The following is a 222,608-nucleotide window of genomic DNA, read 5'->3' as shown; positions in this document are numbered from 1 at the left end:
TCATCGCCTCATGATCCGGTGCGGATTCCGGCCGGGGCCGCATCCGTCCACGAGATCACCGGGACGCCGCGAATCCGTTCGACATTCAAGTAAAAGGCGACGAAAGGGGCATTCCGGGGGTCGACAACGCTTGACACGCGATCGTCAAGGCTTCCCGCCCCGTCCCGGTGCCGAACACCGGTCCGAGCCTCCGACCTGGGGAGACTCGGGAGATGAACGCCGTTCGAAGTCCAGGTGACCACTGAGACCCGGTGGTGCCGCGCGCACTGTCGGTCGGGCGGCGTGTCCGTGCCGGATCATCCCGCGCTCGCTTACCCAGAAAAGCATACCGATCACCCACGGTGATACTGGATACTGACTCCGCTACACAGCGAGTCGATTCCAATTCAAAGGGTGATGATGATCAAGGTGAGTGGGCAGCGGGCGGCGTGGCGTACGGCCGCCGCGGTGGTCCTCGTAGCGATGTCGGTGGGCCCGGTCACGCCGGCCGCCGCGACCGGTGCGGAGCGGGCGGACGCCGAGCCGGGTCTGCGGATCACGCGGTTCCTGGGAGAACGGACCGTGCCGCACCTGATGAAGGTCCAGGGCACCACGTTCGGGGGCGTGTCGGGCATCGACCGCGACCCCCGCACCGGAACCTGGTACCTCATCTCCGACGACCGGTGGCGTTACGACCCGGCCCGTTTCTACACCGGCCGCGTGGACATCGCCCCGGCCACCGGCGCCTTCACCGGCGTGACGATCACCGGGGTCAGCACGCTGACCCGGCCGGACGGGACCCCCTACCCCGGCTACGCCAAGCCGGAGTCCGCCGACCCGGAGACGATCCGCTACGACCCGGCCACCCGCCGGCCGCTGTGGGGCAGCGAGGGCGACCGTCCGACCGAGTCGAAGCCGGACATCCCGCTGTCGGACCAGTTGCTCCAGTGGGCGGAAACGGACGGCCGGTACCGGGGGAGCCTGCCGCTCCCGGCCAACACGAGGTTGACCGGCACGCGGAGCGGGCCGCGCCGCAACGGCGGCTTCGAGAGCCTGACGTTCACACCGAAGGGCATCGCCGCGATGCTGGAGGCCCCGCGGTACGAGGACGGGGACCCGCCCACCGTGGAACACGGCGCCGTGACGCGTCTCACGCTGTGGGATCGGGCCGGTCGCGTCCGCGCGCAGTACGCCTATCCCGTCGAGCGGCTTCCCGCGGCTCCGATTCCCAGCGACGGCCACTCCGACAGCGGCGTCTCGGAGATCCTCGCGCTCGACGCGCACCGGTTCCTGGCTCTGGAACGAAGCTGGATCCAGGGGGTCGGCTACCGGGTGGGACTGTACGAGTTCGACACCCGCGGGGCGACCGACGTGCTGGGCCGCGACGCCCTCGCCCCTGGCCGCCCGTTCCGGACGGTGACCAAGCGGTTCGTCGCCGATCTCGGCCGCTACGGCGGCTCGAGGCAGAACCTGGAGGCGATGGCCTGGGGGCCGCGCCTGAAGTCCGGGGAGTGCACGCTGGTGGTGGCGTCCGACGACAACTTCAGCCAGGAGGAGGTCACCCAGTTCCTCGCGTTCGCCGTCCGGGGCTGCCCGTCCGGGTGACGGCGTGGAGAGGGACATGAAAGGCGTAGGGCCCACGGGACCGAACACGGTCCCGTGGGCCCTACGCGGTGGTGTGCGATCAGACGGCGAAGTCGAGCAGCGGACGGGCGTTGCTGGGGTGCCGCAGCTTCGACAGCGACTCCTTCTCCAGCTGCCGGATCCGCTCACGGGTCAGCCCGAGCGCCTTACCGATCTCGTCCAGGGTGCGGGGCGTCCCGTCGTACAGCCCGAACCGCATCGCCATGATCTTGGCTTCGCGCGGGGACAGGATGTCGAGGGTGCGGCGCAGCTGGTCGGCCATGAGCTGCCGGTCCACCAGCTCGGACGCCTCCGGGCTGTCGGTGTCCTCGATGAGGTCGCCGATGCGGGTCTCGCCGTCCTCCCCGATGGTGGAGTCCAGGCTGATCGGCTGCCGGCTGGTGCGCAGCAGCTCCCTGACCTGCTCGGGGCTCTTGTCGAGCTCGACGGCCAGCTCCTCCGGGGTGGGTTCGCGGCCGAGCCGCTGGTGCATGTCGCGCTCGACACGGCTGAGCTTGCTCAGCATCTCCAGAACGTGCACGGGCAGCCGGATCGTGCGGGCCGAGTCGGCGAAGCCGCGCTGGATCGCCTGCCGGATCCACCACATCGCGTACGTGGAGAACTTGTAGCCCTTGGAGTAGTCGAACTTCTCCACGGCGCGGATCAGGCCGAGGTTGCCCTCCTGGACGACGTCCAGCAGCGACAGGCCGCGGTCGGAGTACTTCTTGGCGACCGACACCACGAGCCGCAGGTTGGCCTCCAGCATGTGGGCCTTGGCGCGGCGGCCGTCGGCGGCGACCCATTCCAGGTCGGCGCGCATGGTGGGGGAGAGGTCCTCGTTCTCCAGCTTGTGCTCGGCGTACAGGCCCGCCTCGATGCGCTTGGCGAGGTCGACCTCCTGCTCGGCGGTGAGCAGCTGGCGGCGCCCGATGGCCTTGAGGTAGGTGTGCACCGAGTCGCCCATGGCGGTCGACTGGTCGTCCAGGTCGGCGCCGCCCTCGGTGTCGGCGGCCTCGACCTCGGTCACCTCGAACTCGTCGTCGGCGGTGTCCGCGGCGGTGGCGCCCTCCCCGCCGGCCTTCTCGGTGGCCTTACGGGTGGTCTTGCGGGTGGTCTTGGCGCCGCGTTCGGCGGCGGTGCCGCGCGCGCCGGCGGTCTTGCGGGGGGCGCGCTCGGTGGTTCCGGGCGTGGCCTGGGCGGTGTCGCCGCCGTCGTGGTCGGCGGCCGCGGCGAGCTTGCGGACGCCGTCGGGCTCGCCGGCGAGGTTGATGCCGGCCTCGGACAGCTCGCGCAGGATGGAACGGCCCTGGGCCGGGCTGATGCCGGCCGCCTCGAAGGCCCCCCTCACCTCGTCGAGCGAGAGGCGCCCTTGGGTGCGGCCACGCTTCAGGAGGTCGTCGAGGGCGGGGCTCGCCGACTCCGTGAGCGGGGTCTCTACGGCGCTTCGCGGCATGGGGACACCCCCCTCCCTTCGGTGGTGTGAAGTGCGGCGCGGATTGTGTTCGCTCGTGGCGCACGCACTTAACGGAACGTCGCACGGCGGGGTCCTTGTTCCCGCCGGCCTCTGATCGGCGTTCCGCCGCGGACCGTGGAGGAGCGATCCAGAAGGTCGTGGTGCCCGAAGTGGGCGGTTTCACACCGCGCCCGTCCCAGCAGAACCTTACTGCGTAAAGGCCGCGGACGTGGTGCGAACTCCACACGCGATCAGTACGACATACAACGCAAACGCCTGCGGTCCGGCTTCCCGGAGGCGAGCAGCGGAATGGCGTCCACGAGTTCGAGTTCGTGCGGCGCCGCGTACGCGGGCATCGTCTCGCGGACGAGGGCGCGCAGCTCCGGCAGCTCCGGTACGCCGGACGTGCCGGGGACGACGACGGCGGTGACGCGTTCGCCCCATTCGGGGTCGGGGCGTCCGATCACGACGACATCGCGGACCTTCGGATGGTGGGACAGGGCGGCGGCGACCTCGCCCGCGACGACCTTTTCCCCGCCGGTGTTGATCACGTCGTCGAGCCGGCCGCGGACGCGGAGCCGGCCGTTCTCCAGGACGCCGAGGTCCTGGGTCAGGAACCAGTCGCCGTCCCGGGCCGCGGCGGTCTCCTCGGGACGCAGCCGGTATCCGGTGAACAGGGACGGGCCGGCGAGGCGGATCCGGCCGTCGTCGCCGAGCGCGACGCGGGTGCCGGGCAGCGGTGTCCCGTCGTAGACGCAGCCGCCGCACGTCTCGCTCATGCCGTAGGTGGTGAAGACGCGGCCGCCGCGGTCGCGGGCCTCGGCCAGCAGGGCGGGTGCGGCGGCGGCGCCGCCGAGGATGATCGCGCCGAATTGCGACAGGTCCGCCCCGGCGTCCAGGAGGCGGCGCAGCTGCGTCGGGACGAGTGACACGTGCGGGCCGTCCGCGGCGGCGGCCGTGACGGCGGCCGGGTCGAACCGGGGCATGATGATCGGGTCGGTGGCGGCGACGAGGGCACGGACGAGGACCTGGATCCCGGAGATGTGGCTGGTCGGCACGCAGCACAGCCACCGGTCGCCGGGCGCGGCGCCGATGCGGGTGAGGGTGCCGGTGGCGGAGTGCCGCAGCGCGGCGGCGGACAGCTCGACGAATTTGGGGGCGCCGGTGGAGCCGGACGTGGCGATCAACACGGCGGTGTCGGCGTGGACGGGGGAGTGCCCGCCGCGCGGGCGGTACGGGGTGAGGCCGTCCGCCGTGCGGATCGCGTCGGGGGCGAGGGCGTCCAGGAGAGCGTGCAGCGCGGGTTCGGGTTGGTCGGGGGAGAGGGGGCAGAGCGCCGGGCCGCCGTCGAGGGCGTCCGCCAGGGCCCGGAACAGGTCGGGGCCTGGCGGGAGCAGAGCGGCGTGCAGCGGGCGGTCCATGATCCGTCCAGGGTAGACGACCCCGCTGAACGCGTTCAAACATGGGGGCGGTTGAATGGGGTGGAGCGCCGCGGTCCCCGGCCGGGCGCGGCCCCCGACGGAGAGGGAGACGTGGACGAGATGGTCTCGGAGCTGTTCGACGCGGACGCGTGGAAAGAGGTCGAGGGGTTCGGTTTCACCGACATCACCTACCACCGGGCGGTGGATCACGGGACGGTCCGGGTGGCGTTCGACCGGCCTGAGGTGCGCAACGCGTTCCGTCCGCACACGGTGGACGAGCTGTACCGGGCCCTGGACCACGCGCGGATGTCGAGTGACGTCGGGTGTGTGCTGCTGACGGGGAATGGGCCGTCCCCGCGGGACGGCGGGTGGGCGTTCTGTTCCGGCGGCGACCAGCGGATCCGGGGCCGGGACGGCTACCGGTACGCCGACGGTGAGACGTCCGACACCATCGATCCGGCGCGGGCGGGGCGGCTGCACATCCTGGAGGTGCAGCGGTTGATCCGGTTCATGGGCAAGCCGGTGGTGTGCGTGGTGCCGGGTTGGGCGGCGGGCGGTGGGCACAGCCTGCACGTGGTGTGCGATCTGACGCTCGCCAGCCGTGAGCACGCGCGGTTTAAGCAGACCGACGCGGACGTGGCGAGTTTCGACGGCGGGTTCGGTTCGGCGTATCTGGCGCGGCAGGTCGGGCAGAAGTTCGCCCGCGAGATCTTCTTCCTCGGTGAGACCTACGACGCGGAGGCCGCGCACCGGATGGGCATGGTCAACGCGGTCGTGCCGCACGCGGAGCTGGAGGCGACGGCGCTGGAGTGGGCGCGGAAGATCAACGGGAAGAGCCCGACGGCGCAGCGGATGCTGAAGTTCGCGTTCAACCTGGTCGACGACGGTCTGGTCGGGCAGCAGGTGTTCGCGGGTGAGGCGACGCGGCTGGCCTACGGCACCGACGAGGCCGCCGAGGGGCGGGACTCGTTCCTGGAGAAGCGCGACCCCGATTGGTCGCGTTTCCCGTGGTACTACTAATGGTCGAACTCACAGTGTGATCCGGTAAACGGTGATTAGGCGGGCAGGTCAGGGGGTCTGGCGGGTGCGGGTGTACTCCATCCCGATGCGGACGCGGTTCCGCGGTGTGACGCGGCGGGAGGGCGTGCTGATCGAGGGGCCCGCCGGGTGGGGGGAGTTCTCGCCGTTCGCCGAGTACGGTCCGGCCGAGTGCGCGCGGTGGCTCGCGGCGGCGCGGGAGGCCGCGTTCGACGGGTGGCCGGCGCCGGTCCGGGACCGGGTGCCGGTGAACGTGACGATCCCCGCGGTCGGGCCGGATCGGGCGTTCGCGATGACGAAGGAGTCCGGTTGCCGCACCGCGAAGGTGAAGGTGGCCGAGCGGGGGCAGAGCGACGCCGACGACCTGGCGCGGGTGGAGGCCGTCCGGGACGCGATCGGCCCGGACGGGCGGGTCCGCGTCGACGCGAACGGGGCGTGGGACGTCGACCACGCGGCCCGGATGATCCGGTCGCTGGACCGGTGGGAGCTGGAGTACGCCGAGCAGCCGTGCGCGACGCTTGAGGAGCTGGCGGTGGTGCGGCGGCGCGTGGACGTGCCGATCGCGGCGGACGAGTCGATTCGCCGTGCCGAGGATCCGCTGCGGGTGCGGGCCGTCGAGGCCGCGGACGTGGCGGTGCTGAAGGTGCAGCCGCTCGGCGGGGTCGCGGCGGCGCTGCGGGTGGCGGAGGCGTGCGGGCTGCCGGTGGTGGTGTCCAGCGCGGTGGAGACGTCGGTGGGGTTGGCGGCGGGTGTGGCGCTCGCGGCGGCGCTGCCGGAGCTGCGGTACGCGTGCGGGCTGGGCACGCTGTCGTTGTTGGACGGCGATGTGGTCCATGATCCGTTGGTGCCGGTGTCGGGGGAGATCCCGGTGCGGCGGCCCGTGGTGGACGAGGAGGCGTTGCGCCGTTGGGAGGCGCCCGACGACTCCGGTTGGCGGGAGCGGCTGCTGGCCGCGCAGGAGCATCTGGGGGGACCCCCGGTGATCGAGGCCGGTCCGTGAACCCGGCGACGGCGCTGGCGACGGTCCTGGTGGACGAGCTGCTCCGCTGCGGCATGACGGACGCGGTGCTGGCGCCGGGGTCGCGGTCGGCGGCGTTGGCGCTGGCGTTGCACGCGGCCGAGGAGGCGGGGCGGCTGCGGCTGCACGTGCGGATCGACGAGCGGTCGGCGTCGTTCCTCGGGCTCGGGATGGCGAAGCGGTCGGGGCGTCCGGTGGCGTTGGTGTGCACGTCGGGGACGGCGGCGGCGAACTTCCATCCGGCGGTGATCGAGGCGCACGAGTCGGGGGTGCCGCTGATCGTGATCACGGCGGATCGTCCGCCGGAGCTGCGGGACACGGGCGCGAACCAGACGATCGACCAGGTGAAGCTGTACGGGACGGCGGCGCGGTGGTCCACGGAGGTCGGTGTTCCGGAGAACCGTCCGGGGATGGTGGCGTACTGGCGGTCGTTGGTGAGCCGCGCGTGGGGTCTGGCGCAGGCGCCGGTCCCGGGTCCGGTGCATCTGAACGCGGCGTTCCGTGAGCCGCTGATCCCGGACGGCGACGAGTCGTGGTGCGAGCCGCTGGACGGTGATGTCACCGGGGCGTGGACGAAGGTGCGGGCGGCGACTCCGGGGTCGGTGCTGCATGTTCCGCCGACGCGTCGGGGCGTGCTGGTGGTGGGGGACGGGGCGTCCAACGTCAAGCGGTACGTGGCGGCGGCGTCGATGGCGGGCTGGCCCGTGCTGGCGGAGCCGAACGGCAACGCCCGGTACGGCGATCACGCGTTGTCGTCGCACCATTTCCTGTTGGGGGTTCCGGAGTTCGTGGAGCGGCACCGTCCGGAGGTGGTGGTGACGCTGGGCAAGCCGGGGTTGTCGCGTCCGCTGCTGTCGTTGCTGCGCCGGGCGGAGGAGCACATCGTGCTGGCGCCTGATCTGGCGCACTGGCCGGACCCGGTCCGGTCGGCGACGCAGGTCGCGCCGGAGGTGGAGATCCCGGTGGTGTCGGGCGACGACGCGTGGTTGAAGTCGTGGCGGGCCGCGGATCTGGCGGCCGCGGCGGCGGTGGACGAGGTGCTGGACGCGGTGCCGGGGGTGAGCGAGCCGCGGCTGGCGCGTGATCTGGTGGCGGCGTTGCCGGGCGGGTCGTTGCTGTTCACGGCCGCGAGCATGCCGATCCGTGATCTGGACCAGGTGATGCGGCCGCGCCGCGGTATCCGGATCATGGCGAACCGTGGTGCGAGCGGGATCGACGGGCTGGTGTCGACGGCGATCGGCGCGGCGTTGGCGCACAGTGGGCGTTCGTTCGCGCTGTTGGGTGATCTGGCGTTCCTGCACGACCAGAACGGGCTGATCGTGGGTCCGCGGGACCGGCGTCCCGATCTGGCGATCGTGGTGGTGAACAACCAGGGCGGGGGGATCTTCTCGCTGCTGCCGCAGGCGGCGTTGGCGGGGCCGTTCGAGCGGGTCTTCGGGACGCCGCACCAGGTGGATCTGGAGGCGGTGGCGGCCGCGCACGGCGTCCCGTACCGGCTGTTGGACGCGCCGGCGTCGTTGCCGAAGGCGATGGTGGGGGAGGGGCTGCGGATCGTGGAGGCCCGCACCGACCGGCATGCGAACGCGGCGCTGCACGCGGAGATGCGCAAGGCCGCGCACGCCGCCGTCCGCGCCACGCTCACCTGACCGTCTTCACATGAGCGTCGCCCGCCAGAGAACTCAAGTCTGACCTTACTACGTAAAGGCACCCGGTGAGATGCTTAGCCAACAACACAACACCAAAAACCAACCCCAACGGCCTACCCGAGAAGCCGGGTGTGGAGGGCGTCGGTGTCGTCGGGGCTCCAGCCGTGGAGGGTGAGCCAACCGATCGTGCCACCGAACTCCTCGTCGACGCGGGTGAGGAACTTGTCCATGACGGCCGCGTGGGGGAGGTGGGTGTCGGTCGGCCGGGAGTTCAGGTCGGCGGCGTAGGTGTCGCTGGCGCGCAGGCGTCGCAGGACGGCGTCGAGTCGTTCGCCGGTCTGGGCGTAGTCGGCGACGATCGCCTCGCGGGTGACTCCGGCGACGTCCAGGGCCAGGGCACAGACGACGCCGGTGCGGTCCTTGCCCGCGGCGCAGTGGACGAGGGAGGCGCCGTCGGTACGGGTCATGACGCGGAGGGCGGCCACGATGGAGTCGCCGCGGTCGTTGAGGTACCCGAGGTAGATGCCGAGTGAGCGGTCCTGTTCCGAGCCGGCGCGCTCCGAATCGGTGTTGGAACGGTCCTGCCAGGGGATGGCCTTGTCCACGTCGGCGGTGTCGGCGGTGGCGTCGGTGTGGCGTCCGCGTTCGGGGAACAGCGAGAGCTGGTGGACGGTGACGGACGGTATGCGTGTGAGGGGTCCGGGGCCTTCGAGGTGGACCTCGGCGTTGCTGCGCAGGTCGATGATGTTCTTGACGTCGTAGTCGTCGATGAGGAGCCGCACGTCGGTGAGCGTGAGGTCCTGCAGGTTGTCCGCGCGCAGGATGCGGCCGCGGCGTGTGGTGCGGCCGTCGAGTGTGGGGAGTCCGCCCAGGTCGCGGGCGTTCGCCGCGCCGTCAAGCGCGATCCAGCGAGTGCCGTCGTCCATGGCGTTTGACTTTATATGGCCGTCATGTCCCGGCGGTGGCGCAGGGTCGGGGTGGTGATCGCGGGGGGTGTGGTTCCGGGGGTTGAGGCGGGTGGTGCGGTGCCGGGACCTGGGAGCCAGGTGAGGGATGGCTCTGTGGCGGGTTACTCGCGGGGGTTCACGCTCCGTAGTCTCTCGGGGAGTTGTCCGATTCCCGTGCTTGTTCCGTTGGAGGCTTCATGGCCGTGACCCTGCCCGCTCCGCCCGTTCCGTCCGCTTCGGGGTCTGGGGGTTCCGCCCGGTCGGGGGGTAGTGATTTCGCTCCGTTGGCGCGGCGGGTGCGTGCCAGTGGTCTGCTGGAGCGGCGTCGCGGGTACTACGCGTGGGCGATCGGGGTGAATCTGGTGGCGACGGCCGCGTTGTGGGCGGCGGTCGCGTGGGCGGGGGACGGTTGGTGGACGGTTCTGCTGGGTGTTCCGTTGGCGGTGGTCGCGGTGCGTACGGCGTTTCTGGGGCATGACGCGGGGCATCGGCAGATCGCTCGGAGCGCTCGGGTGAACCGGTGGTTGGGTTTGGTGCTGGGGAATCTGCTGTTGGGGATGGGGCACGGTTGGTGGAGTGACAAGCACAATCGGCACCATGCCAATCCGAATCATGTGGGCAAGGACCCTGATGTGGGTGAGGGTGTGCTGGCGTGGACGCAGGAGCAGGCGGGGCGGCAGCGGGGTGTGCTGCGGTGGGTGGTGCGGCACCAGGCGAAGTTGTTCTTTCCGCTGTTGGCGTTGGAGGGGGTCAATCTGAAGGTGGGCAGTCTGCTGTTCTTGCGTGGTAGGTCGCGTCGTGACCGGTTCGTGGAGGGCGGGTTGTTGTTGGTTCATGTGGTGGGGTATTTCGCGTTGGCGTTGGCGTTGTTGCCGGTGGGGCAGGCGTTGGCTTTGGTCGCGGTGCAGCATGCGGTGTTCGGTGTGCATTTGGGGGCGGTTTTCGCGCCGAATCACAAGGGGATGGCGATGCCGGAGCCGGGGGTGCGGTGGGATCATTTGCGGCGGCAGGTTCTGACGTCGCGGAATGTGCGTGGTGGTGTGGTGACGGATTGGTTGATGGGTGGGTTGAACTATCAGATCGAGCATCATTTGTTTCCGGGGATGCCGCGGTGTAATTTGCGGCGGGTGCGGCCGTTGGTGCGGGCGCATTGTGCGGAGGTGGGGGTGGCGTATGTGGAGTCGGGTTTGGTGGGGTCGTATCGGTTGGCGTTGGGGTACATGCGTGAGGTGGGGGAGCCGTTGCGGTAGTCGGTTGGGGTGGGGTGGCCGGGTGGGGTTATGCTCCGGGGCCATGCCTGAGGGACATGCGATTCATCGTCTGGCCGCCGAGCATCAGCGGATGTTCGGCGGTCGTCGTGTTGCGGCGTCGAGTCCGCAGGGGCGTTTCGTGGGTGGTGCGGGGTTGTTGGACGGTCGGGTGTTGGTGGATGCGGATGCTCATGGGAAGCATTTGTTGCTCGGGTTCGGAGATGACCGGGTGTTGCATGTTCATTTGGGGCTTTATGGCAGGTATGTGTTCGGGGTAGGTGAGGTGCCCGTTCCGGTGGGAGCGGTGCGGTTGCGGCTGGTGGGGGATGCGGGGTGGGCGGATCTGCGGGGGCCGAACACGTGTGAGGTGTTGGATCCGGGTGAGGTGAAGGTGCTGCGTGACCGGTTGGGGCCCGATCCGTTGCGGGCGGACGCGGATCCGGAGGTGGCGTGGCGGCGGATCGGGCGTGCGCGGTCGCCGATCGCGGTGTTGTTGATGGATCAGGCGGTGGTTGCGGGGCCGGGGAACATCTACCGGGCCGAGGTGCTGTTCCGGCAGGGCATCGATCCGCGGTTGCCGGGACGCCTGTTGACGCGGGAGCAGTGGCTGGGGGTGTGGGGTGATCTGGTGGAGTTGATGGCGGAGGGGGTGCGTGTGGGGCGGATCGACACGGTGCGTCCGGAGCACACTCCGGAGGCGATGGGGCGTCCGCCGCGGGTGGACGAGCACGGCGGTGAGGTGTACGTGTACCGGCGTGCGGGGTTGCCGTGCCTGGTGTGCGGCGCGGTGGTGGCGACGGTGGAGTTGGCGGGACGGAACCTGTTCTGGTGTCCGGGCTGCCAGGTTCCGTCCCGCTAGGGGGTGGGGGGTCAGGTGGATTCGACGCTGGGTGCGGTGGGTGTGGCGGGCGCTGTGGGGACCGGGACGTCGTCGTCGGTCTGTGGGGTGCGTTGGGGTGTGCGGCGTTGGCGGAGGCGGCCGGCGAGGGGTTCGGCGCCGCGGGCGATGAGGGGTCCGGCGACGGCGAGGATGAGGACGTAGGCCGCGGCGAGGGGGCCGAGGCGGGTATTGGTGCCGGCGTTGACGGCGAGTCCGGCGATGACGATGTTGAATTCGCCGCGGGGGACGAGGGCGGCTCCGGCGCGGAGGCGTCCGGTGGGGCCGATTTTGGCGCGGCGTGCGGCGAGCCAGCCGGTGGCGGTCTTGGTGAGGATGCCGGTGACGGCGAGGGCCGCGGCGATGCCGAGGACGGGGGGGAGGTCGGCGGGGTTGGTGTGGAGGCCGAAGAAGACGAAGAAGACGGCGGCGAACAGGTCGCGGAGGGGGGTGAGGAGTTTCTGGGCGGCGTGGGCGAGGGGGCCGGACAGGGCGATGCCGACGAGGAAGGCGCCGACGGCGGCGGAGACCTGGAGTTGTTGGGCGATGCCGGCGACGAGGAGGGTGAGTCCGAGGACTTTGAGGAGGAGGACTTCTTCGCTGGGTGAGGTGACGAAGCGTTCGACGAGGGTGCCGTGGCGGAGGGCGACGAAGAGGATGACGACGATGGTGGCGGCGGCGACGGCGAGGGAGGTGGCGCCGCCGATGAGTCCGGCTCCGGCGAGGAGGGCGGTGAGGATGGGCAGGTAGGCGGCCATGGCGAGGTCTTCGAAGACCAGGACGGACAGGACGGCGGGGGTTTCGCGGTTGCCGAGCCAGCCGAGGTCGCCGATGACTTTGGCGGTGATGCCGGAGGAGGTGACGTAGGTGACGCCGGCCATGGCGACGGCGGCGACGGGTCCCCAGCCGAGTAGGAGGGCGACGATGGCGCCGGGGGCGGCGTTGAGGGCGATGTCGGCGAGGCCGACGGGTGCGGAGGTGCGGAGGTTGCCGACGAGTTCGTCGGCGGTGTATTCGAGGCCGAGGGTGAACAGGAGGAGGATGACGCCGACTTCGGCGCCGATGGAGACGAAGTCTTCGCTGGTGGTGAGGGGGAGGATGCCGCCGGAGCCGAAGGCGAGTCCGGCGATGAGGTAGAGGGGGATGGGGGAGATGGAGAAGCGGACGGACACGGCGCCGAGGAGGCCGAGGGCGAGGATGATGGCGCCGAGTTCGATGAGCTGGACGGCGGAGCTCATGCGGGTCAGCCGTGGGTGAGGATGTGCGCGACGGCGGCGGTGCCTTCGCCTGTGCCGACGACGACGATGATGTCTCCGGCGGTGAAGATGAAGTCGGGGCGTGGGCTGGCGTGGACGGTGCCGTTGCGGACGGCGGCGACGATGGAGGCGCCGGTGCGGGTGCGGGAGCGGGTGTCGCCGAGGGGGCGTCCGTCGTAGGGGGAGCCGGGGGTGATGGGGATTTGTTCGGTGACGAGGCCTTCGACCTGGCGGTGGAGTTCGGCGAGGTGTTCGATGACGCGGCCGGTGCCGAGGAGTTCGGCGATGGTGTCGGCTTCGTCGGCGGTGAGGGCGACGGTGGCGAGGCAGGTGTCGGGGTCGACCTTGTCGTAGATGGCGAGGTCGCGGCGGCCGGTGCGGTGGGAGATGACGCCGAGGCGGCGGCCTCGTCCGGTGGTCATGATGTGTTGGAAACCGATGCCGGGCAGGGCGGTGCGTTCGACGTCCACGGTGGTCTGGTTCCTTCGGTGGTGCTGGTGTGGGGCCGAGGAAACGTTACCTGGTGGGTGTGGTCAGCTGTGCAGGGCGTCCTGCATGACGCGGAATTTGGTGGTGGCCTCGGCGAGTTCGGCGGTGGGGTCGGAGTCGGCGACGATGCCGCAGCCGGCGAAGAGGCGGGCGCGGGTGCCGTTGATGTGGGCGCAGCGTAGGGCGATGCCCCATTCGCCGTCGCCGCGGGCGTCGATCCAGCCGGTGGGTCCGGCGTAGCGGCCGCGGTCCATGCCTTCGAGTTCGCGGATGAGGTCGAGGGCGGTGGTGGTGGGGGTGCCGCAGACGGCGGGGGTGGGGTGGAGGGCGGCGACGACGTCGAGGACGGTGTGGTCGGCGGTGAGGCGGCCGTGGACGGGGGAGGCGAGGTGGGTGAGGTTGGGGAGGGTGAGGAGGGTGGGTTCGTCGGGGATGGTGAGGTGGTGGCAGAGGGGGGTGAGGGCGTCGCGGACCATGTCGGCGGCGTAGCGGTGTTCTTCGCGGTCTTTGGTGGAGGTGAACAGGCGGGCGGCGCGGGTGTGGTCGTCGGTGGTGGTGGTGCCGCGGGCGGTGGTGCCGGCGAGGACGAGGGATTCGATGTGGTCGCCGGTGCGGCGGATGAGGAGTTCGGGGGTGGCGCCGACGAGGCCGTCGCAGGAGAAGGTGTAGCAGGCGGGGTAGCGGCGGGCGAGGCGGTGGAGGAGGACGCGGGTGTCGATGGGGGTGTCGGCGTGGGCGGTGAGGTCGCGGGCGAGGACGACTTTGCCGAGGTGGCCGTGGCGGATGCGGTCGACGGCGGTGGTGACGGCGTGTTTCCAGGCGTGTTCGGGGAGGGCGCCGTCGGTCCAGTGGAGGCGGGTGGGGGTGTGGAGTGGGGTGGCGGGGGTGGGGGTTCGGGCGGTGTCGCCGATGGTGGTGAGCCAGGCGGTGCCGTCGCGGCGGCCGAGGACGCGGCGGGGGACGATGAGGACGGAGTCGCCGGTGGTGGGGTCGAAGCCGAAGGAGCCGAAGGCGACGGGTCCGGTGCCGGGGAGGGTAAGGGGGTCGTGGACGTCGGCGGTGTCGAACAGGTGGCGGAGGGCGGTGGTGGCGGCGGTGAAGCGGTCGGGGGTGGCGGGGAGGGTGATGCGGGCGGCTTCGCCCCAGCCGACGATGCCGTCGCCGTGGCGGATCCAGGCGAGTGCGGTGGGGTGGGGGAGCCGGGCGATGAGGTCGCCTGGGTCGGGGACCGGGACGGTGTGGACGGTGAGGTGGTCCTGTGCGGTCGCGGCGAGCTTCACGGGCCCACTCTACGCGAGATTTGAACCTGTTCAACTGGTGGTGGGCGGTGCGGGAGATGAGGTGTGCGCCACAGCCGGCGGCCTGCGGGCGGGGTCGTGGGTGGGGCCGTGGGTGGGATGCCCGTCCGCCCGCGGCTTATGCGCGGACGGACGGGCATCCGGGGTTCCTCCGGTGGCGTCCGTCCCGGTCGGGGTCAGCGGTCGCGCGCGGCTCCGGTGAGCCTCCACGCGGCGGGGAGCAGGCCCGCGGCGAGCAGCACCTTCAGCGCGTCGCCGACCAGGAACGGGGTGAGGCCGAGGTCGAGGGCCCGGGTGAGGGTCACGTCCAGGGACGCCATCAGGTACGGGACGCCGACCGCGTAGATGATCGCGGTTCCGGTGAGCATGGTGGCGGCCGTGCGGACGGGTGTGCGGTCACCGCCGTGTTGCGCGAGGCGTCCGACGACGGCGGCGGCGACGACGAACCCGATGACGTATCCGAGGGTGGGGACGCCGGTGCCGGATCCGCCCTCGGTGAACCAGGGCATGCCCGCCATGCCGGCCAGCAGGTACAGGAGCATGGCGAGGGCGGCGCGTCCGAAGCCGAGGGCGGCGCCGGTGAGCAGCACCGCGAAGGTCTGGCCGGTGACCGGTACGGGGGTGCCGGGCAGGGGGACGGTGATCTGCGCGGCGATGCCGGTGAGCGTGGCCGCGGCGGCGATGAGCGCGGTGTCGCGGGCGAGGGCGCCGGGCAGCAGGTCGCCCAGGACGGCGGGGCGCCGTCGGGCTGCGTGGGCAGTGGCCACAGATCCTCCCGAATGTGGTGTGTCAGGCCGAAACCTAGCGAACGGGTGGACCGGGGACGATCAGGTGGGTACCGGGAAGCGAAGGGGACGGTCGCGCCGTGTCCGTTCCTCGACGGGGGCTATCCGGCGTCCGGTGCGGGGTGTCGGGCGAGGTAGATGACGTCGGGTTCGCCCCGTGGGACCGGTACCGGTCGGACGTCGACGTGGGTGAACCGGCGGCGCAGCAGCGTCTCGAAGGCCGGTGCGGCGTTGGCGCTCCACACCGCGAGGGTGCCGCCGGGGGTGAGGCGGCCGGTGAGCAGGTCGAGTCCGGTGGTGCCGTAGAGGCGGGCGTTGCCGGGGGTGACGGTCCAGTCGGGCCCGTTGTCGATGTCCAGGCACAGCGCGTCGTAGCGGGCGGTGTCGGGCCGGGTGAGGACGTCGAGGAGGTCGGCGTTCTCGACGGTGACGCGGGGGTCGTCGAGCGCGCCCTTCGACCAGGGCCGCAGGGCCGTGCGGTGCCAGGCGATCACGGCGGGTTCGCGTTCGACGACGGTGACGTGGGCGACGTCCGGGAGGGTGAGGGCCGCGGCGATGGTGAACCCGACGCCGAGACCGCCGATCAGCACCCGTGCCCCGTCCCCGGGGCGCCCGTCGAGCGCGGCGAGGACCAGGAGCCGTTCGGACTCGCCGTTGCGGGTGTCCATGAGGAACACGCCGTTGCTGATGATCTCGTAGTGGTCGCCGGCGCGGCGCAGCACCAGTTCGCCGCCGACGCCGGCCGCGCGTTCGACCACGACCGGCCCGCCGGTCGTCCCCGTGGGGCCGTGAATTGCGGCTTCCATGCCCGCACCCTACGGCCTCGCGGGGGCGGGCGGCCGAACGGTGACGGGCGGGGCGGGCCCGTCCTACGGTGAGGCCCGTAGACGATCATGTGCGTTTGCGGCCGGTCGCCGAGGACGATCTGCCGCAGGACGGGCGCATGTCCGGTGAGACGGCCTTCGTCGACCTCGCCGAGATGGATGCCGAGCCCCACGTCGATGGCACGGTCGGCCGCGAAGTGGGCGGTTCGTGGAGCGGCTGCGGACCGAACCGCTGCTGTGCGGGCCTTTCCTGGGGGGGAGGGGTGGCGTGACCCGCGGCGGTTCCGGCGCCGGTGGCAGGTGACGGGTGGATCGGGGACGGGTGGATCGGGGTCGGGGACGACGCCGCGCTGCTGATGGTCGACGGCGGCGACCGGCCGGGTGATCGGCCGGGTGGGAACACCTCCGGTCCCGCGGACGTTACCGTGTAACGGTGTAATCATCGGGAGGTGTGATGGTCTCCGCCCCTGGCCCCGATCCCGTCCCCGACCCTTCTGACGGCGCGCCGCTGGACGCCTACTCCCGGGTGGTGTCCGCGGTGGCCCGCGAGCTGACGCCGCGGGTGGCGGCGCTGCGGGTGCGGCACCGGCGCGGTGAGGGCGCCGGGTCCGCGGTGGTGTTCACCGGTGACGGGTTCCTGCTCACCAACGCCCATGTCGTCGGCGCCGCGTCCGCCGGGCAGGCCGCGTTCGCCGACGGCGCGACCGCCCCGTTCACCGTCGTCGGCACCGACCCCCTGTCGGACCTGGCGGTGGTCCGCGCCGACGGACCCGTCCCCGCCCCGGTCACCCTCGGCGACAGCGACACGCTCGTGGTCGGGCAGCTCGTCGTCGCCGTCGGGAACCCGCTGGGCCTGTCGGGTTCGGTGACCGCCGGGGTGGTGTCGGCGCTGGGCCGGTCGCTGCCGACGTCGCAGCCGACCCGCACCGGTACCGTCGCGCGGGTCATCGAGGACGTCATCCAGACCGACGCGGCCCTCAACCCCGGCAACTCCGGCGGCGCGCTCGCCGACTCCCGGGGCCGCGTCGTCGGCGTCAACACCGCCGTCGCCGGGATCGGCCTCGGCCTGGCCGTGCCGATCAACGCGACGACCCGTCGCATCATCGGCGCGCTGATCCGCGACGGCCGGGTCCGGCGCGCGTTCCTCGGGCTGGTGGCCGCGCCGGTGCCCGTCCCGCCGGCGCTGCGTCCGCGGATCGGGCAGGGCGAGGCGCTGCGCGTCGTCGAGGTCGTCCCGCGCAGCCCCGCCGACCGGGCCGGGCTGCGCCGCGGCGACCTGGTCCTCACCGCGGCCGGCGCGCCGGTCTCCACCGCCCAGTCGCTGCAACGACTGATGTTCGCCGAGGCCATCGGACGCCCCCTGCCCATCACCGTCCTCCGCAACGGCGCGATGGTCGACGTCATCGCCGCCCCGGTCGAACTCGACTCCGAACACGCCTGACCCCCTTACCGGCCCGGGCCCTTATGAGCCGAACAGGAAAACATTTACATTCGAACGTTTAAAACGCATTTTCTGGACGGCAGGCATCGGTGTTGCTGCCATGCCATGCATTCGAGCCCGCGTATCCGGAGGGATCCGATGATCTCGAAGATTTCCCAGATCGGGGTCTACGTTCGCGACCAGGACAAGGCGCTGCGCTTCTACACCGAGAAACTCGGATTCGAAATCCGGGAACACCGGGAAGGGCCCGGCTTCACCTGGACCGAGGTGGCGCCGCCGGGCGCGCAGACCACGCTTCGGCTCTCACCGCGGACGAGGACGACCCGGGCTTCTGGTCGGACCTCGACGACGTCTGACCATGCCCTCGCCCGATCCGCCGAGCACACACCCCGGCCCGGCGCACGCCGCAGTACGCGCAGGGCGCGCCAGTGCCTGCGGCGGGCGCGCCGGCCGCGGCGGGGCACGCTCGGCGCCACCCGAGCCCCCAAGCCCTGGCATCGAGGTCACGACGACGCCCCACCGACACCCCCCACGACGTCGCCCAAGGTGTCGCCCAAGATGTCGCCCGAGGGGCCACCGTCGTCGTCCGGTCCGTCCGGCCGCGGCAGCAGGGACAGTTGCCGGGGGCGGGCGGGCGGCGGGGGAGAGGGCCGGTGGCCCGCCCGGTCGGCGCGGCCGGCGATGCCGTACCGGGACGCCAGGTCCCGAACCTGCCGGGTGATGTGCTCCTGGTACGCGCGCGGCGCGTAGGCGCCGGTCCCGTACAGGCGCGCGTAGGGCACGACCAGGCGCGGATGGTGCTCGCGCAGCCACGCCAGGAACCATTCGCGGGCACCGGGACGCAGATGCAGCGTGATCGCCGACACCGACGTGGCGCCCGCCTCGGCGACCGCCCGGACGGCGGCGTCCAACCGCGCGGGCGAGTCCGACAGGTAGGGGATGACCGGGCCCATCAGGACACCGCAGTCGACGCCCGCCTCGTTCAACGCCGCGCACACCTCCAGGCGGCGGCGTGGCGGCGGGGTGCCCGGTTCGGCCAGCCGCCACAGGTCCGGGTCCAGCGACCCCACCGACACCGCGGCGCTCACCGCCGTGCGCTCGGCCGCCTCCCGCAGCAGCGGCAGATCACGCAGGACCAGCGACCCCTTGGTGAGAATCGAGAACGGGTTGGCGGCGTCCCGCAGCGCCGCCAGGATCCCCGGCATCAACCGGTAGCGGCCCTCGGCGCGCTGGTAGCAGTCGACGTTGGTGCCCATCGCGATGTGCTCGCCCCGCCACCGCGGCGACGCCAGCTCCGCCCGCAGCCGCTCGGCCGCGTTCACCTTCACCACGATCCGCGAGTCGAAGTCGGCGCCCGCGTCCAGGTCCAGATACTCGTGGGAGCGGCGGGCGAAACAGTAGACGCACGCGTGGGAGCAGCCCCGGTAGGGGTTGATCGTCCAACGGAACGGCATCCGGGACGCCGCCGGGACCCGGTTGACGATCGTCTTCGCGCGCACCTCGTAGAAGGTCATGCCGCGAAAACCCGGGGTGTCGAACGTGCGGGCCACCGCCCGCCGCTCGATCAGCGGCGGCTCGGCGCCCGGCCTGCCGTCCGGGTCGCCGTCCAACCGCAGGTGATCCCAGCGCACCCCCACCCCTTTCGAACACACGAGCGACGCTACGTCCGGCCAGTATGGAACGTGTGTTCGATGATCGCAATTCGCGTATCAGGCGAAACGGGACGGTCGGGGATCACACGGGCATCGGCGTTCCGTACGCGGCATCGCGGCGCGTGAGTAACAATGGGCCGCTATGGCATCGCGAACCAGGATCCGAACGGTGGTGGCGGCCCTGCTGGCGGCGGTGGCGGCGGGCGCGGCGGCCGGCTGCGGCATCCCCGCGCTCGGCGGCGAGAGCGGCGGACGCGGCGACGGCGGACGCGCGCCCGTCCCCACCGGCGCCGCCGCAGAATGCCCGCGCGTCGACCCGCCCGACGACGCCGACGGGCGCCAACTGCGCGGCATGTGGATCGCCACCGTCGCCGGCATCGACTGGCCCAAGGACACCGACGACACCGCCGCCGAACAGAAGAAGCAGTTCACCCGGCTCCTCGACACCGCCGTCGACATGCGGATGAACGCGGTGTTCGTCCAGATCCGCCCCAACTCCGATGCCTTCTACCCCTCCCCGTACGAGCCGTGGTCACAGTGGATCACCGGCACCCAGGGCAAGGACCCCGGCTACGACGTCCTCGCCTTCATGATCAGAGAGGCGCGGGCCCGGAACCTGGAGTTCCACGCCTGGTTCAACCCCTACCGCATCTCCCGCCAGGACGACCTGAAGAAACTGTCGCCCAAGAGCCCCGCCCGCCAACACCCCGACTGGGTCCGCAAGTACGGCAAGGGCCTGTGGTACGACCCCGGCCTGCCGCAGGTCCGGGACCTGGCCACCCGCGTCGTCATGGACGTCGTCACCAAGTACGACATCGACGCCGTCCACTTCGACGACTACTTCTACCCCTACCCCGAGGGCGGCGCCCAGTTCCCCGACCAGGCCACCTACAAGGCCCACGGCCGCGGCACGGACAAGGCCGACTGGCGCCGCGAGAACGTCAACACCCTCGTCCGGACCCTCTCGGAGAAGATCCACGACGCCAAACCCTGGGTGCGGTTCGGCATCAGCCCCTTCGGCGTCTGGCGCAACAAGAGCACCGACCCCGCCGGATCGGCCACCCGCGCCCTGCAGAGCTACGACGACGTCTACGCCGACACCCGCACCTGGATCAAGAACGGGTGGATCGACTACGTCACCCCCCAGCTGTACTGGCCGATCGGCGACCCCCGCGCCGACTACGCCGAACTGGTCCGCTGGTGGGCCGACCAGGTCGAGGGCACCGGCGTCCAACTGACCATCGGGCAGGGCGCCTACCGCGTCGGCACCGACACCGCCTGGAAGAACCCCGCCGAACTGTCCCGGCACCTCACCCTCAACGCCGAGCACCCCGAGGTCCGCGGCGACGTGTTCTTCAGCGCCTCCGACATCGCCGCCAACCGCCGCGGGTTCGCCGCCCGGCTCCGCGCCGACCACTACGCCCGCCCCGCCATCCCCCCCGCCGCCGACCGCCCGAAACGCCCCCGCGACGACACCCCGCCCCCACCCGCCGTGCAGAACACCACCGCCGCGCCCGGCCGGGACGGCGGCACGGGCGTCCAGGTCACCTGGCGGCCCTCCGCCGACGCCGCGTCCTACGCCGTCTACCGGGTGGACGGCGAACGCCCCGCCTGCGCGCCCGTCGCCCCCGCCCACCTCATCGGCCACGTCCGCGGCACCCGCCTCGACGACCCCACCGCCCGACCCGGCCGCACCTACACCTACTACGTCACCGCCCTGAACCGCCTCCACCACCAGAGCGGGCCCGGACGAGGCACAACCGTCACCGCCCCCCAGGGATAATGATCATGCTCCGGGGGGAGGAATTCAGACACCTGACCCCCGGAGGTATGAGCATGGCGCTGTCGATGGAGGAGCAGCGGATCCTCACACAGATCGAGGTCCGCCTGAGCGAGGACGACCCGCGGCTGGCCCATCGCCTCGCACGACTGGGCACCCCCCGCCGCCGCGCACGCACCATCGTCCTCGCCACGGCCGCCGTCATCATCGTCCTCGCCGCGATCGGCGCCGCCATCGCGGCGGCCGCACTGTGACGCCGCCGTAACACCCGCCCCACCCCGCACCCGGGCGCGCGACCCCACCCCGCCCGGACACCCACCCGCGCGAACACCCTGACGCCGAAACGCCGTTGCCCCGGCGAGGAACTCCTCGCCGGGGCAACGGCGTAAGCGCCGGTGTGGTGGTCGCCTCACGGCGAAAGGCACAACGAAGCTCCAGCCCGGACCACAAGGGACCGGCGGTATTCCCCGAAGGCGTCAGGTAGAGCCCGGGGGACACATCCCACACCGACGTAACCACTGTAACGGCTCGGCCCGGGTGCCCCGTCCACCGCCACCCCGACAACCTCGAGCGCCGTCATGAGCGGACGAGAAGTCGAGAGCAACGAGAAGCAGGGCACAGAGGGCGGCCCTGCCGATGGGAACCCGACGATGCCTCCCCTCCCAGAACCCAACACGACCACGCCCTCATGGACGTCCGCGGCATCGTCGGTGGCATCGAACCCGCCGCACCCCCGCCGCTTCCACGCGCCACGAACCCCAACCCGCACCCCACGAGACGCGACCCGCCCCCACCAACCCACAGAACCCCACCTACCGCGAGCCTTGACCCGCACGACACGTCCTCCCCGACACGGGACGGAGACCCGGCCCGCGCGACCCTCGTCAGGTCTGGGAGACCCCGACCTGCCGCGAGACCGGGTCGGGCCCGCGATACCCGATCGCTGCGAGAGTCGGTCAGGGCTGCAGAGGGCAGTGGTCCACCAGCCAGACGTCCTCCTCGTCCAAGGACGGGGAGGGTGGTGGTTCGTCGGTCAGGCGGTCAAGGTGCCATTCGATGTGCGCCAGCGGGCCCCGCCAACCCGCCAGCAGATCCGCCAGCGGGCGCGGCGCGCCCGGTGGACCGTACGGGCGCGGGTCGGGCAACTCCATCTCCCACAGCGCGTCGTCGCAGTCGGCCGCCCAGTGCGCCACCGACGCCAACACCTCCTCCAGGTCACGCGCCACCTCGCCCAGCGACCGCAGCGCCATCACGTCCTGGATCATCCGCTCCCGCGCGTCGTAGGGCATCTCCCGGTCGAACTCGGGCGGGAACCGCGGGCGGCGGCCCGGCAGGACCGGCTCCTCACCCGTCGCCGCGGCCCGGACCGCCGCCGCCTGCCACCGCGTCCACTCCGCCAGATGCCCCAGCACCCCGCGAAGCGCCGCCGCCCCCGACCCGCACCCCGACCGGCGGGCGCCCGGCCCGGTGGGGGAGACCTCCGCGACCGCGTCCCGCAGCCGGGACCGCACGTACTCCACCCGATCCAACGTCCACGCCCGCGCCCGCGCCGCACCCGCCGGGCCGCGCGGCCCCGCCCGGTCCGGCGGACGCGGCATCGGCACCCGCAACGCCGCCAGCAGGTCGTCCAGGTCGCGGACCTCCGCGCCGCGCCCCGCCAGGAACGCCGCGCCGATCCGGTCCAGCCGGAACATCCGCGGCCCGTCCCGCATCCGGCACCACCCCACCAGGTACTCCCCGTAGGGCGCGGCGACCAGGCCGTGCGCCTCCACGTCCCGGAAACTGCGCGCACCCGCCTGATCGGTGTAGGCGAGCCGGACGATCCGGCGGGTCCGTACCGCCTCGGCGAGCGTGTCGCGCACCGGACCCGTCAGCGACTCCGCCTCGGTCAACGGCACCGGCTCCGCGGCCGCCGGTAACGCGTATCCGCGGCCCCTGAGCGTCCGCACCGGCAACCCGCCGTGCGTCAGCAACTCCACGTCACGGCGGACGGTCCGTTCACTGACCCCCGACCGCTCCGCCAGCGTCGCCGCCTCCACCGGCTCCGGCGACGCCGCGCGCAACTCCGCGACGAGCGCCAGCAGCCGGTCCACACGATCCACATCCCCATCGTGACCGCGCCCACCGACGTTCCAGCGCGCCGCCGGGGGCCCAAATCCCCCACGGGCAAGGGGAATCGGGCCTCCCGGTCAGCCCGACCTCACCCGGCGGTGGTCAGCGGCCCGACAGTTCGGCGGCCAGCCCCTCGAAGTCGGCGGCAGTCAACGACAACGCGCTGCCGATCGCCTGCGTCGCCGCCGCGCTGCCCAGATGCCGGGTCGCGGCCCGGTCCAGATACGCCTCGACCAGCCGGGCGCCGGTGAGCCGGCCCCGCGGACGCAGCAGCCCCACCTCACGGTTCACCACCGTCCAGGCGTCCGACCCGAGCCGCAGCCGCCGCTCCTCGGCCAGCAACCCCACCAGCGCCGACCGGGCGCCCGACTCGCTCAGGTCCGGCAGCCGCACCGCCCGCAGGTCGGTCACCAGCTCCGGTGACACCGCCGACAGCTCCCCGACCCGGTCCGGCTCGCACGTGCCCAGCAGCGCGGTGTCGTTGACGCCCTCCAGACGCGTCCGATACAGCACCGACGCGTACGAAGGGCCCTGCGCCTCGTCCAGGATCAGACCATCGAGACCGTCCAGCAGCAGGACGTGCCCGGCGTGCTCCTCCAACGCGGCCCGCAACCCGTCGGGGCCGTGCTCGCGCAGATCCTCGGCATGGACGCTGTGGACCTCGCCGCTGGAGGCCTCCACCTCCGCCAGCGCCGCCGCGACCATCCGCGCCAGCCGCCGCTGCCCGCTGGAAGGCGTCCCGATCAGCAGCAACGCCGGCGCCGACGCGCTGGACACCTCCTGCCCCCGCAGCCGCCGCGCCCACTTGCCGCGCCGCCGCACCTCCGTCACCACCCGCTCGATGTCGTCGGCGCCGCACAGGAAACGAATTCCGTACGCCTCGGCGACCTGCGGACTCTCCTCCGGAGCGGGCGCCGGCGGCACCGGCGGCACCGGCTCGGGCACCGGCGCCGGCGGGGGAGGCAGGTCCGCGTGCGGCGCCGCCTCCGGCCCCGACCCGGAAGACGGCGCCACGGGCGGCCCGGCGGGTGGCGCGGCCGAGCCGGGCCATGCCGGGCCCGGGTCGAGCTGGGTCCGGAACGCGTCGGTGTCCAACTGCGTGTGCTGCGCCTCGTCCGGCCACACCGGACCCGCCGCCGAACCCTGCGCCGAACCCTGCGCCGGGCCCGCGCCCGGCGCAGGACCGGGCGGTGGGGCCGGCGGTTGGGCGGGGTGCGCGGTGGCGTCGGCGGTCGTGGCGTCCGGCTGCGGCCACGCGGGCTCGTCCACCGGCGCGGACGGCCCCGGCACCGGCCCCGCGGGCGCGGCCCGCGTCGGCGGCGCGGGCATCGGCGGCGCAGGTGGCGGGGGAGCGGGCGGTTCGGGGGCGGCCGGCGGCGGCACCGGAGCGGCGGGCGGCGGCACCGGGGCCGGTGGGGCGGGCGGTGGGGCGGGCGCGACCGCGGGCGGCGGGCCCGGCGCGTCCCGCACCGGCTCGGGCACCGGCGCCACCGGCTGGTCGACACCGCCGCCCACGGCACGCTCGGCCGCCAGATGCTCGCGGGCCGCCTTGATGATGTCCCACGCCGACAACTCGTCGGTCGACGGCGGAGTGTGCATCGCCGGGGACGTCAACTCCGCCGCCACCGCCTGCGGCACCGCGAACCCCGTCGCCGGCGGCGGCACCTGCGCCAACCGGCACCACGTCAACCCCAGGGTGTAGGTGGTGGCCAGCAGCGCGGCCAGCGCGTCGGCGTCGTCGCCGCGCAACGCCTCGGGCAGCCGCCCGTCCCGCGGCCACAGCGCCCGCAACGGGTTCGCCGGATCGGCCAGCACCGCCTGCACCGTGCGGGCGCTGTCGGGGTCCAGCCACCGCTGCAACGCCGGCAACGCGCCCGGCGCCGCCTGCAGGTCGGCGGCCAGCACCGCCAACCCGGCGCGGCGGACCTCGTCGTGCCCGCGGCCCGGCGCCGACGGGCGCGGCCCGGTCAACCCCGCGACGATCTGCTGCAGGTCGTACAGGGCCAGGCGCAGGAACTCCCCGGGCGCGGTGTCGCGGACCATCGTGGTGGCGAACTCCGCGGGGCACCGGCGCCGCCACTCCTGCACGATCGCGTCCGGCCCGTACCGGACGGTGGCCATGTCCTGGTTGACCATCCGCAGCGACGCCGCCGTCACCGCCGCCAGCGCGTCCGCGCCGGGACGGAACCGCGGGTCGGCCTGCAACCCGGCCGCGACCTCGTACATCACCCGGGCGACGTGGGCGGCGCCACCGCCGTCACCGGCGCCGAGCCGGTGGATGTAGTAGCCCGCCAGGGTCGCGAAGTCGGGCGGCATCATCCAGTGCAGCCGGTCGGCCGAGGTGGTCAGGAACGGGATGAACGACTCGATCAGCGGATGCTCGGTCAACGCCACCGGCGACCCGGCGCACCACAGCAGCGCGCCCCACGCCGCGGCGACCGTGGACGGCGTCCCCGGCTGGAACATCGGGTCGCGCTGGGCGAACTGCTGCGGGTCCACCGCCAGGGCCGTGGTGAGGGACTGGGCGATGCGCGCCACCACCGCGGTGTCGGGGACGGGCCCGAGGAACCCCAGCGGCGCGACCCGCCCCGCCGACAGGTCCGGCCCGGTCGGGTACAGCTGCGGCGGGATCGGCGGCGTGCCCGCCCCGCGCGGCGCGGGCACGGCGACCCGGCGGTCCTCGAGGGACGCCGGCGGCGGGCACGGATGCCAACTGCCGTCCAGACCGCACCGGTACCAGCGGCCCCACGCCCCGTACAGCCACCACTCCCCGGCGCCCCACAGCATCCGCGCCGCGATCTGGGCGGCGCGGTCGGCGGGCGGGGCGGTCTGCCACCAGGGAGAGGCGACCAGCTCCCGCACGTTGCCCTCGACCGAGGCGAACAGGTCCCCGCTCGGACCGCCGCCGGTTCCGCCGGGCCCCACCCCGGCCGCCTGCCAGCTCATCCGCCGATCCTAGTAGCCCGAACCGGACCGTCCGGAATCATCCCGGCGACCGGTCGAGGCCGCGGCCGTGCCGCCGGGCAGACCGCCGGGCAGACCGCAGGGGAGACCGCCGGTGAGGTCGACCACGCGTGCGGCCGACCGGGTGAACCGATCGACCGGGTGTTCGTCGCGCTGACCCCACCGCCGCCGAGTAAGGAGCGTTATGGCGGTATGGTCGTTATTTCGTGTGGGTGCGGGCGGTGACCGCCACGGGTTGAGCGGAGTGACGGTGGGCGGGCGGTGAACGGGGCGGTCGGCGGCCGGGCGTGGGGCGTGGGTCTGGCGGTGTTCTCCTCGATCTGCTTCGGCGCGTCCGGCCCGTTCGGCAAGGCCCTCATCGAGGCCGGACTCGGGCCGCTGCAGGCGGTGTGGCTGCGGATCGCGACCGCGGCGCTGGTGCTGGCGCCGCTCGCCCTCGCCCTGCGCGGACGGACCAAGACCCGCGACCTGCCCCGACGCCTGCGCCGCCACTGGGGGCCCGTCGTGCTGTACGGGGCCGCCGGGGTCGCCGGATGCCAGGCGTGCTACTTCGTCGCCGCGTCGCGGCTGCCGGTCGGGGTGGCGATCCTGCTGGAGTTCAGCGGACCCGTCGTCGTGCTGGCATGGCTGCGGCTGGTCCGCCGCGTCCCGGTGCACCGCACCGCCGCCGTCGGCGTCGCGGTCGCCATGGTCGGGCTGGCGCTGGTCGTGCAGGTGTGGACGGGCCTGGCCCTGGACCCGATCGGCCTGGCCGCCGGGCTCGGCGCCGCCGCCTGCCAGGCCGCCTACTTCCTCACCGTCGACCGCCTCACCGGGCACGTCGACCCGCTGGTCATCACCGCGTCCGGGAGCGTCCTGGCCGCCGTCGCGCTCGCCGTGCCCGCCGCGCCCTGGGCGCTGCCCTGGGACGTGCTGTCCGCGCGGGTCCCCCTCGGCGGGCACACCGCGCCCGGCTGGACGCTGGTGGCGTGCCTCGGGATCGTCAGCACCGTCCTGGCCTACCTCGCGGGCGTCGCCGGACTGCAACGGCTGTCGGCGCAGGTCGGCGCCGCCATCTGCTACACCGAGGCCGTCGCCGCCGGCCTCATCGCCTGGGCCGTGCTCGGCGAACGCCTCACCCCGCCGCAGCTGCTCGGCGGCGCGATCGTGCTGACCGGCGCCTACCTCGCCCAGCGCGCGGCCGCGCACCGTCCCGCCGCGTCCGGCGCCGCCGTGCCGCCCGCCGTCCTCGACACCGCAGGAAAATGAGTGTCGGGTCCGCGGTGAAGATTCCTACACTCCATGATTGCGGAGGCGAACAATCATGGACACCCCCACGTTCCTGGCCCACCTGCAGACCCACGACACCCCCCTCACCCTGCCCCGGGGCGGCGCGCTGCGCTGGGACGACGCCGACCTGCACCGCGCCGTCCACGCCCGCGACGCCGAAGGGTACGCGCTGCTCGGCCTGGCGCCCGGCGCGCGGCCCTGGCAGCGCGCCCGGGTGCTGCTGCAGACCCTGGCCGCCTCCCAGGCCGGACTGGACGAGCACGCCCGCGCCGTGTCGGCCCGCGTCGCCCGCGTCCTGACCCTCGGCCTGCCGCCCGCGCACGTCATCACCGTCCTGCTCGCCCTGCGGCGGCTGCGCGCCAACCACAAGCACACCACCCGCGCCGTGCTGCGGTTCGTCCTGGAACACCCCCACGCCGACGCGCTCATCGCCGCGCGCCGCCCCGCCCTGCTCGACTGTTTCGAGCACGCCCTCGGCACCACCACCGCACGCGGCTGCGCCCGCCGCATCCGCGCCGGCGACACCGCCTCGGAGTACCTGCGGCGTCGACTCCTGCGCTTCCTGACCGCGCCCACCGCCACGCCCACCGCCACGGTCGGCCCCACGGCCGGCGCGCGCGTCCGCGCCCTCTACACCCCCGACCCCACACCCACACCCGCCACCGACCCCGTTCCCGCCTCTGTTGCCGCCTCTGTTGCCGTCGCCGCCGCCGTGGACGGTCGCGCCGGGACGGTACTGGACCAGCCCGTCCTGCCGATCGACACCGCCCGCCCGCACCCGGCGACCATCACCGTCACCGACCGCGGCGACATCGCCGCCACCCTCGTCCACCTCTACCGGAGCGGCCCCACCGAGGACCTCTACGTCGCGCTGTGCCGCCACGTCGGCGCCGCGGCCGCCGCGTTCCCCCGCTTCGAAGGGACCCTCGCGCTCGTCCTGGACGCCTCGGCGTCCATGCGCGGCCACGGCGACCGCGAATGGGCCCTGCTGTCCCAGGCGGCCGCGCTGCGGATGGTGCTGTCGCAGGTGTGCGCGCAGTTGGAGGTCATCGAGGTCGGCGGCGACGAACGCACCCCCCGCGGCGCGACCGACCTGGCCACCGGCCTCCTGGACGCCCTCGGCACCGACCCCGACCTGGTCGCCGTCATCTCCGACGGCCACGAGAACCTGTTCCCCGGCGACCTCGCCCGCGTCGTGGCCGCCCTGCCGCACGCCGGCGTCACCACCCCCGTGGTGTTCTGCCACGCCATGTTCACCGGCGGCGACGACCTGCGGCTACGACGCCCCGCCCCAACCTTGCCGCAGCGCGGCTTCTGGCACCAGGACGACTTCGCCGAACTCCTGCCCTGGATGTTCGCGCACTGCCCCACCGGCACGCCATGGCTGCGCGCCGCCCTGCACGCCCGCCTGGACGCCCTGGACCGGCAGGCCGACGACCTGACCCCAGGCCTGGCCGCCTGACCGACCACCCACCCTCCGAGGACCCTCCGGGAGCACCGCATGACCCAGGTGACGGCGCTCGACACCCTCGTCCCCGGCCCCCTCAGCCTCGCCGGACACCGCCTCGGCACCCCGCAACAGGCGGGCGCGCTCACCATGGTCCCGATCTCCGGGCCCGCCCACCCCGGGATCGCGCCGCCCCGCACCGGCCTGCGCCTGTCCGGCGTCCCCGGCCACGGACGCGTCGAACTCACCAACACCACCGCGACGGACGTCGCGATCGTCCCGCTGCACATCGGCTACGTCCAGGACGGCGCCCCCGACCACGCCCTGTGCCGGTCGGCGTTCCTCGCACCCGGACAGACCCTGCCGTTCGAGGACGCCCGCTGCGTCCAGGCCGACCAGGCCGACCAGGCAGGCCAGGCCGACCAGGGCGGCCGCCTCACCGGACGCGACCAGTGGTTCTTCGTGCTGCCCCTGGAACTGCGCGCCCGCGCCCTGGACCTGCGCGGCGTCCACGGCCACACCGAACTGTGGGACGACATCGCCGACCTCAACGCCCGCCACGACCTCCCACGCCGCGGAAACCTGGAACAGATCCTGTCGCGTCGACGGCCGGTGCTCACCCAGTTCCAGTCCCGCCTGGAACCCCTGCCCGGACAGGTCGGCGCGCTGTTCTTCGTCGCCGACCGGTTCGCCGGCCTGGAAATCGCACCCGACCCCGCCTACTTCGCCGAGATGTGGGCCGCGCTGGTGTGCTTCGCCTACGGCGTCGCCGCCTGGCACGCCGAACCCACCCCACCCACGACCCCACCCACCGCCTCATTCACCGCCTCACCCATGGGCCCACCCGCCGGGGCGCCGGCGGCGTTGCGGATCCGGGACGGCGAGAACGGCACGTCCGGGCTGCGCGCCGCCCTGGAACGCGACCGCGCCGCCCGCCTCGCCGACATCGGCGCGCGCCTCGCCGCCATGCCCACCACCGGCCCCGCCGAACTACGCGAGGAGGACCGCCACCTCGACCTGCGACTGTCCACCGTGACCGCCCCCCACCTGGCCGGACAGATCGTCACCCGCAACGACCGCACCGTCTACGCGTCCCTGTTCGCCCGCCGACCCTTGGGCCGGGCCGAGGAGGAAAACGGGTTGCCCGGGGGAGCGGCGCCCCGTTGAATCGAGACCCGCGGGAACTGCGCCGGGCACGTCAGGCACCCACCCCCGATTCCACATCGGGACCGCGATGCTCGGGACGTCGTCAGGCCAAGGGAGCCCGACGCGGCGCCGGCCACCCGTCCCGCCCCGCCGCCCACGCTCCCGAGAACGGACGAGAACACCCGTGACCCCACCCGCCACCCCACATGACCACGTCGGCTCGGAAGCGGTGCGGATCAGGCCCCTGACGGCCGGCGACCTGCCCGCCGCCGAACGCGCCATGGCCGTCACGTTCCTCGAGGCGGACCGGCTCAGCCGACGGTGGAACGACCCCGAACCGCAGCCGCCCGACGCCGCCGCGTCCCGCCGCTGGATCGACTTCGTCGGCCACCTGCTGTCGGCCGACCCCGGCGGCTGTCAGGTCGCCGAGGAGGCCGGCGACATCGTCGGCTTCGCCTTCTCCCAGAACCGTGGGCGGGTGTGGTACCTCGCGACCTACGGCGTCCTGCCCGACCGGCAGGGCCGTGGCATCGGACGGCGCCTCATGGACGCGGTCCTCGCGCACGCCGACGGACGGCAGGGCCTGTTCTCGGCGACCACGCACCCGGCCGCCACCCGCCGGTACCGGCTGGCCGGATTCACCCTGCACCCGCAGATGCGCATGGTCGGACGCGTCGACCGCTCCACCCTCCCCGCGATCGACGGGCTCCGCGACGGACGCCCCGACGACCTGGAATGGATGGACCGCCTCGACACCTCCCTGCGCGGAGCAGGCCACGGCCCCGACCACCTCCACATGCTCGACACCCTGCGACTGGTCGTGTCCGACACCCGCGACCGCCGCGGCTACGTCTACCTCGACCCCCACCGCGACCGTCCCGCGCTGCTGGCCGCCGAGAACGTCCCCACCGCCGAGACGCTCCTGTGGGAGGCCCTGGCCGCCACCCGCGGCGAGACCCTCGTCAACTGCGTCACCACCGCCAACCACTGGGCCGTCGACGTCGGCCTGGCCGCCCGCCTCGACCTCGACCAGGAGGGCTACCTCGCCCTGCGCGGCATGCCCGAACCCGCCCCCTACCTGGCCAGCGGCCACTACCTGTGACGACACCACGAAGACGACCCGCCGAAGACGGACCATCGCCATAAGCGCTGCTTCTGGCATCGAGCAGAACCATGTCTTGGACTTCTCGTCCACCGGTGTCCACCATGGACGGTGAACGTGACCGCCGACCGGGAGAAACCATGACCGCACACGACGCCCCCACCGAGAAGGCCATGCGCCCCGAGGACCTCACCCGCCTGTTCGTCGAACGCTCCAACGCGGGCGACGCCGCGGGCGTCGCCGCCCTCTACGAACCCGACGCGGTCCTGGCCTACCCGCCCGGCTCCCGCACCGTCGGACGAGACGCGATCCGCGCCCTGTGGGAGAAGGTGCTCGCCGGCCGCCCCCACTTCGAACCCGAGGAACCCCTGCCCACCCTCGTCAGCGGCGACCTGGCCCTCACCTCCACCCCGCCCAGGGACGGCGCCGGAGCCCGCGCCCAGGTCGCCCGCCGCCAGCCCGACGGCAGCTGGCTCCGCGTCCTGGACCAGCCCGAATTCGTCACCCCACCCGAACACGCCACCTGACCGGCCCCCGGACGGGCCACACCCGGCCGGGCCGAACCGGCGGAACCGGCGGGACCGGCCAGGGGCGGCCAGGGGGCGCGGTCACGCGTGTTCCGGCTCCAGACGCAGCGCCGTGATCCCGCAGTCGAACGGCCGCGCCGCCACCCGCCGCAACCGCCGCGGCGCACCCGCGTCCGGGAACACCGGCATCCCGGACCCGAGCGCCACCGGGTTGACCAGCAGATGCAGCTCGTCCACCAGCCCGGCGGCCAGCAGCCCCGACACGAACGTCGCGCCGCCGTAGACGATCAGGTCGCCGCCCTCGGCGGCCTTGAGCGCGGTCACCACCTCCGTCAGATCACCGTTCTCCACGACGGCGTTCTTCCACGGCGACTCGCTCAACGTCCGCGAGAACACGATCTTGGGTGTGTTGTTCATCCACTCGATGGACGCGGGGTCCTCACCCTCCGGCCCCGCCTCCCAGGCCGGGATGAACCCCTCGGCGAGCCTGCGACCCATCACGATCGTGTCGACCGACTTCGACAACTCGTCGAGGTAGGCGTTGATGTCGTCGGTCCACGGGAACGTCAGCCAGTCCATCTCCCCGTTCGGCCCGGCCATGTAACCGTCGACGCTCATCTGGACCTGCAGCTTGAGCTTGCGCACGATAGGTATCCTTCCGCGATGTCCCATCACCTACCCGCACCATGCCCGACCCCGATTACGGGATTCTTACCGCCCCCCTCCCACCCACCGCCCGGATTTCCGGAGACCCGGGCGGATGCGTGATGCTGGGCGGATGATGCACTTCACCGACGCCGCCCAATGAGAGGCCTGGCTGGCCGAGCACCACGACACCGAGGCCGGCGTCTGGCTGAAGATCGTCAAGAAGGGCGCGCCGGTCACCGGCCTCACGATCACCGAGGCCTGGGAGGTCGCGTTGTGCTACGGCTGGATCGACAGCCAACGCAAGTCCCACGACGAGCACCACTTCCTGCAACGCTACTCGCCGCGCCGCAAGGGCAGCCCCTGGTCACGGGTCAACGTCGAACGCGCCGAGGCGCTGATCGCCGCCGGGCGGATGCGACCACCCGGCCTCGCCGAGATCGACGCCGCACGCGCCGACGGACGGTGGGACGCCGCCTACGCCCGGCAACGCGACGCGACCGTCCCGCCGGACCTCGCCGAGGCGCTCGCCGCCCACCCCGAGGCCGCCGCCCGCTTCGACGCGCTCGACAAGACCGCCCGCTACCTGCTGATCCTGCCGCTGCTGAAGGCCCGCACCCCCGCCGGACGCCGGGCCCGCCTCACCAGAACGATCAACGACCTGCGGGCCGGCACCCCGCCCACCACCTGACCGCGGCCCCGGGGACGCCGTAGCGCCACGAACACGACACGAACACGACACGAACGACGACACCGCGACGACCCCACCCCTTCCGGACAGCACCGGCATTCCGTCCGCTCCGGGGTGAATTTCCGGCAAAGGTCCGACCACGGGCCGGGCTCGCACGGACGAACCCACGGCACGGCGCCGTTACCGTGCGGACATGCCGCAGGGGACGCCGCACACGCCGGGCGACAGCGCCGCATACGCGCCCGCCGACGTCCCACCCGACGCCCCCACCCCGCCCCCCGCCGCACCGCCCACCGCACCGACCGCGAACGAACCGCGCCCCATGCCCCGGTGGCTGCCGAAGGCGTTCCTGCTCGCCGGCGCGGTCGTCCTGGCGTTCCGCGCCGGACTGTGGCTGCTGGAGCAGCTCCGGGAACTGCTGCTGCTCCTGCTGATCTCCCTGTTCCTGGCGTTCGCGATCGAACCGGCCGTCAACTGGCTCGCCCGCCGCGGCTGGCGACGCGGCCCCGCCACCGCCGTGATGTTCCTGGTCATCGGCGTCCTGCTCGCCGGGTTCCTCGGCGGCATCGGATCGCTGCTGGCCAACCAGGCGACCAACGTCATCGACGGGTTCCCCGGCTACGTCCGGAACCTCATCGGCTGGATCAACTCCACGTTCGGGACCCGCCTGTCCCAGGACACCCTCTTCCAACGGCTGCCCACCGTCACCTCCACGCTCTCCCGGAACCTGTCCGGCCTGGCGGGGAACGTGTGGGGCTTCGGCACCACAGCCCTCGGCGTCCTGTTCAAAGGACTCGGCGTCCTGCTGTTCACCTTCTACCTGTCGGCCGAAGGCCCCCAGTTCCGCCGGACCGTGTGCTCCCTGCTGCCGCCCCGCCGGCAACGACAGGTCCTGTGGGCCTGGGAGATCGCCGTCGACAAGACCGGCGGCTACATCTACTCCCGCGCCCTGCTCGCCCTCATCTCCGGCGTCGCGCACTACATCGCCATGGCCGGACTCGGCGTCCCCAACGCCGTGACCCTCGCGCTGTGGGTCGGAGTGGTGTCCCAGTTCATCCCCGCCGTCGGCACCTACCTGGCGGGCGCCGTGCCCGTACTGATCGCGCTGACCGTCGCGCCGTCCACCGCGCTGTGGATGCTGCTGTTCGTCCTCGCCTACCAGCAACTGGAGAACTACCTGCTGCAACCCCGCATCACCGCGCACACCCTGGACATGCACCCCGCCGTCGCGTTCGGGCTGATCCTGGCGGGCGCGGCCGTCCTCGGCCCCATCGGCGTGCTGCTGGCCCTGCCCGCCGGAGCCAGCCTCCAGGCGTTCGCGGGCGCGTACGTGCGGCGCTACGACGTCGAGGAACACCCACTCACCGAACCGGACGCCCCCGCGGGCACGATCTGGCGCTGGCTCGGCCGCAGATGACCCCCGAGACCGGGGGGGTGCTCAGACGGCGGGACGGGCGTCCCACTCGTGGCGCAGCATCGCGTACACGACCTCGTCGCTCCACTCGCCCTTGACGATCTCGTTCTGCACCAGATGCGCCTCACGGCGCATCCCGAGCCGCTCCAACACCCGCGCGGACGCCGCGTTGCGCCCGTCCAACCGCCCGCACACCCGGTGCAGGTCCAGGCCCTCGAACCCGAGCCGCAACACCACCTCGGCGGCCTCGGTCGCGAACCCCTTGCCGTGGTAGGCGGGATTGAAGATGTACCCGATCTCGCCCTGCCGGTGCTCCCTGCTCCGCCACTGCAGGTTCACCTCACCGATGAGGTCACCCGTCTCCCGCCACACCACCGCCAGGACGAGCCAGTCGCCCTCCTTCTCCACGGTGGACGCGCTCATCTTCTCCTTCAGGAACGCCCGCGACTCCTCCAGATTCCGCGGCTCCCAGTACAGGAACCGCGCCACCTCCGGCAGCGACTGGTAGGCGTACAGGCCCTCAAGATCGCCCGTGCGGAACGGCCGCAAGGTCAACCGCTCGGTCTCGATCGGGTAAGCGGGACGGAGCATGCGGTGATCCTATCCACCGTGTCCGGACTTGTGCGACCCGTGATCTGCACAAACCGTGATCAACCGAAGACGCCCGAGCGGCGCCGCCGGCGGGCCGCCTACCGGTGCCCAGGGCGCGGCCGCGGCGCCGCGCCGCCCGCTTCGGCGCGCCGGGCCCCCGCCTCCCCGGAGTCGTCGCCGCGCCCCTCGTCCGCCCCGTCGGCCACGCCCATCGCGCCGCGTTCCTCGTCGTCGAACGCGCGGGTGTCGCGGAACTCCACGTACGGCTCGTCCTCGGGACGCTGACCGCCGGCGACGGCACGGCCGCGCTCCAACTCGGCGTTCAACTCCGCGCCCAACAGGATCGCCAGGTTCGTGATCCACAACCACACCAGGAACACGATGATCCCGGCGAGGCTGCCATAGGTCTTGTTGTAGGAGGAGAACCCCGCCACGTACAGCGCGAACAGGCCCGACGCCGCCAACCACAGCGCGATCGCCAGCACACCACCCGGCGTGACCCACCGGAACCGGCGCTTGGCGTTGGGACCCGCCCAGTACAGCAGCGAGAACAGGAACGCCACGACCAGGAACATCACCGGCCACTTGGCGATGTTCCAGACGGTCACCGCCTGCGAGCCGAGCCCGAGCAGGTCACCGGCCTCCCGGGCCAGCGGCCCCGTGACCACCACCGCGATCGCCGACGCCGACAGCAGCACCAGCGTCACCAACGTGAGCACGACCCGCAGCGGCAGCGTCTTCCAGAACGGGCGGCCCTCCGGGATGTCGTAGACGATGTTGGACGCGCGCATGAACGCCCCCACATATCCCGACGACGACCAGACCGCCCCGGCCAGGCCCACCAACGCGATGATCCCCGCACCGCCGCGGTTGCCCTGCAACTCGTTGATCGAACTGACCAGCAGGCTCCGCACCGACCCGGGCGCCAGGTCACCGACGCTGGAGATCAGGTCCTGTGTCACCGACGACCCGGCCATCCCGACCAGCGACACCACCACCAGCATCGCCGGGAAGATCGACAGGACGGAGTAGTAGGTGAGCGCGGCGGCCCAGTCCGACAGGTTGTCCTTCTGGAACTCGCGGGCCGCGCGTTTGACCGCCTGCCCCCAGGAGGCGGCGGGCAGGTCGGTGGGGGTTGCGGGCGTGCCCATGAAGGGGCCTTTCTCGGCGTGTCAGTGGAATCGTCGGAACTCGGTTGACCTCGGCGGGTCTCAGCGGATCGAACGGCCGTGCCGCATCTGCACCTGCACGGCGCGGCGCTGCACGGGACGGAAGCGAACCTGCACGGGCCCGCGGCGGACGGGTTTGTGGCGGGCCCGGCGCGTCAGGGCCGACCACCGCCCACGCTGCGCGCGGCGCCGCCGGATCAACACCGTGGTCAACGCCACGACACCCGCGGCCCCGACCACGATCCCGCCCCGCCCGGCCTGCTCCAGGGCGCCCGAGTCCCGCGCCCGCGCGGCGACGTCGCGGGCCGACGCGGCGGTCTCGCGCGCCCTGGCCCTGGCCCGCGCGGCCTTCTCCCGGGCCATGGCCTTCACATCGGCCTTGGCCGCGAGCTGCTCGACCGTCTCACCCAGATCGTGGCGCGCCCGGTCGACCTGCCGGCGCAGCTCCTCGGTCCCGGCGTCGGCGCCGTGCCTGTCCTGCGTGGTCATCGGTGCGTCGCCCTCTCCTTGAGCTCGGCGACGGTCCGCCGCGCGCCCTCCATGGCCTTCTCGGGCTTGGGCGGCGTGGCGCGCCTGGTCTGCGAACGGCCCAGCATCGCCAGCACCCCCGCCACCACCATCAGGAACCCGCCGATGATCAGCGCGGCCGCCCACACCGGCAGGGCCAGCGCGATCGCCGCGATCGCCGCCGCCAGCAGCGCCGCCACCCCGTACAGCGCCACCAGCGCGGCACCACCGAACATCCCGGCGCCGGTCCCGGCGTGACGGCCCTTGTCCTTCAACTCCGCCACCGCGAGACGCAACTCGGCCCGCATCAGCTCCGACACCTGCTGGCTGGCCTGCCGGACCAGCTCACCGGTGCCCGGCTCGCGTCGCCCACCGTCGAACTCCGGGGCGTGACCGTAGTCGGGCCTGTGGGCGCCGGTGATGTCGGGCCCGGCCTCGGTTCCGTCGTCGTGTACCGGCCGCACAGTGCTCATAACCTCCGGCCCCTTCCGCGTGTCCTGCTCGTCTCGAAGCCTGGCTAGAGCCGTTCCCCACGCTCGTCGCCTAAACGTGTCCACGCCCCGACCCCACGTGACCGTCCCCACGCCGAACGACCCAGCACCGAACGCCCCCGCGGCTCCCCACCCTGGATGGACGGTGAAACCGCCCCCCCGACCGGGCCACGGACCCCAACCGCACACCTAACGCAACCAATGTCGCGTTACGATGAGGGCGTGAAACCTCGCCGCCACCCTCGCCGCCCGCACGGCCGCCCGCACGGCGGGCGCGCCGCTTGACCGCCGCCGCACCCGGAACCGCGCGTCCCGGCGGCCGTACCGCCCGAGTCCGCGACGCCGTCCGGCAGGCCACGCTCGCCGAACTGTCCGAGCACGGCCACCCCGGCCTCACCGTGGAGAACGTCGCCGCCCGCTCCGGCGTGCACAAGACCACCGTCTACCGGCGGTGGGGGAGCGCCGACGGCCTCATCGCCGACGCGCTGGACGCCGCGTCCGACGAACCCTGGCCCGTCCCCGACACCGGCACCCTGGCCGGGGACCTGCGGGCCCTCGCCCGGCTCGTCCTCGCCGGCCTCACCGACCCCGAGCACGGCCCCGTCTCCCGGGCGTTCGTGGCCGCCGCCGCCCACAGCACCGAGGCCGCCCGCGCCCTGCACACGTTCCTCGCCCGCCGACACGAGCAGTCCACGATCATCGTGCGGCGCGCCGCCCGGCGGGGCGAGGTCCCTCCCGGAACCGACGCCGCCGACGTCGTCCGCGCCGCCGTCGCGCCCCTCTACCATCGCCTGTTCATCACCGGCGACCCGATCGACGAGGCCACCGCCGACCGGGCCGCCGCGGCCGCCGACACCGCCGCCCGCGCCGGCGTCTTCGTCCACTGACAGGCCACGTCCCCTCCCACACCCGAACGTCACCGCGCCGCCGCGGCCCGCTTACACGCGCCGTCCCGGCGACCCCAGACCGACCCCGTCGACGGCCCGCAGGCGGCGCGCCCCACAAGACCCGCGACGGCCAACGCGGCCGCCACCGGCAGGGCAAGACCTACGGCGCCTCGACGGTGCCGGCGGTCGTCGGCCGCCTCGGGCAGCGTGCCGGGGTTAGACATCCCGCGGCGAGCCGATCTCGGTTCTGTAGGGCAGTACCTGCGCCGCGGCGACGACCCGCCGCGACCGATCTTCGGACACCGCACCCTCCCGTGCCCCGCCCACACGGCCTGACATCACCGCCCGTCCGCTGAACCATCACTCAGGCGGCCGGTGCGGGTTCGGCAGCAGGCACCTACCATCCGGACAGTCCAGCAGCAGACAAAGCCCGGAGCGCGCGCAGCGCGTTGGCCTTTGCCTCCCCCGCATGACGAGCCATTCCGCACGCGGAGACCCCGGTGGACAGGTGGGTCGTCCGGACGCTGAGGAGATCGAACGGGCGGCGGTAAGGGGGCGGGCAGAACGTTTCGATTCGTAGGTCCTCCCCGCCGCCCGGAAGCTGGAACTCCGCATCGACGTCGGGGAGGACCGTCACCCAGTCCGAGTTCTCACCCTTCAGCACCGACCAGACGCCCGTCTCGCCCTCTCCCGCGGTGAGGGCGAAGGTGGTTCCGGATGCTGATCATGGCGTAACCGGTCATGCCCTGGCTGGTCACCGGGTGGGTGGCCAGAACGGGGATCTGGGTGCGGAGCCGGCCTTCGCCGAATCTTGGGGCGTACCCGGCCCCCGAGAAACAGGTGACGTAGTGAACCCCGAAGACGAGTTCTTCCGACCGGTCACCCTGGGCAAGCTTGAGCTGCCGAACCGGCTTGTGATGGCACCGATGACGCGCAGCAGGGCGTACGGCGGGCCGGTCGGCGACCTGACCGCGCGGCACTACGCGCAGCGCGCCTCGGCCGGGCTGATCATCACCGAGGCCATCCAGGTGAGCGAGATCGGCCAGGGCTACGTCCAGACGCCCGGCCTGCACACCGACGAGCAGGTCCGCGCATGGCGGACGGTCACCGACGCGGTGCACGCCGCCGGCGGCAGGATCGTCGCCCCGCTCGTGCACTGCGGCCGGATCGGCCACCCGGTCCTGTACGCCGACGGCGCGCTGCCGCCGGCCCCCTCGGCGGTCGCGTCGTTCACCCCCGAGGGCATGATGGAGCATCCGGTGCCGAATGCTCTGGCTCGCCCTGGTGAGCTACACGCGGGAGCGGTGGGCCGAACTCGGCTGGGACGAGCCGGTCGCCCGCGTCCTGCGGGAGGGCATCTCAAAGTTCTGCGGCATCACCGACGTCTCCGTTCACTTCATTCACGATTCGCTCACCGCGGGCGAGCGAGCATTGACGTCCGCGGACCTCGCCCTGCAGGCGACCAAGTAAGAGGCGAGGAAATCCTGGATCTGCATTTGCCGGCAAGACCGCCGTCCTCACCGCCGCCGACGGAGGCATCGGCGGCGCGGTCGGCGCCGAGCACCCGGGTGCTCGGCGCCGACCGCGCGGTCTCCGACCAGCCCAAGGAGAGCGGAGCCGGCACCGTCGAGGCCGACCTGCTCCCCGCGGACGGGATCGAGGAACCGCGGCGGGCCGCGGCTAGCGCAGATGCCGGGCGAAGAACCTGGCCGCGTCCTCTCCTGCGAACTGCGGGACACCGGTGTGCCCGCCCATGTTGGCGTGCAGCGTCTTCTCCTTGGAACCGAAGGCGTCGAACAGGTCCAGGGCCACCTGCCGGTCGTTGCCTTCGTCATCCCACTGCAGGAGCACATGCAGCGGAATGGTCACCTGCCGGGCCTCCTCGAACATGGTGCGAGGCACGAAACTCCCGGCGAACAGGCCGGCGGCCACGATGCGCGGCTCGACCACCGCAAGCCGGATGCCGATGGAGATCACTCCCCCCGAGTACCCGGCCGGGCCGCCGATCTCGGGCAGCGACAGCAGGACGTCCAAGGTGGCCTGCCATTCCGGGACCGCCTTGTCGACGAGCGGGAGGATGAGGGCGTCGATGATCTCCTCGCCGACCGGCTCGCCGGCCTCCATGGCCCGGCGCAGCTCGGCGCCGGCCTGCTCGGCGCCGGGCAGGCGGGGCCGGTCGCCGCTCCCGGGGAGCTCGATGGTGGCCGCGGCGAAACCGTGGGCCACGCACTGCCGGGCCCGCGCCACCAGCCGGGGGTACATCCCGCGCAGTCCGAGCGGGGGGTGGCCGAGCAGGATCAGCGGGACCGGTGCGGACGCCGGTGAGGGCGTCCACAGGATGCCGGGGATCTCACCGAGGGTGAATTCGCGTTCCAAGACTCCGTCATCGAGGCGCTGCTCAGAAGTGAATCGCATGGTCGTGCCTTTCGGGAGTGCTCTCGAACGGCGCTCCCGGACGACCTATCGCCCGACCGTGGCCCCAGAGGGGAGCACCCATGTCGATACTGCGTTCACGGGTACCACCTCCTCGTTCTCTGGCACGGCCACCGGAAGGCTAGCAGGCGCACCGTTGTGCCCGCGGTCTTCGCGGGAATCCATGCCGGCTACGCCGCCGCACTGAAGCGTGCCCCGCTCGACGACGACCCCCGACGCGCCGACGACTCGCGAGTACGGGGGTTTCCCACTTGGCTGGAGGCGGGCCATCCCGCCGGTGACCCGCTCGGCGACGGCCATGGCCGCGACTTCGCCGTCCGCGACTGAAAGACCCACCTCAAGACGGCGCTCGGGCGGGCCGACAACACCGTCAACGCGCACATCACTGCGCTCGACCACTTCACGAGCACCTCGGGCGCGGCCCGGTGAAGATCCGCCGCGCCGCAGCCCCGAGCTCGTCCCCCTGACCGCCCGCGAACAGAAACGCTTCCTGCGCGCGGTCGAACGCCGCCTCCTGGGGGCGGCCCTGGTGAGGCTCGGTGATTGAGTGCCAGCAACGGCCGACTGGGCTGGAAGAAACTCCGCCACCGCTTACGTTGCCGGTCAGTTCGATCTTCAGGGTGCCGGGTCCCTGGAGGCCGAGTCTCCGCTCAAGGAAGTCGCCGATATGGGCATCGCGTTCCGCGTCGTTTGCGGGGCTGCTCACGGGGTCTTTCTTCCGGGTCGATGTTCGGGCTGGTCGAAGGGCCGGTCAGGGGAGGAGAACCTGGCGTACTACGCCGCTCCCGGCGAGGTCGTCCAGGGCGTCGTTGATCGCGGTGAGCGGTCGGGTGCCGGTCAGCAGCAGGTCGACGGGGAGCCGGCCGGCACGCCAGCGGGCGAGGTAGCGGGGGATGTCGCGCTGCGGTACCGAGTCGCCGAGGTAGCTGCCGAGCAGGGCGCGGCCCTGGCCGACGAGTTCGGTGACCGGGAGCGAGAGCCGCTCCGCCGGGTCGGGAAGCCCCACCGGAACCGTCCGGCCGCCGGGGGCGGTGAGGGACCAGGCCGCCTCCAGGGCCTGGGCGCGTCCGGCGGCTTCGAACACCGCGTCGGCGCCGTCCGGGAGGACGTCGGAGAGGGGCCCCGGCTCGCCGGGGGCGAACGCGGCGGTGGCGCCGAGCCTGAGCGCGAGGTCGCGCTTGGCGGGGAGCGAGTCGATCGCCACGACCGGATGGGCGCCGGAGACGACCGCGCCCAGTACGGCGGCGAGCCCGACGCCGCCCAGGCCGATCACGGCCGCCGACTCGCCCGGCCTGATGCCCGCGGTGTTGACCACGGCGCCCATCCCGGTGAGCACGGCGCAGCCGAACAGCGCGGCGATCGGTGCGGGCACGTCCGCGGGCACGACCACGGCGGACCGGCGGTCGACCACCGCGTGCCGCGCGAACCCCGACACGCCCAGGTGGTGGTGCACCGGCGTACCGCCGAGGCTGAGGCGCCGGCCGCCGGACAGCAGCGTGCCGGCGGTGTTGGCGGCGGCGGCGCGGGGGCACAGGGCAGGACGTCCGGCGGTGCATCGGGCCCACAGCCCGCAGCCGGCGACGAAGACGAGCACGACGCGGTCGCCGGGCGCGACATCGGTGACGGACGGGCGGGTGGTACCGGTCGCTGTAGGCCCTGCCGACCTCGAGCCGGTCCGCGGTCTCGTAGGTGACCAGTTTGTCGCGGAGGCGGCGCAGGCGAGACCGTGCCTCGGACGCCCCTTCCCCGTAGTGGGGGTCGTCGAGATCGAACCAGACCCGTTCGAGGTAGGCGCGGACCGCCTCCAGCGGTGTCGCCGCGCCGGTGTCCAGGCCGCCCCCGTCGTTGCTGTAGTAGGAGGCGACTCCGGAGCAGGTGCGGCCGTCGTCGAACCACAGGCCATGGTGCAGGCCGTTGCTGCCACCGGACATGAAGGTCACGAACTCGGGCGGGTCCCGGTAGAAGCGCCAGTGCACGCGTATGTCGATGCCGTCACGCGGTCGTGCGCCGGGATCGGTGAACAGGTCCATGAGGCCGGTGGTGCCGAGCCACAGGTCATCGCGTATGGCCCGTCGCTCGTCCGCGTCCAAGGTCTGATGGAATTCCCAGAACCGGAATACCGACTCCGGCAGCTCCAGACCCCAGTCCTGCTGGAAGCGCTCGCTGGGTTCTGCCGGGTTCTGCATGCTCCCGGCCCCACTCCGGCATCCCCGTTTCCGTCAAGAAACGAAAGATCTTGCTGGGAAGGGACGACACTACGCTCCCAGCCCCTGCAGCACGTGGCCAACTGCCCGGCGGGAGGTGTCCCAGGCGGCGGCGCGGCGCCGCCTGCACTGATCGCCGGCCGTCTTTCGACCGAGGCGGGCTGCAGCCGCCGAGGTCTGTCGTGTCCTGTCGTGTTTTGCAGGCCAACAGCGACCCGTGGCCGGGCGCTTCGCTCGTGCCGCCATGGCCAGGACGTTCAGCCGTCATCATCGGCGCCGCTCCCGACCCGCGCCGGACGAACGTGGCACCGGCCGAGGCGCTACCCGCCTCGCGAGTCTCGGGGCGGTTCGGGCGCCGGTTCGCGGTTGGCCAGTTCGGCGGCGATGGCGCGTTCGCGCTGGGCGACGGCCTCGGCGCGGGCGGTGTCACGGTCGCGGGCCAGTTCGGCGGACCGTGCCTGCTCGGCGCGCAGGTCCAGCCGGGCCTCGGCGAGCTGCTCGCGGAGCCGGTCGTTCTCGGCGCGCAGGTCGGACGCGTCCCGGCGCGCCGACTCGGCCTGATCCCGGGCCTGGTCGGCGTCCTGGCGCAACCGGTCGGCCTCGGCCCGGACGGTCTCCAGCGCGGCGACGGCCTCGGCGCGGGACCGCCGTGCCGAGGCGGCGCGTTCGTCGGCGCGCTCACGGGCCTGCTCGGCGGCCTGGGCGCGTGCCTCCTCGGCCGCCCGGAGCCCTTCGGCGCGGGACTGGGCCTCGCGTGCCTCGGCGGCCTCCGCGCGGGCCCGTTCCGCGTCGTCGCGGGCGGTGTCGGCGGCGCGGCGTGCCTCGGTGGCCCGCGACCGGGCGGCCTGGGCGTCCAGGCGAGCCTGTTCGGCCTGCGCGCGTGCCTCGGCGGTGACGCGGTCGGCCTCCTGACGAGCCTGGTGGACGTGTTCGTCGGCTTCCGCGCGGACTGCCTGGATCGCCCGTTCGGCCTCCTCCTGCGCGGCCCGAACCGTGGTCTCCGCTTCGGTACGGGCCTGCTCGGCCGCTCGGAGCGCGTCGTCGCGCTCACGTTCGGCCTGCTGGGCGCTCCCGCGGGCGGAGCGGGCGTCCTCGCGCGCCTCCTCCGCCGACCGCTCGGCGCGGACCGCCCGAGCGGCGGCGTCCTCACGGTCGGCGAGCGCGGCCGCGACGGCCTGCTGAGCCTCGGCGCGGACCGCGCTGATCCGGGCCTCGACCCCGCGCGGCGACAACTCGGCGTCCAAGGCCTGCGCGAGCGGGGCCAGCGCCGCCGTCAGGCCCTGCTCCATCCGTTCGTACAGGTCCTCGGCGCGTGCCAGGGCACCTTCCAGGCCAGGTGCGGCGCGGCTCAACTCCCGTTCGCGCTTGGCCCGGGCCTGGCAGTCGCCGTCCAGGCAGTACTCGCGTGGACGGCCGCGCCCTCCGCGCTGGGGGACGGGACGCCCGCAGTACCGGCAGCCCCGCTCGGCCGTCATCTCCAGCTCGTTTACGGTCACCTACCCACCCTAGACTTTCTGAATATTTATTTCCAGAAAATAAGAAGCCCCGAAAACCAGGAGGCTTAACTAACGACAATGCTCGTTCTCAGAAGTCAGCTGGGTTAGGCTGCCGTCCCATGGACGATCTCCAGCCCCGCGCCGCCACCGCCGCGCCGCCCGTGTCGCGCGCCGGACCGGCCGACCGCGGCCCGTTCATGGTGTACGTCGCCTCGCTGGAGAGCCCGCGGTCGCGGCGTGCGATGAGCGCCTGCCTGCACCGGCTGGCGGGCATGCTGCACACGGCCGCCGGTCACGAGCCCGGCCCCGCCCCGGGGGAGAGGTTTCCGTGGGCGGAACTGCGCGCGGAGCACACGACCGCGTTGCGCGCCCTGGTCGGGCGGCAGACGACCGACGGCCCGGACGGGCAGCCGGTGCCGTGGTCTCCCGCCTACCGCAACCTGCACCTGTCCGCGCTGCGCGGCGTCCTGCGGACGGCATGGCGGCTGGGGGAGATGTCCACCGACGATTACCAGCGGGCCGCGTCGGTGCGGAACTTCCGCGGGACACGGCTGCCCGCCGGACGCAGCGTCCACACCGCCGAGTTCACCGCGCTGCTGCGGGCCTGCGCCGCCGACCGCTCACCCGCGGGCGTCCGCGACGCGGCGCTCCTGGCCGTCCTCTACACGACCGGTGCCCGGCGCGCCGAGGTCGCCGCGCTGCGCCGGGAGGACTACGACCCGGGGGAGCGGTCACTGCGGATCGTCGGCAAGGGAGAAAAGCAGCGGCTGGAGTACCTCCACGAAAGCGCCGCCGCCCTGCTGGGCGCGTGGCTCGCGGTCGACGACACCCCGCGCGGGCCGCTGTTCAAACCGGTGCACCGGTCGGGCGCCGTCCAGCACCGCGCGATGAGCGACGCCGCCGTGCGCAACGCGGTCATCAAACGCCGCAGACAGGCGGCCCTCCCACCGATGACACCGCACGACTTCCGCCGGACGTTCATCGGCGACCTCCTCGACCAGGGCGTCGACCTGGCGACCGTCCAGCACCTGGTCGGACACGCCTCCCCGGCCACCACGGCCCGCTACGACCGCCGCCCCGAACGGCGCCGACGCGACGCCGTCGACCGACTCCCCTTCCCGACCACAGAATTCCCGCCACAGCCACGGTGAGTCTCCTCGGCGGACGACTCAGAGCGGCACGAAGCAGCGCCACCACCGCGCTCACCTCGCCCCGGCCAAGCAGGCTGGTACGAACGTGCAAAGCAGCGTCGGCTCGAGAGTCGACAGAGACCGTGGGCCGAGGCCGGTGTCGTGGACGAGCTTTGGCAACGGTGGCGCGGACACGCAGAAGGTGAAGGGGCGGCCCGCAGTGCGGTCCCACTCTTCACGAGTGTGCGGTGTGGGTGTGTCCGGAGTGGGGTCGCAGGGCGTAGGGCATAGGGTGTCCAACTCCCCGTCGGCGACATGGTGGTGACTCCCCGGCCACAACGGTCAACCCTCGCGGTCCGACCGTAGGATCTCCTGCACCAGGCGCAGTCCCGTGTTCCCGGCCACCAGCTCGGCTCGCCGGAGCGCCGCCTCGACCGTGGTGCACACCAGGTCGAACTGGTCGGTCGTCATCAGCACCAGCCGGTTCACGCCGTTACCGAATGCGAGAGCGAACACGTCTCGGTAGCGCCCCTCCCCGAACCAACCCTCTAGGGCACGTACCGGCAGCGGAAACGGCGGCACGATCGCTTCGTCTTCCGGTTCGACGAGGTCGAGCCACTCCTCGGCACCGGGCTCGCGGCCCATGCGCAGTTCCGGCTCGGTCGCCCAGCGCACCTCGTCCCGGGTGGCCGCGACCGTGCAGGCCGGCCCTTCCTGCGAGTGACTGAGCGAGACGAACCGACCGCTGCCGAGTTCGAGGACCACGGTGTCCAGGAGCCGGATCGAACCTTCGTCGGAGACGGCGCGCAACCGCCAGAGCGCCGCGATCTCCACACCGAGAAGGGGTTCGCGGTACCGGCCGAGAAAGCGGGTCCCACCTGGGGCCCTGAGTTCGCCACGGGACGCGTGGGCCGATCGACCAAGGTCATCCGCACCCGAGGCCGTCTCCACCACGACGATCACCCTAACGAGGACCACCCATCGACCGGCGACGTGCTGTTCGGCTCGAAGCTCAACTCCTGACGGCAGTGCCGCAGCGGTTCCTCCCGCACTCGATCCAGGTGACGTTCGGTGTGCGCCACCTCTGCCGCCGACCACTGCGTCGGCTTCTCGGCATCGGCCACCCCGCACACCCGAAACCGCAGGTGATCGCGGATCTGGGCGCGGTGATTCGTGATCGTCCGGCCGGTCCGGTCGTACGGGTTGAGCTCCGAGGCCGACACGTTGACCTGCCGAGCAACGTAGTCAACGACCTCCTCGGCGAACTCCGGGCCGTGGGGCTGTGCCCGGCCTACGGCGCGGACGGCGAGTTCGTCCGTCCAAGTCCGAAGAGGAGATGATGTGGCTCGGACGATGCCCGCACGGGGGCGCGACGCCTATGCCGGGGAGATGGCCGCCGCCCGCGCCGCGAGCGACCCCGCTACCCGGTGGCGGCACCTGGAACGCGCGCACATCCTGTCGCAGCCCTGGCCGTGGCCGCACACCCGCCACCACATCGCCATGCTCGCCCTCGCCCTGGCTCAGCGCGACCGCCGCGAGGCGCTCGGGCAGGTCGTGCGCATCATCGTGGCCGCGCCCGGCTCGGCCCTGGGCCGCTACCCCGAGGGCAACACCGGACGTGCCCGCGTCGGCCTCACCCAGCCCATGCCCGTCCCCGACGACCTCGCCGCCCTGCTCACCTAAGGCCGGCGCGGGGTCTGAGAACGTGCATGAGATACCGGAGACGCTGGTGTCCCGCGTCGGCAGCGGCGGACTCGTTGGTCGAGAACACGACACAGCCTGACGCTGGTGGCGGCGTGGGAGGTGGCGGCGTCACGACGTCCTTGGGACGGAACCCCATATTGGGGGTGGGTGGTGTGTCCCGGGTGGGCGCGAGTCTCGCAACATGTCAGGCACGTGCAGGCCGTTGATGCCCAACAACTGGTCATCGACGGCACTTGGTGAGGTCGCGCCGTGCGGGCGGCCGATGGTAGATCGGTGGGTGGCCGGGACGATGAACTACGGCCGCTCGGCGGAGGTGTCCGTGCGCCGCCCCCTCGCCGCACAACGACGATTTGGACTGGACGCTGATCGGACGGGTGTCGGCGGCCGAGACCGGCTCGGCGCGATCGGCCCCACACTGACCTGCTCCTTTTGACCGCGACCTGGCCACCGACGTGACGGCGATCCGTGACGTCCGCACCGTGCTGTCCCCGGATGTCCCATCAATACCGCCCACACGCTCGCGACCTCGATTAAATGATCAGGTGCAGCGTTCCACAGCCAAGTCCCTCCGCAGGATTACCCGCTGGCTCATCTGGGTCACCCTTGTGATTCTTTGGGCCGTCCTCGTGACTCCCGGCCTATGGACGTACGTGACGGGCACCGAGACCAAGGCCTTTGTCGAACGATGTGATTCCCGCAGCGGCGCCGGAAGGACGGGAACTGTAACGACTTGCCACGGCTCGTGGGTTGTCGACGGCGTACGCCACACCGGCAAAATTGACGGCGCCCGCCGCGCCGACGAAGGCAAAGAGGTCTCGGTGCGCGCGAACGGTTCCCGGACCACGAACGCGAAATCTCCGGGTTTCGCGCTTCAAACGACCGGCATCCTTCTGGCTATCGGCCTTGTCAACCACGTGTGGGTCATCCCTCGAACCTTCAAGGGACCCACGAGCGAGGAAGAGTCGCGAGACGATCCGACAGCGTCTCTGTAGCCGCCCTCTCCGCGCTCGCGGGGCTCGCTGCCACGGTTGAGCCGGATGCCGCGCGGGCCGGTGTTCGCGGCGGCGACGGTCTCACGGTGAGGGCCGGTCCCTGATATCAGCGACTTCAGTCGGGTCGAGGTCGAGCCGAACTGACACGAAAAAACTCCGCGTCTGGCTGGACGACGCCGGTTCTGCTGCTGAAAAAGGACGCGGCACAGCAGCAGTACACAAAATCTGGAGCGTGTGTAACCGGTACGCACGCTGTCGCGTCGATAGGCGGCGAATCCGGGCTGGTCGCCGTCTGCGGTGGCCCCCTTGAGGTGCCAGTCCTTCCCAGCGGCGTCGAACACCCAGTCCATGAACTGCCCTTAGTTCTCGCGTCCGGTGAACCAGTTGAGCATCGGCGGCATCTCCATGAGGACGTCCTGGGTGATCAGCTGTTTGAGGGCCTCGACGTCGGCGAGTTCGAAGGCCTTCATGTAGCGCTCGATCCAGGCGCGCTGTTCGGCCGCGGACGGCTCGCCGACCAGTTCCTGCCGGATTCCGGTCTCCTCCAGAAGGGCACGTGCCCGTTGCAGGGAGCCGTTCACCGACACGACGGGGGTGGCGAGGATCTCCGCCGTCTCGGACGCCGGAAAGCACGTCGCGCAGGATCAGCGTGCCGCGCTGCCGCGCCGAGAGGTGCTGCGGGCGGACACGAACGCCAGCCGCAGGCTGCTGCGGTCGATCACGGTCACGGCCGGGCGCCTGCCGGCAGCAGCGAGTCCGGGAGGGCTGAAGCCAGCGTGCTCTGCCGGACGGATCCGACGCGTCCACCAGCCCCGACGGCAGTGGCCTGCCGCCCCTGGGAGTGGAGCGCGGTCAAGCAGGCGTCCGTCGCGATCCAGTACGGCCAGGTTCGCACCGAACCGCACGTCTCGTTGTACTGGGCGCGTGCCCGCCATGCCCGCAGATACATCTCCTGAACGAGGTCCTCCGCGTCGTGGACGGACCCGAGCATCCGGTAGCAGTACGCGAGCAGCTCCGTTCGAACCGGCTCGATCCGACGGTCGAAGCCCTTCCCCCGCCGCCCCGGCAAGCAGGTCACCTACGAGGTGCGGTGACGCCGCGGGAGTCAGTGCACATGCACTTGCGTGTATATATGCTTGCATGTATGTTCGGGGTTGTGAACAGTGTGCAGCGGCGATTGACGGTGATCTCGGAGCCGAACCGGTTTCGGATCGTCGAGTTGCTCAAGGACGGGCCCCTGCCGGTGGGCGGCATCGTCGACGCGCTGGGCTTGGGGCAGCCGCAGGTGTCGCGGCATCTGCGGCTGTTGGCCGAGGCGGGGGTGGTCGAGGTGACCAGACGGGCGCAGCAGCGGATCTACCGGCTGAACACCGAATCGATGCGCGAGGTGGGCGACTGGGCGCAGTCGTTCGCCGTCCTGTGGGCAGAACGGATGGACCGTCTCGGCTCCTTCCTCGAAGACGGCGACCGTGGACCCGACGAGACGAACGAGGAAGGAGCATGAGCATGGCCGACGGCATTGTGATCGACGAGGCGGGCAACGCCCTGCGCATCAGGCGCACCTACAGCGCCGGCGTCGACCGTGTCTGGTGGGCGTGGACCGACGCCGACGCGATCAGTCGCTGGTGGGGTCCGCGGGGCTGGGTTGCGACCGTGTACGAGATGGACGTGCGGCCGGATGGACGTTGGCGGTTCCAGATCGCGCCGGTGGACCGTTCCGCCGACCCGGTCCGCAGCGTCGCCGTCTACCGGGTGGTCGTCGCCCACGCCGCGCTGCACTATGACGCCGCCTTCGCCGACCAGGCGTGGCGGCCCGACGACACGGGCACCTTCCCGACCGCGGTCACCTTCGCCGCGGCCGGTACCGGTTGCACCGTCGAGGTCACCACGAGCTTTCCCGACGGCCAGGCGCTGCGGCGGGCCGTCGACCTTCAGATGGCCGAAGGGTACGCCGAGGCTCTCGGCCGACTCGCCGACCTGCTGGATGCCGGCGGCGACGACGCCGACGTGCCGAACGACTAAGGAGTGATGATCATGTCTGGCCTTTCAACCGTTGTCTCCGCGGACGGGACGACGATCGCCTACGAGATGACCGGTTCGGGTCCTGCGATCGTCGTGATCAGCAATGTGGCCGAGGACCACACCGGGGTCGCCGGCCTGGCCACGGCGTTGTCGGAGCATTTCACGGTGGTCAGTTTCGACCGGCGTGGCCGTGGTGCCAGCGGCGACCCGCAGCCCTACGACCCGGCGCGCGAGATCGAGGACATCGCCGCGCTGGTCGACATCGCGGGCGGCTCCGCGGCCATGGCCGGCGGGTCGGGTGGCTGCGCGCTCGCCCTTGATGCCGCCAGCGCGCTGGGCGGCAAGGTGACCGGGCTCTATCTGTATGAGCCGCCGTTCATCGTCGACGAGTCCCGGCCTCCGGCGCCCGCCGACTACGTCGAGCATCAGCGGGCCCTGGTCGCGGCGGGCCGGCGCAGTGAGGCCGTCGAGTACTTCATGTCCGAGGTGGTCGGGGTCCCGGCCGAGTTCATCCCGATGATGAAGCAGGACCCGTCCTGGGACGTGATGGCCAAGTACGCCCACACCTACGCCTACGACGGTCAGATCCTGAGCGGCCTCCAGGACGGCAGGCCACTGCCCGCCGACCGCTGGTCGATCGACGCGCCGATCGCGGTGGCCGTCGGCGGCCACGGCGAGGCCTTCATCCGTGAGGGCGCCCACGCGCTGGCCGAGATCCTGCCGGACGTCACCGTGCTGACCTTGCCCGACCAGGACCATTCCGCGTTCTGGACGGCGCCCGAACCGGTCGCCGAGCAGGTGCGCGCGTTTCTGCGGGGCTGACGACCGTCGGCGACCGGTCACCAGGTTAGAGCCCCGGAGCGGTCGAGGCTGGGCGGATCGTCTCGGGCGGGCGGGACGGGAAGCGCGGTCGCAGAAAGGCCCTTGACCCGAGCAGCGTGAGTGCGGGGTGGCCCTGTCCGGGCGGTGGTCATGCGTCGCGGATGTGCAGGAGCAGGCCGCCGGTGAGGAGCGCGGCGGCTGCCCATCCGGCGGTCACGGCGAGGCCGGTCCAGGGGCCGATCGGCAGGTCGCCGAGGTCGGTGGTGGCTTGGACGGCGAGTCCGGCGCTCATCGGCCCGGCCCGGTGGGGGAGCCGCTGCCAGTGCGGATCGCCGATCACCTGGGCCAGGACGGGGAAGAGGTAGAGCACGCCGAGGACGACCCCGACGCTGGTCGCCGAGTCCCGCAGGATGGTGGCGACGCCGAGGCCGAGCAGGGCGATCAGCGTCAGGTAGAGGATCGAGCCGGCGGTGGCGCGCAGCGTCGGGCCGTCGGCCGGGGACGGGCCGGGCAGGATGAGCCGTCCGGCCAGTAGTGACCCGAGGACCGCGACGGTCCCGGCCGCGGTGACGACGCCGGTGAGGGTGACGGCCTTGGCCGCCAGGGTGACGGTCCGGCGCGGCGTCGCGATCAGGGTGGTGCGGATCATGCCCGTGCCGTACTCCCCGGCGATGACCTGGACGGCCAGGACGGCGACGAAGGCCTGACCCAGGATCACGCCGGTGAGGCTGAGCCTGGTCGGGTCGCCGCCGCAGCTCGGGGAGGTGCAGGTCGCCACCGAGGCCGCCGTGGCGCTCAGGCCCACGGTCGCCGCGACGCCGCCGAGCAGCAGCCAGAGCGGGGCGGGGACGGTGCGTAGCTTCGTCCATTCCGCGTGCAGGGCCGATCTCACGCGTCCCTCCTGCGCAGCAGCACGGTCGCGACGGTCAGGCTCACCGCCGCGTAGGCGGCCAGGACGGCGAACCCGGCCCACGGCGCGAGCGGGTAGTAGCCGGTGTAGGGCGTGTAGATGCTCGTGACCTGGTGGGGTCGTTCGAGGGTCTGCTGGACGGAGAAGGCCGCGGCCGGTGTCACCCGGGCCAGCCAGTTCGAGGCGTCCGCGGGCATGAACGGGACGGCCGTCAGCAGGTAGGGGAGCACGAGGGCCGCGGTGGCGGCGGTGACCGCCGCGGCGCCGTGCCGGAGAACGGCGCCGAGGGACAGGGCCAGGATCGACGCGGCCGCGAGCGTCGCCGCGGTTCCGAGCTGGACCCGCAGTTCGGTCGCGGACGTCACCGGGAAGATGTGCACGCCGTTGGCGCGGGCGAGCCGCTCGCCGAGCGGCACCGCCAGGAGGGCTCCGGCCAGCCCGGCGGTGAAGGTGACGCATCCCAGCACGAGCGCCTTGGCGGGCAGCACCCGGCTCCGGCTCGGGTCGGCGGTCAGGGTGAGGTGGATCAGGCCCGTGCGGTATTCGGTGGTGATGGACAGTGCCGCGACGACGGTCACGGCGACGAGCGCGGCGAACGTGCCGGTGAGGATGTCGGCGAGGGTGCCGCCGGTCGGGAGGGTCTCGCGGACGGCGGGCGCCACGTCACCGGCGCCGGTGACCGTGAGGCGGCCGCCGGATCCGGTGAACGAGCCCGTCGTGTTCGCCGGGTAGCCGGCGAACGTGGGGGAGTCGGGTCCGACCTGCTCGCCCGTCCACTCGCCGCCGACGCCGTGGCCGTGGACGCGGAGGTCCTCGAAGACGGCCGTGGACACGGTGCCGCGGGTGCTCATGCCGTGCACGGACGGCGGTGACGCGACGAACGGTCCGATGTGCGCGGTCGGTCCGAGGCCGCTGACGTGGACGGTGCGTACCTTCGTCCAGTGCGTGCCGTCGGTGGAGGCGTGGCCGGTGATCGTGTCGCCGGAGCGGTGCAGCCGCAGCCAGCGGGGGGGACGCGGCGGTGGCGGGGCCGGACGGGCCGGCGGTGTCGTGGACGTAGCCGTCCTGCATCCGCACGCCGTGACCGCCGGTGACCATGATCGCGGCGTAGGGGGATCCCTGGCGGGTGCCGTCCTTGATGATCAGCCCGGCCTTGGCCCAGGGCACGGCACCGGGCCGCAGGTCGGCGGGGCCGGTGGGGATGCGGCTGTGGAGCGCGGACACCGAGACGGTGACGCCGCCGTTCCCGGTCAGCGGCCGGTGCACGAAGTAGAAGCTGTCGGTGACCGGTCCGCCGCCCGGTCCGATCGGGACGGGCGGCGCGTCCTTCTGGTCGGCGCTGATTCCGGCGAGGGCGGCGAACAGCACCACCAGCAGCGCCGCCGTCACCGTGCCGGCCACCCAGCCCGGGACCGTCCGGAACTTGGTCCACTCCGCGTGCAGCACCCGCAGGAAGCCGTTCCGTCCGGCCTCGTTCCCGCCGGGCCGGTGCGGCGTGGCGGTGCGGGTCATCGTGGTGCCTGCGGGGAGGTGGGGAACTCGACGGCCTCGCGGGTGAGTTCCAGGTACACGTCCTCAAGGGTGGCGCGGTGCGCCGTCACCTCGGTGAACGGCACCGCGTTCCCGCCGAGCAGCGTGACGATCCGTTCTGCGGGCAGGCCGGAGACGGTGACGGTGCCGGGGCCGGTGTGGGGGCCGGTGGTCGTCACGGTCGCGCCGGCGCTCGTGAGGATGCGCGTGGCGTGGGCCGCGGCGGGGGTCCGCAGGACGACCCGGTCACCGGACGCGGCCGCGATGAGGTCGGGGACGGCGGCGTCGGCGACGGCCCGGCCGCGTCCGGCCACGACGAGATGGTCGGCGATGTCCTGCAGCTCGCTCATCAGGTGGCTGGAGACCAGCACGGCGCGGCCCTGGGCGGCCAGCGACCGCAGGAGGCCGCGCGTCCAGATGATGCCGTCGGGGTCCATGCCGTTGAACGGCTCGTCGAGCATGAGGGTCGGCGGGTCGCCCAGCAGCGCCGCGGCGATCCCGAGGCGTTGCCGCATGCCGAGCGAGTAGCCGCCCGCCTTGCGGCGCGCCGCCGGCCGGAGGCCCACCTGGGCGATCACCTGGTCGACGCGTCGCGCGGTCAGGCCCTGCGCGTGCGCCAGCCACAGCAGGTGGTCGCGGCCGCTGCGGCCGGGGTGCGGGGCGGCGGCGTCCAGCAGTGAGCCGAGGTGGTTCAGCGGGCGCCGCAGGCTCCGGTAGGGCCGGCCGTCGACGAGCGCCGTGCCCGCGTCGGCGGCGTCCAGCCCGAGGATCAGCCGCATCGTGGTGGACTTCCCGGCCCCGTTCGGCCCGACGAAGCCGGTCACCAGTCCCGGTCGGACGGTGAAGGACATGCCGTCGAGGGCCGGGGTGGTCCCGTAGCGCTTGCGCAGCCCGGCGACGACGATGCCCGGGGCGCCCGTCGCGGCGGGTTCACGGATGGCAGTCGGATTCATGCCGACGGTTGTACGCGGCGCCCGGTCGCGGCCCGGTCGCGGCGGCTGCGACCGGGCCGCGACCGGGGATCTGGCATCGTCGGTCCATGGCACCTTCACCCGGCGGCGGATTCGGCCGCCTCATCCGCACGTCGACCGGCGGTGGGCGGCGGTGAGGGTCCTGGTCGTCGAGGACTTCGAGATCCTCGCCCGCTCCATCGGGACCGGGTTGCGCCGCGAGGGCATGGCCGTCGACGTCGTCCTGGACGGGACCGGCGCCCTGGAACGTCTGGCCGTCACCCGTTATGACGTCGTGGTCCTCGACCGGGGCCTGCCCGGCGTGCACGGTGACGAGATCTGCCGGCGGCTCGCCCACGGCCGCTGCGCGACCCGGGTGTTGATGCTCACCGCGTCCGACACGGTCGCGGACCGCGTCGACGGGCTCGGTCTCGGCGCCGACGACTACCTGCCCAAGCCGTTCGCGTTCGCCGAACTGGTCGCGCGGGTCCGCGCGCTGGCGCGCCGGGCGACCCCGCCGCTGCCGCCGACGCTGGAGTGCGGGGACGTCACCCTCGATCCGGCCCGCCGCACCGCGTCCCGGGCCGGTCGTCGCTTGGACCTCAGCCCGAAGGAGTTCGCGCTGCTGGAATGTCTGCTCGCCGCGCCCGGGGTGGTCCGGTCCGCCGAGGAGCTGCTCGAACGGGTCTGGGACGAGGCCGCCGACCCGTTCAGCAGCGCCGTCAAGCACACCATGCGCCGGCTGCGGGCCAAGCTCGGCGATCCGCCCGTGATCGAGACGGTCCGCGAGGGCGGCTACCGCATCGGGCCGGCATGACGTCCCGGCGACCCGCCGGGAGGTCGCTGCGGGCGCGGCTCGCGCTCGGGTACGCGGCGGGCGTGTACGCGGCCGGGGTGTTCGTGCTCGTGCTCGTCGTCGTCCCGCTGGCCAGCGTCGACGCGGCCGGACCCGAGGGCCGCCCGGTCTCGGGCGTGACCAGCGGGTCCGGGCCGGGGGTCGGCCTGGGCCGGCTCCTGGCGGGGTCGGCTGTCGCCCTGGTCGCGTTGGTCCCGGTCGCGTGGGCGCTCGGCTGGTTCGTCGCCGGACGGTTCCTGCGCCCGCTGCGCGCCATCACCGCCACCGCCCAGGTCATCTCGGCGGGCGACCTGCACCGGCGGCTCGATCTCGGCGAACCGGTCGACGAGCTGACCGAGCTCGGCCGTACCCTCGACGATCTGTTCGCCCGCCTGCAGGCGGCCTTCGACGCGCAACGCCACTTCGTCGCCAACGCCTCCCATGAGCTGCGCACCCCGCTCGCCGGGCTGCGAACCCTGCTGGAGGTCGCCCTCGCCGACCCCGGCGCCGACGCCGACTCCCTGCGCGCGGCGTGCCGGGACGCGCTGGAGCTCGGCGCGCACCAGGAGCGGCTCGTCCGGGCGCTGCTGACCCTGGCCACCGGCGAACGCGGCGTGACCCGCCGGGACGCCGTCGACCTCGCCGACGTCGTCGAGGAGGTGCTCGCCTCCCGCCGCGACCAGGCGGCCGAGCGGCGCGTCGCCCTCACCGGGCACCTGGTGTCCGCGGTGACGGCCGGGGACCCGGGGTTGCTCGAAGCCCTGGTCGCCAACCTCGTCGACAACGCCGTCCGCCATAACCACGCGGGCGGACACGTGCACGTCACCACCGGGACGTCCGACGGGCGGGCGGCGCTCACGGTCGCCAACAGCGGCCCGGTCGTCCCGGCGGACCAGGTTCGGCGGCTCTTCCAGGCCTTCCAGAAGCTGACGCCCGATCGTCAGGACGGCCACGGTCTGGGCCTCGCGATCGTGGACGCCGTCGCGCAGGCCCATCGCGCGTCCGTGACCGCCACCGCCCGCCCGGAGGGCGGCCTGTTCATCACCGTGCGGTTCGCGCACGGACCTCATCCGACCCCTCGTTGAAGGAACAGCGGACGGCGGCTCCGGTGCTCGTGTTGGTTCGCCCGGCCCGGGTCGCCCGGCGCGCGGCGCGGAAGAAGCCGCGTTTCCGCCGGGCACGGGTTCAGCCGTTCTGAGGGGCGGCCACCTCCCAGATTTTGGTCAGACGAAGCGGCCTCGCAGCCGCGTCGGGAAGGGGCCGTGTCGAACTCGACGCACCGGTCGGCCGGTGCCCGCCCGGGGCCTTTCCCGGGCGGTGGCGTCGGCGGGGTGGGCGGGCTGGGCGTGTGCGCTCACCCGGGGGCTGAGGGGTCGACGCCCAGCGGGCGTTCGAAGACGGTGCGCAGCACGATGGTGGTGCTGGTCCCGGTCACCGAGGGGATCGCGCGGATGTGGTCGAGCGTGTCCGCCAACGGGCCCGTTCCGGCGACGCGCACCTTCAGCCAGTAGCAGTCCTCGCCCGCCACCTCGTGCACTTCCAGGACACGGGGGTCGCGGGCGAGCGCCGCGTTGACCTCTTCCTTGGCCGACATCGTGAAACGCAGCGCCACGAACGCCGTCGTGTCGGCGTCCACGCTCGCCGGATCCAGGGCCGCGTGGTAGCCGGTGATCACCCCGTCGCGCTCCAGGCGTTGCAGGCGGTCGCGCACCGACGGCTCCGAGAGCCTCACGGTCGCGGCGAGCGCCCGGATGGTCTGCCGTGCGTCGGACGTCATCTCCCGCAGGATCGTCCGATCCACCTCGTCCAGCTGTCTGCTCATGGTGAGAACTTGCCCTTCATGGAAGATCAACCTAATCTTTCAAAAGCGTTATGTCGATTTCGCCTTAGTTAGTGAGGCATTGTGTCCGCTGCCCCTCAGTTGAATCATCGGCCGGTGGTCGCGTGGCTGGCGCTGCTCACCGTGTGGATCGTGTGGGGGTCCACCTATCTGGCGATCCGCGAGGCCGTGGACACGATCCCACCGCTGCTCATGGCAGGCGTCCGGTTCCTGACGGCAGGGCTGGTGATGTTCGCGTTCGTCGGCCCGCGGCACGCTCGCGGGGCCGGGCGCCCGACCGCGCGGCAGCTGCGCTCGGTGCTGATCGTCGCCGTGCTGCTGCTGGTGGGCGGCAACGGCCTGCTCAGTGTCGGCGAGACCCGCCTGGACTCCGCCGCGGCCGCGCTCATCGTCGCGACCGTGCCGGTCTGGATGGTGCTGATCAACGCGGCGGTCACCCGGACGAGGGTCACGGGCACGATGGTGCTGACGCTTTCGCTCGGCACGGTCGGCGTCGCCGTGCTGATCGGCGGTCCCGGTGCCCGCGTGGACGTACTGAGCGCCGGTGTGGTGCTGTTCGCGTCGGTGTGCTGGGCGGCGGGCTCGGTGTGCTCCCGCCGCCTGCCGTTGCCGTCGCATCCGTTGGTGGTGACGTCACTGGAGATGCTCGCCGGTGGGCTGGTGCTGATCATCGCCGCCGCGGCGACGGGCGAGTTCGCCCGGCTCGACTTCGCGGCGATCACCACCCGGTCCATCGTCGGTCTCCTCTGGCTGATCGTCGCCGGCTCCATGATCGCGTTCACGGCCTATGTCTACGCCATCGCCCACCTGCCCACCGACACGGTCGCCACCTACGCCTACGTCAACCCGATGGTCGCCGTCGCGCTCGGGACCCTGCTCGCGGACGAGGTCCTCACCGCCAACCTGGTCCTGGGGGGAACCGTCATCATCGCGGCGGTGGTCCTCAACGTCAGCAAGGCCATCACGCGAACGCCGCGGCCCGTCCTCCCAGCGCCCGCCGAGGAGAAGTCCGCCCGATGACCGATCGCGCGTGTGCATTCGAAGAACGGCCGTCGACCTGCGGCTGCGCCGGACCCTGTCCTACCGGCCGGAACGTTGACGCGCGATCACTAGAGCGCCACCCGCTCAGAACGGTGTCCAGCCGCTCGGCGGCGGTGGCGATCAGGCGGGAACGACGCCGATGGTGTCGCCGAAGGCGAAACCGGTCATGTCCGGGGCTCGGCCCGGGTGAGGCGATCGCGTCGACGCGGATCCGCATCTCGTCGAGGCCGGGATCGCCGACCCCGGCCTCACGCACGTGCAGATTCTCGGGTTCGCCGAGAGCGTCGAACCTACTGCCTTGGGCATGTCTGGTGAGGTCCCGTCCGGAGTGGCCTTGGTGATGTGCCTGCCGGGGATGACCCGTCCGGACCTCGATCCGACCCATATCTACGCCCCCTGTCGCGCCGGGGCGACGGTCCTGGTGAGGCGGTTCACGGTCTGTTGAAGGTGTGCCTGGCCCAGAGGTAGGAAACGGCGGCGATGCCGATGCACCAGGCGGTGGCGATGGCGGCGCTGTTGCCGATGGGGGTTCCGAGCAGGAGGCCGCGGACGGTCTCCATGACGGGGGTGAAGGGCTGGTACTCGGCGAACCAGCGCAGGACGGCGGGCATGGAGTCGGTGGGGACGAACCCGCTGCCGAGGAAGGGCAGCAGGATCAGGGGCATGGGGGCGTTGCTGGCGGCCTCGGGGGTCGAGGACCTCATTCCGAGAGCGACGGACAGCCAGGTGACCGCGATGACGAACAGGGTGAGCAGCCCGGCCGCGGCCAGCCACTCGACGATGGTGGCGTTCGGGTCGAAGCCCATGGCCAGGGCCACGCCGATCACGGCGGCCATGCCGAGCAGTTGTTGGACGACGGCGCCGACGACATGGCCGGTGAGGACCGAGGCCCGGGAGATCCGCATCGTGCGGAACCGGGCGATGATGCCCTCGGTCATGTCGGTGGCGACCATGACGGCGGTTCCGGTCGCGGCGGTGGCCACCGCCATGAGCAGGACGCCCGGGACGACGTAGTCGACGTAGGCGTCGCGTCCGCCGCCGAGTCCGTCGCCGAGCGCGCCGCCGAAGACGTAGACGAACACGACCAGGATGACGACGGGCGTGAGGATCAGCTGCACGGTCATGGACGGGTAGCGGACCAGGCGCCTGAGTTGGCGTCGGACCATGGTGGAGGAGTCACGTGCGGCGAGGGTGAGGGCGCTCATCGGGTGGCCTCCTTGTGCTGACCGGTGAGGGTGAGGAAGACGTCGTCGAGGTTGGGGGTGTGCACGCTGAGGTCGGCCGGTTCGATGCCCGCGGCGTCGAGAACGGCGAGCAGTTCACGCAGGGACGCCACACCGCCGTCGGAGGGGACCCGCAGCGTGAGCCGGTCGTCGTCGGCCGGGTCCACGAAACCCCGGCCGAGCGCGCCGAGCGCGCCGTTGAGCGCGTCGTCGCCGGTGAACCGCAGCGCCACGTGGCCGCCGGGGATGCGGCGCTTGAGTTCTTCGGCGGTGCCTTCGGCGATCAGTCGTCCCTGGTCGAGGACGGCGATGCGGTCGGCGAGTTCGTCGGCCTCCTCCAGGTACTGGGTGGTGAGGAAGATGGTGACGCCGCCGGCGACCAGTTCCCGCACGATCCGCCACAGGGAGCGGCGGCTGCGCGGGTCCAGGCCGGTGGTGGGCTCGTCCAGGAAGATCAGTTCGGGGTCGCCGACCAGGGTCATCGCCAGGTCCAGTCGCCGGCGCATCCCGCCGGAGTAGGTGGAGGCGGGTCTGCGCGCCGCCTCGGCCAGGTCGAACCGGTCGAGGAGTTCGGCCGCCCGGCGCCGTCCCTCCCGGCGTGGCAGGTGCTTCAGGTCGGCCATGAGCCGCAGGTTCTCCTCGCCGGTCAGCAGCTTGTCGACCGCGGAGTACTGGCCGGTGACCCCGATCGCGCCGCGGACGTCGTCGGCCCGACGCGTCAGGTCGAAGCCCGCGACGGTCACCTCGCCGCCGTCCGCCCGGATCAGGGTCGACAGGATCTGCACCGTCGTGGTCTTGCCGGCCCCGTTCGGCCCCAGCAGGGAGAAGACCGTGCCCCGCGGAACCGTCAGGTCGATCCCGTCCAGGACGACCTTGTCGCCGTAGGACTTGCGCAGCCCGCGTGCCGTGATCGCGTCGCCCGTCGGCGGCTCTGTGACGAACTTCTCCATCTCGCCTCTTCCGTGCCGATATTTCCAACAACGGAAAAGCTACGTTGCTTTTCATGTTCGCGCAACGAAGTCGTTGCATAGAGAAGGAGTTATTGCAGGTCATACACTTGAAATCGTTGCGATAAGCGTCAGCTCAGTGCAATGAAGAGGTGCTCGCCATGTTGCAATGAGCTGTGGGGGAACGCTAGGCTGCGGGCGGTGGAGGTCATCATGAAGGAGGTCGCGGTGCCGGGAGGCCGACTCACCCAGCAGGAGCGTCAACAGATCGCGGTGGGGGTGGCCGACGGCCTCGCCTACGCGGAGATCGCCCGCCGCCTCGACCGTCCGACCTCGACGATCACCCGTGAGGTGATGCGGAACGGCGGCCCGGCCGCGTACCGCGCCGACCTGGCCCACCGCGCCACCGAACTCCGGGCCCGCCGGCGCGGGTCCGCGTCGTCCCGGGGGACGGAGCCGGTTCCCCAGGCGCACGGACGCGACGCGGAGGCCGTGAGCGAGTTCGCGGAGACCTTCACCACCGTCCTCATGACGTCGGGCCTGCCGAAGATGACGGCCCGAGTCCTGACCTGCCTCACCATCACCGACACCGGGAGCCTCACCGCGGCCGAACTTGCCCGGCGGCTGCGGGTCAGCCCGGCGTCCATCTCCAAGGCGATCACGTTCCTGGAGAGCCAGGGCCTGGTCCGCCGTGAACGCGACGAACGACGCCGCGAGCGCTACATCGTCGACGACGACATCTGGTTCCGGTCGATGACGGCCACCATCCGATCTCTCACCCAGATCATCGAGACCGCCCGGCAGGGGGCCGACGTTCTCGGCGGGCACACCCCCGCCGCCGTCCGCCTGGAGAGGACCGCCCGCTTCCTCGAAATCGTCAGCGAGGGCACCGTCCGCGCCGCCGAACAGGCCCGCGAGGTCCTCCACGGCGGGCCCGAGAGGACCTCGACCAGCACCACCGAGCCGGGTCCAGCGGACCGCGAGTAGAGGACCGTCCCCTCGCCCATCACGGATCCGATGGCGGCGGCGCGTCCATCCAGCACCTGGCGGAGGCGGTGGGGCACCGGAGCCGAAGGGACGTTGCGCGTGCGCGCCCGCGCCCGTCCCGCCGACGGGGTGAGCGTCGCCCTCGTCCGGTGCACCGCGCTCGGAGACCGCATGCTGGTCGGCCCTTTCCGGGGAGCTGCGGAGCTTCCCCGCGAATGTCGCCGCCGTCCGCGCCACGGGTGCGGCGGACGGAGGCGGTGATCGGACGGGGGCGCGCACGTCACATGGAATCGCGGGGCCCGGCCCGTCCGGTCCGTTGACATCGATTCCCCGCTGGCCAGGGGACCCGTCGTGGGCGGACGGGGGGCGAGGACGGCGTGGGGGAGTGCGTAGAGGTGCGCCGCGTCGCCGGTGGTGCTGCCCGAGCATTCGCTGATCGAGTCCCGCGCGTCCCGCTCCGGGCCCGGTGCGTGACACGCTCGCCGAGGCGGTACGGACCCGCTGGATCGTCCGGAAGGCCGTCGCCCGCACCCGCGTCAGCGAGTGGCGGACCGGGGGGCGCCGCCCTGCGTCACCCCCGCCTTACTGTCCCGCCGTCTCACCGCCCGGCCGTCCGGCATCAGCGCCGACGCGTCGACGCGCTCGTGAGGCGGGTAGCCCCGCCACCGGCCGCTCCGCATAGGGTGTCGACATCGTCGATGCCGAACTCCTCGACCTGCCTGCTCGCACCGGATTCGAGACGCCGTCTGCCGTTGGTGTCGAAGGGCATGGGCGCTGCCGGGTGGGGCGAACTCAGTCCTGGGTGCCCGGTCGCGTGGGTTCTGGTGGCGGGTCGTAGAGGGCGGCGATCGCGGTGGCTCGGGCGCGCAGGGAGTCGCGCAGCCACCGCGGGGACAGTGCTTCGGCGTGCGTGGTGAGCTGCCACAGCGCCCACGTGGCGTGTCTCGGATCCTGGAAGGTCGCCTCCAACCTCAGCCAGCCGTCGGCGTCGGTCTGTTCGGCGCGGACGGTCAGCGCGGTGTCGACCAGTTCCCCGCGGCGTGCCGGGTTCACCCGGACCAGGACGGTGACCTGGTCGCCGCCGGTCCGGAACCGTGTGCCGCGCTCCTGCCAGGCCCGGTCCAGGTCGACCCGGTCCGGGCGTTGCGCGGGTTCGTCGAGTTCCTCGGCGGCCCGGATTCGCGCCAACCGGTAGGTGCGGTCCGAGCCGGACCTGGTGGCGAGCAGGTAGCCCTGGTCGCGCACGGTGACCAGACCGATCGGGTCCACCGTGCGCCATGTGGGGGGCTGGTCGACCGCGGCGTAGTGGATGCGCAGCTTGTGTCCGGCGAGCACGGCGCGTCGGACCTCGGCCACGACGGTGTCGGGAACCTCGTCGGGGACGGAACGGCGCGAGAGGAGGTCGGTGTCGGGGTCGATGAGCAGTCGTTCGGCGGCGTCGGCGGCGGTGGCGCGGTGGCCTTCGGGGAGCGCGTCGACGACCTTGCGCATCGCCGAGGCGAGCGCGGAGCCGAGTCCGAACGCCTGCGCGCCGCGTCGTGATCCAGCGACCAGCAGGGCGAGGGCCTCGTCGTGGTTCAGTCCGGTGAGCTCGGTCTGGAATCCGGGGAGCAGCGTGAAACCGCCGTGTCGGCCGCGTTCGGCGTAGACCGGGACTCCCGCCGCGGACAGTGCCTCGATGTCGCGCAGGACCGTGCGGGTCGACACCTCCAGTTCGCGGGCCAGCGCGGGCGCCGACATCCGACCGTGCCGCCGCAGCAGCAGAACCAGGGAGACGAGCCGGTCGGCGCGCATACGCGAAACCCTACAGAAATACACGACAAGAGATGTCGTGATTCGTTGGGAGGGTTGTCGGTGTGACGGACGAGGCGTCGGCTTCTGGGCCGGCGGGCTCGGACGATGGCCGAGGAAACGAATGGAGTAGGTGTGGTGATGGAGCGGACGGCGGTCAACCCGTGGGCGTGGTCGGTGGAGTTGGGCTACAACCAGGGTGAGGTCGTCTCCGGGCACACCCGGACCCTGTACTGCGCGGGGCAGGCCGCGATGGGCGGCGACGGAAAGCCCCAGCATATCGGTGACATGGCGGCGCAGTTGGCGTTGAGCCTGGACAACGTGGAGGCCGTGCTCGCCGAGGCGGGCATGTCCCTGGCGAACCTCGTCCGGCTCAACGTCTACGCCACCGACGTCGACCGGCTCTTCGAGCATTACGGGGTGCTGGCGTCGCGGTTGGGCGCCGCGGGGGCGGCGCCGTCCACCACGATGCTCGGGGTGACCCGGCTGGCGATCCCCGACCTGATGGTCGAACTCGAAGGAACCGCCGTCGCTTGACGGCTGCTCGATGGGCGTCGGCGGACCGGGCCCGGCGATGCCGAGCCCGGTCCGCCGCGTTGCGCGCGCCGTCCGGCGGCCCCGCTGGACGGCGCGCGCCCCTTGCCGTCCACCCCTACTGCGGCTCGTCGGAACGCGCGAGGACGCCGCCGGCCGGGTGGCCGCACGTGTCGCCCGGCACCCCCCGACGACCACATCCTCGATTTGGAGGAGCCGCGCGCCGTGGGCCGCGCCCAGGCGGCGGATGAGAGCTTGCGAGCATTCCGATGGGCTGTGCGGCTGTCGGACGGTCGGCGAAGGTGCTGCGCGCTATCGCGACGGGAACGTTCGGAACCGCCGTCACTTACCGTCCGGTGGGGGAGTCGGCGTGTCGACCAACGTTCCTGTGGCCGCGACGGGGCTCGGCGTGGAGGTCGGTCTGGCGGGCGATGGAGGCCCGTACGAGCCCCCGCCGCTCGAACGTTCCGGCCCCGACGCGATCCGATGCGGCGGCGCGCGGGCGGGTCGACCGGTTCCGTCCCTGCGCGTCGCCGCCGGTCACTGCGCCGGGTTCGTCACCCATCCGAACCCGCCACCTGACCGGCCGCGCCGGAACCGGCGGAACCGGCGGAACCGGCGGTGCGCGGTCGTCGATCGCGGTGCCGTCGATGGACCAGGCGTCGAGGTTGCTGTGGCCCGACGCCACCACCGACCGTGCCACCGGCGTCCAGGAGGGGGCGGAGCGCGATCGGACGCACGCTCCCGGGGCCGAGTTTCCGCGTCCGGGTGTTCCAGCGTCCGGGTGTCCGGGCGGGGGACGTTCGTCGGTCTGCGTTCGTCGGTCTGCGTTCGTCAGTCTGTGTTCGGTCGGGTGCGGCGGGCGTAGGCGCGGGCGGCGCGGGCGCGGTCGCCGCAGCGGGTGGAGCACCAGTGGCGGCGGCCGTGGCGCAGCAGGTAGCGCCTGCAGGGGGCAGAACCGCAGGCGGTGAGGCGCTCGGCGTCGGGGCCGGTGAGGAGGTCGGCCGCGTTCGCCGCGAGGGTGGCGAGGGCGCGGTCGAGGATCTCGTTGGTGGGGCAGGGGGTCGCCCGGTAGGGGCCGGTCTTCTCGTCCCAGTACAGGAGGGCGGCCGTGGGGGCCCTGCTCAGCGCGTCGTTGACGGCGGACAGGGCCGTGGGCAGGGCGGGCAGCCCGGAGACATGGGCGACGAACAATGCCCTGATGTGTTCACGCAGCGAGCGCAGTTGCGTCGCGCACATCTCCTGTATCCCGGCGTCGGCGGGAGCGAGGCCGCGTTCGGTGAGCCACCGATTCGTCGCCGCGGGGGTGTCGAGGAGATCGATGAGCTGTCCCCCGGGCCGCGCGAGGACGGTGTTGACGAAGTCGAGGGCGAGATGGTCCTCCGCCCCCGGCGCGGGTTGCGGCGCGGGCTCGGCGGTCAGGGCGTCACTCATGGTTCTCATGGTACGGCTTGCGCTCGTCCGTGAGAAACCAGTACGTTTTTCACGGATAAACCACTTCTCATCCGTGAGGTGCCGAATGGCCAGTGCCAACACGACGACCGAGCAGATCCCTGTCCGCGTCCTGGGCGGCCCGACCGCCTTTTTCGAGTACGGTGGCCTGCGGTTCCTGACCGACCCGACGTTCGACCCTCCCCGCGATTACCCCGTGCCGGGTGGCCAGTTGACCAAGCTCGCGCCGTCCTCCGCCGCACCGGGCGACCTCGGCCGGATCGACGTGGTTCTGCTCTCTCACGACCAGCACCCGGACAACCTCGACCACTCCGGCCGGGCACTGCTCGCGGACGTCCCCCTCACCCTCACCACACCCGGGGGCGGGCAACGTCTGGGGAACGGGGCCAGGGGCCTGACCGACTGGGAGTCGATCGAGTTGGATCGTCCCGGCGGTGGCACGCTCACCGTGACGGGCGTGCCCGCCATCCACGGGCCCGGGGCACGCGAGGAGGTCGAACCGATCGCCGGCCAGGTCGTTGGATTCGTCCTGACCGGGGAAGGGCTGCCCACGATCTACGTCAGCGGCGACAACGCCTCGCTGGACGCGGTCAAGCAGGTCGCCGAGCGCTTCGGTCCGGTGGACACCACGATCCTCTTCGCCGGGGCTCCGCGCTTCGCCGTCCGATTCGACGGCGCGCCCCTCGTCCTCACCAGCGCCCAGGCCGCCGAGGCCGTCGCGATCCTCGGCGCCCGCAGGGTGGTTCCCGTCCACTACGAGGGTTGGGCGCACTTCACCGAGGGTCGGGACGAACTGGTGGCCGCCTTCACCGCCGCCGGGTTGATCGACCGTTTGGACTTCGGGGACCAGGGTTGACGGGCTGATCGGAGTCGTGGCCGCCCGGAGTGGTGGCCGCCCGGTCCGTCGACGCCGTTTGCCCGTCGTTCGCGCCCCGTCGAGGACGGCGCCGGCGGCGCGGTCCGGGCGGTTCACGCCTCTTGGCCTGTTGAAGGTACATTCTCCTGTGACCGACACCGTGCCCGCCTGGGCCGAGGACCTCCCGCATCGCCAGGTGCAGCGGCGCGTCCTGATCGTCCTGGTCGCCGCTCAGGTTCTCAGCGGCGCCGGCCTGGCGGCCGGGGTGACCGTCGGTGCCCTGCTGGCGCAGGAGATGCTCGGCTCGACCGGTCTTGCCGGTCTGCCCAGTGCCCTGGGCACCGCCGGTTCCGCGCTGGCGGCCCTCGCCGTCGGACGCGTCTCTCAGGCCCGTGGCCGCCGCCCCGGTCTGGCCGCCGGGTATCTGGCCGGTGCTGTCGGCAGCGCGGGTGTCATCGTCGCGGCCGTCGCCGACGACGCCGTCCTGCTGTTCCTTTCGCTGTTCGTGTACGGGGCCGGTGCGGCGACCAACCTGCAGGCCCGCTACGCCGGAGCCGATCTGGCGTCTCCCGCGCGCCGCGCGAGCGCGGTGTCCACCGTGCTCGTCGCCACCACCGTGGGCGGCGTGGTCGGCCCCAGTCTCACCGCACCCACCGGCGACCTCGCTCACGCCCTCGGCATCCCCTACCTGGCCGGGCCGTTCCTGCTCGCCGGCACCGTCTATGTGCTGGCCGCCCTGATCCTGGTGGTCTGGTTGCGCCCCGACCCGTTGCTGCTGGCCGGCGCCCTGGAGGCCGAGCGCGTCGCCGCGGCGCGCGCGCTGCCGGGCAAGGCCGCCGACCCACCGCGCCCGGCGGTCGAAGGACACCGCTCCCGCATGCTGGTCGGCGCGCTGGTCATGGTGCTCACCCAACTGGTCATGGTCGCGATCATGACGATGACGCCCGTCCACATGCGCGACCACGGCCACGGCGCCGGCGCCTCCGGCTTCGTCATCGCCGTCCACATCGGCGCGATGTACTTGCCCTCGCCCCTGACCGGCCGGCTCGTCGACCGCTATGGCCGACTCACGATCGCCGCCGCCTCCGGGCTGACCCTGCTCGCCGCCGGGATCGTCGCGGCCAACGCACCCGGCGGCTCCGTCGCTGCGCTCGTGGTGGCCCTCGCGCTGCTGGGGTTGGGCTGGAACTTCGGTGTCATCAGCGGCACCGCGATCGTCACCGACGCCGTTCCGCTGGCCACGCGCGCCAAGACGCAGGGCCTGGTCGATGTCGCCATCGCCATCTCCGGCGCCACCGGCGGCATGGCCTCGGGCCTCGTCGTCGCCGCTGCCGGCTACCCACTCCTGGCCATCGGCGGCGGCATCCTGGCACTGGCCATCGTGCCGGCGACCGTCGTCACCGCCCGCGTCCGATGAACAGTCATCGCACGCACCGCCGGAGGGACACCTGGGCCCCGGGCGACTGTGGAGCGGAGGCCAAGGCATGGTCATCACGCCATCGCGGACTTCGGTCGCGATCGTGTGCGCGAAACTCACCGGCGAGTTCGGCCGCGCATCTTCCGAGACCCCGCGTGGGGCGGCGTCGACTAGCTCGCTGCGCCGGCTGACCGGTCGACCACCGGCGGCCCAGCCGGGCGGGACCGTCCGCTCACGTCCAGGCGCCCGGCCACCAGCTGAACCCATGTTCATCTCGGCGCGGAGCGCCTGGGCCGTCGTGGTGGGAATCGCCGGCGTGTCCGCGCGGTTCGCAGCGTGCGCGGACCGGCTCCTCACCTGCCACATCGATCAGTTCGGCCGGGTCGTCCTTCGACTGCACCGCCCCGTGGATCGCCTCCTCGGCGACCTGCCCTACTCAGGCCGCCTCGTAGGTGACCACCGCCCCTCTCCGTCGGCTCCCGGACCGCCCGCACTCCGTCTGACGGGACCCGCTGCCGGCCATGCAGGAGCATCTGGGGGTCCCCTCTACACCGGCCGAGTGGACATCGCCCCGGCCGTCGACGCCTTCACCTGGGGCCTCGGAATCACTCACGGGCTCTGGGCGGTCTTTACGCCCGCGCGGCTCGTAGCGGTGAGCCCGCGTTGTTGATATTCACAACGTTGAGATTGTGGATGGAGGTGGGTCCATGGCCGACGCGGTGGATGCGATCCTGGCGCAGTGGGGCAGGCAGCGGCCTGACCTGGACGTGTCACCGATGGGCGTGGTCGGGCGGATCTCGCGGGCGAACCAGCTGCTGCGCCGGGAGTTGAAGGACTTCTTCGCCGAGCGGGGGCTGGAGACGTGGGAGTTCGACGTGCTGGCGACACTGCGCCGCCACGGCGCCCCGTACGAGTTGACGGCGGGCGAGTTGTTGCGGGCGGCGATGGTCACCTCCGGGGCGATCACCAACCGGATCGACCGGATGGAGGCCAAGGGGCTGGTCGAGCGGGTCCGCGACACCGGTGACCGGCGGTCGGTTCGGGTCCGGCTGACGCCGGAGGGCCTGCGGATCGTGGACGAGCTGGTGGGTCTGCACGCCGCCAACGAGGACCGGTTGTTGGCGGCGCTGGACCCGGCGGAGCGGGAACGGTTGGCGGGAGCGCTGCGGACGCTGCTGGAGTCGTTGGGCGACACCTCCCTCGACTGACCTGTCCGGAACGCGCTTGCCCGGCGCGAGAGGCGCCCGCCGGGCGCGGCTTCCTCGCCGACGCTCGTCAGCGACGGGGAGCCGCTCGGACGGCAGGTCGCGGTGGTCGAGCAGGGCGAGTCGCTCGGCGCGGACCCGGGACACCAGGTCGGCGAACGAGGCGTCCCCGTCCAGGCCGACCCGCAGGACGAGTTCGTTGTCGCCTGCGGTGTCCGTTCCGCCGTCCGGGGCGTCGCGTTTCCGGGCTGGTGCGGGTCAGGGGTGGGTGGTGTAGGCGCGTAGGTGTCGGGCGGTGAGGGTGTCGGCGTCGGAGACGAGGTCGGCGGGGGTGCCGGTGTAAACGATCTGTCCGCCGTCGGCTCCGGCGCCGGGGCCCAGGTCGATGATCCAGTCGGCGTGTGCCATGACCGCCTGGTGGTGCTCGATGACGATGACGGTGTTGCCGTCGTCGACGAGCCGGTCGAGCAGGGCCAGGAGTTGGTCGACGTCGGCGAGGTGGAGCCCGGTGGTGGGTTCGTCCAGGACGTACACGGAGGCCTCGCCGGCCATGTGGATGGCGAGTTTGAGGCGTTGCCGTTCTCCGCCGGACAGGGTGGTGAGGGGTTGTCCGAGGCCGAGGTAGCCGAGTCCGACGGCGGCGAGGCGGTCCAGGACGGCGCGGGCCTGTCCGGTGGTGAAGAACTCGCGGGCCTGGTCGACCCGCATGGCCAGGACCTCGCTGATGTTCTTGCCGCGCAGGGTGTAGGTGAGGACCTCGTCGGTGTAGCGGCGGCCCTGGCATTTCTCGCAGACGGTGGCGACTCCGGCCATCATCGCCAGGTCGGTGTAGGTCAGGCCGATGCCCTTGCAGGCGGGGCACGCGCCGGCGGAGTTGGCGCTGAACAGGGCGGCCTTGACGCCGTTGGCCTTGGCGAACGCGGCGCGGACGGCGTCCAGCAGCCCGGTGTAGGTGGCGGGGTTGCTGCGGCGTGATCCGCGGATGGGGGTCTGGTCGACCACGACGACGCCGTCGCGGCCGGGCAGTGACCCGTGCACGAGGGAGCTCTTGCCGGATCCGGCGACGCCGGTGACGACGGTGAGGACGCCGAGGGGGAATGCGACGTCGACGTCCTTGAGGTTGTGCAGGGACGCGCCTTTGACGGTGAGGTGCCCGGACGGTTCGCGGACCTTGGTTCCGTCGCCGCGCAGGCGGGCGCGGTGGTCCAGGTGCCGTCCGGTGAGGGTGCCGGAGGCGCGGAGGCCGGCGAGGTCGCCGGTGTAGCAGATCCGGCCGCCGTCCGCGCCCGCGCCGGGGCCGAGGTCGACGATGTGGTCGGCGATCGCGATCGTCTCGGGTTTGTGCTCGACGACCAGGACGGTGTTGCCCTTGTCGCGCAGGCGCAGGAGCAGGTCGTTCATGCGGGCGATGTCGTGGGGGTGGAGTCCGACGGTGGGTTCGTCGAAGACGTAGGTGACGTCGGTGAGGCTGGAGCCGAGGTGGCGGACCATCTTCACGCGTTGGGCCTCGCCGCCGGACAGGGTGGTGGACTCGCGGTCCAGGCTGAGGTAGCCGAGGCCGATCTCGACGAGGGAGTCGAGGGTGTCGCGCAGGGCGGCGACCACGGGCGCGACGGAGGCGTCGTCGATGCCGCGGACGAAGTCGGCCAGGTCGTCGATCTGCATGGCGGCGCAGTCGGCGATGTTGCGGCCGTCGATGCGGCTGGACAGCGCGGCGGGGGCCAGGCGGGTGCCGCCGCAGGCGCCGCAGGCGCTGAAGGTGACGGCGCGGTCGACGAACGCGCGGATGTGGGGTTGCAGCGTCTCGGTGTCGCGGTCGAGGTAGAGGCGTTTGACCTTGACCAGGACGCCCTCGTAGCTGGTGTTGAACCCGCCGCTGTTGATCTTGGTGGCGGGTTTGTGGAGCAGGTCGTCCCACTGGGCGGGGGTGTAGTCGCGCAGCGGCAGGTCGGGGTCGAACAGCCCGGACCCGGCGATGATCTTCCAGTACCAGGTGCCGACGCCGAAGTTCGGGACGGTGATGGCGCCCTCGTTCAGTGACAGGTCCCGGTCGACGATCTGGTCGACGTCGATGCGGGAGGCGCGGCCGAGGCCCTCGCACGCGGGGCACATGCCCTCGGCGTTGTTGAAGCTGAACGCGGTGGAGGTGCCCACGTGCGGTTCGCCGAGGCGGCTGAAGATGATCCGCAGCATGGCGTGGGCGTCGGTGGCGGTGCCGACCGTGGAGCGGGAGTTGGCGCCCATCGGTTCCTGGTCGACGACGATGGCGGCGCTGAGGTTGCGCAGCGCGTCGACGTCGGGCCGGCCGACGCTCGGCATGAACCCCTGGACGAACGCGGTGTAGGTCTCGTTGATCAGGCGCCGTGACTCGGCCGCGATCGTGCCGAAGACCAGCGAGGACTTGCCCGAGCCGGACACCCCGGTGAAGACGGTCAGGCGGCGTTTGGGGACGTCGACGTCGATGCCGGCGAGATTGTTCTCCCGGGCGCCGCGGACCTGGATGACGTCGTGGGCGTCGGCGGCCGTGCCCGCGGCGGACGGCAGTGGCATGCTGGCTCCTCGCTAAATACTATACGGCATAAACAGTTAGGTACCTTATGGCATCGGGCGGGGTGTCGTGACCGTCTCCGCCGGGCCCGTCCGGGTGCGCGTGCGGGGGGCGGGTGTGATGTGCGTCTCGTGTCGCGCCCGCGATGTCACATCCGAGGTCGTGGAGGGCTCATACAGGTATGGGAGCTTTCGTGATCCGGCAGCGCGGCAGGACGTACGACACCATCCTGCGTGGCGCGCACGACGCCTTCCGTCGTGACCTGGACCGGCTCGCGGCGGCCGCGGCGGCGGGCAAGGGCCGGGCGTCGCACGTCCGCGCGGGCTGGGAGAACTTCAAGGACCTGTTCGGGCTGCACCAGGAGCTGACGGAGCGGGTGCTGTGGCCGCGGGTGGAGCGGGCGGTGGGGGACCGCCGCGCCGAGCGGGGTGTGCTGACGGTGCTGCGCGCCGACAACGACCGGATCGGGTCGCTGATCGGCCGGGTCGACGCGGTCATGCGGGACGGCGGGGATCTGCCGTCGGCGGTGCGGGACCTGCGCGCGGCTCTGGAGGCGCATGTGCGGCACGAGGCGACGGGCGTGCTGCCGTTGGCGGAGTCGGTGCTGGCGGCCGAGGAGTGGGAGGCGTTCGCCGTGGAGGCGGGGCGGCGGTGCGAGGCCAGGACGCCGACGTTCGTCCCGTGGGTGGTGGACGGGATCGCGCCGATCGAGCGGAGCCGGTTCCTGGCGGCGTTGCCGGAGCCGCTGCGGGATCTGAACCGGGTGACGTGGGAGCCCCGCTACCGCAAGCGGCGCCTGTGGAGCGGGTGAGCGGACGCGCCCGTGTCCGATGCGGGCGCTCGAGCGGTGGGAGCCGGAGGATGAGCAGGGTGAGCAGGGTGGGGACGGCGACTCCGGCGGTGAGCCGGGCGGTGTAGTCGCCGATGTGACCCGAGTGCGGAACGTGCGGGTGTCCGACGGCCCCCGCCCGGCCGTCCACCGCACCTCCCGACTCGTCACCGGCTTCGGTAGGGCCACCGCGGCGCGGCGGCGACCGCAGCAGACTTACGGCGCTCCCGACCCGATCGGCCTGTCCGCCTGGAGGGGCGAGTCGGGCATGGTCAGGGAACTCGCCGAGGCTCAGGGGCAGGGCGCGGCCGCCCTCGGCTGAGGGCGGGCATCGGTCCCGTGGGCCCGGTCGGTGGCGGCTTTTGGTCGTTCTGGGCGTGGGCGTGTGGCCTTGACGGTCGCGTGACCGAATTCCGACGACCCGTTTAGGCAGCTCGTGACGGGTACACCCGAGGTTGCTTCAACCCCAGACGAACACCCCCGATGAAGGAGTTGAGATGACTGGGCCTGTAGCCCAGCAGACTTCGGGCAGCAATTACGTCCAACGCGGCGGGTCGGGCAGCAGCCTGGCCGACGTGGTCGACCTGATCCTGGAGAAGGGTCTGGTCATCGACCTGTACGCGCGGGTGTCGCTGGTCGGCATCGAGATCCTGACGGTGGACGTGCGGATCGTGATCGCCAGCGTCGACACCTACCTGCGGTTCGCCGAGGCGGTGAACCGGCTCGACATCGCCCACGACGGCACCTCGCAGGGCCTGCCGCAGGTCCTGGACGGCATGCAGGAGTCGGGCGCCAAGAAGAAGACCAAGGGGGCGCTCGAAGGCGCCTCGGAACGGCTCAAGGAGACCTTCGGCGACTCCGGCGACGATGAGGACTCCGACAAGGAAGAGCAGTCCTCGCGGCGCCGGTCCCGGCGTAAGGAGGACGAGTGACGATGACGACCCCCACACCTGGATCCGCGTCGCAGCCCGCGTCGCAGCCCGCGTCGCAGTCCGCGGCGGAGTCCGGTGCGGCGTCGGCCGACGGGCACGGCCCGCAGTACGTGTACGGGGTGACGCGGTCGGGCGCGGCGCTCCCGGCCGATGTCACCGGTCTCGACGATCACCCGGTCAGGTTGGTGGACGGCGGTGGCGCGTGCGCCGCGATCGTCAGTGACCTGCCGGCGGATCGCGCGCTCGGTGAGCGCGCCGATCTGATCGCGCATCAGCGGGTGTTGAACGCGCTGGTGGAGGCCGGGACCGTGGTGCTGCCGTTCCGGTTCGGGTCGGCGCTGACCGACACCACCGCCGTGGAGAAGGAACTGCTGGCCGACAACATCGCCCGGTTCACCGAGGCGCTGGACCGGCTGGAGGGCCGGGTGGAGCTGCGGCTGAAGGCCACCTACGTCCAGGAGACGGTGCTCCGCGAGATCATGGAGGCCGAACCGGAGATCGCCGAGCTGGCGCGGCGGCTGCGGGAGGTGCCGCCCGACATCGCCGACGCGGTGTACTACGACCGGGTCCGGCTCGGTGAGCTGATCGCGCAGGCGGTGACGCGGCGCCGCGAGACCGACGGGCAGGTGCTGCTGGAGGCCGCGGCCCCGGCCGCCGAGGCGGTCTCGCCCAAGCCCCCGGTCCGGGAGGAGGACGTCCTGGACGCCTCGTTCCTGGTGGCCACCGACCGGCGCGCCGAGTTCGAGGAGGCCGTCGAGGAGTTGGGCCGCGCCCACGCCGACCGGGTCCGGCTCCGGCTGGTCGGGCCGCTGCCGCCCTACGACTTCGTCCCCGAGGTGTAGGGGCGATGGGGTTCTTCACCGGGTTGGTGACGCTGCCGCTGGCGCCCGTGCGCGGGGTGGTGTGGCTGGCGGAGACGCTGACCGAGCAGGCCGAGGCGCAACTGTACGACCCGGGGCGGATCGCCGCGGAGATGCAGGCGATCGCCGACCAGGCCGCCGCCGGTGAGATCACCGAGGAGGAGGCCGCCGCCCGGGAGGAGGAACTCATTGGGCGGTTGAACGAGGGCCGCGCCCGGCGATGATGTCCGCGTCCCGGGCCGCCGAACGGGCGGTCGAGCACGTCACCGCGATGACCGGTCGGCGCGCGGAGTCCGTGGTGGGAATGGAGCGCGCCGACGAGGGCGGCTGGCGCGTCACGGTGGAGGTCGTGGAGACCCACCGCATCCCCGACTCCGCCGACATCCTCGCGGTCTACGACACCGAGGTGGACGGCGACGGTGAGCTGGTCGCCTACCGTCGCGTCCGCCGCTACACCCGGGGACGGGTGGGGAGGGACTGAGACACCGTGAGTGATATCTCCTGGGCCGGTGGCCGGTCGGCCGCCCGGTCGATGCCCGGTGAGGGACAGCCGGCGAACCTGGCGGACCTGCTGGAACGCATCCTCGACAAGGGCATCGTGATCGTCGGGGACATCCGGGTGAACCTGCTGGACATCGAGCTGCTGACGATCAAACTGCGGCTGCTGGTGGCGTCGGTGGACCGGGCGAAGGAGATGGGCATCGACTGGTGGGAGCACGACCCGTCGCTGTCGTCCAAGGCCGGGCGCGCCGTATCCGGTGATGGCGCCGGCGACGGCGCCGGCGAGGGCGCCGCGGACCGGGAGTTGGTGGAGGAGAACCGGCGGCTCCGTGAGCGGCTGGCGGCGCTGGAGTCCGGCGCCGCCACCGCCGCGGAGCCCGCCGAGGACTCGGAGCGGCGACGGGTCGCGGAGCAGGGGAAGGAGCCCTGATCATGACCGGTACTTCGCAGGCGGGTGACCGGGCGGACGGCACCGCCGTCTACCTGTACGGGGTGACCCGCGGCCTGGACCCGACCGCGTTGCGCGACGCGCACGGGGTCGCGGGAGCGCGGGTCCGCGGTGTCGTCGCCGACGGCCTGACCGCGCTGGTCAGCACCGTGCGGCTGGCCGACTACGGGGAGGCGGCGCTGCGCGCCAACCTGGAGGACCTGGGATGGCTGGAGGCCACCGCCCGCGCCCACCACGACGTGGTGGACCGGGCCGCGCGGGCCGCGCCGACCGCGCCGGTCCGGATCGCGACGATCTACCGTGACGACGCGCGGGTCGCCGAGGTGCTGACGGCGCAGGGCGCGCGGTTCGGTGAGGTGCTGGACCGTGTCGAGGGCCGCGCCGAGTGGGGCGTGAAGGCCTACACCGTCCCCGAGCCGCCGCGCGCCGCCGCCGACACCGTCGACCGGCCCGCCGAGTCCGTCGCCGAATCCGTCCCCGGGCCCGGCGGTACGGGGGCGGGGGCGGCGTATCTCCAGCGTCGTCGGCGGGAGCGTCGCCGCCGCGAGGACGCCGGACGCGAGGCCGCCGCGCGGGCCGGTGACGTGCACGCCGAACTCGCCGATCACGCGGTGGCGTTCCGGCATCACCCGCCGCAGGATCCGCGCCTGTCGGGACGTCCCGGGGTCCAGATCCTCAACGCCGCCTACCTGCTGGACGAGGAGCAGACGGACGGTTTCCTGGCGGTGGCGCGGGCGGCGGGGGAGCGGCTGGCGGGCATCGAGGTGGAGGTGACGGGGCCGTGGCCGCCGTACTCCTTCATCGACACCGCCGACGCCACGCCCGCGCGGGAGCCGGAGGACCGGTGACCGCCGTCCTGCACCACGAGAACGGGACCGGCGCCCCGGCGGAGCGGATCGCGCTGGTCGACCTGCTGGACCGGCTGCTGGCCGGCGGTGTCGTCATCGTCGGCGACCTGGTGATCTCCATCGCGGGCGTCGACCTGGTGCAGGTGTCGCTGCGGGCGCTGATCACCACGGTCCGTGACGAGCTGCTCCCGGAGCAGGAAGGACAGGAGGACCCGCCATGACCCGACCCGACACCTCCGTGCACCCGCCCGACGTGCACCCGTCCGAGCAGCTGCCCGGGCAGGTGCCGGGGTCGTCGTCCCCGCATCCGTTCGAGCGTCCCGCGCCGACGTTGCGGCGGCTGCAGACCGACCCCGAGACGGTCGAGCGGGACCTGGTGAAGCTGGTGCTGACCCTGGTGGAGCTGATCCGGCAGTTGATGGAACGGCAGGCGCTGCGCCGCGCCGACGGCGGCGACCTGACCGACGAGCAGATCGAGGCGCTGGGGCTGGCGCTGATGCGGCTGGACGAGGCCATGACCCGGCTCAAGGACCATTTCGGTCTGGACGACCACGACCTCAACCTCGACCTGGGGCCGCTGGGCCCGTTGCTGCCGGACTGACCGCCCCAGCGGCCCCTCACGGCCCGTCCGGTACGCCGTTCACGCCGTTCTTGTGGAGCCGCGGCGAACCGGCGGCGCTGACTCCCGACGATCGCCCCACCGGCGACCCACCGGCCCGGGCGCATCGAGCGGGGTCAGGGGTCGGGGTTGACGGCGACGCCCTTGAAGAACGCGTAGTGGAACGTGCCGTCCGGTGCGGCGGCGCGGCGCAGGTCGGCGATGCCACGGTCCCAGTCGGTGGGCGTGGTCAACCCGGCGGCGACCGCGGCGTCGCGGACGGCCGCGACCATCGCGGTGAAGGTGTCCAGGGTGAATGCCCGCGCGAGCGCGGGCCGGGACCGGTCGGTGTACACCGTCCGGGGGGACACCTGGACCCGGTCGTATCCGGCGGACGCCAGCAGCGGCGCCAGCCGCCGCCCGATGAGCGGGTCGCCGCCCGCCGCGGCCTGCAACGCGACCAGGTGCGCGACGACCGCGCGGGCGTGCGTGCTGTCGGGGTGCAGGAACACCGACCCGTGGTCGCCTTCGATGACGGTGAGGGTGCCGCCGGGCCGCAGCACCCGTCGCAGGCCGCGAGCGCGGCCCGCGGGTCGGGGAGACGTTCCAGGACGAAGCACACGAACACGTGGTCGAACGCGGCGTCGGGGAACGGCAGGTCGTGCAGGTCGCCGTGCCGCCACCGCACCTGCGCCCCGGGGTGGGACGCCGCCACCCGCGCTCGGGCCTGCTCCAGGGACTCCCGGGACACGTCCACGGCCGTGAGGTGCGCGCCGGGGGAGCGGTCCAGCAGATGCGCCGTCTGCGCGCCGACACCGCAGCCGACCTCCAGGACCCGGCTCCCGGCCGGGTAGCGGGTCCCCTCGTGCAGCAGGTCGGCCAGGGCGTCGGCCTGGTCGCCCAGTCGCCGCGCCTCCCGACCCGAGTATCCGTGGACATATCCGCCGGGGGGTTCGGTTCCCCCGGCGGTGATCGTCGTCGCTGTTTCCATGCCTGCCACCGTGGCCGCACAATGGTCCGGTGAACAGGTCCAATCCGGATGGATCCGACAGGTCCGTATCGCGGGGGTCGGACTTCCTGCAACTCGACCCCGCCGACGCGCCGCCCGGCGGCCTGTCGGACTGGCTCGCCGGACGGCTCCGCGCCGCGATCGCCGACGGCCGCCTGCCCGTCGGCAGCCGCCTGCCCGCGACCCGTGTCCTCGCCGCCGACCTGCGCGTCTCACGCGGCGTCGTCACCGAGGCCTATCAGCGCCTGGTCGACGACGGTCACATCGCCGGCCGCGGCCGCGCCGGCACCACCGTCGTCGCCGCCCCCCTCACCGCCGGCACACCCACCCCTCCCACCGGTCCCATCGATCCCGCCGGGGCCGGGATGTCCTTCCCCGGCAGTCCCGGATCCGACGTGTTCGACGTCCTGCGCGGCGCGTCCGCCCGCATCGACCTGACCCCCGGCGTCCCCGACCTGTCGGCGTTCCCCCGCGCCGCCTGGCAACGCGCCGAACGCACCGTGCTGCGCGCCCTGCCCGCCTCCGCCCTCGGCTACGGCGACCCCCGCGGCGCCCCGCCCCTGCGCGCCGCCGCCGCCCACTGGCTCGCCCGCAACCGCGGCCTGCGCGCCGACCCCGACGGCATCGTCATCGTCGCGGGCACCGCCCAGGCCCTCGGCCTCATCGCCCGCGTCCTGGCCCGCGACGGCGTCGACACGGTCGCCGTCGAGGACCCCGGCTCCCTCGGCGTCCGCCAGCACCTGCGGCACTGGGGCATGCGCACCCCACCGGTCCCCGTCGACACCGACGGCGTCCGCGTCGACGCGCTGCGCGCCACCGCCGCGCCCGCCGTCCTGCTCACCCCCGCCCACCAGTTCCCGACCGGCGCCGTCCTCGGCGGACACCGCCGCCGCGACCTGATGGCCTGGGCCGCGGACGGCGGCCTGGTCATCGAGGACGACTACGACGCCGAACACCGCTACGACCGGCCCCCGGCCCCCGCGCTGCGGTCCCTGCTCACCGACCGCGTCTTCTACACCGGCAGCGTGTCGAAACTGCTGGCCCCGGCGCTGCGGACCGGTTGGCTGCTGCCCCCGCCCGCCCATCTGGACGCCATCGTGGACGAGAAACGCTTCGCCGACCTCGGCAACGCGGCACTGCCGCAGCTCGTCCTCGCCGAACTGATGGAGTCCGGCGAGATGGAACGGAACCTGCGGCTGGCGCGGCGCCGCCACCGCCGACGCCGCGACACCATGATCACCGCTATCGGCGCGCACCTGCCGGGGGCGGCCGTGCACGGCACCGCCGCCGGGCTGCACCTCACCGTCACCTTCACCGGCCGGTTCCGCGACACCGACCTCGCCGCGGCCGCCCTGAACCAGGGCGTCAAGGTCCACCCGCTGTCGTGGCACGCGCAGCGGCCGTGTCCGCCGGGACTGGTCCTCGGCTACGCCGCCGTGGCGGCCTCCGACATCACCGACGGAGTCGCCGCCCTCGGCCGGGCCCTCCGCGACCTGCACTGACCGGGCGCGAGAACACTCAAGGCGGCGCCGCGCAACCCCGCCGGGCCGCCCGTTCAGACCCGCACCTCCCCGCACACGACGCCAGCCCGAACCCGGGCGTCGCCGGGCGCTGCGGACCCGGGCGGCCCGGTGGCGGCGGCTCATCGCGGGCCGTGTGTCGCCGGGGCGGGCGCGACCACGAGTGCGGGCGGGCGAGGCGGGACGGGGTCACAGGGTGCCCGCGGCGAGGGTCTCGGCGTCCCACAGGTCCCGGTAGGCGCCCGGCACCGTCAGCAGGTCCTCGTGCCGGCCGCGTTGCACCACCCGGCCCCGGTCCAGGACCACCACCTCGTCGGCGGCGCCCAGTGCCGCGAGCCGATGTGTCACCAGCAGCAACGTCCCTCCGCCCGGCCGGGTCAGGAGTTCTTCGACCACCGCGTCCGCCAGTGCCGGGTCCAGTGCCTCGGTGGGCTCGTCCAGCACCAGGACCGGCGGGTCGGCGAGCAGCGCCCGTGCCAGCAGCAGCCGTTGCCGCTGCCCGCCCGACAGGCCCCGACCACCCGCGCCGACGACGGTGTCCCACCCGTCGGGCAGCGACTCCACGACCTCCAGGAAACGCGCCCGCCCCGCCGCCGCCCGCAACCGCTCCTCGTCCGCGTCGGGGCAGGCCAGGAGCAGGTTCGCCCGGACCGTCCCGGCGAACACGTGCGCGTCCTGCAGCAGCCCCCGCACCTCCCCGGGCCTGTCACGGTCCACCGTCCGGCCGCCGACCACCACCGCGCCCGCTTCGACGGCCACGTCACCGGCCACCGCCGCCAGCAGCGTGCTCTTCCCGGCGCCGCTCGCCCCGACCACCGCCACGCGCCGTCCCCGCTCCACCCGCAGGTCGACCCCGTCCAGCGCCCGACCCGCCCCGTAGGAGACGCGCACGCCGAGCAGTTCCACCTCCAACGGCCCACGCGACGCCCGCGCCGGCGCCGGCCCCGGGGCCGGGGGAGCGGCCAGTACCGCCTGGACCCGCCGCACCGACGGCCACACCTCCCGCAGCCGCCGCGCCGCCGCGGCCAGCGGCGACACCGACTCCACCGCCACCAGCGCCGTCAACGCCAGTACCGCCGCGTCCACCTCGTCCACCCCCGCGCCGGCCCGCGACGCCGCCCACAGCACCACCGCGACCGTGGCGCCCTGCACCACGTGACCGGCCGCGGTCACCAGCGCCGACACCCGCGCCGCCGACCGCTCGGCCCGCTCCAGCCGCCGTGCCGCGTCCCCGGCCCGTGCCGCGAACCGCTCCGACGCGCCGAACATCGCCAGGTCCGCCGCGCCCTCCACCACGTCCAGGGCCCGCACCGCCAGCGCCCGCCGTCCCGCGGCCACCCGCGCCGCCGCCCGGCCGCCCGCCGTGGCCGCCGCCACCGGCACCACCACGCCCGCCACCAGCAGGCCGCCCGCCAGGACCACCGCCGCGGGCGCCCACACCAGCCCGCACACCACCACACCCGCGGCGCCGCACGCCACCGCCGCGACCGCAGGCAGCGCGCACCGCAGCAGCACGTCCTGGACGGCCTCGACGTCCGACACCATCCGGGTCAACGCGTCACCGTCCCGCACCCCCGACCGGCCCCCCGACCGGCCCCCCGACCGGGACGCGGGCGGGGGCGAGGACGGGGGCGGCGCGGCCGCCAGCGCGTCGAACACCCGGCCCCGCAGCTCCGCCAGCGCACGCAACGCCGCGTCGTGCCCGGCCAGCCGCTCCACATACCGCAGCGATCCCTTCGCCAACGCCAGACCCCGCACGGCCGCGATCGCCACCGACAGCGCCGCCAGTTCCGGTTGCTGCGCGGCCCGCGCGATCAGCCATGCGGCCGCCGCGACCAGCCCCAACCCGCACAGCTCCGCCGCCGCCCCGGCCAGCCCCGCGGCCACCAGTCGCCACGCGTGCGGTCGCACCGCACCCCACACGCCCCCGCTCCCGCCTCCACTTCTGTCGCCGCGCCTCACGCCGCCGCCCCCCGCACGTCACCGGCGACCCGGCCGCCCTCCACCCGCACCACCCGGTCCGCGACGCCCACCAACGCGGGACGATGCGCCACCAACACCGCCGTCCGCCCCGCGAGCAACCGCGCCGCGCCCTCCACCAGCGCCCGCTCGCTGCGCAGGTCCAGCCGCGCCGTCGGCTCGTCCCACAGCATCACCGAACCCCCCGACAGCCACGCGCGCGCCACCGCCAGCCGCTGCCGCTGGCCCGCCGACAACCCGGCGCCGCCCTCACCGAGCACCGTCGCGTACCCGTCCGGCAGGTCCTCGACGAACTCCGCCGCGGTCGCCGCCCGCGCCGCCTCCACCACCCGCGCGTCGTCGGCGTCGGGGTCACCGAGCCGGACGTTGTCGGCCACCGACCCCGCGAACAGGTGCGGACGCTGCGGCACCCAGCCCACCCGCGCCCGCCACGCCCGCGGGTCCAGCTCCGCCACGTCCACCCCGTCCACCAGCACCCGACCCGAGTCGGGGACGACCAGCCCGGCCAGCACCAGCAGCAGCGTCGACTTCCCGGCGCCCGACGGGCCCGTGACCGCGACACGCTCACCCGCCGCCACCCGCAACGACACCTTCTCCAGCGCCGGCTCCCTCGCCCCCGGATACCGCACGGTCACCTCACGCAACTCCAGCTCCGGAGCGCCCGGCGCCGGCGTCCGCAGCACCGGCCGCGCACCCGCCGGGCGCGCCTCCGACGCCTCCGATGTCTCCGGCGTCTCCAGAGCCGTGAACGCCTCCTCCGCGGCGGCCACGCCCTCGGCGCTCGCATGGAACCTCTGGCCCAGCGCCCGCAACGGCAGATACGCCTCCGGCGTCAACACCAGCACCAGCAACCCCGCCGACAGCACCATCTCCCCGGCCAACAACCGCAACCCCACCGGAACCGCCACCAACGCCACCGACAACGCGCACACCAACTCCAACACCAGCGACGACAGGAACGCCACCCGCAACGCCCGCACGCTCGCCCGGCGGTGCCCGTCCGCCAACTCCCGCACCACCAGCGACTGATGCCCGGCCCGCCCGAACGACCGCAACGTCCCCAACCCCGCCAGCACGTCCCGGAAATGCCCGCCGAGCCGCCGCAACAGCCCCCACTGCCGTCCCGTCAACGCCGCCGTCCGCATCCCCACCAACGCCCCGAACACCGGCACCAACGGCACCGTCGCCAACACCACCACCGCCGACGCCCGGTCCACCGTCACCAGCCGCGCCCACACGATCACCGGGACCGCGCACGCCGCGAGCAACTGCGGCACATACCCCGTGAAGAACGGGTCCACCGCGTCCAACCCCCGCGTCAACAACGTCACCCGCGCCCCCGCGTCACCCGCCGGACGCCCCGTCAACGCCACCCGCAGCCCCCGCTTCACGCCCGCGGCCATCCGACCCGCGACCACCCCCACCACCCACGCCAGCACCGCCCGCGCCGCCACCGCACCCGCCAGCCACGGCAACGGACCCGCGTCCAGCCCCACCACCGCCCGCACCAGCAACTCCGCCTGCGCCACCACCAGCGCACCCTGCGCCGCCGCCGAAACCCCCAACGCCACCAGCACCCACCGCGGCGCACACCGCAGCAACCGCCGCTCCACAGCCTTCACCACGACCCCCTCACGACCCCGTCACCTGGACCCCGGCCCGCCCGCTACAGGTACGAGGGCGACTCCACACGCCCCCGGAACGTCCACCACACCAACGCCTGCGACGCCACCAGCAACGGCAACACCGCCGCCGTCGTCACCGCCGTCATCGTCAACCCCGCGCCCTCGGCCACCACCCGCGACCACGACACCTCCGCACCGGCCACCACCGGCAACGACGCCATCACCAACACCGACAACCCGTACCGGGACGGGATCCGCGCCGCCCGTCCCGCCAGCCCCACCGGCAACCGCCACCGCGCGAACCCCGCACCGTGCCACACGAACAGCACCACCAGCGGCACCCCGACCACAGTCCCGACGCCCAGCCCGCCACCGAACAGCAACGACCCCAGCACCGCCCCCCACGCCACGGCCAACGCCCAACTTCCCGCCACCACCGCCGCATCGCACCCATCGCGCCACGCCACCGCGTCGACACGTCCCCGCGACCACAGGCCCATGTCCCGCACGACCCACCCGATCAGCAGCACCACGAACAGCGGATACAGCTCCTCCAGCAGCTCGTGTTCAAGGCCCGGGAACGCTCCCGCGACCAGCCCCGCCGACGCCACCAGCCACACCTCGTTCCCGAGGAAGAACGGCGCGAACGACGCGATCACCAACCGCCGCTCCCGCTGATCCCGACCCAGCCAGGGCAGCAACATCCCCACCCCGATGTCCGCACCCGCCAACGCCAGATACGCGCCGGAGAACACCGCCAGCAACATCACCGCGAGAACATCCATCACCAGACTCCTGTCGAAGCGTCGTGAACCAGGTCGAGGAACGGGGGCTTCAGAACGTCGGACTCATCTCCGGCGACACCGGCTCCGGCGGGGGAGAGGCACCCAACTGCGCCCCCTCGGGACCCCGCCGCGCGAACCGCGCCAACAACCACGCGTTCACCCCGAACAGCACCGCGAACAACACGGTGAACACCACGAACGACGCCGCCATCGCCCCCGAACCCACCCCCGGCGACAACGCGTCCCGCGTCTTCACCACCCCGTACACCATCCACGGCTGCCGACCCACCTCACGGAACACCCACCCCGACACCATCGCCACATACGGCACCGGCACCGCCGCGATCATCACCACATGGAAGACCCGCCCCCGAACCAACCACCCCCCGAACGGCAACTTCACCAAAGCCGCCACCGCCACCAACACCATCAAAAACCACATCGCCACCATCAACCCCAGAGCGACCTGCGCCAACCGCGGCGGCATGTACCCATCCGGCCCGAACCGCGCCGTGAAGTCCGCCACCGCGACCGCCGCACCGTCCCCGCCACCCCGCTTCGTCGGCTGGACGTACCGGAACTGCGTCCCCCCGAAAACCACGACCGGAACCACCGACACCACCACCGCCACCAACCCGACCCGCATCGACCGCCGGAAGAACTCCACCTCCGCCGTCCGCCGCAACAAATGAAAACCACTCACCCCCGCCATGAAGAACCCCGCCGTCAACAACCCCCCGAACAACACATGGAAAAACGCCAACACCGCCGTCGGATTCATCAACAACGCACCCACATCCGTCAACCGCGCCACACCGTCCACCATCTCGTAGCCCACCGGACGCTGCAGCCACCCATTCGCCACCAACACAAAATAAGCCGACAAATACGCCGTCAACGTCACCACCCAGATCAACACCAAATGCACCCACCGATTCAACCGATCCCACCCGAAAATCCACAACCCCAGAAACGTCGACTCCACAAAGAAAGCCACAATCGTCTCCAACGCCAACGGCGCCCCGAACACACTCCCCGTCACCCGCGACATCCCCGACCAGTTCAACCCGATCTGAAACTCCATCACCAAACCCGTCACAATCCCCACCGCATAATTCACCACATACAACTGCCCCCAGAACCGCGTCATCCGCGCATCCACCGCACGACCCGACACCACCGCACGCGTCTGAGTCAACGCCACCAACGTCGCCAACCCCAACGTCAACGCCACGAACAAGAAATGCGTGGCCGCCGTCAACGCGAACTGCGCCCGCGCCAACCCCAACGAATCCACACCCATCACCACACACCCCAAAAATCGACCTGCCGACAACCCCACGATCCTCCGCCCGCACACCCCACCACCGGATCAGGCGCAAGCCGTCAACCACCCTGCACCTTTCGCGTACCACCACCCCACGCCCTACATCCCCCGATGTACGCGACCCCGCCGCCCCACCACCCCCAACACCACCGCCACCACCACATACGGCACCGCAGCCACCCCCACCAACACCCCCGCACCCGCCCACCGCGACCCCAACGCATAACCCACATACACCAACAACGCCACCACCTCCGCCCCAAACCCGGCCACCGACGTCACCGTCGCCCGCGCCCCATCACCGATCCGCTCCTGCAACCGCGCATCCGCCGCCGCCATCGCCCAACGGAACACCCCGAACGCCGCCCCCACCAGCACCATCCCACCCGCACTCCCACTCAACGCCCCCACCGCCAACAACACCCCACCCACCCCCAACACCGGCGCCAACCACCGCACCCCACGCCCCGCCACCCACCCCCCAACCGCATCACCCACCGTCACCACCAACACCAGCAACGGCACCACCGCCACCGCCACACCCGTCGACCGCGCCAACAACGGCACATACTCATCCAACGACGTCACCCCCTCCACCACCATCACCAACACCAAAGCCCACCGCACCGACGGCCCCCCACGCACCTGCGCCCACCCCGCACGCACCACCGACCCCAACGACGGCTCCTCCCCACCACCACCGCCACCCCGCGACTCCGGCAACAACCACCCCGCCACCGCACACAACCCGCACACCACCACACTCGCCACACCCAAAGCCCGATACCCACCCGCAGCCAACACCGGCGACGCCAACGCCGACGCCACCACCACACCCACCAACGACATCGCCTCCGACCGCCCGATCAACCGCGCATACGACCCCGCCGCCCCCACCCGCTCCAACTCCTCGTACACCAACGCCTGCATCGTCCCCGAACGCAACGCCGACCCCGCACCCCACAACACAAAACCCACGGCGAACACCGCATACGAAGGAAAGAACGACCACAACCCGAAGCCCACACCCGCCAACAGGGGAGAGGCCACCAACAACAACCGGCGCGAGAACACGTCCGCCCACACACCGGACGGCACCTCAAGCATGAACGTCGTGACCGACCAGATCACGAACAACGACGAGATCGCCGCAGGAGACAACCCCGTGTCCGCGAACAGCAACGCGTACACCGGGTACAGAAGAATGAAATCCTCGAGGAACGCGTAGGCGTACAACCTACGCGCGAGCCTCGCCTCACCTGAGGATCAATGTCGCCACGTCACACCCCGCACCCTAACCCCACACCCCGACCCCACGCATCCCTTAAAACCGGCGGATCCGCCGCCGGGGGAGCGCACCCAAACAGCGCTAACAGCCCCGCCCGACCAACAACCCCCGCAACAAGCCCAACCGCCGGACCAACCATCCCCGCGCCGACGCACTCCGCGCGACTGAACAGGCCCGCCCGAAGCACACGCCACCGAACGGGCCGCCCAGAAGAACACCGGGCGGACGATCCAGGGCCTGGAGGAGACCGCCACCAACTCCGCGCCGAACACCCCCCACCTACCCGGATCACCTTTCCCGGCTCCCACGCGTGACCCAGCGACTCCACCGAACAGCCCACCGGTCAATCACTCAGCGTAACCACTTGTCTCCCTATGTTGTGGCCCAACGAGCCAACACCTCCGACCTCAGGGCCGCATCGAACATGAAGGACAAGTTCTCACCATGAGCAGACAGCTGGACGAGACGGACCGACGATCCCGCGGGACGTCCGACGCACGGATCATCCTGGGGGAGCGGCACCGGGTCCACGCGCAACTCCACCGCCAAAAGCCCCACGAGCACCGCCTCGAACTCCTCCAGCACACGAACGAACCGCAGACCTTGGCTGCAAGGCCGCCGACGTCGGTCTGGCCACCCACCTCGACCTGCACCATCCCGCAGGAGCGACTAAGCGGTAGGGACGCTCCCGGCGGCCAGCAGCGCAGGACGGACGCGGGTTGGGGCGACTGACACCGGCAACCGTCACTGCCACCGACACACCCGCCCGAGCCCGGGAGAGGGCCTCAGCGAGCCCTACCGGTGACCTCTGAGACTCACTCCGGCCGGTAATCCCGTGAACCGTGAATCAATCCCAGTAGTTGAAGAAGAGCTCGCCGACGGTCTCCGGCATCCAGTAGGCAATCTGGCTGTGCTCCGCAGAGTCCAACGACGAGAGATCGACAGAGGAAACAGGCGTCTCCAACTCGTCGACGGTGAGAAGACGGAACGTGTCCATCGACATCGTCGCGTTCCGGAGGGCCTCGTCCTCAACGAAGTTGAGCGAGCACTCACCGGCCGCGGGGACCTCCGCGATCGCGGTGACGGGCAGTTGCAGATGTCCCAAAAGCGCCAGTCGCCCATCACCTCGAAGAATCACAGCCGTATAGAAGTTAGGCGTCACCCCGGGCGGAGTTATCGTGAGCACCCGGCCGCCTGAACGTCGCGCTGCCTCGTGACAATAGGTCGCGAAACCACGACTATCGGTCTGAGGAAGCGCATCAGACTTCTCACTCCAGAAGCCCGTCGCCCCGCGCGGCAACCGCCACTTGCTGGTCATGGCCGTTCCTCTCGTCGACTAGAGACCGACCCATGCTGCTTCAACTGAGAACCGCCGATCAGACTGACCGGTGATCCTCACTAGTCTGCAGCTGTGCTGGTCATGCGTTCTCTGATCGTGTCGGCGTAGGCAGCCCACGGGGTGGCAGTGTCACCGGCGTGCTTTAAATGACCTGCGGGCTGTAACCGAGCATAGTGGCAGCGATGGGGGCGGGAAGGGCGGCGCCGGCTCGGGTGCCGGCGAACGGCCACACATTGCGGCCGGCGGAGCCGGTGCGGAGGTTTGGTTTGTTCGCCAAGTGCTTGCGGACGAGTGCCGCGAAGGGGCCGGGGACAGGGGCCCGGTCGTCTCCGAGCTTGATGAACAAGCCGTCGGCGGTGTCGACGACCGCGTTGAACTCGAGCCTCACGACCCGGATCATCGGTCGGGCACAGAGCAGGACGAGAGCGACGACGACCCGATAGGGGAGGAGCTCGACTGGCTCGTGAGGACGAGCCGGAGCCACTCCAAGCGGTGATCTGGGAGAGGAGCGGCTGGCTTGGCGACGTCGACCTCGTCGTGCGCACCGGTGCCGAGCATCGTGATGATCGCCTGCACTTCGTTATTCTCCAGGTTCGCGTACAGGACGCGACGGCGCGCGGCTTCAAGCCGTCGCGGACCTCGGGCAGCGCCCCGCCGAGTCGCCCCCGACGATGTACAGCTCCGACTCGCTGGGATCGGGGGACTGGCAGTCCGACAGCTCGCCGGGGCAACGGTGCCTCCCTCGGGCGCGGAGCGGCAGACATCCCCGGCAGACGTCCGGCCGGACGGGTCAGCGCCTCGGCATCGTCCTCAAGCGCGACGCGGTCGCCAAGATCGTCCTGAACAACCTGGACAAGCACACGCAGCTCCAGGAGACGTTCGGCGCGAACAGGCTCGCGCTGGTCGACGGGCGCTCCGCACGCTGTGTCGTTCCCGTCGACCACCGCTATGCCAGCCCGACCAGCGCGTCGTAGAAGGCGGTGTCGCCGTGCGGGTGGTAGTTCCTCATGGCGTCGCCGACGACGCGGTCGGACCTCTTCTACTTAACATAATGTGCATTATCGACCATTATCGACCAACCCTAGGACCGCCTGAAAGAGGCGCTGACGCGCGCGTTCTCACCCGCGACGCACCGGCCGTGTGACGAACTCGGTGAAACCGAACCCGCGGCGCGGGAGTCTCACCGCCGTCCCTTGATCCACACATCCGAAAGGTGATCGTGAGCGAGCACCTCGACCAGGTCTTCGGTCAGCTCGTCAACCGCAGCTGGCAGCGGTTCAACGAAGAACTTCACACCCGCCAGATGGACGACCTGCTCGTCGGAGCCGTCATCACCGCGGCGGTCGCCCAGGGCAACGCCCTCATCGACCTGAACTCCGACAGCAACCACCACTACCTGCGCTTCCAGCACCGCGAGCACAAACACCGCCTGATGTTCCAGCTGACCCACCTGTCCGGCACCGTCACCGCGGCCAAGATCCTGGGCCAGCACGCGGCCGTGACCATGGCCTACGGCGAGTACGTCCAGGACGCGCGAACGGTGTGGCAGGCACTGAAGTCCGAGGTGAAAAGCGGCTTCCTCGACGTCGGCGAACCCGGGGTGTTCACCGTCGACGCCGACCTCGGCACCGGCTACGTCTACGTCCAGGTCCCGTTGCTGCTGGACCTGGACCAGTACTTCGCCGACCAGTACACGGTGAAGTACCCGGTGCTGCAGGAGCACATCGCCGCCGTCAGCCAGGCCTGTGCGAAGTACCTGCACGGCCGTATCGCCGCCTGAACCGGAGACCGCCATGCTTTCGATGATCAACAAGTTCAAGAACAACGCCGAGGCGCGGGAGAGCAAGGACGAGGCGCTCATCGGCGAGATGGTGTTCACGATGGCGCATCTGGGATGCCCGGTGATCGGGATCCAGTCCGGCGGCGGCCTGCAGTACGTGCGGTTCAAGCCGGTCGGCGACCCGGTCCTGTACAGCTTCACGATCGTGTTGGACCGTAAGACCGGTGACGGTGTGCTGCAGCAGGCGGTGCTGGGCAGCAAGGCGATGCTGACGTTCGTGGCCGAGGTCAAGAACCACATCGCCGACCCCGACGACCTGGTCGCCATGTTCCGCACGGACATGGCGAACATGCTGCGCAGTCCCTGGTTCGGTGACATCAAGCTCGACCACCAGCTCAACTCGATCACCGCGACGAAGAAGCAGCTGATCGACATCGACGACTATGCCGACGCGGACGGTCCGGACCGTGACCGGCTTCGGCAGTTGCTGCAGAGCTCGATGCGCGAGCTGCGCGAGAAGGTCGCGCCGTACAAGAAGTGACCGCGAGGTCGGGGTGGCGGTGCGCGTGAGCCGCGCCGCCACCTCCCCTGCGGCGTCCGGTTCCGCGTTTTAGATCCCAAACCAGACAGAAGCCAAATTCTGTATGGTGTAAAGAGTTGGCTTCTCCGTCGGTCACACCAATGTTCGTGACGAACCCGCGACGAAGCTCCGGCGCAGTCCGTGAACCGCGCGACCGATTCGGCAACGCCCCTCGAATGTCCCCCGCGGCCTCTCCCCTACCTTCGGGCGCTTTTCTGGCGACTTCTCTGTATGTGCGTGATCACTGTGTGTTGATGGACGGTCCATTCCTCCCCCGGAGGCGTGAACCCCGCTCCCCCATCGCGATCATCTGATGATTCGAGTTCGAGGCCTTGGGTGGTGAGCCGGCCCGGAGGAAATCACCGGTTCTCAGGCTCTCAATTGGTGCGTTGGTGCTTCCACGAGCAGACGTTGCCGCAGAAGGTGGTAGCCGACCGCGCGGTTCACGGCGAGCATCGGTGCGTTCTGCTGGTTGACCGTTACCCTGACCGACTCGACCCTTGGGAACAGCTCATGCAGGCGCAGAGTCTGTCGGGCCTTCATCCAGCGGGCGAGCCCGCCGCGCCGTTGTCCGGGCAGTACCGCGGTGTCGTGTTGCTCGGCCACTGTGGTTTCGCCGCATCCGACCGTGGTGACCGTGGCACCGACGATGTCGCCTGATGGTGAGTGAACCGCTGCGGTGACAAGCAGGTGCCGCCCGCCCATTTCTGCCTCCCACGCACGGACCGCCGTGGTGTCCCAGGGTCTGGTGGCCATCTGCAGTTCGGCGCCGGGGGCGTCCAGGACATGGCCCATCACCCGTCCGAACGAGGCCGCCGATTCCTCGGGCGCCGGGCCCTGCCAGGTGACCAGCCGGTGGTCGGGGTGCGCTGCCGTCGCCAGCTCATGGCAGCGCCGCAGCGTGTTCTGTTCGAGTCGTTGCTCGTGCAGTTCCAGTCGCAGCACCACCCGCCATCGGCCGACGAACGGCTCTCCAGGTGGTCCCGACAGTACGGTCGCCTGGATCCGTTCCACGTCCGCGTCGGCTGCGACTTGGGCGAGCAATCTGGTTCCCACTCCCCTTCGTCGTGCCGGTGGTGTGACGAACAGGCGGAGGTATCCGGTTGCGGGATCGTGCTGCTGCGCCTGCAACTCTGCGACGCCACAGGGCGTTCCGGCCTGGCGGGCGAGCCATCGTTGTGTCCGGTTCTCGGGTTCCAGGCGTATTCGTTCGGCCAGTGCGTCGGAGTCGGTGACGTCGCCGGATAGTTCCGCCTGTCCTTCGGTGAATATGGCGCACCAGGCGTCGAGGTCCTGTTTCTTGGAGGTTCTTGGCTCGAGCGCCTCGATCTTTAACAATTCCGCGTGCCTCCTCTGTGGGTTTGTGGGGCCGTTGTTTCGTCGCCGCCGGGCTCGGATTGGTCGGCTTGACTCGGTGCCGGATTTCGACGATATCCTCGGGCGGTTGATCATGTTTCCGAGTGCCTGGGGCTACGGTAGGTCGGGTGGTTGGTCGCTTTGGTTCCAGTTCTGTACGGCGGTGACGATGGCGTTTTCGGCTTGGTCGAGTTGTTCCAGTAATTGCCTGCTGGCCGTTAGCGCGGTGTTCCGTTGACGGCCTGATTTCGTCCAGGAGAACTGTTGGTTGGCTTTTGTGAGGGTGTCGAGTTCGGTTCCTAGGGTTGCGGCTACGCGTGCGAACTGTTCTATGGTTTGGAGAACGGTTTTTTGGTATTGGGGGTGTTGAGGAGGCGGCCGATGTGTGGGTGGCGTCGAGCGAGAGCATGCTGGTGCTGGTTCTCTTTGCCAGGTCGGTGACGTATCCGTCGATGTCGTGGCCGCGTTTGTAGAGGTGTTCTCGGACGAGTTCGTAGGCCTGTGCCGCGTGTCTGACCTGCTTGACCAGTGCGGCGCCGCCCATGGTGCGTTCGTGTCGGTCGTCCATGGCTCGTTGGGTGGCGTCGTCGAGGAGTTGCTGTTGCAGTAGGGCGACCTGTTGTTCGGAGGCCTGTGCTTGGCGTTGTGCGGCGTCGACCGCTGTGCGGGCGATTCGGGCTTGCCAAACCGCGATGACGGCGGCGATGACGGCGACTGCTGCGCTGAGTGCTCCGGTCCCCGCGCTGAGGTTCACTCGTTCAGTGTTGTCGCTGTGGTCGGTGTTCGTGGCACTGCTGGGCCTCTCCCCCGGTGGGTGGTGGTGCCCGGTCGCGGGTTGGGGTTCTGTCGGTGGGGGTGGGTAGCGTCCGGCGGGTGCGTCCCTCTGATGTTCAGCGTGTGACCGTTGCCGAGAGTGCCGATCGTTACGCGGAGATGGTGCGTGCGAAGACGTCGACGGGTGCGTTGACTCCGCGGACGGCGGAGGTGTACGTGCGGGATGTGTTGACGTTCGTGGAGTTGGCGGGTGGTGGTCGGGTTCTGGACGATTTGACGGGTCAGGACGTCGATGAGGTGTTGTTGGCGTTCGCGCGTAAGCCTGATGGGCGGCGGCGTGCCGGGGCGGTGGTGCGGCCGGTGGAGGGGCCGGTGCAGAGTGCGGCGTCGCAGGCGCGGTTTCGGAGGTCGGTGTCGGCGTTCTTCAAGTACGCGGTGGTGGCGGGTTGGGTGCAGTTGGATCCGATGCGGGCGGTGACGGTGCGGTCGGTGCAGCGGGGTGGGTTGCGGGCGGAGCGGCGGGCGTTGACGGTGGAGCAGGCGGAGGGGTTGTTGGGTGCGGCGCGGGGTTTGGCGGAGGTGGGTGTCGAGGGTGGGGTGGCGGAGGGTGGGGGTCGTCGGCGTGTGGATCAGCGGACGGAGTTGCGGGACGGTCTGATCGTGTTGTTGTTGGCGGCGGTGGGGCCGCGGGTGTCGGAGTTGACGGCGGCGAACGTGGAGGACTTCTTCGTCAATGGGGGGACGCGGTATTGGCGGATCTTCGGTAAGGGGGGTCGGACGCGGGATGTGCCGTTGCCGGGTCCGGTGGTGGAGGTGTTGGACGCGTATGTGGCGGGGGGTCGGGGTGGGTTGGATCGGGGTGTGGAGCCGAAGGCGTTGTTGTTGTCGTGGCGGGGGCGCCGGTTGGCGCGGGGGGATGTGCAGGCGGTGATCGATCGGGTGTTGGCGCGGGTGGAGCCGGGGCGGCGGCGGAGTGTGACGCCGCATGGGTTGCGGCATACGACGGCGACGCATTTGTTGGCGGCGGCGACGGACATGGATGCGGTGCGGCGGGTGTTGGGGCATGCGGATCTGGCGACGTTGGGGCGTTACCGGGACGAGTTGCCGGGTGAGTTGGAGGCGGCGATGCGGGTTCATCCGCTGTTGGGGCCGGTGGAGGGCCGCCGGGGTGGTTGAGGGGGGTCAGACCCAGCCGAGTTCGGTGGGTTGGGGGAAGCCGTGGTGCCAGATGCCGTAGCCGGTGAGCATGACGATGGCGGGGGCGAAGGCGGGGATGAGGACGCGGCCGAGGTGGTGGCGGGTGTGCAGGCCCCAGGTGGTGAAGGCGATGGCGATGGTGAGGCCCATGACGGCGGTTCCGCCTTCGAGTGAGTTGCTGGTCCAGGTGAAGGCGACGCCGAGGGCCGGGAGGAGGGTGAGGTGGGTGGGTGGGGCGGGCCGGTGGGCGAGTGCGGCGGCGAGGGCGGCGATGACGAGGGCGGTTCCGGCGTACCAGAGGTAGTGGCCGGTGACCTCGTCCCAGAGGTGGGCGACGTCGCCGGGGGCGTCGTTGCCGACGGAGTTGGCGGCGAGGTGGATGCCGTGGCCTTCGATGTAGGTGAAGGCGCCGGTGAGGTAGAGGGCCCAGGTGCGGCGTCCGGCGTGTGCGGTGTGGAGTGTGGCGGCGGCGGTGAGCAGGACGGTGTAGGGGGTGAGGATGTCGATCCAGTCGGCCCATCGGGTGCGGCCGACGGTGCCGAGTCCGGCGAGGCCGAAGCCGATGTGGTGGGTGAGCGTGTAGAGGAGGGCGCAGGCGGTGAGCCAGCGCACGGGGTGTCCTTGGCGGAGCGGCGTGTCCGTGGCCGGTGGTGTGGTGGTGGGGCCGTCCGGGGGCGTGTCGGGTTGGGTGGACGGCGTGGACGTCATGGGCGCTCCCGTGTTGTGGCGAGTGTCCATCATGGCGTGTGGGGGTTTGGGCGAGTGCGTGGATGGCGCGCGGGTGTCGTAGGCTCCGCCGGCGACGTGGGTTCTTGGGCTTCGAGCGGGTGGGGGCGTCGCCTCCGGTGGTGGGCGGCGCATCGCGTGCGAAGCGTCATGTGGGGGTTCAGCCGTCGCACCATCGATCTCGTTGTGGCCGACCTGCGCCTGCGGTTCGACTGCGGTGTGAGTCGGCGGCTTGTAGGCCTTGTCCTCGGTTGGTTGCTCTTGACGAGGGTGCGGGGGGTCTGTTGTTGCGGTCGGGGCGGCGTGCCGGGGGCGGTGGTGGTGCGGGGAAAGGCAGCCTGGGGGTGGCGCGGTGGGTGTGGCAAATCGTCTGGGTTCGGTGCCGCCGGTGGGGTGGGCAGGGGTGTGGGGGTTGGGGTTCGGGGGTTGGTTACGGCCACCGCGGCGGGTGGTCGCGGTGGCCGGGGTTGGTGGGTGGACGGTCGTTGTTCACTTGGGGTAGGGGCTCTTCATCGTCCCGGAGTAGGCCTCCGGCTGGCCGTCGACGTGGTCGGGCAGGGCCTTGAGGAATGCCTTCACCACCTCCGTGGCGTGGTGGCGGTTCAGGGCCTCCTGGGAACGCCACACCTCGTACAGGAAGAAGCGTCCGTCTTCTTGTTCGTGCAGGTGGTATTCCAGGTTGCCTTCGTGGGTGCGGGAGGGTTCGACGAGGTCGAGGAGCAGCGTGCGTAGGTCGTCTGTGTGGCCGGGCTTGGGGGTGAGGAATCCGTAGAGCGATACCGGTGCTTGTACTGCCGTAGTGGTCATGTGGCTGAGGTTAGGACGTGACATAGGTGTCAGCTTCAACTGCTTTGCCCGGTGTCGTGGCTCACATGAAGATCGGTGAGTTGTCTCGGGAGACGGGCGTGGCCGTTCGGCTGCTGCGTTATTACGAGTCGCAGGGGTTGCTTGCGTCTGAGCGCACGGAGGGTGGTCATCGTGTCTACGCGTCGGATGCTCCGGTCGCCGTCGCTCGTATCCGTCGTTTGTTGGCCGCGGGTTTTCCGACGCGGACGATCCGTGAGCTGATGCCCTGCTTTGAGGGTGATGAGCTGCAGCCGTGCGTGCGGGGTCATCTGACCGATCACCTGGCCGATCTGGAGGCCCGTATAGCCGATCTGACGAAGGCTCGTGCGAGTGTGGCGGGGCTCATCGCGTCCGCGTCGCCGCTCGTCGCCCGGTGAGCGTTCGAGGGTTGTGGAGTAGACGTTGAGTAGATGTTGAGGCGTGGGGTGGGCGGCCCGGGTGCCGTGGGGGTGACGGGTCGCTCCCCCGTGTGGAGGGCGGGGGTGGGGAGGGAACCTGTCGGAAGTTAGGGGGTGGTGCTGTCCTTCCGGCGGATTCGCTGGTGGGTGGTCGTTCCTTAGCCTCGGTGCATGGACGAGGTGATGGGTTTGTTGGACACGGCGGTGACGTCGCCGTGGTTCTATCTGGCGCTGTTCGTGGTGGCGGCGTTGGACGGGTTCTTTCCGGTGGTGCCGAGCGAGAGCATGGTGATCACGGGGGGTGTGTACGCGGCGTCGGGGCAGCCGGAGTTGGTGTTGGTGGTGGTGTTGGCGGCGGTGGGGGCGTTCACCGGTGATCATGTGTCGTATCTGATCGGGCGTGGGTCGCGGGGGCGGGTGGCGCGGGGGTTGAGTCCGGGGTCGCGGCGGGCGGCGGCGTTCGCGTGGGCGGAGGGGCAGATGGCGGAGCGGGGCGGGTTGATCCTGGTGGTGGCGCGGTATGTGCCGGGTGGGCGGACGGCGGTGACGTTGACGATGGGCGCGGTGGGGTTCCGGTTGCGGTCGTTCTCGATGTTCGCGGCGGTGGCGGCGGTGTCGTGGGCGGTGTACGGGGGGTTGTTGGGGTATGTGGGTGGGAGGGCGTTCGAGGACGATCCGTTGAAGGGCGTGGCGGTCGGGATCGGGTTGGCGTTGTCGGTGACGGTGGTCGTGGAGGGTGCGCGGTTCCTGCGGCGGCGCCGTCGTGGGGTGTCGCGTCCGGTTGGGAACCCGGAGGGCGGTTCGGAGGGTGAGGGGGCGGGGAAGGCCGCCGAACGGGTGGCGTCGGCGTCGGAGTAGTGATCGGCGGGGCGGGCGGACGTGACGTGCGGGTGGCCCTAGGGTGAACTTCAGCGGTCTTCGCGGTGTCTCACGGATGTCGGGCGGGGGCCGCTTGAATTCGTGAGGGAGAGCATGGAAGCGCCGGATTTCAGCGCGGATCTGTACCGGGACATCACGGAGTTCGCCGAGGGGACGCCGTCGTGGGTGCATTCGGCGGCGGAGGTGGGGACCGACGCGGGGTTGTTGCTGTTCGCCGTGTTGTTCGTGGCGGGTTGGTGGCGGGCGCGGGTGCGGGACGCGCGGGCGATGGGGTTGGCGTTGGCGGCGCCGTTCGCGGTGGTGGCGGCGTATCTGGTGAGTGAGGTGTCCAAGACTTTCCTGGAGGAGGAGCGGCCGTGTCGCGCGGTGTCGGGGGCGGTGCACATCGCGGCGTGTCCGGCGCCGGGCGACTGGTCGTTTCCGAGTAATCACGCGACGATCGCGGCGGCGTCCGCGGCGGTGATCGTGGTGGCGTGGCGGGCGTTGGCGCCGGTGGTGTTGCCGCTGGCGGCGCTGATGGCGTTCTCGCGGGTGTTCGTGGGCGTGCACTATCCGCATGATGTGGCGGCGGGGTTCCTGGTCGGGGTGGTGGTGGCTCCGGTGGTGGTGCTGGTGGCCGCGATGGTGGCGGGCCGGTTGGTGGACGCGGTCCGCGGTGTCGGGGTGGGCGCGGCGCTGTTGGGCATGGGCCAGGTTCCGCCGAGCACAGGCACGGCCGCGGCCGGGGGTTCGGTGGGGGCGTCGGTGACGATCCCCGATCTGGCGTTGCCCGATGTGGCGGGGCAGTCGGAGGTGACGGTGCCGGACGTGATGGGCGGCGTGACCCGCCGGCAGGAGCCGCTCTCCTGATCCGCGCCCGCACGGGCCCGTGCCGGGTCCGTGCGGGGTCCGTGCGGGGTCCGTGCGGGGTCCGTGCGGGGTCCGTGCGGGGTCAGGTGGGTTCGTCGATCCCGTCGACGAGTCCGGCCTCGTAGGCGATGACGGCGGCCTGGACGCGGTTGCGGACGTCCAGGCGGGTGAGGATCGCGCTGACGTAGGCCTTGACGGTTCCTTCGACGAGGTGGAGACGCGCGGCGATCTCGGCGTTGGACAGGCCCGCGCCCAGCAGTGCGAGGACGTCGCGTTCGCGGGGGGTGAGGCCGGCGGTGCGGCGGCGGGCGCGTTCGCGGGCGACGCCGGTGAGGTGGCCGCCGCCGAGTTCGGTGATGACGCGGTGGGCGACCTTCGGGGACAGGTAGGCCGCGCCGTCGGCGACGGCGCGGACTCCGGCGATGAGTTCGTGGGGGTCGCCGGACTTGAGGAGGAAGCCGCTGGCGCCGCCGGCCAGGGCGCGGGCGATGTACTCGTCCTCCCCGAACGTGGTGAGCATGATGACGGCGGTGGCGGGGGCGACGCGGCGTAGTTCGGCGGCGGCGGCGAGGCCGTCGAGTCGGGGCATGCGGATGTCGAGGAGGGCGACCTGGGGGCGGTGCCGGAGGGTGAGCTCGATGGCCTCGTGCCCGTCGGCGGCCTCGGCGACCACGTCGATGCCGGGGTCGGCGGCCAGGATCGCGCGTACTCCGGCGCGGATCATGGTCTCGTCGTCGGCGAGCAGTGCCCGGATCACTCGTCGTCCTTCCGGTCGGAGTCGTCCACGGTGCTGCCGTGGACGGGTTGGCGTGCGTTGAGTTGTGCGGTGTCGTAGGAATTCTTGCTGGTCAGTCGACCGTCGGTGAAGCACAGCCGGTAGTAGTGGTTGATGCCGAGGAGGTTGGCGTCGGGCCGGTAGTAGCGGCAGACGGCGCCGGCGGGTTCGGGGACGCGCTCGCGGAGTTCGCGGGTGCCCATGGCCTGCATGGGCGGCAGGGTGGTCTGGACGGTGGCCTGGGCGGTGCCGAGGCGCAGCGCGGCGTAGTCGGCGGGCGGCAGGACGGAGTTGAGGGTGACGTAGATGTAGTAGCCGACCATGATGGCGCCGATGACGGACATGAGTCCGGTGGGGACGGCGATGGCGGTGATCAGGCCACGGCGGACGCGGCGGCGTTCGTCGGCGAGGTGGCGGGCCGATTCGGACGCCCACTCCCCCGCCGCCGGTCCGGTCGCGGGCCCACTCGCGGGCACAGTCGCGGACCCAGGCGAGGTCCCGCTGGTGGGGGCGGTGGTGGGCGGGACGGTGGGCAGGTGGGCGGTGACCGTGAAGCCGCCCGCGGGGGTGGGACCGGCGTGCAGGGCGCCGCCGAGAAGGCGGACCCGTTCGGTGAGGCCGGTGAGGCCGTGCCCGCCGGACGGCAGCAGCGGCCGCCCGCCCGGTGGCGGGTCGTTGGTGACCGTGACCACGACCGTCCCACCTCCGACCGTCCCCCCACCGCCACGGCCACCGCCACGGCCACGGCCATCGCCGTCGGGGTCGTGTTCGCGGTGGGTGAGGTGCACGGTGACGGCGGCGCCGGGGGCGTGTTTGGCGGCGTTGGTGACGGCCTCCTGCACGACGCGGTGGGCGGCGATCGCGACCATCGGCGGCAGGTCGGCGGGCGGGGCGTGGGAATCGGGGTCGGTGACCAGGCGGACGGGGACGCCGGACGCGTGGGCGCGTTCGACGAGGTCGGGGATGCTTTCGCGGAACGGCCGCACCGGCGCGGCCGGGTCCGTGGAACCGGCCGGGGTGGTGTCGTCGCGGAGGACTCCGATGATCTCCCGGAGCTGTTCGGTGGCCTCGGCGGCGCCCGCGCGGAGCTGCGCGGCGGCGTCGCGGTAGGGGGCGTCGAGGCCGGGGGCGACCTGGAGGGCTCCGGCGCGGACGGCGATCAGGGCGAGTTCGTGGCCGAGGGAGTCGTGCATGTCCTGGGCGATGCGGGCGCGTTCGCGGAGCCGTTCGCGTTCGGCGGTGATGCGCTGTTCGTGTTCGAGGCGTTCGGCGCGTTCCCAGCCGGCGCGCAGGAGCTCCTGGTACTGGCGCCAGTAGCGGCCCACGAGCCAGGGCATGACGCCGAGCAGCACCAGCCAGATGGTGAAGGGGAACCAGGCGGTGACGTCCAGGCCACGGATCGTCGCCAGGGCGGCGCCGCCGACCAGGACGGTGGTGAACGTCCACAGCGGCGGCTGCGCGCGGGGGGTGCGCCGTCCCGTCAGGTAGGACAGGACGGGCATGGCGAACAGGAAGTTGCCGTGGACGGCGGTCAGCGAGACGGCGGTGAGCAGCGCGGCCGTGGGCCAGGCGCGGCACACGGCGATGGCGGCGGCGAGGGCGACGAGCCCGGCGGCCTGGGGCGCCCAGCTCGACGGGGCGGGGTCGGTGGGCGGCAGGAGCCCGGCGGCGACGGGGAACGCCACGACCACGTACAGCACGAGGTCCTTGACCAGCGCGGACCGTGTCGACCGGTGAACGGCACGGCGCATCGCGCGCGACGCGTCCCGCAGCCTGGCGGGCAGCGCGGTACGCGCGCCGGGGCCGTCGGCCCCGGCGGATCGGCCCACCTCGGCGCGGCCGTCGGGACGGGCCGGGTCGTCGATCGGGTCAGGGGCGCAGGCGTTGGCGAGGTCGTGGACGGTGGTCGCCGGGTCCTTCACGCGCTCCACGCTACAAGCCGGTGAACTGCGAGGTTACTGACGAAAGTCAAGGGCGCCGCGGGGACGGGCGCGACCCTGGACGGGTGCGGCGCGGAATGGGACGGGCGTGAACTACGGTTGGCGCGTGACCGTGACTCCCCCGACCCCACCGGCTCCCCCGGGTCCCCCGGCTCGGGAGCGGCGCGTCCTTCCGCGTGCGCTCCGGGCCGTGCGTGCGGCGGCGCGTCCGGCGCGGTCGCCGGGGTGGGGCCAGGCCGCCGACACCGCTTTCGCGGTGGTGGCGTGCGTGTTCACGCTGGTGATGAGCGCACAGGCCGAACGGCCCGAGGATCGGGCGCTGTGGCCGGGCGGGGTCGCGGTGATCGTGGTGGCGACGCTGGCGCTGGCGGTGCGGCGCCGGTATCCGGTGCCGGTCCTGGTGGTGGGGGTGGCGGCGCCGCCGCTGTACTACCCGCTGGGGTATCCGGACGGGCCGATCGCGCTGGTGCTGTGGGTGGCGTTGTTCACCGCGGCCGTGGAGTGCGGGCTGGCGGTGTCCCTCGGCGCGGTGATCGTCGCCAACGCCGGGTTCCTGCTGGCGGCATGGGTGGGCGGTGACGGTGACGGCGGCGGCGACCCGGAAGCGGTCGTGGACGCCCGGAGCGTGGCGACGCTGTCGCTGGCGCTGCTGCTGGCGGTGGCGCTCGGGCAGTACGTGCGCAGCCGCCATCTGCAGGCCGAGGCGGCCGAGCGGCGCGCCGCGGAGGCCGAGCGGAGCCGGGAGGAGGAGGCACGGCGCCGCGCGATCGCCGAGCGGCTGCGGATCGCGCGGGAGCTGCACGACGTGCTGGCCCACCAGATCTCGCTGATCAACGTGCAGGCGGGGGCGGCGCTGCACCGCCGGGACGATCCGGGCCGCGCCTACGAGGCGTTGGAGGCGATCAAGGCGGCGTCCAAGGACACGTTGCGGGAACTGCGCGGGGTGCTCGGTGTGCTGCGGCAGGTCGACGACGCCGCCGGGGACGGCCAGGACGGTGCCGGTCAAGCTTGGGCCGGTCAGGACGGTGCAGGTCAGGACGGTGCGGGGCCGGTCGCGCCGCAGCCGTCGCTGGCGCGGGTGGACGAACTGCTGGCGCAGACCGCCGCGGCGGGCCTGACCGTGCGCCGCGCCGGAGACCTCGCCGCACCCCCCACCGAACCGTCCCCCGACAATGAGGCGGAGGGCGCCCCCGGGCCCGGCACGGCAACGGCGGCGTTGGCGGACGTGCCCGCGCCGGTGGGACTCGCCGGATACCGGATCGTGCAGGAGGCGCTGACCAACGCCGTGCGGCATTCGGGTGCCGCGACGGTGACGGTGGAGGTGCGGCGGCGGCCGGACGCGGTGATCGTGCAGGTCGACGACGACGGCCCCGGACCCGACGCGCCCACCGCCGCGGGGGCCGGGTTCACCGGTGGGACGGACGGGAACGGGCTGCGCGGCATGCGTGAGCGCGCCGCGTCCGTCGGCGGGCGGCTGACGGCGGGGCCGGGCCCGGCGGGCGGGTTCCGGGTATGGGCGTGGCTGCCGTTGGGCGGTCTGGACGAGGAGCGGGAGCCGATGGAGGAAGACGCGTGATCCGAGTGTCGCTGGCCGACGACCAGACGTTGGTGCGGGCGGGGTTCCGGTCGATCCTGGAGGGCGAGGACGACATCGAGATCGTCGCCGAGGCCGGAGACGGGGAACAGGCGGTGCGGCAGGCGACCGAACTGCTGCCCGACGTGGTGCTGATGGACATCCGCATGCCCGTGCTGGACGGGCTGGAGGCCACCCGCCGCATCATGGGCGACCCGCGGCTCGGCGCCGTCCGAGTCGTGATCTTGACGACGTTCGACCTGGACGACTACGTGTACGGGGCGATCAAGGCGGGGGCCAGCGGGTTCCTGGTGAAGGACACCGAGCCGCCCGAACTGATCCACGGGGTGCGGGTGGTGGCGCGCGGCGACGCGCTGCTGGCGCCGACGGTGACGCGGCGGCTCATCGCCGACTTCGCGTCGCGGATCACGGCGCCGCCGCCGACCGCGGAGCTGAACGTGCTCACCGACCGGGAGCGGGAGGTGCTGGAGCTGGTCGCGGCGGGCCTGTCCAACGAGGAGATCGCCGGGCGGCTGGTGCTGTCGCCCGCCACCGCCAAGACCCACGTCAGCCGGATCCTCGCCAAGCTCGGGGCGCGGGACCGGGCGCAGCTGGTGGTGTTGGCCTACGAGACGGGCATGATCCGTCCCGGATGGCTCGGCTGACCCGCCCGAACCCGCCCGCCCGGGTGCCGGGGCCGCAACCCGGCCGGTGGCGGCGGTGTTGAACGGATGTGACGGTTACGGACGAAGCTCTCGACCACGCCCCGCCCGGAGCCGACCGGGGCACCGACCCCGCCGGCGCCCGGGTCGCCGCGGCGTTGGCGCGTGACCTGGACATCGGGTTCGAGGCCCTGTACGAGGCGTACCGGGGCGCGGTGTTCTCCACGGCGCTGCGGCTGTGCGGGCGGTGGGCCGAGGCCGAGGACCTGTCCGCCGAGGCGTTCCTGCGCGCCTACCGGGCGTTGTGCGGGTACGGGCCGGAGCGGATCGCGGGGCTGCGGCCCAGGGCGTGGCTGCTGACGATCCTGACGAACGTGTGGCGCAACAGCCTGCGGACGGCGGCGCGGCGCCCACCGCCCGGCGGCCCGTTGGAGGACGCCCCGGACCCGCCGGACCAGGGTGAGGGCGTGGAGGACACCGCCGCCCGCCACGAGACGGGCCGGGAACTGGCCGGGCTGCTCGCCGAACTCCCCCACGCCCAGCGCGCCGCGGTGGTGCTCCGCCACGTCACCGACCTGCCCGTCGCGGAGATCGCCGTGGTGCTGGGCCTGCCGGAGGGCACCGTCAAGTCGCACATCTCCCGGGGCCTGGCACGACTACGGGCCCTCCGCACTGAACAGACCACACCACCCGACCCACATCCCGAAACCGAACCGGATTCTGATTCAGGTTCGGGGCGTTTCGACCAGCGAGGGGGTAACCGATGAACCACACCGATCCCACCCACGGGACACCCGACCCCCGACCCACCGGCGAACTGGCGGGTGAGCTGGCCGGTGAGCTGGCAGGGTTGGCCGCCGACGCTCCCCCGTCCCTGCTGGACCGCATCGCGGCGCGCCGCGTCCACGTCGCCGGACCGCTGGAGGGGCTGCAGGTCGCGTTCACCGACCACGGTGTCGCCTACCTGCGCGCCGGGATGGACGACGAGGAGTTCGTCGCGTCGTTCCGGGCCCGGTTCGCGCGTCCGCTGCTGCCCGCGTCCCGTCCGCCCGCCGGGCTGGTGCCGGCGCTGCGCGGCGGGCGGCTCGGCGGGCTGCGGCTGGACCTGCGCGGCCTCAGCGACTTCGAGGCCGCCGTGCTGCGCGCCGCGGCGCGGATCCCGCGCGGGCAGACCCGCCCGTACGCGTGGGTGGCGCGGGCGGCGGGACGGCCGCGGGCGGTCCGCGCGGTGGGGTCGGCGCTGGGCCGCAACCCCGTCCCGCTGCTGATCCCGTGCCACCGAGTCACCCGCTCCGACGGGACGCTCGGCGACTACGTGTTCGGCGCGGCCGCCAAGGAACGGCTGCTGCGCGCCGAGGACGTCGACGTCGAGGAGATCACCGAGTTGGCGCGGCAGGGGGTGCGGCTGGTGGGCAGCGACACCACCGGCGTCGTCTGCTACCCGACGTGCGCGGACGCGCGGCGGATCACCCCCGGGCACCGGCACGGCTTCCGCGACCTGACCGCCGCGCTCGCCGCCGGCTACCGGCCCTGCCTGCACTGCCACCCCGGCGACACCACCCCCGCCTGACGCCCACGACCGACCTCATCCGACACCCACGGGCCGCCAGCGCCCGACCCGTGCCGCCGACGCCGATCACACCGACCTCAGAACCGGACCTCGGGGCGCCGCGCCGAGGTGCCCGGCCTCAAGCCCGCAGCTCGGTGACCGGCCGCTGAGCGGTGCTCCCCGGGGCGCGGCGCCGAATCGGCTGGGGCGGTGGATCGGGCCCGGCGCCCGGCCGCCCGTCGTTCTGGGGCGCCGGCGCCCCGGGGCGGGGTCTGGCCGTCGCGGCTGTTCGGGTGGTCGGGGTGGGGTGGGTATATATCGGCGTGTGGGGGGAATGGGGCGGTCCCGTGGGTGGTCCGACGAAGGGGAGGGTGAGATGCGCGTCGTCGTCACCGGCGCCACCGGGAACATCGGCACCAACACGGTCCGCGCGCTCGCCGCGGACCCGGCGGTGACCGCGATCACCGGGCTGGCGCGCCGCCGACCCGACCGCCGCACCGCCCCGGGCGGTGACGCGGTCGAGTGGGTCGAGGCGGACGTCACCGACAGCGACCTGGTCCCGGTGATGCGGGGCGCGGACGTCGTGGTGCACCTGGCGTGGCTGTTCCAGCCCACGCACCGTCCGGCGGTGACCTGGGACGCCAACGTCGTCGGCAGCGCCCGCGTGTTCGACGCCGCCGCGCGGGCGGGCGTGTCCGCGCTGGTGTACTCCTCGTCGATCGGCGCGTACTCGCCGGGCCCCAAGGACCGGCCGGTCGACGAGTCGTGGCCCACGCACGGGTGGCCCGGCGCCGCCTACAGCCGTGAGAAGGCCTATGTCGAACGGCTCCTGGACGCCTTCGAGTCCAGCAACCCGACGTGCCGGGTCGTGCGGATCCGCCCGGGGTTCATCTTCGAGCGGCAGTCCGCGTCGCAGCAGCGGCGCCTGTTCGCCGGGCCGCTGTTGCCGGGCCGTCTCGTCCGCCCCGGGGTGATCCCCGTGGTGCCGGACATGCCGGGCCTGCGGCTGCAGGCGTTGCATTCGGCGGACGCGGGTGAGGCGTTCCGGCTCGCCGTCACCGGTGCGGCCCGCGGCGCGTTCAACATCGCCGCCGAACCGGTGCTGGACGCCGCCGAGCTCGCCGACATCCTCGGCGCGCGCACCGTCCGTGTCCCGGTGCGGGGGGCGCGCGCCGCGCTGGCCGCCGCGTGGACGTTGCATCTGGTTCCCGCGTCCCCCGGCCTGTTCGACCTGGTCCTGCAGGTCCCGTTGATGGACACCGCCCGGGCCCGTGACGTGCTCGGCTGGGCGCCGCGGCACACCGCCCGGGACGCGATCACCGAGTTTCTGGAGGGGCTGCGGACCGGAGCCGGGCGCGGCACCCCGCCGCTGGCGCCCGGAGCCGGTGGGCCGGGCCGGGTCGGCGAGGTCGCCTCCGGTGTCGGCCGCCGTCCCTGACCACCCCCGCCACCGGCGTCCCCGGTGCGGACAACCCTGGAGGTCACCCCATGCCGACGATCACCGCCGAGCATCTGCACGCCCTGTTGGGCTCGGCCCACCGCGACGCCGCGCTCGTCGTCGTCGAGGGCCGCGCCACCGTCGTCCCCGTCGATCCGGGTCGCGGTGACGGCCCCGAGGACGCGCTGGTCATCACGACCCGTGACGCGGTGATCGCCGAACTCGACACCGGCGCCAACGAGGAACAGTTGGAGAACCTCGCGCAGCGCCTGGACGTCGCGTTGGAGAACCTCGGCGGCTGACCGGCGCACCCGGCACCCCGCGTCCGACCGTCCACGGCCGTTCCGCTCAGGGGGTGGTGGGGACCTCGATGTGGCCGTGGGCGCCGCGCCGCAGCGTCACCCGTCCCGCGGTGATCCGTTCCGCCCAGGCCTCGAACTCCTCCAGGTCGTCGGCCGGGACCGCGACGTCGGCCTGCACGTCGCGGCCGTAGCGGACGTCGCCGGGCCGCACTCCCCGCGCGTGCAGGTCGCCGAGGAACCGTCCCGCCAGCGCGTGCTCCACGCCCACCGTGACCGTCACCACCGGGAGCAGGTCCACCACCCCCACCGCGTCGACGGTGTCGGCGACGGCCTGCCCGTAGGCGCGGACCAGGCCGCCCGCGCCGAGCTTCACCCCGCCGAAGTAGCGGGTGACGACCGCGACCGTGCCGGTCAGACCGCGCCGCACCAGCACCTGCAACATCGGGATCCCGGCCGTGCCCGCGGGCTCACCGTCGTCGTTGCTGCGGGTGATCTCGCCGTGTTCACCGACGACGTAGGCGGTGCAGTTGTGGGTGGCGTCGTGGTGCGCCCGCCGGTGCCGGGCCAGGAACTCGGTCGCCTCGTCCTCGTCGGCGGCGCGGGCGAGGGTGCACACGAACCGGGACCGCCGGACCTCCAGCTCCCGGGTACCCGCCTGTCTGATCGTGCGCATGGCCGCCCCGAGTGTAGGGCGTGGTGCCCGTTCGAGCGCACCGCGGGGCCCGTCCCCGACGGGATCGCGATGAAGGTGGCCCCGGCGCCGCCGCTCACATGGCGGGCGCGCAGGGTCCTCTGCGCGCCCGTCGCGGTGGTCCGTCGTCGGCGCCGTGACCTCGTCGGCGCCGTGACCTGGTCGGCGTCCTGCGCGAGCCCGGTCGCCTCCGCGCCGTACCGGACGTCGACGAGATCGCCGTACTCCTCGGCGCGGGCGCGCGGCTCGGTCTTCGAGGCTCACCGCCGCGTGCGCGCCGGCAAGGCCCGGGCTTCTTGGACGAGGGCGACATCGCCCGGATGCTTTACACCAGGTCGATGAGGTCGGCGATGGACGCGACGACGCGGTGCGGCCGGAACGGGAACCGGGCGATCTCGTCCTTGCCGGTCACGCCCGTCAGCACCAGGATCGTTTCCAGCCCGGCCTCGACACCGGCGACGATGTCGGTGTCCATCCGGTCGCCGACCATCGCGGTGCGTTCGCTGTGCCCGCCGACCACGTTCAGCGCGGTCCGCATCATCAACGGGTTCGGTTTCCCGACGAAGTAGGGTTCCACCCCCGTCGCCCGGGTGATCATCGCGGCGACGGCGCCGCACGCCGGCAGGGATCCCTCCGGGGACGGGCCGATCGGGTCGGGGTTGGTCGCGACGAACCGCGCGCCGCCCTCGATCAGCCGGATCGCCCGGGTGATCTGGGAGAAGCTGTAGGTGCGGGTCTCGCCGAGGACGACGTAGTCGGGGTCGATGTCGCTCAGCACGAACCCCGACTCGTGCAGCGCGGTCGTCAGGCCCGCCTCACCGATCACGTACGCCGACCCCTCGGGCCGCTGGTCCGCAAGAAATCGAGCCGTGGCGAGAGCCGACGTCCAAATCGATTCGGCGGGGACGCGGAGCCCGGCGGCCGCCAGCCGCGCCGACAGGTCCCGGCGCGTGTAGATCGAGTTGTTGGTCAGGACGAGGAACGGTTTGTCGGACGCCGACAGCCGGCCGATGAACTCCTCGGCGCCGGGGACGGGACGTCCCTCGTGCACCAGCACCCCGTCCATGTCCGACAGCCAGTAGTCGATGGGCCCACGCTCGCTCATGCCCCCAGTGTCGCAGGCGGAGATCGCCGCCCGGACGGTCCCCGGGCCCGGTGGCCGCGTGACCTCCGGCACGTGAAAGCGGGGCGTCCCCGAGGATGGCCCTCGGGGACGCCCCGCCACGGCGCGTCACGCGCCCACGGTCACGCTCAGACGTTGACGCCGAAGTCGGACGCGATGCCGGACAGGCCGGAGGCGTACCCCTGGCCCACGGCGCGGAACTTCCACTCCGCGCCGTTGCGGTACAGCTCGCCGAACACCATTGCGGTCTCGGTCGAGGCGTCCTCCGACAGGTCGTAGCGCGCGATCTCGCTGTTGTCGGCCTGGTTCACCACGCGGATGAAGGCGTTGCGCACCTGGCCGAAGTTCTGCTGGCGGCCGTCGGCGTCGTAGATCGACACCGGGAACACGATCTTGGAGACCTCGGCCGGGACGGTGGCCAGGTTCACCTTGATCTGCTCGTCGTCGCCCTCGCCCTCACCGGTGAGGTTGTCGCCGGTGTGCTCCACCGAGCCGTCGGGGCTCTTGAGGTTGTTGAAGAACACGAAGTGCTGGTCCGACAAGACCTTGTTCTCCGTCGAGCACAGCAGCGCGCTCGCGTCCAGGTCGAAGTCGGTCCCGGTCGTGGTCCGCACATCCCAGCCCAGACCGACCACGACGGCGGTCAGTCCTGGAGCCTCCTTGGTCAGCGAGACGTTGCCGCCCTTGCTCAGACTGACTCCCACTGTGTCTACCTCCGTATCGGCCCGTGCGGGCTCGTTGTCACCCGCCCGTGTTCGTCTGTCTAACGAGAACGGTAGCCATCTTGCGCTGGTTCCCCCGCCTCCTTGGCAAAGTCCACAGCGTGGCGTGCGGTTTTTCTTCCGGACGGGCGGCGCCGGTCAGTGTCGGCGGGCCGATCCCCGGGGGCGCGTCACCGCGTCCAGCACCCGGCGGGACTCGGCGCGGCGGTCCCAGGCGACCGCGGCGAACACGACGGCGAACGCGGCGGGCAGCAGGCTCCACAGCGGCTCCAGCACCAGCAGCTGGGTGAGGACGGCGCCGCCCATCAGCCCGATCAGCCCGGTCGCCGCGAGTCCCGCCAGGCGCGGGACGACCAGGCCGATCGCCCCCGCGGCCTCGACGGTCCCGGTCACGTACCGCAGCCACTGGCCCCAGCCGATCTCGGTGAAGGTCGTGACGGCGTCGGACTGCCCGGCGAACTTCGGCAGCGCGGAGGCGAAGAACAGGAACGCCGCCAGCAGGATCTGCGCGGCCCACAGCACCTTCCGGAGCGGGCGGCGACCACCCTCCACAGCGAAGGCGGGGGCAGGGCCGGTGGCGGGAGTGGTGGCGGGGGTCTGGGTGGCGGTCATGACGGGGGTCCTTCCGTGCGGGTCTCATCGGCCTTTCACTGACGCGTCGCGCACGGCCCCACCGTTTCGACATGCCACCGGATTCTTCTTCAAGATTTTTCTTGGGAGGTGTCGGCGCAGGTGAGAAGCGGCAGGAGGGGTGCCGTCCCCCCGGGGGGTGGGTCACCAGGGGGACAGCACCAGCGCCTGGACGGTCACCGCGGTCGCCGCCTGCGCCGCCAGCCACGCCCGGGCCGGGGGACGGTGCAGCGCCGCGGCGGTCATGAGCCACACGGCGTACGGCACCCAGATCCGTTCCACCTCTCCCCTGGTCACACCCGAGACGTCCAAGGCCAGCGCCCCGACCAGCCCGGCCGCGGCGAGGACCGCGACCGCGGCGGCCGGGGTGCGGGCCCGGGCCCGGGTCCGGGCCGCGTCGCGCAGCGCGCCCGCCGCCCGGGGCAGCGCGTGCGCGACCGCCGGGCCGGTCAGCAGGCCCAGCACGGCCAGGTTCGCGGCCGAGAAGTACGCGTAGGAGCGTTGCGCTGACCCGCGGCTGACCAGGTAGGTGTCCAGGGTGGCGCGGACACCGTCCGGCCACCAGAACCCCAGCGCCGTGAACGTCGCCGGCACCACCGCCAGACCCACCGCCGCGGCGACCACCAGGACCGCGCGGGGACGGCACGCCACCCGTCCCACCAGCACCACCGCCGCCAAGGGCACCGCGGCCAGCGGCAACAGCCCGTAGCTCAGGTACGGCAGGCAGCCCAGCAGCAGCCCACCGCCCGCCGCGGCCGCGACCGCGGCCGCGACCGCGCCGACACCCCCGCGGTCGCGGCGGGCCGCGACCGTGAGCAGCGCCGTCCCCCACGCGCCCACGGCCATGAACAACGCGTCCATCGCGGTCGCGACCCACAGCGCCAGCGGCGCCAGGACCAGGAACGGCACCGCCGCCCGCGCCGCGCGTTCCCCGGCCGCGCACCGCACCGTCACCGCGACCGCGGCGACCGTGGAGGTGCCCGCGGCGATGAGGAACGCGGCCGCCCAGCCGGTGCCGCCGAGCCCGACGCGTTCCAGCGCCCACAGCACCAGCGTCGGCAGCGGCGGATGCCCCCGCACGTGGGTGGTGTAGCCGCCGAGGCGTTCGGTGAACGTCCGCAGCCACTCCAGGGGGTCCGGGCGCAGCTGCGCCAGGCCCGCCGGGTACTCGGTCGGCGCGTCCAGGGGCCGGGCGAGCGCGTCCCACCCGTCGGTGGCGGCCAGCGCCACCGTCCACACCGCGGCGGCCGCCCACGCGACCGGTGGCAGGGTCCGCCACGGCAGCCGCGCCGCCAGCACCGGCAGGAACACCACGGCGGCGGCCGCGACGCCGACGACGGGAAGCAGATCCCAGGTCAGCGGCCGTTCCCGGGCCCGCGCGTGCAGGGGCGGCAGGTCGTCCTCGGTGGCCAGGCCGGCGCGGCGCAGATACCAGCCGACCGTGAACGCCGCCGCGATCCCGACCGCCCACACCGCCACGGCGCCCCACCCGGCCCACCGCCCTCCCGTCCCCCACGGCGCGCTTCGGGTCCGGGTGCCGATCCGGGCGCGGGTCCGGTCGCGGGTCGGGGTGGGCGTCATCGGCGCCTCTCCCGCCGCGCGGCGGCCCGGCGGGCCACGACCTTCCCCGCGAACCCCGCCACGGACCCCGCGAACCCCGCCACGGACCCCGCGGACCTGGCCGGGGGCCCGGCCGCGCAGAGCACCACCACGACCGCCAGCACCACCGCCAGGTTGCGGTCGTAGGGCAGCGGCAGGCGGGACGGCTCGTCGGCGCGGCGCCCGTACCCGAGGACGAGCGGCGCCGCCACCAGGGTCACCGCTCCCCCGATGACCAGCGCGGTCCGCGCGGCGCGCCGCCACGGCCCGGGCAGCCGCCCGGTCGCCACGCCCGCCACCAGCACCACCGGGACCAGGACGGCGTCGTGCAGGACCGCGGCGCCGGCGAACCACACCGCCCACGCGGCGGCGTCGACGTGCGCGGCGATCCCGTAGGCGCCCCAGGCGATCAGCGCCAGTCCCGCCACGGTCACGACGACCCTCATGTGATCACCAGCCGGTGCACCCATTTGGTCTGCATGACCCCGGGCCGGTTGGGCGCGATCAGGCGGCACGGTCGGCCGTGGTCGAGGTCGAGGGGCGCGCCGCCCAGGTCCAGGGCCAGCAGGGTCAGCGGGTCGTGCCAGTGCCGGGCGTCGACCTGCGAGGTGCGGTAGATCCCGGCGGCCTGCAGCGACTCCACCCGCACCCGCGCGTCGTCGGGGGCGCCGGCCAGGGCCAGCAGGTCCCGCAGCCGCACCCCGCGCCAGTCGCCGTCGACGCTCCAGCCCTCCACGCACGCGATCGGCAGCCGCGCCGAGTGCTGCGGGAGGGCGCGCAGCTCCTCCAGCGACAGGACGAGTTCGCGGCGGACACGTCCGGTGACCGTCAGCCGCCAGCCGGGGTCGCGGGCCGCCACGGTCACCCCCGCGGCGGCGGCGGACTTGTTGACCGGCAGGTCACGGGGTCCGGCCGGGGTCCCGTGGCCGGGTCGGCGCGGCGCCAGCACCGCCAGCCGCGCCAGCGGCGCGAACGTCTCCCCGACCGTGGTCGCGGCGATGACCCCGCTCGCGGCGGCGACGGTGAGCAGGAACCCGCGGCGGCCCACCGCGTCCTGCGGGCGGGTCATCACCGCGCGCCGCGTGGCGGGCCACCGGTCGGCGGCGTGGATCAGCAACGCGCCGAAAACGATGTAGGCGGTCCAGTAGTGCGCGGTGGTGAACAGGAACGGGAACGCGTACCAGTACCCGATGTTCAGCACGCCGGTGACGGTCTGGAACAGCGCCCCACCGACCAGCGCGAAGATCGCCAGCCGGCGTGCCGCGTGCGTCAGCGACCGGACGGGCGGCCACTGCCACAGCTTCGGGTAGACCGTCCACAGCTTGGCCAGCAGCAGCGGCACCGTCGCCAGCCCGCCGATCACGTGGACGCCCTGGGTGACCCGGTACAGGTTCACCGGACGCGACGGCCACTGCGCCCAGCCGGGCGGGTGCTGCATGAAGTGGGAGATCAGCCCGGTCGCGAACGCCGACACGAAACTCACGCCGAGCGCCACGCCCAGCCACGCCGCGACCCGCTCGTCGTGCAGACGGCTGGTGAACCGCCCCGACACCCCGTCCGGCCCGACGCGCAGCACCCGGTGCGGTATCGCCGGTGGTCCCGTCCACGGTCGGCGGGTCGCCAGGCGGGCCAGGGCCGCGGGGAGGTTCAGCGGTGGAGGGCGACGAACCATCGGCCCGCCTCCTCCCAGGTGTCGGTGACGGTCGCGGCGCACGCGGCGGCGAGCCCGGCGGCGGCGTCGGCCGCCACGTGCGCCCAGGGGAACCACGCGCCGACCGCGCGGCCCGACCGCAGCCGCAGCGGCTCCACGTGGGACGCGGCGCCGGGCGGGTCGACCTCGACCAACACCCGGCCGTCGGGGGCGAGCAGCGTCAGGACGCGGCGCAGCAGCGCGGCGGGGTCGCCGCCGATGCCGATGTTGCCGTCGGCGAGCAGCACGGTCCGCCACCGTCCGGTGCCGGGGACGCGGCCGAACACGTCCCGGCACAGCGCGGGGCCGCCCGCGGCGACCGTCAACGCGACCGCGGCGGGCGCGATGTCGATGCCCAGTACCGGGACGCCGCGCCGCGCCAGTGCCACGGTGAGGCGGCCCGGCCCCGATCCGACGTCGAGGGTGGCGCCGTGGCAGCGGGCCAGCAGCCCGCCGTCGCCGGGCCGGTCCGCGAGCCATTCCCGCACGGGCAGGGGCCTGCGGCGCCCGTCGGCGTGTTCGATCTCGACCGGGCCGCCACCGCGCAACGCGTCCTCGTACAGTTCACCGATCACGCCGGAACACCCCGGCCGTCCCGCGCGTCTTGGGTCGGCGCGTTCCGGGACTGTGCGTTCCGAGACAGTGCGTGGACGGTCGCGGCGAACCGGCCGTGCGGGCGGCCGTCACGGGTGAGGGCGGCGGCGACGGACGCGGCGTCGGCGGGGGTGTCGACGTCGGTGAGGGCGGGCAGTTCGGCGACGTCCAGTCCGGCGGCGCGCAGCCGCGCCAGCAGCGCGCCGCCGGTGTCGGGGCGCGACATCGGGACGCCGCGCAGCAGCCGGGCGTCGGGGCGCCGCAGTCCCAGCAACCAGAACCCGCCGTCGGTCGCCGGGCCGAACACCGCGGCGCGGCGGCGCAGGGCCCGCTGGGCCCGGGCGAGCAGCGCGGGCGTGACCTGCGGGGTGTCCATCCCGATGAGGACCAGCGGGCGGCCCGCCCAGGCGTCGGTGAACGCGTGGGCCAGCCGTTCGTCCAGGCCGTCGCCGCGTTGGACGGTGACGGTGAACCCGGCGGGCAGCCACGGCCCGGGCGCGCCGTCCAACGCGAGGATGCGACGCCCCGCCGGGGTCGCGGCGACGGCGGTGAGGGTGTCGCGCAGCGCCGCCTCGGCCAGCGCGGCGGCCTCGGCGGGCGTGTAGGCGGGGGTCAGCCGTGTCTTGACCCGCCCCGGCACGGGCTCCTTGGCGATCACGATCAGGTCCGCCGGGCCACCGCCCGCCGCAGGGGTCACGGGGTCACCTCGGTCAGGACGCGGCGCATGACACGGCGCATGTCGCGGACGGCGCGGACCGTCCCGCCGAGGGTCCCGGTGACCTTGGAGTGCCCGGTGCGGGGACGGTAGGCGACGTCGACCTCCCCGATCGGCCAGCCGGCGCGGGCGGCGCGCAGCACCATCTCCAGCGGGTACCCGAACCGGCGGTCGGTCAGGTCGAGGGCGAGGAGCGCGTCGCGGTGGGCGGCGCGCATCGGGCCGAGGTCGTGCAGGCGGGTGCCGGCGCGCCGGTTCAGGGACCGGGCCAGGACGGCGTTGCCGAGCCGGGCGTGCGGCGGCCACGCGCCGCGCCCGGTCGGGCGGCGCCGGCCGAGCACCAGCCCGGCCGCGCCGCCGTCCCGCTGGGCGTGCAGCGCGGCGGTGAGGCGGGGCAGGTCGGCGGGGTCCAGGGACGCGTCGGCGTCCATCACGCACACCACGTCGGTGCGGGCGGCCAGCAGCCCCTGGTGGCAGGCGGCGCCGAAGCCGCGGTCGGGTGCGGCGACGACCCGGGCGCCGTGCCCGGCGGCGACGCGCGCGGAGCCGTCGGTGGAGGCGTTGTCGACGACCAGCGGCCGGAACCCAGCGGGCATCCGGCCCAGGACCCAGGGCAGCGCCTCGGCCTCGTTGAGGCACGGGAGAATCACATCGATCACGGCTCCGACGTTACTGTGGGTGACGGTCGGGCGACCCTTACGAACTGGTGACGGGGCGTCGCGCGAACTCGGCGATGCCGTCGTCGAACGTGACCGACGCGGTGAATCGGAGTTCGCGGCGGGCCCGGTCGGGGCGGGCGACGATGTGGCGGACGTCCCCGAGCCGGTAGTCGCCGGTGACGCGCGGCGCGGGCCCGCCGACCGCGTCGGCCAGCGCGGCGGCCAGGTCACCGACCGTGCGGGGCATGCCACTGGCGATGTTGTAGGCACGCGACCCACCCGGCTCGAGCCCACCCGTGGCGGTCGTGCCCGTGGCGGTCGTGCCCGTGGCGGTCGTGCCCGGTTCGGTCGTGCCCGGTTCGGTCGTGCCCGGTTCGGTCGTGGGCGGTGTGGTCGTGGGCGGTGTGGTCGTGGGTGTGGCGGCGTGTTCGAGTGCCAGGACGTTGGCGCGGGCGACGTCGCGGACGTGGACGAAGTCGCGGCGCTGTCCGCCGTCCTCGAACACCAGCGGCTCCCGGCCGTTCGCCAGCCGCGACCGGAAGATCGCCGCGACGCCCGCGTAGGGGGTGTCGCGGGGCATCCGCGGCCCGTACACGTTGTGGTACCGCAGCGCCGCGACCGTCCCGCCGGTGGCCCGGGCCCACGACGCGGCCAGGTGTTCCTGGGCGAGTTTGGTGTCGGCGTAGGCGTTGCGGGGGTCGGGTGGGGCGTCCTCTCCCACGGCGGCGGGGGCGAGGGGGCGCCCGCAGGTGGGGCAGTCGGGTTCGAACCGTCCGGCGCGCAGCGCGTCCTCCGGGCGCGGCCCGGGGCGGACGGGGCCGTGCCGGTCGCAGGTGTAGGCGCCCTCCCCGTACACCACCATCGAGGACGCAAGGACCAGGACGCCGACTCCGGCGCGGGCCATCTGCGCCAGCAGCACGGCGGTGCCCTGCACGTTGACGGAGGTGTAGTCGGGCAGGTCGGACACGTCCACGCCGAGGCCGACCTTGGCGGCCTGGTGGCAGACGGCGTCGACGCCCTTCAGCCGCCGCGCGACCGCGTCGGCGTCCCTGACGTCGCCGACCGTGGTGTCGGCGGGGCCGTGGGGGCCGGGCCGGGTGTCGAGGCCGCGGACGTGGTGGCCGGCGGCGGTGAGGGCCTCGGCGATGTGGGAGCCGATGAACCCGGCCGACCCGGTGAGCAGTACGTTCATGCCGACGAACGTAGAACGCCGCGGGCGCCGGACGGCCGGTGACGGGCCCGCCGCGGCGCGCCGTTCGCACCTCGTAAGGACTTCCCGCCCCCGGCTGCGGGCCCTTCGGGGGTGCGGGTGGGGTCAGGCGTGGGCGAGCAGGGGCGCGAGGAGGGCGGCGGCCTTGTCGACGTCGGCGTCGGTGGTGCTCAGGTGGAAGGCGCAGCGCAGCCGTCCCGCCCGCATCGACGCGATCACCCCGTTGGCGCGGAGCCGGTCGGCCGTGCCGTCGGGGACGGCGACCGACACGATCGCCGACCCGTCCGCCAGGTCGTCGGCCGGCAGGTCCAGCGCCGCGCGGAAACGCCGCGCCAGCCGCACGTCATGGTCGTGGACGGCGGTGACGCCGACGCGTTCCAGCAGTTCCAGGGCGGGGGCGTGCCCGGCCCAGCACTGCCACGCCGGGGACAGGTCCAGGCGCCGCGCGTCCCGCGCCAGACGTAGCGGCAGCCCGTACACCGAGTCCCAGATGTCGGCGCCGGCGTACCATCCGGCGGCGAGGGCGGGCAGGGCGTCCAGGGCCTCGGCGGTGCCGGTGAGGAAGCAGGTGCCGCGGGGGCCGAGGAGCCACTTGTAGCCGCCGCACACCAGCCAGTCGACGCGGTCGGCGGGCAGCGGCAGCCATCCGGCGGCCTGGGTGGCGTCCAGCAGGATCCGGGCGCCGTGCGCGCGGGCGGCGCCGATCACCTGGTCGAGGGGGGCGACGCGGCCGTCGGCGGACTGCACGGCCGACACCGCGACCAGGGTGGTGGCGGCGTCGACGTGGTCGGCGATCCGGTCCAGCGGCGCCGACCGGACGGTCAGGTCGGCGCGGGCGGCGAACGGCCACAGCAGCGAGGTGAAGTCGCCGTCGGCGACCAGGACGGTGGCGCCGGGCGGCAGCGACGCGGCGACCAGCCCGACGAAGTGGGACACCTGCGGCCCGCACGCGACCCGCGCGGCGGGCACGCCGAGCAGCCGCGCGAACGCCTCCCGGGACCGGGTGACCGCCTCGTCCAGCAGGGCGGGCGTCATCAGCCCGGCGGCCCGGTCCCGTTCGGCGGTGAGCATCGCCTCGTGCGCGGCGCGGGGCGGCAGGCCGTAGGTGGCGGTGTTGAGGTAGGCGACGTCGGCGCCGAAGCGGCGTTGCGCGTCCTGCACGGAAAGGGTCATGCACTGATCGTCGACCACACCCCGGCCATAGCACAAAGTACGGTTACCTGGGTGACCCATAAACGGGGTTGATAGTTTGTGGGGATGTTGGACCTGCATCGGGGCCGGATCCTGCGGGAGGTGGCGCGGCTGGGGTCGATGACCGCGGCGGCGCGGGCGCTGGCCTACACCCAGCCGGCGGTGTCGCACCACATCGCGCGGTTGGAGGCCGAGGTCGGGACGCCGCTGGTGGTGCGGCACGGCCGGGGCGTGCGGTTGACCGAGGCGGGCCGGATCCTGGTCGAGCACGTCGAGGACGTCCTGGCCCGGATGGACGACGCCGAGGAGCGGATCGCCGCGATCGCCGGGTTGCGGGCCGGGCGGGTGCGGGTGGCGGTGTTCCAGACCGCGGCGGGCGGGTTGCTGCCCGACGCGCTGGCGGGGCTGCGGGCCCGCGCGCCGGGCGTGTCGGTGACGCTGGCGGACGCCGACCCGACCGAGGCGCTGGGCCTGCTGCGGGCCGGGGAGACCGACATCGCGGTGGTGTTCCGGTACGCGCAGATGCGTCCCGACACCGACGCGCGGTTCCGGGAGGTGGTGCTGGGCGACGATCCGCTGCGCGTGGTCGTCCCGGCCGGGCATCCGGTCACCGCCGCGGACCGGCCGCGGCTGGGCGACCTGGCCGCCGAGACGTGGGCGTCGGGGTGCGCGCGGTGCCGCGACCACCTGCGGTGGGCGTGCGCGCGGGCGGGCTTCGAACCCGACATCGCCTACGCCACCGAAGACCATGTCGCGATCCAGCGGCTGGTCGCTCGGGGTCTGGCGGTCACCACGCTGCCGGCGCTGGCGTTGGGCCTGCACACCGAGCCGGGCGTCGCGTCCCGCGACGTGCCCGGGGTCGGCCGCCGCCGCATCAGCGCGCTGGTCCCGGCGGGTCCGCGTCCCCCGGCGGTGCAGGCGCTGCTGGAGGAACTGGTGGCCCGGGGCGTGGGCGGCGATGAGTTCCCGCGCCCGGCGCGGTCGACATCGGGTGAGACCCGACCCGACGGGGGCACCTTCGACGGGAACGGTTCCGACGAGGAAGGCGAGGACGACGATGAGTGACCGTGAGCCCGGCGACGCCCGGAACCTCGACATCTACGGCGGTGGTGAGCTGGCGTGGGACGCGGTGCGGGACGCGCTGGTCGAGGCGCTGCCGAAGATGGAGACACCGGTGTTCCTGGGGACGGTCCGGCCCGACGGCCGTCCGCACGCGGCGGGCGTCGGCGCGCTGTGGCATGACGGCGACCTGTACTTCACCAGCGGGCCCGGCACCCGCAAGTCCCGTGACCTGGCGGCGAACCCGGCGTGCACGCTGTCGGTCCGCACCCCGATCGCGGACGTGGTGCTGGAGGGCGAGGCGCGGCGCGTCACCGACCCGGCGGTGCTGGAGCCGGTCGCCGCCGGTTACCGGGAGGGCGGCTGGCCCGCGCGGGTGGACGGCGACGCGGTCACCGCGCCGTTCAGCGCGCAGAGCGCGGGCCCGCCGCCCTGGCACGTGTACCGGTTCACCTTCCACACCGTCGTCGCGGTCGGGATCCGCGAGCCGTTCGGCGCGACCCGGTGGCGTTTCCCCTGACCCCGGGGGCCGGCCGGCGACCCCGGTCCGCGGGCGTGTCGACTTTGGTCTACCGGGCGTGGCCGTTCGGGCGATTCCCGCGCCGCCGGCGCCGCCGAGAATCGGGGGTATGACTGGGGGCATCTCCTTGAGCGGCGGGCCCGCGGGCCGTTGGACGCTCGTCCACGACGGTCGCCGCCTGCAGGTGGAGACCGGGCGCGTCGGGTGGAACCGGGTCGTGCGGCTGTTCGTGGACGGTGACCTCGCCGGGGAGACCACGACCGACTGGTTGACGGCGACCCTTCCGTACGGGGAGCCGTCCGGCGGGTCGAGCGTCGTCGTCGGGTTCGACGCGCTCGGGTTCGTCGACGGGCAGGCGGCACGTTGCGACCTGGTCCCGTCCACCCCCGGCGAGGACGAGGCGGGGCCGGACACCGCGACCATCCCCGACTCGGCCCCGACGGTGAACCTGAACAAGGACCGTGACGAGGCTCGGAACGAGGGCGAGGAGGTCGGGGCGGAGCGGGTGGCGTTCGAGCCCGCGGAGGGGACGCGGGCGGCGCGGCGGGAGGCGCTGGCGCGGGCGCATCCGACCCTGTACGCCTCGCGGCATGTGGTGGTGGCGGTCGGGCGGGTCCTGTTCCCGCTGCTGGGGTTGGGTCTGTTGGTGCGGGCGCTGCTGAGGGCGTTGCCGTCGCCGGACGTGCGGCTGCCGGGAGTGGACCTGCCGTCGATCCCGCGTCCGGACATTCCCTGGCCGGACGTGCCGTGGCCCGATCCGCCGGATGTGTCGGTACCGCCGTGGGTGACCGTGATCCTGGCGACCGCGAAGTTCTGGGGGCCGATCCTGGTCGCGGTGGGTGTCACGGTGCGGGAGGCCCGCCGGCGCAGACGTCAGGCCGCGCGGCCCGCCAGGTCCTCCGCCGAATCGCCCTCCGAATCGCCCTCCGAATCGTCCGCCTCCGAGCCCATTGCGCCGCCTGCCCGCAGGGACCGTCGATCGTGAGGGCCCCGGCGACCACCTGACGGCGAGGCCGGTCGCCCGGGCCGTGTGCGTCCGGCGATTCGCCCTACCCACGACGGGTTCCCAACCCCGCCACCGGCCCGGTCCCGTCTGAATCGTTCGCCCCGTCGTCCGCCCCATCATCCGTCGAGACGCCTGCCACGGGGACCGTAGGTCATGAGGACCCTGGCGGGCGCCTGACGGCAAGGCGGGCGCCGGCCGCCCGCCGTCGCCTGGGCCGTGCGGGGCCGGCGATTCGCCCTGCCCGCGACGGTCCCCAACCCCGCACCAACCCAGTCCCATCTGGATTGTCCGCCCCGTCGTCCGTCGAGGCGTCTGCCCACGGGGACCATAAGTCGTGAGGATCCTGGCGGTCGCCTGGGCCGTGTGGGGCCGGCGATTCGCCCTGCGCCCGCGTTGGTCCCCAACCCCCGCCACCTGCCTGGTTCCGCCTGGGTCGTTCGCCCGTCGTCCGTCGAGGCGCCTGCTCGTGGGGGTCGCCGATCATGAGCAACCGGCGGGCACTGACGGTGAGGACTGTCGGTGACCCGCGCGGCCGTCTTCGACGCCCGTACACTGTTCGGTCATGGGCGATCACCGGTCACCGCTTCCGTATCTGTCGGAGTTGTTCTCGCTGGAGGGCCGGGTCGCGGTGGTGACGGGCGGCAGTTCGGGCATCGGCCGGGCGATCGCCGAGGCGCTGGGACGGGCGGGCGCGTCCGTGGTGATCGTGGCGCGGCGGGAGGCCGAGCTGGCCGCGACCGTCCGGGACCTGGAGGGGCACGGTTGCCGGGCGGCGTGGGTGAGCGCCGACCTGGGTTCGCGGGACGGGGTCGCGCGGGCCGCCGAGGCCGCGGCGGCGGTGTTCGGGGAGCCCGACATCCTGGTGAACGCGGCCGCGGTCAACCTGCGGCCGCCGATGGACGAGCTCGGCGCGGACGTGTGGGACACCACGATGGCGGTGAACCTGGACGCGCCGTTCCTGCTCGGGCAGCGGTTCGGTCCGGGGATGGCCGCGCGGGGGTTCGGCAGGTTGGTCCACATCGCGTCCCAGCAGGCGTTCCGGGCGTCGGTGACCAGCGGCGCCTACGGGGTGTCGAAGGCGGGGCTGGTGGCGTTGGCGCGGTCGCAGGCCGAGGCGTGGTCGAGCCGCGGTGTCACCGCCAACACGCTGGTGCCGGGGTTCGTGATGACGCCGCTGAACGCCCGGTTGGCGTCGGACCCGGAGATGACACGGGCCCTGGCGGCCCGGACGATGACCGGCCGTAACGGCCTGGCCGAGGACTTCGCGGGCGCGGCGGTGTTCCTGGCGTCGGCGTCGGCGTCCTATGTCACCGGTCAGTCGATCTTCGTGGACGGCGGCTACTCCGCCCACTAGGCCGCGTCGCCCGCCTCGCTCCGGCGTCCGGTGCACCCGGACGTCCCGCTGCGCGACCGGAACCTGCCGCCGAGGTGATCGCCGCGCGGCCTCGGACGAACGGGAGACGATCACCCGACAATCCCGGAAGGGTCGCCGAAACTCCCAGGGGGCGAGCCATGCCAGTGGCACCCGAACCCTTGAATCGTGGCGGCGACGGCGCAGACTCAGTCGGCTTGAGCCGGCGTCGGAGGCCAGCCGTGTCCTGGCTCGGCGCCGACCGGCCCGTCTCGACGAAGCTCCGATGCCGCGTCGACACGCCCTGGGCTCACGTGTCGAAGCGCCCTTCGGGCACGCGCCGACGTCCGAACGGCGACGGGAATCGGGTCCGAGGGCACATCGCGCGAGGTGAAGTCGGCCTCGCCGGCGGCACGGCCGTGACTGTCCCGCTCCGCCCCCGGGGGTTACGGGTCGAACAGTCCGGTGGCGCGGACCGCGTCGGCCGGATCGGTGGCGTGGACGATTCCGCCGACGGGGTGTCCGTCCTCGTCGTGGATCCGCCACCCGCCGAGTTGCACGACGGGGACGGTGCCGCGTCGCATCGCCAGTGCCAGTTCCGCGAGGGTCCCCCATGATCCGCCGACGACGATCACGGCGTCGGCGGCGTTGACGATCACGGTGTTGCGGCCCTGGCCGAGGCCGGTGGGCAGCGCGACGGTCAGGTCGGGTCCGGCGGCGGCCCGGTCGGCGGCGGGCAGCAGCCCGACGGTGACGCCTCCGGCGGCGCGGGCGCCGGCGGCCGCGGCGGCCATGACGCCGCCGAGCCCGCCGCAGATCACCACGGCGCCGTGCCCGGCCAACAGCCGCCCGGTCTGGTAGGCGTGGTCCCACTGGCGTTCGGTGCAGTCGGCGGGTCCGCACACCGCCACCTGCACGGTCCCCCGCCCTGTCCCCCGCCCTGTCCCCCGCCCTGTCGCCCGCCGTGGCGCCGTCCGTGGCGCCGTCCGTTCGGCCGCGGGTCCGTTCCCGTGCTCGGACATCGGGCGGCTACCGGGCGCCGTGCCGGTCGGCGATCCGGTCGATCTCGGCGGCGAGGTCGAAGTCCCGACCGGTGAGGCCGCCGGCGCTGTGGGTGGTCAGCGTGAAGGTCAGGGTGCGCCAGCGGATGTCGATGTCGGGGTGGTGGTCGGCGTCCTCAGCGGCGCGGGCGACGTCGGTGACCACGTCGATGCCGGTGAGGAAGGAGGGGGCCTTCACCTGCCGGTGGATCCGGTCGCCGTCGCGGGTCCAGGCGGGCAGGTCGCGTAGGCGGTCGGTGACGGCGGTGTCGTCGAGAGTGTCGCCCATCGGGTGTGCCTCCGTTTCGTCGGCCCGTGCTCGCCCGGGAGGTCCGGTCCCCGTTCTCGAGTACATCACGCGCCGCCGACCCGGCCGAGCCCAGGCCACCGGGCAGGTCACCGGGCTGGTCACGGACCGGTTCAGGGGCGGGGCGCGGGGTCGTCGGGCGGGGCCGGCGCGGTGATCTCGACGCGGACCTCGACGGGGTCGGTGGGGTCGGCGGTGGCGTGGGCCCACGGGTCGTCGGCCGGTTCCACGGTTTCCACGGTCGCCTGGACGACGACGGGGGCCGGGGGTGTCGGGGTGGGGCGGGTGGCGGTGGTCCAGGTGGTCTTGGCGACGTCCACGACGACGTCGCGGGAGACCTCGACGATGATGCCGCGCAGGGTGTCCTTCATGGCGAGTTTGAGGGCGTCGCGGATCAGTTCGCGCAGGACGGTCTCGATCGCGGCGGACGCGGCGCGGGCGGTGGCGCGCAGGGCCAGGTCCCGGGCGGTGCGGGCCAGGTCGCTGCCCGCGGCGGCGGTGAGCAGGTCCCCGGCGGCGCGGGCGGCGCCGGTGAGCGGGGCGAGTTCGGCGGGGACGCCGCCGGGCGGCGCGGCGGCCCGGGCGGCGGCGTGCGCGGTGTCGCGGGCGCGGTCGCGGAGTGCGGCGGCCAGGTCGCGGGCGGTCTGTTCGGCGGTCTCGCGGACGACGCGGGCGATGATGTCGCGGCCGACGACCAGGGCGGCGTCGACGGCGGCGTCGGTGACGGCGTCGACCGCGGTGTCCACGACGGCCTTGGTCGCGGCCTGCACGACGGGTGTCGACACGGTCGCGGACACGGTCGCGGTGACGGTGCGGCCGGCCACGCCGCGGGCGGTGGCGGCGACGTCGCGGGCCAGGGGGTGGCCGGTGGCCAGGCGGCGCGCGGCGGCGGTGAGGGGGTGCCGGGCGGCCTGCTGCGCGGCCTGTTCGGCGAGGGTCATGGCGGTGGCGGCGGCCTCGAACGCGGTCGCGGTGGCGGGGTTGGTCGCGGCGGCGTCGCGGGCCTCGGTGACGGCGCGTTCGGCGGCGCTGGTGGCGACCCGGACGGCGGCGTCGCGGGCGGCCTGTTCGATCGCCTTCATCACCGGTGTTCCCGCCATCTGGTCCAGGACGCGGGTCGCGGCGACGGCGGCGGCGTCGCGGGCCGCCGCGGCGACGGGCTCACCGGCGGTGGCGGCGATCCGCGCGGCGGCGGGGGCCAGGGCGTCCCAGAGCTCTTCCAGCCGCGCGGCGGCGGCCCGGTCGGCGCGGCCGGCGCGTTCGGCGAGGCCGGTGCCGGGACGGTCGGGGCCGTCGGCCCGTTCACCGCGCGCGTCGGCGGGTTCCACGGCGTCGTGCAGGGTGTCGTTCCGGGTGTCGTTGTCGTCCACGGCCACTCCCCTCGTCGCGATCCGCCCCCAAATCACCATAACTTCCGAAGTCGGCCGCCGGTTCCGGTGTGGGCGCGCAGGACGGGCAGGGGACGCGGGTGCGGCGGGCGTAGGCGTGGGCGGCGACGGCCATCCCGGCGCCCCACAGCAGGTAGGAGGGGACGGCGACCCAGAAGAACGACTCGGGCAGGTCCAGGCCGCCCTCGGCGGGGAACGGGTTACGGCCGTGGAGCCGTTCCCAGATCATCTGCAGCAGCATCAGCCCGAAGTAGACGGTGAGGCCGCCGGAGATCGCGGTGCCGGGCCACAGCACCAGCCGGCGGGGGACGCGGCGTCCGCGCAGGGCGGGCACGAACCGGGGCCACGTCCGGCCGAAGGAGTGCACCAGCGCCGGCGGCAGCAGGCAGCCGCCGAGCAGGAACCCGGCCTCGAACAGCACCGCGGAGGGGCCGCCGGACAGCGGGGACCGGCCGAACCCGACGGCGGCCTGCGCGGCGACGCGGGTGAGGCATCCGGCGACGGCGAGGTAGGCGGCCGCGAACGCCCACGCCGGGGTGTGCGTGAGCGGTCCCGCCGCGCCGGGGCGGCGGCCGCAGCGGACGCATCCGGGGCGGACGCGGCGGGCGTGGGCGCGGGCGGACAGGCCGGTGAGGATCCCGCCGGTGACGCAGGCGGCGCGGCTGAGCGCGCCGAGGGGGTAGAACCGGACGCCGAGGCCGGGCAGGACCGCGCCGATGACGTCGAGCAGCAGCAGCGCACCGGACGCGACCAGGCACAGCGCGGCCGTCCACGCCGCCGCCGACAGGGCCCGGCGGGGCAGCGGCCCGAGCGTGGCGGCGCGTGGGACGGCGAGCGCGGCCAGGACCACGGCGGTGGCCCCGCACAGCGCGGCGGCGGCCCAGCCGGTGAAGGCGACCAGGTCGGTGCCGACGGGCGACAGGTCGTCGGGACGGTGCCCGGACGCCCAGTACACGCGCAGGGCGCCGTAGGCGGCGACCCAGGCGCACGCGACGAGCGGCAGCCGCCCCCGCGCCGCCCACGCCCGGCCCGCGGCGGAGGGCGAACTGTGCTCGGGTGCGTGGTCGGCGGCGCCGGCGCGGTCACCACGGTCGTCGGAGTCCGCACGGTCGTCGGAGTCCGGACGGGAGTGCTTGCCGAGGATGGAGGCCATGGCCTGATCGTGTGCGCCGGCCCCGGGCCGGTACCTCCCCGCCGCGACCGATCCGCCTCCCCCGCGCGGGGGACCCGGAAAAAGAGTTGGCGGGCCCTCCGCCGACGGGTAGAGTCGCCTGTGGACTCGTGAGGAGGTGGGGACGAATGGCCGTCACTGCGGTGACCGCTGCCCGCGGCAGCGTTCAGCCCGTCCTCATTTCCCGGGCCGCCGGCTGACCCGTTCCCGCACGCACCGATTCGGCATCGATCCGACTCGTCGTTGCGGCGTGTCCGCGCCGGGGCCCTCTCACACGAAGGTTCCCTCATTGTCTTCCTCATCAGCGGGGTCGTCCCTGGCCGCATACGGCTGGGACACGGCCCTGGAGAACGAGTTCACTTCCCACCGCGCCGCGGGGCTGGTCCCCGGGCGGGTGGCCGCGGTCGACCGCGGCCTGTGCGACGTGGTCACCGAGTCCGGTCCGCTGCGGGCCTCCGCCGGGCCCGTCGCGGGATCGGCCGCCGGGCCGGGTGATCCGGTGGCGGCGCCGTGCACGGGCGACTGGGCGGCGTTGCGCCTGGACGGCCCGGACGGGCGGCCCGTGGTGGCGGCGCTGCTGCCGCGCCGGACCGCGATCGTGCGGTCGTCGGCGTCGCGGGACTCTCACGGCCAGGTGCTGGCCGCCAACGTCGACACCGTCGCGATCGCGGTGTCGCTGGACACCCGCCTGGATCTGGGTCGGGTGGAGCGGCTGCTGGCGTTGGCGTGGGAGAGCGGGGCACGGCCGGTGGTCGTGCTCACCAAGTCCGACCGCGACGACGACACGGCGTCGGCGTTGGAACAGGTCGCCGCCGTCGCGCCGGGCGTGGACGTGGTGGCGTGTTCGGCCGCGACCGGCGACGGCGTCGACGTGGTCCGCGCCGTCCTGACCGGGACGGTGGTGCTGCTCGGCGCGTCCGGCGCGGGCAAGTCCACGCTCGGGAACGCGCTGCTGGGCGAGCAGGCGCTGGCGACCGGCGCCGTCCGGGACAGTGACGGCAAGGGCCGTCACACCACGGTGCGGCGGGAGCTGCTGCCGTTGCCGGGCGGCGGTGTCCTGATCGACACGCCGGGGCTGCGGGGCGTGGGTCTGGTGGAGGCGTCCGCGGGACTGGAGCGGACGTTCGCCGACATCGAGGACCTGGCGGCCGGGTGCCGGTTCGGTGACTGCGCGCACCGGGCCGAGCCGGGCTGCGCGGTCCTGGCGGCCGTGGCGGACGGGGTGCTGCCGCGCCGCCGACTCGACAGCTACCACAAGCTGCTGCGCGAGAACGAGTGGGCGGCGGCGCGGACCGACGCGCGGCTGCGCGCCGAGCGCAACAACCGGTGGAAGGTCGTCATGCGCGAGCAGCGACGCCGATACCAGGAGCGCGATCGGGGGCGGGGCCGGTGACCGGGTCGGTGACGGGACCGATGATGTGGACGGTCAGGCCGGAGACGCCCGAGGACCGGGCCGCGGTCCGCGCGGTGGTCGCGGCGGCGTTCCCCACTCCCGCCGAGGCGGACCTGGTGGACGCGCTGCGCGATGACGCGGCGTGGGTGCCGGGCCTGTCGATGGTCGCCGAACCGAAGGACCCCGAACCCGGGGCCGCCGGTGTCGCCGGGTACGCGTTGCTGACGCGGTGCCGGGTCGGCGGCGGGGCCGCGCTGGCGTTGGGGCCGGTGGCGGTGTCGCCGTGGGCGCAGGGCCGGGGCGCTGGCGGCGCGGTGGTCCGTGGCGTCCTGGACGTGGCGGCGGCGCGCGCGGCCAGGGGCGGGGAACGGCTGGTGGTCGTGCTCGGCCATCCGGAGTACTACCCGCGGTTCGGTTTCGTGCGGGCGTCGTCGCTCGGGGTGTCGGTGGCGTTTCCGGTGCCGGACGAGGCGTTGATGGCGCTGGTGCTGGACGGTCCGGGTCCGGTCCCGTCCGGTGTGGTGGCCTATCCGGCGCCGTTCGGCGTGCCGGGCCCGTAACACGCGGCTGAGAAGGGGGTCGCGTCCGGCGGTCGCCGGACGCGACCCCCCAACCGGCCCCCTGATCAGGGCTCTCGGGCCGGCTGTCGGGTCAGCGGCCGCGGCGGCGGTAGGTCCGCACCGACAACGGCACGAAGATCACCAGGAGGAGCGCCGTCCAGCCGAGGGTGGCGGCGACGGGGTGCGCCAACGGCCACGCCGTCTCGGCGCCGGGCCCGGCGGCGGGTCCGGTCGCGGGTGCGCCGGGGTTGTCGAACAGGTCGCGGCAGGCGGCGGTGAGGGCGCTGACGGGGTTCCATTCGGCGATGACCCGCAGCACGGTGGGCATCCCGTCGGTCGGGACGAACGCGTTGGACAGCATGGTGATCGGGAACACCAGCGGGACGAGTTGGTCGGCGGTCCGCTCGTTCTTCACCATCAGGCCGATGTGGCAGCCGACCCAGCTCAGCGCGTACCGCGTCAGGAGCAGCAGCAGGAACGCCTGGGCGGTGGGCACGATCCCGCCGTGGGCGCGCCATCCGACGAGGAGTCCGGTGGCGGCCATGATGGCCAGGCCGAGGACGCCGTTGAGGGCCTCGGCTCCGGTCTGCCCGAACGGGACGGCGGAGCGGGCCATGGGCATGGCGCGGAACCGGTCCATGACGCCGCGGGAGGCGTCGGTGGCCACGCGCAGGGTGACGGCCATGGTGGAGGTGAAGGTGACCATCGCGAACAGGCCGGGCATCAGGTATTCGCGGTAGTTCCCGCCGCCCGGCACGGCGATGGCGCTGCCGAACACGTATCCGAACAGCACCACCAGGATCGCGGGGAAGATCAGCGCGGTGAGGAGTTCGCCGGGTTCGCGGCGCAGGCGGCCGAGTTCGCGTTCGACGAGGGTGAGGCCGTCGGTGAGCGCCCACCGCACCCGCGCGGCCCGGGACGGGCCGCGACCGGCGGGCGCGAGCGCGGGGGCCGGGGCGGTCATCGGGTGGGGCCGTTCGCCGGGGCGGGACGCGGGGCGGTGGGGTCGGGGGCGCCGGTGAGGCGGAGGAACACCTCGTCGAGGGTGGGGCGGCGCAGTGCGACGTCGGCGGCGGTGACGTCGGCGGCGTCGAGTTCGCGGACGACGTCGGCGAGCCGGACGGTCCCGGCGGTGAGCGGGACGGTGAGGCGGTCGCCGTCCAGGGCCGGGTGGGTTCCGGTGAAAGTGTGCAGGACGGCGGCGGCGGCGCCGGCGGTGGCAAGGTCGTCCAGGACGATGTCGAGGCGATCGCCGATGGAGTCCTTGAGCCGGGCGGGCGGGCCGGTGGCGATGACGCGGCCGTGGTCGACGACGGCGATGTCGTCGGCGAGGTGGTCGGCCTCGTCCAGGTACTGGGTGGTGAGGACGACGGTGGTGCCGTCGGCGGCCAGGTCGCGGACGGCGTCCCAGATCTCGCCGCGGCCGCGGGGGTCCAGGCCGGTGGTGGGTTCGTCCAGGAACAGCACCTGGGGCCGCAGGATGAGGCTGGCGGCCAGGTCGAGGCGGCGGCGCATTCCGCCGGAGTAGCCGGCGACGCGCCGGTCGGCGGCGCCGGTGAGGTCGAGGCGTTCCAGCAGTTCGTCGGCGCGGCGGCGGGCGGCGGGGCGGGACAGGTGGTGCAGGCGGGCGAACATTCGCAGGTTGTCGCGGCCGGTGAGTCTCTCGTCGACGGCGGCATGCTGTCCGGCCAGGCCGATCCGGGCCCGGACCTGGTCGGGACGGCGGGCGACGTCGAAGCCGGCGACGCGGGCGCGGCCGGAGTCGGCGTCGGCGAGGGTGGCCAGGATCCGGACGGCGGTGGTCTTTCCGGCGCCGTTGGGGCCGAGGACGCCGCAGACCGTTCCGGCGGGGACGGTGAGGTCGAGCCCGTCGAGGGCCTGGGTGGGGCCGTGGCGTTTGCGGAGCGCCTCGGCGACCACGGCCGGTTCGTCGGTCACGGATAACCCCCTCTGAGTACGGTGTACGCAACAAGTGTGCCGCCAGGGTAAACAACTGGGTACGTCGTACGCAACTAGACTGCTCGCAGCGACGAGGAGGAGGCCCGTTGACCGGCGACCATGTCAGCATCTGGTCGGTCCCCGAACGGCAGGGCCGCGGCCCACGGCCCGCCTACAGCCGCGCGCGGATCACCGAGGCGGCGATCCGCGTCGCCGACGCCGACGGCCTGGACGCCGCGTCCATGCGCCGCATCGCCGCCGAACTCGGCACCGGCGCGATGTCGCTGTACCGGTACGTCCCCTCCCGCGGCGACCTGCTCGACCTGATGGCCGACCACGTCCTGGCCGAGATGGAGGTCCCCGACCGCCCCTCGGGCGACTGGCGCGCCGACCTCACCCTGATCGCCGACCGGACCCGCGCGCTGTGGCACCGCCACCCCTGGCTGGCGGTCCTGCACCGGCCGGGCCCCGCGCTCGGCCCCAACCGGCTGCGGCTGTCGGAGTTCGCGTTCGGCGCCCTGGACGTCGGCATCCCCATCGACGCCATGTTCGCGCTGCTGGAGATGCTGAACGGCTATGTCGAACGGGCGGTGCGCGGCGAACTGGACACGATCCGCGAGACCGAGCACAGCGGCCTGACACCCGAACGCCGGATGGCGCTCCACGGCCCCTACGTCCGCGAACTGCTGGCGTCCGGCAGGTACCCGATGTTCGAACGCCTCATCCGGGAGGCGCGCCTGCCGCACATGACCCCCGACGAGCATTTCCGCTACGGGCTGGACCGCGTCCTGGACTGCATCGCCGCGACCCTCCCACCTCCCTGACCGTTTCCCGGGCCGCTCTCCCCTGCGGGCCCTGCCAGCCCTGCCAGCGTCAGTCGGGTCGGCGGCCGAGCGGCGCCCGGTGGGGCACGACCGCGCGGTGGCGGATCCGCCAGCCGCCGTCGGGGCCGCGCACGAGCGTGTCCTGGTAGGTGACGCTCGCGCAGGTGCCGTCGGCGGCGACGCCGATGCCCTTGGAGCGGGCGCCGACCAGTCCGTCGCCGAGCGCCGTGAGCACCACGTTGGTGACGTGGTGCCCGACCGGGTTGTCGTCGCCCAGCTCCCGCGCCGCCCGCGCGCAGGCCGCGACGCCGTGCAGCGACGGCCGTCCCAGGCCCGACAGGTCGTAGACGACGTCGGGGGTGAACACCTCCTCCAGCCGGTCGAGTTCCCCGGCGTCGCACAGGTGCCCGTGCAGGGAGAGCACCTCGGTGATGGCGACCCGGTCCTCAAGCGTCACGTCCACGCGAAACCTCCTCGCCGCATCGAAACGGGGAGTTCCCCGTTTCGTTTGCCGAGGGGGTCGGGTGATGGCGCGCAGGGCCGACGCCGCCCGCAACGCGGGGTTGTTGGTCGCCGCGGCCAGAGAGCTGTTCGACGAGCACGGCCCCGAGGTCGCGCTGGACGAGGTCGCGCGGCGCGCGGGGGTCGGCAACGCGACCCTCTACCGGCATTTCCCCACACGCGGTGACCTGCTGGTCGCGGTGTACGCCGACGAGGTGGACACGTTGTGCGGGCGCGGCGCGGCCCTGCTCGACGACCCGGCGCCGGTGGAGGCGTTGTTCGGCTGGCTGGACGATTTCGTCGCGCACGTCGCGACCAAACGGGACCTGGCGTTGGCGGGCACCGCGGGCGCGGCGGGCCGGCGGAGCGCGCTGTTCGGCGGCTGGCACGAGGCGATGCGCGCGACCGCGGGACGGCTGCTGGAGCGGGCCCGGGGCGAGGGCGGCGTGCGGGCCGAGGTGGGCGTCGACGACCTGTTGGCGTTGGCGGGGGCCGCGGCGGTCGCCGGTCACGGCCCCGACCACGCCCGCGCCCTGCTGGCGCTCATGCGCCACGGCCTGACGGGTACGGCCTGACGGACGGGCCGGGCCGGTCACGGTGTGGTGACCACAGTTGCGAGAAGGTCGGGCCGTCGCGGCGGTCCGACTGTAAGCCTTGTGGTCGGCCGTCGCGACGGTCTGACTCGGACCCTGCACCGCTCACGCAGGATCGGGCGAGTCAGGATCCGAGCGTTTCGTCGCCCGGTGAAGCGCGGTTCGCCGGGCTACTGGCCGACCACCCTCAGCCGGGGCGTAGGGACGCGTCGTGGAGGGTGGTGTAGAGGGCGGTGTCGGTGAACCCGGGGCCGGTCTCCTCCCCGATGTAGAGGTCGATGTGGCGGGTGCCGCCGAGGCCGGGGGTGAACTCGTCCACGATGGTCCAGCGGGTGGTGCGGAACCGGGCGCAGAGGGCGTCGTCGATGGCGCCGCCGTCGTCGTCGTGGCCGCAGCGGGTGATGGTGAACCGGTGGCCGGGCGGCAGGACCGAGGGGTCGGCGGCGGCCGACCGCCAGGGGCGCAGGGCGCGGCCCGCGGTGTCGCGGGGCGCGCTGTCCAGCCAGTACCCGACGTCGTAGGACCAGTTGAGGTAGCGGCCGCGGTGGGGTCCGCTGGTGATGCGTCCGGTGCCCTCGTCGTGGACGGCCTGGACGAAGTCGGACGGGTAGGAGCCGAGGTGGTCGCGTCCGCGGTGGCAGTCCAGGCGGGGGCATCCCCGCACCGGGCGGCGGGGGCCGTGGTGGAACGACTCCACGGCCGTGTAGTAGACGGTGGCGGTCCAGCCGGAGGACTCGGCGGGCGGCGGCGGGCGGCCCTCGCGCTGTTGTGCCGCGGTGCAGGCCGTCCCCGTCGCCAGGACCAGCGCGGCGGCGCACAGCAGCGCCGGTCTGAGGGTGGGTCCGCTCGCGCCGTGGCGTCCGTGGGGTGTTCTGTGGGGGGATGTCCGTGACATGGGTCGGGCCGTGGCTCTCTCCGCTCGGTGCCGCACATCCGGGTCGCCGTGTGATCCTACGGCGTCCCGCTCCCGGGCGTCCTCCGGCCCCGACGCCATGGGGGGCGTGATCGGTGTCGGTGTCGGCGGGTGACGCTGAGCACGATCTCGCCTGGGGCGCGTCCCGTTTCGCTGATCGTGTGCGCCCGGGACGCTTCGTTGAGGGGCACCACGTTTCGGACGGCTATCTGGAGCCCGTCGATCAGGAGTCCGCCAGGAGTCCGCCGGGCGTCATGGTCTTCAGGGAGCGGCGTCCGTGGTCGGTGAGTTCGTCCGCGCCGAGCCCTGCGGAAGGGGATGGTGGGCGGCCCGCGCGGCACCGACGCCGCCGACGCCGTGGGCGGGGCGGTGTCATTCCTCGGTGAGGGGGGCTTCTCCGACGAGGCCGCGGAGGCGGTCGTTGGCGTGTTCGAGGGCGGTGAGGGTGGTCTCGCGCTCGTGGGCGGTGGCGGGGCCGAGGGTCTGGTCGGCGAGGCGGGCCCAGGCCTGTTCGATGGCGGGGACGAGTCGGTGTCCGGCGTCGGTGACCACGATGCGGACGCGGCGGCGGTCGGTGGGGACGCTCTCGCGCCGGAACCAGCCGCCCGCCTCCAGGCGGGTCAGGCTGCGGGTCGCGGTCGGCGGTTCGATGCCGAGCCGCGCGGCCAGTTCGGAGACCGTCATCCCCTCGGGTTCCTGCGCGAGGATCCACAGCAGGACGTCCTGTCCGGGGTGCAGGCCGAGCGCGGCGAGTTCGCGGGCCTTCGCGGCGCGGTAGAGCTTGCTCATCTTGTTCAGCGCCCGGTTGACGCGCATCGCCTCGGTGACATCCACGCACCGATCATATGAATGTATAGTCGGCTAATATTTAGTCGGCTAACCATTGGAGGGGTCGTGGATCTGGGTGTGAAGGGGCGGGTCGTTCTGGTGACCGGGGCGTCCGGCGCCATCGGCGGCGCGGTCGTGCGGGCGTTCGCGCGGGAGGGCGCCGTGGTCGCCGCGGGCTGGCACCGCGGACAGGACAGGGCCCGGGCCCTCATCGACGAGGTCACCCGGGAGGGCGGGACGGGGACGACGGTCCGGATCGACCAGCGGGACGAGGCGACGATCCACGCGGCGGTCCGCCGGGTCGAGCGGGAACTCGGGGACGTCGCGGTCCTGGTCGCCAACGCCGTCTCCTGGCCGGCGGGGGCCGCCGAGACGTGGGACACCCTGACCGACGGGTTCACCGCGAACGTGGTCGGGACCCTGACGGTGGTCGACGCGGTCCTGGCCGGGATGAGGAGCGCGGGCTGGGGGCGGCTGGTGCTGGTCTCGTCCGACGTGGTCGACCAGCCGATACCCGTCGCCGTCGCCTACCCGGCGGCCAAGTCCGCGCTGGAGACGGCGGCGAAGGTCCTCGCCGCCCGGGAGGCCCGGCACGGCGTCCTCACCAACGTCGTGCGCCCGGGCTTCACCCTGACCGAGCGGGCGTTGACCACCCCCTGGCTCGGGCAAGAGGCCGTGGACCGCGAGGCCGCCAAGACACCGACCGGCCGCATCTGCACCCCCGAGGACGTCGCGTCCGCCGTCGTCTATCTCGGTTCGGCCGCGAACGGGCACGTCAACGGTGAAGTGCTGTCCGTGGCGGGCGGCCGGCAGCTGACCCGCTGACGCCCCCGGCGCCCCCGGGCCCCGGGCCCGGGGGTCGGCGTGTCGGCGTGTCGGACGTCGGGGTCTCCCCGGCAGGGATCGAACCTGCGCTCCCGGCTCCGGAGGCCGGTGCTCTGTCCGCTGAGCTACGAGGAGGCGAGACCCCGTCCCCAGGGTGACAGCGGGGACGGGGCGGCCCGAAATCCCCGGATACGGTCGCGCCCGACCGCCCGGAGTACCCTCAGGGTGCCCCGGCCGCACCGCCGCCCGCAACGCAATATCGCCGGTGGCGAACTTTCCACTGAGTGGAACGGGATGGTTCCCGCGCGCCGACCGGCCCGGCAAGGCTGGACCGGGGGATCCGCGGGCCACGCGCGGGCCCGTGCCCGGCACCGAGGAGGAACGATGGCGTTGCTCGACCCCGGCGTGTGGACCGGCAAGGTCTTCGACGGCCGCTGGGCCACCGCCACCGGCGGCGTCTACGACGTCACCGAGCCCGCGACCGGCGCGACGCTCGGCGTCCTCGGCCGCGCCGACGCCACCGACGTGCAGCACGCCGCCGAGGCCGCGGCGTCCGCGCAACGGGACTGGGCCACCCGCTCCTACGAGGAACGCGCGTCCGTGCTGCGCCGCGCCGGGCGGCTGTTGGAGACCCACACCGCCGACATCCAGGACTGGATCGTCCGCGAGGCCGGATCCCTCCCCGCGAAGGGGGACGTGGAGGCGCACTTCGCCGCGAGCCTGTGCCACGAGGCGGCGGCCCTGGCCTCCCACCCCCAGGGCCTGGTCCTGCCGTCGACCCAACCCCGGTGGAGCCTGTCGCGCCGCCGCCCCGCCGGCGTCGTCGGCGTGATCTCCCCGTTCAACTTCCCGCTCATCCTCGCGATGCGGTCGGTGGCGCCCGCGCTCGCGCTCGGCAACGCGGTCCTGCTCAAACCCGACGCGCGCACCGCGGTCAGCGGCGGGGTGATCATCGCGCGGATCTTCCAGGAGGCCGGGCTGCCCGAAGGGCTGCTGCACCTGCTGCCCGGCGGCCGCGACACCGGAGAGGCGGTCGTCACCGCGCCCGAGGTGCGGGTGGTGTCGTTCACCGGCTCCACCACCACCGGACGCGCCATCGGCGAGCACTGCGGCCGGCTCCTCAAACGCGCCCACCTGGAACTCGGCGGCAACAACGCCCTGATCGTCCTGCCCGGCGCGGACGTCACCGACGCGGTGTCGGCCGGCGCCTGGAGCTCCTACCTGCACCAGGGACAGATCTGCGTCACCGCCGGACGGCACCTGGTCCACGCGAGCCTGCACGAGGAGTACGTCGCCGCCCTCGCCGACAAGGCCGACAAACTCCCCGTCGGGAACCCCGCCACCTCCCCCGTCGCGCTCGGCCCGCTCATCGACCACACCCAACTCACCCGCGTCCACGACCTGGTCAACCGCACCGTCGCCGCCGGCGCGCGCCTCGCGGCCGGCGGCACCCACGAGGACCTGTTCTACCGCCCGACCGTCCTGGCCGAGGTCACCCCCGGCATGCCCGCCTACGCCCAGGAGGTGTTCGGGCCGGTCGCGCCGGTCGTGCCGTTCACCACGACCGAGGAGGCGATCGCGCTGGCCTCGGCCAGCGAGTACGGCCTGTCCCTCGGCATCCTCGGCGACGTCGGCCAGGCGATGCGGATCGCCGACGCGGTCCCGACCGGAATGGTCCACATCAACGACCAGACCGTCAGCGACGAACCCATCGTCCCGTTCGGCGGCGTCGCCGCGTCCGGGAACGGGGCCCGGTTCGGCGGCGCCGAGGCCAACATCGAGGCGTTCACCGAGACCCAATGGGTCACGGTCCGCGACAAGATCCCCACCTACCCGTTCTGACACCTGTTCCGCCGCCCCGTTCACCCGCTCATCGGGTGGGCCCGTGCAGGACGCGTGCCAGGGCGACCCACCGGTCGGGGTGGACGTGCGCGACGACCGCGCCGCGCGGCACCCCCGCCACGGCGAACGCCGCGTCCACCCGCGCCCGCGGATACACCCGCCGCAGCGACGCGTGCAGGGTGCCGCCCACGCCGGTGAACCCCACCTCCACGCACCGGACGTAGGCGCCCATCGCCGCCGCCGGCAGCAGCGGCCGGTCCCGGCGGTCCAGCCGCAGCACCGCCGAGTCCACCCGCGGGACGGGACGGAACCGGTCCCGGGGAACGCGCATGCCGAGCCGCCAGGAGAACTCCGGCCACGTCCGCACCGTCAGCAGGCTCCACCGCCCGTAGTCCCCGGCGCGTTTACGGGCGTACTCCACCTGCGTGACCAGCGTCGCCGACACCAGGTCCGGCGCCTCCAACGCCCACGCCACGATCCGGGACGTGGCCCCGTACGGGATGTTGCCCGCCAGGTGGAACGGGCCGCGCGGGGGCCGGGCGCGCAGGAAGTCACCGGTCACGGGACGGACGTTCGGCAGGCCACGGCACCGCTCGGCCAGCCGCCGCGCCAGCACCGGGTCGATCTCGTAGGCGATGACGTGCCCGAACCTGGACGCCAGCGCGGCGGTGATCCGGCCGTCACCGGCACCGGCCTCCACGACCAGGCCGCCCGGCCCGTCACCGACGGCACGGGCGTAACGAGCGATCATCTGGGGGTCGGCGAGGAGGTTCTGCGACAGCTCACGGCGCGCGCGACCCCGCGCGGTGCCGTTCCGGGAGCCGCGCGACGTTCCTGCGCCGCGTGTGGTGCCGCGTGTGGTGTGGGGACGTGGGTTCACGGTGGGTGTCCTCGGTTTCCGGCCGTGGACGGCCGGGCGGGACGGACCTCACCCGTGGCTCACCGGTCAGACGCGCAGGTGAAAACGTGCGGTCGAGCGTGCAGTCGACACGTGCGGCGCGCGTGACCGGTACCGGGCGGCCCGTCCGGAAACGGTCGGGGGACGCTCGGAGGCCCTGGACACACCGCGAGGGAGAACGGACACCCCACGCGCGAACACACCGCACGGGAAGCACCCGTGAAACCGGCACCGTGAAACCGGCGACGCCGCACCACGGCGGCGTCGCCCACGGGCCCGACACGCGAGCCCGGCGACTCGGCTCGGCGGACGGTCACGACGACCGCGGAACCCGCCGGAAGGTCGGAAGGTCAGGCGCCGAAGCGCACCGGGCGGCCCAGGACGGGACGACCCTCACGCAGCCGCGCATACGCGGCCACGAGGACGGCCGTCCGGGCCGCGCCCTCGGTGAAAACGGACATGACCGCAACCCTAGGCGACCGGCCCGCCGCACCCCACCGAATTTTCCCGGGTAAAGCCCGCCCGACTTCCCGTTTAACCCCCTTGACGTGGGCAATCACAAAACCACAACCCCCGGTGACCGGAACCCGCCGAGGTCAAGGAGGACCCGTCGTGTACCGAACACACGAGATGCGGAAAATCCGGACCGAACAGTCCGGGCGCGAGGAATGGGCGTGCCCCACCTGCGGCCGACGGATGCTCCTGCGCTGGCCCCCGCACTACGAGAAACAGGTCATCGAACCCGGCGACGAACGCGCCTGCCACGTCGGCCGCGCCGCCGACGAACCGGCCACCACCCCACCGGCGGCGACCGGCCGACCGCCGACGACCGCCCGGGAAACCGGGCACAGGAGCGCACCGGAGAGCGGGGAACAGGCCGGGCGACGGCAGTGGCGCGACGCGCGCCGCTGGCTCCGCGAGACCGGCGTCTACGACATGCCCGCCCCGCCGCACGGCCCCGCCGCGGCACCGTCCCCCACCCCGGCGTCCACCCCGCCGCCCGCACGGACCCGCCTCGGCCCCACCACACCCCTCTGAACCCCTCTGACAGGCTCCCGCTCCGACAGGCTCCCACGACCGGCGCGGACGCCCCCGGGGCAGGCGCGGGCGAGTTCGGCGCGCAACGCGTCCAACCCCATCGGTCCCAGATCCAGGGCCCGGCGATGGAACCCCTTCAGATCGAACGCCGCCCCGTCCCGGCGCCGGGCCGCCTCCCGCGCCTCCAACCAGATCTTCTCCCCCAGCTTGTAGGCGATCGCCTGCGCCGGACGCCCCAGATACCGGTCGATCTCGAACGCCGCCTCCGCGTCCGACCCGGGACGATGCGCACGCAGGAACTCAAACCCCAACTCCGGCGTCCACCGCTCCCCCTCATGGAAACCCGCCCCCGCCGGGATCTCCAACTCCAGATGCATCCCGATGTCCAGGATCACCCGGGCGGCGCGGAACTGCTGCCCACCCGCCAGCATCCCCAACCGGTGCGCCGGATCCCGGTAATGCCCCAACTCGTCCATCAACCGCTCCGCGTACAGGCCCCACCCCTCGCAGTGCCCCGGATGCAGCTCACTCGCCACCCGCTGGTACCGGTTCAACACCGGATTCAACGCCGTCACACCCAACTGCAGATGATGCCCCGGCGCCCCCTCGTGGAACATCGTCGACGGAACACTCCACGTCACGATCTCCCCGAACGGGTCGTCCACCGTCCACCACACCGTCCCCGGACGCGACAGGTCCTCCGCCGGCGCCAGATAGTAGATCCCCGACTCCACCGGCGGGATCCGGCAGTCGATCCGCCGCAACGGCTTCGGAATATCGAAATGCACCCCGTCCAGATCCGCGATCGCCCGGTCCGCCAACTCCTGAAGCCACCCGCGGAACGCGTCCGCGCCCTTGATCCGATGCGCCGGGTCGGCGTCCAACGCCGCCACCACCACCGGCAGCGGCTCACCCGGCATCACCTGCCCGGCCGCCTCCGCCATCTCCGCCTTGACCCGCGCCAGCTCCTCCCACCCCCACGCGTACGTCTCCCGCAGATCAAGCTCCGTCCCCAGAAAATCCCGCACCCCCAACGCGTACCGGTCCGCGCCCAACGCGTCACGCTCCGGCGCACGCCCCGCCAACTCACCGGTCAGGAACGCCGCGAACTCCCCCAACGCCACCGACGCCGACCGCACCGCCGCGTCCAACCCGTCCCGCAACGGTCCATCCCCGTACCTGGCCGCCAACCCCACCAGATACTCCGGGGTGTCCAGGCATTCACGAGCGTTCCGCACCACCTGCCGCCGCGCCGCCACCCGCCCCCGCTGACACGCCCGCTGCAACGACATCCGCAACCCGCCCAACGCCCCCGGCAACGCCGCCACCCGCGCCCGAACCGACTCCCAATCCGTCGCCGGCCCCTGATCCAACAACTCCACCGCCGTCCGAAGCCGCTGCACCGGACCATCCGTGGTGTCCAGGAACCCCTCCAACACCCCCGACTCCGCCAACGCCACCTCCACCTCAAGCCGCTCCCGCAACACCGCGGCCGCGACCCGCCCCGCATCACCCTCCACCGGCGTCCGCGCCAACTCCCCCAACGTCCGCCGCGCCAACTCCACCCGCGCCGCCGACCCCTCGGGCCCATAGTCGGTCAACCGCCCGTCCTGACCGGCGATCCCCATGATCGCCGCCAGACACGGGTCCACCGCGGCGAACTCGTCCACATACCGGTCTGCAAGGCCATCCAGTGCGTTCACCGCCCCAGGCTAAGGCTCACCCACCCAAAGATCGATCATGAAAATGTGCCAAAGCGACGGGCCCCGGCACGTGCCTTTCCACGTGCCGCCCCACGCGACCTGGACCGGTCCCCCTAGCGCGTCTCCGCCGCCAGCCGCACGCCCAGCCCCACCAGGACCGCACCCGACACCTGATCCAACCGCCGCCGCACCCCCGCCCGCCCCAACAGCCGCCGAGCCGCACCCACCAGCCACACCACCACCGCGTACCAGACCAGATCGATCAACGCCCACAGCACCGACAACCCCACCAATACCACAGGAACCGACCACCCCTCCGGCACGAACTGCGGCAGGAACGACACCGCGAACACCCCCGCCTTCGGATTGGCGACATTCGTCACCAACCCCAACCGGTAACACCGCCACCACGACCACCCACCACTCCCGCCCCCGTCCGCGCCCCCGTCCGCGCCCCCGTCCGCGCCCCCGTCCGCGCCCCCGTCCGCGCCCCCGTCCGCGCCCGGGCCCTCGCCGTCCACGCCCTCGCTTCCGGCGCGCACCTCTCCGGCGTCATCGCGGCGCGCACGCCACAACGCCCGCACCCCGAACCACACCAGCACCACCGCCCCCACCACCCGCAAACCGTCATACGCCACCCGCGACGCCGCCAGCAACGCCGACAACCCCACCGCCGCCGCCACACCCCACAACAGAACCCCGGTCTCGTTCCCCAGCACCACCGCAGCCCCCGCACGCCGCCCCGACCGCATCGACTCCCGCATGATCACAACCGTGCTCGGCCCCGGCGCCATCGCGATCAACACCGTTGCACCCACAAAAGCAACCAAAGTCTCCAGCATCACCCCATGCTGGCCACCTCACCACCACCCCCGCAAACCCTTTCCAACGCCCCTCAACCGGCGGCTCGACCAGCCCTCACACCACCGTCACAACGGCCCGCCATCACCCGGCGGAACGCTCGGCGGCGGCGTCGACGGCGGCCGCGACGGAGACGGCAACGGACTCGGCGACCCCGGAGACCGCGACGGAGACGGAAACGACGGCGTCGGCTCCGGCGGCGGAGGCGGCGGCATCTTCACATCGGGCTGACACGCGAACAACACCCCCATCAACAACGCCACCACCACCAACAACGCCACCAACGACAACACCACCCCCACCGCACTCCGCCGCGGCGCGACCTCCACCGGCCCCACCACCGACTCCGACGGCGGAACCGAACGCTCCAACGCCGGCTCCACCGACCCCGACCAGTACGGCTGGAACTGCGGCCCACGCCGACGACCCAACCACCGCCCACCCCACCCCGCACTCCCCTGCCCCTGAAACGCCACCGGCTCCAAAAACCGCTCCGCCCCCACCCGATCCGCCTCATACACCGTCGCCACCCACGGCGCCGGCCCCTCCGGCTGCGCCGCCACCACCGGCGCCACACCACCCGAACCCCCACCCAAACGCCCACCAGGACCCGCCACCGCCGCATTGATCGCCGCACGAAAACGATCCCGCGCCGCCGCGTCCTCCGCCGCACCACGGTTCAACACCGCCACACTCGCCCGACGCCCCTCCTCATCCACCCCCAGGAACACGATCCCCGCCGCGGACTCCGACAACCGCGCCGACAAACGAAACGGCCCCAACCGATCAGGATCACCCGGGGGCAACGGCCTCGACATGGCCGCAACCCTAACAACCACCCCCCACCCCACCCATCAACCCACCACCCGCCCACACCAAACCCCACCAACCCCCACGTCCCCCGGCCACCCCGAACCGATCACCACCACCACGCACGTATCCCCAGCGAACGGGTACAAGCGATCGCGTAGGGTCAAAAGGCGCCCGAGCCCGGCACCCAAGGGACGACAATGAAAGCACCCCATATGACCATCGCCGCCACCGACGTCGACGAAGCCGCGGCCCTCCTGCAAACCACACTCGCCGAGGTCAAAAAAGTCATCGTCGGCCAGGACCACATGGTCGAACGCATGATCGTCGCACTTCTCGCCCGCGGTCACTGCCTCGTCGAAGGCGTCCCCGGCGTCGCCAAGACCCTCGCCGTCGACACCCTCGCCCACGTCGTCGGCGGCACCTTCGCCCGCCTCCAGTTCACCCCCGACCTCGTCCCCTCCGACATCGTCGGCACCCGCATCTACCACCCCTCCACCGAACAGTTCGACGTCGAACTCGGCCCCGTCTTCGTCAACTTCGTCCTCGCCGACGAAATCAACCGCGCCCCCGCCAAAGTCCAATCCGCACTCCTGGAAGTCATGGCCGAACGCCAGGTCTCCCTCGGCGGCAACACCTACCCCCTCCCCACCCCCTTCATCGTCCTCGCCACCCAGAACCCCATCGAATCCGAAGGCGTCTACCCCCTCCCCGAAGCCCAACGCGACCGCTTCCTCATGAAAATCGACGTCCACCACCCCGCCGCCCACGAAGAACTCCAAATCCTCCAACGCATGAGCGTCGACCCACCCGAAGCCACCCAGATCCTCGACACCCACCGCCTCGCCGGACTCCAACGCGCCGCCGAAGAAGTCGCCGTCCACGAACTCATCGCCGACTACATCGTCCGCCTCGTCATGGCCACCCGCGAACCCGACCAATACCGCCTCCCCGACCTCCGCGGCGTCATCGAGATCGGCGCCAGCCCCCGCGCCACCCTCGGCCTCGCCGCCACCGCCCGCGCCCTCGCCCTCCTGTCCGGACGCGACTACGTCCTCCCCGACGACGTCCGCGCCGTCGCCCGCGACGTCATCGCCCACCGCCTCGTCCTCACCTTCGACGCCCTCGCCGACGGCATCGACGCCACCGACGTCACCAACCAGATCCTCGCCGCCGTCCCCCCACCCCGCGTCGTGTGGAACCACGGAACGGCGGCGGTGACCACCGCATGACCACCCCACCCACCCCGCACCGCACCACCCGACGCCACGGCACCGGACGCCACGACACCGGACGCCACGGCGGCAAACTCGCCCACCTCGCCCCCGAACGCACCCTCCGCCGCCTCGAACTCCAGGTCACCCGCCGCCTCGACGGCCTCCTCGGCGGCGAACACCTCGGCCTCCTCCCCGGCCCCGGCACCGAACTCGCCGAAGCCCGCCTCTACCAACCCGGCGAGGACGACGTCCGCCACATGGACTGGGCCGTCACCGCCCGCACCACCACCCCCCACGTCCGCGACCTCATCGCCGACCACGAACTCGAAGCCTGGGCCCTGGTCGATCTCACCCCCAGCATGGACTTCGGCACCACCACCATGACCAAACGCGACCTCGCCGTCGCCGCCCTCGCCGCCGTCGGATTCCTCACCGTCCGCCTCGGCGACCGCGCCGGCGCCTACCTCATGCACACCGACGGCATGCGTCGCCGGCCCGCCCGCACCGGCAAAGCCGCCCTCTACGCCCTCCTCCACGCCGCCCTCGACTCCCAGTCCGCCGACGACGGCACCCCCCGCACCCCCACCCGCCGACCCGGCCCACCCCCCGACCTCGCCTCCGCCATCGGCTCCCTCGACCGCGGCCAGACCCGACGCGGCCTCCGCGTCGTCATCTCCGACTTCCTCGCCCCCGACGGCACCGGCCCCACCACCCTCCCCACCGACCACGACCACAACCCCCACCCCGCCCGACCCGACTGGGAACGCCCCCTCCGCCGCCTCACCGCCCGCCACCAGGTCCTCGCCATCGAAATCGTCGACCCCCGCGAACTCGACCTCCCCGACGTCGGACTCGTCGAGATGACCGACCCCGAAACCGGAACCGTCCACGAGATCGTCCTCAACCGCCGCGTCCGCGAACAGTACGCCGCGGCCGCCGCCGCCCAACGCGACCACATCCGCACCGCCCTCCGCCGCACCGGCGCCCACCACCTCACCCTGCGCACCGACCGCGACTGGATCGCCGACATCGCCCGCTTCGCCCTCCGCCAACGCCGCGCCGCAGGCCGGCACGCCACCACCGCGGGAGTGCGCCCATGACCTTCCTGTCACCCGAACGCCTCTGGCTCCTCGGCGTACTGCCCCTCCTGGCCGCCCTCTACGTCCTGCTCCAACTACGCCGCGGCCGACACGCCGTCCGCTTCACCAACCTCGCCCTGCTCTCCCAGATCGCCCCCCGCCGACCCGGCTGGCGCCGCCACCTCGCCGCCGCCCTCTTCCTCATCATGATCACCCTCATGATGATCGGCTTCGCCAGACCCGCCGACTCCGTCAAGGTCCCCCGCGACCGCGCCACCATCCTCGTCGCCATCGACGTCTCCCTGTCCATGATGGCCAGAGACGTCCCACCCAGCCGCTTCGACGCCGCCAAGGCCGCCGCCAAGAAGTTCATCGACGACCTCCCCCCACGCTTCAACGTCGGCGTCGTCGCCTTCGCCGGCAGCGCCAACCTCATCGCCGCCCCCACCACCGACCGCGCCACCGCCATCGCCTCCATCGACCAACTCGTCATGGCCAAACGCACCGCCATCGGCGAAGCCGTCTTCACCGGCCTCCAAGCCGTCCGATCCTTCGACGCCGAAGCCTCCCAGGACCCGCCACCCGCCCACATCGTCCTGCTGTCCGACGGCGACAACACCACCGGACGCTCCGTCCAGGAGGCCATCGACGCCAGCCGCGCCGCCCACGTCCCGGTCTCCACCATCGCGTTCGGCACCCCCTACGGCACCGTCGACATCGAAGGCGAGACCACCAGCGTCTCGGTCAACAAGGAGACCCTGCGCACCCTCGCCGAAAGCACCGAGGGCAAGGCCTACGAGGCCGCCGACTCCGACGAGCTCCGCGACGTCTACGGCAACATCGGCACCAGCCTCGGCTTCAGGACCGAACACCGCGACGTCGCCGCCCGCTACACCGGCCTCGCCCTGCTGTTCGCGCTCGCCGCCGGCGGCGCCTCCCTGGCCTGGTTCTCCCGCCTACCCTGACGGCCCCGCGACCCGTCGAACGCTGATACGGTCGGCCGGCGTGGGGGAACACTACTTCGCCGCCCGGCCGAACGCGGCCTCCAACCGCCGCACCGTCGACCTCGTCCTGCCCGACCTGCACCTGCGGCTCGACACCGACAGCGGCGTGTTCTCCCCCGACCGCATCGACCCCGGCACCCGCGTCCTGCTGGAAACCGTCCCCGCGCCACCCGAGCACGGCGACCTCCTCGACCTCGGCTGCGGATACGGCCCCATCGCCCTCACCCTGGGAAAGCGTTCCCCTCAGGCGCGAATTTGGGGTGTAGATGTCAATCAGAGGGCCTTGGAACTCGCTGAAAGTAATGCTCACGCCGCCGGCCTTGACAATGTAAGGTTCAGCTTGATCGACGACTTCGACCCTGCCCTGCGGTTCGCCGCGATCTGGTCCAACCCGCCGATCCGCATCGGCAAGAACGCCCTCCACGAGCTCCTGCTCACCTGGCTCGCCCGCCTCACCCCCACGGGCCTCGCCCACCTCGTCGTCCAGAAGCACCTCGGCTCCGACTCCCTGCAACGCTGGCTGAACGCCCAGGGCCACCCCACCGAACGGATCGCGTCCCGATCCGCCTACCGCGTCCTGCGCGTCGCGCCGCGCGCCGAGAACGGCGTCGAGGGTGAAGCCCGATGAGCGACCCGAACCGCCCGCAGCCGCCCGCGCAGGGACGCCGGCAACTGCGCGGCACCGACGTCAAACGCCTCAACCGCGACTGGCGGCGCCGCACCGACGCCCGCCTCCACCTGCTGGTCGAATCGGTCACCCAACCGTTCAACGTCGGCTCCATCATCCGCAGCGCCGCCGCGTTCGGCGTCGAACACCTCTGGCTCGCCGGAAACGCCACACTCCCCACCCACAAGGCCGTCGACAAGACCGCCCTCGGCACGACCCGCCTCCTCCCCTGGGAACACGCCGGCACGGCCGCCGACGCCGCCGCGGCCGTCCGCAAGGAAGGCCTGCGCCTCGTCGCCGTCGAACTCACCACCGACGCCGTCCCCCTCCACGAGGCGCCCCTGGACGGCGACGTCTGCCTCGCCGTCGGCGGTGAGGACCACGGCTGCTCCCCCGCCCTGCTCGCCGCCGCCGACGCCGTCGCCTACATCCCCCAGATCGGACGTGTCGGCTCCCTCAACGTCGCCGTCGCCGCCGCCATCGCCCTCGCCGAGGCCCGCCGGCGCGACTGGACGACCTGACCGACCGCCCGCCTCCGCCCGGGAACCAGACGGGCGGAGGGCCGAGTCCGGATTGCGGAAACGGCAACGGGATTCGGCGGCCGCGCCGACGCGGAGCCACCATCGAGGGCATGGACGACACCACCACCGACCAGCAGTACTGGGACACTCGCTACGGCGACCACGAACACCTGTGGAGCGGCGAACCCAACGCCGTCCTCGTCCGGGAGGTCACCGGACTGGAACCCGGCACCGCCCTGGACCTCGGCTGCGGCGAGGGCGCCGACGCGGTCTGGCTCGCGCGGCAGGGCTGGCGCGTCACCGCCGTCGACGTCTCACGCGTCGCCCTCGAGCGCGCCGCCCGCCACGCCGCCACCGCCGGCGTCGCCGACCACGTCGACTTCCAGTGGCACGACCTCACCGTGTCCTTCCCCGAAGGCACCTACGACCTGGTCAGCGCCGCGTTCCTACACGCCCCCGAGGAGGGCATGCCCCGCGACGCCATCCTGCGCGCCGCCGCCGACGCCGTCGCGCCCGGCGGCGTCCTGCTCATCGCCGGACACGCCGGCCTCCCGCCCTGGGACCCGCACGCGAACACCCCCCTGCCCACCCCCGACGAGGTGCTGGCCGACCTACGGCTGCCGGACGGCGCCTGGGACGTCCTGCACAGCGGCGAGCACGAACACGTCCAGACCACCCACGACGGAAGCACCGTCACCCGCAACGACAACCTTCTCAAGCTCCGGCGACGCCGGACCTGACCACGCCACGAAGAAGCCACCACGAAGCCACGAAGAAGCCACGGGGACGGCGACGGGGACGGCCTCAACGGCCGGCGGTCCGCTCCATCAACGCGGCGAACTCCTCCAGGGAGATCTTCCCGTCCCCGTTGGCGTCGGCGGCCACGACCACCTCCACGGCGCGGGTGGCGGTGATGTCCTGTCCGAGCCTGCTCATCAGGTTCCGCAGCTCGGCCGTCGAGATGTACCCGTCGCCGTCCACGTCCACCAGCTCGAACGTCGCCCGGTACTCGTCCACGTTCGCCATCGGTTCGCTCCCCTCCGTTGATCGGTCGCCGCGCCGACGGTAGCAGTAGGTCCTCTCGACCCGCCGCCTTTACACAGTAAGGTCACGCTTGGTCGCGGGCGCACGGCACGGGGTCCGCCATAATCGGACGGGTGCGCGGCTCGTACGAATTCCTCGACCACCCCGGACCGATCCCCTTCGCCCACCGAGGGGGCGCCGGAGAGGCGCCCGAGAACTCCATGGCCGCGTTCCAACGGGCCGTCGACCTCGGCTACCGCTACCTGGAGACCGACGCCCACGCCACGGCCGACGGCATCGTCGTGGCCTTCCACGACCGCACCCTGGACCGCGTCACCGACCGCGCCGGCACCATCGCCCGGATGACCTACGCGCAGGTCGCCAAGGCCCGCATCGGCGGGACCGAGCCCATCCCCCGGCTGGAGGAACTGCTCACGACCTTCCCGGACGCGCGCGTCAACATCGATCTCAAGGACGCCCCGGTCATCGGACCCCTCGCCGCCGCGCTGCACCGCGCCAAGGCCTGGAACCGGGTGTGCATCACCTCGTTCTCCACCCGCAGGCTGGCCCAGATGCGCGCCCGGCTCCCCCTGTTCACCGACCACGACGTGTGCACCGCGCTCGGCCCCCGCGGCGTCATGGCCCTGCGCGCCAAGTCCTACGGCGGCCCCGCCGCCAAACTCGTCCGGCTGGCCGCCACCGGCGTCGCCTGCGCCCAGGTCCCCTACGGCCTCGGGCCCCTCCCGTTCGTCACCGAGGCGTTCGTCGCCCGCGCCCACGAACTGGGCCTGCAGGTCCACGCCTGGACGGTCAACGACCGCGCCGCCATGGAACGTCTCCTCGACCTCGGCGTGGACGGCATCATGACCGACGACCTTCTCACGCTCCGCGACGTCATGGCCGCGCGCGGCCTGTGGCACCACCCCACCGCCACCACCTGACCTCGCCGGCACTCGCCGGCCGGCCCGAAAGGGCTCAGCGGGTGAAGCCGGGCGGACGGTACTCGGCCGCGACCCGCATCGGTGCCGGTGCCGGTGCCGGTCGCGGGTTCTCCACGGGCCCGGCCGCCGGTTGCCCGGCATTCGCCGCCTCGACGCGCCGCGACCGGATCATCTCCAGAAGCTCCAGATCCTCCGGGCTGACCAGCGCGGCCATCACCCGGCCCCGCCGCGTCAGTCTGACGGGCTCGCCGGTGTAGGCGACCCGGTTCACCAGGTCGGCGAACTGGGCGCGTGCTTCGGTTACCGGAACATCCACGTGATTCATCGTATAGCGAAACCCTCCGTCCTCCCCTGGATCCGATCCGGGGTCGCCCGCTACGTTCTCATGTACGTAATGTACATTTCGTACAGAAAGGCTTGGGCGTATGCGCGGCGAACCGTGGCACCAGGACGGCGGACGACCGGCGGAGACGTTCGCGGGCAGGGCGAGGGCCAGCGTGACCGAGGCCCCGCACCCGGCGCAGGCGCAGCTGTTCGAGCGGCTCCTCGCCCAGCGGATCGTGTTCCTCGGAACCGAGATCGACGACCAGGTCGCCAACCGCGTCAACGGGCAGCTGCTGCTCCTGGCGGCGCAGGACGCCCGGCGCGACATCACGCTCTACATCAACTCGCCCGGCGGGGTCGTGGACGCCGGAATGGCGATCTACGACATGATGCAGTTCGTCCCCAACGACATATCCACGGTCGTGATGGGCATGGCGGCGTCCATGGGACAGACGCTGCTGTGCGCCGGGACGCGGGGCAAACGGTACGCGCTCCGGCACGCCCGGGTGATGATGCACCAGCCGCACGGCGGGATCGGCGGCACCGCGTCCGACATCAGGATCCAGGCGGAGCAGTCGCTGTACCTCAAGCGGACCCTGGCGGAACGGACCGCGTTCCACACCGGGCAGCCGCTGGAACGGATCCAGGCCGACGGCGACCGGGACGCGTGGTTCACCGCCGAACAGGCCCGCGACTACGGCTTCGTCGACCACGTCGTCGACAGCACCGACCGGGTGGGAACATGACACGGGCGGAACGGCGCCATCTCGTCCCCGAGTTCGAGGAGCGCACCGCCTACGGGCGCAAGGACTCCGACCCCTACGACAAGCTGTTCGAGGACCGCATCGTGTTCCTCGGGACGCCGGTGGACGACACCAGCGCCAACGACGTCACCGCGCAACTGCTGGCGCTGGAGGGCATGGACGCCGACCGGCCCATCGCCCTGTACATCAACTCCCCCGGCGGGTCCCTGACGGCGATGCTGGCGATCTGCGACACGATGCGCTACGTCCGGCCGCCGATCGAGACGACCTGCGTGGGGCAGGCCGGGGCCGCCGCCGCGGTCCTGCTCGCGGCGGGCGCGCCGGGCCGGCGGGCGGCGCTGACCGGGGCGCGGATCGTGCTGCGGGAACCGGAGATCGAGGTGGCCCGCGGCCACGCCGCCGATCTGGACATCCAGGCCCGGGAGCTGCTGCGACTGCGCGAGCAGACCGAGGCGATCCTGGCGGAGGCGACCGGCCGGGACCCGCGGACCGTCCGCCGTGACCTTGATCGCGCGCGTTTCCTCACCGCCGCTGAGGCCAAGGACTATGGGCTGATCGACGAGGTCATCGCGTCCCGCCGGTGACGCCCCGACCGGGCGGCGCGACCCACGCGGCCCGCGGTCGGACGCAAACGACAGGATTGGATCATGCCGCCCCGGGGAATCTTGTCACGGGATTCAGCGTTGGTCAGGGCAAGACCGCAAGCCGTCTGGGAGGCACGTGACGATGGCCGAGCGCGCACTTCGCGGCACCCGACTCGGAGCGACGAGCTACGAGAACGATCGCAACACCGATCTGGCCCCTCGGCAAGAGGTGGACTACACCTGTACCAAGGGCCACCGGTTCACCGTGACGCTCGCAGCCGAGGCCGAGGTGCCGATGACCTGGGAATGCCGCAACTGCGGCGCCACGGCCCTGCGGGTCGACGGGGAGTTGCCCCAGGCGAAGAAGGGTAAACCACCGCGTACGCACTGGGACATGCTCATGGAACGCCGGACCGTCGAAGACCTCGAGGAGGTCCTCGCGGAACGGCTGGAGATCCTGCGCGCGGGGCGCAGGAAGTCCGCGTGAGCGGCACCTGAGCGACCGAAGGGGAACGAGCAGCACGGGCCACAGGAGTTTCGGGTCGGGCCCGTACCGGTGACGGTACGGGCCCGACCCATGTCCGGGCACCGCGTCCTCGGGCTCGGGGTCACCGGTCGGGGCGGGGCAGGATCAGGCCGCTCTCGTAGGCGGTGACGACCGCCTGGACACGGTCGCGCAGCCCCAGCTTGCGCAGGATGCGGCTGACGTGCGTCTTGACCGTCTCCTCCCCCACCGTGAGCCGGGCGGCGATCTCGGCGTTGTTGAGGCCCTCGGCGACCAGGCGCAGGACGTCGGTCTCCCGGGCCGTCAACGCCCCCAGCGCGCCGGACGGACGCGACGGCGCGCGCGGGCGGAGCCGGACGAACTCCCCGATCAGGCGGCGGGTGACCGCGGGCGCCAGCAGCGCCTCCCCCGCCGCGACGATCCGCACGGCGTCGAACAGCCGCTCGGCCGTGACGTCCTTGAGCAGGAACCCGCCGGCCCCGGCGACCAGCGCGTCGTACACGTGCTCGTCGAGGTCGAACGTGGTGAGCATCAGGATCCGCGGGGCGTCGGGGGCGGCGGCGATACGGCGGGTGGCCTCGATGCCGTCCATGACGGGCATTCGCACGTCCATCAGCACGACGTCGGGCCGCCGCTCGCGGCACACGCGGACCGCGGCGGCTCCGTCGTCGGCGGTACCGACGACGGCGAGGTCGGGTTGGGTGCCGAGCAGGGCGCCGAATCCGGCGCGGACGACCTCCTGGTCGTCGACGACGACGACACGGACCGTCACGGCCGGTCGCCCTCCGGCGACGGCGTCGGCAGCGTCGCCTCCACCAGGAACCCGCCGACCGCCCCGGGCCCGGTGCGCAGCGCACCGCCGACGGCGGCGGCGCGTTCCCGCATTCCGAGCAGCCCGTGCCCCGCGGCCGCCGGCACCTCGGGCCCGGCCCGGTGTTCCGTGGCGGTCTTGACGTCGTCGCCGGGGCCGGGGCCGTTGTCGCGGACGGTGACGCGCAGCGCCTCGGGGGCGTAGTCGAGTTCCACGTCGACGGCGGCGCCGGGCGCGTGCCGCCGCGCGTTGGTGAGGGCCTCCTGCACGATCCGGTAGGCGGCGAGCTCCACCCCCGGTTCCAGGGCGGTGACGGCGCCACGGACGCGCAGCCGGACGCTCGCGGGACCTGACGCGCGGGTCTCGTCGATCAGGTCAAGGAGCTGCTGCAGGCCCGGCTGGGGGCGGCGGGTCGGTCCGGCGTCCGCGTCCTCGCGCAGTACGCCGAGCAGGCGGCGCATCTCGGTCAGCGCGGTCCGGGCGGTGTCGCCGATGGCCAGGAGGCGTTCGGCGCCCTCGTCCGGCATGCCGGACACGGCCAGCCGCGCGGTCTCCGCCTGGACGGAGATCATCGAGATGTGGTGGGCGACGACGTCGTGGAGCTCACGGGCGATGCGGGCGCGTTCGCCCCGGGCGGTGTGCTCCAGCAGCGTGTGCTCGAACGCCCACCGGGAGGCGTCCCGCGCGGCGGCGGCGGCGCGGCGCCGCCGCACCCGGCGCCGGACGTACACCGCCCAGACGGTGACGAGCGCGACGACCGCCGTCACGGCCACCCCGCGGTGCAGGACGCACGCCGCGGCGGCGCCCGCGGTGACGGCCACGGCCGCAGGGGCGGCGCCTCGCCCACGATCACGCCCACGATCACGCCCACGGTCGGGGTCCCGGGCACGGCCGCGGAGCAGGACGAGCGGGAGCGTCGCGCACACGTCCACCACGATGGCCAGGGACAGTGCCGTGCCGGCCCCCTCGGTCCGCAGCACCGCCTCGGCGGCTGCGGCCAGGGCCAGGCAGACCCCGGCGGCGGGCCACGGACCCGGCCACCGCGTGTCCCGGTCCTCGCCCTTCTCGCTGCGACCCACGCTGATCATTGTGGCGTGAACACGGGCGCGGCGGCGTCCCTCTGGGGAGGGACGCCGGGTCCCTCCGTGCCCGCCGCCCGAAACGGGCCCACGGTGGGATGCCCCGGGCCGCCGCGGTCCGTAGCCTCCCAGGCCATGGACGCAACCATCGAAGTGCGGGGCCTGACCAAACGGTACGGGTCGACCACCGCCGTGGACGGCCTGACGTTCACCGTCGCCCCGGGTCGGGTCACCGGGTTCGTCGGCCCGAACGGCGCCGGCAAGTCCACCACCATGCGGGTGATCATGGGGTTGGACCGGCCCGACGCGGGCGCCGCGCTGGTCGGCGGGAAGCCGTACCGGTCGCTGCGCACGCCGCTGTGCCGGCTCGGGGCGATGCTGGACGCGTCGGCGGTGCACCCGGCGCGGCGGGCCCGCGACCATCTGCGGTGGCTCGCGCACGCCAACGGGTTGCCCGTCCGCCGCGTCGACGAGGTGATCGAGCTGGCCGGGCTGACCGGCGCGGCCCGGCGCCGGACGGGCGCGTTCTCGCTCGGGATGCGGCAGCGGCTCGGGATCGCGGCGGCGCTGCTCGGCGACCCGCCCGTGCTGATGTTCGACGAGCCGGTGAACGGACTCGACCCCGACGGGATCACCTGGATGCGGGGGCTGCTGCGGTCGCTGGCCGGGGAGGGCCGGGCGGTGCTGGTGTCCAGCCATCTGATGAGCGAGCTGGAGGGCGGCGCCGACCATCTCGTCGTGATCGGCCGGGGCCGCCTGATCGCCGACATCGGTGTCGGGGAGCTGCTGGACGCCGCGTCCGACGGCCGGGTGGAGGTGCGCACCGCCCGGCGGCAGGAGGCGATGACCGTGCTGGCGCACGCGGGCGCGACCGTCACCGCCCACGGCACGGACGCGCTGACCGTCACCGGCCTGGACTCCGAGCGGATCATCACCCTGCTGACGGGCGCCGGGGTGACGTTCAGCGGGGTCGCCGCGCACCGGGCCACCCTGGAAGAGGCCTACATGGAGCTGACCAGGGACGCCGTGGAGTTCCAGGCCCTGACCGGGCGGACCGCGTCGTGACCGCCCCGGGGCCCACCGCCGTGCCGCCGTACCGCAGCACCGTCCAGGACGAGGCCCGCGACGGGTTCGGACGGCTGCTGACGGCCGAATGGACCAAGCTGCGGACCGTCCCCCGGTGGACGCTGACCCTCCTGGCGTCGGTCGCGTTGACCGTGCTGGTGGCGTTACTGACGGCCGCGGGCACCCAGGCGACCGGGGCGGGCCGGGAGATCTCCGACCCGGGCCGGTTGCAGATCCACGACCTGGGCCACTACGCCTACCAGCCGCTGGCCGGGGACGGCTCCGTCATCGCCCGCGTCACCTCCCAGCAGGGCGGCGGCGCGTGGGCGAAGGCGGGGCTGATGGTCCGCGGCAGCGCCGACCGCGCCACCCCCTACGCCGCGCTGATGGTGACACCCGGACACGGCGTCCGACTCCAGACCGGGTACAAAGGCGACGGGCAGAAGGGGGAGGGGACGGGCACCGCGCCGCGCTGGCTGCGGCTGGACCGCTCGGGCACGACCGTGACGGGATTCGAGTCCGCGGACGGGCGCGACTGGCGGCGTGTCGGGTCGGTGACCCTGGACGGGCTGCCGCGAACCGCCCTGGCCGGCATGTTCGTCGCCGCCCCGAACGAGGCGAAGGTCCAGCGCCGGTTCGGCGGCGAGACCGTCGACTCGGCGCCCTCCGACACCCGCGCCACCTTCGACCACGTGTCGGTGTCGCCCGCCTGGCCCGGCGCCCGGTGGCGCGACCGCGGCGCCCCGGGCGGGCCCGCCGACCCGGGCACGGGCGGCCGCACACAGGTGGACGGGACGTACACGCTGGCCGGGTCCGGTGACATCGGCCACGACCCGTTCGCCGAGGACACCACCCGTGTCACCCTCACCGGCGTGCTGCTCGGGCAGGTCGCGATCGTCGCCGTGGCGGTGCTGTTCGTGACGGCCGAGCACCGGCGCGGCATGGTGCGCACGACGTTCGCGGCGAGCCCGCGGCGCGGCCGGGTACTGGCCGCCAAGGCGGTCGTGGTGGGCCTGGCGTCGCTGGCGGCGGGCCTGGTCGCCGCGTTCGGCGCGATGCTGCTGGCCGCGCCGGTGCTGCGCGCGGGCGGGCTCGCGCCGCCGCCGCTGTCGGACCCGGCGGTGCTGCGGGCCGTGCTGGGCACGGCGGCGCTGATGGGCGTCGTCGCGGTGTTCGCCCTGGCGGTCGCGGCGATCGTGCGGCGCAGCGCGCCCGCGATCACGGTCGTGCTGCTGCTCCTGCTGCTGCCGCAGATCGTGGCGACCGGGCTGCCGCTGTCGGCCGCGCGGTGGCTGGAGCGGGTCACCCCCGCCGCCGGGTTCGCGATGCAGCACACCGTCGACCGGCACGACCGGGCGATCGGCCCGTGGGCCGGATTCGGGGTGCTGTGCGCGTACACGGCGGCGACGTTGGTCGTCGCGACGTGGCTGGTCAGGCGACGGGACGCGGCGTGACAGGCGGCGTGACAGGCGGCGTGGCGTCCGGCACGGCGGGCATGGCGGGCCGGGCGGTGCTCGCCGAGTGGACCAAGCTGAGGACGCTGCCGAGCACCGGGTGGCTGCTGCTCGCCCTGGCCGCGATCACCGTCGCGGTCGGCGCCGCGATGACCGGCGGCGTCGACACCGCGCACTGCCCGACCCCCGCCGGCTGCGCGGAGGACACGCCGAGGCTGGCGCTGTCGGGCGTGCGGCTCGGCCAGATCGCCGCGGTCCTCCTCGGCGTCCTCGCGGTCGGCGGCGAGTACGCCACCGGGACGATCACCGCGACGCTGGCGGCGACGCCGCGCCGCGGCACGGTCCTGGCCGCCAAGGCGACCGTGGTCGCCGCCGCCGTCGCCGCCGCGGGAACGGCCGGGGTGCTGGCGGCGCTGGCGGCGGGCCGGGGGATCCTGCCCCGCAACGGGTTCACCGCCGAGCACGGGTATCCGCCGCTGTCGCCGCTGGACGGCGCCACGGCGCGGGCCGCGGCCGGGACCGTCCTGTACCTGGTGCTGGTGGCGTTGCTGTCCCTCGGTGTCGCGACGGCCCTGCGGGACACGGCGGCGGCGACCACGGCGGTGCTGGCGCTGCTGTGGATCGTCCCGATCGTCACGCGGTTCGTCGGGGACGCGGAATGGCGGGAACGGCTGGAGAAGGTCGCGCCGATGTCGGCGGGACTGGCCGTCCAGTCCACGCGGGGCCTGGAACGGCTCCCGATCGGGCCGTGGCCGGGCCTGGGCCTGCTGGCCGGGTACGCGGCGGCGGCGATGCTGGTCGGCGGGGTGCTGTTCGCCGTCCGGGACGCCTGAGCGGTCAGGCGCGGGATGGGGAGTCGTCGCCCTCGGTGACGTCGTCGATGACCTCGCCGCGGACCACCGGTCCCGGCGGGGTCTGCGCCCGTCCGAAGCCGGGCGGGAACACCACGCGCGTCCGGATCCCGTCCTGGTGCGCGGCGGCCCGGACCCGCCGCGACGCGTACCGGGACAGGGCACGGCGCACGAGAGGACGGGTGACCGGCAGCACGAACGCGAACCCGAACACGTCGGTGACGAACCCCGGCGTCAGCAGCAGCACACCGCCGGCCAGGATCAGGGCGGCGTCGGCGATCTCCCGGTCGGGCATGACGCCGCGGCGCAGCGTGGCCTCCAGGGTCCGCCACGCGCGGCGGCCCTCGCGTCGCACGATCCAGCCGCCGAGCAGGCTCTCGGCGACCAGCAGCGCGACCGTGGGCCAGGCGCCGATCACCCCGCCCACCTGGATGATCACGTAGATCTCCAGGACGGGCATCACCAGGAACGCCAGGACCAGTAGCAGCGGCAGCATGACTCCATCTTCGGGTCGCGGGGAGAATCCCTCTCTCCCCTGACAACGCCGGAACGCCCCCCAACGTTTCCCGGCGGGGCGGGCGGGGGTTCAGCGGCGGGCGCGTTCGAGCCTGCGGGCGCGGGCCCTGCGGGCGCGGGCGGCCATGCCCCACTGGGTGATGCGCACCGCCGCCTCCATCATGACGTCGCGGCTCATCTTGCTGGTGCCGTGGACGCGTTCGACGAAGGTGATCGGGACCTCCTTGACGAGCAGGCCCCGCCGCAACGCCCGCAGCGCCAGGTCGATCTGGAAGCAGTAGCCGCGCGAGTCGACGCCGTCCAACCCGATCTTGTCGAGGGTCGCGGCGCGGAACGCGCGGTAGCCGCCGGTGGCGTCGTGCAGGGGGATGCCGAGCATCAGCCGGGCGTAGGTGTTGGCGCCGCGCGACAGCGCCTCCCGCCGCTTGGGCCAGTTGAGGACCTTGCCGCCGGGGATCCAGCGGGCGCCGATGACCAGGTCGGCGTCCTGCAGCGCGGTCAGCAGCCGCGGCAGTTCCTCCGGCTGGTGCGAACCGTCGGCGTCCATCTCGACCATGACGTCGTAGCCGTGGTCGGCCGCCCACCGGAAACCGGCGATGTAGGCGGGGCCGAGACCGTCCTTGCCCGCCCGGTGCAGGACCTTGATCTGCTCGTCCTTGTCGGCCATGGCGTCGGCGACCTCGCCGGTGCCGTCCGGGCTGGCGTCGTCGACGACCAGCAGGTCCACCGACGGAACGGCCTCGCGCACCCGGGCGGCGATGCGTTCGATGTTGTCCCGCTCGTTGTACGTCGGGATGATCACGAGCACCCGGCCGAGGTCGGCTGGGATGTCCATCGGTGTCAGTTCCCCTCGTCCTTCCTGACCGCCGTCCACGCCGCCGCGCAGACCGCGCCGAGCCCGAGCACCGCGAGCACCCGTTCGGGCGCCGCGCCGACCCGGTCGGCGAGCGTCCGCGACGTCCGCGCCTGGACGGTGGCGACCTGCAGGTCCGGGACGAACTCCCCGGACCTGTCGATCATCCGGCCGTCCGGGGCGACGATCGCGCTGATGCCGCTGGTCGCGGCAACCAAGATCGTACGGCCATGTTCGACCGCGCGCAGCCGGGACATCGCGACCTGCTGCGGCGGCAGGCTGGTCCGGCCGTAGGTGGCGTTGTTGGTCTGCACGACCAGCAGACTGCCGCGCGCCACGTCGCGGACCTCCCGATCGTAGGCGACCTCGAAGCAGATCACGTCGCCGACGGTCACCGGGCCGAGCCGCATCACGCCGGAGCGGGTGCCCTTGGCGAAGTCGCGGGGGATCCGCTCGAACCGTGTGATCAGCTTGGTGAGGACGTCGCGGAACGGCAGGTACTCCCCGAAGGGGACGGGATGCCGTTTGACGTAGTAGTCGCCGGGCCCGGTGCGCGGATCCCAGACGATGCCGCGGTTTTCGACCTTCTCGCCGTCGGGGGTGTCGGTGAGGGCGCCGACCAGGACGGGGACACCGACGGCCTTCACCGCGCCGTCGATGGCCATGTAGGCCTCTGGTTCGCTGTAGGGGTCCAGGTCGCTGGCGTTCTCGGGCCACACCACCAGCTCGGGCCGGGGAAGGGTGCCGGCGCGGACCTTGGCGGCCAGTTCGTGGGTGACCCGGACGTGGTTGTTCAGCACGGCCTTGCGCTGGCCCAGCGAGTCCAGGCCGAGACGGGGCACGTTGCCCTGGACGACGGCGACGGTGACGGGACGTCCGGCGGTGGGGGTGGGGATCAGCGCCCCGCCCCCGGCGAGCGCCGCGACGGCGCCGAGCGCGGCCCCGACGGGCAGCAGCGCGGCCAGGAGACCGGACCGCCGGCCGGGCGTCGGGAACCGCCGGACACGGTCCGCCCGCGTCTCACCGCCCGTTTCACCGCCCGTCTCACGGTCGGTCTGCGGGCTCGCTCCGCCGCCTGCCTGGTCGTCCGCGCGGAGCCGGTCGCGGTGGGCGGTGTGGGTTCGGTGGGCGGTGTGGGCGCGGTGGGCGGCGACGGCGGCGTAGGCGAGCAGCCCGCCGACCAAAGCGGTCAGGAACGTGACCAGAGGCGCGCCGCCGTAGGAGGCGTAGGGCGTCAGGACCGTGGCCGTCTGGCTGAACGCGAGCCGCGCCCACGGGAACCCGCCGAACGGGACGTGCCCGCGGACCAGTTCCTCGCCGACCCACAGCGCGGCCGTCCACAGCGGCCACAGCGGCAGCCGCGTGACCAGGCTGATCCCGGCGCCGAGGGGCACGAAGTACAGGGCCTGGACGAGGCTGAGCACGATCCACCCGTCCGGCCCGATCGCGGCGATCCCCTCCAGGACGGGCAGGAAGAACGCGGTGCCGGCGACGAAGCCGAGCCAGGCGCCGGTTCGGGCGGGCAGACCGCGCAGGACGAAGATGAACAGCGCGACCCCGACGGGCGCCAGGAACGTGAGGTCGTACGGCGGGAACGCGGGCCACATGACCAGCCCGGCGGTGACGGCGCGGAGGGTACGGGGCCAACCGGCGCGGCCGCCGACGCGCAGCCAGTGCCGCAACCTCTCGGCCCGCCCGTCCGGCCAGGTCGCCGGTGCCGGGCCCGTGGAGCCGCCGGAATCCTGGCCGGGGCCGCCGGGCGACGACCGGTCAGGAAGGGTCTCCTGGGCCACGTCCCACCTCGTTCCTCGGTCCGATGCCAGGAACGCTACCGGGCCGGAGCGCCCACGGCGACCGGACCGGTGGCGGCGGGCAGGCCTCACACCGCACCCACGAAGGGCCCACGGAAGGCACAAGGGGCACACGAGGGGCAAAAGAGGGGCGCACGGGAGGACACGGAGGAGGGCCCGCGACATCCGTCGGGCCGGAGTTCGTCCCACAGGCGGTGAGAACGAGGCTCCGTTTTCTACTGGATGTCCGGGCCCTTCCCGGGTCCAACCCCCCGCCCGATCGGGCGGCTCCGCTCGGGGGCACGGCCTCGGATCACCACGCTGGCTCGGGCGGGCACGGCAGCCGACCACTCGCGTGATCCCCGTCCCGTCGTGGCGCGGTGCCCGGCGGCGCCTCGGGCGGCCGATCGGTGAGTCCCGTGCTGGACTGCAGCAAAACTACCGGCTTCCGCCACCTTGTCAACCGCCTCATGTTCTGCGGCGACTCCATGTTCTCCCAGGTCAACACCATGATCACGGGGGTCGGGGGTTTTGGCGGGCCGGAACGACGACGGTGCCCGTCGCGGTGACCGCGACGATCGGTTCGGCGAGCGCCTCGGCGGCCGACTCCCCCGCGTCGGGACGGCCCCGGCACACCACGCGGGCCTCGAAGTCCAGGACGCGGCTGCGGGTGCCGACACGGACGAGCACGGCGCTGGTCTCCAGGACGTCCCCGGCCCGGACGGGGGCGCGGAACTGCACGTCGGAGTAGGAGGCGAACAGTCCCTCGTCGCCGTCGGCGCGGACGCACATCTCGGTGGCCACGTCCCCGAACAGCCCGAGCACGTAGGCGCCGTCGACGAGGTCACCGGCGTAGTGGGCGTGGGAGTAGGGGATGTACCGGCGGTGCGTGACGGTCATCCCCTCGCGCGCGCCGCTCATCGCCCCTCCCCCGCCTCACCGGTCTGTTCCGTATCGTCCGTCTCGTCCAGAGGTGCGGCCTCGGCGGGCAGCAGGGCGTGGACGAGGTAGCTGGCGACCTCGGCGGGCGTGGTGCCCCTCCCGAAGATCCGGTCGACGCCGAGATCGGTCTCGGTGACGGTGTCGAACCGGGGGCCGCCGACGACCAGCAGCGGCCGTCCCATCCCCCCGGCGACGGCGGTCGGGTACTCGGCGTGGAACGCGGCGGCCATCTGCTTGGTGTTGTGCAGGTGCGCGTTGCGCTGCGTGACGACCTGCGACACCAGGACGGCGTCGGCGTTCTCGGCCTTGGCGCGCCGTACCAGTTCCGCCACGGTCACCTGCGCGCCCATGTTCACCACCTGGATCTCCCGGTAGTACTCCAGGCCCTTCTCCCCCGCGAATCCCTTGACGTTGAGGATCGCGTCGATGCCGACGGTGTGCGCGTCGGTGCCGATGCAGGCGCCGACGACGACCAGCCGCCGGTTCAGCGTCCGGCGGATCGCCAGGTTCACCTCCTGGGACGTCAACAACGGGTAGGCGCGCTCCTCCGGGACGGGAATGGACGCGTAGTCGACAAGGTGCCGGGCCTTCCCGTACACGATGAAGAACGTGAAGTCGGGGCCCATCGGCTTGGAGTGGACGACGCTGGCGGGGTCCAGGCCCATCTTCCCGGCGAGTTGCAGGGCGGCGGCGTCGGCGCGTTTCCCGGCCGGGACGGGCAGGGTGAAGGACATCTGCACCATGCCGTCGCCGGTGGTGTCGCCGTAGGGGCGGATCACCTGCCGGGTGTCGGCGGGATCGGTGGGGGCGTGCGGCCCCGGGACCTCGACCGTCATGCGGGCACCTCCTGTTCGGCCGGGCCGGCGGCCGGGTGCGGGTTCTCGGCGTCGAGGATCTCGATCGCGGGGTTGACGTACCCGTCGGCGCGGGGGACGACGCCGTCCAGGCCCTTGCCGCCGTCCGGTGGGCGGCGGGTGACGCCGAAGGTGCCCTCGGCGATCGCGTCCAGGAGCCCGTCGTCGGCGATGCGGGCGAGCAGGTCCACCGACTCCGACAGCACCTGCTTCGCGCGGCGGACGAGCATGCCGTCCGGGCGTGGCCGGAAGTCCTCGGCGAGGTTCCCGCACGCGCCGCGGACGTACCGGACGTTCTCCAGCGCGAGGTCGCGGTCCGACAGCCAGGGGGTGTGGATGCCCTCGGTCATCATCCCGATCAGGATGATCGACTGCCCGGTCATCACCCCCGCGAGGTTGAAGAACGCGTCCAGCAGGTAGCCGGCGAAGATGTTGCCGGTCATGTGCTTGGTCGGCGGCATGTACTTCAGCGGCGCGGCGGGGAACAGCTCCCGGACCAGCTGGGCGTGCGCGAGCTCCAACCGGAACGACTCGGGGATCGCCGGGTCGATCTCGAACGCGTGACCGAGGCCGAGCTGCGCGTCGGTCAGGCCCGCCTCGTGCCCGAACCGTTCGTTCAGCAACTGGCTGACGATCACGGTGTGGGCGGCGTCGACGGCGTCGGCGGTGGTGAGATAGTTGTCCTCACCGGTGTTGATCATGATCCCGGCGCGGGCGTGGATCTGCCGGGAGAACCGCTGGTCGATGAACGTCCGGCGGGGGTTGATGTCGCGGAAGATGATGCCGTACATGCAGTCGTTGAGCATCATGTCCAGGCGTTCCAGCCCGGCGAGCGCGGCGATCTCCGGCATGCACAGCCCGGACGCGTAGTTCGTCAGCCGCACGTACCGGCCCAGTTCGCGGGAGACGTCGTCCAGCGCGGCCCGCATGAGCCGGAAGTTCTCGCGGGTCGCGTACGTGCCGGCGTACCCCTCGCGGGTGGGTCCCTCGGGGACGTAGTCCAGCAGCGACTGGCCGGTCGACCGGATCACCGCGACGACGTCGGCGCCCTCGCGGGCCGCGGCCTGCGCCTGCGGGATGTCCTCGTAGATGTCACCGGTCGCCACGATCAGGTACACCAGCGGGCGGGGCGGGTCGGCCATGTCGGGGGCGGGCAGTTCGCGCAGCAGGGCGTCGCGTTCGGCGCGGCGGCGGTCGATGCGGGCGATGCCGGCGCGGGCGGCCTCCTCGGCGGCCGCGCGGGCATGAACGGCTTCCGTCCCGGCGGGCAGACGGAACGAGACGCGCCCCCGCGCGGCGGCACGGGCCAGGTCACCGAGGGAGCGGTACGGACCCTTCAGGAGCGCGTCCCAGACCGGCGGGGCCACGCCGTGCTCGAGGCCGACCTGGTCGCGGACGGCGTCGGTGAGGTGGTTGACCCATGGGCGGCCCTCGTCGTCGGCGCCGGTGAGCCCGCACAGGCGCAGCAGGGCCCGCTCGACGGAGACGGTGGTGTGGGATCGGGCCATCCGGATGATCGGCTCGGCGGCCCGGGCGGCCAGCCGCCGGGCGGTGCGCACCACCTCCGGGTCGAGGTCCAGTTTCCCCTGCGGCGCCATCGCCGCCTCCCCTCACACAACCGGGATCCGTGAATCATCCTCCATACCGGACTCTCCACAACAGATCTTCCGGTATAGATCTCACATTTCGCAAGAACCATCACCTAATCACCCGCGACCCCCCACCGGAGGACACCCTCATCTTTCCCCCGCCGGGCAGTCACCTCACCCTCAGGTGACATCAACGGAAACCCCCGCAACAAACACCAACCGTGAACCTATAATCACGCGAAGTGATGGCGAATCCATCCCCCGGGGAGTGCCATGATCGTCTACTTTGCGGCCGCGACCTGCGCCATCGGCGTCGTGCTCGTGGCGAGCGTGCTGGTCCGGCGGACGCGCGGCGGCGTCGACGACGACGCCCCCGACGGCCCCACCACCGGCCACACCGGCGCCATGCTGTCGGCGCTGTTCCTGCTCGCGTTCGCCATCGCCATCATCGTGCCGTGGACGACGTCGGACGCCGCGCGCTCCAACACCTACACCGAGAGCCAGGCCGTCGCCGAGGCCTACTGGGCCGCCGCACGGCTGAGCCCGCCCGACACCCAGCACGTCCGGCAGGGCCTGCGCGACTACGTCGACCTGGTCCGCGGCCCCGAATGGCGCCTCATGGAGGACGGGCGGCTCAGCTCCCGGGGATGGACGCTGCTGGAGTCCCTGCGCCGCGACGTCATCGCGATCAAGGCCGACACCGACGAGACCAAGGACGCCCGCAACGCCGTCCTGGACCACCTCGGCGAGATCTCCGCCGCCAGACGCCAGCGCGCCATGGACGCCGACACCTCACCCCCCGCCGGCCTGCTCGTCATCACCGTCCTCACCGGAATCACGGTCACGCTGCTCCCCTTCTTCGCCGGCGCCCGCCCGCGCGGCGCGGCCCTGATCCCCCTGGCCCTGATGGCCGCGCTGCTCGCCGCCGGAACGTACCTGACCATCGACATCTCCCACGCCTTCGAAGGCCCCCTGGCCGTGGACCCGGACGCCTTCACGGAACTGCAGTCCGACCTGCGACGCATCGCCGGAGGTGGCTGAGCGTGCGCCGCATCCCGCCCACCACCGCGCTGACCGTCCCACCCGCTCTGGCAGTGGCCCTGACACTGGCCGCCGCCGCAGCCGGCCCGGTCCCCGCGGCCACCGCCGACCCCCTACCGAAGCCACGAATCAGCCTGTGCATCGACATCGAGATCACCCTCGGCGCCGACCTCGCCCGCGGCCCCCGCGGATGCCCGCCGCCCCCACCCACCCCACCGCCGACACCGGCTCCGCCACCCCCCACTCCCCCAACACCCACTCCCCCGCCCCCACCGACTCCGCCATCGCCGACTCCGCCACCGCCCGAGCCCCCAGAGCCGTCAGTGCCACCGTCCCCGGCACCACCCACGAACACTCCTGCGCCACCGCCGCGCCCACCCCAACCCCGGCCCGTCGCAGCCGTACCGCCCGCTCCCCCACGACCTCCCCAGGCGCGCCCGGAACCGTCCCCACCCAAGAAGCCCGCACCGGTCCGGGCGCACATCGCCCCCCGCGCACGAAAGGCGCCGCCACCGCGCCGCGACCCGCTGAGCACCTCCCTGGTCCTGGTCGTCATCGCGGTCGTCATCAGCGCAGGCGCGGCCATAGCGTTCGCCCGCTGACCCCACCCGCGCCAAGACGACCGGCAACGCGTACCGAAACGCCCACGGAAACGCCCACCGGGGACGCGAACGGCGAGGCACACCGGCACACACACGAAGGCGCGCACCGGGACGCACACGGAGACGGAAACCGGCACCCGTAGGGAAACGCGCACGAGGAGGCACAGCAAGACGCTTCCGCGCCGCGACATGGCGGCGCACCTCGCCTCCGCCTCGGCGAAGTCCCGGTGACCCAGCAGCTCGCGGATCTTCCAGGAATGCTCGTACACCGTCTGCCCACGTCGCCCGTCCGCGGCGAACGCACCCCGCGTCGACACCGATCTGTTCAGCGACGACCTCCTCTACGAATCGTCAGCGCGGGCCGACGAGGCCCTCGCACTCAGCATCGAAGACCTGGACCTGGACAACGGACGCGGACGCATCACCGGCAAAGGCAGTACCGTCCGCTGGATCCACTGGCATCCGGAATCACCCGCCTGCTGCCCCGCCTCATCGCAGGCCGCGGGCCGCTCTTCCTGGGCGATCGGCGCCCGGCACCGGCGCGCACGCCCGCAGCATCCGACCTGTGCCCGCACACCGGCCGGGGCCGGTTGTCCTACCAACGCGCCGAGCATCTTTTCGGGCAGGCCGCCAGACGACACGATCCCCGCCAGCGCGGCTTCACCCTCCACCAACTCCGCCGCTCCCGGCTCACTCTCCTGACCGAGGACGGCTGGTCGGCGCCGATGCTCATGGCCCTGTCCGGGCACGAGAACATCCGCAGCCGGGCGATCTACACCAGCGTCGGCGCCGAAGCCGTCGGCGCCGCCCTCGCACAGCTAGACCCCGCCCGCCGACACCGCTGACCTCGGCGAACACCTAGCCGCGGCCTCTTTCGTCCGTATTCCGGCCGCCCCTTCTACGACGCCCAGTACGAACCCGACCCCGATCCTGACCGAACTCCGCCGGACGAACCTAGTTTGAGTTCTGATATGGACAGACGACGGGGACCTAGTTAGAGTTAAAGCGTGGCTATCCGGATGACATTGCAGACCCAGCTGGTAGTGCAGGCGCTGCTGCGCGACCCCACCCGCGAACTCTACGGCCGGGAACTCTCACAAGAGACCGGGCTGATGCCCGGCACCACCCACCCGATCCTGGTACGGCTGGAAACCGAGGGCTGGGTCACCTCCCGCAAGGAAGACATCGACCCGCATGTGGAAAAGCGGCCCGCTCGCCGCTATTACCGGCTCACCGCCAACGGCGCCGCCCAGGCCGGCGCCGCTCTGGCCGGCGCCCGCCGTCCTCGCGCCCTGCGCGGCCTGACCGAGGGCGGTGCAGCCTTCTGATGACGACCTCCAGTCGCCCCCGGGCCCGCCGCACCTTCGAACTTGCCGTACACAGCCTCGGCGCCCTGATCTTGGCCTCTTTCAGCGGCACCCTGTTGACCGCCGTCGCCGGTTACGTCAGCCACGTCAGCCGCGCCGCTGGTCACGCCGGGGCCGTTGATTTCCTTAAGACCAGCACGTGGGTCGAGCCCGACCCCGATTACGGAGCGGCATGGTTCAGCTACGAATGCGGCGCCCTGGGTTTCTTAGCAGGAAGTGCGCTCGTTGGCGTGATGCTGATCGTCAGCGCGCTGTCCAGTCGCCACCGCCGGAAGATGATCGCGATCTTCGAACGTGTCAGGACCCTGCTCACCCTCTTCGCGATCACAGGGAGCATCTGCGGCACCGTCCTTACGATCATGTGGGCCTCGGGGGACGACGGCGTCTCCACCACTGACCCGCCCAGCTGGATTCTCTTCCACCTGGCCATCGAGGCCGGCGGCTTGGCTTTCGCGTTCGGGCTCCTCCTCGGCGTGCTGAGCGTGACCATGTTGACCGTGGTGGTCTTGGTCCGGATCCTGGCCGGCGTCCTCAACTCGGCTTGCACGTCCTTGAGACCGGCACCGGTCGACCTCATCGTCGATACAAACGCTCCCCGGTTGATTCGAGCGGCTGCGGCGTTCATGCCCCCCGAGTACGGCAGACGGTGGCGCGACGACGTCGCCGAGGCCCTCTTCGACTACGAGCCTGACGAGCACCCCGAACTGCTGCGCGATTTCCTCCTGCATGCCCCGGCCGCCATCGCCTGGGCCTGGACAGCCACTCTGCAACGCCACGTCCGTGGCGCCGGCCACTCCCGAGGACGCCAAGAATGACCCCTCCCACCCAACCCGCCGCCGGTGGTCCGCCCAACCGTGGAGCCTCCTTCGGCTTGGCCACCACCGTCCTGGCCGTCCCCACAGGCGTCGCGCTCATCAACCCGGACCTGGCCGCCATCCTCGCCAGCGCCGAGCTCACCCTTCTGCTCACCGTCCTGCTCACTGCGGTCTTCGCCCCAGCCCCCATCAACGAACGCGCCTTCCGCCTGCTCCGCTGGATGAGCGGCCACCCCGAGCCGACCCACCCCACCAGTCCCGACCAGCGCTCGCACCCCGAGCGCCAATCTGCCCCGTGATCAACTCCCGAGCCGAGTCTCGGGCGTCTGCACGCTCCGCCTTCACCTTCGCTGTCCGCCCGTCACCATCCCGGGTGGCCGTCCACCACCAGTCGGCTGGCCGCCCCTCCCCGATCAGCGGGGCCGCACACCACCAGCGACAAGACCGCTGATCATTACTCCCGGATGGCCGTCAGCACCCGGTACACCGACGTCCATTCGGCCCGCGGCCCCTTTACCTCCGTTCGGCTCCCGGGGTGTGGTTGCTAGGGAGATCTGCGTCGAAGTCGCCGGGCCCAGCCGAGCAACCGGTGGGATGAGTGGGATGAGGTCGCCGGTGGTGGCACGCGCTGGTCGAGCGCGCCTTCGCGGACGGCCTCGGTCGCCTCGTCGGGGTCGACGCCGGCGAAGGTGATGATGTCGGTGGCGACCATGCGGAGGCTGTGGGCCAGGAGCGCCAGGTCCGCATCGGCGGACTGGTCCAGCGCGGCGGTGCAGGAGGCCAGTTCCAGCGCGCGGTTCGCGGCGTCCTGCCGTGTTCGGACGTCGCCGAGCGCACGTGCCAGCGCGGCGATCACGTCCGCGAGGTCGTGGACCGGTTGCCGGACTTTGCGCCGGGTGTCGGAGGGGGCCGACGCGACGAGGCGTGTGAGCATGAGGCAGCTGTCGGCGAGCAGGTCGAGGTGCTCGGCGTTCTCGTTCTCCTGGACGACGACGGTCGCGCGAGCCCGCCATCCCAGGGTGCGGCGGGTGACGTTCGTGCTGGCCCGGCCGGCGCGGCGCAGCTCGGTCAGGCGGTCGCGGACCTGGCGCAGTTCCCCGACGGCCCGGCCGCGGAGGTCGTCGTCGTCTTCGGCGATGGCGCGTGCGGCCGTCGCGAGACCGCCGGCGACCGCGGTGAGCGCCGACTTTTCGGCCCGGCGCATAAGTGAGATTGGTTCCGGGGGGAAAAGGAGCTGGGTGAACACCAGAGCGACCCCGGTGCCGATCAGGGCGTCCACGAGACGTTCCAGGCCGCTTGCCATGTCTCCGACGGCCACCACCAGGATCGCGCTGAACGCGGCCTGGACGGCGACGAGCGGCTGGTCGGTGACAAGGCGCGCGATGGCCAGGGCGGTGAAGACGGCGACCGCCATCACACCGAAACCGGATCCGATCGTGATGAGCACGAGGTCACCGATCACCAGGCCGAGGATCACGCCAAGGATGAGCCGGATCGCGTTCACGCCGCGTTCCCCGAGGTTGGCGATCAGCGCGATGATCGCCGCGATCGGGGCGAAGAACGGCGCGGGGTGCTCCAGCAGGTACGTGGCGATGCTCCAGGCGACGCCGGCGCCGAGGGTCGCCTGCACGACGATCCACCCGTCCACCGCGACCCGGTGTGCGGCGGCACGGGCGATGGCGCGGGCGGCGGCGCGGGGTCTGGGTGCTGTCATCTTCTGCGTCCTTCCCCCGCGGCTTGGTTTGACCGCGCGGGCCGATGCGGTGAGGGGGTGCGGGAGGTGAAGGCGGAGCAGGTGACCGGGTCGGTCGCCTACCACGGCGAGGGGCCGGTGTGGTCGGCCGCGTGGGGTGGTCTGCGGTGGCTGGACATGCTGGCGGGCGACGTGCTGTCGCTCGCCCCGGACGGGACGGTCGCGCGGCGCCATGTCGGCACCGTGGTCGCCGCCGTCCGGCCCAGGAGGCGAGGCGGCGCGGTGATCGCCGTCGAGCGCGGTTTCGCGCTGGAGGACCCGGACGGGACGCTGACCACCCTGCGCCCTGTCTGGTCCGGTGACGGTGTGCGGATGAACGAGGGTGGATGTGATCCCGACGGCCGCTTCTACTGCGGTTCCATGGCCTACGACCAGCGGGAAGGGGCGGGCGCTGTGTACCGCCTGGATCCCGACGGCTCGACGGCGGTGGTGCTGGACGGCGTGACGGTCTCCAACGGCCTGGAATGGAGCCCGGACGGTACCCGCGCCTACTACGTCGACACCGCGACCGGCCGGGTCGACGTCTTCGACTACGACCGGGAGGGCGGGCTGACCGGGCGCCGTCCGTTCGTCACCACCTCGGGCGACCCGGACGGGCTGACCGTCGACGCGGAGGGCGGCGTGTGGGTGGCCCTCTACGGCGGTGGCGCCGTGCACCGGTTCGCGCCGGACGGCACCCGCGACGAGGTCGTGGAGTTGCCGGTGTCCAAGACGACGGCGTGCGCCTTCGGTGGTCCCGATCTCGGCCGGCTGTACATCACGACCTCGCGCGAGCACCTCGATCGGGGTGCCGAGCCGGACGCGGGCGCGCTGTTCGCCTGCACGCCGGGTGTGAACGGCTTACCAGTACGGGAGTTCGCAGGATGAGCAACACCGATGCCTCAACGCAGACTCTTGTCATCCTCGGTGCGCGCGGCGACCTGACGTCCCGGCTGCTCCTGCCGGGGCTCGGTGGCCTGGTGGAGGCGTCCCGGCTGGACGACCTGCTCCTCATCGGCAGCGACCAGGGGGAATGGTCCGACGGCCAGTGGCGCTCGGTCGTCGCCGACGCGTTCGCCGACGGCGGCGCCCGCGGCCCGGCCGTCCAAGCCGTGGTCGGCAACGCCCGATACGTCCCCGCGGACGCCACCGACGACGGTGACCTGCGTCACCTGCTGGATCAGCGCCGCGGCCGCCTCACCCTGTATTTCGCGCTGCCCCCGGCGGTGATCGCCCAGTCCTGCCGGACGCTGGCCGCAATCGGCGTGCCGAACGGCACGCGCCTGGTCCTGGAGAAGCCCTTCGGCACCGACTCGGCCTCGGCCGCCGAGCTGAACGAGGTCCTGCACGGTCTGGTGCCCGAGGATCACCTCCACCGCGTCGACCACTTCCTCGGAATGGCGTCGGTGCTCAACATCCTGGGCATCCGGTTCGCCAACCGGGTGATCGAGCCGCTGCTCACCGCCGAGCACGTCGAAGCGGTCGACATCGTGTTCGACGAGACACTCGGCCTCGAAGGCCGCGCCGACTTCTACGACAGGACGGGCGCCCTGCGGGACATGCTGCAGAGCCACCTGCTCCAGGTGCTGTCGTTGGTGGCGATGACCGCGCCGAGCACGCTGGAACCGGTGGACGTCCGCGACGCCAAGGCGCAGGTCCTGCGGGCCACGCACGTCTGGGACGACCGTCCCGACAGGTTCAGCCGCCGCGCCCGCTACACCGCCGGCGACGTCAACGGCCGCCTGCTGCCGTCGTATGTGGACGAGCCGGGCATCGACGCCTCGCGCCAGACCGAGACGCTGGCCGAGGTCGTCTTCGCCGTCGACACCTGGCGGTGGGCCGGTGTGCCGTTCCGCGTCCGGTCGGGCAAGGCGATCGGGTCGCCCCGCCAGGAGGTCGCCTTCACCTTCAAGAGCCCCCCGCACGTCCCGGCGGGCCTGACCGGCGCGGCCCTGGACAACCGGCTGCGCATCGGCATCGGCCCCCGGCGCCTCCAGCTCGACCTCAACATCAACGGCGCCGGCGACCCGTTCGAGGTCGAACAGGTGACGCTCGGCGCCGCTTTCGACCCCGGTGGCCTCCTGGAGTACGGCGAGGTGCTGCGGGGCGTCCTGCGGGACGACAAGCCCCTGTCGGTGCGCGGTGACATGTCGGTCGAGTCATGGCGCATCGTCGAGCCGGTGCTGGACGCCTGGCACGCCGGCCGTGTCCCCCTCCACGACTACCGCGCCGGAACCTCCGGCCCGCAGACATGGGAGGACTGGAACACATGACCGGTGAACCACTGAACGTGCGCCCCGCGCAGCAGAGCAAGTTCGAGGAGCTGACACCGCAGGGGCTCAAGACCGCCCGCCTGTGGGCGGTGTTCATCACGATCGGCAGTTTCCTGTTCGGCTTCGACACCGGCATCATCTCCGGCGCCCTGCTGTTCATCCGCGAGGACCTCGGCCTCACCTCATTCGAGCAGAGCTCGGTGGTGAGCGTCCTGCTGCTCGGCGCGGTCGCCGGCGCGGTCGCCGGCGCGCTCAGCTGCGGGCGCATCGCCGACCGCTACGGGCGGCGGCCTCTGCTGGCGGCCCTCGGCGTGGTGTTCCTCGTCGGGATCGTGATCGCCGCCGCCGCCCACAGCTACGGGGTGATGCTGCTCGCCCGGATCATCATGGGTATGGCCGTCGGCGGCGTGTCGGCCACCGTGCCGACCTACCTCGGTGAGATAGTCCCGCCCCAGATCCGGGGCCGCATCCTCAGCCTCAACCAGCTGCTCATCACCATCGGCCTGCTCGCCTCCTACATCACCAACTGGGTCTTCGCCGACGCCGAGAACTGGCGCGCCATGTTCGCGGTCGGCGCGATCCCTTCCGCGGCCCTGGTCATCGCGTGCATATGGCTGCCCGAGTCCCCACGGTGGTTGATCCGCCGCGGCCGCACCGACGAAGCCCGGCGAATTCTGGAAAGAATCACCCGCCCCGGTGTCCCCGACCGGGTCATCGAGCGCTACACCCCTGACCGCGAGGACCACGCCAAGATCGAAACCGAAGGCGGCCGCGCGCGGGCGTTGCTGCTCCCCAGATACCGTCCCGCACTCCTGGTCGCGATGATCCTCGCCGCGCTTCAGCAGTTCTGCGGGATCAACACCATCCTCTACTACGCGCCGACGATCATGGAGACCACCGGGCTGAGCGCCTCCAACGCGATCTACTACTCGGTGTTCATCGGCGTCGTCAACGTCATCATCACACTGGTCTCCCTCGCCCTCATCGACCGGATCGGCCGCCGACCGCTGCTGATCGTCTCCCTCGCCGGGATGGGCCTGTCCATCGCGATGCTGGGCCTGGCCTTCGCCGTCGAGCTGAGCCCGGTGATCACCCTGGCGTTCATGATGCTGTACATCGTGGCGTTCGGGCTCGGCATGGGCCCGGTGTTCTGGGTCCTGCTCGGCGAGATCTTCCCACCCGCCCTGCAAGCCGAAGGATCCAGCGCGGGCGCGACCGTGAACTGGCTGTCCAACTTCGCGGTGAGCCTGGCCTTCCTCCCCCTCATCGACGCCCTCGGCCAGGAGACCACCTTCTGGATCTTCGCCGGCATCTGCGTCCTCGGCCTGCTGTTCGTCTCCCTCTGGGTCCCCGAGACACGCGGCCGCCGTACCCACGAGGTCGGCGTCGACCTCCGCCAACGCTGGAACGTCCCAGAAGAGAAAGAAACACCCTGACCCGACCGTCCACGACCACCGGCCCGCGAGAAGGCGGCGTGCAGGTGCCGGAACCCCGGAGCGTCACCTAATACAGAAAACCCCCTTTTTACAGTCGCATTTACGGATGGAATTCCCACGGCCGCCGGCACACCGACCCGGTTCATCCACGTGCGCAACGACTGCGGGCTGTGCCACGAGCATGACGCCGACTTCGAGATCGTGGAGAAGGCACTCAACCCGCCGCGCTGGAACGGCCGCGACCCCCAGCGGTTCTGCCAGGGCTGCATCGGCCGATGGACAGCCACCCGAGCATGGACGGCCACCCGAGCGATGACCCGGCCCGGCGGCATCTCTCCCACCGATCCGCTGACGGTGACCGTCACCCTGCTGTGCCCAGGCGGTGGCTCATGGTGAAACACCCCGGACTACCAGCCGGCCGCTGCTAAGGACCCGCTCGGCGAGGCCCCCGGCGACCGAGCCCGGCGCGGCCGCGGGTGCTCGCGTCGCTGGAGTTGTTAGCGAGCCCGCCGGGCACCTGGCCGAGCTCGCCTCCGCGCTGGAGGGCGCCTACACGCGCCTGCTCGACACCCCCAGATTCCCAATAGGCCGCTGTTGGCGCCGACCTTGAACTCGACGAGTCCGTGGCCGGCGCGTTTACCCGTCCCCTTGATGTGGTTTTCCGTGCGGTCGCAGGAGACCGGATGGTTGTCCCAGGCCGTGGAGACCCCGCCGAACAGCAGCTCGGCCCAGGGTTCGGGCCACCTTCCGACCTGGTGGGAACAGCAGAGGACGCCGTCGTAGGTGAAGGTGCTGTAGGTGTAGTCGGTCCAGACGGCGCGGGCGGTGCCCTTGAAGACGACGCTCCACTCGCCGCTGTCGTAGCGCACCTCGACCGGGACGTCGGGTGGCGGGGCGGCCGCGGAGGCGGGAGCCGCGGTGGCGAGCGGGAGCGTGAACGCCGCGAGATGCTGGCGGCGGCCGGGAACCGGGCGGGCTTGCGGATGCGCCGCTGGGAAGCGGTCGTGGTGGGCATGAACTCATCGCCTGGTGGAGAGTGCCGCGTGTGCGGGCGTGGGCGGCCAGGCCTTGACGGGGCGTTGCCGGTTATCCACGCAGAAGGCCCAAGCCGGGATCACCTGATCCCATCGCCTGGGCCTTCCTCGGTTCCGGCCGTCATCGCGACGGGGTCATCGGAACGTGCGGTGGGTCAGGCGAAGGTGTCGGCGACGATGATCTGCCCGTCGCGGATCACCCATTTCTGGTTGGGGTGGTTCAGGCAGCTCCAGAGCCGGACGTTGGTGTTGTCGGCCCGGCTGTTGGTGGCGTCCAGGCACACCGGGTTGGAGGCCAGGGTGTCGGCGACGATGATCTGCCCGTCCCGGATCACCCATTTCTGGTTGGGGTGGTTCAGGCAGCTCCAGAGCCGGACGTTGGTGTTGTCGGCCCGGCTGTTGGTGGCGTCCAGGCACACCGGGTTGGAGGCCAGGGTGTCGGCGACGATGATCTGCCCGTCCCGGATCACCCATTTCTGGTTGGGGTGGTTGAGACAGCTCCAGAGCCGGACGTTGGTGTTGTCGGCCCGGCTGTTGGTGGCGTCCAGGCACACCGGGGCCGCGAGCGCGCGCTGGGGGGTGGAGGCGGAGGCGGCGGCGACCAGGCCGGTGGCCATCGCGGCGACGGTCAGGGCCAGGCCGGTCAGTGCAAGGTGCTTGATCACGGGAGTACCTCTCGGGGTGTCCTGGAGTACCAGAGTCCCCAGAAGTATCACTGAAAGTGTTCGTGTAGCTGCATAACGTCATGGTCGGTGTCTTATCACCACTGGCTCGATGCAGCCGCCTGTCGTTGCACAGTTCGATGCCGACCAGACAAGCCCTGGATTAGGAAATTGCAGGTCAATGGCACCGATGCGGGGTCGAAGTGCGCCGTCTAGTCCCGGGAGACGGTTGACGTTGTGATCCCAGGACACGAACGGTCCGCGAGGGAGGATCGGAGCGGCTAGTGGCGACGCGGCCGCGATGGTCAAGGCCCGCCGCCGCTACGACCGCGCCGACATCGCCGCACATGAGCACCTGATCACCGGGTCGTGGCGGCCGCTGGTGCTGGCCAACCCCGACCTGCCCGCCGGGCAGGTCGACAAGGCCGCGTTCACGCTGTGCGCGGTGATGCACCTGCACGCCCACGCTGCGCCGCCGGGACGTGTCCGCCGTCGGCGCCGACCGGTGGAGCAACCCGCGCGCCCGCCTGCTCGAAAGCCGGGGCTGGGACGCCGCGCGGCCGCGCGTGCTGGCCGCTTTGGAGTTGGAGGACGAGCCGGCCGGGCATCTGGCCGAAATCGCCTCCGCGCTGGAGGGCGCCTACACCCGGGTGCTGGACGGGCTCGGGAGCAACACCACGGTGCAGTTGCTCGGGAGGCGGGTGCCGTATACGCTCCCGTGACCTGCGGCGATCTCTCTACATTGGCCTTGGGTCACGTTCGGGAGAACACCCCGCCAGCCCCGAGCGTCGCCAGCTTCTGCAACCCTCGTTTGCGGCTGACGACACGTCAGTTAACGACACTCCACCGCCACCGGCCAGCCGCTACTGGCCGTTCCGATCCTCCTCCCGGGCTCACCGAAAGGCGCACCAGGACGCCCACGGGCACGAGCAGGTGCACGATAACGCACACGGGACGCACACGTGAGGTACGGGCATGCGGATCGGGAGGCACACCCGGGCGGGGACACGCACGAGGACATGCACCACCCTCGCCCGCATCGGCGCCGCGCCCGGCGACCGGTGGCTGTGCTGCGTGCCGAGCCGTGCTGCGCCGCCTTCGCGCCAGTGAGGAGGCGGACCGGCACATGCACCGAAACGCGCACGGGCAGGCGGGCCAACGCGCCGGGGGCGTACCGGTGGCGCGGGCGGGGGTGTGGGGGTCATTGGCGGTGGGCCACGCCGCCGAGCATTAGGGAGCGTTCGGGGTCGGGGATGGGGGTGCTGTCGTCCGGGCGCCAGGTCGGTATGTACACCAGGCCGGGGTCGAGGAGGTTCCAGCCGTCGAAGAAGCGGAGAATTTCGGCGTGCGAGCGCGCTACCGCGGGGGAACTCGCCCGGTCGTACAGGCGGCCTATCGCCGCGGTCTTTCCCGGTTCCGTCTCGTGGGTCATGTGGGAGATCACCAGGTGGCTGCCGGGCGCGCACGCGTCCCGGAGCGCGGCGACGATCGAGCCCGGATCCTCCTCGTCCTTGACCAGGTGCAGTGCGGCGACGAGGAGGAACGCGACCGGTTCGGACAGGTCGATGAGGTTCCGCAGCGCCGGGTCGGCGAGCAGGTCCGCGGGGCGCCGCAGGTCGGCGCGCAGGACCGCGACCCGGTCCTCGCCTGCCAGGAGGGCGCGGCTGTGCGCGACGGCGACGTCGTCGTTGTCGACGTACAGCACCCGCGCCGCCGGGTCGACGTCCCGTGCGACCTCGTGCACGTTGCCCTGCGTCGGGATGCCGGAGCCGAGGTCGACGAACTGCCTGACACCGGTTTCGGCGACCGCGCGGACCGCGCGCCGCAGGAACGCCCGGTTCGCGCGGGCGAGCTCCCGCGCACGCGGTTCGACGCGCAGGAGGCCGGTCGCCAGCTCACGATCGGACGCGAAATTGTGGTCACCGCCGAGCAAGAAGTCATAAACCCGTGCGACGCTGGGTTTTCGACAGTCGACTTCGGGTGGAACCCACTCAAAGCCCATGCATCCGTCTCCCTCTGACCGGGGGGCGCCGTCCGCGCGGGGATCTCAGCGTAACGCGGTTCCGCGCGACCGGCCCGGCCCACGGAACGGTGAACGCCGATGTCCGAACGACCGCCGCCGCGGGCGGCGCCGGTGACCGTCCTGCTGACCTCGGACGGCAGGATCACCGGGTGGAGCGAGGGCGCCGCGCGGCTGTTCGGCCGTGGCCCCGGCGAGGCGGTCGGGGCCACGGTCACCGACCTGCTCGCCGACCTGTTCGGCGAGCCGCCGGGCGGGCCGACCGCCGATCAGCTCATGGCCGCTCTCGGCCGCGCCGCCGAGGGGCGGCCCTGGTCCGGGACGCTGCCGCCCGCGGGCGACGGCGCCGCGGTGGACGGGGGCCTGTCGGTGGCGTGCGAACCGATGACCGTTCAGGGCGGCGGCGTCGCCGTCGCGCTCACCGTGACACCGCCGTGGGCGGGCCGGTTGGAACTGCTCAGCGAGGCCGGCCGCCGCATCGGCTCCTCCCTGGAACTGCACCTGACGGCCCGGGAGGCCGTCGCCGTCACCGTCCCCCGGTTCGCCGACGCCGGGGCCGTCTACGTGCTGGAGCGGCTGCTCGCCGATGATGACCGGCCCACGGCCGAGGTCGACGGGTCGGTGGTCGTGCGGCGCCTGTCCATCGTGTTCGCCGACGACGACCCGCGCGGCTGGGCCCGCGAGTTCCCCGTCAACGAGGTGATCGTCTACCCGCCGACGACGCCGTACGCGCGGTGCCTGGCCACCGGGCGCATGGTCGAGTTCGGCGGCGCCGCCGTCCAGGACACCCTCGCGCACCGCACGGGCCGCCTCATCGACGGGCTTCTCGACCATGTCTCACTGCTGGCGGTCCCGCTGGTGGCGCGGGGCCGCCCCCTCGGGTTCGCGGTGTTCAGCCGTAAACGCGGCCGCCCACCGTTCGCCGCCGCCGACGCCGCGCTGGCCGCCGAACTCGCCGCGCAGACCGCGACGTGCATCGACAACGCCTGCCTGTACCGCCGCGAGCACCGCACCGCCACGGCGTTGAAGGCGAGCCTGGTCCCCGCCGTGGTCACCGCGCCGCCCGAGTTGGAGATCGCGCACCGGTACCTGCCGGCGGGCAGCGGCGTCGGCGGCGACTGGTACGACGTGGTGCCGCTGCCCGACGGCCAGATCGCCGTGGTAATCGGCGACTCGGTCGGCCACGGCGTCACCGCCGCCGCGGCGATGGGCCAGCTGCGGGTCGCCGCGCGCACGCTTGCGGCCTGCCGCTTCCCGCCCGCCGTGGTCCTGGAACGCCTCGACGCGATCGCGCAGGATCTGCACGCCGCCCAGTTCGCCACCTGCCTGTGCCTGGTGTGCGACCCCGCGACCCGCTATTGCGAGGTGGCGTGCGCCGGTCATCCCCCGCCGCTGCTGTCCCTTCCGGACGGGACGGTCCGGCGTTTCCCCGTCCCGTCCGGCCTTCCGCTCGGCGTGTCCGACCAGGCGCACCCGGCGGAGTACGAGCAGGTTCCGGCGGCCATCCCGCCGGGCGCGACCCTCGCCCTCTACACCGACGGGCTGGTCGAGAGCCGTCGGCGCAACGTCGACGAGGGCATAGCGCGGCTGGCGTCCGCGCTGGTCGCCTCCCATGCCGGCACGCTGGAGGAGACCGCCGACGGTGTGCTGAACCTGCTGTCCGACCAGCACGGGCACGACGACATCGCGCTGCTGCTGATCCGCGCGGCCCGACCCTGACCCCGGTCCGACCCGCCGGGTGCGCTGTCGGCGCGTCACTTCGAGCTCGCGGTACGCCTGCGTCCGGTGTTGACATGTCGGAGGGGCGACAGGGCCGGGTGAGGGGGCGGGCTCCGCCTCGGGGATCGGGGCGTGGGGCCCGCCCTGTTCTCTACAGTCCGGGGATCTGGTGGTTGCGGAAGGCGTCGACGAAGTAGGTGTGGTCATCGCGGACGATCTCGGCGTAGCGGGTGCCGAACGCGACCATGGCCTCGACGAACCGTGACTCGTCCGGGCCGATGACCGCGTCGATGGCGTCCTCGACCTGAAAGCCGACGAGGGTGTGGTCGGAGTCGGAGTCCGAGACGCAGTGCACCTTCGCGGTGGCGCGGCCGAGGTCGTCCAGCAGCGACACCATCTCGTCCGGCTCGCTGAGACCGCTCCAGTCGAGGTCCTCCTCGTAAGGGGACAGTTCCTGCACGACGTAGCCGACGCCGTCGATCTGGGTGTGGCCGAGCCACGGGTCGCTGTTGGCCTGCAGGGCGCGGCGGGACACGGCCGTGCGGTGGCCGTGGTCGCGGAAGTACTCGCGGATGCGGGGGTCGTCGACGACCCGGCTGGGGGCGGCGACATTGCCCTGCTTCATCGACAGGACGACGTCGTTCTCCAGGGCCTGGGTGCTGCCCTCCACCAGGATGTTGTACGCCGAGAGCCCGGCCGAGCCGATGCCGAACCCCGAGGCGCCGACGATGTCCTTGACCTGGTAGGTGAGGCTGCCGAAGCGCTTGTCGACCGGGATGGTGGTCAGGTACTCGCGGTAGGCGGCCTCGACGGCGGCGCGTTCGTCGTCGCCGAGGCGGCGGACGCCGGGACGGTCGCGGAACCGGCGTTCGGAGCCGTCCACGACCGTCATGCCGTCCAGCAGCCCGATCCGCGTGCCGCCCATCGCGGCGACCAGCACGTCGCGGACGTACCCGTCGGCGGTGTCGAGCGTCAACGCGAACCGCTCGTCGCCCTCGTGCGCCGCGAACCGGCGGACCTGGTCGACGTAGGCGCGGACGTAGGTCTCGATGAGGCGGCGGATGTCGTCGTCGGAGATCGCCTTCTGCCAGGCCAGCAGCGCCACGCTCGCGACGAGCCGCTTGACGTCCCAGGTGAAGTGCCCGACGTAGGCCTCGTCGTAGTCGTTGACGTCGAAGACGAAGACACCGTCGTCGTTCATGTAGGTGCCGAAGTTCTGCGCGTGCAGGTCGCCTTGGATCCACACGCGGGAAGTGCGCTCGTCGGCCCACGGGTCGTCGTCGTGGACGACGTCGGCGTAGAACAGGCAGGCGCTGCCCCGGTAGAACGCGAACGGGTCGGAGGCCATCTTCCGGAAGCGGCGGCGGAACTCGGCGGGGCTGCGCTCCATCAGGTCCGAGAACGCGTCGACGAGGACGTCGACGATCTGCGCCTGGCGTTCCTTCGGGTCCCGCCCGCGCAGGTCCTCGATGATGCTCCCCATGCTGTCTCCCTCGTGTTCCGATACCCGGCCGCGTCCCGGGGCATTGCCGGTCATTCTGCCGAATCGTCCCCGGTCCGGGAGGTGAACAACGCGCGGACGGCGGGTTCCGACCGCACCAGGTCCAACGCCGTCTCGGCGTGCCCCGGCACGTAGCCGTTCCCGATGAGCATCGTCACGTCGGCGGCGAGGCCCTCGGCGCCGAGGGCGGCGGCGGAGAACGACGTCGCCATCGAGAAGAACACGACGGTGCCGCCGGGCGCGGTCGCCAGGATCGCGCCGTGTTCGCAGCCCGGCACGTCCACGCACACGACGGTGACGTCCACGGGCCCGTCGTGGGCGTCGCCGATCGCGGCGGCGACGGCGACGGGGTCGCGGGCGTCGGCGCGGACGACGGTGTCGGCGAGACCGGACGCGGCGAGCCGTTCCTCCTCCTCGGCGGTCGGCACGAGCCCGACCAGGTGGGACGCCCCGGCGCGGCGGGCCGCGGCCAGTGACAGGCAGCCGCTCTTCCCGGCGGCTCCCAGCACGGCCACGGCGGGCCCGTCGGCGCGGCTCCCTCGATGGGAGGCGACGACCCGGTGGGTGAGGGCGGGGGCGCCGCACACGTCCATCACGGCGAGGGCGAGCGGCACGGGCAGGTCGTCGGGCAGGACGGCGGCGATGGACCGGGCGAACAGGATCGCGTGGCCCTCGGCGGGCACCTGCTCCGACAGGCCGTTCCAGCGGGCCAGCCCATCGGTGATGGCGAGGGGCGTGAGGGTGAGGGACACCAGGGTCGCGACGCGGTCGCCGCGGCGCAGGCCGAGCGGCGAGTCCGGTCCGGCCTCGTCGACGACGCCGACGAGCATGCCGCCCGACCCGGTCACCGGGTTGTGCATCTTGCCGCGCTCGGCGACGATCCGCAGCACGTCGGCGCGGATCGCGTCCGGGTCACCGCCGTGCGCGGTGTGCAGTTGCCGGAAGGACGCGGCGTCCAGGTTGAGGCGTTCGACCGCGACGCGGACCTCGTCCGGCCGGATCCGTGGGTCGGTGTCCAGCCGCAGCGCCGCCTGCGGCAGCACGCCCGGCGGCTCCAGTACCCGGTGCAGGCCCACCGCCGTGTCCGCGTCGCTCATCTCCCCCACCCCTCATGCACGAAAGATATTCCGAACATTACTGGTTTCATCGAAATTCTTCCCGTACCGTCGGCCATATACAAGAGTTTTACGCGATCATGTGAGGCGAGGAGAGGGTCGACGATGGCCACTGCTCTGCATCCGGACCCGGACGCCGCCGTCCCGTCCGAGGCGACCGCGCAGCCGTACGTCTACCGGCGGCGGCCCCTGGAGGAACCGGACTGGCGGCGCCTGCCCGGCTGGCGGGACGTCACCCGGGACGAATGGGAGTCGGCGCAGTGGCAGCGCGCCCACTGCGTGAAGAACACGCGGCAGCTCCGCCAGGTCATGGGCGACCTGCTGGACGAGTCGTTCTACACCGACCTCGAACGCGACCAGGCCGAACGCGCGACGATGTCGATGCTGCTGCCCCCGCAGATGCTCAACACCATGGACGTCTCCTCCACCGAGGCCTTCCACGCCGACCCGGTGCGCCGCTACATGCTCCCGGTCTTCAGCGACCGGCGCACCGACTGGCCGTCCCACCCCTATGCGACCCGCGACTCGCTGCACGAGGCCGAGATGTGGGCGGTGGAGGGGCTCACCCACCGCTACCCCACCAAGGTGCTGGCCGAGATCCTGCCGACCTGCCCGCAGTACTGCGGACACTGCACCCGCATGGACCTCGTCGGCAACTCCACCGCCAACGTCGACAAGCACAGGTTCACCGCCAGGCCGCCGGACCGGCTCGGCGCCATGCTCGACTACCTGCGCCGCACCCCCGGCGTCCGCGACGTCGTCGTGTCCGGCGGCGACGTCGCCAACATGCCCTGGCCCCGGCTGGAGTCGTTCGTCGCGTCCCTGCTGGACATCGAGAACATCCGCGACATCCGCCTGGCCAGCAAGGCGCTCATGGGACTGCCGCAGCACTGGCTGCAGGACGACGTCCGCGCCGGAATGGAACGCCTCGCCGCCACGGCGCACCAACGCGGCGTCCAAATCGCCATCCACACCCACGTCAACGCCGCCCGGTCGGTGACGCCGCTGGTCGCCAAGGCCGCCCGCGCGATGCTCGACACCGGCATCCGCGACGTCCGCAACCAGGGGGTGCTGCTGCGCGGGGTGAACGACTCCCCCGCCGCCCTGCTCGACCTGTCGTTCGCGCTGCTCGACGAGGCCGCGATCATGCCGTACTACCTCTACATGTGCGACATGATCCCCTACAGCGAGCACTGGCGGCTGGCGGTCTGGGAGGCGCAGGAACTCCAGCACGCGATCATGGGCTACCTGCCCGGCTTCGCCACCCCGCGGATCGTGTGCGACGTCCCCTACGTCGGCAAACGCTGGGTGCACCAGCTCGCCGGCTACGACCGCGAACGCGGCGTCTCCTACTGGACGAAGAACTACCGCACCGCCCTGGAGGCCGCCGACCCGGACGCCCTCACCCGGCGGTACGAGTACCACGACCCGATCTACACGCTGCCGGAGCGGGGTCGCGCGTGGTGGCGGGAGCAGGCGACGGCCGCGTGATCGATCGTCCACCGGCCGGCGCCTTTACATTGTAGATCACAAGCGGCGGTTAGGGTCGGAGAGATGACCCGCGACCCGACCCACCGGTTCCCGCTCGGCGCGGCCGTCACGGCGACCGTCCTGGAGGACGACCCGCACCCGCACCTGGCGCGGCTGCGGTCGAGCGAGCCGGTCTCCTGGCTCCCCGCGCTCGGCGGCTGGCTGGTCACCTCCCGCCCCCTGGCGATGGAGGTGATGCGGGACGCGGACGCGTTCACCGTGGACGACCCGCGCTTCTCCACCGCCCAGGTCGTCGGGCCGAGCATGCTGTCGCTGGACGGGCCCGCCCACACCCGCCACCGCGACCCGTTCGCGCGCCCGTTCCGACCGGCCCCGACCCGGGAACGGTTCACCGCGTTCGTCGAGGCCGAGGCCGCGCGGCTCGTCGACGGGCTCGCCCCGGCGGGCCGCGCCGAACTGCGCGGCGACCTCGCCGGACCGCTGGCCGTCGCCGTCGTCACCGAGGCCTTGGGGCTGGAGGACGTGGACGCCGCGACCGTCCGATCCTGGTACGGGGCGTTCGTCGAGGCCGTCTCCGCGATCACGGCGGGCGAAACCGCGCCGGCCGGCGCCGACGCGGCGTACCGGCTGCTCCGCGCGGCCGTCCAGGACGCGATCGGCGCGTCCCGGCCCGGATCGCTGCTCGCCCACGCCGCCCGGGACGAGGCCGGGCTGACCGCGGACGAGGTCGTCGCGAACGCCGCGATCCTGATGTTCGGCGGTATCGACACCACCGAAGGCATGATCGCGAACGTGGTGCTGCATCTGCTGGGGCATCCCGACCAGCTCCGCCTCGTGCTGGCCGACCGTGACCTGCTGCCCGCCGCCATCGAGGAGTCGCTGCGGCTGGAACCGCCGGCGTCCGTCGTCGACCGGTACGCCACCCGCGACACCGAGATCGGCGGGACGGCCGTGCGCGCCGGCGACCTCGTCCGCGTGTCCCTCGCCGCCGCCAACCGCGACCCGACCGTGTTCCCGGACCCCGACCGCTTCGACGTGCGGCGCCGCAACGCCGCCGACCATCTGGCGTTCGCGCGCGGCCCGCACTTCTGCTTCGGCGCCCACCTCGCCAGGCTGGAGGCCCGGGTCTCCGTCACCGCGCTGCTGGACCGGCTGCCGGGGCTGCGGCTCGACCCGTCCCGTCCGGCGCGCCCGCACGGCCTGGTGTTCCGCAGGCCGCGATACCTGCACGTCCGGTGGGACGTGTGACCGTCCCATATGGGAATATGCCCCAATGATCGTGGAACGCCAGGTCACGCTGCACTTCGGGGTGGAGAGCCGTGAGGCCGAGACGCACACCAACCTGTCCGCCGTGCGCCAGGACGGCCGCTGCCTGTGGGTGGCGGGCGACGAGACGGCCACCATCGAACGGCTGACCGCCGCCGTGGACGGCGACGGGCATGTCACCGGCTACGACGCCCAGACCACGGTCTCGCTCGCCGATCTCGTCCCGCTGCCCGCCGGGCGCGACGAGGAGGCCGACATCGAGGGGTTGGCACGCGCCAACGGCTGGCTGTGGGCGGTCGGCTCGCACAGCCTCAAACGCAAGAAGATCAAGCCGGGGCAGAGCGACGCCAAGTCCCGCAAGCGGCTGGCCACCGTCGTCCGCGAGGACAACCGCTACATCCTCGTCCGGCTCCCGCTGGTCACCGGTGACGACGGGCTCCCCCACGTCGTCGCCGAGGACGGGGACCGCACCGCCGCCGTCCTCGGCCTGGACGAGGACTCCCTCACCGACCTGCTCGCCGACGACCCGCACCTCGCGCCGTTCCTGTCCATTCCGAGCAAGGACAACGGCATCGACATCGAGGGCGTCGCCGCGCACGACGACCGCCTCTACATCGGGCTGCGCGGGCCGGTGCTGCGCGGCTGGGCGGTGCTGGTGGAGATCCGTCCCGGCACCCACCCGGACGATCCACGCAAACTGCGGGCCCTGCCCGTCGGCGACGGCAAGGAGCTGTACCGCACCCACTTCCTCGACCTGCGCGGGCTCGGCATCCGCGACCTGTGCCCGCACGGCGACGACCTGCTCGTCCTCACCGGCCCCAGCATGGACCTGGACGGCCCCGTGCAGGTCGTGCGGTGGCGGGGCGCCGCCAAGGCCGACGCCGCCGAGATCGTCACCGCCGACGAGCTGGAGGTGCTGGGCGACCTCCCCTACGGCGACGGCGACGACCACGCCGAGGGCATCGCTGTGCTGGACGAGGGCCCGGGCACCCGTCTGCTGGTCGTCTACGACAGCCCGTCCACGGAGCGGCTGACCCCGGACGGCGGCGTCCTCGCCGACGTGGTGTCCTTCACCGGCTGAACCGGCCGCGGCTCCCCCGTCGCGAACATTCGCGGCGGACGCGGCGTCCAAGCGAGGGAACGGCCATTTCTGGACAGCCGACGATGGGGACTGGATACTCACGACTATGGACGGTCAGCCCTCGTTCCCGGTGAGAGCGTCCGACGTGGAACGGGATCGGGTGCTGCGCGTCCTCGGCGAACGGGTCGCCGAGGGCCGGATGTCGGACGAGACGTTCGAGCGCCGTGTCGACCAGGTGTTGCGCGCCCGCAGCCGCGCGGAGCTGGCCGACATCGTGCACGACCTGCCGACCGGCAACCGCGTGCTGAACCGGCTGACCGGGATCGTCTCCTCGGTGTCGCAGGTCACAGCGCGGTTCGAGGCGGCCTGGCGGGCGCCGCGGCTGCCGCGGTTCACGCTGCCCCCGGCCGATCTGAAACGCGTCGTCGTCGGCCGCGCACCCGGCTGCCAGTTCGTCCTGACCGACCTCACCGTCTCGCGGTTCCACGCCGAGATCTACCACGCCGACGAAGGCTGGATGATCTCTGACCTGGGGTCGATGAACGGCACGCGCGTGAACGGGTGGCGGTTGACGGGCCCGGCGCGCGTGCGGCCCGGCGACGAGGTCGGATTCGGAAACTGCACCTTCGTCGTCGCCGCCCCCTGAGCCCGGGTGTTGACGTAACCGTTAAGAGTCCTTACTTTTCCCTCCAGATTAGGAAACCTTCTTAACGGAGCCGCCGACGTGTCCGTGCCCGTCCCCGGGACGCCCAGCCTGCTGCGCGCGATCAACGATCGCGCGGCGCTGGAGGCGCTGCTGGACCGGGGGCCGCTGACCCGCCCGCAGATCTCCGACCTCACCGGCATCTCCAAGCCGACCGCCTCGCAGTTATTGGCGCGGCTGGAGGCGGCCGGGCTCGTCGTCCGGGACGGCATCAGGGAGGGGATGCCCGGCCGCACCGCCGAGCTGTACCGGATCAACGGGGCCGCCGCGCATGTCGCGGGCGCCGACGTCACCCCGGCGCGGATCCGCGTCAGCGTCGCCGACCTGGCCGGCACGGTCGTCGGCGAGTACACGCTCCCCACCCCCGAACGCTCCCGCGTGGACGTGGTGGCCCGCATGGCCGCCGCGTTGGACGGCGCCGTCGCCGCGGCCGGGCCGAACGGAGCCGCGGCCGGGCGGGGCCGGGCCGGGCTCTGCCGCGCCGTCATCGGCATCCAGGGCGCGGTCGACCCCGCGACGGGACGGCTCGGCTACGCCTCCCACATCCCCGGCTGGCACATCCCCGACCTGGTCGCCACGCTCAGCGACGGCCTCGGCGTGCGGGTGGCGATCGAGAACGACGTCAACCTCGCCGCGCTGGCCGAACGCGCCCGCGGGCAGGCCGCCGGCGCCGGGGACTTCGTGCTGCTGTGGGTCGCCGACGGCGTCGGGATGGCCGTCGTGCTGAACGGCACGCTGCACCGCGGCGCGACCGGCGGCGCGGGCGAGATCGGCTACATGCCCACCGTCGGCGCCCCCCTCATGCGGGACGTGCGCCGCACCCACACCGGCGGCGTGCACAGCCTCACCGGCGGCGCGGCCGTGCTGAGGCTGATGCGCGAGCACGGGTTCCGTGGCCGCGACGCCGCCACCGCCCTGCGCCGCGCCGCCGCCGACATCGGCGCCGTCCCGTCGTCCGGAACCGCGTCCGGGACCGGGTCCGGCAGGGCGTCCGGTACCGGGTCCGGCAGGGCGTCCGGCGCACGGACCGTCTCCGACGTGGGGGCCCGCGCGGAACGGGCCCTCACCGAACTGGCCACCCGGCTCGGCGTCACCCTCGCCACCGTCGTGGCCGTCCTCGACCCCGCTCTCGTCGTGCTCACCGGCGACGTCCTGCTCGCGGGCGGCGAACCGCTGCGCGCCCGCGTGGAGCAGCACCTGCACAGCCTGACGATCCCGCGCCCCCGGGTGCGGCTCAGCACCGTCCAGGGCAACCCCGTCCTGGCCGGCGCGCTCCAGCAGGCGCTTCTGGAGACACGCGAGGAGATCTTCTCCAGCACCGTTCCCTGACGACCGAGACGGACGTCACCTCCCGAAGGAGAACCCCGAGTGCCCCCCACCACCATCACGCGCCGGGTCGCGGTGGCCCTGACCGCCGCCGCGCTCGGCCTCACCGCGGCCTGCACCGCGGGCGACGACTCGTCGAGCGAAGGCCCCAAGTCCGACGAGAAGCAGACGATCGAGGTCTGGCACGGCTGGAGCGCCGACCACGAGGTGAAGGCGTTCCAGGACGCCGTCGCCGGCTTCAACAAGGTCCATCCGAACATCACCGTCAAGCTCGTGGCGGGCCAGACCGACGAGCGCATCACCAACGCCATCCGCGGCGGCAACCCGCCCGACGTGGTGTCGTCCTTCACCACCGACAGCGTCGGGCAGTGGTGCAAGAGCGGCGCCTGGCAGAACCTCGCGCCCTACATCGCCAAGTCGAAGGTGGACCTGAACATCTTCCCGCAGGCGGTGCGCAAGTACACCGAGTACCGGGGCGTCCGGTGCGCGATGCCGCTGCTGGCCGACGCGTACGGGCTCTACTACAACAAGGACCTGATGAAGGGCGAGCAGCCGCCCAAGACGGTGAGCGAGTTGACCGCGCTGGCCAAGAAGCTCACCGTCCGCGACCCGGACGGCACCATCAAGGTCGCGGGGTTCCTGCCGTCCGCGCAGTACTACGAGCACCAGGTCCAGCACCTCGCCCCGCCGTTCGGGGTGACGTGGCTGACCCCCGACGGCAAGGCCAACTTCGCCTCCGACCCCGCCTTCCAGGCGTACCTGAAGTGGAACAAGGAGCTCATCGACTGGTACGGCTACGACAACGTCAAGAAGTTCCTGCGTTCGCTGGGACAGGAGTTCGAGGCCGCCAACCCCTTCCAGAAGGGGCAGGTGGCGATGGCCGTCGACGGTGAGTGGCGCACCAAGTTCATCGAGAAGGAGGCGCCCAACCTGAACTACGGCACCGCGCCGTACCCGGTCGCCGACGACAAGCAGGCCACCTACGGCAGCGGGTTCATCGCCGGCACGGTGATCGGCATTCCGCGCGGCGCCAAGCACGCCCAGGCGGCCTGGGAGTTCGTCCGCTACCTCACGACCGAGACCAGTGCGCTGGTCACGCTCTCCAACGGGCTCGGGAACGTCCCGTCGACCGTCCCGGCGCTGGCGTCGCCGGACCTGAAGCTGCCGGCGCAGTTCCAGACGTTCCTGAGCGTCTTCAAGCACCCCGCAAGCACGACCACACCGCCGACGCCGAACGGCAACGACTACATCGTGCGGTTCCAGAAGTTCGTCCAGGACGAGTGGGAGCCCGGCAAGGTCGACGATCTCGGCGCGGCGCTCACCAGGCTCGACCGCGAGGTCAACGACGCGTTGAAGCTCGCCGGGGGCTGACCGGTGGCAATCGGCTCCCTGCGCCCGTCCTTCATCGGCGGGACACGGGCCGGCACGGCGGCGGCGCGGGCGCGCCGCCGCCGGCGGCTCCGCGTCCTGGCGTTCCTGTCCCCGTGGCTGGTCGGGTTCGCGATCTTCTTCGCGTATCCGCTGGCCGCGACCGTCTACTTCTCCTTCACCCGCTACAACCTGTTCACGCTGGAGTACGTCGGCTGGGACAACTACACCTACCTGCTGAACGACGGCCAGGCGTGGACGGCGATGCGGAACACGCTGTGGCTGGTGGCGGTGCTGGTGCCGCTGCGGGTGCTGTTCGGTCTCGGCGTCGCGCAGCTCCTCACCAAGATCAAGACGGGTGGGGGCGTGCTGCGGTCGATCTTCTACCTGCCGTACCTGATCCCGCCGGTGTCGGCCACGGTCGCGTTCGTGTTCCTGATGAATCCCGGCACCGGCCCGTTCCAGACGCTCACCGACCGTCTCGGCGTCACGCTGCCCGACTTCTTCAACGAGGCGGCCTGGGCCAAACCCGGTCTCACCCTCCTCGGCCTGTGGGCGGTCGGCGACGTCATGATCATCCTGTTGGCGGCGCTGCTGAACGTGCCCCGGTCGCTGTACGAGGCCGCGTCCATCGACGGCGCGGGCTCCTGGGCCCGGTTCCGGCACATCACGCTGCCGACCGTCTCGCCCGTGCTGGCGTTCTGCGCGGTCACCGGCGTCATCGAGACGTTGCAGTACTTCACGCAGGCGATGGTGGCGGGGAAGGTCGCCTCCGGACGCGCCGACCTGCCCGGCACCCAGTACACGCCCGGCTATCCCGGCGACTCCACGCTCACGTTCCCGCAGTGGCTCTACGACCAGGGGTTCCGGCAGTTCAACATGGGTTACGCGTGCGTCCTGGCACTGGTGATGTTCGGCACGGCGATGGTGTTCACCCTTTTCCTGCTTCGCCAGTTCAAGGCCTTCGCCGGTGAGGAGGCCGCATGAGCCCCGGAACCCGGACGCGGCGGGCGCTGATGTGGGTCGCCGTGCACGCCACCGCCCTCGCGATCGCGTTGATGTTCCTCGCGCCGCTGTTGTTCATCACGCTGACCGCGCTGATGAGCGACCGGCAGGCGCTCAGCGACGACCTGTGGCCGGACGGCTGGCACTTCGCGAACTTCGTCGAGGTGTTCAGCGGTGACATGGTCCGCTGGACGATCAACAGCACCATGTACGCGACCCTGTCCACGGTGTTCATGCTGGTGTCGAGCGTCCCGGTCGCCTACGCTTTGGCACGGTTCCGTTTCCGGGGCCGCAACGCCGCGCTCGTCGTGGTGATCTCGGCGATGATGCTGCCGCCGCAGGTCACGATGGTGCCGCTGTACATCGTGTGGGCCAGGTTCGACCTGACCGGCACGCTGTGGCCGCTGATCATCCCGCAGTTGTTCGGGGACGCGTTCTCCATCTTCCTGCTCCGCCAGTTCCTGGTGACGATCCCCCGGGAGTACGCCGACGCGGCCCGGGTGGACGGCTGCGGGGAGTTCCGCACGATGCTGCGCGTCATCCTGCCGATGGCCAAGCCCGCGCTGGCCGCCGTCGCGCTGTTCCAGTTCTTCTACTGCTGGAACGACTACTTCCGGCCGCTCGTCTACGCCGACCCCGACCACTGGACCCTCGCGATCGGCGTCGCGACGTTCCGCGCCGCGCACGAGGTCGAGTGGAACCTGACCATGGCGGCGACGCTGCTGACGATCCTGCCGGTGCTGATCGTGTTCTTCCTCGCCCAACGGGTGTTCATCCAGGGTGTGACGTTGACGGGAGTGAAGGGTTGAAACTGGCTGTCATCGGGGGTGGGTCCACCTACACCCCGGAACTGGTCGACGGGCTCGCGCGGTCGCACACCGCGCTGCCGGTGTCCGAGCTGGTGCTGCACGACCCGGACGCCGGGCGCCTCGACCTCGTCGGCGGTGTCGCCGCGCGGATGCTGGCGCGCGCCGGGCATCCGGGCAGGGTCACCACGACCGGCGACCTCGACGCGGCCGTCGCGGACGCGACGATCGTGCTGTTGCAGCTGCGCGTCGGCGGGCAGGCCGCCCGGCACGTGGACGAGACGCTCCCCCTGGAGTGCGGCTGCGTCGGGCAGGAGACGACCGGCGCGGGCGGCCTCGCCAAGGCGCTGCGGACCGTCCCGGTCGTGCTGGACGTCGCCGCCCGCGTCGCCGCCCTCGCCCCGGGCGCGTGGATCGTGGACTTCACCAACCCGGTCGGGATCGTCACCCGCGCCCTGCTGGACGCGGGCCACCGCGCGGTCGGGCTGTGCAACGTCGCGATCGGGTTCCAGCGCCGTGTGGCCGCGTTGCTGGACGTCCCGCCCGACCTGGTGAGCCTCGGGCACGCCGGGCTCAACCATCTGACCTGGGTGCGGTCGGTGCTGCTGGACGGCAAGGAGGTCCTGCCGCGGCTCCTGGCCGACCATCCGGACGACCTGGCGAAGATCTCCGGGCTGCCGGTCTCGTTCCTGCGGACGCTCGGCGCCGTCCCGTCGTACTACCTGCGGTACTTCTACGAACACGACCGCGTGGTCGAGGAGCAGCGCGGCGCGCCGTCCCGGGCCGAACAGGTCGCGGCGCTCGAGCGGGACCTGCTCGACCTGTACGCCGACCCGGCCCTGGACACCAAGCCCGCCCGGTTGGAGGAGCGCGGCGGCGCGTTCTACTCCGAGGCCGCCGTGCAGCTCGCCGCGTCCCTGTTGACCGGACGCGGCGACACGCAGGTCGTGAACGTCCGCAACCACGGCACGCTGCCGTTCCTGGACGACCGCGCGGTCGTCGAGGTGCCGGCGCGGATCTCCTCCTCGGGGCCGGTGCCGTCGCCCGTCCCGCCGATGGAGCCGCTGTTCGCCGGGCTGGTCGCGCACGTGTCCGCCTACGAGGAGCTGGCGCTGGACGCGGCGCTGCGCGGCGGTGTCGACCGTGTCGCCGCGGCGCTGCTGGCGCACCCGCTGGTCGGGCAGATCGACGTCGCCGACCGGCTGGCCCGCGACCTGGTGGCGGCCAACCGGGCCCACCTGCCGTGGGCGGCGTGATGGCCGGTGCCGCGAGCACGCCGGGGCGTGTCCTGGTCGCCGTCGACGGCGGCAACAGCAAGACCGACGCCGCCGTGATCGGGTCCGGCGGCGAGCTGCTCGCCACGGCCCGCGGCGACGGCTTCCGCCCGCAGACCAGCGGCATGGACGCCGCGCTCGACGCGCTGTCGTCGGTCATCGACGCGGCGCTGCGCCGCGCGGGCGCGCCGCCCGGTCAGGTGGCGCACCTGGCCGCCTACACCGCCAACGTGGACCTGCCCGGCGAGGAGGAACACCTGGAGAAGTTGCTGCTCGGCCGGGGCGTCGCCGCGAGCGTCACCGTCGGCAACGACACGTTCGCGCTGCTGCGCAGCGCGGTGACCGCGGGCTGGGGCGTCGCCGTCGTGTGCGGCGCGGGCATCAACTGCGCGGGCGTCGCCCCCGACGGGCGCACCGCCCGGTTCCCGTCCCTCGGGCCCCACACCGGCGACTGGGGCGGCGGGTCCTCGCTCGGCCGGGAGGCGCTGTGGCACGGCATCCGCGGGGAGGACGGCCGCGGTCCCGGCACGGCGCTGACCGGCGCCGTCGCCGCCCACTTCGGGGTCGACCGCGCCATCGACGTGGGGCTCGGCATCCATCTCGGCGAGGTCGACGAGGGCCGGCTCACCGGACTCGCGCCCGTCCTGTTCGAGGTGGCCGAGGCCGGGGACACGGTGGCGCGGGAGGTGGTGGCGCGGCTCGCCGAGGAGGTCGCGTCGCTCGGGACGGTGGCGCTGCGCCGACTCGGGCTGCTGGCCGAGCCCGCCGACGTCGTCCTCGGCGGCGGCATCCTCGCGGCCCGGCGTCCCCTGCTCATGGACGGGATCGCCGCCCGCTACGCCGAACTCGCCCCGCACGCCCGGCTTCTCGTCCCCGAGGACCCGCCGCTCCTCGGCGCCGCGCTGCTCGCCCTCGACCACACCGGCGCCCCGCCCGCCGCGCACGACACCCTCCGCGCCGCGTTCCACCGGAACCGGTGACCGACCGGCGGGAGCACGGTTCACAGTGGGGGGCGGCGCGACTCCCAGGGCGTGCTGAGGACGACGGTCGTGCGCGTCGCGACGTTCGCGGCGGCGCGGATCTGCTGCAGCAGTTCCTCCAGTTCGTTGGGGGACGCGACGCGCACCTTGAGGATGTAGCTCTCGTCCCCCGCCACCGAATGGCACGCCTCGATCGCCGGGAGATGGGCCAGCCGGTCGGGCGCGTCGTCCGGCGCGGCCGGGTCGATCGGCTTGATCGAGATGAACGCGGTCAGCGGCAGCCCGATCCGGGTGCTGTCGAGCTTGGCGGCGAACCCGGTGATCACGCCGCGTTTCTGCAACCGGCGCACGCGCTGGTGCACGGCCGACACCGACAGGCCGGTCTCCTTGGCGAGGTCGGTGAAGCTCATCCGCCCGTCGTCGGCCAGCAGCGCCAGGATCTGACGATCGATCTCCTCCACGTCCGAAATGTAGCGTGCCCCGGCCGGTGCCGGTGCCCGTCTCCGATCACGGATCGGCTCTGACCGGCACGCCTCAGCGGCGCTGGGCGCGGGGCGGACCGCAGCTGCCGCGCACGACCAGTTCGGTCGGCAGCAGCACGGGCCCTCCCCTGCCCCGCCGCGCCGGTTCCCGCAGTACCAGCTCGCAGGCGCGGTAGCCGATGTCGTGGCCGGGACGGGCGACGGCGGTGAGCGGCGGGTCGCACAGTTCGGCCCACGCCACGTCGTCGACCATCGCGATCGACACGTCGGCGGGCACCCGCAGGTCCAGGCCGCGGGCGACGAGCACGGCGGCCTCGCCGAGCAGGTGTCCGGCGGCCAGGACGGCGGTGACGTCGGCGCGGCGCTGCAACAGCCCGGCCGCGGCGGCGTAGGCGGCGTCGCGGCCGGGACGGGCGGCGACGACCAGGTCCTCCTCCACGGGCACGCCGAGCTGGGCGAGGGTGTCGCGGAACGCGCGCTCGCGCACCCGCGACGGGCTGCCGGGCGCGGCGCCGAGGAACCCGATGCGGCGGTGCCCGAGCCCGGTGAGGTACTCGGTCAGGGACCGGACGCCGCCGGCGTCGTCGGCGAGGACGGACGGCACGCCCGGCACCTCCGGCAGGACACGGCCGGCGAACACGACGCCGGAGCACACCCGGGCGGCGCCGCGCCAGTCGGCCTCGTCCCCGGCGGGCATCGCGATGATCCCGTCGACCCGCTGCCCGGCGAGCCGCTCGACGATCTGCGCCTCGCGGGCCGGGTCGCCGCCGGCCGCGTCCACGATGACGTGCTCGCCGAGGGTGCGGGCGCAGGCCAGCACGCCGGCGACCAGCTCGCCGCAGAACGGGTCGGTGACATCGGGGACGATCACTCCGATGCCGCCGCTGCTGCGCAGTTTGAGGCCGCGGCCGAGGGCGCTCGGCCGGTAGTCCAGGGCCCGGGCGGCGGCCAGCACCCGGTCGCGGGTGGCGGCGCTGACCGAGCCCGTCCCGGAGAACACCCGGGAGACCGTGGCGATGCCGACGCCCGCCGACGCCGCCACGTCCTTGATCGTCGCGGGTCTCCTGTCCGTCATGTCCGGACCGCCCCCTTCGCCCATCTCGGTGATCTTCTCATGATCTTGACTGCCATGGAAACGTTTCCATGATGTTTACTCCAGATATCGAGTAAAACCCCTGCTCGCCAGGGGGTGTTGGAAACGTTTCCATAAGGGGTTCGGATGGCGAAGATCGTGTTGGACGGGGTCGACAAGGTGTACTCCGGCGGCGTCAAGGCCGTGGACGGGCTCGACCTGGAGATCCGCGACGGCGAGTTCATGGTCCTCGTCGGCCCGTCCGGCTGCGGCAAGTCCACCGCGCTGCGGATGATCGCCGGGCTGGAAGAGATCACCGGTGGGAAGATCTCCATCGGGGACCGGGTCGTCAACGACCTCGCCCCCAAGGACCGCGACATCGCGATGGTCTTCCAGAACTACGCCCTCTACCCCCACATGACCGTGGAACAGAACCTCGCGTTCGGCCTGAAGCTCCGCGGCACCCCCAAGGCCGAGATCAAACAGAAGGTCCGCGAGGCCGCCAAGATGCTCGGCCTCGAACAGTTCCTCAACCGCAAGCCCGCCGCGCTCTCCGGCGGTCAGCGGCAGCGCGTCGCCATGGGCCGCGCGATCGTCCGCCAACCGCAGGCGTTCCTCATGGACGAGCCGCTGTCCAACCTCGACGCCAAACTCCGCGTGTCCATGCGCGCCTCCCTCAGCCAGCTGCACGAACGGCTCGGCGTCACCACCGTCTACGTCACCCACGACCAGGTCGAGGCGATGACGCTCGGCTCGCGGGTCTGCGTCCTGCGCGACGGGAAACTCCAGCAGGTCGACACGCCCCAGCGCCTGTTCGACAACCCCGTCAACCTGTTCGTGGCGGGCTTCATCGGCTCCCCCGCGATGAACTTCGTCACCGCCGACCTCACCACCGGCGACGGCGGCGCGAAGGTCTCCTTCGCCGGATACACCCTCCCGGTCCCGGCGTCGGTCCTGGACGGCAAGCCCGGCCTGCAGAACCACCTCGGCCGCCAGGTCATCCTCGGCATCCGCCCGTCCGACTTCGAGGAGGCCCACTTCGCCTCCCCCGAATGGGCGCCGATGACCGTCCACAGCACCGTCACCGAGGAACTCGGCAGCGAGATCAACGTCCTGTTCACCATCGACGCGCCGCCCGTCGAGCACAAGGACACCGTCGCCCTCGCCGAGGACGCCGACGACGGTGAGGGCGACATGGCCGTCCCCCTCACCGGCGACAAGGCGCTGTGCACCGCCCGCGTCAACTCCCGCTCCCACGTCCGCCCCGGCCAGCAGGTCGACCTCGCCGTCGACACCCGCCGCCTCCACTTCTTCGACCCGACCAGCGGACTCGCTCTGTAGCCCAGGGGGGACGACCCCCCTGGGACCCCCCGTTGCGAGCCGGTCGATCCTCACGCCACGGTGCGGGTCCTCTGTGACCGTGCGGGTGGCGTCGTGGCGCTGCGGTCGACCGGCTCGGCGGTTCGCGCGGCCTCCGGCGCTGGGGCGCCGGAGGCCGCGCGAACCGTGACCCCGGCCGGGGTTCGGTCCAGGGACCGAGGTTGTGACTCGTCCAGGGATCGGGGTTGTGGCGGCTTCAGTCGATGATTTTGAGGGTGTGGTCGGTGAGGTTCATGGAGGTGTGGCCTTCTTCGGTGCAGACGACGATGTCCTCGATGCGGGCGCCGTGCGGGCCGGGGTAGATGCCCGGCTCGATGGAGAAGGCCATGCCCGGTTCGAGGGGCTCGAGGTTGCCCGCGACGATGTAGGGGTCCTCGTGGGACTCCAGGCCGATGCCGTGGCCGGTGCGGTGGAAGAAGTGCTCGCCGTAGCCGGCGTCGGTGATGACGTCGCGGGCGGCCGCGTCCACCGTCGCGGGCGTCGCGCCGGGCCGGACGGCCTCGCGCGACGCCCGCTGCGCCACCACCAGCACCTCGTAGTACGCCTGGTAGTCCGCCGGGGGTTCACCGACGCAGTAGTTGCGGGTGGAGTCCGAGCAGTAGCCGCTCGGCATCGTCCCGCCGATGTCGACCACGACGGGTTCGCCGGGGCGGATGACGCGGTCGGAGAGTTCGGCGTGCGGGTTCGCGCCGTTCGGGCCGGACCCGACGATGACGAAGTCGACCTGCGCGTGCCCCTCGGCGGTGATCGCGTCGGCGATGTCGCGGCCCACCTCCCGTTCGGTCCGGCCGGCCTTGAGGATGTCCGGGACGCGGCGGTGCACCCGGTCGATCGCCTCGCCCGCCTCGCGCAGCGCCGCGACCTCCGCCGGGCTCTTGCGCATCCGCAGTTCGCGGAGCACCGACCCGGCCGCGACCTGCTCGGCGCCGGGGAGCGCGGCGCGGAACCGCAGCGCCATCACCGCCCACATCCGGTCGGCCACGCCCACGGTCGTCAGGCCTCTCGGCAGCCGGGCCGCGACCACCGCGTACGGGTCGTCGGTCTCGTCCCACGGGACCAGCTCCACGCCGAGCGCGCCCGCCGGCGACGCCTGCGCCGCGGGCACCTCCAGGCGCGGGACGACCAGGAACGCCTCGCCGCCGGCCGGCACCACCAGGCAGGTGAGCCGTTCCAGTTGCTTGGCGTCGTACCCGGTGACGTATCGCAGGTCGGGGCCGGGGGTCAGCAGCACCGCGTCGAGGCCCGCCTTCGCCGCCGCGTCCCGCACCTGGCCGAGACGCTCACGCGGATACAACTCCGTTGTCACACCCGTCTCCATTCTCCGGTCGTTTCTGCGGTACCAGGATCGCAGGAGCGTCCACCCGGCGCCGCCCCGGCCCGCATGGCACGATGTGGCGCATGAGCGGGCTGATGTTGCTGGACACGCCGTCGTTGTACTTCCGCGCCTTCTTCGGGGTGCCCGAGTCGGTGACCGCGCCGGACGGGACGCCGGTCAACGCGGTCCGCGGCCTCATCGACATGATCGCGCGGTTGGTCCAGGACCGCCGTCCCGACCGTCTGGTGTGCTGTATGGACGCCGACTGGCGGCCCGCGTTCCGGGTGGCGGCGTTGCCGTCCTACAAGGCGCACCGGGTCGCCGACGACGGCGGCGACCAGACCCCCGACGCGCTGGAGACACAGCTCCCGATCATCGACGCGGTGCTGGACGCGTTCGGGCTGGCGCGGGCGGGCGTCCCCGGGTACGAGGCCGACGACGTCATCGGCACGCTCGCGACGCGGGGCGCGGCGGAGGGCCCCGTCGACATCGTCACCGGCGACCGCGACCTGTTCCAGCTGGTCGACGACCGCGGCCCGGTCAGCGTCCTGTACACGGCGCGGGGCATCCGGAACCTGCAGGTGATGGGTGAGAAGGAGGTCGCGGCCAAGTACGGCATCCCCGGCCGCGGCTACGGCGACTACGCGACGCTGCGCGGTGACCCCAGCGACGGTCTGCCGGGCGTTCCCGGGGTCGGTGACAAGACCGCCGCCGCGCTCGTCACCAGGTTCGGGTCGGTCGAGGGGATCCTCGCGGCCCTCGACGCCGGGACCGACGAGGGTTTCCCGGCGGGCGCGCGACGTCGGATGGAGAACGCCCGCGAGTACCTGGCGGCGGCCGAGACGGTGGTGCGGGTCGTCACCGACATCGACGCGCCGGAGCTGGCGGCGCTCGACGACCGGCTTCCGGAGGGGGCGCGCGATCCGGAGGCGCTCGTCGCGCTCGCGGACCGGTGGAACCTGTCGAGCCCCGTCAACCGGCTGCTGAACGCGCTGGCCCGCTGACCGCCCCGCACCGATGCAATTTTCGGTGAGAGTGTCAGATGACGCAGACAGAGGGTTCTTCCGCGTGCAGCATCCTGCTCAGTGAGGGGTTCTCATTGGGTTGAAGGCAGTGCGCCGCCGGGGGGACGGACGACCACGCTCGTCGCCGCGGCGGCCGCGAGAGCGACCGGTACCCGCGGCGCTGGGCCTCACCGCCCCACTCCCCCCATTCGCCGTGGGTGCCGGTTCACCTGACCCCCAGGAACCGGAGACCGCAGCCGTGACGCAGCCCGCGCCGTCCCACCGACCGCCGACACCGGAGCCTCCCGGCTTCTGGGACGCTCTGGGCACGGCGGAACGCGCCGCGTTGCGGGCGGTGGCGCGGCCGAAGCGCTATGCCCCGCGGACGCCGCTGTGCTACCAGGGCGACGACTCCGACCACATCGTCGTCATCGAGTCGGGGTGGACGAAGGTGACGTCCACCAGCGAGGACGGCCGGGACGTGGTGCTCGCCGTGCGCGGGCCCGGCGACCTGGTGTGCGAGAGCGCGGTGCTGGGGCGCCGGGAGCGGTCGGCGACCGTGGTGGCGCTGACCCCGCTGCGCGCGTTCGTGGTGCCCGCGTCCCGCTTCACCGGCTTCCTGGACGCCCATCCCGGCGTGTGGCGCCTGGTCAGCGGGACGTTCGTGCGGCGGCTCGACGACGCCGACCGCAGGTTGCAGGCGCATGTGTCCGCGCACGGGGCGCGGCGGCTGGCGATCCTGCTGACGCGGCTCGCGGAACTGTCGGCGCGGCACGAACCACCGGACGCCGACGGCGGTGTCGCGATCGGCCCGCCGCTGTCGCAGGAGGAGCTCGGCAGCTGGATGGACGCCTCGCGGGAGACCGTCGCCCGCGCGCTCGGCACGTTGCGGGCCGAGGGGCTCGTCCGCACCGGCCGCCGGAAGATCACCGTGGTGGACCCGGCGCGGCTGCGCGAGTTCGCCCGGACGCCGGAACGTTCCTCGCCCGCCACCTTTACATTGTAGATCAGTAACGGGGGCGCGGCGCGCGGTCAGGCGGCGCTGGAGCGCAGGCCGCGGTCGAGGTCCGCGGTGACGGCGGCGTTGAGGCGGTAGGCGGCCCTGACCTCGTCGACGACGCGTTCGCGCTCGTCGGCGTCCCAGGGCGCGGCGTCCAGGAGGGCGCGGTAGCGGTCCTTGTAGGCCTTGGGCTTGCCGGGGAACCGGTAGAAGCGGACGCCGTCCGCGCCGGGCTCCAGGTCGAGGGTCTTGCGGACCTGCAGGCCGATGTACTGGCCGCCGGACAGGTCGCCCAGGTAGCGGGTGTAGTGGTGGGCGACGAAACCGGCGGGCCAGTCGAAGCACACGTCGCGGAGCCGGTCGCAGTACCGCTGCGTTGCCTCGCCGGGCTCGATCCGGGCGCGCCAGCGGGGGCCGTAGAAGAAGGCCAGGTCGGCCTCCAGCGCGTCGCGGCGGCGCAGGCCGGGAAGGTCGAACGGGCCGGCGACCGGGTCGGACGCCATCCGGTCGGCGGCCTCCTCCAGCAGCTCGTACACCGGGTGCAGCTGCGCCACGAACCGCGCGTACTCGTCGCGGGCGAGACGGCCCTCGACGAGGGCGCTCATGTAGGCGGAGGCGCCGGTGTCCCCGTGGTCGCCCCAGGTGGCGGCGCGCAGCCGCGCGGAGAACGGCTCGTCCGTGCTGGTCATCCCGGCCCTCCCTCGTCCCTTGGATTTAGGCTAGCCTTACCTAAATTCATTGGGAAGGTGCGGCGGTGAAGTTTCCGACGTGACGTCGGCTACTTTACCGACAGGGCGTCGGAAACGTCCAGGGTCAGCCGCTCAGCGCGGCGCGGGCCTGCTCGGTCATCCGGACGACCTCGCGCCGCACCTGCGGTCGTTCGGTGAGCCGCTCGCCGAACGGGATCCGGACGGGGTGCTCCACGCCGCCGTCCAGGACGGCGAAATCGATGCCGTCGGCGTCCATACCGGTCATCCGGGCCGCGGTGGCACCGGGCCGGTCGGCGAGCGCCCGGCAGATCGTCAGGCAGTCGGCGGCGTGGTCGTCGTTCATGTGCCGCATGATCTGCCGCACGACGTCGTCGCTGAAGGGTCCCTCGTCGGCCATCCTCGTCCTCTCCTCGGCCCTGCCGCGGAGCCTACCCACCGCAGGTCGGGGCGTCCGCGGCTCGTTATCCGCCGGATCGGCGGGTATGGGTGCGAAGTATCTGAAACGTCCATAACAGGGGGCAACGATGGGCGAATCACATCACCCGATTCGGGGCGAGCACCGGTATCAGCAGGAGGTGTCCTCGCCTGAGGAGCACGAGGAGCGGCCGGGCCGCAGCATGGTCACGACCGACCACGAGGTCATCCGCCGCTGGGCCGAGGACCGCGGCGCCGAGCCGTCGACCGTGCCGGGCAGCGAGTACGAGGGCAGGCCCGGCAGGCTGCTGTTCGACTTCCCCGGCTACGGCGGCGAGAACCTGGAGCACATCTCCTGGGACGACTGGTTCCGCACGTTCGACGACCGTGAACTCAACTTCCTGTACCAGGAGCACAGGAAGGACGGCTCGCAGAGCAACTTCTTCCAGTTGGAGAATCCGGGACGCGGCGGCCGGTAGGCCGTACGGTCCGGCGCCCGACTCCGCAGGCTCCCGTCAGGTCGAGTGTCGGGGGGTGTCGCGGAGGGTGGGTTCGGCGCGGACGGCGTCCTCGGGGGCCGAGGCGGGGATGTGGTCGACGACGAAGGCGTACTCCTTCAGTTCGTCCTCGGGTATCTCGCCGGATTCGCCGAACGCGGCGATCTCGCCCCAGCAGGGGGCGCCGAGGGAGCCGCTGCGGTGCCGTACCGACAGGCCCGCGCACAGGTTGGCGAATCTCAGCCGTTCCGCGAGCGGCATGCCGGCGAGGGTGCCGAACAGGAATCCGGCGCCGAACACGTCTCCGGCGCCGGTCGCGTCGAGCGCCTCGACGGGCAGCGCGCCGGTCTCGGCGACCTCGCCGGTGCGGGCGTCGATGGCGACGGCGCCCGCGCCGCCGCGTTTGACGACGACGACCGGGACCCGCGCGGACAGGGCGCGGGCGGCGTCCTCGGGCGTGGCGGTGCGGGTGTAGGCCATCGCCTCGACGGCGTTGGGCAGGAACACGTCGACGTCCCGGAGCCGGTCGAGGACCTCGCTGGACCACGTCTCGGTGGTGTCCCAGCCGAGGTCGGCGAACACGGTGGTGCCCGCGGCGCGCATCTCCCGCGCCCAGTCGGGGACGGGCCGTTCGATGTCGACGAAGCAGGCCCGCGCGGTCGGCGGCGCGTGGCCGAGCGCCTCCTCGTAGCGGTCGCCGGTGCCGATGTCGGGGACGGGCCTGGCGTAGGTGATCATGCTGCGGTCGGAGTCGTAGGCGAGCGACACCGTCACCGGGGTCGGCCAGGACGGCACGCGGCGGGACCGGGCGAGGTCGACGCCCTCCTGTTCGGCGAGGGTGCGCCACAGGTAGGCGCCGAAGAGGTCGTCGCCGAACGCGGCGGCGAGTCCGACGCGCAGCCCGAGCCGGCTCATCGCGACGGCGATGTTGGCGATGCCGCCGGGCGCGGAGCCGAGTCCCTCGGTGAACAGTTCGGTGCCGGGCGGCGGCAGGCCCGGCAGCCCGGTGAAGATCATGTCCATGAAGACCTGGCCGGACAGGAAGACGTCCAGGTCGGGCGGTGGTCCGGAGCCGGTGTCGTGGGCGCGGCGGAGCCGTTCGGCGACGACGCCGCGTTCGGCGCACGGGTCCGACAGGTCGGGGTCGGGCGGACGGCCCGGCACGGTGTCGCGCACGGTCGTCATCGGGTCTCCTCCAACGTCATCGCGGCTCCTCGAACGTCATCGCGGCTCCTCGAACACGGCCGCGACCTCGGGGATGCGGGCGATGTAGCCGTCCAGCAGCCGCCGTCCGACGGAGGCGGAGTCGACGAGGGGGTGCAGCGCGAACGCCTGGGCGGCCGCGGCGCGTGATCCGGTCAGCGCGGCGTCGACCGTCAGCCGTTCGACGGCCTTGACCTGCTGCATCAGTCCCGTCTGGTGCAGGTCGGGCGGGGTGGGCGGGAGGGGGTGGACGCCGCGGGCGTCGACCAGCGTCGGGACCTCGACGACCGCGTCGGGCGGCAGCGCCGGCACGGTTGGACCGTTCCGAACATTGAGGATCAGGGTGGCGGGTTCGTCGCGGCCGATCGCGGCCATGACCTTCACCGCGACCCCGGCGTAGCCCTCGTCGACCGGGTCGACGCCGCCGTGGTCGGCGAGTTCGGCGCCGGTCTCGGCGCCCTTCATCTCGGCCATGTAGCTGGCGCTGCGGGACGCGACCGCCGCGCGCCACGTCCGCAGCGCCGCGCCGCCGGACGCGGCGGCGATCCGCTCGTAGAAGGCGGCCTGGCGGGCGGCCAGGAACTCGCCGCGGGTCCGCGGCGCGTCCAGGGTGGCCCGCACCGCCTCCCGGTTGAAGTAGTAGTAGTACAGGTACTCGTTGGGGATGGCGCCGAGGTCGCGGAGCCAGTCGCGGCCGAACACCGCGCCCTCCTCCAGCGAGCCGAGGAGGTCGTCGTCGGCGAGGACGGCGGGCAGCACGTCCGTGCCGTCGTGCAGGACGCGGCGCATCCAGCCGAGGTGGTTGAGGCCGACGTAGTCGAACCGGAGACGGGCGGCGTCGAGGCCGAGCGCGGCGGCGACGCGAGTGCCGAGCCCGGAGGGGGTGTCGCACACGCCGAGCACCCGGTCGCCGAGGACCGCCTGCATCGCCTCGGTGATCATCCCGGCGGGGTTGGTGAAGTTGATGACATGGGCGTCCGGGGCGACGGCCCCGACGCGGTGGGCGATGCGCGTCATCACGGGGATGGTGCGCAGGCCGTAGGCGATGCCGCCGGGGCCGGTGGTCTCCTGCCCGAGGACGCCGAGGTCGAGCGCCACCCGTTCGTCACGGACCCGGCCCGCGGCGCCGCCGACGCGGATCGCGGCGAACACGAAGTCGGCGCCTTCCAGCGCGCGGTCCAGGCGTGTCGCGGTGAACACCTTCGGTGGTTCGGCGCCGTCTGCCCTCGTCCCGTCGGCGGCCTCCTCCGCGAGCGCCGCGAGGATCGCCGCCATGGCCCTGAGCCGTCCGGCGTCGGTGTCGTACAGCCAGACCTCGTCGACGCGGGGGGTGCCGCGGTCGCGCAGCAGCGCCTCGTACACGTGGGGCACCCGGAACCCGCCGCCGCCGAGAATGGCCAGCTTCATGCGATGGTCACCTTCCCGCCCGCCCGCCGGCGGGGCTCGAGAATCCGGGAGATCCGGGCCTGGACGCGACGAGCACCACCGGGGCGGCCCGCGGCCTCGCCGGTGCGTCCGGTGTCTTCGACCCGCCGACCTTGAGGGACAGGGCCGGTTCCCGGACCGACGCGGCCCCCGTCGTCCGCGGTGCACGACACGGGCCGCCCGTGCCGCCTGCCTGAGGTCACGCACGGCAACGTAACACTGATGGTTGACTTTCGTCATCATCGGCCCAACCGAGGCTCGAACGCCGCCGTTCGGCCGTTCCACCTGCGGGCTTGGACGCCACGGTGTGACGGAAGTCACTCCGGGTCGTCGGGGGCGACTGTTCTCGTCCGGCGAACGGTGACCCTCCGTCAGGGGGGACGGTCGACCCGCCCGTCGTGCACCATGGAAGGGTGACGCGGGTGGTGGAGGAGCTTTTCGCCGATGGCGGGACGGGATCGGGCGCGCGGCTGCGGCTGCTGGCCGACCTGGTCGCCGACGGCGACGTGGTGGTGTTGAGCGGCGCGGGCCTGTCGACCGAGTCGGGCATTCCGGACTATCGCGGGGAGACGGGGCGTCGGCGGCGGGCCGAACCGATGACCTACCAGACCTTCAGGGGGTCGGAGGAGGCGCGCCGACGGTACTGGGCGCGCAGCCATCTGGGGTGGCGGCACATCACGGCGGCCCGGCCGAACGCGGGTCACCGTGCGGTCGCCGAGTTGGGGCGCCGCGGGCTGCTGTCGGGGATCATCACCCAGAACGTCGACGGTCTGCACCAGGCCGCGGGCGGGGACGGGGTGATCGAGCTGCACGGCGCCCTGGCGCGGGTCGTGTGCCTGGAGTGCGGTGACCGGTCGCCGCGGGCGCGGCTGGACGAGCGGTTGCGGGCCGCGAACCCCGGCTGGGAGGAGCGGGTCGCCGCGACGGGGCAGGTCAATCCGGACGGTGACGTCGTTCTCGGTGACGCGGACACGGCGCAGTTCCGGGTGGTGGACTGCGAGCGTTGCGGCGGCATCCTGAAACCCGACGTGATCTTCTTCGGGGAGAACGTGCCGCCGGCCCGGGTGCGGGAGTGCTACACGCTGACGGAGGGCGCGGGCGCGTTGCTGGTGCTCGGGTCGTCGTTGACGGTGCTGTCGGGGTACCGGTTCGTCCGGCACGCCGACGAGCACGGTGTTCCGGTGGCGATCGTCAACCGGGGCACGACGCGCGGTGACGGGCACGCCCTGGTGACGCTGGACGCCCCGCTCGGCGCGACGCTTCAGGCACTGCTCGCCGAACTGGACCGCTAGGCCGTGCCCCACGGTCACGCACCGGCGTCCGCACGGCGCCGGAAAGCGGGCACGAGGGGACGTTCCGCAGAGTACGTCGACGTCACAGACGGCCTGCCCTACGGCGTGAGCCCTTAGGCGGCCGCTCTGACGGCCCGGTGAGACCCGCCGGGCCGAGCGGAGGGCGCATGCGTCTCCGCGAGCCGGGGGCATGCTCGCCGTGAACCGCCCGGTCGGCACCGCCTTCTGCGGGCGACGTCCGCTCGTGGAAGCACGAACGTACCGGAAGGCGGCCGCGCGGGTGCTGCCGAGTCTGCCGCTGCCGGTGGCGGTGGCGGCGTTGGACGCCGACCCGGCGCATCCGATCATGGGGCAGGGCGTGTCGGTCAGCCGCCGCCGATGAGGGAGGTGGCGGCGGGTGCGGGTGACCGGGGTCGGTTCGGGCCGCCGGGCTCGGATGCCTCGGTGACGGCGGGCTGGTCGGGCAGTGTGTCGCCGGTGACGAAGCCGGTTCCCTCCAGCAGCGTCAGGTGGGTGTGGACGAACGTTTCGCACTGTTTGGCGAAGCGGCGGACGAGGGTGTTGCGGGTGCCGGCGCGGACGGCCGCGATCCGCGCGTAGAGCAGGCCCTGCGCCATCCGGAGGCGCGCCACGGCCGTCTTGTCGTACTCGGTGCCGGACTTGCCGGTGATCTCCGACATCCAGCTCTGTTGTTCGGCGGTGGGCCGGTCGGGCAGCGGGACGTCCAGTTGGGCGGCGATCCCGCGGTCCAGTTCGTCGAGGCGTTCGTGCCGGCGGGCGATGTCGGCGAGGCTGCGGCGCGTGGCGGGGCGGGCGGCGCGGCGGGCGGCCTCCCGGCCGACGGGGATCTCCCACAGCGCGGCCTGACGGATCTTGGCGAGCAGGTCCCGGTCGGCGGGGCCGAGCGGCCCCCACGGGGTGGTCACGGTGGCCTGGCGGGCGTGCTCCGCCGCGACGGGCGCGGGTTGCGCTCCGCCGTCGCCGGACTGGCGGGCCATGGGGGTGCAGCCGCCGAGCAGCAGCGCCGCGGTCAGCGCGCACGCCGCGGCGGGGAGGGGCCCGGGTGTTCGCATCCGCCGCCGTCCTTCCGGGTGGGTGGGCGTTCGCCGGGCAGTACGCCCGTCGGGGCGGCGAGGTTCACGGCGGCCGGGTTCACAGTGGCGGCCGGGTTCACAGTGGCGGCCCGGTTCACAGTGGCGGCCCGGTTCACAGTGGCGGCCGGGTTCACGGTGGCGGGCGGGGCGGTCAGGGCGTCCGGCCGGTCCGCGGGGGCGGGTGTCAGGTCCAGCCGAGGGGGACGGAGGTGGTGACGGGGGGTTCGCCGCCCGCGTCGGTGAAGGCGCGCAGCGCGGCGACGAGGTCATGGCGCCGGCGGGGCGGCATCCGGGCGACGATCTCGGCGATGTCGGCGCGGCGGCGGGCGGTGACGTCGTCGACGATGGCGCGGCCGGCGGCGGTGAGCTGGATGCGGATTTCACGGCCGCTGTCGGGGCTGGCCTGCCGGTCCACGAGCGCGGCGGTGGTGAGCCGGTCCACCATCCGCATGGCGGTGGACGGGTTGACGCCCAGTTCCCCGGCGAGCGTGACGAGTTTCAGCGGCCCCCGCGTGGACAGCACGACGAGCAGCCGGAACTGCGGGAGCGTGACGGTGTCCTCCACGGCGGCCAGGGACCGCACGGAGATCGCGACGAGCAGCCGGGACGCGGTCAGAACCGCCGAGGTGACCTCGTCCACGCCGTCCTCGTCGGTGTGTTCGCCGGTGTGCGCGTCCGGGTGCTGCTCGCCGGCGCGCTCGTCCGTGCGCCGGTCGGTGCGTTCGTCGGTGCGTTCATCGGTGGGTTCGTCGGTGGGTTCGTCGGTGGGTTCGTCGGTGGGTTCGTCGCCGTGTCGGTCAGGGTGTTCGTCGCGGTGCTCGTCGGTGGGGGCGCCCTGCTCGCTCATGCCGACTTTCTACAACGTCGCGTCCGCGGGGCGCCATCGGCCCCTGGGCTGCCTCACCCGCGGTCACAGGTCCGCGGGGTCGGCGGGGCGCAGCAGGGCGATCAGCCCGGCGGTCGAGCGGACGACGTCGATGCCGGGGTCGAACAGCACGTGCAGGAGCAGGCCGTTGAGGAGCGCGCCGATGACCACGGCGAGGGCGGCGGGGTCGGCGTCGGCGCGCAGCCGCCCGGCGGCCTGGTTCTCGGAGAGCCGGTCGGTCAGCGCGTCGCGGAACGTCCGGATCCGCCGGACGCCCTCCTCGTGCAGTTCGGCGTCGCGCAGGCCGTGCATGAGCGCCTCGGCCAGGACCCGCTGCCCGGCGGCGCCGGAGCCGCGCGCGGCCAGGCGGCGGATGGCGCTCTGCACGCCGTCGAGGGCGTCGTCGGCGCGCAGGACGGCGCCGACGGGGCCCTCGAGTTCCTTCTCCATCGCGTGCAGGACGGCGGCCCTGCGCAGCGCGTCGATCGTTCCGAAGTGGTAGTGCACGAGCGCGTTGTTGGCGCGTGCCCGTTCCGCCACGAGCCGTGACGTCACCGCGGACCAGCCGCTCTCGGCCATGACCTCGACGGCCGCCTGGAGCAGCCGTGTCCGCGTCGGAGCCTCGTCGTCCACCATCGCACCCCCGTATCGATCCAGCGCTGAGCACCTCTAGCAGTAGCCGGGATCGTTGCTCAGTGCAACGTTTTTCGGGTGCGGGGGCCGGGTCCGGGCACGCCGAAACGCCCGGCCGGTGGGCGGTCGGGCGTTTCGGAAAAAGTGGAAGCGGTGGGTGTCAGGCGTCGCGGCGTTTGAGCAGGATCGACGCGGTGGCGAGGAGCGCGGCCGTCCACAGCGCGAACACCCCGTACCCTTCCCAGGGGCTGAGGATGTCGTCCTCCCCCTGGTGTGCCTTGGAGATCAGGTAGCCGGCCTCGGACGGCAGGTAGGCGTGGACGTGTTCGCCGATGCTGCCGGGCAGCAGCGAGGCGAGCGGCGCCAGCACCAGCACGAACCCGATCACGCCGGTGATGCCGCCGGCGGGGTGCCGCACGATCGCGCCGACGGCCAGGGCGAACAGGCCCAGCATCGCCAGGTAGAGTCCGCCGCCGATGACGGCGCGCAGCACGCCGTCGTCGCCGAGCGACACCGACGCCTTGTCGTTGAAGAGCGCCGCCCCGATGAAGAACGACACGAACGACACCACGACGCCGAGGACCAGGACGACCAGGCCGAACACGGCGGCCTTCGCCCACAGCATCGGCAGCCGCCGCGGCACGGCGAGGAGGCTGGCGCGGATCATGCCGGTGGAGTACTCGGAGGCGATGATCAGGACGCCGAGGACGCAGATGGTCAGCTGGCCGAGGAAGAACCCGCTGCCGAGGATGAAGTTGACCGGGTCGGCGGCGACCGAGGCCTGGTCCTCGGGTTTCATGTCGTCCCACTGCGCGACGGTCAGGCCGACGAACAGGGCGGTGAACCCGAGGGTGAGCAGGAACAGCAGGATCAGCGACCACAGGGTGGACCGCACCGTGCGGATCTTCGTCCATTCGGCGAGCATGAGCCGCCCGAACCCGGGCCGGGAGTGGGCGGGCGGCGCCGGCACGGGCCGCGCGTCGGCGCCGGACGTGGCGGCGCCCGTCGTGGCAGGGCTCATCGGGTCTCCTCCGTCCCGGCGCCCGCGCCGTACTCGACGCTGTCGCGGGTCAGCTCCATGAACGCGGCCTCCAGCGAGCCGCGCTTCGGGGTGAGTTCGTGCAGGACGACGCCCTCGGCGGCGGCGAGTTCCCCGACGCGCGGCGCCTCCATGTGGGTGACGGTGAGCGTCCCGTCCCCGTCGGGGCTGACCTTGGCGCCCTCGCCGACGAGGACGCCGGTGAGCCGTTCGACGTCCGGGCTGCGGACGATCACCATCTTCTCGGTGCTGCGCTCGATGAACTCCTCGGTGGAGCAGTCGGCGATGAGCCTGCCGCGCCCGATGACGATGAGGTGCTCGGCGGTCACGGCCATCTCGTTCATGAGGTGGCTGGACACGAACACGGTCCGCCCCTCGGCGGCGAGCCGCTGCATGAGCGTCCGGATCCAGACGATGCCCTCGGGGTCGAGGCCGTTGACGGGCTCGTCCAGGATCAGCACGGACGGGTCGCCGAGCAGCGCGGCGGCGATGCCGAGCCGCTGCCCCATGCCGAGGGAGAAGCCGCCGGCGCGCTTGCGGGCCGCGCCGGTGAGGCCGACGAGTTCGACGACCTCGTCGACGCGCTTCTTGCCGATGCCCTGCGTCTGCGCCAGGCACAGCAGGTGGTTGTAGGCGCTGCGGCCGGTGTGGACGGCCCGCGCCTCCAGCAGCGCGCCGACGACGCGCAGCGGCGCGGGCAGCTGGGCGTAGTGGACGCCGCAGATGCGGGCGTCGCCGCGGTGCGGCCGGTCGAGGCCGAGCAGCAGCCGCATGGTCGTCGACTTGCCGGCCCCGTTCGGGCCGAGGAACCCGGTCACCCGCCCGGGGACGACGGTGAAGGACAGATCGTCCACAGCGGTCTTGTCGCCGTAGCGTTTGGTGAGGTTCTCCGCCTCGATCATGCACACATCCTGCGTATTCGTCGTCTATTCCGTGATCAGGCTCACAGTAGCGGCCCGGACACCGCCGTCGGCTCCTCCGTGAAGTGGATCCGTCTCCGACCTCGGGAGGGTGCGACGGCCGCGCCGGTCGTCGCCGCGGGGGAGAAAGGAACAGGGGCCCTCCCGGCACGGGAGGGCCCCTGTCCCGGGGTGTGGGACGGCGCGTCAGGCGGCGCCGTCGGCGGCGTTGACGTCCTTGTGGAACCGCTTGTGGACGTACAGCTTCTCCCCGAGGGTCTCGCACCGCCACCACAGGCCGCTCGGCGGCCCGATGCGGGTGCCGCGGGGCAGTTCCCGCAGCACCTCGACGACGGGGGTGGTGCGCAGCCGCCCGGACCGGCACACCAGCACCCGCCGGTCGGTGACGACCACGACCCGGTAGGAGTTGGCGAGGATGAGGATCCACAGGGAGACCAACGCGAGGTACTGGCTGGTCGTCTGGGCGCCGAACACCGCCTGGATGTTCTCGCCCGGCTGCAGGACGTGGGCCGCGTTGGCGCGCATCTTGTCGCGGATGGCCACGGTGGGGACCTTTCTCGTGTGTCTCGTGGGCGAGCGAGGCGTGCTCGGCCCCGCCCGCGGCGCCCCCGTCGCCACTGTGCTCCCACGGCCCGCAAGGATTTCGGGCGTCCCGATTGTGGCACAAATCCCAAGGTCGAAGGCCATTTTCTCCGATTGGGACATTCCGCTGGTGTTTTTAGGCGACGGACGAGTACGCGACGACGCCGCGGCGCATGGCGTCCATGGCCCGGCGGGCGGTCTTGCGGACGTGCCCGTTGGGCGGGGACGCGTCGGCGACCTGCCCGAGCAGGTCGAGGAGCTGTTTGACGGCGCGGACGAAGTCCCCGGCGGTGAGGTCGGCGTCGAGGAGGACCTCGTCGAGGTCGTCGCCCTTCGCCCACCGGTACGCCGTCCACGCGAACCCGAGGTCGGGTTCCCGCAGGAACGACACCCGGTTGTCGTGTTCGACGGCGTCCAGTTCGCCCCACAGCCGCACCATCGCGGCGAGGGCGTCCTGCGCGGCCCCGGCGGGGGTGCGGGGCGGGGCGGCGTCGTCGGGTTGCCGCGACTCGTACACCAGCGCGGACACGCACGCGGCGAGCTCGGCGTGGTCGAGCCGCTCCCACAGGCCGCTGCGGAGGCTCTCGGCGGTGAGCAGGTCCAGCTCGTTGTAGATCTGCCCGAGGCGGCGGCCCTCCTCGGTGACCGAGTCGCCGTCCAGGTAGCCGAGCTGCTGCAGGACGCCGCACACGCGGTCAAAGGTCCGCGCGATGACCTGGGAGCGGCCCTCGACCCGGCGGCGGAGCTGCTCGGTCTCGCGGTCGAGGCGGTGGTACCGCTCGGCCCAGCGGGCGTGCTCCTCGCGTTTGTCGCAGCCGTGCACGGGGTGGCGGCGCAGCTCCGCCCGCAGCTCCGTGATCTCCGTGTCGTCGGGTGCGGCGGAGTCGGCGCGGGCGCGTTTGCGGGCGCGGACGTCGTCGGGGACCTTGGCGCGCAGCGTCGACGCCAGGTCACGGCGGTCCTGCGGGTTGCGGGGGCTGAACGACTTGGGGATCCGGATCCGTTCGACGGGTTCGACGGCGCGGGGGAAGTCCTGGATCGACAGCCGCTGCACCGACCGGTTCACCGTCAGGACCAGCGGCGCGGGCCCGTCGGAGCGGCGCCCCACCCCCGGGTCGAGGACGACGGCGAGGCCGGAGCGGCGCCCCGACGGGACGACGATGACGTCCCCGGGCCGCAGATGCTCCAGCGACCTGGCGGCCTCCGCGCGGCGCGCCCCGGCCCGTTCCCGCGCCACCTCCGACTCCCGGTCGGACAGGCGGCGCCGCATCGCCGCGTACTCCATGAAGTCACCGAGATGGCATTCGGCGGCCTTGGCGTACCCGGCGAGGGCCTCCTCGTTCTTGTGGACCTGCCGGGCCAGGCCGACGACGGCCCGGTCGGCCTGGAACTGCGCGAACGACTCCTCCAGCAGCGTCCGGGCCCGTTCGATGCCGACGGCGCCGACGAGGTTGACCGCCATGTTGTACGACGGCCGGAAACTGGAGTTCAGCGGGTAGGTGCGGGCGCCGGCCAGGCCCGCGACCGAGGCGGGTTCCACGTTCGGGCCCCACACGACCACGGCGTGGCCCTCCACGTCGATGCCGCGGCGCCCCGCCCGCCCGGTGAGCTGCGTGTACTCGCCGGGCGTCAGGTCGACGTGCGCCTCACCGTTCCACTTGTCGAGCTTCTCGATCACGACGGTCCTGGCGGGCATGTTGATGCCGAGCGCGAGCGTCTCCGTCGCGAACACCGCCTTGATCACACCGCGGGTGAACAGTTCCTCGACGATCTCCTTGAACGTCGGCAGCATCCCCGCGTGGTGGGCGGCGACACCGCGTTCCAGCGCGGCGAGGAAGTCGGCGTACCCGAGGACCCGCAGGTCCTCGTCGGACAGGTCCGCGGTGCGCAGTTCCGCGTGCGCGCGGATCTCCTCCGCCTCCTCCTTCGACGTCAACCGGATCCCGGCGTGCAGGCACTGCAGGACGGCCGCGTCGCACCCGGCGCGGCTGAAGATGAACGTGATCGCCGGGAGCAGCCCGGCCCGTTCCAGCCGTTCGATCACGTCGGGTCGGGCGGGCGGCCGGTACCGTTGCGGCCTGGCCGTGCGCCGCCGTCCGGTGCGGCGACCGGCGTTGACCTTGGCGCGCCGGACCTCCTCCACCGCCATCCGCGTCAGCTGCGGGTTCAGCCGCGCCTGCCGGTCCGTGCCCTTGCCGGTGTCGACGAACAGGTCGTACAGGCGGGTCCCGACGAGCATGTGCTGGAACAGCGGGACGGGACGGTGCTCGTCCACGATCACCGCCGTGTCACCGCGGACCGCGTGGAGCCATTCGCCGAACTCCTCGGCGTTGCTGACCGTCGCCGACAGCGCCACGATCCGCACCGAGTCCGGCACGTGGATGATGACCTCTTCCCACACCGCGCCGCGGAACCGGTCGGCGAGGTAGTGCACCTCGTCCATCACGACGAACGCGAGGCCCGCGAGGGTGTGCGACCCCGCGTACAGCATGTTCCGCAGCACCTCCGTCGTCATCACGACGACGGGCGCCTCCCCGTTGACGCTGTTGTCGCCGGTGAGCAGCCCCACCTTCTCCGGCCCGTACCGGCGGACGAGGTCGGCGTACTTCTGGTTCGACAGCGCCTTGATCGGCGTGGTGTAGAAGCATTTGCCGCCGCCGGTGAGGGCGAGGTGCACGGCGAACTCCCCCACCACCGTCTTCCCGGATCCGGTGGGCGCGGCGACGAGCACGCCGCTGCCGTCCTCCAACGCCTGGCACGCCTCGATCTGGAACGGGTCCAGCTCGAAGTCGTACAGGGTGCGGAAGTCCAGCAGCGCCGGGCCGTTCCCGGCGGTGCGCCGCCGGTACGCGGCGTACCGCTGGGCCGGGGTCTGCGCGGCCTGCGCGGTGTCGGGGGTGGTCATGGTTCCGAGCCTACGGTTTCGACCGGCCCGATTCCCAATCCTTAGACCACCCGCCGCACGCGCCGCCGCACGCGCCGCCCGCACGCGCCGCCGCACGCGCGGGTCAGCGGGCCCGGTCGCCCTTCTCCAGCTCGGCGTCGATGGCGTCGAGGTCCAGGGGCGAGATCTCGTCGTCGTCCAGATCCGCGTCCGGGTCGGGTCGGCGGGCCTTGCGCCGGTCGTGGAAGAACGCGATCAGCTCGGCGATCTCGAACAGGACGACGGTGGGCAGCGCCAGCGCCAGCATCGTGAACGGGTCCTGGCTGGGCGTGGCGACCGCCGCGAACACGAACACCGCGAAGATCAGCAGTCGGCGGGACTTGCGGATCCGCTGGTGGGTGAGGATCCCCACGACGTTCAGCATGACCACGAACAGCGGCAGCTCGAACGTCAACCCGAAGATGAACAGCATCGCCTGCGCGTAGCTGAGGTAGTCCTTCACGCCGATCAGCACGGTCGTGTCGCCCGGCGCGAGCCCGATGAGGATCTGCAGGCCCTTGTCCATCGTCAGGTACGCCAGGGCGGCGCCGGCGCCGAACAGCGGGACCGCGGCCGCCATGAACGTGTACGTCCAGCGCCGTTCCTTGTTGTACAGGCCGGGAGCGACGAAGGCCCATATCTGGTACAGCCAGACCGGGGACGACAGTACCGCGCCGACCATCAGCGCGACCTTCAGGTGGACGAAGAACCCTTCGAAGATCCCGTGGACGACCAGGTCGCACTGGTTGTTCAGGCAGTGTTCGGTCGGGAGCCGCGTGTAGGGCTGTGTGATGAACTCCCAGACGGGGGTGAAGATCATCCATCCGGCGATCGTGCCGAGCACGAGGCCGAGGATCGCCTTGATCAAGCGGTTGCGCAGCTCACGGAGATGCTCCATGAGGGGCATGCGGCCGTCGGGACCGGCGTCACGCCTGCTCAGTTTCATCGTCGGCATTCAGGTTCGGGGTGGTGGGAGGGGTCGGCTCGTACGCGCCGGTCAGCCGCTCTTGCGGACCTGACCGGGGTCCGACACCGGCACACCCTGGATCGGCTCACCGGCCCCGAGCGCGCCGCGGGGACGCTGCGCGCCGTCCTCACCGTCCCGGACGTCGTCGCGCGCCTGCGCGCCCCGCTCGGACGCCACCGCCTTGTCCTTGCCCGACTCCGGATCGTCGTCGTCGCGCAGGCCCTTGGTCTCGGCCTTCAGGATCCGCGCCGACTTGCCCAGTGACCGCGCGAGCGTCGGGAGTTTCGCCGATCCGAACAGCAGCAACACGACCGCCAGGATGATCAGAATCTCGGTCGAGCTAAGTCCAGCCATGACAATCCTCTTCAGCAGGGGCCCTCATTCGAGGACACGAGGTTTCATGCCGATCGTACGCCGTCCCCGCGCGGTTGTGACGGGCGCGCGTTCTCCGTATCGGAGAGTTCACGCGCCAGCGCCGAGTGTTTCGGAGCCAGCCGCCGTCTCGCACGTTCGAGTTCAAGGCCGAAACCGCGTACTTCCAGCCATACTCGGAACGCGCAGAAGGCGATCACGGCCAGGCCGATCGAGCCCGCCGCCACCGACACCGCCAGCCACGCCACGCCGCCACCGTAGCCGATCCGCTGCGGTCCCGCGCGGCGGCCCTCACCCCGCGGGCCGCGGCCCGCACCCGCGCGGACCACGCCGCAGAGGATGCCTCCGGGCCCCGGACCCGGCCGGTAGGGCATTCGCGGAGTGCGCCTCCGGGCTTCGGACCCGGCCGGTCAGGTCATGCCTTAGCCGGTCAGGTCATGCCGTGGCCGGTCAGGTCATGCCGTGGCCGGTCAGGTCATGCCGTGGCCGGTCAGGTCATGCCGTGGCCGGTCAGGTCATTCCGTGGCCGGTCAGGTCATGCCGTAGCCGGCCAGCGCCCGCGCCGCGTCGTCCCGGATCTGCGCGGCGAGCCGCTCGGGCGCCACGACACGGCCCTGCCCGCCGAGCCGCAGCGCCAGGCCCCGCACCCACCGGGTGTCCGGTGTCCGCAGCACCACCCGCAGCCGCCCCTCGCCGATCTCCTCCACCGACTCGCACGGGTAGTAGTCGGCGACCCACCGGCCCATCGGCGTCAGCTCGAACGTCACCGCCTCGTCGTGCGGGGACGGGCGGAACAGGCCCGCGTCCACGTCGATCGGTTCGGCGTCGTCGGGCACCTCGGCCGCCACGTCCAGCACGGCCAGGTCCGTGATGCGGTCCAGTTTGAACAGCCGCACCGCCTCCGCCCGGCGGCACCACCCCTCCAGGTAGGTGTTGCCGTCCACGACCAGCAGCCGCATCGGGTCGACGTCCCGCTCGGTGTTCTCGTCCCGCGCGGGCACGTAGTACGTCAGGTGCACGCGGCGGCGCCGCGCGATCGCCTCCCGCAGCAGGCCGACGCCCTCGGGGTCGGCGGATTCGGGACGCAGGTCGACCTGCACCGCGACCTGGCTGGACACGGCCGCCGCCGCGCCCGCCGCCCCCTCCAGTTTCGCGATCACGCGGCTGAGCGCGTCCCGGTCGTCCAGGCCGGGGATCTCCGCCAGCATCCGCAACGCCACCAGCAACGCCGACGCCTCGTCCACCTTCAGCCGCAGCGGCCGCGCGATCGACTCCGCCTCCGCCACCGTGATCTCCCCGCCCTCGTAGGACAGGTCGATCGGACAGTACGGGTCGGGGGCGCGCAGCTCCACACACCACAGCAGGTTCAGGTCGTCGATCAGCTGCTTCTCGGTGATCCCGAACGCGGCCGCGGCCTCGTCGAGCGCCACCGAGTCGCGGCTCACCACATACGGGACCAGCGCCAGCAGCCGCCCCAGCCTGCCCGTCGACGTCGTCGGCACCGCCACCGACCGTGTCACCGACCGTGTCATCGACCGTTCACTCCCCCGGCGCCGCGCCGTCCGCCAGCACCGCCTTCAGATGCTGGACCACCGCCTCCCGCAGATCCGGCGGGTCCAGCACCACCACGTCGTCGGCGAACCGCGCCAGGTACGGCGCGAACCGGTCGACGTCGCGGAACATCAGGACGGCCTCGTCCCACGTTTCCTCCCCGATGCCCTCCGGCGCGGGCCGCACGTCCCGCGCCCACCGGCGCGGGCCCTGCGCCGCGCCCCGCCGCAGCCGCACCGTCGCCGGACGCGGCTCGCTCACCGGGTCGCCCCAGTCGAAGGCGATGCGCCGCACGTCCACACCGTCCGGGACCGTCACCGACCCGGCCGGACCGTCGGCGACGACCTCCCCGACGACACGGCTCAGCCGGAACACCCGCTGCTCGTCACGGTCACGGTCGAACCCCACCGCGTACCAGCGGCCCCGCCGCGACACCACGCCCCACGGCTCCAGATGCCGCCGCGACACCGACGTCCGCCCGACGCCCTGGTAGTCGAACGCGACCGGCCGCCCGTCCCGCACCGCCTCCCACAACGCGGGAAACGACGGGTCCTGGGTGCTGAGCCGCGGCTCGATCCCCACCGCCGCCGTCATGTCGGTCTCCACGCCCGCCGCGCGCAGCTTCAGGAGCGCGCCCGACGCCGCGTCCGCCATGCTCGCCCGCTGCCACACCCGCGCCGCGAGGCCGAGCACCGCCGCCTCGTCCGGCGTCAGATGAATGTCGGGCAGCTCGTAGGCCTGCGGGGGGATGCGGTACCCGATCTCCTCACCGCCGCCGCCCTCCTGGTCGGCGCCGACCTCCAGCGGGACACCGAGCTCACGCAGCTCCTCCTTGTCCCGCTCGAACATCCGCTTGAACGCCTCGTCCGACTCCGGGTACCCGGGCACCGCCCGCCGAATCCGCTCGGCCGTCAGATAACGCCGCGTGGCGAGCAGGCAGACCACCAGATTCAGCAACCGTTCGGTCTTACGCCGCGACATACCGGTCCCCTTCCCCGCCCACACGCTACCGGACCCGCACCGCCCTTCGACCGAAGATCGATGGACTTGTCGGACATCATCGCGGCGGCCCCGCGTCCCGGGCCCGACCTGCGGCGCGGACACCGCCGAGACACCCGCGCGGACGCCCACCCGACGCGACGGAGACACGGCCGAGACGCGGCGGGGACGCGACGGGGACGCGGCGGGGACGGCCGGGAGACACGGGCCCTGTTCGCTTCATCCCGTGGCCCACGGGGGCTGCGGCGGGCGACGTCCCGTCCACCGAAAGGGAGACGTTCCATGAGCGGAAAGCACGCGGTCCGGCGCACGGCCGGACTCACCATCGCCGCCACGGCGGCGCTGGGCCTCGTCGGACCGGCGGCGCACGCGGCCGCCGCGCCCGCGCCGCCGAGCGGCGGCCCGGCGGCCCAGGTCGAGGAGGGCACCGCACGGCCCGCCACCCGCGCGGACCTGCGAGCCGCCGGCGTACCGGCCGCCGAGCTCACCAAGGCGGCCGCCTGGAAGAAGAAGACCGTGAAGCTCCGCTGGTGCTGGACGGAGAAGAAGCCCAAGCTCGGCAAGGCGAACGGCGTGCGCTGCAACATCCTCGGCGTCTGGACGGACGTGACCTTCGTCTACAACGGCAAGAAGGTCTACCAGCACCGCGTCGCCTGCAACGACCGCGGCATCTACAACGTCAGCTGGCAGTGGTGCGGCTACACCGGCAACGGCAAGGCCTCGATGAGCGCCGGCGGCAACTTCAAGACGAACCTGGGGATCGGCGACGCCAAGGTCTCCTACCCCTACTGGATGCGCATGTACATGTTCAAGAACGGCAAGGTGACCACCAACGGCGGCAAGTCCTGATCCTGCCCCCCACCCGCAGCGGGGACGCCTCGCGCGTCCCCGCTGCGCTACGGTGGCACGCTGTGATCCGATGGCGCAGAGGCACGGTCGAGGAAGTCCGCCGCGAATGGCCCGGGGCGATCGAACTGGCCGTCTCGATCGACGGCGACGGCACCTGCCGCGCCCTGGCCTACCCCGCCCTGGTGGGACGCCCCGAGCCCGGGGACACCGTGCTGCTCAACACCACCGCCCTGGCGATGGGCCTCGGCACCGGCGGATACGCCATGGTCGTCGCGATCCCCGACCGGCTCCCACCCGACCCGTCCGGCCCCGGCCACCTCGTCAAGGCCCGCTACACGCCGCTGCAGGCCACCGTCCTCGGCGCCGACGAGCAGGACTCCCCCCACCACGACGTCCTGCGCGACGCCGACGGCGTGGACGGCATGCCCGTCGTCGTCGCCGACCTGCACTCCGCCCTGCCGCCGATCCTCGCGGCGCTCCTCGCCGAACGCCCCTCCATACGCGTCGTGTACGTCATGCCGGACGGCGGGGCCCTTCCGTCCTGGTTCTCCATGTCCCTCGCCCGGCTCAAGGACGCGGGCGCCCTCGCCGCCACCGTCACCGTCGGGCAGGCGTTCGGCGGCGACCTCGAGACCGTCACCGTCCACACCGGGCTCCTCGCGGCACGGCTCGTCCTGAACGCCGACGTCGCCGTCGTCGCCCAGGGCCCCGGAAACCTCGGCACGGGCACCCGGTGGGGGTTCTCGGGCGTCACCGCGGGCGAGGCCCTGAACGCCGCGTCCGTCCTCGGCGGACGACCCGTCGGGACCCTCCGCGTCAGCCAGGGCGACGGACGCGAACGCCACCTCGGCGTCTCCCACCACTCCCTCACCGCCTACGGACGCGTCGCCCTCGCCGCCGCCGACATCCCCGTCCCCGAACTCGGCGGCGAGTTCGGCGCCCGCGTCGCCGCCGGCGCCGCGCCGCTCGGCGACCGGCACCGCCTCGTCCCCGTCGCCGTCGACGGCCTGCGGGACGTCCTCGGCGCCGCGGAGAAGGACTGGGGCGTCCGGCTGTCCACCATGGGCCGCCGCCTCGACGAGGACCTCGCCTACTTCCTCACCGCCGCGGCCGCGGGCCGCCACACCGCCACCCTCCTCGGCTGACCCCCGGGCCGCCTCCCGACCTCCCCGCCCCGGTCACCCCGCCCCCGGTCACCCGGCCGGACGAACCGTCCCCGCGGCCGGCTCCTCGACCTCGGCCTCCTCGGCCTCCTCGGCGGTGTAGGCCGCGTTGAACGTGAACGCCCGGGGCGTCGGACCGTGCTCGCGGACCATCCGCAGCCGCTCCATGGCCTCCTCCACCGTCGGGACGTGCCCCGCGGGAATCCACCACAGCGCCAGATGCGCCTCCGCGTGCCGCCGGAACCACTCCCGGCGCCGCCGCATCACCTCCAGGTGGCCGCTGCGGTAGGCGAAGTCCCACAGCGTCTCGACCGACTCCCACACCGAGAAGTTGATGATCACGTCGGCGCCGGCGGGACGCAGCCGGGTCGCGTCCGGCATGCCCTCCTCCACCAGCCGCCACACGAACCCGGGCGCGGCGTCGGCGAGCGCGTTGACCGGGTCGAGCAGCTCGACGAAACCGGCCATGCCGGGGTCGTCCAGCGGACGGTGGAGCGTCGCGACGTTGAACTGGGCCAGATGGTGCCGGGCGGCGTCGTGAGGGGTCATGGAGATCACTCCACCATGCCGCTCTCTTCTATGTCAATCTTCGTTGTTTTTAGACTTCTCGGCCACCACACAACACCAACCCGGCCGCGGATCCAACCGCACCCGCACCCCCGAACCCTCCACCAACCCCTCCAGCAACGCCAGGTTCATCCCGCACACCAACGGCGGGAACTCCTCCGCCACCGCCCGGAACGGACAGTTCCGCATCCGAACCACCGCACCGCCCTCATCACGAACCGGGCCATAACCCCGCCCCGCCAGAACCCCCTCCACCTCGTCCAGCCCGTCCCACGCCCCCGAAGGACCCCGCGACGCCCTCCCCCGCCGCCGCGCCACCTCCCACAACTCCCGATCAAGGCCACTCGACTCCGCCGCCTCCGCCAACAGACCCGCCGCCGTCCGATAGTCCCGCGCCGGCACCGACACCCCCCGCTCCACCGCCGACACCCGGTACACCTTCGCCGGACGCCCCGCCCCCGGCCCCGACCGGCCCGTCAACCGCCTGCTCCCCACCTCCAACAACCCCGCGTCCGCCAACTTGTCCAGATGGAACGCCGCCAACGTCCGCGCCACACCCACCGCCTCCGCCGCCTCGTTCCGCCCCACCTCACGACCCCGCGCCGCGACGAACTCGTACAGCCGCCGCCGCACCGGATCCTGCAACAGCGCGATCGCCTCGATGTCCTCCACCCCACCAGTCTAAGAACAACGAACACCCCGAATAGAAAACACGCCCCGAACCCCGTCCAGGACGCGCCAACCCCTGCCGTCGGTGCCCGTCACTTCCCGTCAGTGCCCGTCAGTGCCCGTCAGTGCCCGTCAGTGCCCGTCAGTGCCCGTCAGTGGGCGCCCAACAGATCCACCACGAACACCAACGTGTCATCACCCCTGACCCCGAAACGCGCCAGACCCTTCGCCCCGTACCCCAACGACGGCGGCACCACCAACAACACCCGACTCCCCACACGCTGCCCCACCAACCCCCGATCCCACCCCTCGACCACCTGCCCCGCCCCCAACACCAACCCGTACGGACGACCCGCCGCCCACGACGAATCGAACACCCTACCGTCACGCCAGAACAAACCCGCGAAATGCACCACGACCAGCTGCCCGTCCCGCACCACCGGACCGTCCCCCCGCACCAACGTCCGCACCCGCAAACCCCCCGGCGGCGCCACCCGCGGCACCGACACCACCGGCGCCCCACCCCGAACCCCATCCCCTACCTGCGGCAAATCCCGATCGTTCAACGGCGCCTGCCACACCCCACGCGGACCCGCCCCACGCCCATACACCGCCCGCACGTCCAACACGTACAACAACGTGTCACCCGCGCCCACCCGACGCCCCGGATCACCCCCCACACCGAAACCGTCCTCCGGCGGAATCCGCGCCACCACCCGCGACCCCGGACGCGACCCCACCAACGCCCGCGTCAACCCCCGCACCAACCGACCCGTCGGAAAAGCCCCCGGCCGCCCCTCCGCATAACTACTCGCCAACAACCTCCGCCCACCCCCGTTCCACCGGTAACCCACATAATCCGCCACCACCAGATCACCCCGCCGCGCCGCCGCCCCCCGCCCCTCCACCAACGTCCGCACCGCCAACGAACCCGACGGCGCCCCCTCCGGAAACCGCACCTCCGGCACACTCCCGAAACCACCACGCACCCCCACACCGACCTCAGCACCACCCCCCGAACACGCCGACACCACCAACGAACCCACCACGACCACCACCACCGACCACGACCGGACACCACGCCACATGCAACAACCCTTCACAGGGACGAAAAGCTCCGCGCGTCACCCTACCGCCCCCGTCACCGGACGGTCACACACAGCACACAACCCGCCCCCCGAGCGCCCTCACATCCCCGCGATCAACTTGTCCACCCGCTCGTCCACCGACCGGAACGGATCCTTGCACAACACCGTCCGCTGCGCCTGATCGTTCAACTTCAAATGCACCCAGTCCACCGTGAAATCACGCCGCTTCTCCTGCGCCTTCCGAATGAACTCACCCCGCAACCGCGCCCGCGTCGTCTGCGGCGGCACCGACTTCGCCTCGAAAATATCCAGATCCCGCGACACCCGCTCCACCGACCCGCGCCGCTCCAACAAGTAATACAAACCCCGCTCACGATGCACATCGTGATACGTCAGATCCAACTGCGCCACCCGCGGCGACGACAACGGCAGATCATACTTCCGCCGATACCGCTCGATCAGCTTGTACTTCGTCACCCAGTCGATCTCCCGCGCCACCAGATCCAGATCCCCCGTCTCCACCGCACGCAACGTCCGCTCCCACAACTCCAACACCCGCTTCGCCGTCGCGTCCCCACCACGCGCGTCCACGAAATCCCGCGCCTTACCGAAATACTCCTTCTGAATCTCCAACGAACTGGCCTCCCGGCCATTCGCCAACCGCACCTTCCGACGCCCCGTCATGTCATGACTCACCTCACGGATCGCCCGAATCGGGTTCTCCAACGTCAGATCACGCATCACCACCCCCGCCTCCACCATCCGCAACACCAGATCCGTCGCCCCCACCTTCAACAACATCGTCGTCTCACTCATGTTCGAGTCACCGACGATCACATGCAGCCGCCGGAACCGCTCCGCATCCGCATGCGGCTCATCCCGCGTATTGATGATCGGACGCGACCGCGTCGTCGCCGACGACACACCCTCCCAAATATGCTCCGCCCGCTGCGACACGCAATACACCGCACCACGCGGCGTCTGCAACACCTTCCCCGCACCACAGATGATCTGACGCGTCACCAGATACGGAATCAACACATCCGCCAACCGCCCGAACTCACCATGCCGCCCCACCAGATAATTCTCATGACAGCCGTACGAGTTCCCCGCCGAATCCGTGTTGTTCTTGAACAGATAGATGTCCCCCGCGATCCCCTCCTCACGCAACCGCCGCTCCGCGTCGACCAGCAGCCCCTCCAGGATCCGCTCACCCGCCTTGTCATGCGTCACCAGATCCACGACACTGTCGCACTCCGGCGTCGCATACTCCGGATGACTCCCCACATCCAGGTACAGCCGCGCCCCGTTCCGCAGGAACACATTGCTGCTCCGCCCCCACGACACCACCCGCCGGAACAGATAGCGCGCCACCTCGTCCGGTGACAACCGCCGCTGCCCCCGGAAGGTGCAAGTGACGCCGTACTCGTTCTCAAGCCCAAAGATGCGCCTGTCCACACCCCGACCCTATGCGGCCCGGACCCGACTTGGCAGTCTCTCCAGCCGACAGGTTCCCCTGAACCTCACAACCACCGCACACACGACAGGCCCGCCGCCACAGGAGCAGCCGACACCACCCCCGGCGACGGGCCCGAACCCGCACCGAACACCCGCACACCCCACCACCGCAGAGCGAACGGGCACGAATCAACCCCCGCCGTCCCCCTCCGAGCCCTTCTCACCCTCACCCGCCGCAGATGAGGCCGAACCACCCGACGCGCCCCCGTCCGCCGCCGACAACAGATCACCGATCCGCGCCGCCGACAACCGCCGGAACAACCGATGCTCACGGTTACGATCCAGCACCGCCACCTCCAACGACGTCGCCTCCAGACGCCGCTCCGAATCCTGCGCCTCCAACGCCCGCACCGCCGTCCGCAACGCCGACTCCAACGACGCCCCCTCCACGTAGCCGTCCTTCAACGACTGCGCCACCGCGTCCGCCTGACCCCCCATCGCCACATAACCATGCTCGTCCGCCACCGAACCATCGAACGTCAACCGGTAGATCTGATCCGTCTCCGCCGCATCACCCACCTCCGCGACGACCAGCTCCACCTCGTACGGCTTGTTCGTCTCCGTGAAGATCGTCCCCAGCGACTGCGCGTACACGTTCGCCAACCCCCGCGCCGTCACATCACGACGGTCATACTGGTACCCGTTGATATCGGCGTACCGCACACCCCCCAGACGAAGATTCTCGAACTCGTTGTACTTCCCCACCGCCGCGAACGCGATCCGATCATAAATCTCACTGATCTTGTGCAGCGCCCGCGACGGATTGTCCGCCACGAACAAGATGCCATCGTCATACTGCAGCACCACGACACTGCGGCCACGCGCGATCCCCTTACGCGCATAATCCGCCTTGTCCTTCATCTGCTGTTCGGGCGACACATAGAACGGCATGGACACCGGACTGGATCCCTTCTAACGCAGCGGGGCGGTCGGCCCGCCCGGCGACTCGTAACGACCATCCACGACGGCCCGCGCCAACGCGCCCACCTCGTCCTCGCCCAACCGGCGATACCCCTCCGACGTCACCGACGCCACCACCGGAAAGATCCCCCGCGTCAGATCGGGCCCACCCGTCGCCGAATCGTCATCGGCCGCGTCGTACAGCGCCTGCACGCACACCAGCCCCGCGTCCTCCGCCGACAGGTCCTCGCGATACAGCTTCTTCAACGCCCCCCGCGCGAACACCGAACCCGAACCCACCGAGTAGAAGTCCCGCTCCTCGTACCGGCCACCCGCCGGATCGTACGAGAAGATCCGACCCTCGTCCCGCTCCTCGTCATACCCCGCGAACAACGGCACCACCGCCAGACCCTGCATCGCCATCCCCAGGTTCTGCCGCACCATCGTCGCCAACCGGTTCGCCTTGCCCTCCACCGACAGCGTCCGGCCCTCACGCTTCTCGTAATGCTCCAGCTCCACCTGGAACAACCGCACCATCTCGAGCCCGATCCCCGCCGTACCCGCGATCGCGATCGCCGAGAACTCATCCGCCCGGAACACCTTCTCGATGTCCCGCTGCGCGATCATATTCCCCGCCGTCGCCCGACGGTCCCCCGCGACCACCACCCCACCGGGGAAGCTCACCGCCACGATCGTCGTCCCATGCGGGATCTCATCCCCCACCCGCGACGACGGCGGCGTCCGCCGACCGGGCAGCAACTCCGGAGAGTACGACCCCAAGAACTCCGTGAACGACGACGTGTCCGGGCTCGCGAACAAACCCGGCAGACGCCCGGACTGCGAATCATGGGACGCCACGCGACTCCCTTCCCTCCAGCATGGCACCGGCACCCTCACGGGCCCCACCGGCACGGACGACTACGACCCTACTGTTCAAGGTCGCCCCCGCGCATGCCACCCGAACCCCGGGCAAGTCCGCCCACGGCGAACCCCACCCCGACCCACCACCCCCAGCCCGAGGGACAGGACTCACACGGAAGGCACAACCCCCTCCGGGCCCGCGCCACCCCACGTCGGCATGTCGAGCTCCTCGTCGAACGGCAACGTCCGCTTCCGGTACCGACCGTCCTCCTCCCAGATCGCCTTCCACCCACCCCTCGCAACCGTCACCGGATCGACATCCGGCACCGTCAACGACAACCGCTCCCGGCCGTCCTCACCCGTCACCGTCCGCACCAGCCGACCCGTCACGTAATCCGCCGCACGCCGAAGAGCCACCGGATCATCCCGCAACTGCCCCATGCCCGTGTTACAGCCCGAACACGCCAACCCCCGCACCGAACCACTCACATGATCGTGATCGACGTGCTCGGCCGGGAAGTCGAAGCACACCCCGCACAGCCCCACCTGCACCTTCCGGAGCCACTCGGTGTCCTCGTCGTTGATGCCGTACTTCTGGCGCAGGTGATAGTGCCGCGCCGACCTCGCGGCCGCGCCCTTCGTCCGCCACTCCGGATCCCAGCGCACCCGGTCAGGGCCGCCGAACACCGGAGCGCCGATCTCGATGCGCATGAGCCGAGCGTGCGACCCGCGCAACTCCAGATAGTCCGCCGCCAGGCGGAGACGGTCGGGATCGTCACGGAACTGCCCCAGCCCGCCGTTGCACTTGAAGCACAGGACGCGACGCACGAGCCCCGTCAGGTGATCATGATCGACGTGCTTGGCGTCCGCGCGGAGGCAGATGACACAGACGCCGCCCTGCTCGGCGATCATCTGATCCACCTGCTCCTCGGTCACGCCGTACCGGAGCTTGAGGAGGTAGTTGCGGGTGCTCCCGTGATTGCGGTTCCTGATCTCCTCGATGGCCCTGTTGTGACAGGGACGGCAATACGTGGCGAGTCCCGATTTTTCGGAGCGATTACTACCGAACGCCTCGATCGGTTTGGTCGCGCGACATCGCGCACAGTATTTCATCCCGTCGGGCACATCTGCATGCCTGCGATAGGGTCTGGGCGTCTTACCGGCCTGTGCCTGCTTTTTCCGATATGAACGGCTGTTGCGGAGCCCGAAGCAGATCTTGCAGTAAGGAGCAAGGCCGTCCTTGGACGCCCGGAGCTTCCAGAACTCCTCTGCCGACTTCAGTTCGCCGCAGTCGGGACATCTTTTCGAAGACATGGGCGGGACTTTAGCAGCCCGCCCATGTCCTTACCGCCATTTTAAGTTTTGGCGAGTACCGCCAGAGTTCACCATTCTCTGGAGGCTTCTCAGATGTCCGATTTGTCCGTTATTGTCCGCCTTTTTGCACGTATGCACGGACGAAGTCTTCTGCGTTCTCTTCTAGTACTTCGTCTATTTCGTCCAGAATTGAGTCCACGTCGTCGGTGAGCTTGTCCTGGCGCTCTTGCACGTCTTCGGTGGTCGTGGCCTCGGTCTCCTCGACCTCTTCCGTGCGCCGCGTGGTCTGCTTCTGACCGCCGGTGTCCTTCGTGGCCATTCCGTACCTCCGCTCTGCCGGTGCTCTCGACCCTATCTCCGATCTTCGACGGCGAGCGGATCTTGCACGCCCGTTTCGCCGCTTCCGTCCCGGGGGCCGGGGGCATGCTCGGGTTATCGCCCGCCGACCTACCACTGAAACGGGCATAGCGGTCACGATACCGAGACATCCGACGTTTGCGCAGGTCAGGACACTAGCGAACACTCGATAGTGCAACTATCCAATTGGTGGGCAACGGGCCGGACGACGGCGGATGGCGCCGTGGGGCCAAGGACGGCGGGGTTCAGGGCCTCAGCCTCCGGTGAGCCACGCCGAACCGTGCCCAGGCGATGGAGGGTGCCTCCGGGTGCGACGGCGTCGGGGGGTGGCGCGCAGGGGGCATCGTGGGGCACAGGCCCTGCTGCTCGAGGCGTGTCGCGCCGCTGTCGGCTTCCGCCCTGTTTCCCGCTCTCCTTGGCGGCGTTGGCCAGGTCGTGGTGCCTGTCCCAGGGTGAGGGCGAGGGACTCGTATCGCGCAGCCGAGGTCGAGGAGGTCGCCGTGCTCGGGTGGCGCGCGGACGGTTACCAGGGCCCGGCGCGGCCGCCGATCGTAGAGCTGAGCGCTCTCACCGACCTGGAGCGGCGCCCCCGACACCGCCCCCACGCCACCGCCAACGCCCATTTGGGAAGGGTGCGGGGAAGGTCGCGCACTAGGGGGCGATGGGGTCGCTGGCGCTTGCGGGTGGCGCTGTGGCTTCTGCTCAGTTCTGGCCGGTGAGGGTGGCGACGAGGTCGGCTGCGGTGCGGCAGCGGTCCAGGAGGGCGCCCACGTGCTGTTTGGTGCCGCGCAGTGGTTCCAGGGTCGGGACGCGCTGGAGGGATTCGCGGCCGGGGACGTCGAAGATGACGGAGTCCCAGGAGGCGGCGGCGACGGAGTCGGCGTACTGGCGGAGGCAGCGGCCGCGGAAGTAGGCGCGGGTGTCCTCGGGTGGGTCCTCGACGGCGGCCTGGACCTCGGGTTCGGCGATGACGCGGTCGATGCGGCCGCGGTCGACGAGGCGGTTGTAGAGGCCCTTGTCGGGGCGGATGTCGGTGTACTGGAGGTCGACGAGTTGGAGGCGGGGGTGGGACCAGTCGATGCCGTCGCGGCTGCGGTAGCCCTCGAGGAGGGAGAGTTTGGCGACCCAGTCGAGTTCGCGGGAGAGTTGCATGGGGTCGTCGCCGAGGCGGTGGAGGACGGATTCCCAGCGGTCGAGGACGTCCTTGGTCATTTCGTCGACGTCGGAGCCGAAGCGGTCTTCGACGTATTTGCGGGATTGTTCGAGGTACTCCATCTGGAGTTGGACGGCGGTCATCTTGCGGCCGTCGCGGAGGGTGAGTTGGTGTTTGCAGGTGGGGTCGTGGGAGATGGCGCGGAGGGCGGCGACGGGCATGTCGACGGAGAGGTCGACGGTGAGGAAGCCGTCTTCGATCATGGCGAGGACGAGTGAGGTGGTGCCGAGTTTGAGGTAGGTGGAGAGCTCGGCCATGTTGGCGTCGCCGATGATGACGTGGAGGCGGCGGTATTTTTCTGGGTCGGCGTGGGGTTCGTCGCGGGTGTTGATGATGGGGCGTTTGAGGGTGGTTTCGAGGCCGACTTCGACTTCGAAGAAGTCGGCGCGTTGGCTGATCTGGAAGCCGTCGCCGCGTCCGTCGACGCCGATGCCGACGCGTCCGGCGCCGGTGACGACCTGGCGGGAGACGAAGAAGGGGGTGAGGTGGCGGACGATGTCGGCGAAGGGGGTTTCGCGGCGCATGAGGTAGTTCTCATGGCAGCCGTAGGAGGCGCCCTTGTTGTCGGTGTTGTTCTTGTAGAGCTGGATGGGGTGGGTGCCGGGGACCATGGCGGCGCGTTGGGCGGCGTCGGCCATGACGCGTTCTCCGGCTTTGTCCCAGATGACGGCGTCGCGGGGGTTGGTGCATTCGGGTGCGGAGTATTCGGGGTGGGCGTGGTCGACGTAGAGGCGGGCGCCGTTGGTGAGGATGACGTTGGCGAGGCCGAGGTCTTCGTCGGTGAGTTGGGTGGGATCGGCGACTTCGCGGGCCAGGTCGAAGCCGCGGGCGTCGCGGAGGGGGTTCTCCTCTTCGAAGTCCCAGCGGGCTCTGCGGGCGCGTGCCGCTGATGCCGCGAGGTAGGCGTTGACGACCTGGGAGGAGGTCACCATCGCGTTGGCCCCTGGCTGTCCGGGTACGGAGATGCCGTACTCGGTCTCGATGCCCATCACCCGCCGAACACTCA

The 222,608-nt window shown here is 72.5% G+C and carries 228 protein-coding genes, 1 tRNA gene and 5 pseudogenes (1 of these 234 only partly in view); 116 read left to right on the top strand and 118 right to left on the bottom strand.

What is annotated here, in order from left to right; all coding sequences use genetic code 11:
- Positions 1-408 precede the first annotated feature (408 nt).
- Positions 409-1,584 (top strand): esterase-like activity of phytase family protein, encoded by a 1,176-nt coding sequence (locus BZB76_RS21170; RefSeq protein WP_246007089.1) that lies wholly within the window; start codon positions 409-411, stop codon positions 1,582-1,584.
- Positions 1,585-1,663: 79 nt separating this feature from the next.
- Here the strand turns inward: BZB76_RS21170 and BZB76_RS21165 are convergent, their stop codons facing one another.
- Both BZB76_RS21165 and BZB76_RS21160 read right to left on the bottom strand, forming a co-directional pair.
- Positions 1,664-3,055 (bottom strand): RNA polymerase sigma factor, encoded by a 1,392-nt coding sequence (locus tag BZB76_RS21165; RefSeq protein WP_121436076.1) that lies wholly within the window; start codon positions 3,053-3,055, stop codon positions 1,664-1,666.
- A 251-nt stretch (positions 3,056-3,306) separates the two neighbouring features.
- A complete protein-coding gene (locus tag BZB76_RS21160) occupies positions 3,307-4,476 on the bottom strand; it encodes an AMP-binding protein (protein WP_121436075.1) in 1,170 nt (389 codons plus the stop codon).
- Between the two features lie 120 nt (positions 4,477-4,596).
- Between BZB76_RS21160 and BZB76_RS21155 the strand changes: the two genes are divergently transcribed.
- The 3 genes from BZB76_RS21155 to menD all read left to right on the top strand — a co-directional run bounded on the left by BZB76_RS21155 (position 4,597) and on the right by menD (position 8,178).
- Entirely contained in the window at positions 4,597-5,496 is a 900-nt protein-coding gene (locus tag BZB76_RS21155; protein ID WP_121436276.1) for a 1,4-dihydroxy-2-naphthoyl-CoA synthase, read from the top strand.
- Between the two features lie 85 nt (positions 5,497-5,581).
- Complete coding sequence (locus BZB76_RS21150; RefSeq protein WP_246007088.1) at positions 5,582-6,514, top strand: o-succinylbenzoate synthase; 933 nt, start codon at positions 5,582-5,584, stop codon at positions 6,512-6,514.
- Entirely contained in the window at positions 6,511-8,178 is a 1,668-nt protein-coding gene (menD, locus tag BZB76_RS21145; protein WP_121436073.1) for a 2-succinyl-5-enolpyruvyl-6-hydroxy-3-cyclohexene-1-carboxylic-acid synthase, read from the top strand. Before BZB76_RS21150 ends, menD begins: the two co-directional genes overlap by 4 nt.
- Positions 8,179-8,291: 113 nt before the next feature.
- Here menD and BZB76_RS21140 read toward each other — a convergent pair whose 3' ends face one another.
- A complete protein-coding gene (locus BZB76_RS21140) occupies positions 8,292-9,104 on the bottom strand; it encodes a tyrosine-protein phosphatase (RefSeq protein ID WP_121436072.1) in 813 nt (270 codons plus the stop codon).
- Positions 9,105-9,487: 383 nt separating this feature from the next.
- Between BZB76_RS21140 and BZB76_RS21135 the strand changes: the two genes are divergently transcribed.
- Positions 9,488-10,375, top strand: coding sequence for a fatty acid desaturase family protein (locus tag BZB76_RS21135; RefSeq protein WP_246007087.1), 888 nt, complete (start codon positions 9,488-9,490; stop codon positions 10,373-10,375).
- A gap of 43 nt (positions 10,376-10,418) precedes the next feature.
- Positions 10,419-11,234 carry an Fpg/Nei family DNA glycosylase gene (locus BZB76_RS21130; RefSeq protein WP_121436275.1) on the top strand — a complete coding sequence of 272 codons (816 nt, stop codon included), beginning with the start codon at positions 10,419-10,421 and terminating at the stop codon, positions 11,232-11,234.
- A gap of 11 nt (positions 11,235-11,245) precedes the next feature.
- Here the strand turns inward: BZB76_RS21130 and BZB76_RS21125 are convergent, their stop codons facing one another.
- The 5 genes from BZB76_RS21125 to BZB76_RS21105 all read right to left on the bottom strand — a co-directional run bounded on the left by BZB76_RS21125 (position 11,246) and on the right by BZB76_RS21105 (position 15,886).
- A complete protein-coding gene (locus BZB76_RS21125; RefSeq protein WP_121436070.1) occupies positions 11,246-12,490 on the bottom strand; it encodes a cation:proton antiporter in 1,245 nt (414 codons plus the stop codon).
- Positions 12,491-12,495: 5 nt separating this feature from the next.
- Positions 12,496-12,978, bottom strand: a complete 483-nt coding sequence (locus BZB76_RS21120) for a cation:proton antiporter regulatory subunit (RefSeq protein WP_121436069.1) — start codon at positions 12,976-12,978, stop codon at positions 12,496-12,498.
- A 63-nt stretch (positions 12,979-13,041) separates the two neighbouring features.
- Complete coding sequence (locus tag BZB76_RS21115; RefSeq protein ID WP_121436068.1) at positions 13,042-14,277, bottom strand: isochorismate synthase; 1,236 nt, start codon at positions 14,275-14,277, stop codon at positions 13,042-13,044.
- A 194-nt stretch (positions 14,278-14,471) separates the two neighbouring features.
- On the bottom strand, positions 14,472-15,062 hold the full coding sequence (locus tag BZB76_RS21110) for a biotin transporter BioY (RefSeq protein ID WP_121436067.1): 591 nt from the start codon (positions 15,060-15,062) through the stop codon (positions 14,472-14,474).
- A 119-nt stretch (positions 15,063-15,181) separates the two neighbouring features.
- Entirely contained in the window at positions 15,182-15,886 is a 705-nt protein-coding gene (locus tag BZB76_RS21105) for a spermidine synthase family protein (RefSeq protein WP_121436066.1), read from the bottom strand.
- Positions 15,887-15,981: 95 nt separating this feature from the next.
- Here BZB76_RS21105 and BZB76_RS21100 point away from each other — a divergent pair, with 95 nt between their 5' ends.
- From BZB76_RS21100 to BZB76_RS35975, 4 genes and pseudogenes are all read left to right on the top strand, one after another.
- Entirely contained in the window at positions 15,982-16,176 is a 195-nt protein-coding gene (locus BZB76_RS21100; RefSeq protein ID WP_121436065.1) for a hypothetical protein, read from the top strand.
- A gap of 21 nt (positions 16,177-16,197) precedes the next feature.
- Positions 16,198-16,335 (top strand): hypothetical protein, encoded by a 138-nt coding sequence (locus BZB76_RS34870; RefSeq protein WP_170180692.1) that lies wholly within the window; start codon positions 16,198-16,200, stop codon positions 16,333-16,335.
- Between the two features lie 23 nt (positions 16,336-16,358).
- Positions 16,359-17,345, top strand: a complete 987-nt coding sequence (locus BZB76_RS21095; protein ID WP_121436064.1) for a S1C family serine protease — start codon at positions 16,359-16,361, stop codon at positions 17,343-17,345.
- 105 nt (positions 17,346-17,450) lie between these two features.
- Positions 17,451-17,666, top strand: a pseudogene (locus tag BZB76_RS35975) (VOC family protein); the annotation flags it as partial.
- Between the two features lie 182 nt (positions 17,667-17,848).
- Here BZB76_RS35975 and BZB76_RS21085 read toward each other — a convergent pair.
- Entirely contained in the window at positions 17,849-18,976 is a 1,128-nt protein-coding gene (locus BZB76_RS21085) for an Rv2578c family radical SAM protein (RefSeq protein ID WP_211343101.1), read from the bottom strand.
- Between the two features lie 163 nt (positions 18,977-19,139).
- On the opposite strand from BZB76_RS21085, the gene BZB76_RS36405 reads away from it, so the two are divergent.
- On the top strand, positions 19,140-20,780 hold the full coding sequence (locus tag BZB76_RS36405; RefSeq protein WP_121436063.1) for a glycoside hydrolase family 10-like protein: 1,641 nt from the start codon (positions 19,140-19,142) through the stop codon (positions 20,778-20,780).
- A gap of 53 nt (positions 20,781-20,833) precedes the next feature.
- Positions 20,834-21,031, top strand: a complete 198-nt coding sequence (locus BZB76_RS21075; protein WP_170180691.1) for a DUF3040 domain-containing protein — start codon at positions 20,834-20,836, stop codon at positions 21,029-21,031.
- A 702-nt stretch (positions 21,032-21,733) separates the two neighbouring features.
- Here the strand turns inward: BZB76_RS21075 and BZB76_RS36400 are convergent.
- Both BZB76_RS36400 and BZB76_RS35355 read right to left on the bottom strand, forming a co-directional pair.
- Entirely contained in the window at positions 21,734-22,879 is a 1,146-nt protein-coding gene (locus tag BZB76_RS36400; RefSeq protein ID WP_121436061.1) for a helix-turn-helix transcriptional regulator, read from the bottom strand.
- A gap of 112 nt (positions 22,880-22,991) precedes the next feature.
- On the bottom strand, positions 22,992-25,835 hold the full coding sequence (locus BZB76_RS35355) for a hypothetical protein (RefSeq protein WP_121436060.1): 2,844 nt from the start codon (positions 25,833-25,835) through the stop codon (positions 22,992-22,994).
- A gap of 279 nt (positions 25,836-26,114) precedes the next feature.
- Between BZB76_RS35355 and BZB76_RS21060 the strand changes: the two genes are divergently transcribed.
- The 5 genes from BZB76_RS21060 (at position 26,115) to BZB76_RS21040 (ending at position 31,344) form a co-directional block, all read left to right on the top strand.
- The gene (locus BZB76_RS21060) at positions 26,115-27,101 is read left to right on the top strand and encodes an EamA family transporter (RefSeq protein WP_121436059.1); all 987 of its coding nucleotides are present in this window, start codon (positions 26,115-26,117) and stop codon (positions 27,099-27,101) included.
- Positions 27,102-27,156: 55 nt separating this feature from the next.
- Entirely contained in the window at positions 27,157-28,584 is a 1,428-nt protein-coding gene (locus BZB76_RS21055; RefSeq protein ID WP_121436058.1) for a VWA domain-containing protein, read from the top strand.
- 39 nt (positions 28,585-28,623) lie between these two features.
- Entirely contained in the window at positions 28,624-29,736 is a 1,113-nt protein-coding gene (locus BZB76_RS21050; RefSeq protein ID WP_121436057.1) for an ARPP-1 family domain-containing protein, read from the top strand.
- A gap of 163 nt (positions 29,737-29,899) precedes the next feature.
- Positions 29,900-30,817, top strand: coding sequence for a GNAT family N-acetyltransferase (locus BZB76_RS36395; RefSeq protein WP_211343100.1), 918 nt, complete (start codon positions 29,900-29,902; stop codon positions 30,815-30,817).
- Positions 30,818-30,957: 140 nt separating this feature from the next.
- Positions 30,958-31,344 carry a YybH family protein gene (locus BZB76_RS21040; RefSeq protein ID WP_211343099.1) on the top strand — a complete coding sequence of 129 codons (387 nt, stop codon included), beginning with the start codon at positions 30,958-30,960 and terminating at the stop codon, positions 31,342-31,344.
- Positions 31,345-31,425: 81 nt separating this feature from the next.
- Here BZB76_RS21040 and BZB76_RS21035 read toward each other — a convergent pair whose 3' ends face one another.
- Positions 31,426-31,989: a dihydrofolate reductase family protein gene (locus tag BZB76_RS21035; RefSeq protein WP_121436056.1), complete on the bottom strand. Its 564-nt coding sequence runs from the start codon at positions 31,987-31,989 to the stop codon at positions 31,426-31,428.
- A 274-nt stretch (positions 31,990-32,263) separates the two neighbouring features.
- On the opposite strand from BZB76_RS21035, the gene BZB76_RS21030 reads away from it, so the two are divergent.
- Positions 32,264-32,680 carry a YdeI/OmpD-associated family protein gene (locus BZB76_RS21030; protein ID WP_246007086.1) on the top strand — a complete coding sequence of 139 codons (417 nt, stop codon included), beginning with the start codon at positions 32,264-32,266 and terminating at the stop codon, positions 32,678-32,680.
- 193 nt (positions 32,681-32,873) lie between these two features.
- Entirely contained in the window at positions 32,874-34,097 is a 1,224-nt protein-coding gene (locus BZB76_RS21025; protein WP_211343098.1) for an AI-2E family transporter, read from the top strand.
- A 21-nt stretch (positions 34,098-34,118) separates the two neighbouring features.
- On the opposite strand, the gene BZB76_RS21020 is transcribed toward BZB76_RS21025, so the two are convergent.
- The 4 genes from BZB76_RS21020 to BZB76_RS21005 all read right to left on the bottom strand — a co-directional run bounded on the left by BZB76_RS21020 (position 34,119) and on the right by BZB76_RS21005 (position 36,834).
- Positions 34,119-34,685, bottom strand: coding sequence for a GNAT family N-acetyltransferase (locus tag BZB76_RS21020; RefSeq protein ID WP_121436055.1), 567 nt, complete (start codon positions 34,683-34,685; stop codon positions 34,119-34,121).
- Between the two features lie 98 nt (positions 34,686-34,783).
- The gene (locus BZB76_RS21015) at positions 34,784-35,836 is read right to left on the bottom strand and encodes a YihY/virulence factor BrkB family protein (RefSeq protein WP_121436054.1); all 1,053 of its coding nucleotides are present in this window, start codon (positions 35,834-35,836) and stop codon (positions 34,784-34,786) included.
- Positions 35,837-35,896: 60 nt separating this feature from the next.
- Complete coding sequence (locus BZB76_RS21010) at positions 35,897-36,343, bottom strand: DUF3618 domain-containing protein (protein WP_121436053.1); 447 nt, start codon at positions 36,341-36,343, stop codon at positions 35,897-35,899.
- Complete coding sequence (locus tag BZB76_RS21005) at positions 36,340-36,834, bottom strand: phage holin family protein (RefSeq protein WP_121436052.1); 495 nt, start codon at positions 36,832-36,834, stop codon at positions 36,340-36,342. Before BZB76_RS21005 ends, BZB76_RS21010 begins: the two co-directional genes overlap by 4 nt.
- A 299-nt stretch (positions 36,835-37,133) precedes the next feature.
- Here BZB76_RS21005 and BZB76_RS21000 point away from each other — a divergent pair, with 299 nt between their 5' ends.
- The 3 genes and pseudogenes from BZB76_RS21000 to BZB76_RS20990 all read left to right on the top strand — a co-directional run bounded on the left by BZB76_RS21000 (position 37,134) and on the right by BZB76_RS20990 (position 39,209).
- A complete protein-coding gene (locus BZB76_RS21000; RefSeq protein ID WP_121436051.1) occupies positions 37,134-37,739 on the top strand; it encodes a TetR/AcrR family transcriptional regulator in 606 nt (201 codons plus the stop codon).
- Between the two features lie 917 nt (positions 37,740-38,656).
- Positions 38,657-38,845: pseudogene (locus BZB76_RS36725) on the top strand (oxidoreductase); the annotation flags it as partial.
- A 160-nt stretch (positions 38,846-39,005) separates the two neighbouring features.
- A complete protein-coding gene (locus tag BZB76_RS20990; protein WP_121436050.1) occupies positions 39,006-39,209 on the top strand; it encodes an NADPH-dependent FMN reductase family protein in 204 nt (67 codons plus the stop codon).
- Positions 39,210-39,419: 210 nt separating this feature from the next.
- On the opposite strand, the gene BZB76_RS20985 is transcribed toward BZB76_RS20990, so the two are convergent.
- Complete coding sequence (locus tag BZB76_RS20985) at positions 39,420-40,115, bottom strand: alpha/beta hydrolase (protein WP_246007085.1); 696 nt, start codon at positions 40,113-40,115, stop codon at positions 39,420-39,422.
- Between the two features lie 195 nt (positions 40,116-40,310).
- Between BZB76_RS20985 and BZB76_RS34860 the strand changes: the two genes are divergently transcribed.
- Positions 40,311-40,499, top strand: a complete 189-nt coding sequence (locus BZB76_RS34860; protein ID WP_170180690.1) for a hypothetical protein — start codon at positions 40,311-40,313, stop codon at positions 40,497-40,499.
- 73 nt (positions 40,500-40,572) lie between these two features.
- Here the strand turns inward: BZB76_RS34860 and BZB76_RS20975 are convergent, their stop codons facing one another.
- The 4 genes and pseudogenes from BZB76_RS20975 to BZB76_RS20960 all read right to left on the bottom strand — a co-directional run bounded on the left by BZB76_RS20975 (position 40,573) and on the right by BZB76_RS20960 (position 43,872).
- Positions 40,573-40,878, bottom strand: coding sequence for a hypothetical protein (locus tag BZB76_RS20975; RefSeq protein WP_121436047.1), 306 nt, complete (start codon positions 40,876-40,878; stop codon positions 40,573-40,575).
- 45 nt (positions 40,879-40,923) lie between these two features.
- Entirely contained in the window at positions 40,924-41,766 is an 843-nt protein-coding gene (locus tag BZB76_RS20970; RefSeq protein ID WP_211343097.1) for a zinc-binding dehydrogenase, read from the bottom strand.
- Between the two features lie 85 nt (positions 41,767-41,851).
- A pseudogene (locus tag BZB76_RS36720) lies at positions 41,852-42,202 on the bottom strand (ADP-ribosylation family protein); the annotation flags it as partial.
- 494 nt (positions 42,203-42,696) lie between these two features.
- A complete protein-coding gene (locus tag BZB76_RS20960; RefSeq protein WP_211343096.1) occupies positions 42,697-43,872 on the bottom strand; it encodes a hypothetical protein in 1,176 nt (391 codons plus the stop codon).
- Between the two features lie 119 nt (positions 43,873-43,991).
- Between BZB76_RS20960 and BZB76_RS20955 the strand changes: the two genes are divergently transcribed.
- Positions 43,992-45,023 (top strand): tyrosine-type recombinase/integrase, encoded by a 1,032-nt coding sequence (locus BZB76_RS20955; RefSeq protein ID WP_121436046.1) that lies wholly within the window; start codon positions 43,992-43,994, stop codon positions 45,021-45,023.
- A gap of 321 nt (positions 45,024-45,344) precedes the next feature.
- Here BZB76_RS20955 and BZB76_RS20950 read toward each other — a convergent pair whose 3' ends face one another.
- Positions 45,345-45,836, bottom strand: a complete 492-nt coding sequence (locus BZB76_RS20950; RefSeq protein ID WP_121436045.1) for a hypothetical protein — start codon at positions 45,834-45,836, stop codon at positions 45,345-45,347.
- 125 nt (positions 45,837-45,961) lie between these two features.
- Complete coding sequence (locus BZB76_RS36715) at positions 45,962-46,357, bottom strand: DUF4158 domain-containing protein (protein ID WP_121436044.1); 396 nt, start codon at positions 46,355-46,357, stop codon at positions 45,962-45,964.
- Here BZB76_RS36715 and BZB76_RS20940 point away from each other — a divergent pair.
- Positions 46,344-46,685: a DUF3703 domain-containing protein gene (locus BZB76_RS20940; protein ID WP_246007084.1), complete on the top strand. Its 342-nt coding sequence runs from the start codon at positions 46,344-46,346 to the stop codon at positions 46,683-46,685. The genes BZB76_RS36715 and BZB76_RS20940 overlap by 14 nt on opposite strands.
- 671 nt (positions 46,686-47,356) lie before the next feature.
- A complete protein-coding gene (locus BZB76_RS34275) occupies positions 47,357-47,698 on the top strand; it encodes a hypothetical protein (RefSeq protein WP_147449487.1) in 342 nt (113 codons plus the stop codon).
- A 359-nt stretch (positions 47,699-48,057) separates the two neighbouring features.
- On the opposite strand, the gene BZB76_RS35350 is transcribed toward BZB76_RS34275, so the two are convergent.
- Positions 48,058-48,285, bottom strand: a complete 228-nt coding sequence (locus BZB76_RS35350) for a sigma-70 family RNA polymerase sigma factor family protein (RefSeq protein ID WP_211343095.1) — start codon at positions 48,283-48,285, stop codon at positions 48,058-48,060.
- A gap of 137 nt (positions 48,286-48,422) precedes the next feature.
- Positions 48,423-48,767: a sigma factor gene (locus tag BZB76_RS35345; protein ID WP_211343094.1), complete on the bottom strand. Its 345-nt coding sequence runs from the start codon at positions 48,765-48,767 to the stop codon at positions 48,423-48,425.
- Between the two features lie 75 nt (positions 48,768-48,842).
- Between BZB76_RS35345 and BZB76_RS20930 the strand changes: the two genes are divergently transcribed.
- The 3 genes from BZB76_RS20930 to BZB76_RS20920 are packed head-to-tail and all read left to right on the top strand — an operon-like array spanning position 48,843 to position 50,542.
- A complete protein-coding gene (locus tag BZB76_RS20930) occupies positions 48,843-49,202 on the top strand; it encodes an ArsR/SmtB family transcription factor (protein WP_121436042.1) in 360 nt (119 codons plus the stop codon).
- Between the two features lie 2 nt (positions 49,203-49,204).
- Positions 49,205-49,720, top strand: a complete 516-nt coding sequence (locus BZB76_RS20925; protein WP_170180689.1) for an SRPBCC family protein — start codon at positions 49,205-49,207, stop codon at positions 49,718-49,720.
- 12 nt (positions 49,721-49,732) lie between these two features.
- Positions 49,733-50,542 (top strand): alpha/beta fold hydrolase, encoded by an 810-nt coding sequence (locus tag BZB76_RS20920; RefSeq protein ID WP_121436269.1) that lies wholly within the window; start codon positions 49,733-49,735, stop codon positions 50,540-50,542.
- A 148-nt stretch (positions 50,543-50,690) separates the two neighbouring features.
- Here the strand turns inward: BZB76_RS20920 and BZB76_RS20915 are convergent, their stop codons facing one another.
- The 3 genes from BZB76_RS20915 to BZB76_RS20905 form a co-directional block, all read right to left on the bottom strand.
- The gene (locus tag BZB76_RS20915) at positions 50,691-51,434 is read right to left on the bottom strand and encodes an ABC-2 transporter permease (RefSeq protein ID WP_121436040.1); all 744 of its coding nucleotides are present in this window, start codon (positions 51,432-51,434) and stop codon (positions 50,691-50,693) included.
- On the bottom strand, positions 51,431-52,303 hold the full coding sequence (locus BZB76_RS35955) for a hypothetical protein (protein WP_246007083.1): 873 nt from the start codon (positions 52,301-52,303) through the stop codon (positions 51,431-51,433). Before BZB76_RS35955 ends, BZB76_RS20915 begins: the two co-directional genes overlap by 4 nt.
- A gap of 657 nt (positions 52,304-52,960) precedes the next feature.
- Complete coding sequence (locus BZB76_RS20905) at positions 52,961-53,935, bottom strand: ATP-binding cassette domain-containing protein (protein WP_121436039.1); 975 nt, start codon at positions 53,933-53,935, stop codon at positions 52,961-52,963.
- Positions 53,936-54,086: 151 nt separating this feature from the next.
- Between BZB76_RS20905 and BZB76_RS20900 the strand changes: the two genes are divergently transcribed.
- Both BZB76_RS20900 and BZB76_RS20895 read left to right on the top strand, forming a co-directional pair.
- The gene (locus BZB76_RS20900; RefSeq protein ID WP_121436268.1) at positions 54,087-54,749 is read left to right on the top strand and encodes a response regulator transcription factor; all 663 of its coding nucleotides are present in this window, start codon (positions 54,087-54,089) and stop codon (positions 54,747-54,749) included.
- Entirely contained in the window at positions 54,746-55,852 is a 1,107-nt protein-coding gene (locus BZB76_RS20895) for a sensor histidine kinase (protein ID WP_121436038.1), read from the top strand. The genes BZB76_RS20900 and BZB76_RS20895 overlap by 4 nt, the downstream gene beginning before the upstream one ends.
- A 269-nt stretch (positions 55,853-56,121) precedes the next feature.
- Here BZB76_RS20895 and BZB76_RS20890 read toward each other — a convergent pair whose 3' ends face one another.
- A complete protein-coding gene (locus BZB76_RS20890; protein ID WP_121436037.1) occupies positions 56,122-56,589 on the bottom strand; it encodes an Lrp/AsnC family transcriptional regulator in 468 nt (155 codons plus the stop codon).
- Positions 56,590-56,703: 114 nt separating this feature from the next.
- Here BZB76_RS20890 and BZB76_RS20885 point away from each other — a divergent pair, with 114 nt between their 5' ends.
- Positions 56,704-57,627, top strand: coding sequence for an EamA family transporter (locus BZB76_RS20885; protein WP_147449486.1), 924 nt, complete (start codon positions 56,704-56,706; stop codon positions 57,625-57,627).
- Between the two features lie 452 nt (positions 57,628-58,079).
- Here the strand turns inward: BZB76_RS20885 and BZB76_RS20875 are convergent, their stop codons facing one another.
- On the bottom strand, positions 58,080-58,853 hold the full coding sequence (locus tag BZB76_RS20875) for an ABC transporter permease (protein WP_121436034.1): 774 nt from the start codon (positions 58,851-58,853) through the stop codon (positions 58,080-58,082).
- Complete coding sequence (locus BZB76_RS20870) at positions 58,850-59,821, bottom strand: ATP-binding cassette domain-containing protein (protein ID WP_121436033.1); 972 nt, start codon at positions 59,819-59,821, stop codon at positions 58,850-58,852. The genes BZB76_RS20875 and BZB76_RS20870 overlap by 4 nt, the downstream gene beginning before the upstream one ends.
- Positions 59,822-60,046: 225 nt before the next feature.
- On the opposite strand from BZB76_RS20870, the gene BZB76_RS20865 reads away from it, so the two are divergent.
- Positions 60,047-60,805: a MarR family transcriptional regulator gene (locus BZB76_RS20865; protein WP_121436267.1), complete on the top strand. Its 759-nt coding sequence runs from the start codon at positions 60,047-60,049 to the stop codon at positions 60,803-60,805.
- Between the two features lie 792 nt (positions 60,806-61,597).
- On the opposite strand, the gene BZB76_RS20860 is transcribed toward BZB76_RS20865, so the two are convergent.
- A complete protein-coding gene (locus BZB76_RS20860) occupies positions 61,598-62,599 on the bottom strand; it encodes a helix-turn-helix transcriptional regulator (RefSeq protein WP_121436032.1) in 1,002 nt (333 codons plus the stop codon).
- Between the two features lie 138 nt (positions 62,600-62,737).
- On the opposite strand from BZB76_RS20860, the gene BZB76_RS20855 reads away from it, so the two are divergent.
- Positions 62,738-63,133, top strand: coding sequence for a RidA family protein (locus BZB76_RS20855; protein WP_121436266.1), 396 nt, complete (start codon positions 62,738-62,740; stop codon positions 63,131-63,133).
- Positions 63,134-63,964: 831 nt separating this feature from the next.
- Here BZB76_RS20855 and BZB76_RS20845 read toward each other — a convergent pair.
- The gene (locus BZB76_RS20845) at positions 63,965-64,564 is read right to left on the bottom strand and encodes a CGNR zinc finger domain-containing protein (protein ID WP_121436030.1); all 600 of its coding nucleotides are present in this window, start codon (positions 64,562-64,564) and stop codon (positions 63,965-63,967) included.
- Positions 64,565-64,649: 85 nt separating this feature from the next.
- Here BZB76_RS20845 and BZB76_RS20840 point away from each other — a divergent pair, with 85 nt between their 5' ends.
- The 3 genes from BZB76_RS20840 (at position 64,650) to BZB76_RS20830 (ending at position 68,063) form a co-directional block, all read left to right on the top strand.
- Positions 64,650-65,438, top strand: a complete 789-nt coding sequence (locus BZB76_RS20840) for an MBL fold metallo-hydrolase (RefSeq protein WP_121436029.1) — start codon at positions 64,650-64,652, stop codon at positions 65,436-65,438.
- A gap of 148 nt (positions 65,439-65,586) precedes the next feature.
- Positions 65,587-66,855 carry an MFS transporter gene (locus tag BZB76_RS20835; RefSeq protein WP_246007082.1) on the top strand — a complete coding sequence of 423 codons (1,269 nt, stop codon included), beginning with the start codon at positions 65,587-65,589 and terminating at the stop codon, positions 66,853-66,855.
- A 707-nt stretch (positions 66,856-67,562) separates the two neighbouring features.
- Positions 67,563-68,063, top strand: coding sequence for a MarR family winged helix-turn-helix transcriptional regulator (locus BZB76_RS20830; RefSeq protein ID WP_121436028.1), 501 nt, complete (start codon positions 67,563-67,565; stop codon positions 68,061-68,063).
- 255 nt (positions 68,064-68,318) lie between these two features.
- On the opposite strand, the gene BZB76_RS20820 is transcribed toward BZB76_RS20830, so the two are convergent.
- Positions 68,319-70,610 (bottom strand): ATP-binding cassette domain-containing protein, encoded by a 2,292-nt coding sequence (locus tag BZB76_RS20820; protein ID WP_121436026.1) that lies wholly within the window; start codon positions 70,608-70,610, stop codon positions 68,319-68,321.
- A gap of 179 nt (positions 70,611-70,789) precedes the next feature.
- Between BZB76_RS20820 and BZB76_RS20815 the strand changes: the two genes are divergently transcribed.
- From BZB76_RS20815 to BZB76_RS20770, 10 genes are all read left to right on the top strand, one after another.
- Entirely contained in the window at positions 70,790-71,419 is a 630-nt protein-coding gene (locus BZB76_RS20815; RefSeq protein ID WP_170180688.1) for a hemerythrin domain-containing protein, read from the top strand.
- A 19-nt stretch (positions 71,420-71,438) separates the two neighbouring features.
- Positions 71,439-71,759: a hypothetical protein gene (locus BZB76_RS20810; RefSeq protein ID WP_121436024.1), complete on the top strand. Its 321-nt coding sequence runs from the start codon at positions 71,439-71,441 to the stop codon at positions 71,757-71,759.
- 175 nt (positions 71,760-71,934) lie between these two features.
- Positions 71,935-72,369 (top strand): gas vesicle protein GvpJ, encoded by a 435-nt coding sequence (gvpJ, locus tag BZB76_RS20805; protein ID WP_121436023.1) that lies wholly within the window; start codon positions 71,935-71,937, stop codon positions 72,367-72,369.
- A gap of 2 nt (positions 72,370-72,371) precedes the next feature.
- Positions 72,372-73,211, top strand: coding sequence for a GvpL/GvpF family gas vesicle protein (locus tag BZB76_RS20800; RefSeq protein WP_121436022.1), 840 nt, complete (start codon positions 72,372-72,374; stop codon positions 73,209-73,211).
- Between the two features lie 5 nt (positions 73,212-73,216).
- On the top strand, positions 73,217-73,453 hold the full coding sequence (locus tag BZB76_RS20795) for a gas vesicle protein GvpG (RefSeq protein ID WP_121436021.1): 237 nt from the start codon (positions 73,217-73,219) through the stop codon (positions 73,451-73,453).
- Positions 73,450-73,710, top strand: coding sequence for a gas vesicle protein GvpO (gene gvpO / locus BZB76_RS20790; protein ID WP_121436020.1), 261 nt, complete (start codon positions 73,450-73,452; stop codon positions 73,708-73,710). Before BZB76_RS20795 ends, gvpO begins: the two co-directional genes overlap by 4 nt.
- A gap of 6 nt (positions 73,711-73,716) precedes the next feature.
- On the top strand, positions 73,717-74,160 hold the full coding sequence (locus tag BZB76_RS20785; RefSeq protein WP_420534803.1) for a gas vesicle protein: 444 nt from the start codon (positions 73,717-73,719) through the stop codon (positions 74,158-74,160).
- Between the two features lie 2 nt (positions 74,161-74,162).
- Entirely contained in the window at positions 74,163-75,026 is an 864-nt protein-coding gene (locus BZB76_RS20780) for a GvpL/GvpF family gas vesicle protein (RefSeq protein WP_121436019.1), read from the top strand.
- Complete coding sequence (locus BZB76_RS20775; RefSeq protein ID WP_121436018.1) at positions 75,023-75,247, top strand: gas vesicle protein; 225 nt, start codon at positions 75,023-75,025, stop codon at positions 75,245-75,247. Before BZB76_RS20780 ends, BZB76_RS20775 begins: the two co-directional genes overlap by 4 nt.
- A complete protein-coding gene (locus tag BZB76_RS20770) occupies positions 75,244-75,627 on the top strand; it encodes a gas vesicle protein K (RefSeq protein WP_121436017.1) in 384 nt (127 codons plus the stop codon). The genes BZB76_RS20775 and BZB76_RS20770 overlap by 4 nt, the downstream gene beginning before the upstream one ends.
- A 134-nt stretch (positions 75,628-75,761) precedes the next feature.
- Here the strand turns inward: BZB76_RS20770 and BZB76_RS35950 are convergent, their stop codons facing one another.
- Together BZB76_RS35950 and BZB76_RS36710 are read right to left on the bottom strand one after the other, a co-directional pair.
- Positions 75,762-76,187 carry a methyltransferase domain-containing protein gene (locus BZB76_RS35950; RefSeq protein ID WP_246007081.1) on the bottom strand — a complete coding sequence of 142 codons (426 nt, stop codon included), beginning with the start codon at positions 76,185-76,187 and terminating at the stop codon, positions 75,762-75,764.
- Between the two features lie 47 nt (positions 76,188-76,234).
- Positions 76,235-76,615: pseudogene (locus BZB76_RS36710) on the bottom strand (class I SAM-dependent methyltransferase); the annotation flags it as partial.
- Positions 76,616-76,644: 29 nt separating this feature from the next.
- On the opposite strand from BZB76_RS36710, the gene pdxR reads away from it, so the two are divergent.
- The gene (gene pdxR / locus BZB76_RS20760) at positions 76,645-78,135 is read left to right on the top strand and encodes a MocR-like pyridoxine biosynthesis transcription factor PdxR (RefSeq protein WP_121436016.1); all 1,491 of its coding nucleotides are present in this window, start codon (positions 76,645-76,647) and stop codon (positions 78,133-78,135) included.
- Positions 78,136-78,342: 207 nt separating this feature from the next.
- On the opposite strand, the gene cydC is transcribed toward pdxR, so the two are convergent.
- The 5 genes from cydC to BZB76_RS20735 all read right to left on the bottom strand — a co-directional run bounded on the left by cydC (position 78,343) and on the right by BZB76_RS20735 (position 85,106).
- The gene (gene cydC / locus BZB76_RS35335; RefSeq protein ID WP_246007079.1) at positions 78,343-80,076 is read right to left on the bottom strand and encodes a thiol reductant ABC exporter subunit CydC; all 1,734 of its coding nucleotides are present in this window, start codon (positions 80,074-80,076) and stop codon (positions 78,343-78,345) included.
- A gap of 35 nt (positions 80,077-80,111) precedes the next feature.
- Positions 80,112-81,755, bottom strand: a complete 1,644-nt coding sequence (cydD, locus tag BZB76_RS35330; RefSeq protein WP_121436263.1) for a thiol reductant ABC exporter subunit CydD — start codon at positions 81,753-81,755, stop codon at positions 80,112-80,114.
- A 44-nt stretch (positions 81,756-81,799) separates the two neighbouring features.
- Entirely contained in the window at positions 81,800-82,543 is a 744-nt protein-coding gene (locus BZB76_RS20745) for a cytochrome d ubiquinol oxidase subunit II (protein WP_121436014.1), read from the bottom strand.
- Positions 82,544-82,592: 49 nt separating this feature from the next.
- The gene (locus BZB76_RS20740) at positions 82,593-83,846 is read right to left on the bottom strand and encodes a cytochrome ubiquinol oxidase subunit I (protein ID WP_337959762.1); all 1,254 of its coding nucleotides are present in this window, start codon (positions 83,844-83,846) and stop codon (positions 82,593-82,595) included.
- A 123-nt stretch (positions 83,847-83,969) separates the two neighbouring features.
- Positions 83,970-85,106, bottom strand: a complete 1,137-nt coding sequence (locus BZB76_RS20735) for an MFS transporter (RefSeq protein ID WP_246007078.1) — start codon at positions 85,104-85,106, stop codon at positions 83,970-83,972.
- Between the two features lie 496 nt (positions 85,107-85,602).
- Here BZB76_RS20735 and BZB76_RS34270 point away from each other — a divergent pair, with 496 nt between their 5' ends.
- Positions 85,603-85,890 (top strand): hypothetical protein, encoded by a 288-nt coding sequence (locus tag BZB76_RS34270; protein ID WP_147449485.1) that lies wholly within the window; start codon positions 85,603-85,605, stop codon positions 85,888-85,890.
- Between the two features lie 115 nt (positions 85,891-86,005).
- On the opposite strand, the gene BZB76_RS34265 is transcribed toward BZB76_RS34270, so the two are convergent.
- Entirely contained in the window at positions 86,006-86,476 is a 471-nt protein-coding gene (locus tag BZB76_RS34265; RefSeq protein WP_147449484.1) for a hypothetical protein, read from the bottom strand.
- Positions 86,477-86,639: 163 nt separating this feature from the next.
- Positions 86,640-86,885 carry a hypothetical protein gene (locus BZB76_RS20720; protein ID WP_147449483.1) on the bottom strand — a complete coding sequence of 82 codons (246 nt, stop codon included), beginning with the start codon at positions 86,883-86,885 and terminating at the stop codon, positions 86,640-86,642.
- A gap of 283 nt (positions 86,886-87,168) precedes the next feature.
- On the opposite strand from BZB76_RS20720, the gene BZB76_RS20710 reads away from it, so the two are divergent.
- Positions 87,169-87,471 carry a hypothetical protein gene (locus tag BZB76_RS20710; RefSeq protein ID WP_121436009.1) on the top strand — a complete coding sequence of 101 codons (303 nt, stop codon included), beginning with the start codon at positions 87,169-87,171 and terminating at the stop codon, positions 87,469-87,471.
- Here BZB76_RS20710 and BZB76_RS36705 read toward each other — a convergent pair.
- Positions 87,447-87,524: pseudogene (locus BZB76_RS36705) on the bottom strand (DNA gyrase subunit A); the annotation flags it as partial. The gene BZB76_RS20710 and the pseudogene BZB76_RS36705 overlap by 25 nt on opposite strands.
- Before the next feature lie 192 nt (positions 87,525-87,716).
- On the opposite strand from BZB76_RS36705, the gene BZB76_RS20700 reads away from it, so the two are divergent.
- Both BZB76_RS20700 and BZB76_RS20695 read left to right on the top strand, forming a co-directional pair.
- Positions 87,717-88,277, top strand: a complete 561-nt coding sequence (locus BZB76_RS20700) for a hypothetical protein (protein WP_147449482.1) — start codon at positions 87,717-87,719, stop codon at positions 88,275-88,277.
- 13 nt (positions 88,278-88,290) lie between these two features.
- Entirely contained in the window at positions 88,291-88,818 is a 528-nt protein-coding gene (locus tag BZB76_RS20695) for a hypothetical protein (RefSeq protein WP_121436007.1), read from the top strand.
- 408 nt (positions 88,819-89,226) lie between these two features.
- Here the strand turns inward: BZB76_RS20695 and BZB76_RS20690 are convergent, their stop codons facing one another.
- Complete coding sequence (locus tag BZB76_RS20690) at positions 89,227-90,309, bottom strand: GNAT family N-acetyltransferase (protein WP_121436006.1); 1,083 nt, start codon at positions 90,307-90,309, stop codon at positions 89,227-89,229.
- Between the two features lie 289 nt (positions 90,310-90,598).
- Between BZB76_RS20690 and BZB76_RS34260 the strand changes: the two genes are divergently transcribed.
- Positions 90,599-90,823, top strand: coding sequence for a hypothetical protein (locus BZB76_RS34260; RefSeq protein ID WP_147449481.1), 225 nt, complete (start codon positions 90,599-90,601; stop codon positions 90,821-90,823).
- Positions 90,824-91,203: 380 nt separating this feature from the next.
- Positions 91,204-92,163 (top strand): tyrosine-type recombinase/integrase, encoded by a 960-nt coding sequence (locus BZB76_RS20685; RefSeq protein ID WP_246007077.1) that lies wholly within the window; start codon positions 91,204-91,206, stop codon positions 92,161-92,163.
- A gap of 6 nt (positions 92,164-92,169) precedes the next feature.
- Here the strand turns inward: BZB76_RS20685 and BZB76_RS20680 are convergent, their stop codons facing one another.
- Positions 92,170-92,892 carry a hypothetical protein gene (locus BZB76_RS20680; RefSeq protein ID WP_121436005.1) on the bottom strand — a complete coding sequence of 241 codons (723 nt, stop codon included), beginning with the start codon at positions 92,890-92,892 and terminating at the stop codon, positions 92,170-92,172.
- Positions 92,893-93,399: 507 nt separating this feature from the next.
- The gene (locus BZB76_RS20675) at positions 93,400-93,717 is read right to left on the bottom strand and encodes a putative quinol monooxygenase (protein WP_121436004.1); all 318 of its coding nucleotides are present in this window, start codon (positions 93,715-93,717) and stop codon (positions 93,400-93,402) included.
- Positions 93,718-93,782: 65 nt separating this feature from the next.
- Here BZB76_RS20675 and BZB76_RS20670 point away from each other — a divergent pair, with 65 nt between their 5' ends.
- From BZB76_RS20670 to BZB76_RS20660, 3 genes are all read left to right on the top strand, one after another.
- Positions 93,783-94,133 carry a MerR family transcriptional regulator gene (locus BZB76_RS20670; protein WP_121436003.1) on the top strand — a complete coding sequence of 117 codons (351 nt, stop codon included), beginning with the start codon at positions 93,783-93,785 and terminating at the stop codon, positions 94,131-94,133.
- Positions 94,134-94,325: 192 nt separating this feature from the next.
- Positions 94,326-95,012 (top strand): DedA family protein, encoded by a 687-nt coding sequence (locus tag BZB76_RS20665; protein WP_246007076.1) that lies wholly within the window; start codon positions 94,326-94,328, stop codon positions 95,010-95,012.
- A 114-nt stretch (positions 95,013-95,126) separates the two neighbouring features.
- Positions 95,127-95,882, top strand: coding sequence for a phosphatase PAP2 family protein (locus tag BZB76_RS20660; RefSeq protein ID WP_121436257.1), 756 nt, complete (start codon positions 95,127-95,129; stop codon positions 95,880-95,882).
- Positions 95,883-95,964: 82 nt separating this feature from the next.
- Here BZB76_RS20660 and BZB76_RS20655 read toward each other — a convergent pair whose 3' ends face one another.
- The gene (locus BZB76_RS20655) at positions 95,965-96,639 is read right to left on the bottom strand and encodes a response regulator (protein WP_121436002.1); all 675 of its coding nucleotides are present in this window, start codon (positions 96,637-96,639) and stop codon (positions 95,965-95,967) included.
- Positions 96,636-98,579 carry a sensor histidine kinase gene (locus tag BZB76_RS20650; RefSeq protein ID WP_121436001.1) on the bottom strand — a complete coding sequence of 648 codons (1,944 nt, stop codon included), beginning with the start codon at positions 98,577-98,579 and terminating at the stop codon, positions 96,636-96,638. The genes BZB76_RS20655 and BZB76_RS20650 overlap by 4 nt, the downstream gene beginning before the upstream one ends.
- Before the next feature lie 124 nt (positions 98,580-98,703).
- On the opposite strand from BZB76_RS20650, the gene BZB76_RS20640 reads away from it, so the two are divergent.
- From BZB76_RS20640 to BZB76_RS20615, 6 genes are all read left to right on the top strand, one after another.
- Positions 98,704-100,173 carry a sensor histidine kinase gene (locus tag BZB76_RS20640; protein WP_281273886.1) on the top strand — a complete coding sequence of 490 codons (1,470 nt, stop codon included), beginning with the start codon at positions 98,704-98,706 and terminating at the stop codon, positions 100,171-100,173.
- Entirely contained in the window at positions 100,170-100,835 is a 666-nt protein-coding gene (locus BZB76_RS20635) for a response regulator (RefSeq protein ID WP_121436000.1), read from the top strand. Before BZB76_RS20640 ends, BZB76_RS20635 begins: the two co-directional genes overlap by 4 nt.
- 68 nt (positions 100,836-100,903) lie before the next feature.
- Complete coding sequence (locus tag BZB76_RS20630) at positions 100,904-101,599, top strand: RNA polymerase sigma factor (RefSeq protein ID WP_246007075.1); 696 nt, start codon at positions 100,904-100,906, stop codon at positions 101,597-101,599.
- The gene (locus BZB76_RS20625) at positions 101,596-102,402 is read left to right on the top strand and encodes a methylated-DNA--[protein]-cysteine S-methyltransferase (protein ID WP_121435999.1); all 807 of its coding nucleotides are present in this window, start codon (positions 101,596-101,598) and stop codon (positions 102,400-102,402) included. Before BZB76_RS20630 ends, BZB76_RS20625 begins: the two co-directional genes overlap by 4 nt.
- Before the next feature lie 355 nt (positions 102,403-102,757).
- Positions 102,758-103,819, top strand: coding sequence for an NAD-dependent epimerase/dehydratase family protein (locus BZB76_RS20620; protein WP_121435998.1), 1,062 nt, complete (start codon positions 102,758-102,760; stop codon positions 103,817-103,819).
- A gap of 50 nt (positions 103,820-103,869) precedes the next feature.
- Positions 103,870-104,121 (top strand): hypothetical protein, encoded by a 252-nt coding sequence (locus BZB76_RS20615; protein WP_121435997.1) that lies wholly within the window; start codon positions 103,870-103,872, stop codon positions 104,119-104,121.
- 46 nt (positions 104,122-104,167) lie between these two features.
- Here BZB76_RS20615 and BZB76_RS20610 read toward each other — a convergent pair whose 3' ends face one another.
- The 12 genes from BZB76_RS20610 to BZB76_RS20555 all read right to left on the bottom strand — a co-directional run bounded on the left by BZB76_RS20610 (position 104,168) and on the right by BZB76_RS20555 (position 114,927).
- Complete coding sequence (locus BZB76_RS20610) at positions 104,168-104,794, bottom strand: IMPACT family protein (RefSeq protein WP_121435996.1); 627 nt, start codon at positions 104,792-104,794, stop codon at positions 104,168-104,170.
- Positions 104,795-105,137: 343 nt separating this feature from the next.
- On the bottom strand, positions 105,138-105,917 hold the full coding sequence (locus BZB76_RS20605) for an HAD-IIA family hydrolase (protein ID WP_121435995.1): 780 nt from the start codon (positions 105,915-105,917) through the stop codon (positions 105,138-105,140).
- A gap of 146 nt (positions 105,918-106,063) precedes the next feature.
- Entirely contained in the window at positions 106,064-106,639 is a 576-nt protein-coding gene (locus BZB76_RS20600; protein ID WP_121435994.1) for a TerD family protein, read from the bottom strand.
- Between the two features lie 156 nt (positions 106,640-106,795).
- A complete protein-coding gene (locus BZB76_RS20595; protein ID WP_121435993.1) occupies positions 106,796-107,269 on the bottom strand; it encodes a DoxX family protein in 474 nt (157 codons plus the stop codon).
- Between the two features lie 162 nt (positions 107,270-107,431).
- Positions 107,432-108,868 carry a hypothetical protein gene (locus BZB76_RS20590; protein WP_121435992.1) on the bottom strand — a complete coding sequence of 479 codons (1,437 nt, stop codon included), beginning with the start codon at positions 108,866-108,868 and terminating at the stop codon, positions 107,432-107,434.
- Positions 108,865-109,332, bottom strand: a complete 468-nt coding sequence (locus BZB76_RS20585; RefSeq protein WP_121435991.1) for a hypothetical protein — start codon at positions 109,330-109,332, stop codon at positions 108,865-108,867. The genes BZB76_RS20590 and BZB76_RS20585 overlap by 4 nt, the downstream gene beginning before the upstream one ends.
- Entirely contained in the window at positions 109,329-110,558 is a 1,230-nt protein-coding gene (locus BZB76_RS20580) for a molybdopterin-dependent oxidoreductase (protein WP_121435990.1), read from the bottom strand. Before BZB76_RS20580 ends, BZB76_RS20585 begins: the two co-directional genes overlap by 4 nt.
- Positions 110,534-111,151 (bottom strand): class I SAM-dependent methyltransferase, encoded by a 618-nt coding sequence (locus BZB76_RS20575; protein WP_121435989.1) that lies wholly within the window; start codon positions 111,149-111,151, stop codon positions 110,534-110,536. Before BZB76_RS20575 ends, BZB76_RS20580 begins: the two co-directional genes overlap by 25 nt.
- Positions 111,148-111,867, bottom strand: coding sequence for a TIGR04282 family arsenosugar biosynthesis glycosyltransferase (locus BZB76_RS20570; RefSeq protein ID WP_121435988.1), 720 nt, complete (start codon positions 111,865-111,867; stop codon positions 111,148-111,150). Before BZB76_RS20570 ends, BZB76_RS20575 begins: the two co-directional genes overlap by 4 nt.
- Positions 111,864-112,544 (bottom strand): glycosyltransferase family 2 protein, encoded by a 681-nt coding sequence (locus BZB76_RS20565; RefSeq protein ID WP_211343089.1) that lies wholly within the window; start codon positions 112,542-112,544, stop codon positions 111,864-111,866. The genes BZB76_RS20570 and BZB76_RS20565 overlap by 4 nt, the downstream gene beginning before the upstream one ends.
- A gap of 37 nt (positions 112,545-112,581) precedes the next feature.
- Positions 112,582-113,736, bottom strand: coding sequence for an NAD-dependent epimerase/dehydratase family protein (locus BZB76_RS20560; protein WP_121435987.1), 1,155 nt, complete (start codon positions 113,734-113,736; stop codon positions 112,582-112,584).
- 123 nt (positions 113,737-113,859) lie between these two features.
- Positions 113,860-114,927 (bottom strand): aminotransferase class V-fold PLP-dependent enzyme, encoded by a 1,068-nt coding sequence (locus tag BZB76_RS20555; RefSeq protein WP_121435986.1) that lies wholly within the window; start codon positions 114,925-114,927, stop codon positions 113,860-113,862.
- Positions 114,928-115,011: 84 nt separating this feature from the next.
- Between BZB76_RS20555 and BZB76_RS20550 the strand changes: the two genes are divergently transcribed.
- The 4 genes from BZB76_RS20550 to BZB76_RS20535 all read left to right on the top strand — a co-directional run bounded on the left by BZB76_RS20550 (position 115,012) and on the right by BZB76_RS20535 (position 118,884).
- Complete coding sequence (locus tag BZB76_RS20550; RefSeq protein ID WP_121435985.1) at positions 115,012-116,010, top strand: LysR family transcriptional regulator; 999 nt, start codon at positions 115,012-115,014, stop codon at positions 116,008-116,010.
- Positions 116,003-116,524 (top strand): pyridoxamine 5'-phosphate oxidase family protein, encoded by a 522-nt coding sequence (locus tag BZB76_RS20545; protein ID WP_121435984.1) that lies wholly within the window; start codon positions 116,003-116,005, stop codon positions 116,522-116,524. Before BZB76_RS20550 ends, BZB76_RS20545 begins: the two co-directional genes overlap by 8 nt.
- A gap of 109 nt (positions 116,525-116,633) precedes the next feature.
- Complete coding sequence (locus BZB76_RS20540) at positions 116,634-117,509, top strand: hypothetical protein (RefSeq protein ID WP_147449480.1); 876 nt, start codon at positions 116,634-116,636, stop codon at positions 117,507-117,509.
- 583 nt (positions 117,510-118,092) lie between these two features.
- Entirely contained in the window at positions 118,093-118,884 is a 792-nt protein-coding gene (locus BZB76_RS20535; protein WP_121435982.1) for an SDR family NAD(P)-dependent oxidoreductase, read from the top strand.
- Between the two features lie 443 nt (positions 118,885-119,327).
- On the opposite strand, the gene BZB76_RS20530 is transcribed toward BZB76_RS20535, so the two are convergent.
- The 4 genes from BZB76_RS20530 to BZB76_RS20515 form a co-directional block, all read right to left on the bottom strand.
- Complete coding sequence (locus tag BZB76_RS20530; RefSeq protein ID WP_246007074.1) at positions 119,328-119,798, bottom strand: TIGR00725 family protein; 471 nt, start codon at positions 119,796-119,798, stop codon at positions 119,328-119,330.
- A gap of 112 nt (positions 119,799-119,910) precedes the next feature.
- Positions 119,911-120,210 (bottom strand): 4a-hydroxytetrahydrobiopterin dehydratase, encoded by a 300-nt coding sequence (locus BZB76_RS20525; RefSeq protein ID WP_121435980.1) that lies wholly within the window; start codon positions 120,208-120,210, stop codon positions 119,911-119,913.
- A 131-nt stretch (positions 120,211-120,341) separates the two neighbouring features.
- Positions 120,342-121,598: a hypothetical protein gene (locus BZB76_RS34850; RefSeq protein ID WP_170180687.1), complete on the bottom strand. Its 1,257-nt coding sequence runs from the start codon at positions 121,596-121,598 to the stop codon at positions 120,342-120,344.
- Positions 121,531-122,769 carry a hypothetical protein gene (locus BZB76_RS20515; RefSeq protein WP_121435979.1) on the bottom strand — a complete coding sequence of 413 codons (1,239 nt, stop codon included), beginning with the start codon at positions 122,767-122,769 and terminating at the stop codon, positions 121,531-121,533. The genes BZB76_RS34850 and BZB76_RS20515 overlap by 68 nt, the downstream gene beginning before the upstream one ends.
- Positions 122,770-123,076: 307 nt before the next feature.
- Between BZB76_RS20515 and rsgA the strand changes: the two genes are divergently transcribed.
- Positions 123,077-124,180 carry a ribosome small subunit-dependent GTPase A gene (rsgA, locus tag BZB76_RS20510; protein WP_121435978.1) on the top strand — a complete coding sequence of 368 codons (1,104 nt, stop codon included), beginning with the start codon at positions 123,077-123,079 and terminating at the stop codon, positions 124,178-124,180.
- A gap of 8 nt (positions 124,181-124,188) precedes the next feature.
- Positions 124,189-124,740, top strand: a complete 552-nt coding sequence (locus BZB76_RS20505) for a GNAT family N-acetyltransferase (protein ID WP_246007073.1) — start codon at positions 124,189-124,191, stop codon at positions 124,738-124,740.
- A gap of 91 nt (positions 124,741-124,831) precedes the next feature.
- On the opposite strand, the gene BZB76_RS20500 is transcribed toward BZB76_RS20505, so the two are convergent.
- Together BZB76_RS20500 and BZB76_RS20495 are read right to left on the bottom strand one after the other, a co-directional pair.
- Positions 124,832-125,704, bottom strand: a complete 873-nt coding sequence (locus BZB76_RS20500) for an ABC transporter permease (protein ID WP_121435977.1) — start codon at positions 125,702-125,704, stop codon at positions 124,832-124,834.
- Positions 125,701-126,678, bottom strand: a complete 978-nt coding sequence (locus BZB76_RS20495) for an ATP-binding cassette domain-containing protein (protein WP_121435976.1) — start codon at positions 126,676-126,678, stop codon at positions 125,701-125,703. Before BZB76_RS20495 ends, BZB76_RS20500 begins: the two co-directional genes overlap by 4 nt.
- A gap of 107 nt (positions 126,679-126,785) precedes the next feature.
- Between BZB76_RS20495 and BZB76_RS20490 the strand changes: the two genes are divergently transcribed.
- Positions 126,786-127,502, top strand: coding sequence for a TetR/AcrR family transcriptional regulator (locus BZB76_RS20490; protein WP_121435975.1), 717 nt, complete (start codon positions 126,786-126,788; stop codon positions 127,500-127,502).
- 49 nt (positions 127,503-127,551) lie between these two features.
- Here the strand turns inward: BZB76_RS20490 and BZB76_RS20485 are convergent, their stop codons facing one another.
- Complete coding sequence (locus BZB76_RS20485) at positions 127,552-127,965, bottom strand: nuclear transport factor 2 family protein (protein WP_121435974.1); 414 nt, start codon at positions 127,963-127,965, stop codon at positions 127,552-127,554.
- Between the two features lie 64 nt (positions 127,966-128,029).
- Here BZB76_RS20485 and BZB76_RS20480 point away from each other — a divergent pair, with 64 nt between their 5' ends.
- Entirely contained in the window at positions 128,030-128,578 is a 549-nt protein-coding gene (locus tag BZB76_RS20480) for a TetR/AcrR family transcriptional regulator (protein ID WP_121435973.1), read from the top strand.
- Between the two features lie 205 nt (positions 128,579-128,783).
- Here BZB76_RS20480 and BZB76_RS20475 read toward each other — a convergent pair whose 3' ends face one another.
- Together BZB76_RS20475 and BZB76_RS20470 are read right to left on the bottom strand one after the other, a co-directional pair.
- Complete coding sequence (locus BZB76_RS20475) at positions 128,784-129,491, bottom strand: RlpA-like double-psi beta-barrel domain-containing protein (RefSeq protein ID WP_121435972.1); 708 nt, start codon at positions 129,489-129,491, stop codon at positions 128,784-128,786.
- Between the two features lie 390 nt (positions 129,492-129,881).
- Positions 129,882-130,343 carry a MarR family winged helix-turn-helix transcriptional regulator gene (locus BZB76_RS20470; RefSeq protein WP_121435971.1) on the bottom strand — a complete coding sequence of 154 codons (462 nt, stop codon included), beginning with the start codon at positions 130,341-130,343 and terminating at the stop codon, positions 129,882-129,884.
- A gap of 60 nt (positions 130,344-130,403) precedes the next feature.
- Between BZB76_RS20470 and BZB76_RS20465 the strand changes: the two genes are divergently transcribed.
- Positions 130,404-131,162, top strand: coding sequence for an SDR family NAD(P)-dependent oxidoreductase (locus BZB76_RS20465; RefSeq protein WP_121435970.1), 759 nt, complete (start codon positions 130,404-130,406; stop codon positions 131,160-131,162).
- A 63-nt stretch (positions 131,163-131,225) separates the two neighbouring features.
- Here BZB76_RS20465 and BZB76_RS20460 read toward each other — a convergent pair.
- A tRNA-Arg gene (locus tag BZB76_RS20460) sits at positions 131,226-131,297 on the bottom strand.
- Positions 131,298-131,546: 249 nt separating this feature from the next.
- Here BZB76_RS20460 and BZB76_RS20455 point away from each other — a divergent pair.
- On the top strand, positions 131,547-133,004 hold the full coding sequence (locus BZB76_RS20455; RefSeq protein WP_121435969.1) for a benzaldehyde dehydrogenase: 1,458 nt from the start codon (positions 131,547-131,549) through the stop codon (positions 133,002-133,004).
- A gap of 28 nt (positions 133,005-133,032) precedes the next feature.
- Here BZB76_RS20455 and erm read toward each other — a convergent pair whose 3' ends face one another.
- Complete coding sequence (erm, locus tag BZB76_RS20450) at positions 133,033-133,884, bottom strand: ErmE/ErmH/ErmO/ErmR family 23S rRNA (adenine(2058)-N(6))-methyltransferase (RefSeq protein WP_281273885.1); 852 nt, start codon at positions 133,882-133,884, stop codon at positions 133,033-133,035.
- Positions 133,885-134,514: 630 nt separating this feature from the next.
- Here erm and BZB76_RS34255 point away from each other — a divergent pair.
- Positions 134,515-134,940: a hypothetical protein gene (locus BZB76_RS34255; RefSeq protein ID WP_147449479.1), complete on the top strand. Its 426-nt coding sequence runs from the start codon at positions 134,515-134,517 to the stop codon at positions 134,938-134,940.
- Here BZB76_RS34255 and BZB76_RS20445 read toward each other — a convergent pair.
- The 3 genes from BZB76_RS20445 to BZB76_RS34845 form a co-directional block, all read right to left on the bottom strand.
- Positions 134,832-136,643, bottom strand: a complete 1,812-nt coding sequence (locus BZB76_RS20445) for a DUF885 domain-containing protein (RefSeq protein WP_121435968.1) — start codon at positions 136,641-136,643, stop codon at positions 134,832-134,834. The two genes, BZB76_RS34255 and BZB76_RS20445, sit on opposite strands and share 109 nt — an antisense overlap.
- A 113-nt stretch (positions 136,644-136,756) precedes the next feature.
- Positions 136,757-137,437 (bottom strand): LysE family translocator, encoded by a 681-nt coding sequence (locus BZB76_RS20440; protein WP_281273894.1) that lies wholly within the window; start codon positions 137,435-137,437, stop codon positions 136,757-136,759.
- Between the two features lie 151 nt (positions 137,438-137,588).
- Complete coding sequence (locus BZB76_RS34845) at positions 137,589-137,738, bottom strand: hypothetical protein (protein ID WP_170180686.1); 150 nt, start codon at positions 137,736-137,738, stop codon at positions 137,589-137,591.
- Positions 137,739-138,529: 791 nt separating this feature from the next.
- Here BZB76_RS34845 and BZB76_RS20430 point away from each other — a divergent pair.
- The 6 genes from BZB76_RS20430 (at position 138,530) to BZB76_RS20405 (ending at position 143,542) form a co-directional block, all read left to right on the top strand.
- Positions 138,530-139,546, top strand: coding sequence for an AAA family ATPase (locus tag BZB76_RS20430; protein WP_121435967.1), 1,017 nt, complete (start codon positions 138,530-138,532; stop codon positions 139,544-139,546).
- Entirely contained in the window at positions 139,543-140,631 is a 1,089-nt protein-coding gene (locus BZB76_RS20425) for a DUF58 domain-containing protein (RefSeq protein ID WP_121435966.1), read from the top strand. Before BZB76_RS20430 ends, BZB76_RS20425 begins: the two co-directional genes overlap by 4 nt.
- Positions 140,628-141,575 carry a VWA domain-containing protein gene (locus tag BZB76_RS20420; protein WP_121435965.1) on the top strand — a complete coding sequence of 316 codons (948 nt, stop codon included), beginning with the start codon at positions 140,628-140,630 and terminating at the stop codon, positions 141,573-141,575. Before BZB76_RS20425 ends, BZB76_RS20420 begins: the two co-directional genes overlap by 4 nt.
- A 40-nt stretch (positions 141,576-141,615) precedes the next feature.
- The gene (locus BZB76_RS20415) at positions 141,616-142,242 is read left to right on the top strand and encodes a class I SAM-dependent methyltransferase (RefSeq protein ID WP_121435964.1); all 627 of its coding nucleotides are present in this window, start codon (positions 141,616-141,618) and stop codon (positions 142,240-142,242) included.
- Complete coding sequence (locus tag BZB76_RS20410; protein WP_121435963.1) at positions 142,239-142,802, top strand: TrmH family RNA methyltransferase; 564 nt, start codon at positions 142,239-142,241, stop codon at positions 142,800-142,802. Before BZB76_RS20415 ends, BZB76_RS20410 begins: the two co-directional genes overlap by 4 nt.
- A gap of 110 nt (positions 142,803-142,912) precedes the next feature.
- Complete coding sequence (locus tag BZB76_RS20405; RefSeq protein ID WP_121435962.1) at positions 142,913-143,542, top strand: SAM-dependent methyltransferase; 630 nt, start codon at positions 142,913-142,915, stop codon at positions 143,540-143,542.
- Between the two features lie 64 nt (positions 143,543-143,606).
- Here the strand turns inward: BZB76_RS20405 and BZB76_RS20400 are convergent, their stop codons facing one another.
- Positions 143,607-143,828, bottom strand: a complete 222-nt coding sequence (locus BZB76_RS20400; protein WP_121435961.1) for an EF-hand domain-containing protein — start codon at positions 143,826-143,828, stop codon at positions 143,607-143,609.
- Positions 143,829-143,959: 131 nt separating this feature from the next.
- On the opposite strand from BZB76_RS20400, the gene BZB76_RS20395 reads away from it, so the two are divergent.
- Entirely contained in the window at positions 143,960-144,766 is an 807-nt protein-coding gene (locus tag BZB76_RS20395; RefSeq protein WP_121435960.1) for a glycerophosphodiester phosphodiesterase family protein, read from the top strand.
- Positions 144,767-144,800: 34 nt separating this feature from the next.
- Here BZB76_RS20395 and BZB76_RS20390 read toward each other — a convergent pair whose 3' ends face one another.
- Positions 144,801-145,091 (bottom strand): type II toxin-antitoxin system Phd/YefM family antitoxin, encoded by a 291-nt coding sequence (locus BZB76_RS20390; RefSeq protein WP_420534801.1) that lies wholly within the window; start codon positions 145,089-145,091, stop codon positions 144,801-144,803.
- A gap of 100 nt (positions 145,092-145,191) precedes the next feature.
- On the opposite strand from BZB76_RS20390, the gene BZB76_RS20385 reads away from it, so the two are divergent.
- From BZB76_RS20385 to BZB76_RS20375, 3 genes are all read left to right on the top strand, one after another.
- Positions 145,192-145,836 (top strand): ClpP family protease, encoded by a 645-nt coding sequence (locus BZB76_RS20385; RefSeq protein ID WP_121435958.1) that lies wholly within the window; start codon positions 145,192-145,194, stop codon positions 145,834-145,836.
- Positions 145,833-146,438 (top strand): ATP-dependent Clp protease proteolytic subunit, encoded by a 606-nt coding sequence (locus BZB76_RS20380; RefSeq protein ID WP_121435957.1) that lies wholly within the window; start codon positions 145,833-145,835, stop codon positions 146,436-146,438. Before BZB76_RS20385 ends, BZB76_RS20380 begins: the two co-directional genes overlap by 4 nt.
- Positions 146,439-146,580: 142 nt before the next feature.
- A complete protein-coding gene (locus BZB76_RS20375) occupies positions 146,581-146,925 on the top strand; it encodes an RNA polymerase-binding protein RbpA (RefSeq protein ID WP_067802035.1) in 345 nt (114 codons plus the stop codon).
- A gap of 121 nt (positions 146,926-147,046) precedes the next feature.
- Here the strand turns inward: BZB76_RS20375 and BZB76_RS20370 are convergent, their stop codons facing one another.
- Both BZB76_RS20370 and BZB76_RS20365 read right to left on the bottom strand, forming a co-directional pair.
- The gene (locus tag BZB76_RS20370; RefSeq protein ID WP_121435956.1) at positions 147,047-147,715 is read right to left on the bottom strand and encodes a response regulator; all 669 of its coding nucleotides are present in this window, start codon (positions 147,713-147,715) and stop codon (positions 147,047-147,049) included.
- Positions 147,712-148,833: a sensor histidine kinase gene (locus BZB76_RS20365; protein WP_121436250.1), complete on the bottom strand. Its 1,122-nt coding sequence runs from the start codon at positions 148,831-148,833 to the stop codon at positions 147,712-147,714. The genes BZB76_RS20370 and BZB76_RS20365 overlap by 4 nt, the downstream gene beginning before the upstream one ends.
- Before the next feature lie 135 nt (positions 148,834-148,968).
- On the opposite strand from BZB76_RS20365, the gene BZB76_RS20360 reads away from it, so the two are divergent.
- The 3 genes from BZB76_RS20360 to BZB76_RS20350 are packed head-to-tail and all read left to right on the top strand — an operon-like array spanning position 148,969 to position 152,185.
- Positions 148,969-149,898 carry an ABC transporter ATP-binding protein gene (locus BZB76_RS20360; RefSeq protein ID WP_121435955.1) on the top strand — a complete coding sequence of 310 codons (930 nt, stop codon included), beginning with the start codon at positions 148,969-148,971 and terminating at the stop codon, positions 149,896-149,898.
- Positions 149,895-151,352 carry a DUF1349 domain-containing protein gene (locus BZB76_RS20355; protein ID WP_211343088.1) on the top strand — a complete coding sequence of 486 codons (1,458 nt, stop codon included), beginning with the start codon at positions 149,895-149,897 and terminating at the stop codon, positions 151,350-151,352. The genes BZB76_RS20360 and BZB76_RS20355 overlap by 4 nt, the downstream gene beginning before the upstream one ends.
- Positions 151,349-152,185, top strand: a complete 837-nt coding sequence (locus BZB76_RS20350) for an ABC transporter permease subunit (RefSeq protein ID WP_246007071.1) — start codon at positions 151,349-151,351, stop codon at positions 152,183-152,185. Before BZB76_RS20355 ends, BZB76_RS20350 begins: the two co-directional genes overlap by 4 nt.
- A 4-nt stretch (positions 152,186-152,189) precedes the next feature.
- Here BZB76_RS20350 and BZB76_RS20345 read toward each other — a convergent pair whose 3' ends face one another.
- The 6 genes from BZB76_RS20345 to kamD form a co-directional block, all read right to left on the bottom strand.
- Positions 152,190-152,699: an FxsA family protein gene (locus BZB76_RS20345; RefSeq protein ID WP_246007070.1), complete on the bottom strand. Its 510-nt coding sequence runs from the start codon at positions 152,697-152,699 to the stop codon at positions 152,190-152,192.
- A gap of 90 nt (positions 152,700-152,789) precedes the next feature.
- On the bottom strand, positions 152,790-153,554 hold the full coding sequence (locus tag BZB76_RS20340) for a polyprenol monophosphomannose synthase (RefSeq protein ID WP_121435954.1): 765 nt from the start codon (positions 153,552-153,554) through the stop codon (positions 152,790-152,792).
- 5 nt (positions 153,555-153,559) lie between these two features.
- Positions 153,560-155,365: an apolipoprotein N-acyltransferase gene (gene lnt, locus BZB76_RS20335; RefSeq protein WP_121435953.1), complete on the bottom strand. Its 1,806-nt coding sequence runs from the start codon at positions 155,363-155,365 to the stop codon at positions 153,560-153,562.
- A gap of 510 nt (positions 155,366-155,875) precedes the next feature.
- A complete protein-coding gene (gene kal / locus BZB76_RS20330) occupies positions 155,876-156,283 on the bottom strand; it encodes a 3-aminobutyryl-CoA ammonia lyase (RefSeq protein WP_121435952.1) in 408 nt (135 codons plus the stop codon).
- Positions 156,280-157,140, bottom strand: a complete 861-nt coding sequence (gene kamE, locus BZB76_RS20325; RefSeq protein ID WP_121435951.1) for a lysine 5,6-aminomutase subunit beta — start codon at positions 157,138-157,140, stop codon at positions 156,280-156,282. The genes kal and kamE overlap by 4 nt, the downstream gene beginning before the upstream one ends.
- The gene (gene kamD, locus BZB76_RS20320; RefSeq protein ID WP_121435950.1) at positions 157,137-158,756 is read right to left on the bottom strand and encodes a lysine 5,6-aminomutase subunit alpha; all 1,620 of its coding nucleotides are present in this window, start codon (positions 158,754-158,756) and stop codon (positions 157,137-157,139) included. Before kamD ends, kamE begins: the two co-directional genes overlap by 4 nt.
- A gap of 264 nt (positions 158,757-159,020) precedes the next feature.
- Between kamD and BZB76_RS20315 the strand changes: the two genes are divergently transcribed.
- From BZB76_RS20315 to BZB76_RS20290, 5 genes are all read left to right on the top strand, one after another.
- Complete coding sequence (locus BZB76_RS20315) at positions 159,021-159,788, top strand: bestrophin-like domain (protein ID WP_121435949.1); 768 nt, start codon at positions 159,021-159,023, stop codon at positions 159,786-159,788.
- 1,192 nt (positions 159,789-160,980) lie between these two features.
- Positions 160,981-161,235, top strand: a complete 255-nt coding sequence (locus BZB76_RS35940) for a tyrosine-type recombinase/integrase (protein ID WP_246007069.1) — start codon at positions 160,981-160,983, stop codon at positions 161,233-161,235.
- A 162-nt stretch (positions 161,236-161,397) separates the two neighbouring features.
- Complete coding sequence (locus BZB76_RS20300) at positions 161,398-161,718, top strand: PadR family transcriptional regulator (RefSeq protein WP_246007068.1); 321 nt, start codon at positions 161,398-161,400, stop codon at positions 161,716-161,718.
- On the top strand, positions 161,718-162,572 hold the full coding sequence (locus tag BZB76_RS20295; RefSeq protein WP_121435946.1) for a hypothetical protein: 855 nt from the start codon (positions 161,718-161,720) through the stop codon (positions 162,570-162,572). Before BZB76_RS20300 ends, BZB76_RS20295 begins: the two co-directional genes overlap by 1 nt.
- Entirely contained in the window at positions 162,569-162,871 is a 303-nt protein-coding gene (locus BZB76_RS20290) for a hypothetical protein (RefSeq protein ID WP_147449478.1), read from the top strand. The genes BZB76_RS20295 and BZB76_RS20290 overlap by 4 nt, the downstream gene beginning before the upstream one ends.
- Before the next feature lie 245 nt (positions 162,872-163,116).
- On the opposite strand, the gene BZB76_RS20285 is transcribed toward BZB76_RS20290, so the two are convergent.
- Positions 163,117-164,286 carry an FUSC family protein gene (locus BZB76_RS20285; protein ID WP_121435944.1) on the bottom strand — a complete coding sequence of 390 codons (1,170 nt, stop codon included), beginning with the start codon at positions 164,284-164,286 and terminating at the stop codon, positions 163,117-163,119.
- A 57-nt stretch (positions 164,287-164,343) separates the two neighbouring features.
- Between BZB76_RS20285 and BZB76_RS35325 the strand changes: the two genes are divergently transcribed.
- The 4 genes from BZB76_RS35325 to BZB76_RS20270 all read left to right on the top strand — a co-directional run bounded on the left by BZB76_RS35325 (position 164,344) and on the right by BZB76_RS20270 (position 168,409).
- Positions 164,344-165,192, top strand: a complete 849-nt coding sequence (locus tag BZB76_RS35325; protein ID WP_211343087.1) for an SMP-30/gluconolactonase/LRE family protein — start codon at positions 164,344-164,346, stop codon at positions 165,190-165,192.
- Positions 165,189-166,577, top strand: coding sequence for a glucose-6-phosphate dehydrogenase (locus BZB76_RS20280; protein WP_211343086.1), 1,389 nt, complete (start codon positions 165,189-165,191; stop codon positions 166,575-166,577). Before BZB76_RS35325 ends, BZB76_RS20280 begins: the two co-directional genes overlap by 4 nt.
- Entirely contained in the window at positions 166,574-168,013 is a 1,440-nt protein-coding gene (locus BZB76_RS20275; protein ID WP_121435942.1) for a sugar porter family MFS transporter, read from the top strand. The genes BZB76_RS20280 and BZB76_RS20275 overlap by 4 nt, the downstream gene beginning before the upstream one ends.
- A 150-nt stretch (positions 168,014-168,163) precedes the next feature.
- Positions 168,164-168,409, top strand: coding sequence for a hypothetical protein (locus tag BZB76_RS20270; protein WP_121435941.1), 246 nt, complete (start codon positions 168,164-168,166; stop codon positions 168,407-168,409).
- Positions 168,410-169,202: 793 nt separating this feature from the next.
- Here the strand turns inward: BZB76_RS20270 and BZB76_RS20265 are convergent.
- Positions 169,203-169,712, bottom strand: coding sequence for an RICIN domain-containing protein (locus BZB76_RS20265; protein ID WP_121435940.1), 510 nt, complete (start codon positions 169,710-169,712; stop codon positions 169,203-169,205).
- A 479-nt stretch (positions 169,713-170,191) separates the two neighbouring features.
- Between BZB76_RS20265 and BZB76_RS20260 the strand changes: the two genes are divergently transcribed.
- Positions 170,192-170,431, top strand: coding sequence for a hypothetical protein (locus BZB76_RS20260; RefSeq protein WP_121435939.1), 240 nt, complete (start codon positions 170,192-170,194; stop codon positions 170,429-170,431).
- A gap of 479 nt (positions 170,432-170,910) precedes the next feature.
- On the opposite strand, the gene BZB76_RS20255 is transcribed toward BZB76_RS20260, so the two are convergent.
- Entirely contained in the window at positions 170,911-171,711 is an 801-nt protein-coding gene (locus tag BZB76_RS20255; protein WP_121435938.1) for an SAM-dependent methyltransferase, read from the bottom strand.
- Between the two features lie 99 nt (positions 171,712-171,810).
- Here BZB76_RS20255 and BZB76_RS20250 point away from each other — a divergent pair, with 99 nt between their 5' ends.
- Complete coding sequence (locus BZB76_RS20250) at positions 171,811-173,448, top strand: SpoIIE family protein phosphatase (RefSeq protein ID WP_121435937.1); 1,638 nt, start codon at positions 171,811-171,813, stop codon at positions 173,446-173,448.
- A 151-nt stretch (positions 173,449-173,599) separates the two neighbouring features.
- Here the strand turns inward: BZB76_RS20250 and BZB76_RS20245 are convergent, their stop codons facing one another.
- The gene (locus BZB76_RS20245; RefSeq protein WP_121435936.1) at positions 173,600-174,931 is read right to left on the bottom strand and encodes a DUF2252 domain-containing protein; all 1,332 of its coding nucleotides are present in this window, start codon (positions 174,929-174,931) and stop codon (positions 173,600-173,602) included.
- Positions 174,932-174,981: 50 nt separating this feature from the next.
- The gene (gene kdd, locus BZB76_RS20240) at positions 174,982-176,046 is read right to left on the bottom strand and encodes an L-erythro-3,5-diaminohexanoate dehydrogenase (protein WP_121435935.1); all 1,065 of its coding nucleotides are present in this window, start codon (positions 176,044-176,046) and stop codon (positions 174,982-174,984) included.
- Between the two features lie 123 nt (positions 176,047-176,169).
- On the opposite strand from kdd, the gene BZB76_RS20235 reads away from it, so the two are divergent.
- The 10 genes from BZB76_RS20235 (at position 176,170) to BZB76_RS20190 (ending at position 187,364) form a co-directional block, all read left to right on the top strand.
- Positions 176,170-177,555 (top strand): KamA family radical SAM protein, encoded by a 1,386-nt coding sequence (locus BZB76_RS20235; RefSeq protein ID WP_121435934.1) that lies wholly within the window; start codon positions 176,170-176,172, stop codon positions 177,553-177,555.
- Positions 177,556-177,618: 63 nt separating this feature from the next.
- Positions 177,619-178,803: a cytochrome P450 gene (locus tag BZB76_RS20230; RefSeq protein WP_121435933.1), complete on the top strand. Its 1,185-nt coding sequence runs from the start codon at positions 177,619-177,621 to the stop codon at positions 178,801-178,803.
- Positions 178,804-178,828: 25 nt separating this feature from the next.
- Positions 178,829-179,902 carry a DUF3616 domain-containing protein gene (locus BZB76_RS20225; protein WP_121435932.1) on the top strand — a complete coding sequence of 358 codons (1,074 nt, stop codon included), beginning with the start codon at positions 178,829-178,831 and terminating at the stop codon, positions 179,900-179,902.
- A gap of 106 nt (positions 179,903-180,008) precedes the next feature.
- Positions 180,009-180,548 carry a DUF1707 and FHA domain-containing protein gene (locus tag BZB76_RS20220; protein ID WP_121435931.1) on the top strand — a complete coding sequence of 180 codons (540 nt, stop codon included), beginning with the start codon at positions 180,009-180,011 and terminating at the stop codon, positions 180,546-180,548.
- 78 nt (positions 180,549-180,626) lie between these two features.
- On the top strand, positions 180,627-181,934 hold the full coding sequence (locus tag BZB76_RS20215) for an ROK family transcriptional regulator (RefSeq protein ID WP_121435930.1): 1,308 nt from the start codon (positions 180,627-180,629) through the stop codon (positions 181,932-181,934).
- 39 nt (positions 181,935-181,973) lie between these two features.
- Complete coding sequence (locus BZB76_RS20210) at positions 181,974-183,302, top strand: ABC transporter substrate-binding protein (RefSeq protein ID WP_211343085.1); 1,329 nt, start codon at positions 181,974-181,976, stop codon at positions 183,300-183,302.
- 3 nt (positions 183,303-183,305) lie between these two features.
- Positions 183,306-184,286 (top strand): carbohydrate ABC transporter permease, encoded by a 981-nt coding sequence (locus BZB76_RS20205; RefSeq protein WP_246007066.1) that lies wholly within the window; start codon positions 183,306-183,308, stop codon positions 184,284-184,286.
- Positions 184,283-185,113: a carbohydrate ABC transporter permease gene (locus tag BZB76_RS20200; RefSeq protein ID WP_121435929.1), complete on the top strand. Its 831-nt coding sequence runs from the start codon at positions 184,283-184,285 to the stop codon at positions 185,111-185,113. The genes BZB76_RS20205 and BZB76_RS20200 overlap by 4 nt, the downstream gene beginning before the upstream one ends.
- On the top strand, positions 185,110-186,366 hold the full coding sequence (locus BZB76_RS20195; RefSeq protein ID WP_121435928.1) for a 6-phospho-beta-glucosidase: 1,257 nt from the start codon (positions 185,110-185,112) through the stop codon (positions 186,364-186,366). Before BZB76_RS20200 ends, BZB76_RS20195 begins: the two co-directional genes overlap by 4 nt.
- On the top strand, positions 186,366-187,364 hold the full coding sequence (locus BZB76_RS20190; protein ID WP_121436244.1) for an N-acetylglucosamine kinase: 999 nt from the start codon (positions 186,366-186,368) through the stop codon (positions 187,362-187,364). Before BZB76_RS20195 ends, BZB76_RS20190 begins: the two co-directional genes overlap by 1 nt.
- Positions 187,365-187,384: 20 nt before the next feature.
- Here BZB76_RS20190 and BZB76_RS20185 read toward each other — a convergent pair whose 3' ends face one another.
- Both BZB76_RS20185 and BZB76_RS20180 read right to left on the bottom strand, forming a co-directional pair.
- Positions 187,385-187,825, bottom strand: coding sequence for an Lrp/AsnC family transcriptional regulator (locus BZB76_RS20185; protein WP_121435927.1), 441 nt, complete (start codon positions 187,823-187,825; stop codon positions 187,385-187,387).
- A 73-nt stretch (positions 187,826-187,898) separates the two neighbouring features.
- Positions 187,899-188,921, bottom strand: coding sequence for a LacI family DNA-binding transcriptional regulator (locus BZB76_RS20180; protein ID WP_121436243.1), 1,023 nt, complete (start codon positions 188,919-188,921; stop codon positions 187,899-187,901).
- Between the two features lie 144 nt (positions 188,922-189,065).
- Here BZB76_RS20180 and BZB76_RS20175 point away from each other — a divergent pair, with 144 nt between their 5' ends.
- Positions 189,066-190,259: an ABC transporter ATP-binding protein gene (locus BZB76_RS20175; RefSeq protein WP_121435926.1), complete on the top strand. Its 1,194-nt coding sequence runs from the start codon at positions 189,066-189,068 to the stop codon at positions 190,257-190,259.
- Between the two features lie 235 nt (positions 190,260-190,494).
- On the opposite strand, the gene BZB76_RS20170 is transcribed toward BZB76_RS20175, so the two are convergent.
- Complete coding sequence (locus tag BZB76_RS20170; protein WP_246007065.1) at positions 190,495-191,604, bottom strand: M24 family metallopeptidase; 1,110 nt, start codon at positions 191,602-191,604, stop codon at positions 190,495-190,497.
- 92 nt (positions 191,605-191,696) lie between these two features.
- Between BZB76_RS20170 and BZB76_RS20165 the strand changes: the two genes are divergently transcribed.
- Both BZB76_RS20165 and BZB76_RS20160 read left to right on the top strand, forming a co-directional pair.
- Complete coding sequence (locus BZB76_RS20165) at positions 191,697-192,617, top strand: 5'-3' exonuclease (RefSeq protein ID WP_121435924.1); 921 nt, start codon at positions 191,697-191,699, stop codon at positions 192,615-192,617.
- Between the two features lie 259 nt (positions 192,618-192,876).
- Entirely contained in the window at positions 192,877-193,623 is a 747-nt protein-coding gene (locus tag BZB76_RS20160) for a Crp/Fnr family transcriptional regulator (protein ID WP_121435923.1), read from the top strand.
- Between the two features lie 26 nt (positions 193,624-193,649).
- Here BZB76_RS20160 and BZB76_RS20155 read toward each other — a convergent pair whose 3' ends face one another.
- Both BZB76_RS20155 and BZB76_RS20150 read right to left on the bottom strand, forming a co-directional pair.
- On the bottom strand, positions 193,650-194,306 hold the full coding sequence (locus tag BZB76_RS20155) for a biliverdin-producing heme oxygenase (protein ID WP_121435922.1): 657 nt from the start codon (positions 194,304-194,306) through the stop codon (positions 193,650-193,652).
- A 124-nt stretch (positions 194,307-194,430) separates the two neighbouring features.
- On the bottom strand, positions 194,431-194,724 hold the full coding sequence (locus BZB76_RS20150; RefSeq protein WP_121435921.1) for a DUF2470 domain-containing protein: 294 nt from the start codon (positions 194,722-194,724) through the stop codon (positions 194,431-194,433).
- Positions 194,725-194,851: 127 nt separating this feature from the next.
- Here BZB76_RS20150 and BZB76_RS20145 point away from each other — a divergent pair, with 127 nt between their 5' ends.
- Positions 194,852-195,220: a hypothetical protein gene (locus BZB76_RS20145; protein WP_121435920.1), complete on the top strand. Its 369-nt coding sequence runs from the start codon at positions 194,852-194,854 to the stop codon at positions 195,218-195,220.
- A 36-nt stretch (positions 195,221-195,256) separates the two neighbouring features.
- Here the strand turns inward: BZB76_RS20145 and BZB76_RS20140 are convergent, their stop codons facing one another.
- A complete protein-coding gene (locus BZB76_RS20140; protein WP_121435919.1) occupies positions 195,257-196,423 on the bottom strand; it encodes a carbohydrate kinase family protein in 1,167 nt (388 codons plus the stop codon).
- Between the two features lie 36 nt (positions 196,424-196,459).
- Positions 196,460-197,848 (bottom strand): 6-phospho-beta-glucosidase, encoded by a 1,389-nt coding sequence (locus BZB76_RS20135; protein ID WP_121435918.1) that lies wholly within the window; start codon positions 197,846-197,848, stop codon positions 196,460-196,462.
- A 440-nt stretch (positions 197,849-198,288) separates the two neighbouring features.
- Between BZB76_RS20135 and BZB76_RS20130 the strand changes: the two genes are divergently transcribed.
- Positions 198,289-199,158 carry an NAD-dependent protein deacetylase gene (locus BZB76_RS20130; protein WP_246007106.1) on the top strand — a complete coding sequence of 290 codons (870 nt, stop codon included), beginning with the start codon at positions 198,289-198,291 and terminating at the stop codon, positions 199,156-199,158.
- A 190-nt stretch (positions 199,159-199,348) separates the two neighbouring features.
- Positions 199,349-199,540 (top strand): hypothetical protein, encoded by a 192-nt coding sequence (locus tag BZB76_RS20125; RefSeq protein WP_121435916.1) that lies wholly within the window; start codon positions 199,349-199,351, stop codon positions 199,538-199,540.
- Here the strand turns inward: BZB76_RS20125 and BZB76_RS20120 are convergent.
- The 12 genes from BZB76_RS20120 to BZB76_RS20065 form a co-directional block, all read right to left on the bottom strand.
- Entirely contained in the window at positions 199,524-200,231 is a 708-nt protein-coding gene (locus BZB76_RS20120; RefSeq protein WP_121435915.1) for a DUF4142 domain-containing protein, read from the bottom strand. The genes BZB76_RS20125 and BZB76_RS20120 overlap by 17 nt on opposite strands.
- 205 nt (positions 200,232-200,436) lie before the next feature.
- Positions 200,437-201,099, bottom strand: coding sequence for a MarR family transcriptional regulator (locus BZB76_RS20115; RefSeq protein WP_121435914.1), 663 nt, complete (start codon positions 201,097-201,099; stop codon positions 200,437-200,439).
- A 63-nt stretch (positions 201,100-201,162) separates the two neighbouring features.
- Positions 201,163-201,753, bottom strand: coding sequence for a TetR/AcrR family transcriptional regulator (locus tag BZB76_RS20110; RefSeq protein WP_121435913.1), 591 nt, complete (start codon positions 201,751-201,753; stop codon positions 201,163-201,165).
- Positions 201,754-201,910: 157 nt separating this feature from the next.
- On the bottom strand, positions 201,911-202,771 hold the full coding sequence (locus BZB76_RS20105; RefSeq protein ID WP_211343084.1) for an ABC transporter permease: 861 nt from the start codon (positions 202,769-202,771) through the stop codon (positions 201,911-201,913).
- Positions 202,768-203,691, bottom strand: a complete 924-nt coding sequence (locus BZB76_RS20100) for an ABC transporter ATP-binding protein (protein ID WP_121435912.1) — start codon at positions 203,689-203,691, stop codon at positions 202,768-202,770. Before BZB76_RS20100 ends, BZB76_RS20105 begins: the two co-directional genes overlap by 4 nt.
- Positions 203,692-203,895: 204 nt before the next feature.
- The gene (locus BZB76_RS20095; RefSeq protein ID WP_121435911.1) at positions 203,896-204,252 is read right to left on the bottom strand and encodes a hypothetical protein; all 357 of its coding nucleotides are present in this window, start codon (positions 204,250-204,252) and stop codon (positions 203,896-203,898) included.
- A gap of 175 nt (positions 204,253-204,427) precedes the next feature.
- Positions 204,428-207,196 carry a DEAD/DEAH box helicase gene (locus BZB76_RS20090; protein WP_121435910.1) on the bottom strand — a complete coding sequence of 923 codons (2,769 nt, stop codon included), beginning with the start codon at positions 207,194-207,196 and terminating at the stop codon, positions 204,428-204,430.
- Between the two features lie 103 nt (positions 207,197-207,299).
- Entirely contained in the window at positions 207,300-208,160 is an 861-nt protein-coding gene (gene tatC / locus BZB76_RS20085; RefSeq protein ID WP_121436241.1) for a twin-arginine translocase subunit TatC, read from the bottom strand.
- A 51-nt stretch (positions 208,161-208,211) separates the two neighbouring features.
- Positions 208,212-208,535: a Sec-independent protein translocase subunit TatA gene (gene tatA, locus BZB76_RS20080; protein WP_121435909.1), complete on the bottom strand. Its 324-nt coding sequence runs from the start codon at positions 208,533-208,535 to the stop codon at positions 208,212-208,214.
- Between the two features lie 44 nt (positions 208,536-208,579).
- Positions 208,580-208,801, bottom strand: a complete 222-nt coding sequence (locus BZB76_RS20075; protein ID WP_121436240.1) for a hypothetical protein — start codon at positions 208,799-208,801, stop codon at positions 208,580-208,582.
- Between the two features lie 282 nt (positions 208,802-209,083).
- Complete coding sequence (locus BZB76_RS20070) at positions 209,084-210,085, bottom strand: helix-turn-helix transcriptional regulator (protein WP_170180685.1); 1,002 nt, start codon at positions 210,083-210,085, stop codon at positions 209,084-209,086.
- 7 nt (positions 210,086-210,092) lie between these two features.
- The gene (locus tag BZB76_RS20065; RefSeq protein WP_121435908.1) at positions 210,093-211,085 is read right to left on the bottom strand and encodes a helix-turn-helix transcriptional regulator; all 993 of its coding nucleotides are present in this window, start codon (positions 211,083-211,085) and stop codon (positions 210,093-210,095) included.
- Positions 211,086-211,385: 300 nt separating this feature from the next.
- Here BZB76_RS20065 and BZB76_RS20060 point away from each other — a divergent pair, with 300 nt between their 5' ends.
- Complete coding sequence (locus tag BZB76_RS20060) at positions 211,386-211,952, top strand: hypothetical protein (protein WP_121435907.1); 567 nt, start codon at positions 211,386-211,388, stop codon at positions 211,950-211,952.
- 62 nt (positions 211,953-212,014) lie between these two features.
- Positions 212,015-213,097: a DUF3866 family protein gene (locus BZB76_RS20055; protein WP_211343083.1), complete on the top strand. Its 1,083-nt coding sequence runs from the start codon at positions 212,015-212,017 to the stop codon at positions 213,095-213,097.
- 48 nt (positions 213,098-213,145) lie between these two features.
- On the opposite strand, the gene BZB76_RS20050 is transcribed toward BZB76_RS20055, so the two are convergent.
- The 9 genes from BZB76_RS20050 to dop form a co-directional block, all read right to left on the bottom strand.
- Positions 213,146-213,664, bottom strand: a complete 519-nt coding sequence (locus BZB76_RS20050; RefSeq protein ID WP_121436237.1) for a DUF3291 domain-containing protein — start codon at positions 213,662-213,664, stop codon at positions 213,146-213,148.
- Between the two features lie 33 nt (positions 213,665-213,697).
- Positions 213,698-214,354, bottom strand: coding sequence for a helix-turn-helix transcriptional regulator (locus BZB76_RS20045; RefSeq protein WP_121435906.1), 657 nt, complete (start codon positions 214,352-214,354; stop codon positions 213,698-213,700).
- A gap of 149 nt (positions 214,355-214,503) precedes the next feature.
- A complete protein-coding gene (locus BZB76_RS36700; RefSeq protein ID WP_121435905.1) occupies positions 214,504-215,439 on the bottom strand; it encodes an FKBP-type peptidyl-prolyl cis-trans isomerase in 936 nt (311 codons plus the stop codon).
- Between the two features lie 99 nt (positions 215,440-215,538).
- Positions 215,539-216,897, bottom strand: coding sequence for a Pup--protein ligase (gene pafA, locus BZB76_RS20035; RefSeq protein ID WP_117400639.1), 1,359 nt, complete (start codon positions 216,895-216,897; stop codon positions 215,539-215,541).
- Positions 216,898-217,086: 189 nt separating this feature from the next.
- Entirely contained in the window at positions 217,087-217,848 is a 762-nt protein-coding gene (gene prcA, locus BZB76_RS20030; protein ID WP_121436236.1) for a proteasome subunit alpha, read from the bottom strand.
- Positions 217,849-217,869: 21 nt separating this feature from the next.
- On the bottom strand, positions 217,870-218,715 hold the full coding sequence (gene prcB / locus BZB76_RS20025; protein ID WP_121435904.1) for a proteasome subunit beta: 846 nt from the start codon (positions 218,713-218,715) through the stop codon (positions 217,870-217,872).
- A 171-nt stretch (positions 218,716-218,886) separates the two neighbouring features.
- Complete coding sequence (locus BZB76_RS20020) at positions 218,887-220,032, bottom strand: endonuclease VII domain-containing protein (protein ID WP_147449477.1); 1,146 nt, start codon at positions 220,030-220,032, stop codon at positions 218,887-218,889.
- Between the two features lie 109 nt (positions 220,033-220,141).
- Positions 220,142-220,351: a ubiquitin-like protein Pup gene (locus BZB76_RS20015; protein ID WP_117400643.1), complete on the bottom strand. Its 210-nt coding sequence runs from the start codon at positions 220,349-220,351 to the stop codon at positions 220,142-220,144.
- Positions 220,352-221,091: 740 nt separating this feature from the next.
- Positions 221,092-222,608 carry the 3' portion of a depupylase/deamidase Dop gene (gene dop, locus BZB76_RS20010; protein ID WP_121435902.1) on the bottom strand. It continues 1 nt past the right edge of the window, so the window shows 1,517 of its 1,518 coding nt (coding positions 2-1,518); only part of the start codon is in view: it crosses the right edge, with 2 bases visible at positions 222,607-222,608; the stop codon is at positions 221,092-221,094.

The organism is Actinomadura pelletieri DSM 43383 (assembly GCF_003634705.1).
Taxonomy (GTDB): domain Bacteria; phylum Actinomycetota; class Actinomycetes; order Streptosporangiales; family Streptosporangiaceae; genus Spirillospora; species Spirillospora pelletieri.
The sequence above is the reverse complement of the archived record's forward strand: the minus strand, read 5'-3'. Positions and strand labels throughout refer to the sequence as shown.

What these genes read in the sequence shown, in the direction of transcription:
- BZB76_RS20380 (WP_121435957.1), top strand. Translation starts at nt 145,833, where the DNA reads ATGACACGGGCGGAACGGCGCCATCTCGTCCCCGAGTTCGAGGAGCGC.
- BZB76_RS20555 (WP_121435986.1), bottom strand. Translation starts at nt 114,927, where the DNA reads ATGACCCTTTCCGTGCAGGACGCGCAACGCCGCTTCGGCGCCGACGTC.
- BZB76_RS20430 (WP_121435967.1), top strand. Translation starts at nt 138,530, where the DNA reads ATGACCATCGCCGCCACCGACGTCGACGAAGCCGCGGCCCTCCTGCAA.
- BZB76_RS21005 (WP_121436052.1), bottom strand. Translation starts at nt 36,834, where the DNA reads ATGAGCACTGTGCGGCCGGTACACGACGACGGAACCGAGGCCGGGCCC.
- BZB76_RS21040 (WP_211343099.1), top strand. Translation starts at nt 30,958, where the DNA reads ATGACCGCACACGACGCCCCCACCGAGAAGGCCATGCGCCCCGAGGAC.
- BZB76_RS20105 (WP_211343084.1), bottom strand. Translation starts at nt 202,771, where the DNA reads ATGAGCCCTGCCACGACGGGCGCCGCCACGTCCGGCGCCGACGCGCGG.
- BZB76_RS20890 (WP_121436037.1), bottom strand. Translation starts at nt 56,589, where the DNA reads ATGAGCAGACAGCTGGACGAGGTGGATCGGACGATCCTGCGGGAGATG.
- BZB76_RS20665 (WP_246007076.1), top strand. Translation starts at nt 94,326, where the DNA reads ATGGACGAGGTGATGGGTTTGTTGGACACGGCGGTGACGTCGCCGTGG.
- BZB76_RS20895 (WP_121436038.1), top strand. Translation starts at nt 54,746, where the DNA reads ATGACGTCCCGGCGACCCGCCGGGAGGTCGCTGCGGGCGCGGCTCGCG.
- BZB76_RS21155 (WP_121436276.1), top strand. Translation starts at nt 4,597, where the DNA reads ATGGTCTCGGAGCTGTTCGACGCGGACGCGTGGAAAGAGGTCGAGGGG.
- BZB76_RS20955 (WP_121436046.1), top strand. Translation starts at nt 43,992, where the DNA reads ATGGACGATCTCCAGCCCCGCGCCGCCACCGCCGCGCCGCCCGTGTCG.
- BZB76_RS20525 (WP_121435980.1), bottom strand. Translation starts at nt 120,210, where the DNA reads ATGGGCGACACTCTCGACGACACCGCCGTCACCGACCGCCTACGCGAC.
- BZB76_RS21130 (WP_121436275.1), top strand. Translation starts at nt 10,419, where the DNA reads ATGCCTGAGGGACATGCGATTCATCGTCTGGCCGCCGAGCATCAGCGG.
- BZB76_RS35955 (WP_246007083.1), bottom strand. Translation starts at nt 52,303, where the DNA reads ATGAGCACCCGCGGCACCGTGTCCACGGCCGTCTTCGAGGACCTCCGC.
- BZB76_RS20580 (WP_121435990.1), bottom strand. Translation starts at nt 110,558, where the DNA reads ATGGTTCGTCGCCCTCCACCGCTGAACCTCCCCGCGGCCCTGGCCCGC.
- BZB76_RS20620 (WP_121435998.1), top strand. Translation starts at nt 102,758, where the DNA reads ATGCGCGTCGTCGTCACCGGCGCCACCGGGAACATCGGCACCAACACG.
- BZB76_RS20670 (WP_121436003.1), top strand. Translation starts at nt 93,783, where the DNA reads ATGAAGATCGGTGAGTTGTCTCGGGAGACGGGCGTGGCCGTTCGGCTG.
- BZB76_RS20870 (WP_121436033.1), bottom strand. Translation starts at nt 59,821, where the DNA reads ATGGAGAAGTTCGTCACAGAGCCGCCGACGGGCGACGCGATCACGGCA.
- BZB76_RS20860 (WP_121436032.1), bottom strand. Translation starts at nt 62,599, where the DNA reads ATGCGCGCCGACCGGCTCGTCTCCCTGGTTCTGCTGCTGCGGCGGCAC.
- BZB76_RS20545 (WP_121435984.1), top strand. Translation starts at nt 116,003, where the DNA reads ATGAGTGACCGTGAGCCCGGCGACGCCCGGAACCTCGACATCTACGGC.
- BZB76_RS20840 (WP_121436029.1), top strand. Translation starts at nt 64,650, where the DNA reads ATGGCCAGTGCCAACACGACGACCGAGCAGATCCCTGTCCGCGTCCTG.
- BZB76_RS20680 (WP_121436005.1), bottom strand. Translation starts at nt 92,892, where the DNA reads ATGACGTCCACGCCGTCCACCCAACCCGACACGCCCCCGGACGGCCCC.
- BZB76_RS20820 (WP_121436026.1), bottom strand. Translation starts at nt 70,610, where the DNA reads ATGCCACTGCCGTCCGCCGCGGGCACGGCCGCCGACGCCCACGACGTC.
- BZB76_RS20385 (WP_121435958.1), top strand. Translation starts at nt 145,192, where the DNA reads ATGCGCGGCGAACCGTGGCACCAGGACGGCGGACGACCGGCGGAGACG.
- BZB76_RS20315 (WP_121435949.1), top strand. Translation starts at nt 159,021, where the DNA reads ATGATCGTCTACTTTGCGGCCGCGACCTGCGCCATCGGCGTCGTGCTC.
- BZB76_RS20050 (WP_121436237.1), bottom strand. Translation starts at nt 213,664, where the DNA reads ATGACCCCTCACGACGCCGCCCGGCACCATCTGGCCCAGTTCAACGTC.
- BZB76_RS20275 (WP_121435942.1), top strand. Translation starts at nt 166,574, where the DNA reads ATGACCGGTGAACCACTGAACGTGCGCCCCGCGCAGCAGAGCAAGTTC.
- BZB76_RS20255 (WP_121435938.1), bottom strand. Translation starts at nt 171,711, where the DNA reads ATGGGCTTTGAGTGGGTTCCACCCGAAGTCGACTGTCGAAAACCCAGC.
- BZB76_RS20410 (WP_121435963.1), top strand. Translation starts at nt 142,239, where the DNA reads ATGAGCGACCCGAACCGCCCGCAGCCGCCCGCGCAGGGACGCCGGCAA.
- BZB76_RS20125 (WP_121435916.1), top strand. Translation starts at nt 199,349, where the DNA reads ATGCTCGCCGTGAACCGCCCGGTCGGCACCGCCTTCTGCGGGCGACGT.
- BZB76_RS20920 (WP_121436269.1), top strand. Translation starts at nt 49,733, where the DNA reads ATGTCTGGCCTTTCAACCGTTGTCTCCGCGGACGGGACGACGATCGCC.
- BZB76_RS20695 (WP_121436007.1), top strand. Translation starts at nt 88,291, where the DNA reads ATGCTTTCGATGATCAACAAGTTCAAGAACAACGCCGAGGCGCGGGAG.
- BZB76_RS20535 (WP_121435982.1), top strand. Translation starts at nt 118,093, where the DNA reads ATGGGCGATCACCGGTCACCGCTTCCGTATCTGTCGGAGTTGTTCTCG.
- BZB76_RS20500 (WP_121435977.1), bottom strand. Translation starts at nt 125,704, where the DNA reads ATGACCGCCCCGGCCCCCGCGCTCGCGCCCGCCGGTCGCGGCCCGTCC.
- BZB76_RS20540 (WP_147449480.1), top strand. Translation starts at nt 116,634, where the DNA reads ATGACTGGGGGCATCTCCTTGAGCGGCGGGCCCGCGGGCCGTTGGACG.
- BZB76_RS20065 (WP_121435908.1), bottom strand. Translation starts at nt 211,085, where the DNA reads ATGTCGCGGCGTAAGACCGAACGGTTGCTGAATCTGGTGGTCTGCCTG.
- BZB76_RS20455 (WP_121435969.1), top strand. Translation starts at nt 131,547, where the DNA reads ATGGCGTTGCTCGACCCCGGCGTGTGGACCGGCAAGGTCTTCGACGGC.
- BZB76_RS21095 (WP_121436064.1), top strand. Translation starts at nt 16,359, where the DNA reads ATGGTCTCCGCCCCTGGCCCCGATCCCGTCCCCGACCCTTCTGACGGC.
- BZB76_RS21140 (WP_121436072.1), bottom strand. Translation starts at nt 9,104, where the DNA reads ATGGACGACGGCACTCGCTGGATCGCGCTTGACGGCGCGGCGAACGCC.
- BZB76_RS20595 (WP_121435993.1), bottom strand. Translation starts at nt 107,269, where the DNA reads ATGACCGCCACCCAGACCCCCGCCACCACTCCCGCCACCGGCCCTGCC.
- BZB76_RS20830 (WP_121436028.1), top strand. Translation starts at nt 67,563, where the DNA reads ATGGCCGACGCGGTGGATGCGATCCTGGCGCAGTGGGGCAGGCAGCGG.
- BZB76_RS20745 (WP_121436014.1), bottom strand. Translation starts at nt 82,543, where the DNA reads ATGGATGTTCTCGCGGTGATGTTGCTGGCGGTGTTCTCCGGCGCGTAT.
- BZB76_RS34265 (WP_147449484.1), bottom strand. Translation starts at nt 86,476, where the DNA reads ATGACCAGCAAGTGGCGGTTGCCGCGCGGGGCGACGGGCTTCTGGAGT.
- BZB76_RS20340 (WP_121435954.1), bottom strand. Translation starts at nt 153,554, where the DNA reads ATGGACATCCCAGCCGACCTCGGCCGGGTGCTCGTGATCATCCCGACG.
- BZB76_RS20115 (WP_121435914.1), bottom strand. Translation starts at nt 201,099, where the DNA reads ATGAGCGAGCAGGGCGCCCCCACCGACGAGCACCGCGACGAACACCCT.
- BZB76_RS20375 (WP_067802035.1), top strand. Translation starts at nt 146,581, where the DNA reads ATGGCCGAGCGCGCACTTCGCGGCACCCGACTCGGAGCGACGAGCTAC.
- prcA (WP_121436236.1), bottom strand. Translation starts at nt 217,848, where the DNA reads ATGCCGTTCTATGTGTCGCCCGAACAGCAGATGAAGGACAAGGCGGAT.
- BZB76_RS20855 (WP_121436266.1), top strand. Translation starts at nt 62,738, where the DNA reads ATGGAGCGGACGGCGGTCAACCCGTGGGCGTGGTCGGTGGAGTTGGGC.
- BZB76_RS21075 (WP_170180691.1), top strand. Translation starts at nt 20,834, where the DNA reads ATGGCGCTGTCGATGGAGGAGCAGCGGATCCTCACACAGATCGAGGTC.
- BZB76_RS20090 (WP_121435910.1), bottom strand. Translation starts at nt 207,196, where the DNA reads ATGACCACCCCCGACACCGCGCAGGCCGCGCAGACCCCGGCCCAGCGG.
- gvpJ (WP_121436023.1), top strand. Translation starts at nt 71,935, where the DNA reads ATGACTGGGCCTGTAGCCCAGCAGACTTCGGGCAGCAATTACGTCCAA.
- BZB76_RS20360 (WP_121435955.1), top strand. Translation starts at nt 148,969, where the DNA reads ATGGACGCAACCATCGAAGTGCGGGGCCTGACCAAACGGTACGGGTCG.
- BZB76_RS20480 (WP_121435973.1), top strand. Translation starts at nt 128,030, where the DNA reads ATGGCGCGCAGGGCCGACGCCGCCCGCAACGCGGGGTTGTTGGTCGCC.
- BZB76_RS20290 (WP_147449478.1), top strand. Translation starts at nt 162,569, where the DNA reads ATGACCCCTCCCACCCAACCCGCCGCCGGTGGTCCGCCCAACCGTGGA.
- BZB76_RS20420 (WP_121435965.1), top strand. Translation starts at nt 140,628, where the DNA reads ATGACCTTCCTGTCACCCGAACGCCTCTGGCTCCTCGGCGTACTGCCC.
- BZB76_RS20230 (WP_121435933.1), top strand. Translation starts at nt 177,619, where the DNA reads ATGACCCGCGACCCGACCCACCGGTTCCCGCTCGGCGCGGCCGTCACG.
- BZB76_RS20145 (WP_121435920.1), top strand. Translation starts at nt 194,852, where the DNA reads ATGGGCGAATCACATCACCCGATTCGGGGCGAGCACCGGTATCAGCAG.
- gvpO (WP_121436020.1), top strand. Translation starts at nt 73,450, where the DNA reads ATGATGTCCGCGTCCCGGGCCGCCGAACGGGCGGTCGAGCACGTCACC.
- BZB76_RS20175 (WP_121435926.1), top strand. Translation starts at nt 189,066, where the DNA reads ATGGCGAAGATCGTGTTGGACGGGGTCGACAAGGTGTACTCCGGCGGC.
- BZB76_RS21105 (WP_121436066.1), bottom strand. Translation starts at nt 15,886, where the DNA reads ATGGAAGCCGCAATTCACGGCCCCACGGGGACGACCGGCGGGCCGGTC.
- BZB76_RS20345 (WP_246007070.1), bottom strand. Translation starts at nt 152,699, where the DNA reads ATGCTGCCGCTGCTACTGGTCCTGGCGTTCCTGGTGATGCCCGTCCTG.
- BZB76_RS20015 (WP_117400643.1), bottom strand. Translation starts at nt 220,351, where the DNA reads ATGGCCACGAAGGACACCGGCGGTCAGAAGCAGACCACGCGGCGCACG.
- BZB76_RS20060 (WP_121435907.1), top strand. Translation starts at nt 211,386, where the DNA reads ATGAGCGGAAAGCACGCGGTCCGGCGCACGGCCGGACTCACCATCGCC.
- BZB76_RS34270 (WP_147449485.1), top strand. Translation starts at nt 85,603, where the DNA reads ATGAGCAGACAGCTGGACGAGACGGACCGACGATCCCGCGGGACGTCC.
- kdd (WP_121435935.1), bottom strand. Translation starts at nt 176,046, where the DNA reads ATGAGCGACGCGGACACGGCGGTGGGCCTGCACCGGGTACTGGAGCCG.
- BZB76_RS36700 (WP_121435905.1), bottom strand. Translation starts at nt 215,439, where the DNA reads ATGTGGCGTGGTGTCCGGTCGTGGTCGGTGGTGGTGGTCGTGGTGGGT.
- BZB76_RS20180 (WP_121436243.1), bottom strand. Translation starts at nt 188,921, where the DNA reads ATGACGGACAGGAGACCCGCGACGATCAAGGACGTGGCGGCGTCGGCG.
- BZB76_RS20675 (WP_121436004.1), bottom strand. Translation starts at nt 93,717, where the DNA reads ATGACCACTACGGCAGTACAAGCACCGGTATCGCTCTACGGATTCCTC.
- BZB76_RS20235 (WP_121435934.1), top strand. Translation starts at nt 176,170, where the DNA reads ATGGCCACTGCTCTGCATCCGGACCCGGACGCCGCCGTCCCGTCCGAG.
- BZB76_RS20660 (WP_121436257.1), top strand. Translation starts at nt 95,127, where the DNA reads ATGGAAGCGCCGGATTTCAGCGCGGATCTGTACCGGGACATCACGGAG.
- BZB76_RS20690 (WP_121436006.1), bottom strand. Translation starts at nt 90,309, where the DNA reads ATGATCAACCGCCCGAGGATATCGTCGAAATCCGGCACCGAGTCAAGC.
- BZB76_RS20190 (WP_121436244.1), top strand. Translation starts at nt 186,366, where the DNA reads ATGGCCGGTGCCGCGAGCACGCCGGGGCGTGTCCTGGTCGCCGTCGAC.
- BZB76_RS20020 (WP_147449477.1), bottom strand. Translation starts at nt 220,032, where the DNA reads ATGTCTTCGAAAAGATGTCCCGACTGCGGCGAACTGAAGTCGGCAGAG.
- BZB76_RS20810 (WP_121436024.1), top strand. Translation starts at nt 71,439, where the DNA reads ATGCGGGCGCTCGAGCGGTGGGAGCCGGAGGATGAGCAGGGTGAGCAG.
- BZB76_RS20610 (WP_121435996.1), bottom strand. Translation starts at nt 104,794, where the DNA reads ATGCGCACGATCAGACAGGCGGGTACCCGGGAGCTGGAGGTCCGGCGG.
- BZB76_RS20400 (WP_121435961.1), bottom strand. Translation starts at nt 143,828, where the DNA reads ATGGCGAACGTGGACGAGTACCGGGCGACGTTCGAGCTGGTGGACGTG.
- kal (WP_121435952.1), bottom strand. Translation starts at nt 156,283, where the DNA reads ATGAGCGGCGCGCGCGAGGGGATGACCGTCACGCACCGCCGGTACATC.
- BZB76_RS20710 (WP_121436009.1), top strand. Translation starts at nt 87,169, where the DNA reads ATGTACAGCTCCGACTCGCTGGGATCGGGGGACTGGCAGTCCGACAGC.
- BZB76_RS20440 (WP_281273894.1), bottom strand. Translation starts at nt 137,437, where the DNA reads ATGGCGCCGGGGCCGAGCACGGTTGTGATCATGCGGGAGTCGATGCGG.
- BZB76_RS20100 (WP_121435912.1), bottom strand. Translation starts at nt 203,691, where the DNA reads ATGATCGAGGCGGAGAACCTCACCAAACGCTACGGCGACAAGACCGCT.
- BZB76_RS21165 (WP_121436076.1), bottom strand. Translation starts at nt 3,055, where the DNA reads ATGCCGCGAAGCGCCGTAGAGACCCCGCTCACGGAGTCGGCGAGCCCC.
- BZB76_RS20560 (WP_121435987.1), bottom strand. Translation starts at nt 113,736, where the DNA reads ATGAACGTACTGCTCACCGGGTCGGCCGGGTTCATCGGCTCCCACATC.
- BZB76_RS20295 (WP_121435946.1), top strand. Translation starts at nt 161,718, where the DNA reads ATGACGACCTCCAGTCGCCCCCGGGCCCGCCGCACCTTCGAACTTGCC.
- BZB76_RS20990 (WP_121436050.1), top strand. Translation starts at nt 39,006, where the DNA reads ATGCTCTGGCTCGCCCTGGTGAGCTACACGCGGGAGCGGTGGGCCGAA.
- BZB76_RS20930 (WP_121436042.1), top strand. Translation starts at nt 48,843, where the DNA reads ATGTTCGGGGTTGTGAACAGTGTGCAGCGGCGATTGACGGTGATCTCG.
- BZB76_RS20515 (WP_121435979.1), bottom strand. Translation starts at nt 122,769, where the DNA reads ATGGCCTCCATCCTCGGCAAGCACTCCCGTCCGGACTCCGACGACCGT.
- BZB76_RS21125 (WP_121436070.1), bottom strand. Translation starts at nt 12,490, where the DNA reads ATGAGCTCCGCCGTCCAGCTCATCGAACTCGGCGCCATCATCCTCGCC.
- BZB76_RS20625 (WP_121435999.1), top strand. Translation starts at nt 101,596, where the DNA reads ATGAACCACACCGATCCCACCCACGGGACACCCGACCCCCGACCCACC.
- BZB76_RS20905 (WP_121436039.1), bottom strand. Translation starts at nt 53,935, where the DNA reads ATGAATCCGACTGCCATCCGTGAACCCGCCGCGACGGGCGCCCCGGGC.
- BZB76_RS20250 (WP_121435937.1), top strand. Translation starts at nt 171,811, where the DNA reads ATGTCCGAACGACCGCCGCCGCGGGCGGCGCCGGTGACCGTCCTGCTG.
- BZB76_RS20815 (WP_170180688.1), top strand. Translation starts at nt 70,790, where the DNA reads ATGGGAGCTTTCGTGATCCGGCAGCGCGGCAGGACGTACGACACCATC.
- BZB76_RS20475 (WP_121435972.1), bottom strand. Translation starts at nt 129,491, where the DNA reads ATGTCACGGACATCCCCCCACAGAACACCCCACGGACGCCACGGCGCG.
- BZB76_RS20425 (WP_121435966.1), top strand. Translation starts at nt 139,543, where the DNA reads ATGACCACCCCACCCACCCCGCACCGCACCACCCGACGCCACGGCACC.
- BZB76_RS20770 (WP_121436017.1), top strand. Translation starts at nt 75,244, where the DNA reads ATGACCCGACCCGACACCTCCGTGCACCCGCCCGACGTGCACCCGTCC.
- BZB76_RS20120 (WP_121435915.1), bottom strand. Translation starts at nt 200,231, where the DNA reads ATGCGAACACCCGGGCCCCTCCCCGCCGCGGCGTGCGCGCTGACCGCG.
- BZB76_RS20150 (WP_121435921.1), bottom strand. Translation starts at nt 194,724, where the DNA reads ATGGCCGACGAGGGACCCTTCAGCGACGACGTCGTGCGGCAGATCATG.
- BZB76_RS20285 (WP_121435944.1), bottom strand. Translation starts at nt 164,286, where the DNA reads ATGACAGCACCCAGACCCCGCGCCGCCGCCCGCGCCATCGCCCGTGCC.
- BZB76_RS20135 (WP_121435918.1), bottom strand. Translation starts at nt 197,848, where the DNA reads ATGAAGCTGGCCATTCTCGGCGGCGGCGGGTTCCGGGTGCCCCACGTG.
- BZB76_RS20165 (WP_121435924.1), top strand. Translation starts at nt 191,697, where the DNA reads ATGAGCGGGCTGATGTTGCTGGACACGCCGTCGTTGTACTTCCGCGCC.
- BZB76_RS20155 (WP_121435922.1), bottom strand. Translation starts at nt 194,306, where the DNA reads ATGACCAGCACGGACGAGCCGTTCTCCGCGCGGCTGCGCGCCGCCACC.
- BZB76_RS20140 (WP_121435919.1), bottom strand. Translation starts at nt 196,423, where the DNA reads ATGACGACCGTGCGCGACACCGTGCCGGGCCGTCCGCCCGACCCCGAC.
- BZB76_RS20845 (WP_121436030.1), bottom strand. Translation starts at nt 64,564, where the DNA reads ATGAGTGACGCCCTGACCGCCGAGCCCGCGCCGCAACCCGCGCCGGGG.
- BZB76_RS20200 (WP_121435929.1), top strand. Translation starts at nt 184,283, where the DNA reads ATGAGCCCCGGAACCCGGACGCGGCGGGCGCTGATGTGGGTCGCCGTG.
- BZB76_RS20925 (WP_170180689.1), top strand. Translation starts at nt 49,205, where the DNA reads ATGGCCGACGGCATTGTGATCGACGAGGCGGGCAACGCCCTGCGCATC.
- BZB76_RS20550 (WP_121435985.1), top strand. Translation starts at nt 115,012, where the DNA reads ATGTTGGACCTGCATCGGGGCCGGATCCTGCGGGAGGTGGCGCGGCTG.
- BZB76_RS20225 (WP_121435932.1), top strand. Translation starts at nt 178,829, where the DNA reads ATGATCGTGGAACGCCAGGTCACGCTGCACTTCGGGGTGGAGAGCCGT.
- BZB76_RS20405 (WP_121435962.1), top strand. Translation starts at nt 142,913, where the DNA reads ATGGACGACACCACCACCGACCAGCAGTACTGGGACACTCGCTACGGC.
- tatA (WP_121435909.1), bottom strand. Translation starts at nt 208,535, where the DNA reads ATGGCTGGACTTAGCTCGACCGAGATTCTGATCATCCTGGCGGTCGTG.
- BZB76_RS21055 (WP_121436058.1), top strand. Translation starts at nt 27,157, where the DNA reads ATGGACACCCCCACGTTCCTGGCCCACCTGCAGACCCACGACACCCCC.
- BZB76_RS20110 (WP_121435913.1), bottom strand. Translation starts at nt 201,753, where the DNA reads ATGGTGGACGACGAGGCTCCGACGCGGACACGGCTGCTCCAGGCGGCC.
- BZB76_RS20245 (WP_121435936.1), bottom strand. Translation starts at nt 174,931, where the DNA reads ATGGGGAGCATCATCGAGGACCTGCGCGGGCGGGACCCGAAGGAACGC.
- BZB76_RS20280 (WP_211343086.1), top strand. Translation starts at nt 165,189, where the DNA reads ATGAGCAACACCGATGCCTCAACGCAGACTCTTGTCATCCTCGGTGCG.
- BZB76_RS21050 (WP_121436057.1), top strand. Translation starts at nt 28,624, where the DNA reads ATGACCCAGGTGACGGCGCTCGACACCCTCGTCCCCGGCCCCCTCAGC.
- tatC (WP_121436241.1), bottom strand. Translation starts at nt 208,160, where the DNA reads ATGAAACTGAGCAGGCGTGACGCCGGTCCCGACGGCCGCATGCCCCTC.
- BZB76_RS20390 (WP_420534801.1), bottom strand. Translation starts at nt 145,091, where the DNA reads ATGAATCACGTGGATGTTCCGGTAACCGAAGCACGCGCCCAGTTCGCC.
- kamD (WP_121435950.1), bottom strand. Translation starts at nt 158,756, where the DNA reads ATGGCGCCGCAGGGGAAACTGGACCTCGACCCGGAGGTGGTGCGCACC.
- kamE (WP_121435951.1), bottom strand. Translation starts at nt 157,140, where the DNA reads ATGACGGTCGAGGTCCCGGGGCCGCACGCCCCCACCGATCCCGCCGAC.
- BZB76_RS35355 (WP_121436060.1), bottom strand. Translation starts at nt 25,835, where the DNA reads ATGAGCTGGCAGGCGGCCGGGGTGGGGCCCGGCGGAACCGGCGGCGGT.
- BZB76_RS20800 (WP_121436022.1), top strand. Translation starts at nt 72,372, where the DNA reads ATGACGACCCCCACACCTGGATCCGCGTCGCAGCCCGCGTCGCAGCCC.
- BZB76_RS21160 (WP_121436075.1), bottom strand. Translation starts at nt 4,476, where the DNA reads ATGGACCGCCCGCTGCACGCCGCTCTGCTCCCGCCAGGCCCCGACCTG.
- BZB76_RS21025 (WP_211343098.1), top strand. Translation starts at nt 32,874, where the DNA reads ATGCCGCAGGGGACGCCGCACACGCCGGGCGACAGCGCCGCATACGCG.
- BZB76_RS20605 (WP_121435995.1), bottom strand. Translation starts at nt 105,917, where the DNA reads ATGAGCGAGCGTGGGCCCATCGACTACTGGCTGTCGGACATGGACGGG.
- BZB76_RS21015 (WP_121436054.1), bottom strand. Translation starts at nt 35,836, where the DNA reads ATGGGCACGCCCGCAACCCCCACCGACCTGCCCGCCGCCTCCTGGGGG.
- BZB76_RS20070 (WP_170180685.1), bottom strand. Translation starts at nt 210,085, where the DNA reads ATGACACGGTCGGTGACACGGTCGGTGGCGGTGCCGACGACGTCGACG.
- BZB76_RS20585 (WP_121435991.1), bottom strand. Translation starts at nt 109,332, where the DNA reads ATGAGGGTCGTCGTGACCGTGGCGGGACTGGCGCTGATCGCCTGGGGC.
- BZB76_RS21150 (WP_246007088.1), top strand. Translation starts at nt 5,582, where the DNA reads ATGCGGACGCGGTTCCGCGGTGTGACGCGGCGGGAGGGCGTGCTGATC.
- BZB76_RS20875 (WP_121436034.1), bottom strand. Translation starts at nt 58,853, where the DNA reads ATGAGCGCCCTCACCCTCGCCGCACGTGACTCCTCCACCATGGTCCGA.
- BZB76_RS20780 (WP_121436019.1), top strand. Translation starts at nt 74,163, where the DNA reads ATGACCGGTACTTCGCAGGCGGGTGACCGGGCGGACGGCACCGCCGTC.
- BZB76_RS20615 (WP_121435997.1), top strand. Translation starts at nt 103,870, where the DNA reads ATGCCGACGATCACCGCCGAGCATCTGCACGCCCTGTTGGGCTCGGCC.
- BZB76_RS20795 (WP_121436021.1), top strand. Translation starts at nt 73,217, where the DNA reads ATGGGGTTCTTCACCGGGTTGGTGACGCTGCCGCTGGCGCCCGTGCGC.
- BZB76_RS36405 (WP_121436063.1), top strand. Translation starts at nt 19,140, where the DNA reads ATGGCATCGCGAACCAGGATCCGAACGGTGGTGGCGGCCCTGCTGGCG.
- BZB76_RS20740 (WP_337959762.1), bottom strand. Translation starts at nt 83,846, where the DNA reads ATGGGTGTGGATTCGTTGGGGTTGGCGCGGGCGCAGTTCGCGTTGACG.
- BZB76_RS21020 (WP_121436055.1), bottom strand. Translation starts at nt 34,685, where the DNA reads ATGCTCCGTCCCGCTTACCCGATCGAGACCGAGCGGTTGACCTTGCGG.
- BZB76_RS20220 (WP_121435931.1), top strand. Translation starts at nt 180,009, where the DNA reads ATGGACGGTCAGCCCTCGTTCCCGGTGAGAGCGTCCGACGTGGAACGG.
- BZB76_RS20590 (WP_121435992.1), bottom strand. Translation starts at nt 108,868, where the DNA reads ATGACGCCCACCCCGACCCGCGACCGGACCCGCGCCCGGATCGGCACC.
- BZB76_RS21010 (WP_121436053.1), bottom strand. Translation starts at nt 36,343, where the DNA reads ATGACCACGCAGGACAGGCACGGCGCCGACGCCGGGACCGAGGAGCTG.